Source organism: Caballeronia sp. DA-9 (genome assembly GCF_051615025.1).
Classification (GTDB): Bacteria; Pseudomonadota; Gammaproteobacteria; order Burkholderiales; family Burkholderiaceae; genus Caballeronia; species Caballeronia sordidicola.
In genome coordinates, this window is record NZ_CP195133.1 from 742,904 (window position 1) to 972,254 (window position 229,351).

The following is a 229,351-nucleotide window of genomic DNA, read 5'->3' on the forward strand; positions in this document are numbered from 1 at the left end:
CGTGAACGATACGATCTTGCACTCGGGGGCCGCGCCCACCGCAACCAGCGCGTCCAGGTCCGCGGCCCACGGCACGACCTTCTTGATCGAACGGATGGTCTCGTACTTGCGTTCACCCTGCGGCGTGACGGTTTCGAGCGTATAGGTGCCGTTCTGGGCGGCGAGCGCTTCGAGCACCGCATTCATGTCGCCGCGAATATTGCCGACGGTCAGCGACCAGCGCGTATCGCCCGATTCAATCAGGCGGTGCAGGTACCACGCCTGATGCGCACGGTGAAAAGAACCCGCGCCGATGTGCAGGATCACATCGGCGGTTGTTTGGTTTTCGGACGTCATGGTGTCTTCCTCTGATCTGGATGCGCCGTGGGTTGTGCTTGGGGCGCGATGCTGTGTCTCGTGCCGTGGCGGGTTCTGGCTGGCGCCACTTGCCGTCACCACGATCATTTGCTCGTTCTGTGAGCGAATGATCGTATTCGATTCGATGAAAGTCAAGGCGCTCCGCAGCATTTAACGCGGTGAAAACGCGCTGCTGCTATGCACAAAATTTGACTCTTTCCGGCATCAGGACTTACCCGAATGCAAAAAAGTATCGGGGAGCAGTTCCATTTTCAGTGGTGAAATACCCGCGGCAAGGCTAATTTTCGGTCATGGCACGGCGCGAGGCATCCTCGTGAGTACATCGCGAACGCGGCCAGAAAAAAGCAGCGGGTCAGGAGGAAGACAAGATGCACACCATTTTGAATGACACGACATGTCGATGCGGCGCATGCGGCTACTGCCGTGCGGCACGCACTACCGCGCGTCGTGCCAACATCGTCCAGCCCGATCTCGAACTCGTGGATGTGGCGCGCGACGAGTCATTCAAAGTCTGGTCGCATGGTTACCCTTACCGCACCGTGCGCTGGCACTTCCATCCGCAGTACGAGATCCAGCTCATCACCACGACCACGGGCAAATACTTCGTTGGCGATCACATCGGCAGTTTCGTGCCGGGCAATCTGGTGATGATGGGACCGAACTTGCCGCACAACTGGGTCAGCGACGTGCCGCCCGGCGACCATGTGAACGAACGCTGTCTGATCCTGCAATTCGATGCCGAGTTCGTGGCGCGCGCCATCGACGTGTTTCCCGAACTGAAGCGCGTGGAATCCCTGCTCGATGCATCGTGCTGGGGCGTTTTGTTCACGCCGGAAACGGGCGCGGCGGCCGAACCGATCATGCGCGAGATGTTGAGCGCGCAAGGCATGCGGCGCATCACGCTGTTTCTGGCGCTGCTCGATCTGCTCGTGCAGAGCGCCAATCCCGTCAAGCTCGCGAGCGCCGCGTATCGTGCGGACCCGGCGCGTTATGCGGAGGCGCGCATCAATCATGTGCTTTCCTATATTGGCAAGAACCTGTCGCAGGGACTGCGCGAAACGGAACTTGCCGAACTCGCGGGGCAAAGCGCGAGCGCATTCTCGCGATATTTCCGCCGGCACACGGGCTTGCCGTTCGTGCAATACGTGAACCGTCTGCGCATCAATCTCGCGTGCCAGTTGCTGATGTCGGGAGAACTGAATATCACCGATATCTGCTATCAGGTCGGCTTTAACAACCTGTCCAATTTCAACCGGCAGTTCCTGTTGCTCAAGAACATGTCGCCTTCGCGATGGCGCGCTTACCAGCAGCTCAATGCTGCCAGTGCAACTGAATCGTCCGAGGCCGAGCCGGCGCTCGAAGCATTCGGCTAGCGCCTTCTTCCTTTCCTGAGAAAACCGTGTAACGCGGTGCTTGAAAAAGCACCGCGCCGGGCGAACTCGTCCTCGCGGTTCGAGTGTTCCAACGACGTACCCAAGTCCAATCAACAAGAGATGGAGACAGCCATGCACGCTTTCGCTTTCCCGAAGAAACTCGCCCTCGCTACGTTAGGTCTCGCCACAGCGCTTTCAGTGGCGGGCGCACACGCCGCCGAGCCATTGAAGATCGGCATGACGTTCCAGGAGTTGAACAATCCGTATTTCGTTTCCATGCAGAAGGCGTTGAACGAAGCGGCCGCGTCCATCGGGGCACAGGTTGTCGTGACCGACGCGCACCACGACGTCAGCAAGCAGGTCAGCGACGTTGAAGACATGCTGCAAAAGAAAATCGACATCCTGCTGGTGAATCCGACTGATTCGACAGGCATTGTTTCAGCCGTGAACGCCGCGAAGAAAGCGGGCGTGGTCGTGGTCGCCGTGGACGCCAACGCGAACGGCCCGGTGGACTCGTTCGTGGGATCGAAAAATTACGATGCCGGTGTCATGTCGTGCGAATACCTGGGCAAGACGCTCGGCAGCACGGGCGAAGTGGCGATCCTCGACGGCATTCCGGTTGTGCCGATTCTCGAACGCGTGCGCGGCTGCAAGGCGGCGCTGGCGAAGTTTCCGAACATCAAGATCGTCGATACACAGAACGGCAAGCAGGAACGCGCGACCGCGTTATCGGTCACCGAGAACATGATTCAGGCGCATCCGAATCTGAAGGGCGTGTTCAGTGTGAACGATGGTGGATCGATGGGCGCGCTGGCCGCTATTGAAGCGTCGGGCAAGGACATCAAGCTGACGAGCGTGGACGGTGCGCCTGAGGCGATCACGGCCATGCAGAAACCGGACTCGAAGTTCATTGAAACGTCGGCGCAATTTCCGCGCGATCAGGTGCGCATTGCAATTGGCATTGCGCTTGCGAAGAAGTGGGGCGCCAATGTGCCGAAGGCGATTCCTATCGACGTGAAGATGATCGACAAGAGCAACGCCAAGGGCTTTAGCTGGTAAGCAGATTTTATTCGCAGGGCGTTTTCCAAGGCACGTTCCGGCAGGTGAGCACGATGAACTCCATTCTCAGACTTGACAACATCACGAAGAGCTTTCCCGGCGTGAAGGCGTTGCAGGGCATTCATCTCGACGTGGCTGCCGGCGAAGTGCATGCGCTGCTCGGCGAGAACGGCGCGGGTAAGTCCACGCTGATGAAAATCCTGAGCGGCATATATCAGCCCGACGAAGGCACGATCACGCTCAACGGCGAGACCCGCGCGTTCGCGGATTATCACGATGCAGTCGCGGCCGGGATTGGCATCGTGTTCCAGGAATTCAGCCTGATTCCGTTTCTCAACGCGGTCGAGAACATCTTTCTCGGCCGCGAACTGAAGAAAGGATTCTTGCTGGACCGCGCAGCCATGCGGCGTTCGGCAGCGGAGATTTTCGCGCGGCTGAAAGTGGATATCGACTTGTCCGTGCCGATTCGCGAACTGTCGGTGGCGCAGCAGCAGTTCATCGAGATCGGCAAGGCGTTGTCGCTTGAGGCGCGCATCCTGATCCTGGACGAACCCACTGCAACGCTCACGCCTTCGGAAGCGGAACATCTCTTTGTCATCATGCGCGAGTTGAAGACGCAAGGCGTGGCCATGATCTTCATCTCGCATCACCTCGATGAAATCTTTGAAGTGTGCGACCGCATCACGGTGTTGCGCGACGGCCAGTATGTGGGCGATACAGCCGTCGCCGATACGGACGTCAGCCGCCTTGTCGAGATGATGGTCGGACGCAAGATAGAGAACAGCTTTCCGCCAAAGCCCGCGCCGCGCGCGAGCGCGAAGACCGTGCTCGATGTCGAGGCATTGCAGATCGACAAGGACGGTCCCACGAATGCGTTCGCGTTGCGTGAAGGCGAGATTCTGGGCTTTGCCGGATTGGTCGGGTCGGGGCGCACGGAAACAGCGCTTGCGGTGATTGGCGCCGATACCGCGCACGTGAAGAAAGTGAAGATCAACGGGACCGATATGAAGCTTGCCGATCCCGCGGCTTCTCTCGATGCTGGCATTGGCATCCTGCCCGAGAGCCGCAAGACTGAAGGTCTGATTACGGACTTCTCGATCAAGCAGAACATCTCGATCAACAACTTTGGCAAGTATCGGCAAGCGCGATTTTTTATCGATAGACGCAATGAAGCGCGAACCACCGCTGCGATCATGAAGCGCGTGGGCGTCAAGGCGCCGACCATGAATACGCAGGTGTCCACGTTATCCGGCGGAAACCAGCAGAAGGTCGTGATCGCGCGATGGCTGAATCACCACGCGAACATCTTGATCTTCGACGAACCTACGCGCGGTATCGACGTTGGCGCCAAGGCCGAAATCTACATGCTGATGCGCGAGCTGACCGAGCGGGGCTACGCAATCATCATGATCTCGTCGGAACTGCCCGAAATTGTTGGCATGAGCGATCGTGTGGCCGTGTTCCGGCAAGGCCGCATAGAAGCCATTCTCGAAGGTGACGAGATCACGTCGAATGCAATCATGACGCACGCAACCACCGCCCGCGCGGCAGCCGGGCAGGGAGTCAGCCATGAGTAAATTATCGATGGAACCCAAGACCGCCACTGTTGATCCAGCATCGCCGGGCGCACCCGTGCGCTTCACGTGGGCGGGACTCAAACGATCGACGATCTTTTATCCGTTCGTCGGATTGATCGTCGTATGCGTGGCGATGGTGTTCGCGAGCAACAGCTTTTTGTCGGCGGCAAATATCGAGAACATCGCGCGGCAAGTATCGATCAACGCGATCATCGCGGTCGGCATGACGTGCGTGATCCTGACGGGCGGCATCGACTTGTCGGTGGGATCGGTCATGGCATTGTCCGGCACGCTTGCGGCGGGCTTGATGGTGTCGGGCCTGAATGCGGTCGCGGCATTGGTTGTGGGCATCGCCGTCGGTCTTGGCTTTGGCGTGGCGAACGGGCTGTTCGTGGCGTTCGCGGGCATGCCGCCGATCATCGTCACGCTTGCGACCATGGGCGTGGCGCGCGGGCTTGCGCTGATCTACACCGGCGGTTATCCAATCGACGGCTTGCCCGACTGGATTGCGTTCTTTGGCAATGGCAAAGTGCTTGGCGTGCAAATGCCCGTGGTCATCATGCTCGTGGTGTATTTCATTGCGTGGGTGCTGCTGGAACGCATGCCGTTCGGGCGATACGTCTACGCGATCGGCGGCAACGAGGACGCCACGCGTTTGTCGGGCGTACGCGTCGCGCGCGTCAAGCTGATCGTCTATGGATTGGCGGGGCTCACGTCGTCGCTTGCCGCCATTGTGTTGACCGCGCGTCTGATGAGCGGGCAGCCGAACGCCGGCGTGGGTTTCGAACTCGATGCAATCGCGGCCGTGGTCATGGGCGGAACGTCCATTTCGGGCGGCCGCGGATCGATTGTCGGCACGTTGATTGGCGCGCTGTTGCTCGGCGTACTGAATAACGGCTTGAATATGGTTGGTGTGAATCCGTATGTGCAGAACGTGATCAAGGGTGGAATCATCCTGCTAGCGATCTATATCAGTCGGGACCGCCGCCGTAAGTGACTAAAGAATAACGAATAGAAAAATGGAAACCGGCATTTCTTCAGCTAAACACGACGACTACAACGAGCGCACTATGAGCACATCAAATGAAGCGTTGAGCATGACGGCCATTGTCTGTCATGCGCCCAAGGATTATCGCGTCGAGACGGTCAAGCGGCCGAAGGCGGCGAGAAATGAACTGGTGATTCGCATTGCCGCATGCGGCATTTGCGCCAGCGACTGCAAATGTCATTCGGGCGCGAAGATGTTTTGGGGCGGTCCTAGTCCGTGGGTGAAAGCGCCCGTCATTCCGGGCCATGAATTCTTTGGTTATGTCGAGGAACTTGGCGATGGCGCAGCGGAACATTTCGGCGTGGAGTTGGGCGAGCGCGTGATCGCCGAGCAGATCGTGCCTTGCGGCAAGTGCCGCTATTGCAAGTCCGGACAGTACTGGATGTGCGAAGTGCATAACATCTTCGGCTTTCAGCGCGAGGTTGCGGACGGCGGCATGGCGCAGTACATGCGTATTCCGCCGACTGCCATCGTCCATAAGATTCCCGATGGCATATCACTGGAAGACGCGGCGATTATCGAGCCGTTGGCGTGTGCGATCCATACGGTGAATCGCGGCGATATACAGCTTGACGACGTTGTGGTGATCGCGGGCGCGGGGCCGCTGGGTTTGATGATGACGCAAGTTGCGCATCTCAAGACGCCTAGAAAGCTCGTCGTGATCGATCTGGTGGAAGAGCGTCTTGCGCTTGCGCGGGAATATGGCGCGGACATCACGATCAATCCGAAGAACGAAGATGGTCTGGCGATCATCAAGTCCATCACGGATCAATATGGATGCGACGTGTACATCGAGACAACGGGCGCGCCCATTGGTGTATCGCAAGGACTCGAAATGATTCGTAAGCTTGGGCGCTTCGTCGAGTTCTCGGTGTTCGGAAGCGACACCACCGTGGACTGGTCGATCATTGGCGACCGCAAGGAACTGGACGTACGCGGCGCGCACCTCGGACCGTATTGTTACCCGATTGCCATCGACCTTCTTGCACGAGGCCTTGTGACATCCAAGGGTATTGTGACGCATGGCTTTACGCTGGAAGAATGGGATGAGGCAATCAAGGTCGCGGATTCGCTCGACTCGATCAAGGTTTTGCTGAAGCCGCGCTAAACTAGGCCACGCACAATAAATCCGCCTGGGTCAGCGCGCGGAAAATCTTGAGACATGGAGCGAGGCAATGGCTTCTTACGTAATAGGCGTCGATATAGGCACGCAAAGCACCAAGGCTTTGCTGGTCGATCTGCAGGGCGGGATCGTCGCGCAGCATTCGAGCGCTTACCATCCCGACACGCCCAAGCCGCTTTGGGCAGAGCAGTGGCCTTCGGTGTGGCTTGACGCCGTGAAAAAGACAATCAAGGCTTGCGTGACGAAAGCCCTTGCCGAGGGCATCGTCAAAAGCGACATCAAGGCGGTCTGCATAGGCAGCTTGTACGGCGGATCGGGCATTCCCGTCGACGCTGAAATGCGTCCCTTATATCCGTGTCTGATCTGGATGGATCGCCGTGCGACGCACGAAGTGGAATGGGTCGAGAAGACTGCCGATACAACGCGGCTCAAGCAGATAACCGGCAATGGCATAGACAGCTATTACGGCTATACCAAGATGCTATGGCTCAAGAATAATCAGCCCGATGTATGGAGCAAGACCCGTTATTTCCTGCCGCCGAACGCGTACATCATTCATGAACTGACAGGCGAACTGGCGGTCGATCATAGTTCGGCCGGAAATATTGGCGGTGTGTATGACATCGCCAGGCGGTCATGGTCGCAAGAAGCGTTGGACATGCTTGGCATTCCCGCTGCAATGATGCCCGCGCGGCTCGTGGATTCGTCGGAGATCGTGGGTGGCTTGCTGCCTGAATGTGCTGCTGAGCTTGGCCTTGCAAACGATACGCCGATCATTGCCGGTGGCGTGGATGCCGCCGTCGCCACTTTTGCTGCCGGCGTCACGCGCGCGGGCCACCATGTTGCGATGATCGGCACGAGCATGTGTTGGGGCTACATCAATCAGAACGTCGATGCCAGTCACGGTCTGATCAGCATGCCGCACGTCTACAACTCGCAGAAGGACATCTATATCTTTGGCGGCGCGATCACTGCGGGCGCGTCGGTCACGTGGTATCGCGAACAGTTTTGCCATGCGGAGACCGAAGCGGCGAAAGCAACCGCTCATGGCGATCCGCACAAGCTGCTTGAAGAGGCCGCGGCGAAAATAGCCGCCGGTTCCGATGGCGTTGTGTTCCTGCCTTATCTGATGGGCGAGCGCAGTCCGGTTTGGGACGCAAAGGCGAGCGGCACGTTCGTCGGGTTGAGTCTTTATCACACTCGTGCGACGTTGTATCGGGCTGTGCTGGAAGGCGTGGCGTTTGCGCTCAAGCACAACATGGAGGCGGGGCGCCGCGGCGCGCAGTCGCTGGATGAGAAGTTGATCGTCGTGGGCGGCGCGGCGCATTCCGATCTCTGGATGCAGATCATCGCGGACGTCACGGGGTATCCGGTGTGGTCAATTGAAGAAGAGGTCGAAGCCGCCATGGGCGCCGCGCTGCTCGCCGCGCTTGGCACGAACCTCATTACGCGCGAGACGGCCGAGGGAGGGTGGGTGACGTTGGTGGAACGCGCTCGTCCCGATGCCCAGCGCCAAGCGTTATACGCCGAACGCTTTGGCGTGTATGTCGATCTTTATCCGGCTTTGAAGCCCATCATGCATCGCTTGCAGGCAAGTTGAATCATGCAAACACATTTCGATTTCAATGGGCAGTCGGTTTTGGTTACGGGTGCATCGAGCGGGATTGGACGGGCTATTGCCGTCATGTTGCGTGTTGCGGGGGCGCGGGTGGTCGCGGCCGGCCGCAATGTGGCTGCGTTGGATGCGCTTGCTAGTGAAACCGGCTGCGAGCCGTTGCTTCTCGATGTTTCCGATCCAGTGCGGATAGCTGAAGCTTTTGAAAATCTCGATGCCTTCGATGGCCTTGTGAATTGCTCCGGCACGACGGCGCTGGATAAAGCGATTGATTTCACCGCCGCCGATTTCGATCAGGTCATGGCAGTGAATGCACGCGGTGCGGCACTGGTTGCGCAGCAAGTCGCGCGCGCGATGATCGCAGCAGGCAAGCGCGGCAGTATTGTGAATGTTTCGAGCCAGGCAGGGTTGGTCGGGCTTGAGGATCATCTGGCTTATTGTGCTTCTAAGTCTGCACTTGATTCCATTACCCGGGTGATGTGTCTTGAGCTTGGGCCTTTTGGGATTCGCGTGAATAGCGTTAATCCAACCGTCACGCTTACGCCAATGGCTGTCAAGGCCTGGAGCGAACCCGCCAAGAGGGAGCCTGCTTTGAAGGCTATTCCCTTGGGACGGTTTGTTGAACCCGATGAGGTGGCCGCGCCAGTGCTTTTTCTTTTGAGCAATGCTGCAGCCATGATTTCAGGGATCGTTTTGCCAGTTGATGGCGGGTTTATTGCAAGGTGATTTTTTTGGGCGGGGTCCTGCTTTTTGGGGTTTTGCGCGTTTCGTGTTCGTTGATCTTTCTAGCACTGTTAGCCACTGTCCGTGGCGGGACTTCATTTCTTTGTCCAACGGCGACAAAGAAACGAAGCAAAGAAAACGCCTCTCAACCGCCAATTCTTAAGTGGACCAAGCGTGCAGTGATATCTGCTTGGGACTTCAAAAGAACCCTCGACGCCATAACCACCAATACCTGAAACCCTCCCCCTCCGTATCCCTACATCCACACGCTTCGCCACCAGCGTTCTCGGGCAAGCTCCGCGCGCGCTTGCGCACTAGAGCATTTCGAGCGGGCGCTTTGATTTCGGTGGCTTGAATTGCGCGTCGATCTGCGACAGTTCTTCCTCCGATAACGTAATGTCCCGCGCCGCCGCATTCTCAACGACGTGCTCAATCGTCGACGCCTTCGGGATCGCAATGACCTCCGGTTGCCGTAATACCCACGCAAGCGCAATTTGCATTGGCGACACACCGCGTGCCGCGGCAATATCGTTCAAGATACTTTGCTTCGGCAGCCGCAGGTGGTCTACCGGACTGTAGGCCATCGCGGGCACACTTCTCTCACGCATCCAGGGTAGCAGGTCGAACTCCGGGCCGCGGCGCGCTACGTTGTACAAGATCTGATTTGCAGCGCAGCGGTTGCCGTTTTCAAGCGCAAAAAGTTCGATCATGTCGTCGGTGTCGAAATTGCTCACGCCCCAATGCCGAATCTTGCCAGCAGCCCTGAGACTCTCAAACCCCGCAATCACGCCTTCGAGATCCTCACCGCCGCGCCAGTGCAGCAAGTACAAATCGATTCGGTCAGTTTGCAACCGCTTCAGGCTTCGCTCGCATGCAGCCTTCACGCCGGTTTCACTGCCGTTGTGCGGATACACCTTGCTGACTATAAACAGCTCCTCCCTGCGATCACCCAACGCCTCAGCAATCAGTTTTTCACTGTCACCATCGCCATACATCTCGGCGGTATCTATAAGCGTCAGCCCTGAATCAACACCGGTTTGCAACGCCTTGATTTCTTCACCACGAACGCGCGAATTTTCGCCCATCTCCCATGTTCCCTGGCCCAATGCCGGGATCTGTTCTCCGGACAGAAGTCGAACGGTTTTGTTTTGCGAAGTCATCGGAAATCTCACACGGTCTTGAAGTCTGGTTGGGCCACGGATGCGCGCGCCAGTTCAATAATTTACAACACGGATGCGTGCAAACATGGTCCGTTCGCCAGCACGCATCCGTATGTTGATCAGACGAGACCCACCAGCAGCGGTCCCAGCAACGTCAGCAATACATTGGCCAGCGCATACGTGATCGCGAACGGCACCGTAGGCACCGCACTCTCGGTCTTGTCCAGCAGCGCGCCGAACGCAGGGTTCGCACTGCGCGACCCAGTCAGCGCGCCCGCCAAAAGCGCCGCGTTGGTGTATTTGAGGACGTAGCGGCCAAAGATCATGGTCAGGATGAGCGGCAAAACCGTGACGACTACACCCAGCAGGAAAATGGTCATGCCGCTTTGCTTGACCGTCACCACCGCCTGCAAGCCTGAATTCAAGCCGACAGCCGCCACGAACGCCGCAAGCCCGAAGTCCTTCATCAACTGCGACGCCGCCGAGGGCATGACGCCATACATCGGATGCTTGCCGCGCATCCAGCCGAATAGCAACCCCGCAAGCAGGCAGCCGCCGCCCGAACCCAGCGTCAGCGGCACCCCGCCAACATTCACCACGATCAAGCCAATCAACAATCCCAACACAATGCCCACACCCATATAGATGAAGTCCGTTTTGTTCGTGACGGGCAGTTCGTAACCGGCTGCATCGACGGCGCGCTTGGTGTCCTGCGGCGATCCGTAGAAGGTGATTACGTCACCATGCTCGAGCTTGGTTTCGGGCAGGATCGGCAACGGCTGGTCAGCACGCTTGATCTCCTGCACGAACACGCCATGGCGCAAATCGCGATCTACCGTCGTGCGCACCGCGGCGATCGTCATGTGATTCATGCCCTTTCTCGTGAACACGCCTTGCCGGTTCTGCATGACCACGCTGATGCCGTCGGTATCTGCTACTTCCTCGCCAATATTCGCTGCCGCCGCGACCATCACCTCGCGCCGCCCGACCACGAGCACAACGTCGTTCGCCTGCAACATCACGTCCGGACGCGGTTCCAGCGCCTTGCCGGCACGCCTGATCCGCTCGATGGTGATCATGTCCGACTCGGCCAGCTCGATCTCGGCGACCGTGCGGCCCGCAGCCCCGCCCGTCACGCTTCCAGCAGGAGCGCCGGTGATCCGGTAAGCGCGTCCGACCAGCTCCGGCAAGGCGGGCGTCTGTCCTGGTCCATGCGCGACAGAACCGCCAAGCAAGCTCTTCTCGGCTTCGGCGGCCGCTTCCTTCAAGCCTTGTCCCATGAACTTCGGCAGCACATTCACGCACACGATGATCGCGCCCAGCGACCCAAACACGTACGTCACGGCGTAGGCGATCGCCACATCGGATTGCAGGGACTTGGTCTCGGCCACGGGCAGGCCGAGCCGCGCGATGGCATCGCCCGCCGTACCGATGATCGCCGACTGCGTGAGCGCCCCGCCGGCCAACCCGGCCGCAATGCCCTTGTTCAGCCCGAAGAGCTTCGCGCACACGAGCACCGTCAGCAATGCGGAAACTGCCAGGAACACGGCCATTGCTATCTCGCGCAGCGTCTTGCGCGACAAGGAGTTGAAAAACTGCGGACCCGAGTCGTAGCCGACTGCGTAGATGAAGATGGCGAACATCACGGACTTGACGCCGTTATCGATCTGGACGCCAAACTGGCTGATCACGACCGCGGCCAGGAGCGAGCCACCCACGCCGCCAAGCTGGAACTTCCCGAAGTTGATCTGGCCGATGAAGTAACCCGCCGCAAGCGACAGGAATAAAGCGATTTCCGGGGACTTCGTGAGAATCTGATGTATCCATTCCATAATGCCCTCGCTGGTTTGTGTACCGTCGGACTTCCCGCTTCAACGCCTTTACCGCACACTCCCGTTGCCTTTCAAAGACTTCCTACCCGAACTTGCCCGCAAGTCCGACAATCAGCGGCCCCATCAGCGGCAGCAGCACGTTCGATAACGCATACGTGATCGTGTAACCAATAACAGGCGTTGCGTTTCCTGTCACCCCAACCAGCGCGCTGATTGCCGGCGTGCTGCATTGCTGGCCCGCAATGGCGCCCAGCAGCATGGGCACTTCCAGCTTGAGCAGCCAGCGGCCGATGGCGAGCGAAACGAGCGCCGGCCCGAGCGTGATGACGACGCCCGCCGCCGGCAAGGCAATGCCGTATTCACGGATGAGACGAATCGCGTCGGCGCCGGCGCCAAGACCCACCGCGGCGATAAATGTGCACAGCCCGAAGTCCTTGAGCACCTGCGCGGCGGCGGAAGGGAGCGACCCGATCAGCGGAAAACGCGAGCGGATCCAGCCGAACAACAATCCCGACAGCAGACAGCCGCCGCCCGTGCCGAGCGCGATCTGGATATCGCCCAGCCGGGCGCTCAAACGTCCTACGAGAATCCCGAGGATCACGCCAATGCCGAGGAAGACGAAATCGGTCTTCAGCGTCGCGCGCACGATATATCCAAGCTTCGCCGCGCCGCGCCTGACGTCCTCGGCGGCGCCAATCAGCGTCAGCACGTCGCCGCGATGCAACTGCGTCCCAGGCAGAGCGGGGATCGTGCTGTCGAGGCGCGTGACGGCCGAGATATAGACGCCATGGCTATCGGCCGGGGTTGCGCGGGCGCGTACCTGCGCCACGGTCAGGCCGTGCACTTCGCGCCGTGTGAGCATGACGTCGAGCGTTTCGGCGTAGACGTCCGCCACGTCGCTTCCTGTGACTTCCTCGCCAATGGCCGGCAGCGCGTTCACCAATGCGGCGCGGCGCCCGCCGATCACAATGCGGTCGTCGCGCTTCAACACGAGACCCGGCTGCGCCTTGACTATCGAGCGGCCACGCATGACGCGTCCGACGGTGATCTCATTGCCAAAGCGCTGTTCCAGCGCGTCGACGCGCATCTGCGCCGCGCCTGTCACGCGGACTTCACGCGCCACCAGCGACGGCGCCGCGACTTGCTGCCCTTCCGCGAGCGCGCTGTCGCCGCCCAGGCTGCGCCACAGGCGCTCGGCTTCGTCGCGCAGGTTCACGCGCAGCATCAGCGGCGCGATCTGGCTCACGAACAGGACGATGGTGACAAGTCCGAACAGGTAACTCACGCTATATGCCGTGACAATATTGGCCTGCAGCCGCGCGATTTCGGCGGCGGGCAAGGACAGCTTGCCGATCGCCTCGGATGCCGTGCCGACCACGGCGGATTCTGTCGCGGCGCCCGCAAGCAGTCCGGCTGCCGTGCCGCGATCGAGCTTGAACAGCACAACCGCGCCCAGCACCAGTCCGATCACGACAACGATCTCCACGATTGAAAGCAGCCCGTAGCGCCAGCCCCGGCCGATATTCGCGAAGAATTGTGGACCTCCGGTGAAACCCAGTGCAAAGATGAACAGGGCGAAGGCGATGTTTTTAAGATCTGGAGAAAGCCGCGCACCGCTTTGACCCAGGATCAAGGCGACTATCAAGGTTCCGCAGACACCGCCCAACTGTATGGGCCCCAGCTTGAAAGAGCCGATGAAAAAGCCGATTGCCAGACTGGCGAACAAAGCTATCTCGGGTTGACGCGCCAAAAGATTCAAAATTATCACCTTGATTGCGTATTGATTTGCAACGATCAAATGCATGCAGCAATTGAATTAAGGATCCGGTTAATTATCTTATCACCTTTAAAGTTAAATTAATTGGATGAGCTATCGTCAGCTTTTGTAATTGTCAAGCTCCGATAACCTGATTTTTTATGTGGTTCTATTGTCGCGAAGACTTAATCTCGGACATACGCCATTAAATCGATTCAACTTGGAACGTACACGAAGCGTACCTCACTCTGCGTACCCAGAAGCGGCAACGGTCCTGCCAAAGCGGTTGTTTCCTTCAAAAATAACCGCTATTTGTTAGTAACGCGACAAAAGTAGAACGCTGCGGGTCAAGCTTCGAATCAAAAACATGCATAAATCAGACGATCTATTCCAAAATCCGGGCAAGTGTAATTTTTCATTGCAATGACTTCGCAAATGTGAAAGTCTTACGTTAATGCGGAATGCAAACCAGAAATAAAGAAAGTGCAATCCGCATTGCGTCAACGCATTCGATTGACGCCGAATCAAAAAACGCTGCATGCGTGGGTGATACGCAATGCGGTTCAACGTAATTCAGGACACTGAGAGGTAAGACACGATGAATCAAATTCATGCAATGCGGGTTTTCGTGCGGGTGTCGGAAACCGAAAGCTTTAGAAGAGCTGCGCAACAACTGGATGTATCGAACGCTCTTGTTACTCGCGCGATTGCCATGCTCGAAGCACATCTGCGAACCCGGCTTATCAATCGCACGACTCGCAACCTCTCGCTTACGGAAGCCGGCACGCGTTATCTCGAAGGCTGCCGCGCATTATTGGAAGAACTCGATCATCTGGAATCGATGGTCGCTCATACAGAAGGAGACCCCAGTGGCACACTGCGCGTAGTTGCATCCGGATCATTGTCGTTGATGGCGCTGACACCGCTGATCGATGGATTCCGGCAGGTTTATCCGAAAGTCAATGTGCGCCTGACGCTGTCCGAGCGTCACGTCGATCTGGTGGAGGACGGCTTCGACGTGGGCATCGTCACCGCATTCATGGTGTCCAGCACGGCGCTCGTGGAACGTCCCGTTGCAACCAATACGCTGATTCCAGTCGCCACGCCCGCTTATCTTGAAGAGCACGGCTCACCCAGCACGCCTGCCGACCTGCTTCATCATTCGTTCGTGGCACTGCCAAGCGAGATGCGCAGCGCCACCTGGCATTTCCGTCATCGCACCAACAGCAGCGCTGACCAGGTCACGCTCTCGCCCGTCTATACGGTCAACAGCGCCCTGATGGTGCGGCTCGGCACGCTCGCTCACATGGGCATCTCAATCCTTCCCGAAGGCGTTGTGGCAGCCGACCTAGCGGATGGCTCCATGGTGCGCGTGCTGAGCGACTATGCAATCGACGACCCGGATGTCAAGGTGTCCATTGTTTATCCCGGGCGCCAGTATTTGCCTGCCAAGACCCGTGCGTTCATCGATTACACTCTTGAACATATGGGCCCGGGCGGAGAAGTTGGAGTGCCGCAGCAGCCGGACAGCATCCTGGCCCGGCTTTCGATGGTGCCGCCGGCAAGCGCTATTGCTAATTGAAACTGAAACATTGCATCAAAGCGGGGTTACAACTCGATGCCGATCTCCATGATCGTCTTCAGCAGCCGTCAATATGATCGTGACGTCTTCACCGAGGCAAACGCGACTTTCGGCTATACCCTGCAGTTCCAGGAATCGCAACTCGACGCGCAGACGGCGGTTCTCGCGCACGGTTGCAACGTGGTCTGTCCATTTGTAAATGACGTCGTCGACGAAGCCGTCCTTGGGACGCTTCGCGACGGCGGCACTCAACTGGTGGCGCTGCGCTCGGCGGGCTTTAACCACGTCGATCTGGACGCTGCAAAGCGATTCGGAATCGGCGTGGTCCGGGTGCCCGCTTATTCGCCTTACGCAGTAGCAGAACACGCAGCCGGATTAATCCTCACGCTTAATCGCAAGCTGCACCGCGCATATGCCCGGACTCGCGACGGCGACTTCTCGCTTAACGGTTTGCTGGGTTTCGATCTGCACGGAAAGACACTCGGGATTATTGGCACCGGAGTCATTGGACGTGTCTTCGGCAAAATCATGGCTGGTTTCGGCATGACCTTGCTTGCACACGATCCAGGACCGCCCGCATCAGACCTGATAGAAGCGGGAGCCCGATATTTGCCGCTTGAGGCGCTGCTGGCCCAGTCCGACATTGTCAGCTTGCATTGCCCGCTTCTGCCTTCCACATATCACCTGATCGACGCTGCCGCGCTCGCACGGATGAAACGTGGCGTAATGCTCATCAATACAGGACGCGGCGGGTTAATCGACAGCAGCGCACTTGTCGATGCATTGAAAAGCGGCCAGCTAGGTCATCTCGGTCTCGATGTCTATGAAGAAGAGGGCGGACTTTTCTTCGAAGATCATTCGAATCATCTTTTGCAGGATGATGTGCTTGCGCGGTTACTGTCCTTTCCGAACGTGATCGTTACTTCTCACCAGGCGTTTTTCACGCGTGAAGCATTGAGCGAGATCGCAAATACAACCCTTGGTAATGTAAAAGCATGGTTCGACGGTTCACCGCGTAATCAGACTCATTTCTAATTTCGTTCATTCAGTGGGCGTGCAATAACATCACTTAATTCAATAAGATAATTTGATACCGGTCAATTGATTAGTACGGACATTTTATATTTATTTTGTATTCGTCATACAAATATGATTTTATGACGATGGCCTCGGTTTTTGAATAGGCACAGCATCTGCTTGAGCTGAATTGCGTCGGCTGTTTTCGGCCGTTTTTGGCTTTTTTCAGGCAGGTGGCGGGTTGGATACAACAAAAGACCTGATTGTCGCGAGGCCGGAAGGCCTTTATTGCCCGCCGGGCGATTTTTTTATCGATCCATGGCGTCCCGTCGAACGGGCAATCATTACGCACGCCCATGCCGATCACGCCCGGTTTGGCCACGCGCGCTATCTGGCAGCCGAAATGGGCGTTGGCGTGTTGCTCTCCCGTTTACCTGGTATTGATTTGCAAGGCATTCCCTATGGTGAGCGGCTCCTCATAAATGGAGTTTCCGTCTCCCTGCACCCCGCCGGCCACGTACTCGGCTCGGCGCAGGTGCGGGTGGAATACGCCGGGCGCGTCTGGGTGGCCTCCGGCGACTACAAGGTCGACCCGGATCCGACCTGCGCGGCGTTCGAACCCGTGCGCTGCGATACCTTCATTACAGAGTCCACATTCGGTTTGCCGATTTATCGATGGGAACCGTCTCGCGTCATCTTCGACGGCATCGATTCATGGTGGCGGCATAACGCCTCGGAAGGACGTGCTTCGGTGCTGTTTTGCTATTCGTTCGGCAAGGCGCAGCGGATTCTCGCCGGAGTCGACGCCGGTATTGGGCCGATTTTTTGCCACGGCGCCGTGGAACCGCTGAACCGGGCGTATCGCGCGTCGGGCGTGGCGTTGCCCGAGACGCGTCTTGTCAGCGATATCGCCGCGAAGGACAAGAGCGTGTTCAAGGGCGCGCTGGTCGTCGCGCCGCCTTCGGCGCAAGGCAGCACGTGGATGCGGCGTTTCGGCGACTATAGCGACGCTTTCGCTTCGGGCTGGATGCGCCTGCGCGGCACGCGCCGCCGACGCGGGCTCGACCGGGGCTTCGTGCTTTCAGATCACGCCGACTGGCCAGGCTTGCAAATGGCCATTGGCGCGACGGGGGCCGAGCGCGTGATCGTCACGCACGGCCAGATCGAACCCATGGTGCGATGGCTGCGCGAACAAGGGCTCGAAGCGGGCGCATTCACGACCGAATACGGCGACGACGCGATCGAAGCGGACGTGGCCGAACCCGACACGGCTTCTCAATGAAGCGCTTCGCCGCGTTATACACCGCACTCGACGGCACGACTTCGACAAAAGAAAAACTCGAAGCGCTGATCGCGTACTTCTCGGCGGCCGAACCCGAAGACGCGGCATGGGCGTCGTATTTCCTGAGCGGCGGCAAGCCGCGCCAGTCCGTGCCTACGCGGCTGCTCACCGAGTTCGCCCGCGAGCGCGCCCGTTTGCCCGAATGGCTTTTCGACGAGTCCTATCAGGCTGTCGGCGATCTGGCCGAAACCATCGCGCATATCCTGCCGCCGGCCGAACGCACGTCCGAACTCGGCCTCGCGCAATGGATCGAAGGGCGCGTACTGACCTTGCGCGGCCTCGATCCCGACGAACTCCGTACACATTTGCTCGGCTACTGGGACGAACTCGACTGGGGCGAGCGCTTCTTGCTGACCAAGCTGATTGGCGGCGGCTTTCGGGTTGGCGTGGCGCGCCAGCTTGTGGTGCGTGCGCTGGCGGAAGTTGCGGGTGTCGATCACAAGCGCATCGCGCAACGCATGGTCGGCTGGACCGACTCGCGGCAAGCGCCTTCGGCTGCACGCTATCTTCGGCTGATCGCCCCCGAAGCCTCCGCCGACGACGAAACCGCCGCACCGCACGAAAGCGATATTGGCCTGCCTTATCCGTTTTTTCTCGCGCATCCGTTGCAGGCCGATCCGGCGACGCTTGGGTCGCCATCGGAGTGGATTATTGAATGGAAGTGGGACGGAATTCGCGCGCAACTCGTGAAGCGTGGCGGGCGCGTGTGGCTCTGGTCGCGCGGCGAGGATCTGATCACCGATCGCTTTCCCGAGATCGCCGCGTTGGGCGAGGCGCTTGCCGACGGCACCGTGATCGATGGCGAAATCCTCGCGTGGGAACCTGGCGCCGATACACCCTTGCCGTTCGCGCGGCTGCAGCCGCGGATCACGCGCAAGACGTTATCGAAGAAAGTATTGGCGGATTCCCCCGCGACGTTTCTCGCCTACGACCTGCTGGAGTCGGGTGGCCGCGATCTGCGCATGACGCCCCTGATGGAACGCCGCACGCAACTCGATGCATTGGCAAGCGAGCTCGCCGTGGATTTGCTGCGCGTTTCGCCGGCGGTCAATGCCGGCGACTGGAACGCGCTGACCGTGCTGCGCGAGGAAAGCCGCGGGCGCGGCGTGGAAGGCTTGATGCTCAAAGGCCGCGATTCAATGTACGGCGTCGGCCGCACGAAGGCATCGGGGACGTGGTGGAAGTGGAAGATCGAGCCGTATGCCATCGATGCCGTTCTTCTCTACGCGCAACGAGGCCACGGCCGGCGCGCGAGTCTGTACACCGACTTTACTTTCGCCGTGTGGGATGAAGCCGACGGCGTGCGCACGCTGGTTCCTTTTGCGAAGGCCTATTCGGGCCTCACCGACGAAGAAATGCGTAAGGTCGATGCCATCGTGAGAAAGACGACCATCGAAAAGTTCGGGCCTGTGAGAAGCGTCACGCCGACGCTCGTATTCGAGATTGGCTTCGAAGGCATCCAGGCGAGTCCGCGCCACAAATCAGGCATTGCGGTGAGGTTCCCGCGCATGTTGCGATGGCGCACGGACAAGCAGATCGACGACGCCGATACGCTCGCCATGCTCAAGGGTTTCCTAGATGGAGCCGCGCCATGAGCACGCCCGCTGACGCCAGGCGTCGTGCGCCGCGTCCGCGCCGCGTGCCGAAAACACGCGCGGCGCAAGCGAAGGCGGATGCTGTCGCCGAGTTGTTCCGGCCATCGCCGGTGACAATTGATCCCGACGCTGCAAACACGCCCTTCGATACACGCCTGAACGCGTGGTTCGAACGCAATGGATGGCAGCCGTTTCCGTTCCAGCGCGAGGTTTGGAAGGAGATTCAGGGCGGCGCGAGCGGCTTGCTGCACGCGACCACGGGCGCGGGCAAAACGTGGGCCGTATGGCTTGGCGCGTTGGCGGCCTACGCGAGCGAAGCACGCGAACAAAAGACGGCCGCGCCGCTCACGGTCCTGTGGATCACGCCAATGCGAGCCCTTGCTGCAGACACCGCTCGCGCATTGCAGAGCGCCGTGACGGAGCTTGCGGTGCCGTGGACCATTGGCTTGCGTACCGGCGACACCCAATCCGCCGAGCGCGCGCGCCAGAACAAGCGCATGCCCTCGGCGCTGGTGACCACGCCCGAAAGCCTCACGCTGATGCTCACGCGCGCGAACGCGGACGAGGAAATGAAACACGTGCGTCTAGTAGTCGTCGATGAATGGCACGAGCTGCTCGGCAACAAGCGCGGCACGCAGACGCAACTCGCGCTCGCACGTCTCACGCGCTGGCGGCCCGAATTGCAGGTGTGGGGTTTATCGGCGACGCTCGGCAATCTCGACCTCGCCCGCGACGCGTTGCTCGCGCCCGTGAAAACACCACGCGTCGCGGTGCGCGGGGCGCAACCGAAAACGCTGATCGTCGATACGCTGATTCCCGACACCATCGAACGTTTTCCCTGGGGCGGTCATCTCGGCGTGCGGCAGGTCGAACCGGTCGCGGCCGAAATCGATCATGCGCGAAGTTCGCTCGTCTTCACCAACACGCGTTCGCAGTCCGAAATCTGGTATCGCGCGCTGCTGGAATTGCGGCCGGACTGGGCCGGTTTGATCGCGCTGCATCACGGCTCGCTCGACAAGGAAGTCCGCGAGTGGGTCGAACTCGGTCTCAAGAACGGCCAGTTGAAAGCGGTGGTGTGTACATCGAGCCTGGATCTTGGCGTCGATTTCCTGCCGGTCGACCGCGTGTTCCAGATCGGCTCACCCAAAGGCGTCGCACGGCTGATGCAACGCGCGGGACGCTCGGGGCATGCGCCGGGACGCGCGTCGCGCGTGACCATCGTGCCCACGCATGCGCTCGAACTCGTGGAAGCAGCCGCCGCACGATGGGCGGTGGAAGAACGGCACATAGAAGGCCGTGAGATGCCCTACAAGCCGCTCGATGTCCTCGTGCAGCATCTTGTAACCATCGCCATCGGCGGCGGCTTCAAGGCGCCGGAACTCTTCGATGAAGTCCGCACGACCTACGCTTATCGCGACCTCACGCAGCAGGAATTCGACTGGGCGCTGACGTTCGTGGAACGCGGCGGCGCGTCGCTTGCGGCGTATCCCGACTTTCATCGCGTGACGCCTGACGCGAACGGCGTGTATCGCGTGCCGCGCGAGGACCTGATCCGGCGTCACCGCAACAACGTCGGGACGATTGTCGCGAACGCGACCATCAACGTGGCGTACATGACGGGCGGCCGGATTGGCGCAATGGAAGAATCGTTCATTTCGCGGCTGAAGCCGGGCGACGTCTTCACCTTCGGCGGCCGCGCGCTGGAACTGATCCGCGTGCGCGACATGACGGCCTACGTAAAGCGCGCGACATCCTCGCGCGGCGCGATGCCGCAATGGGCCGGCAGCCGCATGCCGCTTTCGTCCGAACTCGCCGAGGCCACGCTGATGATGCTCGCGCGCGCCGTCAACGGCGTCTACGACGAACCCGAGATGCAGGCCGTGCGTCCGCTGCTGGAATTGCAGGCGAAGTGGTCGGCGTTGCCGGAGCCCGGCGTGCTGCTGGTCGAAATGATCCGTTCGCGCGAGGGACATCATCTGTTCTGTTATCCGTTCGCGGGACGCATGGCGCATATTGGCCTTGGGTCGCTGATTGGCTGGCGGGTCGCGCGCGATCAACCGAGCACGTTCTCCATATCGATGAACGACTACGGCTTCGAGTTGCTGTCGGCGCGACCGTTCGACTGGGAGGCGCTCATACAGGAAGGGCTTTTTTCGCCCGATAATCTCGAACACGATATTCTCGCGAGCCTCAATTCGTCGGAACTCGCGGCGCGCCGTTTTCGCGAGATCGCCCGCGTGTCCGGGCTGATTTTCCAGGGCCATCCGGGCCAGCAAAAAAGCGCGCGGCAATTGCAGGCATCGAGCGGATTGTTCTATGAAGTTTTTCGCCGGCACGACAGCGACAACCTGCTGCTCGCGCAGGCCGAGGAAGAAGTGATGTTGCAGGAACTCGAACTTGAACGCATGCGCGCCGCGCTTCAAAGCATGAGCACGAGCCGGCTGGCGCTCACCCATCCGAAGAAGCCGACGCCGTTTGCGTTTCCGCTGATCATCGCGCGGCTTCGCGAAAAGGTGAGCACTGAGAAACTCTCGGATCGTGTGGCGCGTATGCTCGCCGATCTGGAAAAAGCGGCGAACATTCGATGATCGAGGCGTTGACGGTGGATGTCGGCGGCAATGCGCTGGTTTTATCGGCGGCGCGGGCGGCGTTCGATCCGGTGCTGAAAACGTTGTTTATCGCCGATGCGCATTTCGGCAAGGACGCCGTATTTCGCGCGCGTGGTATTCCGGTGCCCGAAGGTTCGACCGCCGAGACCCTCGCACGGCTCGATGCGTTGATCGCGATGCATCGTCCTGTCAGCGTGATCTTTCTTGGCGACCTGCTACACGCGCGGGAATCGCACGCGGCAGCGACGCTTGGCGCGCTTGCCGAATGGCGTTTGCGGCATGCTGGCTTGCGGCTGATCCTGGTGGAAGGCAATCACGATCGCCATGCGGGCGGGCCGCCCGAGGCGCTGGAAATGGAAGTTGTGGACGAGCCCTACAGGATCGGGCCGTGGGCGTTGTGCCATTATCCGCAGCGTGTGGCGGGCGCATTCGCGCTCGCGGGGCATGAGCATCCGGTGTATCGCGTGGCGGCCCGGCACGACAGTGTGCGCCTGCCGTGTTTCCGCTTCGCCGCTAATGCCGGCGTGCTGCCCGCGTTCGGCGCGTTCACGGGCGGTTATGAGGTGAACGAAAACGCCCGCGACGAGCGGATTTTCGTGATCGCGGGCGAGCGGGTGATGGCGGTGCGGCCCGAACCTCAGTGATAAATCGTCTTCGATGACACGAGTTTGGTCAACGTCCCGCGCTGGAACCTGTACCAGCCTTCGGCGCTTTTGAGCACGACCTCGTCGCGCTGCCAGAACACGCCGGTGAGCTTCATGCGCCGTCCCAGGCGCTCGACCGTGGGCGGGCGCTTCGTGAAATCGTAAAGCAGGAGTTCGGGCGCGCCTTCATCGAAGGCTTCGACGATCATTCGCGCCCCGGACGGCTCATCGAAATGTGCGATACGGCGCGCGGTGATCCGGTCGAAGGTGGCGCCGTTGAGTTGGGCATCAATGCCATTTCCCTGCTGCACGAATGTCACGCTTCCAGCCGTAGTGCGCACGGGGCCGGCGCTCGAATCGGCTTCCTGGGCGAATGCGTGAGACACGGCGAGGGCGGCAAGCAGCAGCGATAAAACGATCCGGAATAGGTTCATCGAACATCCTTGTGGAAATGGCACTCCGCAAGCTAGACCGGGCGAAGGGGAAAAGCAACATACATGCACGTTCAGCCGATAAAAATCCCAACTCGTTGAATCGGCACTCAAAATCTCAGGGTTTCCACCGATCAAACCCGAAAACGTTCGGTACAATTTGATCCCTTCAGCCCGCCCGAGCCAGCGTCTTCACCCCGATAACGCGCGACCGGCAGGCTCATAGCCCGCGCACGCCATGCCTTTGCCCCTTCTTGCCCTCGCCATTGCCGCATTTGGCATCGGCACGACCGAATTTGTGATCATGGGCTTGCTGCCCAACGTCGCGCGCGATCTTGGCGTGTCCATTCCGGCCGCGGGCATGCTCGTGTCCGGTTATGCGCTCGGCGTGACCATCGGCGCGCCGATTCTCGCCATCGTCACCGCGAAAATGCCGCGCAAGAAAGCGCTGATGATCCTGATGGCCGTGTTCATTGTGGGCAACATGCTGTGCGCCATTGCGCCAGGATATTGGGTGCTGATGGCCGCGCGCGTGGCGACCGCGTTTTGCCATGGCGCGTTCTTTGGTATCGGCTCGGTCGTGGCTGCCGATCTCGTGGCGCCGAACCGCCGCGCGCAAGCCATTGCGCTGATGTTCACCGGCCTCACGCTCGCGAACGTGCTCGGCGTGCCGCTTGGCACCGCGCTCGGTCAGGCGGCCGGCTGGCGGGCCACGTTCTGGGTCGTGACGCTGATCGGCCTCGCGGCGGCCGGCGCGTTGTGGGTCTGCCTGCCAAAGCACATCGAAATGCGCGAATCCAGCATCCTGCGCGAATTCAGGGTGCTCAAGAATCCGCAAGTGCTGATGGTGCTGGGCATCAGCGTGCTGGCGTCGGCGAGCCTGTTTTCTGTCTTCACCTACATCACGCCAATTCTCGAAGACGTGACCGGTCTCTCGCCGCACGCGGTCACCCTCGTGCTGTTGCTATTCGGACTTGGACTGACGGTTGGCAGCACGCTCGGTGGCAAGCTCGCCGACTGGAAACTGCTGCGCTCGCTGCTGACGTTTCTGGTTTCGATCATCGTCGTGCAAACGATTTTCGCGGCCACCATGCACGCCGCGATTCCCGCGATGATCACCATCTTCATCTGGGGCGTGCTTGCGTTCGGGATCGTGCCGCCGTTGCAGATGTTGATTGTGAATCGCGCGAGCGATGCGCCCAATCTTGCCTCCACGCTGAACCAGGGCGCATTCAATCTCGGCAATGCCACGGGCGCGTGGCTTGGCGGCATGGCAATAGGCGCGGGCGCGTCGCTCAGCATGTTGCCGTGGGTCGGCGTGGTAATGGCGTGCGGCGCGTTCGGCCTGACACTGCTTTCGGCAACGCTCGACAAACGCGCGCGGCGTATGGGCGTCGGGCAGGCGGTTTGAGGCAACGCGCCTACGGCTGCTCCGGATTGAAATTCCTGGCGAGTCCCTGCCAGCATTCGTAGTAATGCGCCTGCAATTGCGCGGTTTCAAGCGCGAAGCGCGTTGGCTTGATCAGCGTGCGTGTTTCGAACATGAACGCCATTGTGTCGCCCACTTTCACGGGCTTCGATGTATCCGCGTTCGACGCCTTCTCGAACGTGCCCGCATCGGGCCCATGTCCCGACATGCAGTTGTGCAGGCTCGATCCACCGGGCATGAAACCTTCTGACTTCGCGTCGTACACGCCGTGGACGAGGCCCATGAATTCGCTCGCCACATTGCGATGAAACCACGGCGGCCGGAATGTGTTCTCACTTGCCAGCCAGCGCGGCGGAAAAATCACGAAGTCGATTGCGTCCACGCCTGGCGTCTCCGTCTGCGATTGCAGCACGAGAAAGATCGACGGATCGGGATGATCGAAGCTGATCGAGCCGATGGTATTAAACAGGCGCAAATCATATTTGTACGGCGCGTAGTTGCCGTGCCACGCGACTACATCGAGCGGTGAATGGTCAATGTCCGCGCGCCACAATACGCCGTTCATCTTCGCGACGAGTTCGAATGTGCCCTCGCGATCTTCATACGATGCATGCGGCGTAAGGAAATCGCGCGGGTTCGCGAGACCGTTCGATCCGATTGGACCCAGATCAGGCAAGCGCAGCAACGCGCCGAAGTTCTCGCAGATATAACCGCGCGCGCTGTTATCGGGAAGCGTGACGGAAAAACGCACGCCGCGCGGAATGACCGCGATCTCAAACGGCTCTATATCGAGCCGCCCAAGTTCCGTTGCTATGGACAAGCGCCCGTCTTGCGGCACGATCAGCAACTCGCCATCGGCGTTATAAAAGAAGCGATCCTGCATCGGCCTGTTCGCGGCGTACAGATGGATCGCACAGCCTTGCATGGACTCGGCGGCGCCATTGCCGGCCATTGTCACCCAGCCATCGATAAAATCAGTCGGTGCCTGAGGCATGGGCAACGGGTCCCATCGAAGCTGATTGGGCGGCGTTGGCGGCACGTCGGCAAAGTTCGCGACCAGCCGGGTCTGCCCTTCGATTTGCGTGAACGGCTGATGCACGGCAGCCGGCCGTATCCGATACAACCACGAGCGCCGGTTATGCCCGCGCGGCGCGGTGAACGCCGTGCCCGAAAGCTGCTCGGCGTACAAACCGTAGTTCACGCGCTGCGGCGAATTGCGTCCGAGCGGCAATGCGCCGGGCAGGGCCTCGGTCGCGAAGTCGGCGGCGAAGCCCGATTGATAATGGCGGCTTGCATCGGTATGGCTAGTAAAAACGCCGGACGATTCTGGTTTCATGGACTTGTCCCTTCACGTTCTTGCGCGACGTCGCGGCGTGCGATCGACATCGCTTCGCGCAGCACGTTCATGTCGCCAATGTGGTTTGCAAGCAGCAGGATGAGCTTTGCGTTGACGAGCTGGCTTTCGTCGTCGCCAAGATCGCGATGCATATCGATCAGTGCTTCATAGAAGGCGTCGGGATCGGCTAGACGCAGGTTGGTGTCAAGCATGGCATGGCTCAATGATCATTCATTATGCGGGCTGCGTTTCAGCCACGGCGCATGTGGCGCGCGCGAATGCATTGCGCACGGCTCGGGGTTCTAGGCAGCGCGCGCGCATGGCAATGTGCTGGTCCGGGCGCAGAAGATAGAACGTGCCGGGACGTGCATCGAAACGTTGAGCAAGCAAACCCTTGATGTCTTCGATTACCTCAATCTCCTCTCGCGCCTTGACCAACGAACCCGCCGGCACGATCAAAACCAGCTTTATTCCAGGGTCCAAATCGCGCAGCGCGGCGAGCGCGTCCGACGATTCGCCAAACAGCAAACCCACAAACGATGATCCGATGTGCCGCAAAAACCAATCGTCGCGGCCGTTGAAACGTATGGGCGCGTCGGCGGCGACCGCGCCGGGCAAAAGCGAACATTCGAAACTATCGCAATCCGGTGTGCTGAGCGGGGAGTCGTGCAACACGGAAGCCGTCGACAAGCGCCCGCTGTTCACCATCCGCCGCGCGAACGCGCAGTCCTTCGCGAGGCGCAAGACGGCGTCGCGAAACACACGCGATACGTCGCTCTTGGGCGTGATGAAATCGGTCGAACGTGTGGAGTGGCGGATGTTTTCATCGGCGGCGGCTTCGCGTTCGGTGGCATACGTGTCCAGCAATGTATCGGGCGCGAGACCGTCGATCACCCACTTCAGTTTCCATACGAGATTGTCCGTGTCCTGCACGCCGCTGTTCGCGCCACGCGCGCCAAAGGGCGACACGCCATGCGCGGAATCGCCCGCGAACAGCACGCGGCCGTGGCGAAACGTGTCCATGCGCTGGCATCGGAACGTGTAGATGCTCACCCATTCGAGCTCGAACTCGACGTCGGGTCCAAGCAGCGCACGCACGCGCGGAATCACGCGTGCGTGCGCCTTTTCCGCGATGGGATCGGCGTCCCAGCCCAACTGGAAATCGATACGCCAGACGTTGTCAGGCTGCCGATGCAAAAGCACCGACTGATTCGGATGAAACGGCGGATCGAACCAGAACCAGCGCTCGCTCGGGAAGGCGGCTTTCATGCGGACATCCGCGATCAGGAAGCGATCCTTGAACGTGCGGCCGTGAGTATCGAGATGCATCAGCGCGCGCACGGGACTTCGTGCGCCATCCGCGGCAACGACGTAGCGTGCATGCAGCGTGTAAGGGCCATCGGGTGTATCGACCTGCAGCGTCACGCAATCTTTTGACTGCGTGATATCCGTCACCTTGTTCTGCCAGCGTGCATCGAGCGAGGGCAACTCTCGAGCACGACCGGCCAGATATGCTTCGACGTAATACTGCTGCAGGTTGATGAATGCCGGCCGTTCGTGATCCGCTTCGGGCAACAGGTCGAACGTGTAGAGCAGATCGTTTTGCAGGAACACCTTGCCCACATTCCAGCTCACGCCTTTCGCCACCATGGCATCGCCGCAACCAAGACGATCGAAAATTTCCAGCGTGCGTTTTGCAAAGCAGATGGCGCGCGATCCCGGCGACAACGCGTGGTCATCGTCAAGCAGCACGACCGGCGTGCCCTGCTGCGCCAGATCGATAGCCGTTGCCAGACCCACCGGTCCCGCGCCGATCACGGCAACCGGATGCAGCGGCGGATCGCCGTCCTGATCCGCCGAGCGCCGATATTCGAAGTTTGGCGTCTGAAAGTCGAGATCGAAAGCCATGGTCGTTTCAGCTTTCGAGCGTTTGCCACATTTCCTTGTCGCGTTGCGCGGTCCAGATGCGCGGATCGCGATACTGGGTGGCTTCGTCGAAGGCGCGGGTGACATCGAATGGCATGCAGTGATCGAAGATGACCCAGTCGCCGAACTTCGGCTTGAGCGCCGCGTACGTCAGCTTGTAGATCTCGTTCAGATTCTTGCCGGCCGCCGCACCGAGTTTCACCTGATTAAACAGTTCGCTCACGAACGCCCGCGTCCCGGCAATGCCGTCCGCCACTTGCTGCGGCGTCTTGAGCGCCGCGCCGCGACCCGGCACGAGCTTCTCCGGGTTGAACGCGGCGAGCGCATCGAGCGTGGCCGGCCAGTCCTGGTAATACGCGTCGCCGCAATATGGCGTTGCGCCGTATTCCACCAGATCGCCCGAGAGCATCACTTTCTCCTGGGGCAGCCAGAGCACCGTATCGCCCTTCGTGTGTCCGCGGCCGAGTTGCATGATCTTCACTTCGAGCTTGCCCATCCAGAGCGTCATTTCGCCCTTGAACGTAAGCGTCGGCCAGGTTAGGCCGGGCACCGACTCCACCGCGTTGAACAGGCGCGGAAACCGTTCGATCTCGCTTTTCATGTCCTGCTCGCCGCGCTCGACGATCAGGTCGTACGTGTCCTCGCTCGCGATGATTTCCTGCGCGCCGTACGCCGATGCGCCCAGCACGCGCACCGCGTGATAGTGGGTGAGCAGGATGTATTTGATGGGTTTGTCGGTGACTTCGCGGATCCGGCGAATCACATCCTGCGCCATGACGGGCGTGGCTTGCGTATCTGCGACGAGCACGCCGTTGTCGCCAATGATGATGCCCGTGTTCGGATCGCCTTCGGCCGTATATGCATACGCGTGTTCTGAAAGCCGTTCGAACGTGACCTTCTTTTCGGCCAGATCGGCTTGGGACGCGAATTTCTTTTCAGCCGCCATGCGAGTCTCCTGATCGGTCGTGATTGATTACGCATGGTAAAACTAATTACGATACGTAAAACTATTGTTAACCCTAGGCATGTAGTCGCGCATTGATACCGATGCATATCGATATGTGGATTTTGTGCAAAGCGTCATGCGTGGCGCTGCTACCATCGACGCTACATTGCAAAAGAGCCTCACCTGATGACTGCGCCGACTGTTCAGCAACTTGTATTGCGCGCCTCGGACTATCCGTTTCCGGGCGCGCGCATTGTCATGGGCGAGGGCGCGCGTGCGGAATCCGCGATTGCGTTCTACGATGGTTTCGCGCTGGCGAGCGCCTACGAGCCTATTTTCGATATCAGCACACGAGGCTTGCCGCAGTCGCTGACGGCATCGGTTGAAAGTGCGGAGCGTTTCGGCGATGAATTAGGTTTCCAGGCGTTGACGCTTACCGCCAGTGGTGCGCCGTTCGATCCATTCGCGCAGCTCGACGATGACCCGCGGCTGGTTGCGCTCGATCGTCTTTCACGTGCGTTGCACGCGTTCAATTTTTTTGGCGCGCAGCGGCCTGGCTTGTTGTTCTTGCGTGTTCATGAGCGCTTGCTGAAGAGTGTGAAGTACGACCATGGCAAGCACTTCTCTTCGGTGTTGATCGAGTTCGGATTGAATCCGGCGCGTGTTGTGATTGAGTTGCCGTCGGCGGCGGTTGCGCATCGGACGTTTCTTGGGTATCTCGTCAAGAGTTACCAGAAGTATGGGTTCAAGGTCGCGGGGAATCTGGCGAATGCGGGGCAGATCATGGCGGTGTCGGATATGGCGCGGCTTGATTTCATCAAGATGGATGCGGGGGCCGCGTTGAGGGATTCTGTTGTTAAACCGCTGGTCGGGTATGCGCACCGGTTGAGGATTCCGTTGATCTTCAGCAACGTGGCGGACGAGGCGCAGTTCGATGCGCTTCAGCAATTCGATGTGAATTTTGTGCAAGGGCCAGCGTTTGAAATTCACGAGGAGGGGCGCTGGGGGTAGGGGGTGGGGGTCCTGCTTTTAAGGTGCGTCCGCTATCACATGAGCCGGACGCTTTACTACACGCTGCAAAAAACCGGTAAAGGGCTGGTCGAACTGCGCGCCGGTGTGCGCAAAGGTTCATAACCCGGCGCGCGGCGGAAGAATGGAACGGCGAAACGAGAAGCGAGCCGCGAACGATGATTCAAATAGCGCCTGTAACGCCGCATAGCCTCACCATGCCGCTGCGAACGGTTAAAGGTCCGAACGCAGGCCTATGTCAATCGCCTGGCGGCACGTCTCGCGCATCCGTGTGTTTTGTCACGGTAATTAGCGGTGTAAGCACCGGTTGTGACGCTGCCAGAAGGAGAAACACTAAACCGCCGATGCTCCGGGCTACTTCGTCATCAAGCTTGAAGCTCGAATCGGCGAGCGGCCACGGATTAACAAGCGCTTGACTCATAAGAGGGTCCGACGACGTGCGTGGGACCGTGCATATATTGAAGCTCTGATTGTCTTCGTCAAACGTGATTAACACGGCTCTCGGCTTTCGCGTGGTCAAAATATTCCCCCTTTACGTGCCAGACAGCGGGTCGTCTTTTGATTCGGGGTCTTCCGATACCGTAATAAGCGGGCTCAGCCGGTGTTGGCGAGTAGCCAACAACTTGAACGCGACGCCGCCAATTAGTCGCGCGAATTCATCATCAAGCTTGAAATCAATATCTTGAAGCGGCCAATCTATAACAAGAGCCGACTTCATCATTTCTAAAACTGCCGCGCGATCAACCGTGCAAGTCGTAATTTTCTGCCCCTCTTCGTCGTAAGCAATCAGTACGCAAACCGCACTCTTATCACCCATCACATAATCCCCTTTCCGGTTACACAGCGTGCCAAGCGCTGTGTGGCTCGATCCGAGCACATACCCCATGACGATTTTTGCATCGAGCGGTAAGCGCTGCACTGGATCATATCCAGGTCATATCGCGCCATGCATTCGGATTCCTCTGCGGGGTCAGGAAAAACCCCTGCAACGGTATCGCTAACCGTAGATACGGCACTCTTTTCATACTCGAACGGCGCGGCGTCGCCTAGCGGCGTGCTGCCCGAGCCAATTTCTGAAACTTCGCCCGAGTCGAAAACATCGTCATCGCGCAAAGGCAGCGAAGATGCGACCATAGACGCCGCCGAAGCGAGCGCAGCAAGTGCGTCGCGCTTCGCCCACGCTGGCGATACAGCGTCAGTCTTCGGCCTGCGTGACCTTGATAAACGGTTTCAAGTCAGGATTAGACAAAGCAAGTAGATTAAGTGTTGCTCCGCCGAACTGGCGGGCGAATTCGTCATCTAGGATATTGTTATAGTCCGCGACAGGCAGTTCCAACGGAAACTGACGTTTCGTAACGGCGAGCACCTTTGCAACGTCCAGGGTATAGGAAACAAGTGTCTGTTTTTCCTCTGACCACAGAATTACCACGCACCGCTTTTCTGTAAAGTTAGCCATCAATATCCCCTGCATTGCTGGTATTTCATAAACGCCCGTTGTGAGCACGTATCCATGAAGCGTTGCCCGCCCATGGCACTTCTATAGGCCGAGCATTCGTCCATATCGCGTTCATACTCTGCAAAACATTCCGCTTCATGCGATTCACTCACGCCGCGCGCCGCAATCGACATTACATCACTGCCGGTCGTGCTTTTGCCATACTCGAACGGCGCGGCGTCGCCTAGCGGCGTGCTGCCTGTTCCAATCTCCGACACTTCGCCCAAGTCAAAAACATCGTCATCGCGCGACGGCAACGATGATGCGACCATAGACGCCGCCGAAGCGAGCGCAGCAAGTGCGTCACGCTTCGCCCACGCGGCCAGATTGCGTTCCCCTGCCTCGGTGACGGATTCGATATGCCGGTACGGTTTTAGCGCGTTCGCTTCGCGCCTGATACGGTCATCGATCGCCTTGTTATACGCCTTCAGGTCATCGGAGTACGCTTTCGAACGCGCCATGTAAGCGCGTCCGCGTGCGTCCTGGTCGCGTTTATACGCGGCATAGTCGAACTCGCGCTTTGGAACAAAGCCATCATGCGCGATGTATTCTGGCTTGGCGCGCACGATCACAACCGCTTCGTTTCGCACTTCCCAACAAAGCGCCTTGATGATGTCGCCGGGGCGATCACCGTAGGGACTGGCCCGGTAGGAGGGAATCGACTCGACAAGAAACTTTTGAACGCGTGCAACCAGTTCTGGCTGGCTCGCCCAATGCTCGAAATTGGCGGCTTTGAACAGCGCTTTACCGGCTTCAAGCGCTTTCGTTTGTTCTGGGGTCCTGCCATTCGGCGCGTAGTCCCATTTCTTATAAAGCAAGAATCGATGGCCCTCGTATCTCATGAGTTCCGTTGTCATTCTCGTTATTTTCGTTGTTGCGACAGCCGCTACGCTAACGTACTTTTCAGCGCGCCCATCTCATAAAAGAGCGCGCGGCTTGATGGTCAGGACTTCAGGTTTTGGAGTAGTGCGCGGATATCGCTGACGCGCCAAAAGCTCGGCTTATGCGAGACACGCACGCCAGCGGGAAAAATCCCTTTTCTCGCGCCGCGCTCCTACGTCCAAACCGAGACCGGAATTAACGCCGACACCTGAGTAACGCTCAGCAACTGATTGGAAGGCAGGCATTCGCACCCATTTGCGTGCAAGCACGCAAATGGGTGTTTGGCCGAACTGGTTCCGTTGGGTTGTGTGCTTGCCCGAGAGCGCTGGTGGCGAAGCGTGTGGATGTAGGGATACGGAGGGGGAGGGTTTCAAGTGTTGGTGGTTATGGCGGCAACGGTTCTTTTGAAGTCCCAAGCAGATTTAATTGCACGCTCGGGCTACTTAAGAATTGGCGGTTGGAAGGCGTTTTCTTTGCTTGGCGCTTTCAAGGTACAAGTGCAACACCTTTGAAATAGGATATGTTGCATGGGACAAAGCTATGAACATCTCAGCGCTGAGGAGCGTGGCTCAATATTTGCCATGAAACTTGCCAACGAAAGCACGCGCGCGATCGCGCGTGCGCTCCGACGTTCGCCAAGTACGATCAGCCGCGAACTCAAGCGCAATGGCTGGAAGTCCGATGAAGAGCGCGGCGACAGAGGACGGCCTGCGATCGCGGGCGCTTACTGCGCGATCCGTGCTGGTCGACGCGCGGGACGGCTTCGCCGCAAACCGCGTTACGAGCGCAAACTGCACGTTGACGGCGCGTTGTGGCCCGAAGTGCGGCAGTATCTGCAAAAGTGTCACTCACCCGAGCAGATCTCAGCCGCACTCAAACTTGCCCACCCTGATGAGCCTGCTTTGAACGCTTCGCATGAAACCATTTACCGAGCCATTTACGCCGCGCCCCGAGGCGAGTTGCGCCGGGAACTCGTCAGCCTGTTGCGACAGGGACGTGGCGCACGCAGGCCGCGCACGCGAGGACAGGACCGGCGCGGCAAGCTCTCCGACATGCTCAGTATTCACGTACGCCCTCCCGAAGCCAACGACCGGCTCATCCCGGGTCACTGGGAAGGAGATCTGATCAAAGGCCTGGCTAACCGTTCGGCAGTGGGTACGCTGGTGGATCGCAGCACGTTGTTTGTGATGCTGGTCAAGATCGATGGCAGTACGGCGCAGGCAGCGCTGGAAGCCTACAGTGCCGCGTTCGCGCCGCTCGATCAGGGACTGCGTCAAACCCTGACCTACGACCAGGGCAAAGAAATGGCGTTACACAAAAAGCTGGCTGAGGCGACGGGCATCAAGATCTACTTCTGCGATCCACACAGTCCGTGGCAACGCGGCATCTGTGAAAACATCAATGGGCTGCTTCGCCAGTTTCTACCCAAGGCGACCGATCTATCGGTATTCTCGCAGCGACAACTCGATGCGATCGCGCTGAACATGAACACCCGCCCTCGAAAGACGCTCCAGTGGCGCACGCCTGGTGAGGTCTTTATTGAAAACTGCGCCAAGCACGGCATTGTCATTGACCCCGCTGTTGCACTTGGAGTGTGAAAGCGCCCTTCGTTTCTTTTTCGCCGTTGGAAAAAGAAACGAAGTCCCGCCACGGACAGTGGCTAACAGTGCTAAAAAGGAACAACGAACAGGGAACGCGCGAAGCCCCAAAAAGTAGCCCCCCCTCAACCCCCAAAAACTACGGCCTACATACAAGCATGGTGCGAATGCACCGACCCCAGCACTGCCACCTCAGCAGGAGTCCGCCTCAACGCTGCTTCATCGACCTGTTTCGCGTCGGCGATAAACTCATCCACCAGCGTAGAAACCGGCGTCCCGCTCAAGCACAACGACACGTTCTGCGTCTCGTTAGGATTCAACTGCGACCGCTGCCCAAGAAACAGCACCCCATACTGATACCCCCGCACAATCCCGCGCACCGCGCCGACGCATTGCCCTTGCGCGACGTTATCGCCCTTCTGCGAGCATTCCTGAACGAGGGTAAAAGCCGAAAAACTAGGATCGACCGAAGGTGTCTGCGGCGTGCTCTGCTGCGCCTGGACGCCGGACACAGCCCCGAACGTGGTAGCCATTGCAACCGTGAAGGCCGCGCAAATGTTCCGTTTCATGTTGTATCCCTCGTGTCGAACGTTGAAGTCAATATGAGGGAATGAGCGCCGTTTGGTTCCATCCCGTTCCATCCGGTTCAACAGGCGCCGTTCCCGGCTCACTCGACTTTCTGCAACTGCCTCAACTCTTCCAGCGGAATATGACAGCGGATCCTGTGCCCGCTGCCGGCATCCACATACGGCGGCTCCTGCTGCTCGCAAATCACGCCAATCCTGCGCGGACAACGCGTATGAAACACGCAGCCGGAAGGCGGATTCGCCGCGCTCGGCAACTCGCCCGACAAACGGATCCGCTCGCGCGCTACGCCCGTTCCCCCAAGCGCCGGCACCGACGACAACAGCGCCTCCGTATAAGGATGATGCGGCCCATCGAAGACATCCGCCGCGCGGCCGATTTCCATCAGCCGTCCAAGATAGAGCACCGCAATGCGATCCGATAAATACCGCACCACATGCAGATCATGCGAGATGAAAACGTAGCTGACGCCGCGTTCGCGCTGTAAATCGGCGAGCAGATTCAGGATCGCGGCCTGTACGGAGACATCGAGCGCGGAAGTGGGCTCGTCGCACACGACCACGCGCGGATCGCCCGCAAACGCCCGCGCAATCGCAACGCGCTGCTTCAACCCGCCCGACAGCTGCCGCGTACGCGAACTCAGATATCGTTCGGGCAAACGCACGGCGGCGGTCAGCGATTGCAAACGCGCTTCCTTCGCGGCGCCGCGCAATGCGCCAAGTTTCGACAGTGACCGCGCGATCAAACGCCGCACCGAATGCGCCCGGTTCAAAGCCGAGTCCGGATTCTGGAACACGATCTGCAGCGACTTCACCTGCTCGTCGTTGCGGCTGGTCACGCGCGCGGGGAGCGGCGCGCCATCGAGTTCGATCGAACCGCCGGCGTCGGGAGAAAGAAGACCCAGCAGCAGCTTCGCGAGCGTCGTTTTCCCGCTTCCCGATTCACCCACGAGCCCGAGTGTCTCGCCGAGCGCAAGTTCCATCGATACATCGTGTACGGCGCGTATGGACTCCCCGCCGACATGAAACGTCTTCGACAAACCCACCGCCCGCAACGCGATCATCGTTTCATCGTGACTCGCGTGCGCGTCCGGTGCTTCGGGCGTCGCGCGCGGCAATCCGGCCGCACGCTCGTGATAGTGGCAGCGCGACATCTGATCGCCATGCGCCGCAGCCACCCTGTAAGGCGGCGGCGCTTCACGCAGGCAGCGGTCATCGGCGAGCTTGCAGCGCTGCGCATAGATACACCCCTGCGTCACGGTTCCCGGCAGCGGCAGCGACCCGGGAATGGTGTCGAGCCGCCCCGTGTCCTTGCTGCGCCCCGCGGCCGGAAGGCAACGCAACAGCCCGACCGTGTACGGATGCCGCGGCTTCGCGAAGACATCGCGCGTCGCGCCTTCCTCGACCAGCTTCCCCGCGTACAACACGCCCACGCGATCGCACATGCGCCCGATCACCGCCAGGTTGTGGCTGATGAAAAGCACCGCCGTGCCAAGCTCCTCGCGCAGTTGCGCAATCAGGTCGAGCACTTCGGCTTCGACAGTGGCATCCAGCCCGGTCGTGGGTTCATCGAGGATCAGCAGTTCCGGATTGCACGCGAGCGCCATCGCGATCACCACGCGCTGCTGCATGCCGCCCGACAATTGATGCGGATAACTTTCCATGACCCGCTCGGGCGACGAAATGCGCACACGCCGCAAGATATCGATAGTGCGTTCCATCGCTTCGCTCACCGACGATCCCGCCAGCTCGAACGCCTCCGACACTTGCCGCGCAATCGTGAGCGATGGATTCAACGCGCGGCCCGGGTCCTGGTACACCATGGACACCGCGTTGGCGCGCATGTGCCGCAAAGCGTCGGCGTTCATCGACACAATGTCGTGGCCGGAGATAGAAATCCGGCCCGCCTTCACGCGGCCGTTGCGTGGCAGATAGCGCAGGATGGCGAGGGCGGCCGTGGACTTCCCGCAGCCAGATTCGCCCACGAGTCCATACGCCTCGCCGCGCTTCACTCTCAGCGAAATGTCTTGCAGGACCTCGCGGTCGCGCCCGCGTGTGCGGTACGCGACGCTCAGGCCGACGATGGTCAGCGCATCGGTTTCGGCGCTCTTCGAACCATCGAAGATGGGGAAGGCTGAGGGCGGCGGGCCGTTCATCGGTCGAGCACTCCCTGAATGCCATCGGCGACGAGATTCACGCCGACGACAAGAGAGGCGATCGCGGCGGCGTCGAACACGACTGTCCACCACGCGCCGCCGGCCATCAGCGTGTAGCACTCGGAGAGCGCCAGTCCCCAATCCGCCGATGGCGGCTGAATCCCGAAGCCAAGGAACGACAGCGTCGCGACCGAGAAAATTGCGTAGCCGAGCCGCACGGTCGTCTCCACGATGATCGGCTGCAACACATTCGGCAGGATTTCCGCGAACATGATGTAGAACGCGTTTTCACCGCGAAGCTGGGCGGCCAGCACGTAGTCGAGATTGCGTTCGGCGAACACGGCGGCGCGCACGGTGCGGGCGGTGATCGGCGTGAAGGTGATGCCGATCACGAGAATCACGGTCAAGTTGCTTGCGCCCACGGCGGCGAGCGCGAGAAGGGCGACGATCACGAGCGGCAGCGCCAGCACCGCATCTATCAGGCGGCCGACCACGTTGTCCACCCAGCCATCGAAATATCCGACGATCAAGCCCACCGCCGTTCCCGCCACGGTGCCGAGCAACGTGGCCAAGGGCGCGATGGTCAGGATGTCACGCGCGCCGACGATCACGCGCGCGAAAACATCGCGGCCGAGTTGATCGGTGCCGAACCAGTGCGTGCTGTCGGGAGGCGTGAGGGAGTTCAGCGGATCGGACGCGTAAGGGTCTTGCGGCACGACCCAGTGGCCGCCGATTGCACACGCGGCCCAGAACAGCAGGATCAGCGCGCCGACCAGAAACGTGGGCGAGCGCAGCAGCGCCCTGGTGCGCTCGTATCGTGGCGCTTTATAGGGCGCCGGGGCGGCGGTCGTGGTGCTCATTGCGCGTTCCTCACCCGCAAGCGCGGATTGAGCACGACATACAAGGCGTCCGCGATCAGATTGGCCGCCGTATAAATCACGCCGATGGTCAGCACACCGGCTTCGAGCATCGGAAAATCCTTGCCTTTCGCGGCGTTGTAGATCAGCGAACCAATACCCTGGTAATGAAACAAGGTTTCCACGACCACGAGGCCGCCGATCATGTACCCAAGCTGCGTCGCTGCGACGGTGACGGTCGGCAGCAGCGCATTGCGCAGCACGTGCCGCATGATCACGACACGGCGCGGCAAGCCTTTGAGTATGGCCGTGCGGGTGTAGTCGGCATCGAGTGCTTCCACGGTCCCGGCGCGCGCCATCCGCGCAATGTAACCAAAGAACACGAGCACGAGCGGCAGCACCGGCAGGATCAGGTGCTTCAACTGGACCAGCACGTTCGAACCAGGCGGATACGTCGCTTCAATCGGCAGCCATTGCAGCCAGATACCGAAAATCAAAATCAGCACGATGGACGAAACGAACTCGGGCACGACCGTCGCCGACAGCCCCGTGATGCTGATCGTCCTGTCGATCCACCGGCCTTCGTGCAGCGCCGCGTACACGCCGCCGGCAATCCCGAGCGGTACCACGACAATAAACGCCAGCGCGCCCAGCTTTGCCGAATTGAGCAGCGCGGCGCCAATAAACGGCGCAACCGGCGCACGATACGAATAGGACTCGCCCATGTCGCCACGCAGGAAATGCCCGATCCACCCGGCGTATTGCGTGAGCAACGGCCGGTCGACGCCCAGTTGATGATTGAGCGCGGCGACAGCGCGCGCGTCGGCAAGCGGACCGAGGATTGCACGGCCCACGTCGCCGGGAAGCAACTGGCCGCCAGCGAACACGATTGCCGACAGCAGCCACAGCGTAATGGCCGCCAGAAACAGCCGCACGCCAATGAACCGCGCAATGCGCCACGCGCTGCCCGCATCCGGACGCGGCGCAGCTTTTGAAGCGACGAGAGGAGAAACCGTGTTCATGTATCGGAGCGTCCTGGGTTTCCCGGCTGCAGCTACGCGCCGATGGTCGCGCGTTCGAAATACAACTGCGAAATGGCGTTGAAGCGCACGCCCTTCACGTTTGCGCGCGTGACAATCAACTGGTCGTAGAAATAGGGAATCACGATCGGGGTTTCATCGAGAAGGAGGTTCTGGATTTGCCCGGACAGCTTTTTCTGCGACGCCACGTCGAGCGCCGCCACGAAATCCGCGACCAGCTTGTCGTATTGCGGGTTCTTGAAATGCGCTGCGTTCCAGGTGCCTTCGCTCGTCAGCGGCGCGTTCAGGAACACATTCGGCACGCCGCGATGCCCGTAATCCGTAATGCCGAGCGGCGAATCCAGCCAGTCCGACTTGCCGAAGGTGCCCGCGCCGTAATACAGCTCCTGACTTTCCACTTTCAATGTGATGCGAATGCCAATTGCCTTCGCCGCGTTCTGGATCACCACCGCGAGGTCGGGAATCTCCATGTACTTTTCAGTGGTGAGCGTGACATCGAAACCATTCGGCACACCCGCCGCCGCGAGCAATTGCTTGGCTTTGGCAATGTCGAGCTTGCGCTGCGGCACGCTCAGATCGCTCGATGGAAACACCGGCGAGAACGGGCTGTCGTTGCCCAGCGCCGCGTGCCCCTTGAACAGGCCCTTCACGATCACCTCGCGGTTCACCGCGAGCGCCAGCGCCTGACGCACGCGCTTGTCCTTGAACGGACCGGTATCGGTGCGCATGTGCATCTGCCTGTGCGCGCTCGATTTCACGCCAAGCACCTTGAATTCGGGATTGGTCATCATGCTCAGGCCGCCCTGGACGGTGAAATCGCCCATCATGTCGGCCTGACGTCCTTGCAACGCCAGCAATTCCGATTGTTCGTCGGCGTAGAAGGAAAACTTGATGCGTTCCGGCAGCGCTTTCTCGCCCCAGTAATCGGGATTCCGTACGAACGACGCACCCACCTTCGGCGTGTACGACTCGAACTTGAACGGACCCGTGCCCGGGAACGACTTCTCGTACGTGCCGCTGAAATTCGCCGGGAGGATCACGGCGTTGTAAGTATCCGATGAAACGTAGTACGGGAAATTCCCGTTCGGCGCATCGAGATGAAACTCGACCGTCATGTCGTCAATCACCTTGACCGCGCCTTTCGACAATACGCCTTTCAGCACCGACAATGCAGCGGACCCGCTCGCCGGATCGGCCAGCCGGTTGAACGTCGCGGCCACGTCCTTGGCGGTCATCGACTGGCCGTCGTGGAACTTCACGTTCGGGCGCAGCTTGAACGTCCAGACGTCGCCCTTCGCGTTGGGCTTCCAGGAAAGTGCCAGGGAGGGGCGCAGGACAAGCGCCTGACCATCGTCGTCTATAAGGAATTCACCCGTCTGATTAATCAGCGCAAGTCCGGCCGGATCGGTCACGGTCAGCGGATCGACCTGGCCCGAGGGCGTCAGATGCGCCACGCGGATCGTCGCGCCGGGCTTGCCCGCAGGCGCTTGAGCACGGGCGGAAGGCATGCCGAGCAACCCGCCCGCCGCCATGGATAATCCCAGCAGGCTAGCGTGCCTCAGCAACTCGCGCCGGGAAAGCCGGCCGGCCTTGAATTCGTCGATAGCGTGGTTTCCCAGTTCTCCCGTTGAGGCGCGCGCTTGTTCGAGCGCGGAGTCAAAGGGAGAAAACGAGGTCGCGGATTTCTTCATCGGGCTGTCCGGTTCGGGGTTCGGTTGTTGTTCTTGACTCGACGACACTGTTCACCGGCGCGATCAGATCCGGCGTTCAGGTGACAGTCTGATGCACATTCAGTTTAGCGGAGCAAATCGCGTTCCGAATCCCGCTGCGCATTTTGCAACGTAATTTTGTGGCGTAAATTTGCCGTCGGTCATTCGTTCGCGCGGCGTTGGCGATGCCGCAACGGAAAAGCTTGCGGGGAATCGTGCTAAGGCAGTAGGAATGCCCGCGCTCAATGCTGATGCGGATGTTTATGAATCGGATCGACCCAAAACACTTCTTCGGGCTGTTCGACCGCGTCGATGTTCAAATTGACCACCACCGCCTCGTTGTCGCTGCGCACGAGGACGCATTCAAGCGGCTCATCGGTTCGCGCGTTGATTTCCTGATGCGGCACGTACGGCGGCACGAAAATGAAATCCCCGGGGCCGGCTTCCGCCGTAAATTCCAGATGATTGCCCCATTTCATGCGTGCCTGCCCACGCACCACATAGATCACGCTTTCAAGCGCGCCATGGTGATGCGCGCCGGTCTTGGCGTTCGGATGGATGGTGACCGTGCCCGCCCAGATCTTCTGCGCGCCGACGCGCGCTGCATTGATCGCCGCCGCGCGGTTCATGCCGGGCGTTTGCGCGGTGTTGGTATCGAGTTGATCGCCCTTGATGACCTTGACGCCGTGCTCGCGCCAGTCGGTATGTTCATGGTCGTGCTGATGATCGTCGCTCATTTTCTTTTCCCGGCTCGCCGATGGATAAACGATGGATAAACACATGAACAAAAAGTCCGCTGCCACCGGCAGGCAACAGCGGACTTCATTGCAACGGGCAAACCTCGAGCGTCAAACCTGAGGCGCCTACTTCGACTTCGAATTCACGATGGCTTCCGCGACGTTGTTCGGCGTCTCGGCGTAATGCTTGAATTCCATCGTGTAGGTCGCGCGGCCCTGCGTGAGCGAGCGCAGCGTGGTCGAATAGCCGAACATTTCGGCCAGCGGCACTTCTGCGCGAACCAGCTTGCCGCCGCCGCCCGCAATGTCTTCCATGCCCTGGACGATGCCGCGCCGCGACGACAGATCGCCCATCACGTTGCCCATGAAATCCTCGGGCGTTTCCACTTCGACGGCCATCATCGGTTCGAGCAGCACCGGCTTGGCTTTTCTCATGCCGTCCTTGAACGCCATCGATCCAGCCATGCGGAACGCGTTTTCGTTCGAATCCACGTCGTGGTATGAGCCGAAGGTGAGCGTCACCTTCACGTCGACAACCGGATAACCCGCGAGCACGCCGGCCTTCAGCGTCTCCTGAATACCCTTGTCCACCGCCGGAATGTACTCGCGCGGAACCACGCCGCCCTTGATTGCATCGACAAATTCATAACCGCCGCCGGGCTTTTGCGGTTCCATCTTGATCACGACGTGACCGTACTGGCCGCGTCCGCCCGACTGCTTGACGAACTTGCCTTCCACGTCCTCGACCGGAATGCGGATCGTCTCGCGATACGCCACCTGCGGCTTGCCAACGGTCGCTTCGACGCCGAATTCACGCCGCATCCGGTCGACCAGAATTTCCAGGTGCAACTCGCCCATGCCCGAGATGATCGTCTGGCCGGATTCCTCGTCGGTCTGAACGCGGAACGACGGATCTTCCTGCGCGAGGCGATTCAACGCGATACCCATTTTTTCCTGGTCGGGTTTCGTCTTCGGCTCGACGGCCTGGGAGATCACCGGTTCCGGGAAAATCATGCGTTCGAGAATGATCGGATGAGCGGGGTCGCACAGCGTGTCGCCAGTCGTGGCTTCCTTCAGGCCCACGGCCGCGGCGATATCCCCGGCGCGCACTTCCTTGATTTCCTGACGCTCGTTCGCGTGCATCTGGAGAATCCGGCCGAGCCGCTCCTTTTTCTCCTTGATCGCGTTGTAGACCGTATCGCCGGAATTCACCACACCCGAATACACCCGGAAAAAGATCAACTGGCCGACAAACGGGTCCGTCATGATCTTGAACGCGAGCGCCGCGAACGGGTCTTCGTCGGTCGGATGACGTTCCGCTTCCTTGTCGTATTCGTCCACACCCATGATGGCGGGCACGTCCGCCGGCGACGGCAGATAGTCGATCACGGCGTCGAGCATGGCCTGGACGCCCTTGTTCTTGAACGCGCTGCCGCAGAACATGGGCACGATTTCGCTTCGCAGCGTGCGTGCACGGATGGCCGCCTTGATCTCGTCCTCGGTGATGTCCTCGCCGCCGATGTACTTGTCCATCAGCGCTTCATTCGCGTCCGCTGCCGCTTCGATCATCTTTTCGCGCCATTCCTCGGCGGTCGCGAGCAGGTTCGCGGGGATGTCCTGATACTCGAACAGCACGCCCTGACTGGCTTCGTCCCAGATGATCGCTTTCATCTTGACCAGGTCGATCACGCCCTGGAAATGGTCTTCGGCGCCGACCGGAATCTGCATGGGTACGGCGACGCCTTTCAGGCGCTCGCCAATCTGCCGCTGCACGCGGAAAAAATCCGCGCCCACGCGGTCCATCTTGTTGACGAACGCAATGCGCGGCACCTTGTATTTGTTCGCCTGACGCCAGACGGTTTCCGATTGCGGCTGCACGCCGCCAACCGAGTCGTAGACCATGCACGCGCCGTCGAGCACGCGCATGGAGCGTTCGACCTCGATGGTGAAGTCGACGTGTCCCGGTGTATCGATAATGTTGATCCGGTGTTCCGGATAATTCCCGGCCATGCCTTTCCAGAAGGCCGTGGTGGCGGCGGAGGTAATGGTGATGCCGCGCTCCTGTTCCTGCTCCATCCAGTCCATCGTCGCCGCGCCGTTGTGAACCTCGCCGATTTTGTGGTTCACACCGGTGTAAAAAAGAATGCGTTCGGTGGTGGTGGTCTTGCCGGCATCGATATGAGCGCTGATACCAATATTCCGATAGCGGTCGATGGGAGTCTTGCGGGGCACGTGAACCTCCTGTTGATTGGATGGAGCTTTTTGATGCCAGACCGGCGGGCAACGCTGAAAGCGGCGGTTTGGCGGCTCCGGAGCGAAGCGTTGTCGGCGTTTTCGCTGGTTTATTAGGATAGCGCGTCAACGCTCTCTTTGCAGGAATCTTGCCAGCCCGCTGAAAATAACGGAATCGGCAGGCTGGAAGGGACGCGTTCGCCGCAACCTGCGCGGGCCCGCGGCGACGCACAATGCAAAAAGCCGGCGCGCGGTTCAAGGCGTCGGCCGGCTCGGGCGGTGCGAAGGCGCTGGGGTGATCCGATCAGCGCCGCTAAATCGTCACTGGACGGGCGGCAAGCCTTGAATCTTCATGCCCGGCTTGATTCCCTTCGCCGTGAACCAGCCCTTGCTCATTTCGAGTGCGTACACGCCGTTGTTGCGCGGGCAATGGTTGTTTTCCGTCTCGGCCTGCATTTCATCGATATCCGTCACCGTGCCGTCCTCGCGAATAAATGCAATCGACAACGGGATCAACGTGTTTTTCATCCAGAAGCAGTGCACCGCGCGCTCGTTGAATACAAACAGCATGCCTTCGTTCGGCGCGAGCTTTGTGCGATACATCAGGCCCTGCTCGCGGTCGGCGTCGTTGGAGGCAATGGCGGCGTCGATCACGTACATGCCGGCCGTCAGCTTGGTGTGCGGAAAATCCCCGGGTTGCTTGGCTCCCGGCGGCATTTGCTGGGCCTGTGCGGCAAGCGAAACCAGCGGCACGGCAAACGCCACGACCGCGCGACGAACCAGACGGCCAAGATCGAACGATGATACTGAGCGGAACGAAAGCCACGAAAGACGCACGGCGAAACTCCTCACGATATGAAGCCGGTTGATTGAATGATCCGGCATGACTGGCGCATGTTACTTGAGCACATGCAAAAAGAAAAAGGCAGAACCTTTGAAGGTGTCTGCCTTTGAATGCCGCTTGCACGGCAGCACTGCTTGGTTTTAGCGTCGCGTTGCCGCGATCTATTACCAGTTGATGCGACTTACTCCGACGCGGCGGAAGCTGCAGCAGCCGAAGCTGCCTTGTGGTGCGTGCCCTTCTTGTGGGTCGACTTCTTGTGTGCCGACTTGTGAGCGGTCGAAGCAGCTGCAGGAGCCGATGCTTCCGGAGCCGAAGCTTGTGCGAATGCAGCCGTTGCGAACAGGCCAGCGACGAGAGCAGCGATCAGTTTGTTCATGTTGTGAATCCTCAGCTTTAGTTTGATTTAACCTTGTGACCCGGTCGATGGAGTCATGTCGGTAAACGAGCCGTCCACCTTTTGGTTGACAGGGGATTCGAACAAAATTTCGATCCCGCTGCGAGCACTTGAACCTTACGTTAAGCCTTCATAAAACGGCTGTTTGTTGCAGTTCTTAGCTAATGCCGGACGGCGTTTTTAAGGCATCTGCTGCGAATAACGCCGCACGGTAGAAGTCGGTTGACGTAAATTTTTTATCGAATGCGGAGAGGAGGGCCAACGGGAAAATTATTTGGGAAAACGAAATAAATGGAACGGAGAGAAATGAATTCGTAATGTTGAACGAGCGACAAACCGCGGATCATCTACCCGATGCCGTTCCATGGCGCACGAACGGCCAAGTTCATCGACTCGCCGGGCGCGAGTTCCAGATTGAATACATCGAGCGCGCCGATTCCCACGCGTACCAGCCTCAGCGTCGGATACCCAACTGCCGCCGTCATGCGGCGCACCTGCCTGTTACGTCCTTCGGTAATCGACAACTCGATCCATGTAGTCGGAATGGCGGCGCGGTATCGAATGGGCGGCGTGCGCGGCCAAAGCGCTTCCGCCGATTCAACCCGCTTCGCCATGCACGGCCGCGTCACGAAATCCCCAAGATCCACGCCTGCGGCCAGGCGTTCGAGCGCGTCGGCACCGGGCGCGCCTTCTACTTGCGCCCAGTATCGTTTCACAAGTTTGTGACGCGGTTCTGAAATGCGTGCCTGCAGCGCGCCGTCGTCGGTTAGCAGGAGCAGGCCTTCGCTGTCGGTGTCGAGCCGTCCCGCGGGATAAACGCCGGGCGTCTTCACCCATTCAGCCAACGACGGATGCTTCTCGTGCGCCGAAAACTGGCAGATCGTGCCAAATGGTTTGTTGAGAGCAATCAACGGCATGGCTTTGGCGCAATCACACTAATAACTGGCTGGAGATATTCGGTAGCCGAGATTTTAATGCACCGGTGAAATTATCAAGTCTTGTGTCTTATATAGGGCATCAGAACTATGTGGCGACGTCCCAAACACTGATAGTTGCGCCGCGTGCGCAGCGCCGGCAAACGCACCATTCGGGCGCACGTCCGATACCGTGGGCTAGAATAGGCTCCGAGCGCCTCGATTGCATGCCCGGCCTTTGCTGCAAGGGTCGCCGGAATCGCGTGGCCGTCCGCATTTTTGCTTATTTCCGATCATATTCTGCGCACTTTCCTATCTAAATAGCCCAGCTTTTTTTGGAGTCGACCATGCCGTACCAGCATATCCAGGTTCCGACGGACGGTGACAAGATCACCGTCAACGCCGATTACTCCCTCAACGTTTCCGACCAGCCGATCATCCCGTTCATTGAAGGCGACGGCACGGGCGTGGACATCACGCCGGTGATGATCAAGGTCGTCGACGCGGCCGTGGAGAAAGCGTACGGCGGCAAGAAGAAGATCCACTGGATGGAAATCTTCGCCGGAGAAAAGGCGACCAAGGTGTACGGCCCGGATGTTTGGTTGCCGGACGAAACGCTGGATGTGCTCAAGGAATATGTCGTCTCGATCAAGGGCCCGCTGACCACGCCGGTTGGCGGCGGTATCCGTTCGTTGAACGTCGCCCTGCGCCAGCAACTGGACCTGTACGTGTGCCTGCGTCCCGTGCAGTACTTCAAGGGCGTGCCGTCGCCGGTACGCGAGCCGGAAAAGACCAACATGGTCATCTTCCGCGAGAATTCGGAGGACATCTACGCCGGTATCGAATGGGCCGCGGAGTCCGAGGGCGCGAAGAAAATCATCAAGTTCCTGCAGGAAGACATGGGCGTGAAGAAGATCCGTTTCCCGGATACCTCGGGTATCGGTATCAAGCCGGTTTCGCGTGAAGGCACGGAACGCCTGGTGCGCAAGGCCATTCAATACGCCATCGACAACAACCGCAGTTCGGTCACGCTCGTGCACAAGGGCAACATCATGAAGTTCACGGAAGGCGCGTTCCGCGACTTCGGCTATGCGCTGGCGCAAAAGGAATTCGCGGCTGAACTCATCGATGGCGGCCCGTGGATGAAGATCAAGAACCCGAAGGGCAATGACATCGTGCTAAAGGACGTAATTGCCGATGCATTCCTGCAGCAGATTCTGTTGCGCCCGGCCGAATATGACGTTATTGCAACACTGAACCTGAACGGCGACTACGTTTCCGACGCCCTGGCGGCGCAAGTTGGCGGAATCGGCATTGCGCCGGGTGCCAATATGTCTGATTCGGTCGCCATGTTCGAAGCCACGCACGGCACCGCGCCGAAGTACGCGGGCAAGGACTACGTAAATCCGGGTTCGGAGATTCTCTCGGCAGAAATGATGCTGCGCCATATAGGCTGGACCGAAGCCGCGGACATTATCATCCGGTCGATGGAAGCGTCGATCCTGCAAAAGCGCGTCACGTACGACTTCGCGCGCCAGATGGAAGGCGCGACGCAGGTGTCGTGTTCGGGGTTCGGGCAGGTGCTGATCGAGAATATGTGAACTGTTGAGATCGAGAACCCCCGGAAGGTCGAACGCCTTCGGGGGTTTTATCAGGTCGTTGAAGCGTGCAAACGGATGCCGAGTGCGCGCACGACTTTCCAGATTGTCGCGAATTCGGGGTTACCTTCGCCGGAAAGCGCACGGTAAAGGCTCTCGCGCTTCACGCCGGTTTCACGCGCGAGTTGCGACATGCCCCGAGCGCGCGCGATGACACCAAGCGCGTGGGCAATGAATTTCGGGTCGTCTCCCGCTTCTTCCAGACACGCATCGAGATACGCCGCCATTTCCTCTTCGGTGCGCAAGTGCTCGGCAGAATCCCAAGCTGAAGTTTTTACTTTGGTCATCGTTTAATCCGTGTCGAGGTTTGCTGCAAGGGTCTTAGCGCGCTCTATGTCAGCTTGCTGCGTGGACTTGTCCCCTCCGCACAGCAAAACTACAAGAATGCTACCGCGCTGGGTGTAGTACACGCGATAGCCCGGCCCTTCGTTGATCCGCAGTTCATTGATTCCACTGCCCACCGACTTATGGTCGCCGGGGTTGCCAGTTGCCAAACGGTCGATGCGTGCCTGAACCCGTATCCTTCCGCGCAGGTCGCGCAAACGGGAAAACCATTGGTCGAAAACTTCTGTTGTACGGATATTCAGCATATAGCATTGTAATCCATGGGGGACAGAAGATCCAATGCCGCACCCCTGAATCTCGACTGCTGTAAAACCCGCTTCACCAACAAAAAACCCGGCTCAACGGCCGGGTCTGAGGACAGTGCGCTTTTTCGAACGGTCAGGCAGATTCCTGGATGTTCGATGCCTGTTTACCCTTCGGTCCCTGGACGATCTCAAAGCTGACCTTCTGGCCTTCCTTGAGCGTCTTGAAACCATTCATCTGTATCGCCGAGAAATGTGCAAACAGATCCTCGCCGCCTTCATCGGGCGTGATGAATCCGTAGCCTTTCGCGTCGTTGAACCATTTGACCGTACCTGTTGACATCACTTCCCCTCTTACTCTCGTCGCTACCACGAGCACGCTCGAAAAGCTTGACGGCCCACTATGTGAACCGCCCCCTCCTCACAAGCTCACCTCGGCCTTTCTTCACCTGCAACACTTCGGAAAAAAGTGCCAATTTGATTGTTTAATCTCTTAAATCAAGTGTCAAGAAAATTTTGAGATGGTCGTAAAGACGTTGTAAAGACCTCATTTCAAGGGTTTTTCCCGCTTTGCGCGTATCCCGCCGCACAAGCACGCCATCTTGAAAAGTCGCATAATCGACGCACATGCAATACAGGCGGCAAGCGGCACGGGATATGCGGGGCAAAACCGGGGCGCGGCACGGGATTCATGGCGGCAGCGGTCCTTCACGACGCGATCAGTGCATACCGGACCAGGGTGAACAATTCGTTTTTTTTAGAGCTGTGCGATACTGGATTCAACGATGTTTCAAGCGGGCCGGCTCGGTAAAAAGAGCCGGCGGAATTCAGCAAGCGACAGGTTGCACGAAGTGTGCGGCGACATCGATTCGGCCTCTATGGCGAACGGGGTTTTGGCGAGGTGGCGAGCGGGTCGAGAGCTAGCTGGCGAGCCTGTCCGAGTTGTTTAGAATGGGCGTATGGCGATCAATCCCAACAAGCAGGATGGCACCGTACTGGAGCGGCAGGAACAAAAGCTGAAACAGCCGTCCATGTACAAAGTGGTGCTGCTGAATGACGATTTCACGCCGATGGAATTCGTCGTGTTCGTTGTGCAGGAACATTTCAATAAAGATCGTGAGACTGCGACGCAGATCATGCTGAAGGTTCATCGCGAAGGCAGGGGAGTTTGTGGGGTCTATACGCGGGACATCGCGTCGACCAAAGTTGAGCAAGTCGTTAGCCACGCGAGGCAAGCGGGTCATCCGCTGCAGTGTGTGATGGAGGAAGCATGATTGCCCAGGAACTGGAAGTCAGTCTGCACATGGCGTTTATGGAAGCACGTCAGGCGCGGCACGAGTTCATTACGGTCGAGCATCTTTTACTGGCCTTGTTGGACAACCCGACCGCGGCTGAAGTGTTGCGTGCATGCGCAGCAAACATTGAAGATTTGCGGCAAAACCTGCGCAATTTCATTCATGACAATACGCCCACCGTGCCCGGCACGGATGACGTCGATACTCAGCCCACGCTTGGTTTTCAGCGCGTGATTCAGCGCGCGATCATGCATGTGCAATCCACGTCGAATGGTAAGAAGGAAGTGACCGGCGCAAACGTGCTGGTCGCCATCTTCGGCGAAAAGGATTCGCATGCCGTCTACTACCTGCAACAGCAGGGCGTAACGCGCCTCGACGTCGTCAATTTCATCTCGCACGGCATCGCGAAGACGAATACGGGCGACGCGGCGAAGGCGAGCAGCGACGTGAACCCGGAAGCGGAAGACGCGGCCGCGCAAAAGGAAACCCCGCTTGCGCAGTTCACGCAGAACCTCAACCAGCTCGCAAAGGACGGCAAGATCGATCCGCTGATTGGCCGCGAACTGGAAGTGGAGCGCGTGGTCCAGGTGCTGTGCCGCCGCCGGAAGAACAATCCGCTGCTGGTCGGCGAGGCTGGCGTGGGTAAGACCGCCATCGCCGAAGGGCTTGCCTGGCGCATCACGCGCGGCGAAGTGCCGGATATTCTCGCCGACGCGCAAGTGTATTCGCTCGATATGGGCGCGTTGCTGGCCGGCACCAAATACCGCGGCGACTTTGAGCAGCGGCTCAAGACGGTTTTGAAAGAGTTGAAGGAACGCCCGCACGCGGTGTTGTTCATCGACGAGATTCATACGCTGATTGGCGCGGGCGCGGCATCGGGCGGAACGCTGGATGCATCGAACCTGCTGAAGCCGGCGTTGTCTTCCGGCCAGTTGAAGTGCATTGGCGCGACGACGTTTACGGAATATCGCGGGATCTTCGAAAAAGACGCGGCGTTGTCGCGTCGTTTCCAGAAGGTCGATGTTGCCGAGCCGAGCGTCGAACAAACCGTCGCGATCTTGCGCGGGCTGAAGTCGCGATTCGAAGAACATCACGGCGTGAAGTATTCGTCGGGTGCGCTTTCCGCTGCGGCCGAATTGTCGGCACGTTTCATCACGGATCGTCATTTGCCGGACAAGGCAATCGACGTGATCGACGAAGCGGGCGCGGCGCAACGCATTCTGCCGAAGTCGAAGCAGAAGAAGACTATCGGCAAGAACGAGATCGAGGAGATCATCTCGAAGATCGCGCGCGTGCCGGCGCAAAGCGTGTCGCAGGACGATCGCAGCAAGCTGCAGACGCTGGATCGCGACCTGAAGAGCGTGGTGTTCGGGCAGGATCAGTCTATCGATGCGCTCGCGGCCGCCATCAAGATGGCACGTGCGGGTCTTGGCAAGACGGACAAGCCGATTGGCGCGTTCCTGTTCTCGGGTCCGACGGGTGTAGGCAAGACGGAAGTCGCGAAGCAACTGGCGTTCACGCTTGGTATTGAATTGCTGCGCTTCGACATGTCCGAGTATATGGAACGTCACGCGGTAAGCCGGCTGATTGGCGCGCCGCCGGGATACGTTGGGTTCGATCAGGGCGGTTTGCTGACCGAAGCCGTCACGAAGAAGCCGCATTGCGTGCTGTTGCTGGACGAAATCGAAAAGGCGCATCCGGATATCTACAACGTGCTGCTGCAGGTCATGGACCACGGCACGCTGACGGATAACAACGGTCGCAAAGCGGATTTCCGCAACGTCATCATTATCATGACGACGAATGCGGGCGCCGAAGCGATGCAGAAATCGGTTATCGGGTTCACGAATCGCCGCGAAACCGGCGACGAAATGGCCGATATCAAGCGGATGTTCACGCCTGAGTTCCGTAATCGTCTGGATCAGATCATCAGCTTCCGTTCGCTGGATGAAGAAATCATCATGCGCGTGGTCGACAAGTTCCTGATGCAGCTTGAGGACCAGTTGCACGAGAAGAAGGTCGACGCGGTCTTCACGGACGCGTTGCGCAAGCACCTCGCGAAGCATGGTTTTGATCCGCTGATGGGCGCACGGCCAATGCAACGCCTGATCCAGGACACGATCCGTCGTGCGCTGGCTGACGAGTTGCTGTTCGGCAAGCTGATGACGGGCGGTCGCGTGACGGTCGACGTGGACGAAAACGACAAGGTGTCGCTGACGTTCGACGAAAGTCCGGTCCCGCGCAATCCGAATCCGGAAGCGGTCGAGGTTGAATGAATGATCGGTGGTCGATGACTGAAGTCAGGTGACACGCGAGTAAGGTATGTCATCATCGGCGAGGCGGCGCGGAGAACTTTTCCGCGCCGCCTCGTTTTTTTGTGTCCGCGATTGTTACGGATATTGACTTCAAGAGGTTGATTTGAGCTTTAAGCGCGGGTCGTTCGAGACCATTGTCGAACGGGAAAAAGGGTTGCACCGGAGTCTGACGGCCGGACAGATGTCGATGATCGCCATTGGCGGGGCGATTGGAACGGGGTTGTTTCTTGGCAGCGGCTTTGCGATTGGCTTCGCCGGGCCGAGCGTCTTGCTGAGCTACGCAATTGGCGCGGTCATCGCGCTGTTGCTGATGGGCGCGCTTGCGGAGATGACGGTCGCGCACCCGACGTCCGGGTCGTTCGGCGCGTATGCGGAGTTTTACATCGGCCCGCTCGCGGGGTTTCTCGTGCGGTACGCGTATTGGTCAGCGGTTGTTTTCGCCGTTGGCACCGAGGTCAGCGCGGTTGCCGTGTTCATGAAGTACTGGTTCGCGAACGTGCCGGGCTGGTATTGGATCGTCGGATTTTCCACTGCGCTGATTGCCGTGAACGCCGCGAGCGTAAAGGTCTACGGCGTGATCGAATACGCGTTTTCGATGCTGAAGATCGTTGCGATCGTGGCGTTCATCCTGCTTGGCGCTGTGTTCGTGTATGGCGCGCCGATGTCTTCCGGCGTGGGTTTCAGCAACTTCACGGCGCACGGCGGCTTCTTTCCGCACGGCTTGAAAGGCATGTGGTTCGCGGTGATCGTGTCGATCTTCAGCTACCTGAATATCGAGACCATCGCGGTTGCGGCGGGCGAAGCGCGTGATCCGCAGCGCGCCGTGGCGAAAGCCTTCAGGTCGACTGTCTTCCGGCTCGTCCTTTTCTATCTGCTCACGCTGGCGCTGATGCTCGCGATTGTCCCATGGACGCAGGCGAGCACCGACGAAAGTCCGTTCGTCAAGGTCATGGCGGCCACGCGCGTTCCGTATGCTGCGGGCGTGATCAACTTTGTCGTGCTGGTCGCGGCGCTTTCGGCCATGAACAGCCAGCTTTACATCACCACGCGCATGATGTTCAGCCTGTCGCGGGCGGGTTACGCGCCCGCGCGTTTCGGGCGCTTGAGTGCGAACGGCGTGCCGACTGCCGCGCTGTCGGTTTCCACCATCGGTATCGCGCTTGCGACAATTCTGACCGCGTTCTGGCCGGCGATGGCCTTCGGCCTGATGATGTCGCTCGCCATCTTCGGCGCAATGTTCGCCTGGCTGATGATCTTCGTCACCCATCTCTTCTTTCGCGCCCGTTACAGCGGCCCCGCGCTGTCGTTCCGTATGGTGCTGCATCCGGTTGGCAGCCTGCTTGGGGCGGGTCTCATGGCGGCGATCATGGTCACGACTGCGTTCACAAACGAATTCCGTATGACGCTCGTCTATGGACTGGCGTTCATGGCCGTGCTCGTTGGCACTTATGCCGTCTGGTATCGGAAACGCATGTAAACGAAACCCTGCGAGACGCGGGTAAACACCGACTAAAAGCGCTTTGCGTCTCTTTCGTTTCGAAACTAGAATCTTTCGAAGCGAAAGTGCAAAGGCGGCTCTCCCGTGTTGGCTAACAAAAACTCGCTTCATCGGCGTCTGCGAATTGTCGAGCTTGTCCGCAAGCGGGGCGAGGTTTCCGTCGATGAACTGGCTGCCGCGTTCGACGTGTCGAGCGTCACCATTCGCTCGGACCTGAATTACCTCGAGCAGCAGCGCTATCTCATTCGTGCGTTCGGCAAGGCGCGTTATGTGGCGCAGCGGCCGGGTGAAAACGTGCTGTCGGCGGTGTCCGCAAGCGCGACGCGACAGGCTTCCGATATGGCGATTGCCCGCCTGGCGGCGGATTTTATCGATGACCATGCGTCCGTGTTCATTGGCGCCGGTGTCATCACCCACAAGCTTTTGCCGCTGCTCGCGGATCGCTCGAATCTGGCGCTGACGCTCAACGACATCGCCATGGTGCCGACGGTCCAGCGGTTCATGCGCTGCGAGTTACGGCTCTCAGGCGGTTCTCTCGACGACGATTCCACCGTGCTGCTCGGGCCCGACGCCGAGCGTTCGCTGTCGGCTTTATCGCTGGATCTGGCGGTGCTCGAAGCGACGGGTTTTGATCGTGAAGGCAATCTGCTGTGCGCCGATGCACGTCTTGCCGACGTCCATAAAGCTGCGCTGAAGAACGCCAAGCGGATAGTCGTCGTGGCTTACCAGCCCGCGTTGCAAGGCGAGGGCCGGGCGTTTTGCCATGTAAGCCGCCTGGGCGGACTTGTGCTCGATGACGCCATCGACCCGCCCACGCTCGACCTGATTCTCAAGGCCGGGCTCAATGTGCATCGGCGGGAAGAAGGGATTCTCGAATTTCATAATCAGCAACCCTAAACAATATCAGGAGACATTTTCATGTTTCGTCGTTCACTGCTGGCCGTTCTCGTTACCGCTGTCACTGCCACGGCCGCTCACGCCGCCGACGTCAAGATTGGGGCGTCGCTGCTTACGCAACAACACCCGTTCTACGTCGAACTCGCCAACGCGATGAAAGCCGAAGCCGCAAAGGATCACGCGCAGATCGATATTGCGATTGCGAACCAGGACCTGAGCAAGCAGATTGCCGACGTGCAGGATTTCGTCACGAAGAAAGTCGATGTAATCGTGATCTCGCCGGTTGATTCCAAAGGCGTGAAAGCGGCGGTGCTGACAGCGGAGAAGGCCGGCATTCCGGTGATCACCGTGGATATCAGCGCGGCAGGTGTTGAAGTCGCGTCCCATATCGCCACCGATAACTACGCCGGCGGCCTGCAAGCCGGCGCGCTGATGTGCAAGGTGCTCGGCGGCAAGGGCAAGGTTGGCGTGATCGACTACCCGACGATTCAATCGGTGATCGACCGCGTGACGGGTTTCAAGAAAGCGCTCGGCGCGTGCCCGGACGTAAAGATTGTCGCGATCCAGCCGGGTATCACGCGTGCCGACGCGTTGAGCGCCGCGCAAAACATGCTGCAGGCGAATCCTGACCTCGCGGGCATCTTCGGTTTTGGCGATGACGCTGCAATGGCCGCGGCGGTCGCGGGCAAGTCGGCGGGGAACAAGGTGAAGGTGATCGGCTTCGACGGCATGCCGGAAGCGCGAGCAGCGGTCGATAAAAACCCGAACTTCGTTGGCGTGATCCGCCAGTATCCGGACAAGATGGGCGCGCTCGCGGTGGACACGGCGGTGAAAGTTGCCGCCAAGCAAACGGTGCCGAAGCTGCAGCCGGTGACGCCGGGGCAGTATCTGAATGCATCAGTGAAATGAATACCGCGTTGAAACCTCGCGCTGCTCAGGCTCTTCTTGAGCTTTGCGGTATCGCGAAGTCGTTTGGTCCGGTCGAGGCGATCAAGGACGTATCGCTGGTCATCTTGCCGGGCCGCGTGCATACGCTGCTCGGTGAAAACGGCGCAGGAAAATCGACGTTGATGAAGATTCTCGCGGGCGTTCACGCGCCTACGCGTGGCGAGATATTCATGAACGGCGCACCGGTTGCATTCGCCGATCCTGGCGAATCGCAGAAGGCGGGCATTGCGATCATCTATCAGGAACTGAGTCTCGCGAAGAACCTGAGCGTGGCTGAAAACATCTACACGGGGCATGAGCCGCGCCGTTTCGGCGTGGTCGATTTCAAGCGTTTATACGCACAAGCGCAGGATTTGCTCGACGACCTCGGCATTGATATCGATGCAACCGCGCCTGTGTCGCGTCTTTCCATGGCGCAGCGTCAGCTCGTGGAAATCTCGAAGGCGCTGAGCCGCGATGCATCGCTTGTGATCATGGACGAACCCACGTCTTCGCTCAGTGACCGCGAGGCGGAGATCCTGTTTCATATCGTCGCGAAGCTGACGGCGAAGGGCGCGGCTGTTGTCTATATCTCGCACCGGATGGACGAGATCATGCGCATCTCCGACGACATCTCGGTCATGCGCGATGGCCGCTACATCGCGACGTTGCAGAAGGACCAGACAAGCATTGGCGCATTGATCGCAATGATGGTCGGCCGCGAAATGAACGACGTGTATCCGCGCCGCGAGACGCCTTATTTACGTCCGTCGTTGCCGTTGTTGAAGGTAAGCAACCTGACGTTGCCTGGCCTGTTCGAGAACATCAGCTTCCAGATTCACGCGGGCGAGATCCTCGGCTTCTTCGGCTTGATCGGCGCGGGAAGGTCGGACGTGATGAAGGCGTTGTTCGGCATCGGCCGGCCGAGCGGCGAAATTCTAATGAGCGGCAAGCGTCTCAAGCTGCGCAATCCCGCGCACGCGATTCGCGAGGGCATTGCGTTCGTGACCGAGGACCGCAAGCACGAAGGGCTCGTGCTGATGCATTCCATTGCGAACAACGTCACGATGGCAAGTTTCGAGGAGCATGGCTCGCGTTTTGGCATCCTGAACCGCCGCTTCGAACGCGATGAAACCGCGAACGCCATCACGCGCATGAACATCCGCGCGTCGGGTCCGTTTCAGGCCGTTGGAAACCTGAGCGGCGGCAATCAGCAGAAGGTCGTGTTCTCGAAATGGCTGGCGCTGAAACCCAAAGTGCTGATCCTCGATGAACCCACGCGCGGTGTCGATGTAGGCGCGAAATTCGAAATTTATCGGGTGATCCGGGAACTCGCGGCAAGCGGGACTGCGATCATTCTCATTTCATCGGAACTACCGGAAGCGCTTGCCATGAGCGACCGGCTGGTCGTGATGCGTGAGAAGCGCGTCGTCCATGAATTCAGTGCAGCAAGTCCAACGCAGGAAGAAGTGATGTCGTACGCGACGGGAGCCACAACAGCATGAACCCGACTCAACTCAGCGGCGCGGCGGCGAAGAGGCGCACGCACGCAAGCGGCGCGTTCAATCGCGCGCTCAAGCACTACGGCGGCATTGTTGTCGGCCTGATCGTGCTGTGCGGATTTTTCTGGGCGCTGTCGCCCAACTTCATGTCCGTGAATAATCTGCTGAATGTCGTGATGCAGGTGTCCATCATCGCGATACTCGGCTTTGGCATGACCTACGTGCTGCTGCTCGGCGATATTGACTTGTCCGTCGGCGCGACCATGGCGCTGGTCGGCACGGTCTGCGCGTTTGCGCTGGAGCATGGCGCGTCGCCGTTCATAGCCGTGCTCGCCGCCATGGGCACGGGGCTGGTTCTCGGCGCCATCAACGGCTCGCTGTCCGCGTTGCTCACCATTCCCTCGTTCATTGTCACGGTCGCCACCATGGGCGTGTTTCGCGGCTTCGCGTACCTGACGTCGAACGGCGTGCCCATTTCCATCGACAACGACGCCTTCGCTTTTCTCGGCAACGGCGCCGTGCTCGGCATTCCGCTGCCTATCTGGATTCTAGCGGTCCTGCTGCTGTTGAATCACTTCGTGCTCTCGCGTACCGTATTCGGGCGCAAGGCGTATCTGGCGGGCGGCAATCGCGAGGCGGCGCTTTACTCGGGTATCGATGTCAACCGCCTGCGGATCATGATCTTCATGATCTCCGGTTTGCTTGCGAGCATTGGCGGCGTGCTGATGACGTCGCGGCTTTATTCGGCGCAACCGAACGCGGGAATTGGCTATGAACTCGATGCCATCGCCGCAGCCGTGCTCGGCGGAACAAGCCTCTCGGGCGGGTATGGAACGATCACCGGAACGCTGATCGGCGCGCTGATCATTGGCGTCATCAACAACGGCATGAACCTGCTGAGCGTTCCCTATTTCTATCAACTCATCGTGAAAGGCATCGTGATTCTGGTCGCGGTGTGTATCGATGTTCAAACGAAGAAACGTCATGCCTAACTCAAACGGTGTTCCCTCGAAGGCCGGCACCATCGTCGCGATGGGCGAGATCCTGGTCGAGATCATGGCCACTCAAATTGGCCAGCGGTTTAGCGAACCGGGCACGCTGATTGGACCGTTTGCAAGCGGCGCGCCCGCGATTTTCATCGATCAGGTTGCGAAGCTCGGCAGCCCCTGCGCCATGATCGGCTGTGTTGGCGACGACGACTTCGGCGTGCTCAACGTCGAACGCCTGCGCGCCGATGGCGTGGACGTTTCCGGTATTGCCGTGCTGAAGGACGCGACTACCGGCAGCGCGTTTGTCACGTATCGCCAAGACGGCGATCGCGATTTCATCTACAACATCACGAACAGCGCGTCGGCGCAATTGTCGGTGGCGAACCTGCGTGGAGAACTGCTCGCGAACTGCGGCAATTTCCACGTGATGGGATCGTCGCTGTTTTCGTTCAGGATCATCGAGGCCATGAAACAGGCTATCGAAACGGTGAAGAAGAACGGCGGCACGGTCAGTTTCGACCCGAATATCCGCAAGGAAATGCTGCGGATTCCGGAGATGCGCGATGCGCTCGATTTCATCCTCGACTACACCGATGTCTTCCTGCCCAGCGGCCACGAAGTGACGCTGCTCGCGAGCGCGACGTCGGAGCCCGGCGCTATCGATGAACTTTTGAAGCGCGGCGTGAAGGAAGTGGTGGTGAAGCGCGGCGCACAAGGCTGCAGTTTTTTCGATGCCAACGGCGAGACGCATCGCCCGGCGTTCAAGGTCGAGGAACTCGATCCAACCGGCGCGGGCGATTGTTTCGGCGCGACATACATCAGTTGCCGCGCGCAAGGGAAGGACGTGGACACCGCGCTCAAATACGCGAGCGCGAGCGGCGCGCGCGCGGTCGGCGTGAAAGGCCCGATGGAAGGCACGGCGACCTTCGCCGAACTCGACGCGTTTTTGGCAACGGCAACCACGGAGTGATGTCATGAATTCGATCGTCTCGCGTTTGAGCAATGCGCATCCGGCGTCGGCCTGGCTCACGGGCATTTACTCGATTTGTTCCGCGCATCCGTGGGTGCTGGAAGCCGCCATGCGGCAGGCGCTGGAAGACGGGACGCCGTTGCTGATTGAATCGACGTCGAATCAGGTCGATCAGTACGGCGGTTATACGGGCATGAAGCCGGCGGATTTCGTGGATTTCGTGCGCTCGATTGCGCAACGCGTCGGCTTTGCGCATGAGCATCTGATTCTGGGCGGCGATCATCTCGGGCCGAATGCGTGGCGTCATCTGCCAGCCGAAGAGGCGATGAAACGCGCGGATGCGTTGATCGACGCGTATGCATCGGCGGGATTCACGAAGATTCACCTCGATACCAGCATGTCTTGCGCCGATGATCCCGAGCGTTTGTCGGACGCGGTGGTGGCTTCGCGCGCCGCCCGTTTATGCGCGGTCGCCGAAGCAGCGGTCAAGCGCGCGAGTCTGAGTGTGAGCCCGGTGTATGTGATCGGCACGGAAGTGCCGGTGCCGGGCGGCGCGGCGGAAGAGCTTGAAATCGTTGAACCTACCTCGCGTGATGCGGCTATTGAAACGGCGTTGGTCCACAAAAAAGCGTGGCAGGAACAGGGCGTGGAGGACTCGTGGCCGCGCGTGATCGCGCTGGTCGTGCAGCCGGGTGTGGAGTTCGATCATACGAAGGTGATCGACTATGTGCCGTCGCGCGCCGAGTCGTTGAAAAGTGCGTTGGACGATCTGCCCGGCATGGTGTTCGAAGCGCATTCCACCGACTATCAGACGTCCGAAGCGCTGACGGCTTTGGTCCGCGATGGCTTTCGCATTCTCAAGGTTGGGCCGGGCGTAACGTTCGCTTTGCGCGAGGCGCTTTATGCTTTGGCGGATATCGAAACGCAGTTGATTCCGGAGAATCAGCGCTCGAATTTGCGCGCGGTCGTGGAGCGTGTAATGCTGGCGAAACCGGGCCACTGGGAAAAGTATTATCACGGCGATGCACAACAGCAACGCGTGTTACGCACGTACAGTTATAGCGATCGCGTGCGTTATTACTGGGCCGATCCGGAGATCACGAAGACTGCACAAAAGCTGCTGGATAACCTGAATGCGGTGAAGATTCCAGAGAATCTTTTAAGCCAATTCCTGCCCGATCAATATTGGGCCGTGCGGCGCGGCCAGTTGAAAAACGAGCCGCTCGCGCTGGTTCAGGATCGCGTGCGACAGGTGATCAGGATCTACGCGGCGGCGTGCCGATAGTGTTAGTTAATTTGTCACGCGACGGTCGACATAGCGACCGTCCTCCTTCAGATCAAAAGCGTCTTCCGTTTCTATTGATACGACATGGTAAATGTCGCTTTAGCGTTGGCCGATCCTGTGCCGATTGTGCCCGTTCGAATATAGCGCGCGGTTAAAGGGACCGTAACCACGCCGCCTGTGGTTTGTGTCGGCGTCATCAGGAATTGCCCTCGATTCCCAACGACCGCTGAATCGGGACCGAAGACAATCGGAACTCCGTTGAACAGGATTTGATAGCCGATACCTCGAGCGGTCGATTCTGGACTTAACGATAACGTGGTGCTGTCATTTGCCGGCGTGCTTACATCCGTCAGAGTGGTGTACACCTTCAGACCTGGATCGCAGTTTAGACCAACGTTCAAATTGGTTTCACCGTCAGTCGATCCCACCTTCGGTAGCCGGTAAGTGTAGGTTTTTGGCATTGTCACGGCTATGGCGGGTGTAGTGACCGAGCAAGCTGAAACAGCGAAGGAGCCAGTTGCTACTCCCGAATAGACGTTGAACACAGCGCTTGACTCGGGTTGGTATTCCTCGATTGTGACGGGTGGTACCGCTGTCAGGTTTCCCGTTGGCGCAGGTCCTACTTTCATGAAATATGCGGAATATTTCAAGTTGAATATTTGCGGTACGCCCGGTGACGCGGCCGTCACCGTACAAGAAATGGTCCGGCGGATCTGTAACATCTGCGACGGCCACCCGCCGGAATAGGGCGTGCATTTTGTGTTGGGACCGTTTTCCGCGATGTATCTGACTGCTACGTCTGGAAGATTGGTTTGATAATAATTTGTGAATCCCGGTACTGCAACGCCGCTTGGCGCGTAGGTATAGACACTGAACGTGTAAGCCGTACCCGTGGACATGCAGCTAATGACGACGGTCGTTGAGTAAGGTGCGCTTTGCGTGTTGATTGCAGCGTCTCGCGGGAACACATTCGTAGGTATCGTAATGTCAGCGTTCAATCCTGTAATCGTGCACTGCGGCGTTGCCGCATTGACCGGCGATATGTGGCTTATCAACTGAAATAAAATAAACAGAGGGCGCTTTCAAGGTACAAGTGCAACACCTTTGAAATAGGATATGTTGCATGGGACAAAGCTATGAACAACTCAGTGCTGAGGAGCGTGGCTCAATATTTGCCATGAAACTTGCCAACGAAAGCACGCGCGCGATCGCGCGTGCGCTCCGACGTTCGCCAAGTACGATCAGCCGCGAACTCAAGCGCAATGGCTGGAAGTCCGATGAAGAGCGCGGCGACAGAGGACGGCCTGCGATCGCGGGCGCTTACTGCGCGATCCGTGCTGGTCGACGCGCGGGACGGCTTCGCCGCAAACCGCGTTACGAGCGCAAACTGCACGTTGACGGCGCGTTGTGGCCCGAAGTGCGGCAGTATCTGCAAAAGTGTCACTCACCCGAGCAGATCTCAGCCGCACTCAAACTTGCCCACCCTGATGAGCCTGCTTTGAACGCTTCGCATGAAACCATTTACCGAGCCATTTACGCCGCGCCCCGAGGCGAGTTGCGCCGGGAACTCGTCAGCCTGTTGCGACAGGGACGTGGCGCACGCAGGCCGCGCACGCGAGGACAGGACCGGCGCGGCAAGCTCTCCGACATGCTCAGTATTCACGTACGCCCTCCCGAAGCCAACGACCGGCTCATCCCGGGTCACTGGGAAGGAGATCTGATCAAAGGCCTGGCTAACCGTTCGGCAGTGGGTACGCTGGTGGATCGCAGCACGTTGTTTGTGATGCTGGTCAAGATCGATGGCAGTACGGCGCAGGCAGCGCTGGAAGCCTACAGTGCCGCGTTCGCGCCGCTCGATCAGGGACTGCGTCAAACCCTGACCTACGACCAGGGCAAAGAAATGGCGTTACACAAAAAGCTGGCTGAGGCGACGGGCATCAAGATCTACTTCTGCGATCCACACAGTCCGTGGCAACGCGGCATCTGTGAAAACATCAATGGGCTGCTTCGCCAGTTTCTACCCAAGGCGACCGATCTATCGGTATTCTCGCAGCGACAACTCGATGCGATCGCGCTGAACATGAACACCCGCCCTCGAAAGACGCTCCAGTGGCGCACGCCTGGTGAGGTCTTTATTGAAAACTGCGCCAAGCACGGCATTGTCATTGACCCCGCTGTTGCACTTGGAGTGTGAAAGCGCCGAGTAATTAACGAGTTCTTTAGCATTGTGGCTCTCGTAAAGAAAACAATGCGAAACTAGAACCTTCGCTGTTCGTTGATCGGTTGGACAAGTGTCTTGGCCTTCGCTTATTTACGTCGCCGACTACATAGCCGTGAGTTGATTGCAGTTTTATACATAATTCCGCAGCATAACTAAACGATGTTCCTTATAGTGCCGCGGTACCCTTTAGGTTTCCTGTAAATCCTATGCTGTTTCGGCCGTCGGCGCCACGGATTAATCCTTCCTGATAAAGACAGTTCCAGGAATGGCTCCGTGTCGTTTCCAGGTTTCTTTTTTTAATGGATTTTTAACAGGTTTTCAAGGTATGAGGCGTGGCGAGTTGGCGGCAGCAAAGCAATTGCGATTGTTCCGTCGATCGAGCTTTTCTCCGTGCTTTAAATGCGAAGGTGCTTCATTGGCCATAACAAAAGCCACGCGCGAGCCGACCAGTCCGCGCCCGCTGCCGGTTAGCCGCGCCCAGTACTCCCAAACCCTCCCGCTCCTCGATCGCTGACCGGAAACTCATCGACAATATTGAACGTCGCCTGAACCACCGGCACGATCACCAGTTGCGCAAGACGTTCAAGCGGATTCAGCGTGAACGCCGTCGCGCTGCGATTCCAAGTCGAGATCATCAGTTGTCCCTGATAATCCGAATCGATCAGACCGACCAGGTTCCCGAGCACCACGCCGTGCTTATGGCCCAAACCAGAGCGCGGCAAAATCAGAGCCGCGTAACCCGGATCTTCGATATGAATCGCCAGCCCCGTTGGAACCAGCGTTGTCTGACCCGCTTCAAGCGTGATGGGCGCGTCGAGGCACGCGCGCAGGTCGAGTCCGGCGCTTCCCGTCGTGGCGTAGGCGGGCAGGTAATCGCGCATGCGCGCATCGAGGATCTTGATGTCGAGTTTCATGGGTTCTGTTTGTTGAGTTCGAACGCTTCAGCCAGCAGTTCGTAAGAGCGCAGACGCGCTTGATAACTTCCCGCAACGCTCAGCACGATCAGTTCGTCGGCATCGAAACGTTGTTGAAGTTCGTGCAGTTGTTCGGTCACGCGCTCCGGCGTGCCAATAATGCTGCGATTCTTCTCGCGCGCAATCACGTTCAGTTCGCGTTCGCCGAATGCCTGATTTGCACCTTGCGCAATAGATGGAATCGGCATGTTCAATCCGTAAGCCATCTGCACCCGGCGCAAATCCACGGCGCGTTCCAGCGCGGCGGCTTCGGTTTCGGTATCGGCGCAAATCACGAATACGGCGGCGGCGAGATAAGGTTTCGACCCATGACGCGATACAAACCGCTCGCGATACGCCTCCGCCACCCGATGCCCGTATTGCGCATTGATGAAATGCGCGAATGCAAAGCGAATCCCCAATTGCGCTGCGAGCAAACCGCCAAAGTCGCTGGAACCGAGCATCCATAATTCGGGGCGCGTTTCGATTTCCGGCTGCAGCAAAACGCCATGCGCAAGATGATCTTCGGGCAGGGTGCCATCGAATAAACCAACGAGTTCGCCGACTTGCTGCGGAAAAATATCGCCGCGATTGTAGTCGCCTGCCGCGACCGCTTGCGCCGTGCGCATGTCGCCGCCGGGCGCGCGTCCCACGCCAAGATCCACGCGATTCGGGAACAGCGCTTCGAGCATCAGGAATTGCTCGGCCACTTTGAACGCGCTGTAGTAGGGCAGCATGACGCCGCCCGAGCCAATCCTCATGCGCTGCGTAATGCTGCCGATTCGCGCGAGCAGCACTTCCGGACAGGGATTCGATACACCCCGCAAACCGTGATGCTCCGCGCACCAGTAGCGCGTGTAGCCGAGTTCGTCGGCGAGGCGCGCGAGATCGAGCGTAGCCGCGATCGCATCGGCAGTGCTATGGCCGTGAATGACCGGCGTTTGATCGAGTACCGAAAGTCGTGTGGGCATGATGGTCTGACGGTTCAGGACAACAGCGATCCGCCGCGCGGCGCACGCTTTGCAATCTCTGCGATCAACAGGCGGGCCAGCAGTTTCTTGTCGGCGCGAGGCAGGCGCGTGATGCCCGATGCTTCGAACAGCACGACTTCGTTATCGTCTAGTCCAAACGTCAGCGGCCCGAGATTGCCGATGAGCAACGGCACATTCTTGCGCGCGCGTTTTTCTTCGCCATGGACTTCGAGGTCTCCGCTTTCCGCCGCAAATCCGACGCAATACGGCGGGTTCGGCAAACGCGCAACGGTTGCAAGAATGTCCGGATTTTCAATGAACGTGAACGTCGGCATTGCGTGGTCCGTGGTCTTCTTGATCTTGTGCTCGCTCGCGTGATCGACGCGCCAGTCGGCGACCGCCGCCACCGCGATAAAAATGTCCGTATCGGCCGTGGCGTGCAATACCGCGTCGTGCATTTGCTGCGCGGTCTGCACATCTTCGCGATACACACCCCAAGGCGTTTCAAGCGCAACGGGGCCGGCCACGAGATGCACGTCCGCGCCCGCCTGGGCCGCTGCACGCGCCAATGCAAATCCCATCTTGCCCGACGATCGATTGGTAATGCCGCGCACGGGATCGAGCGGTTCGAACGTCGGTCCGGCCGTAATCAATACGCGGCGTCCTTGCAGAATCTTCGGTTGGAAAAACGCGCAAATGGCTTCGAACGTAGCCGATGGCTCGAGCATCCGTCCATCGCCCACTTCGCCGCACGCCTGCGCGCCGGAATCCGGGCCGAGCACCTGAACGCCATCTGCACGCAGTTGCGCGACGTTGCGTTGCGTCGCCGGGTTCTGCCACATCTGACGGTTCATTGCGGGAACGACGAGCAGCGGACAATCGCGCGCCACGCACAGCGTGGAAAGCAAATCGTCGCAATTCCCATGCGCAAGCTTGGCGATAAAGTCGGTTGAAGCGGGCGCGATCACGATTGCATCGGCTTCACGCGACAAATCGATATGCGCCATGTTGTTCGCAATCCGCGCGTCCCATTGCGACGTATAGACCGGCCGCCCGGACAACGCCTGCATGGTCACGGGCGTGATGAATTGCGTGGCGGCTTCGGTCATGACGATCTGCACCGTCGCGCCCGCCTTCACCAGCAAACGCGTGAGTTCGGCGATCTTGTAGCAGGCGATACCGCCCGACAGCCCAAGTACCAGATGCTTTCCTGCGAGTTCTGCCGTGTCCAACGCTGCCTCCGTGAGTCTCGCCATAAGGCGGGTTACTTCGCTCCGCGCACGCGCCGCAGTTCATCGAATACGAGCAGCACCGCGCCGATGGTAATCGCGCTGTCGGCGAGGTTGAACGCCGGCCAGTGCCACCCGTTGATATGAAAATCCAAGAAGTCGATCACGTGACCGTACGCCACGCGATCGATCACATTGCCAAGCGCGCCGCCCATGATCAGCGCAAGCGCCGTGCAGAACATCCGCTGCGTGCCGTGGCGCTTGAGCAAATAGCAGATCACGATAGCCGCGACCACGCCCAGCACCGTGAAACCCCAGCGTTGCCAACCGCCGGCGGCGGCGAGAAAGCTGAACGCCGCACCTTTGTTATAGACCAGGAACAGGTTGAAGAACGGCGTGAGCGCGTGCGGTTCGGCGTAGCTGAACACGCGGGCGACCGCGATCTTCGAGAGTTGATCGAAGAGAATCACGATCAGCGACACACCCAGCCACGGCGCGAGTGAACCACTGCTTTGTTTGGACATCGTTCGTGCCATTATGCTGCGCTCCGCGTTTCGCCATCGCCGAAGAGGTTGGTGATACAGCGGCCGCACAATCCGGGATGTTCCGCCGATGTCCCCACGTCCGCCTTGTAATGCCAGCAGCGCTCGCATTTGAGGTACTTCGATGCAATCACATCGACGCCTTCTTCCGCTTCGCTCGCCACTTCCACAACCTGCGCCGCCGACGTGATCAGCACGAAACTGAGATCGGCGCCAAGGCTCGTCAGCGCCTGATAGCGCGCGCCGCTTGCCCGCACCTCGACTTCAGCCTGCAGCGAAGAGCCGATCAGATTGGCCGTGCGTGCTTCTTCCAGCGCCTTGGTGACGTCGCTGCGCGCCGAGCGGATCAGCGTCCACTTGTCGAGCAGTTCGCCGGCATCGGGCACTGGCGGATAATCGTGATACACCTCGGTGAAGATCGTATCGCGGCCAGGTTGCAGGATCTTGTACGCCTCTTCCGCCGTGAACGACAGATACGGCGCAACCAGGCGCAGCAAGCCATGCGCAATGTGATGCAGTACCGTCTGCGCCGCGCGGCGTTCGCGCGAGTCGGGCTTCATGGTGTAAAGCCGGTCCTTCAGCACGTCCAGATAGAAACCGCCAAGGTCTTCCGAGCAGAAGGTCGCGAGCTTGGACACCACCGGATGGAACTCGAATTTCTCGTAGTGCGCGAGGACGTCGTCCTGCAGGTTCTGCGCGAGCGCGACGGCGTATTTGTCGATTTCGAGCCACTCTTCGACCGGACGCGCGTTCTTCTCGAAGTCGAAATCGGAGAGATTGGACAAGAGGAAGCGCAACGTGTTGCGAATCCGCCGATACGTCTCCGTCACCCGTTTCAGGATCTCTTCGGAGATCGCGAGTTCGCCCGAATAATCCGTCGATGCAATCCACAAGCGGATGATTTCCGCGCCCAGACGATTCGACACTTCATGCGGATCGACGCCGTTGCCAAGCGACTTCGACATCTTGCGGCCTTCGCCGTCGACGGTAAAACCGTGGGTCAACAATGCGTTGTAGGGCGGGCGGCCATCGAGCATGGAAGCGGTCAGCAGCGACGAATGGAACCATCCGCGATGCTGGTCCGAACCTTCCAGATACAAGTCCGCCGGAAACTGCAGCGAATCCTTGTGCGAGCCGCGCAGCACGTGCCAGTGCGTCGTGCCGGAGTCGAACCAGACGTCGAGCGTGTCGCGGTTCTTTTCGTACATGTTCGCTTCGTCGCCGAGCAGTTCTTGCGGATCGAGCGTTTGCCATGCCTCGATACCGCTCACTTCCACGCGCTTCGCCACTTCCTCGAGCAGTTCGAGTGTGCGCGGATGCAGATCGCCCGTTTCCTTGTGCACGAAAAACGCCATCGGCACGCCCCACTGGCGTTGACGCGAAAGCGTCCAGTCCGGGCGGTTCGCGATCATGCTGTAGAGGCGCTGCTTGCCCCACGCCGGGAAAAACGCGGTGTTCTCGATGCCTTCCAGCGCCGTTTCACGCAGCGTGCGCGACGTGTCGTTCGGCTTCATGTCCATGCCCGCGAACCACTGCGACGTCGCCCGGTAGATGATCGGCGTCTTGTGGCGCCAGCAGTGCATGTAGCTGTGCGTGTATTTTTCGGTCTTCAGCAGCGAATGCGCGCCGCGCAGCGCTTCTATGACCTGATCGTTCGCTTCCCAGATCGACAGGCCGCCAAAGAGCGGCAGCGATTCGATGTAACGGCCGTCGCCCATGACCGGGTTGATGATGTCCGAGTCGGTCATGCCGTGCGCCTTGCATGACACGAAGTCTTCCACGCCATACGCCGGCGACGAATGCACAATCCCCGTGCCGCTTTCGGTGGTCACGTATTCGCCGAGATACACAGGCGCGGTGCGCTTGTAGCCCGGATGCGCCGCGCTCAGCGGATGATGAAAGCGCAGGCCGCTCAGCTTTTCGCCCTTCGTGGTCGCGATGGTCGAGCCGGTCACGCCGTACTGCTTCAGGCATTCGTCGACGCGATCCTCAGCCAGGATCAGCAAGCCCTTTTCTGTATCGACGAGGCTGTAGACAATTTCCGGATGCACATTCAGCGCCTGATTGGCCGGAATCGTCCACGGCGTCGTGGTCCAGATCACGATGCCGCCTTCCTGCTTCGGCAACTCGGCGAGCCCGAACGCCTGCGCGGTTTTTTCCGGCTCGGCGAAGGCAAACATCACGTCGATGGTCGGATCGGTCTTGTCCTTGTATTCCACTTCCGCTTCAGCCAATGCGGAGCCGCAATCGAAGCACCAGTTCACCGGCTTCAGCCCGCGAAACACGTAACCCTTCTCGAGAATCTTGCCGAGCGCGCGGATTTCGCCTGCTTCGTTGACGAAGTTCATCGTCTTGTACGGGTTGTCCCAGTCGCCCAGCACGCCCAGCCGGCGAAAGCCGACCTTCTGCTTTTCGATCTGCTCGCTCGCATATTTGCGGGCTTTTTCCATCACTTCGCGGGCTGGCAGCGACTTGCCAAACTGCTTTTCGATCTGGATTTCGATCGGCATGCCGTGGCAATCCCAGCCTGGAACGTAGACCGCGTCGAAGCCCGCCAGATTGCGCGCCTTCACGATCATGTCCTTCAGGATCTTGTTCACCGCGTGGCCGAGGTGGATGTCGCCGTTCGCGTACGGCGGGCCGTCGTGCAGGATGAACTTCTTGCGGCCCTGGCTCGCGGCGCGGATCTTCTCGTAGATCTTGTTGTCCTGCCATTCCTTGACCCATTGCGGCTCGCGCTTGGGCAAGTCGCCGCGCATGGGGAACGGCGTATCCAGCAGATTGACCGGATATTTCGACTGGGGCTTTGCTTCTTTCTTGTTGCTCATGAATGACTCGATTTGTATTCGATGAAGCGGCGGTTCCGGACTGACGTGTTCGGGAACGGGCTTTGGGATGCTTGTTTTGGATGCTTAAGTTCGTAATGAAGCTCAAAGTGCGTGGAGCGAGGCAGCGGGCAGCGCATCGGGCTTGGGCCCGGCGCTGCGCGCTCACCTAATTCGATCCGTGGCCGACGTTGCGAAACCGCTGTCGCGGCCGCTGGAATTCACGTCGGAGGCGAAATACGCGCGCGCGTTGGTCACGTCGCGGGCGATGGCCGCCGTCAGGGTTTCGAGGTCCACGTACTTTTCCTCGTCGCGCAGTTTTTGCAGGAACTCGATGCGCACGAGCTTGCCGTAGGCGTCGCCATGCCAGTCGAGCACGAAGGTTTCGAGCAGGACGCGGCCGGAATCATCGACTGTTGGCCGTATGCCGAGACTCGCCACGCCCGGCAGCGGCTCGGCTGCAAGTCCATGAACGCGCACGACGAAGATCCCCGCGAGCGCTGGCCGCTTGTGGGCGATCGGAACGTTGAGCGTGGGGAAACCGAGGTCGCGCCCGAGTTTTTGCCCGTGCACCACGTGGCCGCTGATGACATAGGGGCGGCCGAGCGCGAGGCGGGCGGCGTCCAGATCGCCTGCAACCAGTGACGCGCGTACGCCGGAACTTGAAATGCGGGCGCCGTTGAGGTCCGCGACGGTCGCCATTTGTTCGACTTCGAAGCCGTGCTTGCGTCCGGCCGCTTCGAGCGATTCGAAGTCGCCGGCGCGTTTCGCGCCGTATCGGAAATCGTCGCCGATCATGACCCAGCGTGCGTGCAGGCCGTTCACGATCACATTTTCGACGAAGGTATCTGGCGATTGTCCGGCGAAGGTGCGATTGAAGTGTTCGACCACGACGCGATCCACGCCGTTCGTGCGCAGTGCTTCCAGCTTGTCGCGCAGCATGGCGATGCGTGGCGGCGCGCCGGCGGGATTGAAGAATTCGCGCGGATGCGGCTCGAAAGTCATCACGCAGACCGGGAGCCCGCGGGCATCGGCGGCGGCGCGGACGTGGGCGAGCAGCGCCTGGTGGCCGCGGTGGACACCGTCGAAATTGCCGATGGTTAGCGCGCAGGGCGCGCGGCTTTCGGCGTTGGGTAGGCCGCGGAAGACTCTCACGATAGCGATTGGGTCGGCGGTTAGGTGGACCGGGGCGCGCGGTGTGGCGGCGATTGGCGCACGGATGTCTGTGCGTGTTCCCCAGTGCGTGTGCCGCAAAGCGTTCGATTATAAACGTTCAGGAGCAAGCGGGAGGGGAGGAGTGGGCGGGGTCCTGCTTTTTGCGCCTGCGCGCGTTCCCTGTTTGTTGTTCCTCTTTAGCACTGTTAGCCACTATCCGTGGCGGGACTTCATTCCTTTGTCCAACGGCGACAAAGAAACGAAGCAAAGAAAACGCCTTCCAACCGCTAATTCTTAAAGAGACCAAGCGTGCAGTTTCATCTGCTTGGGACTTCAAAAGAACCCTCGACGCCATAACCAACAGCACCTGAAACCCTTCCCCTCCGAACCCCTACATCCACACGCTTCGCCACCCGTGTTCTCGGGCAAGCACACAACCCCACGAAACCAGTACGGCCAAACACCCCATTTGCGCGCAAGCACGCAAATGGGCGCGCGCTGCGCGCCGCGCTTTCCTGTTTGACGGCTACTCACACTGGTGGCGAAGCGCGTGGGTAGCCGTAAACGGAGCGGGAGGGGTTCAACTGTCCGGGGTTATGCGCTGAGCATTCTTTTGAAGTCCCAAGCAGATGTCCGTGCACGCTTGGTCTACTTAAGAATTGGCGGTTGAAAGGCGTTTTCTTTGCTTCGTTTCTTTTTCGCCGTTGGAAAAAGAAATGAAGTCCCGCCACGGACAGTGGCCAACAGTGCTAAAGAGGACCAACGAACAGGGAACGCGCGCAGGCGCAAAAAGCAGGCCCCCACCCGCTACCCCCGGGCGAAAGCACCAAAAACCCCCAATTCCCGCCAATCCCAAATGATAAAATCCCCCGATGAAAAAAATCGTCATCCTGATTTCCGGACGGGGAACCAACATGGAAGCCGTCGCACGGGCATGCGTGCGCGAAGACTGGCCGGCGCGGGTGGCAGCCGTCATCTCGAACCGTCCTGACGCCGCTGGTCTCGCATTCGCAACGGCCAACGGCATCGAAACAAAGGTGGTCGATCATCGCGAATTCGAATCGCGCGAAGCATTCGATCAAACATTTGCACGCACTATCGACAGTTTCGAACCCGATCTCGTCGTGCTCGCCGGTTTCATGCGCGTGCTGACCAACGCATTCGTTGAACACTACGCGGGACGCATGATCAACGTTCATCCGTCGCTGCTGCCATGCTTTCCAGGGCTCAAGACGCATCAGCAAGCCCTCGACGCCGGCGTCCAGATCCACGGCGCAAGCGTCCATTTTGTTGCGCCAACGCTCGATCATGGCCCGATCGTCGCGCAAGCGGCGGTTCCGGTCATGGCCGGCGACAACGCGGCCGCGCTCGCCAATCGAGTGCTGGCCGTGGAACACGTAATTTATCCACGCGCGGTGCGCTGGTTCGTCGAAGGGCGTCTTGCCATCGACGGCGAGCGTGTCGTGCTCACGCCACCAGAGCCGCAATGGCTCTTTGCCGACATTGCCGGGGAGGGCGTATGAGGCTTCATGGATTTTTGATAGGACAAACAGAGACGTTGCTCGCGGACGTATTGCGTTTCAGCGGTCCCGCCGACGCCGCCACCAGCCGTTTTTTCCGCGCACACCCGAAGCTCGGGCACAACGAACGCGGTGTAATCGCCGAAGCGGTGTTCGCGGTCTTGCGCCGAAAGATGGAGTTCTCGCATCTCGCGGAAAGCGGATCGGGCAACCTGGCGCGGCGTCTCGCGTTACTGGGATTGATGCAGACGGCGGGTTTGTCGGCGGTAAAGCCGTTCATCTCCGCCGATGAATACCAGTGGCTCAACCAGGTATCGAAGATCGATCCGGGCAGTCTGCCGGTACGCGTGCGTACGAACTTGCCGCAGTGGATCTACGACGCCATGACGAGGCGCTTCGACACCGATGAACTCGCCCAGCTTGCCGCCGCGCTGAATTACCCGGCGCCGCTGGACTTGCGCGCGAACCCGATCAAGGCCACGCGCGATCAGGTTATCAAGACGCTGACGGAAGCGGGAATCGACGCCGGCGAAATGCCGTTCGCGCCTTATGGCGTGCGGGTGGACGGCAAGCCGGCACTGACGCGCCTGCAACCGTTCCAGGACGGCTGGATTGAAGTGCAGGACGAAGGCAGTCAGCTTCTTTGTTCGCTGGTTGCGCCCCGGCGTGGCGAAATGATCGTGGATTTCTGCGCGGGCGCGGGCGGCAAGACGCTGGCGCTCGGCGCAATGATGCGCTCGTCGGGCCGTCTCTACGCCTTTGACGTATCTGACCGCCGGCTCGCGAAACTCAAGCCCCGCCTGGCTCGTAGCGGTTTATCGAACGTGAATCCGGTGCTGATCGACAGCGAGCACGACGCCAAGATCAAGCGGTTGGCGGGCAAGATCGACCGTGTTCTTGTCGATGCCCCCTGTTCCGGACTCGGCACCCTGCGGCGCAATCCCGATCTGAAATGGCGTCAGTCGCCGGAATCGGTGGCGGAACTCACGCCGAAGCAGCTTTCCATCCTGACCAGCGCCTCCCGGCTGGTGAAAGTGGGTGGGCGTCTCGTATACGCCACGTGCAGCATGCTCGAAGCGGAAAACGAGGGCGTGGTGACTCAGTTTCTGGCCGCGCATCCCGGATTCAAGCTGGTACCGGCGAAAGACGTGCTGGCCGAACAGCGCATTGATCTCGATACGGGCGACTATCTGCAACTGTGGCCGCACAAGCACGGCACGGATGGTTTTTTCGCCGCCGTGCTCGAACGTTTGCCGGTTGCGGCAAAAGAAGCCCCATCCAAAGAGACTGTGGCGGAATAAGCGGTATCTGCTTGCGATCCCCGCGGAATGAAGGTGATTCCGTGGGCAAGCTTACGAAACGGGGGCGATCCGTATTGCCCCCACTAAATCCGGCGACAAATCAGCGGTCAAAATTCCCGCTACCGTTGCGCAAAATCAAAATTTTCTCCTATCGACACAAAGACTTGGAACGCATGACGTAAAATGCCGTCGAACCACGTGCATATTCCTTTCATGCACCCAACAGCCGTCGATCTGTTTTCGTTCGGCTATTTTTTCCGCCTTTCAGGTAAATTGCCTTGCTGAACTCATCGCTTGAATTTCTCGCCAACGGATTGTTGAACCTCTCGTGGTGGCAGATATTGCTGTTCACGCTCGTGATGACCCACATCACGATCATCGGTGTCACCGTCTATCTGCATCGCTGCCAGGCGCACCGCGCGCTGGAACTGCATCCTGCCGTAAGCCACTTTTTCCGTTTCTGGCTCTGGATGACCACCGGCATGCTGACCGGCCAATGGGCCGCGATCCACCGCAAACACCACGCCAAGTGCGAGACCGAAGAAGATCCGCACAGCCCGCAAACGCGCGGCATCTGGAAAGTCCTGCTCGAAGGCGCCGAGCTTTATCGTTCGGAAGCCAAGAATGAGGAAACCATGCGCCGGTTCAGTCATGGCACGCCTAACGACTGGATGGAGCGCAATGTCTACACGCGTTATCCCATTCTCGGCATCAGCATCATGATGGTTGTCGACGTTGCGCTGTTCGGCATCGTTGGCCTGTCGGTCTGGGCTGTGCAGATGATCTGGATCCCGTTCTGGGCAGCCGGCGTGGTCAACGGGCTGGCTCACTGGTGGGGTTATCGCAACTTCAATTCGGCAGACGCCAGCACGAACATCTTCCCGCTCGGCATCCTGATTGGCGGCGAAGAACTCCATAACAATCACCACACGTACGCCACGTCGGCGAAGCTGTCGAACAAGTGGTACGAATTCGATATTGGCTGGATGTATATCCGCATCATGTCGGCATTCAGGCTGGCCAAGGTCAAGAAGATTGCCCCTACGCCGCGTCTGTCGGCATCCAAGCCAGTGCTCGACCACGACACGCTCCAGGCTGTTCTGTCGAACCGCTATGAAGTGATGGCCCGATACGGCAAGGCGCTCAAGCGCGCGTATCGTCAGGAATTGTCGAAGCTGAAAGACGGCGGCGCCACCGATAAATATCAGTTGATGCGCGGTGCGCGCAAATGGGCGCACAAGGAAGAAGCGGGTCTGGACGAACCGCAACGCCAGCAGTTGCCGGCCTTGTTCTCGGACAATCACAAGCTGCGCACATATGTTGAGTTGCGTCAGGATCTGGCCGCCATGTGGGATCGTTCCAACGCATCGCGCGAACAACTGCTCGCGCAGTTGCAGGACTGGTGCCACAGGGCGGAGCAAAGCGGCATCAAGGCGCTACAGGATTTTGCATCTCGCCTGCGCCGGTACGCGTGAAGCGCAATCGAAGCGCGACCTGAAGCGCAAAACCTTCGTCACTGATATCCGTTAAAATTTCATGACGTTACGAGACCCCGCTCTGGCGGGGTTTTGTCGTTTTGGAACGGTGTAAGTGCATGCCGTTTTCACGAGACTGGAGACAGGCAGTAATGGAACAGGCGATAAAGAGCGTCGAGTACGACCGGCCGCAAGGGCTGACATGCGGCACTGGCCAGGCGTGGGCGAAAGTGCCCGATGCGCCGTCGCAGGCGGAAAAGCGCGAGTTGAAGGAACGCATCCGTTCGTTGCTCGTGCGCGAGAAAGCGGTGCTGGTCGCGCATTATTACGTCGATGCCGAGTTGCAGGAACTCGCCGATGAAACCGGCGGCTGCGTAGCGGATTCGCTGGAAATGGCGCGCTTCGGGCGCGATCATGCGGCGCAAACGCTGGTTGTCGCGGGTGTGCGATTCATGGGCGAGACGGCGAAGATACTCAGCCCCGAGAAGCGCGTGCTCATGCCCGACCTGGACGCGACCTGTTCACTGGATCTGGGATGCCCGGCCGACGAATTCTCGGCTTTTTGTGACGCGCATCCCGACCGAACGGTGGTGGTCTACGCGAACACCAGCGCGGCGGTGAAGGCCCGGGCGGACTGGATGGTGACATCGTCTATTGGGTTGGAGATCGTCGCCGATCTGCACGCGCGCGGCGAGAAAATCCTCTGGGCGCCCGACCGGCATCTGGGCTCGTATATTCAGAAGCAAACCGGCGCCGACATGCTGTTGTGGCAGGGCTCGTGTCTTGTGCACGACGAATTCAAAGGTATCGAACTCGACCTGCTGCGCCATGAATATCCCGATGCAAAAATCCTTGTTCATCCGGAATCGCCAGAGGGCGTGGTCGCGTTGGCGGACGTGGTGGGATCGACAACGCAACTGATCGACGCCGCCGTGAAGCTCGACGCCAAGCGCTTTATTGTTGCGACGGATCTCGGCATCCTGCACAAGATGCGGCTTGCGGCGCCGGGGAAGGAGTTTATTGAAGCGCCCACAGCTGGCAACAGCGCAAGTTGCAAGAGCTGCGCGCATTGCCCGTGGATGGCCATGAACGGTCTCGCGAATCTCACGGCGGTTCTCGAGCGCGGCAACAATGAGATTTTCGTGGACAGCGCGATCGGCGAGCGCGCGCGTGTTCCTATCGACCGGATGCTCGATTTCGCCGCGCGTCACAAGAAACGCGTTCAGGCGAGCGGCGATCTGGCGAAGGATGGTCCGTTGTTTTCAAACGTTGGAGCGGCGTGAATGTCTTCTGCAAGTCATCTGGTTTCCCCTTTGTTCGATGAAATCCGCACGCAATACGGCGCAGCCTTCGATCAGGCGCTGGAGCGCAATGTAATGGACGCGCTCGCGGAGGACATCGGGGACGGCGACCGCACCGGTCTGCTGGTTCCGGCGGGTATTGAACGCACGGCGCGCATTATCGTTCGCGAGGAGGCGGTGCTGTGCGGCGTGCCATGGTTCGAAGCTGTGATGCGGCGCGTGGATGCGGCTATTCGCGTGGAATGGCTCTATCACGAAGGCGCGCGCATGAGCGAGAACTCGCCCGTGGTAGTGCTGCGCGGCCCGGCGCGCGCGCTGCTGACGGCCGAGCGCAACGCATTGAATTTCCTGCAGTTGCTTTCCGGCGTGGCGAGCGCGACGCGGCGTTACGTCGACGCAATAGAAGGCACGCGTGCGCGCATTCTCGATACCCGCAAAACCTTGCCTGGTTTGCGTCTCGCGCAGAAGTACGCGGTTCGCGTGGGCGGTGGCGCGAACCAGCGCCTCGCACTCTACGACGGCATTCTGATCAAGGAAAACCACATTGCCGCAGCGGGCGGCGTGGGCGCGGCAATGGATGCGGCGCTTGCCCTGAATGCCGGCGTACCCATCCAGATCGAAGTCGAGACGCTTGAGCAGTTGGAAACGGCGCTGGCGCATCGGGCGGAATCGATTCTGCTCGACAACTTCAGTTTCGACGCAATGCGCGACGCCGTTGGCCTGACGGCTGGCCGCGCGGTGCTGGAAGTATCGGGCGGGGTGAACTTCAGCACTGTGCGCACGATTGCGGAGACGGGCGTGGACCGCATTTCCATTGGCGCGCTGACGAAGGATGTTCGGGCCACCGACTATTCGATGCGGCTGGAATAAAGCCTCAACACTGGGCGCGGCGGTTGTGGCGTGCAATGCGCCATGACCTTGCGCCTCGTTTCTTTTCTGCACTACGTCGTGTCTAGACAACTTTGTGACGTTCTCCACAAAGCGGGTTCATTCATCGACTAATCTTCCTCGCCATTCCTCGTAACACCCTCGTAAGCCTTGCCCGTCAAGCGTCTCGGTATTTTCCCTAACTTTTCGCACTTGCCAACAAAAACCGTTGCCAGTCCTTTTTGTTCAATGCATGCTTGTCTATACAAGTTGGCGATTCGCCAATCGGTCAAACACTCATTCTGGAAAAGTGGCTCAACTATGACAGGCAAAATGAACTTGCTGGCTCGGCTCGCGGCATCGGTGGCCGTGGGTGTCATCGCTTTCGGCGCTGTCAGCGCTCAGGCAAAAGACTGGAAAACCGTCACGATCGCCACGGAAGGCGCGTACGAACCGTGGAACCTGACCTTGCCCGGCGGCAAGCTCGGCGGCTTCGAACCGGAACTCATCCAGAACGTTTGCGACCGCATCAAGATCCAGTGCAAGCTCGTGACGCAAGATTGGGACGGCATGATCGCGGGCCTGCAGGCAGGCAAGTTCGACGTGCTCATGGACGCCATTTCGGTCACGCCCGAGCGCGAAAAGATCATCGCGTTCTCGCGGCCTTACGCGTCCACGCCCGCGGCGTTCGTCGCGTCCGGCGATGCGCCGGCCGCGCTCGCCAAGCAGCCGGGAGCCGGGCAAATCGTGAAACTCACCGGCGATCCGGCTCACGACAAAGCCACTGTCGACGCATTGCGCGTGGCGCTGAAGGGCAAGACCATCGGCATTCAGTCGGGAACCGTGTACACCAAGTTCATCGATACGAACTTCAAGGACGTCGCGACCATCCGCGAGTACAAGACCGCGCCGGAGCACGACCTGGATCTGGTGGCGGGGCGCATCGACGTTGCGTTCGATGACAGCACGTACTGGGCATCGGCGTTCGCCAAGCCGGAAAACAAGGGCCTGGCGTTCACGGGACCGAAGATCTCGGGACCGGTCTGGGGTCCGGGCGAGGCGCTCGCATTCCGTCAGTCCGATAAAGACCTGAAGGCCAGGTTCGACGAAGGTATTGCCGCCGCGCTCGCCGACGGCACCGTCAAGCGTCTCTCAATGAAATGGATGAAGGTCGACGCAACGCCTTGATGGCCTGCTGACCACGTCCACCAATCCGGCGGGCGCGCGAGGAAAACCGTGCGTCCGGCGACGCAACACCGCAGGAGACAAAAGATGAGTCTGGTTCAACTACTCGGTTTCGGCGAACAGGGCTGGGGCGCCGCATTGCTGGTCGCGCTCCTCATGACCGTATTGCTTACTATCGCCGCGCTTGCCGTGGGCGCCGTGTTCGGGGCAATGGTCGCATCGGCGAAACTGTCGCGCAGCCGCACGTTGCGGGTTATCGGCGATGCTTACACCACGCTGTTTCGCGGTATTCCCGAACTGCTGATCATCTATCTTTTCTACTTCGGTGGATCGTCTGTCGTGACCGCCGTTGGACAGTTTTTCGGCGCCGATGGGTTTATCGGCGTGCCGCCGTTCGTGGTTGGCGCGCTTGCCATTGGGCTGATTTCCGGGTCGTATCAGGCGGAGGTTTATCGCTCGGCGGTGCTGGCGGTGTCGCGTGGCGAGATCGAGGCGGCGCGCGCGATCGGCATGTCCACGCCGACCATGTGGCGGCGCGTGCTGATTCCGCAAGTCGTGCGTTTCGCGCTGCCGGGCATTGGCAACGTGTGGCAGTTGAGCCTTAAGGATTCCGCGCTGATCGCCGTGACCGGGCTTGCCGAACTGATGCGCACGAGCCAGGTCGCGGCTGGATCGACGCATCAATACTTCACGTTTTATGTGGTCGGCGGCGCGCTGTACCTGATTCTCACGAGCCTGTCGAACCGTGTCTTCGATCGCGCTGAAGCGCGCATCGGCCGGTCGTTCCGCGGCACGCTCGCGCGCCACTAAGACAAACGTTCCCAGGCGACTCCGATCATGAACATCGATTTCGAATTTCTCGGCGATACGCTGTCGAAACTCCTTGCCGCCGTGCCGACCACGCTGGGGCTTTTCGTCGCCTCGCTGATTCTGGGCGGACTGCTTTCGCTCGTGATCGTCGCGATGCGCGTAAGTCCCATCTGGGCGCTCAACCGCTTTGCGCGCGGCTACATTTTGGTATTTCGCGGCTCGCCGCTCTTGATCCAGATGTTCCTGGTCTATTACGGGCTCGGGCAATTTCACGCGGTTCGCGCGAGTTTCGTCTGGCCCGTGCTGCGTGAACCCTACGCGTGCGCCATTCTTTCGCTGGCGCTGTGCACGGCCGGATACACCGCCGAAATCATTCGCGGCGGGCTGCAATCTGTGCCGCACGGCCAGATTGAAGCGGCGCTCGCGTGCGGCATGTCGCGCTGGACCGTGTTGCGCCGGATCATCGCGCCGATCACGCTGCGCTACGCATTGCCCGCGTATTCGACCGAAGCCGTGCTGCTCGTCAAATCGACGGCGCTGGCGAGTCTCGTCACCGTGTGGGACGTAACCGGCGTCGCGCAGCAGATCATCCAGCGAACCTACCGGACCATGGAAGTGTTCATCTGCGCGGCAGCCATTTATCTCGTGCTGAATTTCATCATCGTGCGCGCGCTCGGGATGCTCGAAAAGAAGCTCTCGCCGCATCTGCGCGACCGTAACGGCACGGCGTCGAAGAAGTCCGCGCCTGCGTCGCTCAAGGCGGCCACCGCGTCGGGCAGCTCGGACATCGATTCCTGAATCAGGGAGAACTCATGAACACCAGCAATTCCATTGCGCTCTCGGCGAGCAACATCCACAAGTCTTTCGGCGATGCGCACGTGCTGAAGGGCATTTCCCTTGATGCGCACGAAGGCGACGTGATCTCGATTCTCGGCGCGAGCGGCTCGGGCAAAAGCACGTTCCTGCGCTGTATCAACATGCTTGAAACGCCGGACGACGGCGAAGTGAAGCTGGCGGGCGAGGCTATTGAAATGAAGCGTGGCCGCGACGGACGCCTGCAGCCGGGCAACCGCAAGCAGGTCGACCGGATTCGCTCGCAGCTCGGCATGGTGTTCCAGAGTTTCAATCTCTGGTCGCACATGACCGTGGTGCAGAACGTGATCGAAGGGCCGTTGCGCGTGCAGAAACGCACGCGCGCCGAGTGTGTGGAAGAAGCCGAACAACTGCTGACCAAGGTCGGCTTGTATGAAAAGCGCGACGCTTATCCCGCACATTTGTCGGGCGGCCAGCAACAGCGCGTCGCGATTGCGCGTGCGTTGGCAATGCACCCGAAAGTCATGCTCTTCGACGAACCCACGTCCGCGCTTGACCCCGAACTGGTTGGTGAAGTGCTGCGCGTGATGCGCGCGCTTGCCGAAGAAGGGCGAACCATGCTGGTCGTCACGCACGAGATGGGATTTGCGCGGCATGTGTCGAACCGGGTGATGTTCCTGCATCAAGGACAAGTCGATGCCGAAGGCGCACCCGACGACCTTTTCAACGGCCGATGCTCGGAGCGCTTCCAGCAGTTTGTATCGAGTCATCATTCACGTACGGCTAATTGATTTGCAAGCGAGGTTGACGTGCTGGCCAGTTCCTTTTTACAAGCGCCATCGATTGAACCCATGGTCATCGGCGCCGGATTGAGTGAAGGTTTCGACCATGGATATGCGCCGGCCGTGGTGAATCTCGATGCACCGCTCGGCTGGCGCGACATCGCGCGGATTGCACATGGCGCGAAGCTGGTCTTGTCGCCCGAGGCACGCGCGCGTATCGATCACGCGCGCGCGCTGGTCGAGCAGATTGTCGAGCGCCGGATTCGCGCTTATGGCGTGAATACGGGCGTGGGCGCGTTGTGCGACGTGGTCGTGTCGCCGTCCGAACAACGCACGTTGTCGCGCAATATCCTGATGAGTCACGCGGTGGGAGTGGGCGAACCGCTGCGGCGCGAGGAGACGCGCGCGATCATCGCGGCGGCGGTGAACAACTTCGCGCACGGGCGCTCGGGCGTGCGGCTGGAACTTGTCGATCTGCTCGTGACGCTGCTCGACAGCGGCGCGATTCCCGAAGTGCCGGCGTTCGGTTCTGTCGGCTACCTGAGTCATATGGCGCATATCGCGCTCGTGCTGATTGGCGAGGGTTTTGTCCGCGATGACACCGGCCGCACCAGCGCGGCTCGCGCGTTGCAGCAGCTTGAGCGCGAACCGCTGGTGCTGGAGGCGAAGGAGGGCCTGAGCGTCGTCAACGGCACGCCGTGCGTGACCGGGCTCGCGTCGCTCGCACTGGCGCGCACCGAACGCCTTTTGCAATGGGCGGACACCATTTCCGCGATGACCTTCGAGAACCTGCGCGGCCAGGCCGCCGCGTTCGACGCCGATTCGCTCGCGCTGCGGATATCGCCGGGATTGGCTGCGGTCGGCGCGCATTTGCGCGAGCTTCTCGCCGATAGCGGGATCATCGCGGCGTCGTTTGGACGAATCACGCAGGACCCGCTGAGCTTGCGCACGATTCCGCATGTCCACGGCGCGGCACGCGATGTGTTCGCGACCACCGCCGAAGTCGTGAACCGCGAGCTGGCTTCCGTCACCGATAACCCCGTCGTCACCGGCACGCTGGCCGCGCCGCGCGTGTTTTCGCAGGCGCATGCGGTAGGCGCGTCCATCGGCCTTGCGATGGACAGCCTGAGCACCGCGGTCGCCGAAGTGGCCGCGATGGCAGAGCGGCGTATCGACCGGCTGGTCAATCCGCTGGTGAGCGGCCTGCCCGCGTTTCTCGCCGATAGCGGCGGCACCTGTTCCGGTTTCATGATCGCGCAGTACACGGCGGCTTCGCTGGTCGCGCACAACCGGCGGCTCGCGATGCCGGCAAGCCTCGACGGCGGCATCACGTCCGGTTTGCAGGAAGACCATTTGTGCCACGCAACGCCGGCTGCGCTCAAGGCGCTGGAGATCATCGCCAACGCGGAACGCATCTTTGCCATCGAGTTGCTCGCGGCGGCGCAAGCCTACGACCTGCAACCCGCTGAACTGACGCGCGCGCCGAAGACCGACGCGGTGTATCGGAGCGTGCGGGCAGTGATCTCGCCCTATCGCGATGACCGGCCGCTCGCGGGCGACATTGCCGCCGCCGTCGCCTTCGTCTGCGAAGCCGCTCCGGCGTTTTAGCGCCCGCTGTATAGACAGATTCGCGCCGCCGCTCAAGGGCGGCGTTTGCATTGCTTTTGCGTCTCGGGCGCCGTTCAGCCTCGCTTTCATCTCATTAAAGTAAACCCCTAGTCGAATCGATAAACGACCGCTTGCGCTCCTTTTTATTTTAATTCAGACTTGTATATACAACTTGTCGACCGGCTCCGCGAGATTCATTGAAAGCCGCGCCACCGGCCTCAAGACACCGAATACTTTCCATCCCGTCCGAGGAGTGCTTTGATGAAAAACCACAATCCGCGTCCACTGCGCGCACCGCGCGGCACCGAACTCACGTGCAAGAGCTGGCTGACCGAAGCGCCGTATCGGATGCTGTTGAACAACCTCGATCCCGAAGTTGCCGAGAATCCGGACAAGCTTGTGGTGTACGGCGGTATAGGCCGCGCGGCACGCAACTGGGAGTGTCTCGACAAGATTCTTGAAACGCTGCAACGCCTGGAAAGCGATGAATCGCTGCTGGTGCAATCGGGCAAGCCGGTTGGTGTGTTCAAGACGCATGCAGACGCGCCGCGCGTATTGATCGCAAACTCGAACCTCGTGCCGAAATGGGCGACCTGGGAGCATTTCAACGAACTCGACCGCAAGGGTCTCTTCATGTACGGCCAGATGACGGCCGGAAGCTGGATCTATATCGGCAGCCAGGGGATCGTGCAGGGCACGTACGAAACGTTCGTGGAAGCGGCGCGCCAGCACTTCAACGGCAGTTGGAAAGGCCGCTGGATCCTGACGGCGGGCCTGGGCGGCATGGGCGGCGCGCAACCGCTCGCGGCGACGCTGGCCGGGGCGGTATCGCTGAATATCGAGTGCGACCAGACGCGTATCGACTTCCGTCTGCGCACGCGCTACGTCGATAAACAGGCGAAGGACATCGACCACGCCCTCGAACTGATCAAGCAGCACACCGAAGCGGGCGATGCAATTTCCATCGCACTTCTCGGCAACGCGGCCGAAGTGCTGCCGGAACTCGTGCGGCGCGCCAAGGCCGGCGCCATCAAGCCGGACCTCGTCACCGACCAGACCTCGTCGCACGATCTGATCAACGGTTATCTGCCGGCTGGTTGGAGTCTGGAAAAGTGGCGCGCGGCGTCGCTGGATGCAGCGCAACACGCCGAGCTCAAGGCGGCGGCGCAACGCTCATGCGCCCAGCACGTCCAGGCGATGCTCGATTTCCACGCCATGGGCATTCCCGCGGTCGATTACGGCAACAACCTGCGCCAGGTTGCCTTCGATGACGGCGTGAAGAACGCCTTCGATTTCCCCGGCTTCGTGCCCGCGTACATCCGCCCGCTGTTCTGCGAGGGCAAGGGCCCGTTCCGCTGGGTGGCGCTTTCCGGCGATCTGGAGGACATCTACAAGACCGACGCCAAACTGAAAGAACTGTTCCCGCACAACGCCGGCATGAACCGCTGGCTCGACATGGCGCGCGATCGCATTGCGTTCCAGGGTTTGCCGGCGCGGATTTGCTGGCTCGGCCTGGGCGAGCGCCACGTCGCCGGTCTCGCGTTCAACGAGATGGTGAAGAACGGTGAGCTCAAGGCACCGATCGTCATTGGCCGCGATCATCTGGATACGGGTTCCGTTGCAAGTCCGAATCGCGAGACGGAAAGCATGAAGGACGGCACGGACGCCGTGTCCGACTGGCCGTTGCTCAACGCACTCCTGAATACCGCTGGCGGCGCGACATGGGTCAGCCTGCATCATGGCGGCGGCGTAGGCATGGGATATTCGCAGCACGCGGGCATGGTGATCGTCGCCGATGGGACGGACGCCGCGCACAAGCGTCTTGCGCGCGTGCTGGTCAACGACTGCGCGTCCGGCGTGATGCGCCACGGCGATGCGGGCTACGAGCAGGCAATCGAATGCGCGAAGAAGTTCGGCCTCGACTTGCCGTTCATCACGACCTGAAGCCGATATGTCCTTCGCCTTCAGCATCATTCGCGCGGCCGATCTGAAGGCCGTGCCGTGGAAAAACGGCGGCGGCGCGACGCGGGAAATCGCGGCGTCGCCGAAGGGCGCCGCATTCGATGCGTTCGACTGGCGCGTGAGCGTCGCGGACGTATCAGAGGCGGGCGCGTTTTCGGTGTTCAACGGGATTGACCGCGTGCTGACGCTGATCGAGGGCGAGCAGATGGTGCTCACCGATTCAACCGAGGGTCAGTCTGCGGAGTACGTTCTCTCGCGCTGGGATTCGGTCGCGTTTGCGGGCGAATCGCCGATCACCGCGGAATTGCCGCACGGTCCCACGCGCGATTTCAACCTCATGTTGAGGCGCGATCGGGTTTCGGGGAACGTGATAGTACGGCGCGACGCCGGGCAACTGGACGTGCATCCGGGCAGCGTTGTGCTGGTCTGTGCGCTCGGTGAATTTGCGGCGAACGGCGAACGTTTGTCCCAAGGCGACGCGATGGTTTTCGATGCAAGCGAGAATGGCTCGCTAGGTATCGAGCCGCTTTCGCAAGACGCGGTTCTCATCGACGCGCGTATTGTTTCAAAGGATGTTGGACATGAGCTCCGCTGACAACCCGCAGGTCTGGCGCAACGCGCGCCTTGCACCGCGCGCCGACCCTGCAGAAGTAATCGAGAACGCGGCGATCGTGGTGCGCAATGGGCGTATTGAATGGTTCGGCGCCGAAGCGGAAATCCCTTCTGCGTTTGCCAATGCCGAAAGCCATGATCTGCAAGGGCGGCTTGTCACGCCGGGTCTTGTCGATTGCCACACGCACCTCGTCTACGCCGGAAACCGCGCCGAGGAATTCGCGATGCGGCTCGAAGGCGCGAGCTACGAAGACATCGCCAAACGCGGCGGCGGCATTGTCTCGACAGTGCGCAACACGCGCGCCGCAAGCGAGGACGAACTGTTCGCGCAGTCGCTGCGAAGGCTCGACGCGTTGCTTGCCGAAGGCGTGACGGCGCTGGAAATCAAGTCGGGTTATGGACTGGATCTGACCACGGAGCGCAAGATGCTGCGCGTTGCCCGGCGTTTGTCCGAAGCGCGGCCGGTGACCATCGCTACAACGTTTCTAGGTGCGCACGCGTTGCCGCCGGAATACGCCGGGCGCGCCGATGACTACATCGCCCATGTTTGCGGCGAGATGCTGCCGGCGCTTGCGGCCGAAGGCCTGGTTGACGCCGTCGATGTATTTTGCGAGCGCATCGCGTTCACGCTGGAGCAGGCCGAACGCGTCTTCAACGCGGCGTCGAAGCTGAATTTGCCCGTGAAAATGCACGCGGAACAATTGTCGCTGATGGGCGGCGCGGCGCTCGCGGCGAAGCATCGCGCGTTATCCGCCGATCACCTCGAATTCCTCGATGAACCCGGCGCCATCGCCATGCGGGAATCGGGAACGGTGGCCGTGCTGCTGCCCGGCGCGTTCTATTTCATCCGCGAAAAACAACTGCCGCCAATCGACCTGCTGCGCCGTCATGGCGTGCCCATCGCGCTCGCCACCGACAGCAATCCGGGCACATCGCCGAGCACGTCGCTGCTCCTGATGCTCAACATGGGCTGCACGTTATTCCGTTTATCGGTGGCGGAAGTGCTGGCGGGTGTTACGCGCCACGGCGCAAAAGCACTCGGTCACGCCGATGTATCCGGCGAGATCCGGATCGGAGCGAAGGCGGACTTTGTCGCGTGGGATATCGAAACGCTGGCGGAACTGGCGTACTGGACCGGCCTCGACCGATGCGCGCTGGTCGTGCGGCACGGCGGCGTGACCGTGGACAAACGGAAATAATCCAGAAGCAATAGGAATACCTCATGACAAGAAACAGCCTGTTTGCCGAACATGCGCGTTTGCAGGACGGCTGGCGTCGCGATGTGCTGCTCGAATGGGACGATCACGGGACATTGGCCGCCGTGACGCCGGACGCCGTTCAGCCCGCGGGCGTTGCCAAAGCCAAGGGTCCGGTGCTCGCCGGCATGCCGAATCTGCATTCGCACGCGTTCCAGCGCGCAATGGCCGGTCTCACCGAATATCGCGCGAATCCGACCGATAGTTTCTGGAGCTGGCGCGACCTGATGTACCGGTTCGCCGCGCGCATTTCGCCGGACAGTCTCGGGGCGATCGCACGCTGGCTGTATATCGAGATGCTGAAGGCGGGCTACACGTCGGTCTGCGAGTTCCACTACGTGCACAACGCGCCCGATGGCACGCCTTACGACAACCCCGCTGAAATGGCCGCGCGCGTGGTCGGCGCGGCGGAGCAAACGGGAATCGGCATGACGATGCTGCCCGTGCTTTACCAATACAGCGGCTTCGGCGCACGCGAGCCGACGCCGGGCCAGGCGCGTTTCATCCACACGCCGGAAAGCCTGCTCGAAACGCTCGTCTCCTTGCGTGGCGCGCAGCCCGAAAACGGCAATCTTCGATACGGCGTCGCGCCGCACTCGCTGCGGGCGGTATCGAAGGAGACGTTGACGCGCATGCTCGACGGCCTCGACCGCGAATTCCCCAGCGCGCCGGTGCACATTCATGTCGCGGAACAGACGGCCGAAGTCGACGCATGCCTCGACGTCCTGAAAGCGCGCCCGGTGCAATGGCTGCTCGATAACTTCGACGTAAACGAACGCTGGTGCCTCGTGCATGCAACCCATGTCGATGAAAACGAAGTCCGCGCGATGGCCGCAAGCCGCGCGATCGCCGGCCTGTGCCTGACAACAGAAGCCAATCTCGGCGACGGCATTTTTCCGACGCACGCCTATCTCGCCGCCAACGGGCGTTTTGGGCTGGGTTCGGACAGCCATATCGCGCTCGACTGGCGTTCCGAACTGCGCTTGCTGGAATACGGACAACGGCTCACGCGGCGCGAGCGCAACGTGCTTGCGTCGGACAAGCAGACGCACGTTGCCGATCGTCTCTTCGATGCCGCCACGCAAGGCGGCGCGTGCGCGACCGGCCGGGCCGTCGGCATGCTCGAAGCCGGCCGGCGCGCGGATTTCATCGTGCTCGATCCCGACCATTCGGCTATTGCGGGCCAGGCTCCGGATGCGTGGTTATCGGGCGTGGTGTTCTGCGAGCACGGCGAAACGCCGGTGCTGGATGTTTGTGTCGGCGGTAAAGTCGTGGTCGAGGCGCGCCGGCATTCTGATGAACGCGAGGCTTTCGATTCGTATCGGAACACGCTGGCGAGCTTGCTCGAATAAAGGAATGCACCGATGACCGATCAAGTTTTCACCTTGAAGCGCGGCACCGCGCCGCTGCTGATTTCGATTCCGCATGCCGGCACGCAGATTCCGGCGGATATTGCGGCCACGATGAATCCCATTGCCCGCGAAGTCGACGACACCGACTGGCATCTCGAACGGCTCTACGCGTTTGCCGTGGAAATGGGCGCATCGATTCTCGCGCCGTTCAACTCCCGCTATGTGATCGACCTGAATCGGCCGCCAGATGGCGCGAATCTTTACCCTGGACGCGACACAACCGGCCTGTGTCCCATCGATACCTTCAACAGCGAGCCGCTTTATCCCGAAGGCGGCGCGCCGACTGAAGCACAGATTGCCGAGCGTCGCGAAAAATACTGGCTGCCGTATCACGACGCGCTCGCGGCCGAGCTTGTGCGGCTAAAAGCCGAGCATGGCAAGGTGCTGTTGTGGGAAGCGCATTCCATCCGTTCGCACGTGCCGCGTTTCTTCGATGGCAAGCTTTTCGATTTCAACTTCGGCACGGCTGGCGGCGAAAGTGCGGTCGCGGGTCTCGGCGAGCAACTCGAAGCCGTCGTTGCCAAACACGGCGCGTACACGGCCGTCGCGAACGGACGCTTCAAGGGCGGATACATCACGCGTCATTACGGCAAGCCGCAGGACGGCATTCATGCCGTGCAACTGGAACTGTCGCAGATCACTTACATGGAAGAGACCCGGCCATATCACTACAACGAAGCGCGCGCAGGGCAGGTCGGACCGTTGATCCAGGATCTGGTGCAGTGCGCGCTGGATGCCGTGCAAGCGGCTTGATCCGCTTTCAGGCTTCACGCCGCCTGACGACTGGCGGCGTGAGCACGGTCGGTAGCGCCTTGGGCAGGGTTTCCGGCCAATCGCGGCTGAAGTGCAGGCCGCGGCTTTCACGCCGCGAACACGCGCTTTCTACGATCATGGAAGCGACATCGACCAGATTGCGCAATTCGAGCAAATCCCGGCTTACCTTGAAATTCGCGTAGTACTCGTGGATCTCGTCACGCAGTAATGCAATCCGATGCTGCGCGCGTGCGAGGCGTTTGTCGGTGCGCACAATGCCCACGTAATTCCACATCAGCCGGCGCAGCTCGTCCCAGTTATGCGCGACGACCACTTCCTCGTCCGGATCGGACACGCGGCTTTCGTCCCAGGCGGGCAGCGGCGCATGCGCGCTCGTCGCAAATCCTTCGGCTTCCATGGCCTGCGCCGCGGCGCGCCCGATCACGAGACATTCAAGCAGCGAATTGCTGGCAAGCCGGTTCGCGCCGTGCAAGCCGGTACACGACGTTTCCCCCACCGCAAAAAGCCCGGCGCGATCCGTGCGCCCCGCCAGGTCCGTCACCACGCCGCCGCAGGTGTAATGCGCGGCTGGAACGACGGGAATTGGCTCCTTCGTAATATCGATACCGAACTCGCGGCAACGCGCGAGGATGGTCGGGAAATGCTCTTGCAGGAACGCTTCGGGTTGGTGGCTGATATCGAGATACACGCAATCGATGCCGCGTTTCTTGATCTCGAAGTCGATCGCCCGGGCCACGATATCGCGCGGCGCAAGCTCGGCGCGCTCGTCGTGCGCGGGCATGAAGCGGGTTCCGTCCGGCAGCCGCAAGATCCCGCCTTCGCCGCGAACGGCTTCGGAAATCAGGAAGGATTTCGCGTACGGATGAAAGAGGCAGGTCGGATGGAACTGGATGAACTCCATGTTCGATACACGACAACCAGCACGCCAGGCCATTGCAATGCCGTCGCCGGTGGCGGTATCCGGATTCGTGGTGTACAGATAAACCTTCCCGGCGCCGCCTGTCGCGAGCACGGTATGCGGCGCTTCTATGGTGACGGTGCGCCCGCTGGCAATATCGAGCGCATAAAGCCCGTGGCACCGATGCCCGGGAAGTCCAAGATGCTCGGACGTGATCAGGTCGATTGCGTGGTGATCTTCGAGGACCGTGATGTTCGGATGAGTGCGCACGCGTTCGTTGAGCGTGCTGACGACGGCGTGACCGGTGGCGTCCGCGGCATGAATCACGCGTCTGTGGCTATGACCCCCTTCGCGCGTCAGATGAAAGCCGAGTTCGGCGGACAGGTCGCGGGTGAACGGGACACCTTGCTCGATCAGCCATTCGATGGCAGCACGCCCGTTGTCCACAATGAACCGCGTGGCCGCTGCGTCGCACAGGCCGGCGCCGGCAATCAGCGTGTCGTCGACGTGATTGTCCGTGCTGTCGCCGGAGTCGAGCACCGCCGCAATGCCGCCCTGCGCCCAGTCGCTTGCGCCGTCGCTCACGCTGCGCTTGGCGAGGATCACGACGCGTCGCGTCTCCGCGAGATTCAAGGCGACGCTCAGACCCGCCAGCCCGCTGCCGATGATTGCCACATCGAAATTCATCCTGTCACGTCTCCGTCAGTAGTTGTCCGCCGTAACTTTCCGGATGCATGTGATTGGCATTCGAAGGTCTGGCCGACAAGCATAACGCGTGGCGTGTGCTTCGGTCACTTTGCCGTTCGGCCAATAGGGAGAACGGCAGCCGGAGCACATAAGCAAAAAGCCTCGCGTGAGCGAGGCTTTTTGTGTAGCGATACAACGGAACCAAGACCTTATTTGATCTTCGTTTCCTTGTACTCAACGTGCTTGCGGACAACGGGATCGAACTTCTTGATCGCCATCTTTTCCGGCATGTTGCGCTTGTTCTTGGTCGTCGTGTAGAAGTGACCCGTGCCAGCGGTCGATTCCAGCTTGATCTTGTCGCGTGCGCCCTTGGCCATTTTCGTGCTCCTTAGACTTCGCCACGTGCGCGCAAATCTGCGAGCACGGAGTCGATGCCGTTCTTGTCAATCAGGCGAAGGCCGGCGTTCGAGAGACGCAGACGAACCCAACGGTTTTCGCTTTCAACGAAGAAGCGACGGTTTTGCAGATTGGGCAGGAAACGACGCTTGGTGCGGTTGTTCGCATGGGAAACGTTGTTGCCGCTCATCGGCCCCTTCCCGGTTACTTGGCATACACGTGCCATGAGAGCACTCCTAATACGCTTTAATTCTGAGTTCGAACGCCAGATACACTTTTGGACCACTTCGACTACCGGAGAGGCTAGCCGACCAAGGACCGCGTACGCTCGGAACAGGTTGGTTGAAAGAAGCAAACCGAGATTCTAACCGCAAAAAACCAGCAAAATCAACTCTTTTTGGTATCGGACGAGGTATCGGGTCACGCCGGGAAGGAGCGGTTTCATGGCTTTTTCACCCTGCGAAGGCTGTCCGGGCGGTGATTTCGCCGCCATTGGCCGCGCAGGCGGCGTCAAGTCGGCATCCAGCCCTGTCGTGAAAAAGAAAATACTTCGTTGGACGCCACGACCAGATGGTCCAGCAGCCGGATATCGATGAGTGCGAGCGCTTCCGTAAGCAAGCGCGTGAGCCGCCGGTCGCTTGCGCTCGGCGTGACGCCGCCCGAAGGGTGATTATGCGCGACGATCAGGCTCGCCGCATTCAACGTCAGCGCGCGGCGTACGATCTCCCGCGGGTACACCGCCACGCGCGAAAGCGATCCCTTGGCCGATTCGTCGACCGTTATCAGGCAATGGCGGATGTCCAGAAACAGCGTGACGAACACCTCATTGGGCCGGTTACCGATCAGCCATTTCAAGTAGTCTTCCACCGCCTGGGGAGCGTCGAGCAACGGCCGGTCGCGGGTTTTCTCGGCCAGCGCGCGCTGGCACAGCTCGGACACTGCCAGCAGCAGCGCTGCCTTCGCCGGTCCGATCCCGCCAAACCTGCGTAATTCGGTTGCGGTTGCCCCGAGCACGCCCCGGATCGACTCGAACCGGGTGAGAAGGTCGCGCGCAACATCCACTGACGTCATGCCAGGGCGGCCAGTGTTCAGGAACAAAGCCAGCAATTCAGCATCCGACAACGCGTGCGCGCCATGCTGCAAAAGGCGTTCACGCGGCCGGTCGTGCTGCGGCCAGTCGAGAATGCGGGGCGTGGTGGCATTCTTCTCATCGGGTGCGGAAGCGCTCAGGAGCGCGTCGGCCGCGCGGGGGCCAGCCGCCGGTACTAATTCGAGACAAGCGTTCATGGCGCATTTTCACCGAGGGCAAACCGGTTTTGCCGGATGGCTGGCCGTCTCACGTAGAGGTCGGCGACGCCCACGCACTGTGGCTTACAATGGAGGTTTCGCGCCTGTCTGGGCGCTTTGCTGATACCTTGTCGGGCATTTGCGTTCAATATCAGGCCTCCAGCGGCGGGACGCCAGGACGTCACTGCGCCGTGCCTGAATACGCTGCGGTTCTTTGTGCGACAGTGCTGGCTGACAAAGTAATTACGGCTCTTACGGCTACTACGATCAAACATGAGCATCATCGATATCTCTGAAGTGAAACCCGGTTCGCATGTCACGCTTCACTACCGGCTGGCGCTTGAGGATGGTGCGGACATTGTCAGCACGTTCGCCGACAAGCCCGCCACGCTTTTGCTGGGCGAGGGCCATCTTGCTCCGCCGCTTGAAGACATTCTGATGGGTCTGAAGGTCGGGCACCATTCGACCTTTCGGCTGACGCCCGAGCAGGCGTTCGGCCCGCGAAATCCCGAAATGCTGCAATGGGTGTCCCTCGCCACGCTGCGTGAAAACGCCATGATCGGTGAGAATTTTTCGCCCGGCGATCTCGTGGAGTTCAACGCGCCTGGCGGCGGCCGTTACGCTGGCGTCCTCAAGGAAGTCGGCGAGACCTCCGCGCTGTTCGATTTCAATCATCCGCTTGCCGGCCAGCCGCTGGCGTTCGAAGTGAAAATCATCGGAATTCTGTAGCCATGAGCTCGACTGACACCCTTCTCGATGTCGAAATTCTTCTCGCCCAGCCGCGCGGTTTTTGCGCCGGCGTCGATCGTGCGATCGAAATCGTGGAGCGGGCGATTGCGCTGTTCGGCGCGCCCATCTACGTGCGTCACGAGATCGTGCACAACGCCTATGTGGTCGAGGACCTGCGCAAGAAAGGCGCGGTATTCATCGAGGATCTGGCCGATGCGCCCGAGGGCAGCACGCTGATTTTCAGCGCGCACGGAGTCTCGAAGGCGGTTCGCGCCGAAGCTGAAACGCGTGGTTTGCGGGTGTTCGACGCCACGTGTCCGCTCGTGACCAAAGTGCATATGGAAGTCGCCAAGATGCGTCAGGACGGCTTCGATATCGTGATGATCGGGCACAAGGGCCATCCGGAAGTGGAAGGCACCATGGGCCAGAGCGGCCAGGGCATGCATCTGGTCGAGGATATCGAGGACGTGGAAGCGCTGGCGCTCACGGATCCGGATCGCATTGCCTATGTGACGCAGACCACGCTGTCGGTGGATGACGCGTCGGCGATCATCAACGCACTGAAGTCCAAATATCCGTCGGTGAAAGAGCCGAAAAAACAGGATATTTGCTATGCCACGCAGAATCGCCAGGATGCGGTGAAGTTTCTCGCGCCACAGTGCGACGTGGTGATCGTGGTCGGGAGCCCAAATAGCTCGAATTCAAGCCGCTTGCGCGAAGTAGCCGAAAAGCGCGGCATTCCGGCCTATATGGTGGATTCGCCGACGCAAATCGATCCGAAATGGGTCGAGGGTAAAAAGCGCATTGGTGTGACGGCGGGTGCGTCGGCGCCCGAGGTGCTGGCCCAGGCGGTGATCGCACGCCTGCGGGAGTTGGGCGTTCGCAATGTGCGGCCGCTCGAGGGCATTGAGGAAAAAGTGTCATTTCCGTTGCCGCGTGGATTGACCTTGCCATCGGAGAAATGAACGGCGTGGCAGGGGCTGACGGAAGTTACCGTCCCTCAAATAGAAAAACCGCTCCAATTTGCGTTGGCGCGGTTTTTTTTCGTAAAGAATGTTCAATTGGATGTCGTCAGTACAAGCGATGAGCCGTCGGCACCGATTCAACATCGGGATCGTGCACTGATAATGTGCATTAACCAGAAAATCCCGCAGGTGCTGCGCAAGGCTCTCATCGGTGTATACCCATAGTGCTAATCGCCGGTGCAACTTGCGCACCACCGTGGAGCGCAACCCGGTTGCGCTTTTGCGCCGATCCGCGTCGAAAACAGGGGTTGCAATGGAGGAAAACCCCTGTCAATCAACAATATTGCACGTCTCAAAAACCGAGTTACAATGCGCGCGTTCCAAGCCGGATGGGCTGGAGACTTCAGCTTTTCAAGGCGCCGGAGACCTATTGAATGCGAATTAAGTTTGGCTTTGTCGTGACCATTGCGGCAACAGTTGCGATGGCAACGGCATGCGGCAAAAAGAATGACAACGAGCCGGCGGCAGCGGCGCCGGGAGCTTCCGCGAGCGTTGCGGCAAGCGCGCCGCAAGTGGCGGCCTCGGTGACAGACGCGTCGGCTAGCGCGGCTTCAGCGCCAGTTCCCGCCAGCAATGCCACGGTCGTGAAAATCGGACATGTCGCGCCGCTCAGCGGACCGCTGGCCCATCTGGGACAGGACAATGAAAATGGCGCGCGGCTGGCTATCGAGGAAATCAGCGCGCAAGGCTTGACCATCGACGGACACGCAATTCACCTCGAACTCGACGCACAAGACGACGCCGCCGATCCGAAAAAAGGGCTCGCAGCAGCGCAGCAACTGGTGGCGGATCATGTGGCGGCGGTCCTCGGTCATTTGAATTCAGCGGTGTCGATTCCGGCTTCGAAAATCTATAGCGACGCAAACGTGGCGCAGATTTCCGGATCGACAACGAACCCGGGGTTCACCCAGCAAGGTTTCAAGACCACATTCCGGGTGATCCCGACGGACGCGCGCCAGGGCGCGGTCCTCGCGGGCTACGCGGTAAAGACGCTGCACGGCAAACGCATCGTGGTAGTGGACGACGCCAGCATCTACGGCCGCGGCCTCGCGAACGAATTCGCGAAGGCGGTGGTGGCGAACGGCGGCCGGATTGCGGGCCATGAAGCCACGACTGACAAAGCAAAAGACTTCAAGGCGATCCTGAACAAGATCAAGCGTGTCCAGCCCGACGTGGTGATGTTCGGCGGCATGGACGTAACAGCCGGTCCATTCGCGAAACAGGCGGCGGCGCTTGGCCTGAAGGCGAAAATCCTGGGCGGCGACGGAATCTGTTCCGCCGAGCTGGCCACGCTCGCGGGCAACGCCTTGCCGAACGTGGTCTGCACGGAACTCGGCGTGGGCTTGCCGAAACTCGATAAGGGCGCGGACTTCGAGAAGCGTTACGAAGCGCGTTTCCACTCGCCGGTCCAGAGCGATGCGCCGTTCACGTACGACGCGGTGTACGTCATTGTGGATGCAATGAAGCGCGCCAATTCAGTCGAAGCGCCCAAGGTGCTGACAGCAATCGGTTCGACGGATTTCAATGGTCTGACAGGGCACATTGCATTCGACGACAAAGGCGATCTGAAAGGCGGCGGCGCGATCACGCTAATCGATTTCAAGGATAACAAGAAGAACGTCATTGACGTCATCACGCCGTAATCCAGTCGTGCAGCGCGGTAAGGCGAATGCACATGGAGTTAAGGCAATCCCCTAGATACGTAGTCAGTTTCGGACGTTTTAGAGTTTTTTTTCAAGTACGCGCGATGCCGTTGCGTTTTTTTCTTCCCTTCGGTTTATCGGCCAGCGATAAAGCGTAAATCTAGTCGCACGGGCTAAGGAGCCTTCAATGGATATTTTCATCCAGCAGATTATCAACGGGCTGGTGCTGGGCAGCGTCTACGCCATCATCGCGTTGGGTTACACGATGGTGTACGGGATTCTCGGCATCATCAACTTTGCTCACGGCGACGTGCTGATGGTCGGGGCCATGGTCGCGCTCTCCGCCATCGGCGTGATGCAGAACCATTTTCCGGGCATGAACCACGCGCTGATGCTGGTCATCGCGCTGGCCATAGCGGCAATTGTCTGCGCGGTGGTGGGCTACACCATCGAGCGCGTGGCTTACCGGCCGTTGCGCCGCGCGCCGCGTCTCGCGCCGCTGATCACGGCCATCGGCGTGTCGATTCTCCTGCAGACGCTCGCCATGATGATCTGGGGCCGCAATCCGCTGGCCTTCCCGCAACTGCTGCCGACCGATCCGATCAACGTGATCACCGCCACCGCCGATCGTCCAGGCGCCGTGATTTCGATGACGGAAATCGTGATCATCGTGGTTGCGTTCATTGTGATGGGCGGCTTGCTGCTGCTGGTTCACAAGACGAAACTCGGCCGTGCGATGCGCGCCATTGCCGAGAACCCGGGCGTGGCGTCGCTGATGGGCGTGAACCCGAACTTCGTGATCTCGGCGACCTTCATGATCGGCTCGGCGTTGGCCGCACTGGCCGGCGTGATGATCGCCTCCGAATACGGCAACGCGCACTTCTACATGGGCTTTATTCCAGGGCTGAAAGCCTTTACCGCGGCGGTGCTGGGCGGTATCGGCAACCTGGGTGGCGCAATGGTCGGCGGCGTGCTGCTGGGGCTGATCGAGCAACTGGGCGCGGGGTATATCGGCAATCTGACGGGCGGCGTGTTCGGCAGTAACTACCAGGACGTGTTCGCGTTCGTGGTGCTGATCATCGTGCTGGTGTTCCGTCCGTCGGGCTTGCTCGGCGAACGTGTCGCAGACCGCGCTTAAAACAGGGAGACCAAGCATGACTTCAATTCAACCAATCGAGCCGTCGACCACGCTCATCCCTGAACGCAAAACGGCAAAGAACTACGTGGTCACCGTGCTGGTCGCCGCACTCGTGGTCCTCGCGCCGATGATCATCGGCGCGGCCGGCGGCAATTACTGGGTCCGCGTGCTCGACTTCGCCATGCTCTACGTGATGCTCGCGCTGGGACTGAACGTGGTGGTGGGTTTCGCCGGCCTGCTGGACCTGGGCTATATCGCGTTCTATGCCGTGGGCGCTTATGTGGCCGCGTTGCTTTCGTCGCCGCAACTAACGTCGCAATTCGAATGGATTGCGCATATGTTCCCCGCCGGCCTGCACGCGCCAATCTGGGTGATCGTGCCGGTGGCCATGGCTCTGGCGGCTACCTTCGGCGTGCTGCTCGGTGCGCCGACCCTCCGTCTGCGCGGCGACTACCTCGCGATCGTGACTCTCGGTTTCGGGGAAATCGTCCGGATCTTCATGAACAACCTGGATCGTCCGGTCAACATCACGAACGGACCGAAGGGGATTACGGGCGTCGATCCGGTGTCGCTGTTCGGGTTTGATTTATCGAAGACGCATTCGTTGTTCGGGTTCAACTTTCCATCCGTCTACAACTATTACTACCTGTTCGTGCTGTGTTCGCTGTTCGTGATCTTCGTGTGCGTGCGCCTGCAGCACTCGCGGATTGGCCGCGCATGGGCCGCGATCCGCGAAGACGAAATCGCCGCGAAAGCAATGGGCATCAACACGCGTAACGTGAAGCTGCTGGCGTTCGCGATGGGCGCGTCCTTCGGCGGTTTGTCGGGCGCGATGTTCGGCACGTTCCAGGGTTTTGTATCGCCGGAATCGTTCACGTTCTGGGAGTCCATCGTGGTGCTCGCCTGCGTGGTGCTCGGCGGCATGGGCCACATTCCGGGCGTGATTCTGGGCGCGGTGCTGCTCGCCGTGTTCCCCGAATTCCTGCGCTCGACCATGGGTCCGTTGCAGAACGCCATCTTCGGCCATCAGATCGTCGACACGGAAGTCATCCGCCAGTTGCTGTACGGCCTCGCGATGGTGCTGATCATGCTGTATCGCTCGGAAGGCCTGTGGCCGTCGCCGAAACACGAAGACAAGATCGCGAAGATCGCAAAGCGCGCCGGCAAGAAGCCGGTCCGCGCCTGACGCCAGAAGAGAGCGGAGAAATACACAATGAGCGATAAACCCATTCGACTGTCGGTCAAGGGCGTGAACAAGCGCTTCGGCGGTTTGCAGGCGCTGTCCGAAGTCGGCCTGGAAATCAGGGAAGGCCAGATCTACGGTTTGATCGGCCCGAACGGCGCGGGCAAGACGACGTTCTTCAACGTGATCACGGGCTTGTACACGCCGGATTCGGGCTCGTTCGTGCTCGATGGCACGCCTTATACGCCGACCGCCGTGCATCAGGTGGCGAAGGCCGGCATTGCGCGCACGTTCCAGAACATCCGTTTGTTCGGCGGCATGACCGCGTTGGAAAACGTTATGGTCGGGCGGCACGTCCGCACCAAGCACGGGCTGATTGGCGCGGTGTTGCAGACGCCTTCGGAGCGTCGGGAAGAGAAGGAAATCAAGGAGCGCGCGCTGGAACTGCTCGAGTACGTGGGCGTGCTGCAGTACGCGGATTACACGTCGCGCAATCTGTCGTACGGGCATCAGCGGCGTCTGGAAATCGCGCGCGCATTGGCGACCGATCCAAAGCTGCTCGCACTCGATGAGCCCGCCGCCGGCATGAACGCCACGGAAAAAGTGGAACTCACGCGCCTGCTCGACAAGATCCGCAGCGACGGCCGCACGATCCTGCTGATCGAACACGATGTGAAACTGGTGATGGGATTGTGCAACCGGATGACGGTGCTCGATTACGGCAAGGTGATCGCCGAGGGTCTGCCGCAAGACGTGCAGAAGGATCCGAAGGTGATCGAGGCTTATCTCGGGGCAGGGGTTCACTGATGGCTACGATGAACGGAACGAACGGCACAAACGGCATGGCTGCAGGAACGGCGATGCTGAAAATCAAGGGCCTGCAGGTGAGCTACGGCGGCATTCACGCGGTGAAGGGCGTGGATCTGGAGGTCGGGCAGGGCGAACTCGTGACGCTGATCGGCGCGAACGGCGCGGGCAAGACGACCACGATGAAAGCCATCACGGGACTCAAGCCGTATTCGGCGGGCGATATCGAATACATGGGCAAGTCGATCAAGGGCGTGCCGTCGCATGAACTGCTCAAGCGCGGCCTCGCGATGGTGCCGGAAGGCCGTGGCATCTTCGCGCGCATGTCGATTCTGGAAAACATGCAGATGGGCGCGTATTTGCGCGACGACAAGGACGAAATCCAGAAGGACACCGATCGCATGTTCGGTTTCTTCCCGCGCCTGAAGGAACGCGCGGCGCAATATGCGGGCACGTTGTCGGGCGGCGAGCAGCAGATGCTGGCAATGGCGCGCGCGTTGTTGTCGCGCCCGAAATTGCTCTTGCTCGATGAACCCTCGATGGGTCTCTCGCCGATCATGGTCGAGAAAATCTTCGAGGTGGTGCGCGAGATTTCCGCTGAAGGCCTGACGGTGCTGCTGGTCGAGCAGAATGCGCGGCTCGCGCTGCAGGCGGCGAATCGTGGCTACGTGATGGATTCGGGTCTGGTCACCATGTCCGGTGACGCGAAGCAGATGCTGGATGATCCGAAGGTTCGGGCAGCTTATCTGGGCGAATAATCTTCGCCGAGCACTTGTTAGAAACCGCATGCCTGATCCAAGGCATGCGGTTTTTTTACGCCGGAAGCCGCTTACCGAGACTGACGACTTCATCCATGTGATACCCGAGCTTTGCGTAGAACGCCCGCGTCTCCGGTTTGTTCGCCATGATCTGCAGATTGAGCTTCGGACATCCGATGGATGCGAGCGCACGTTCCGCGTGTTCAACCAGCGCGCGCCCATATCCGTTTCCGCGCTGGTCCCCGGCGACCGCGAGCGAATACAGCCATCCGCGATGTCCGTCGTAGCCCGTCAGGACCGTGCCAATCACGCGCTCACCCAGCACGCCAACAAAGAACAATTCGGGCTGCGTGGCCATCTTGTTCCGTATCGATAAACGCGGATCACGCTGCGGTTTTCCAGGCGTCGCGTATTCGGGAAACGCCTCTGACCAGAGCGCGAGCACGGCGTCCGTGTCGCGCTCATCGAAAATGCGGATGATCACAGCTTGTCGAGAATGGAACGCAGCATCGACATCATCAGATCGATCTCGTCGTTCGTCACGTTCAGCGCCGGCATGAAGCGCAGCAGGTTCGGACGTGCGGCGTTCAGCAGCAAGCCGTCCGGGCCCATGTCGCGCGCCATTTCAACAATCTTCGGACCGCTGTCGTTATTCAGCAGCAGCGCGCGCAGCAAGCCTTCGCCGCGTTCGCCATTGAAGCCGCGCTCTTGCGAAAGCTGAAGCAACTGCGCCTTCAGATATTCGCCGCGTTCACGCACGCCTTCCAGAAAGCCCGGCGCGGTCAATTGCGAAATCACCGAATAACCCACGGCGGTCATCAACGGATTGCCGTTGTACGTGCCACCCTGATCGCCGGGTTCGAAGCAGGCGATTTCCTTGGTCGACAACAACGCCGCCAGCGGCACGCCGCCGCCAATGCCCTTGCCCAACGTCATGATGTCCGGCTCGACGCCCGACAATTCATACGCGAACAATGTGCCGGCGCGTCCGCAGCCGCTTTGCACTTCATCCACGATCATCAGCAGATTGTGCTTCTTCGTCAGCGCGCGCAACGCCTGCATGAATTCGCGCGTGGCCGGGATCACGCCGCCTTCGCCTTGAATGGGTTCGAGCATCACGCCGACGGTTTTATCGGTGATCAGTTTTTCAACCGACGCAATGTCGTTCAAGTCGGCCTTTGGGAAGCCCGGCACTTGCGGTGAATAAATGGTATCCCAGCCCGGCTTGCCCGACGCCGACATGGTCGCGAGCGTCCGGCCGTGGAAGCTGTGGTCGAAGGTGATGATTTCGTACGCGCCGCCCTTGAATTTCTTGCCCCACTTGCGCGCGAGCTTGATCGCGCCTTCGTTGGCTTCCGCGCCGCTGTTGGCGAAGAACACCTTGTCAAAGCAGCTATTCGCGGTGAGCAGGCCGGCGAGCTGCGCCATCGGTGCGTTGTAGAACGCGGGCGACGGGTTGATCAGCGTGCGCGCCTGTTTGTTCAGGGCTTCGATCATGCCGTCGTTGCAATGGCCGAGACTGTTCACCGCCCAGCCCTGGATGAAATCCAGGTATCGCTTCTCGTTGTTGTCGTAGAGCCAGGAGCCCTTGCCGTGCGTGAACACGATCTCGGGACGGTTCGTGATGAACATCAACGATTCGACGGGATACTCTTGGAAATTCATGACGGCGGGCTCCACAAAGACAGCAAAGGAAAAAGCGGCGAAGGATGAAATAGTGCCGGAAATGCAAAAAGCCACGGATGTCCGTGGCTTCATGGTGGCGAAATGTGCGCAGGCTTGAAATCAAGCGCCAATCCGTGACGAGCCAGCGGCATCCCTAGGGAAGCGGCGAGCGGCGACGTCGAAGATGGGTCTGGAGGCTGAGCATTGGCGAAGAATACGATAGGAAGTTCATGCATGTAAACCGTGACGGCCGAATTTTATCGGGCCGTCACGTTCCCGGCCTAAAACCATCACACCGAATTTGCGAGATCGGCCGCGCTGGTGAACGAGTCGGCGTAAAACTCGTCTTCCGGCAAACGATGATGATTCGTGAAGTCACGCTGAGCCGATTCCACCATCACCGGCGCGCCGCACGCGTACACCTGGTACGCGCTCAAGTCTGGCAGATCTTCAATGACAGCACGATGAACAAAGCCGGTACGGCCTGTCCATTCGTCGGTACTGTCGGGTTCGGACAAGACCGGCACGAACGAGAAGTTCGGCACTTCCCTGGCCCAGGTTTCGGCCAGCTCCATCATGTAAAGGTCTTGCTTGCGGCGGCCGCCCCAATAGAGCGTCATGGGCCGGTTCAGATTCTTGAACACCGCATGTTCGATGATCGCCTTGATCGGCGCGAAACCCGTTCCCGAGGCGAGCAGGATGATCGGCTTATCCGAATCCTCACGCAGGAAGAATGTGCCGAGCGGGCCTTCGAAGCGCAGGATGTCGCGCTCTTTCATGTTGCCGAACACGTGGTCCGTGAACGTGCCGCCGGGCATGTGACGGATATGCAGCTCGATCGGGCCTTCGTGGTGCGGCGGACTCGCCATTGAATAGCTGCGGCGCTTGCCGTCCTTCAGGATGAATTCGATGTACTGTCCGGCCAGATACTGCAGCCGTTCGTTCGCGGGCAATTGCAGCTTCAGTTCCACGACATCCGTGCCCTTGCGTTCCAGCGCGTTCACGCGGCAAGGCAGCTTCTTGACCTGGACGTCGCCCACGCCCGCTACTTCGCGGATATCGACCACGAGATCGCCCTTGGGCGTCGCGCAGCAGAGCAGCGCCATGCCGCGGGTTTTTTCGTCGTTGGACAATGCCGACGAGGAATGGGGCGCCTGGTCGACTTCGCCCGAAACGACCGTGCCCTTGCATGAACCACAGGCTCCGTTCTTGCAGCCGTAGGGAAGTCCGATACCCTGGCGCAGCGCTGCGAGCAACACTGCTTCGTCAGGTTCTACCTGAAACTGCCGGCCGCTTTGCCGGAGCGTAACGTTGAAAGCCATAGATCCTGGATGAGTTGGATGAAACAAAAGCCAAAGCGCTCGCGGCTACAATCGACAGCATGATCGCCACTCGAAAACTACGGCGCGCGCGTGTGCTGATTGCCGGTTGCGGCGACGTGGGCCTGCGCTGCGCGCCACTCCTGACTCAACGCGCTGCCGCACCCCGCGTGATCGCGCTGACAAGCCAGCCCGCGCGAGCCGCCGAACTGCGCGCAGCCGGCACAACGCCGCTTCTGGGCAACCTCGACGAGCGCCGCAGCTTGCGACGCCTCGCCGGGCTCGCCTCCACGGTGCTGCATCTCGCGCCACCCCAGAAATCCGGTAGTGACGATCTTCGCACCCGCGCGCTGATTGCAGCATTAAGCAGGCCGCGACGCTCGGTGGCGCGCATGGCGACCGCGGCGCTCGGCCGCCAGCGGGCATGGCGCGGATGGTTTCGCGCGACTTTCAAGCGCCGTGCCGGAGCCACAAAAAGAGCGTCTATTGTACCCGACCGGGTTTCGGGCGCGGTCGTGCGCAGGTTGCCCATACGCGTGGTTTACGCAAGCACGTCCGGCGTTTATGGCGATTGCGGCGGCGCCCGGATCGACGAAACCCGCCGCGTGCGGCCAGACAACGGGCGGGCGAAACGGCGGGTATCGGCGGAAATGCAATTGCGGCGCGCGACGCGGCGCGGTGCAATGAGCGCATCGATTGTGCGGATTCCCGGCATTTATGCGGCCAATCGCCTGCCGCTCGCCCGGTTGCAAAAAGGCACGCCCGCGCTCGCGGCCGCCGACGATGTCTTTACCAACCACATTCACGCCGACGATCTCGCGGCCATCTTGGTGCTGGCAATACGGCGGGCACGGCCGCAGCGCGTGATTCACGCATCGGACGACAGCGAGTTGCGCATGGGCGACTATTTCGACTGTATTGCCGACGCATACGGCCTGTTGCGCGCGCCGCGCGTTTCACGCGAGGACGCAGAAGCGCAACTCGAGCCCATGATGCTTTCTTTCATGCGCGAGTCGCGACGTTTGAAAAACACCCGGCTTCGGGACGAGTTGCGTTATACGCTGCGATATTCGAGCATCGACGATTTTCTGAGCGGCGTCATGAGCGGTATCACAACGGGCATCACATCAGAACCGGCAACGTCTCGAGCAAAATGAAACAAAGCAATGCGCCGATCAGCGCCCCGATCAGATTTGGCTGGTAACGGTGGCGCAGATGCATCGTCACCATCAAACCGACAATAAACACCACGCTGATTGCCACGAACGCGATCATTGCAATGGTCATGTGGGCGGCCATGGCGGCCTCCTGCTTTTTTAATAGTCGTGAAAGCAGTATAGATTTAGGTCCGAAGAAAGGCATGCTGCAGTGCGGTTACAACGGGCTTGCATTTACGCAACGATCAGCGTGAATCGATAAACGCAGAAACATCAGCCAGCACTGTTGAATGTCCGCGCAAGGGCAACGCCAGCGCAGAAACAATCCGCACGTGACTGAACCCCTCGTAGTGCTTCACTTCCACCGAATCGCCGTGTTTGCGCAGCACGGCCGCGAGGCGGTCGGTGTTGCCTGGATCGACGGTGGTGTCGCCGGTGCCGGCGGCAAGGAACATGGGCGGTTCGTGGCCGGTGACGTAGTTGACCGGCTGGCTTTCGGGGCGCGTGCTGGCCGGGAATACATCAAGCAGCGTGCGGTCTTTTATCGGCAGGAAATCGTAAGGTCCGGCGAGGCCGATCACGCCGCACAGATCGGCTTTCGACATCGATTGCGACGCCAGATAATGCGGGTCCGTTGCAATCAACGCCGCGAGATGCGCGCCGGCGGAATGGCCCATGACGAACAGGCGGTTTGGATCGCCGCCGAATTCAGGCGCGTGATCACGCGCCCAGCGCACGGCGGCAGCGGCGTCATCGACGAAACCGGGGAAAGCCGTTTGCGGATACTTCCGATAGTCGGGCAGCACGGCCACGTAGCCGCGCGAGGTCAGCGCCTGAGCCACGAAAAGATAGTTGCCCCGGCTGCCGTTCTGCCAGCTTCCGCCATAAAAGAACACCACGACCGGGCGCTTTTCTCCTGGCGCGGCGGGCTGCGTCGGAACGTACACATCGAGTTCCTGCGCCGGGTCCGCGCCATACGCCATGCCGGCTGTCTTCCGGTAGCCGCCGGATGGAATCGCCGCGTTCAGAAGCCTGACCGGGCTGCATGCGGCGAGCGCCGTGGCGCATAAGCTGGCAAATCCAAGCATGAGGGTGCGGCGCTTTTGTTGTACTGGCATGAAGACCGTAAAGGTGAAGGGATGCCAGGATTTACGCTCGGCGGGCCCGGATGGATGCAATGCGTTCAGCTTTGCCTGAGCATCGCCAGATCCGCGTCATTCAGCCAGCGCCACTTGCCTTCGGCAAGATCGGCCGGCAAACCATATCCGCCAATACGTTCCCGATGCAGCTTTTCCACGCGATTTCCCGCCGCTGCAACCATGCGCTTGACCTGGTGATACTTACCTTCCAGCACGGAGAGTTCCAGCAGCCGCTCGTCACGTCGATGCGCCGAGACGGCAGCTATCGGCTGTGGTTCGCCGTGCAGCAGGACGCCTTGCTGAAGGGCGCTGAGTTGCGCTTCATCGATAGGATGTTTCGTGGTCGCGAGATAGGCCTTCGGCACCTTCTTTTTCGGCGATGTGAATGCGTGGACAAACGCGCCATCGTCGGACAAAAGCAGGAGGCCGGTCGTGTCCTGATCCAGCCGCCCGACGCATTGCACGCCGCGCTCCGCCAGTTGCGGAGGCAGCAGATGAAACACGCTCAGATGATGCTGCGGATCGCGCGAGCACTCGTAGGCCGGCGGCTTGTTCAGCGCCAGATACGCTTTCTCGCGATACTGCCAGCTCACGCCATCGACATCGAACGCGAAGGACTGAAGCATGTCGGATGCAATCAGCATGTCCGGATTGGTGCACGCCGCTCCGCCAATGGACACGCGCCCATCCGCGACCAGCGCGCGGCATTGGCGGCGCGAGCCGAAGCCTTGTGTAAAGAGAATGCGTTCGAGATCCATCGGGCGTTGCCTGGGCACATTGAAGAGAAGGGCGGGCGGACATTCTAGCAATGCGCGCGAAAGACGATCTTTCATGGATATGCCGCCGCATGGCGTCTATGCTTTTCGAGTTATTTCCCGGTTCAACTCATCACGAAGAAAACCTGACAACGCACTCACGCAATACCGGCACGACCCCCTCTTTTTTCCTCAAGGAGCAGGACATGGCAAAAAACACGGTTGCGGAATTTCTGGCGAAGACACTGGCCGCGGCGGGTGTCGAACGAATCTGGGGTGTGACGGGCGACAGCCTGAACGGGCTTGCCTACAGCCTCGATCAGGTCGGCTCGATCAAATGGATGCACACGCGGCACGAGGAGGTCGCGGCGTTCGCGGCAGGCGCCGACGCGGCGTCGACGGGCAAGCTCGCGGTGTGCGCCGGCAGTTGCGGCCCGGGCAATTTGCATCTGATCAACGGGTTGTACGACTGTCACAGGAATCAGCAGCCGGTATTGGCGATCGCCGCGCATATTCCGTCGTCGGAGATCGGGCTTGGGTATTTCCAGGAGACGCATCCGACCGCGCTTTTCAAGGAATGCAGCCATTACGTAGAGCTCGTGTCCAGCGCCGCGCAGTTTCCCCGTGTGCTCGCACGTGCAATGCGCACGGCAATCGAAGAACGCGGCGTGGCGGTGATCGTGCTGCCGGGCGACGTTGCGCTGAGCGAAGCGCCTGCCGAGACGCCCTCGTGGTCGGCTACGGGACCCTCGACCATCCTGCCGTCGGATATCGATATTGAACGGCTCGCGTCCATGCTGAACGAGTCGGAAGCCGTCACGCTCATGTGCGGCAGCGGCACGGCCGGCGCGCACGACGAAGTCGTCGCGCTCGCGGACGCGCTCGGCGCGCCGGTCGTGCACGCCATGCGCGGCAAGCAGTTCATTGAGTGGGACAATCCGTACGACGTCGGCATGACGGGGCTGATCGGCTTCAGCTCGGGCTATCACGCCATGATGTCGTGCGACACGCTGCTTTTGCTCGGCTGCGATTTCCCGTACCGCCCGTTCTATCCGACCGATGCCAAAATTATCCAAATCGACTGGCGCGGCTCGAGACTCGGCGCGCGAGCACCTTTGTCGCTCGGACTCGTCGGCACGGTGAAGGAAACGGTCGCCGCTGTGTTGCCGAAGATCGCGCGCAAGCCGGACCGCAGTTTCATCGATACCGCGCGCAAGCACTACGCATCGGCGAGAAAGGGACTCGACGAACTCGCGACGCCCTCGGGTCCGGGCCGCCCGATCCATCCGCAATACCTGACGACGCTGATCAACGAAGCCGCCGACGAAAACGCCATTTTCACCGCCGATGTCGGCACGCCGACCGTCTGGGCCGCGCGCTACCTGACAATGAACGGCAAGCGTCAGCTTCACGGCTCGTTCAACCACGGTTCCATGGCGAACGCCATGCCGCAGGCGCTTGGCGCGCAGGCAGGGCACCCCGGGCGGCAGGTGATTTCGTTATCGGGCGACGGCGGTTTGTCGATGCTGCTTGGCGACCTTTTAAGCGCCCGCCAACTTGGCCTGCCCATCAAGGTGGTGGTTTATAACAACAGTCTGCTTGGCTTCGTTTCAATGGAGCTGAAGGCCGCCGGTTACCTCGATACCAACGTTGATCTGGCCAAGACCGACTTCGCGGCAATCGCTCAGGGCGCGGGCATTTTCAGCGTCCGCGTGGAGGAGTCGGAAGACATCGCAGAGGCGCTGCAAAAGGCTTTCGCGCATCCGGGGCCGGCGCTCGTGGACGTGGTGACATCGAAACACGAGCTTGCCATGCCGCCAAAAGTGGAGCTGGCGCAGGCGAAAGGCTTCAGTCTCTACATGCTGCGGGCGATTCTGAACGGTCGCGGCGACGAAATCGTGGAACTCGCGAAGACGAATTTCCGATAGGAATATTCTGATTTCGTTGAAATTCTCGTTATTTCGAACAACAATGCGATGCTGCAATCGATTCACAACTCCAGGGAGATTTTCAATGAAGAAGTTTTCGCAAATTGCATTGGTTGGTGCACTCGCATTCGCGTTTGCAGGCGCGGCAATGGCTCAGGGCGCGGGCGGTGGCGGCGGTTCGAAGACCGACGTCAGCAAGCCGCCGGTGAGCCCGAAAGAACCCAAGCCGCATCTGCCGCACAGGCACAAAAAAGCGGCATCGGATGCGGGTGGCACGACGTTGCACCAGCAGGACAAGGCGTCGCATTTGAAGGGCGCATCGGCGGCCGCGGCTGCATCGGCGATGGGTACGAACGACAAGGGCGCACCGCAATAAGCGGCCCTGGAGTGGATGTGGAAAAGCGGCACGCGTGAGCGTGCCGCTTTTTTATTGACCGGAGCCTAACTGCCTAAAGCGTTTTTCCGATCTCGGACACTCACTCTTCGCTTGCCGCCGCGGGTTTTGAACGCCGGCTGCGCGGCGCTGTCTTGCGCGGCGTTTTCTTCGATGCGGCTTTTTTTGCAGCGGCGGGGACTTTGTCCGGCTGTGCGTCGCTGTCACTGTTCACGGTTTCAGCGATGGTGGCAACGTCAGCCAGCTCTGCCTGTGATGTCTTCGCCGCGACTTTCTTCGCTGCAACCTGACGTCCGCGCCGCGCTGCTCCCCGTTTCGGTTGTGGCTCCTCGTTCATCTCGCTCAGCAACGCAAGCGCTTCTTCCTCGCGCTGCCTGATTGCGGGTATCGGTGCGATTGCGGGCTCTTCGACCGTCACCGGCGCCCGTTCGAAGAACGGCTGTTCGTGAGACGCTTGAGACGTTTCGGGCTGGGCATCGGGTGCATCGGCAAACAGGGGTTCACGAGCTTGCTGCGGCCGGGCGTTGCGTCCATTTCTCCGGTTGCGCTCTCTGCCGGATTTTTGGCGCGGTTCCGCGTCGGAAGCTTCATCAAACGGCGAACCCGGATACTGCTGTGGCTCGCTTTCGCGATTCCACTCGCTGCCGAATCCGATTTGCGAGCCGGTTTGAATGTCGGCGGCTTCAGATTGGGCCTCAACGAAGAGCGGCTCGGAAACTTGGGCTCGCGTGTTGCGGCCTCTGCGGCGATTGCGCTCGCTACCCGATTTGGCCGCTTGACGGTTTTCCGTCGCCACGGCCGGCGCTTCGACTTCACGCACCGTTTCCACAGCAGCGCTCGTCTGCGTCCTGAACACGAACGCGCCCGATTTTTCATCGCGGCCAACTTCCAGCAAACCGCGCGACTGCGCTTCCTCGAGCAGGTTGCCGAACGCGCGGAAGCCGTAGTACGACTCGTTGAAATCGGGCTTGCGCCGCTTGATCGCGCTCTTCAGCACCGACGCCCAGATCTTCCCGCTCTCGCCGCGCTCGGAGGCGAGGTCATCGAATGTTTCCACGGCGATCGCGATGGCCTTCGCCTTGCGCGCTTCGATTTCCTGCTTCGGTTGGCGATCGTCGTCGGCGCTGCGCTTGTTCGACGAAGATGCCGATGCCGCCGCCGCATGCGCATCGCGCGCGTCGCGTGCTTCACGGGCCTCGCGCGCTTCGCGCTTGGCGATGGCGCGTTGCTGCTCGCGCACGAGGTCATCGTAGAAGATGAATTCATCGCAATTTGCGACGAGCAGATCGGAGGTCGAATTTTTCACGCCCACGCCGATCACTTTCTTCGCGTTCTCGCGCAACTTCGACACCAGCGGCGAAAAATCCGAGTCCCCGCTGATGATGACGAACGTATCGACGTGCGATTTCGTATAACAAAGGTCGAGCGCGTCGACCACGAGGCGGATATCCGCCGAATTCTTGCCCGACTGACGCACGTGTGGAATTTCGATCAGTTCGAAACTCGCTTCGTGCATGGCGGCTTTGAAACCCTTGTAGCGATCCCAGTCGCAATAAGCCTTTTTCACCACGATGCTGCCCTTGAGCAGCAGGCGTTCGAGCACCGGCATGATGTCGAACTTGTCGTACTTCGCGTCGCGCACGCCGAGGGCGACGTTTTCGAAGTCGCAAAACAACGCCATGCTGACGCTTTCGGGGAATGAGGCCATAGAAACTCCAGCAGAATGCCGGGTATGCACGGCAGTATTGAGAGCGCACATGATATCTGTTTGTGCGGTGCAGTTTGCGGTGTGGGGAATAATCAGCGGGCGGGGACGGGGAGACGGATCAGGAAGGCGGACGCGCATGGTCTGCGTCACTTCATTACTGCGCGAAGGTTTTCCGCGCGCTGGAAACAATCAGCCTCGTCCGTAGCCGATGTCTTCCAGCAGCATGGCGTAAGCGCGTTGTTCGTCGCCGCCGCATTCGGCGATCAGGCTGTGCCAGTTGCGTCGCGCGAAGTGGCGGCGCACGAAAGCGAACACAATGAACCGGATTGCCCACGCCACGATGGCCAGTCCTAGGTAAACCGCAACGGGCATGAAGTACCAGCCGCCGAGTGTAAAGACGGCAAGGGCGAGATTAGCCAGCACCATGAGTGCGTTTGCGGTCGCCATCTGTACATAGAGTCGTCGCGCTGGATGTGCCATATGCCTTTCCCAAGACCATGGAAGGCTTTACGGCAGTGCCCGGTAAAACTTGAGCGCGCCTTGATCCGCTTCTTTCAAATCGATGATAAACACGCCGATTCGCGTTCGCATGAATAGGAACACGACTCATAGCCAGGACAGGCTTTTTGCGTAAGGACTTTGAGCTTTTGCGTGGTGCCCGGGGCCGGAATCGAACCGGCACGCCTTGCGGCGGGGGATTTTGAGTCCCCTGCGTCTACCAATTTCACCACCCGGGCAAACAGCATTTGAACTTGACCGGTAGACACGGAATAAATCCGACGCCAACCGGCAAGTCAGCGATTATGCCTAAATTCGTTTCCGGCGGCAAGCCTCTGAATGCTTGCTGCGGATCACGATGTTCACTGGCTCAAATACGTGAACTGCCCGTTCCTGATGACGCCCATCACGCTCGCCCGTTGATCCAGACCGACGTGGTCCGTGACGCTGGTACTGACCACGCCGTTCGGCACGACCAGTTCATGCGCGTGTTCCAGTTCCGAGCGCAACGCAACCCGAAACGCTGGCGTTCCAGGCTGCCCGGCCTTCAACGCGCGTCCGACGGCGTCCTGCAAGCGCGGATAAACACCGGCTGCGTCACCGGCAAACTGGGTTACCGTGCCCTTGCCGTACTTCGCCTCGTAAGCGTCCACGAACCAGAGCGCCGCTTTCTTCGACGGATGATCCGCGGGCAGCGTCCGCGCGACCACGACCGGTTGTGTCGGGAACAGCGTGCCTTCCACGTCCTTGCCGCCGAGCTTGATGAACTCCGGCGTCGCAATGCCGTGCGTCTGGTAAATCGCGCCTTTATAGCCGCGCTCGACCAGCGTGCGCTGCGGCAGCACGGTCGGCGTACCAGCGCCTGCGATCAGCACCGCGTCCGGTTTCGCCGCCATGAGCTTGAGAATCTGGCCGGTCACGCTGGCATCGGTTCGATTGAATCGCTCGCTCGCGACCACCTTGATATGCCGCAACTCCGCGAACTTCGAAAACTCGTTGAGCCAGCTATCGCCGTAACTATCGGCGAAACCGATGAAGCCAACCGTCTTCACATTCCGGTTGACCATGGTGCGGGTCATGACGTCGGCCATTGCACGATCGGTCTGCGCCATCTTGAACGCCCACACTTTCTTGCCTTCCTGCGGTTCGACAACGGACGCCGAGCCGATCAGCGTAATCATCGGCGTCTGGTATTCGGCGACCGGATCAAGCGCCGCGAGCGCCGCCGGCGTGATGTTCGGTCCGACGATGACATCGACCTTGTCTTCCGTGATCAGCTTGCGGATGTTGCGCACGGCGGCGCCCGGATCGGAACCGTCGTCCAGGATGATGTAATCGGCCTGCTGTCCCGCGATGGTCTTCGGCCACATCAGCATGGCGTTCTTGCTTGTGATGCCAATGGCCGCCGCCGGCCCCGTGCTCGACAAGTCGATGCCAACCTTCAACTGCGCGGTGGCCGCCGCGCTAAAAACCGCGAGCGCGCCGAACACGAGCGCCGGCGGCATGAACTTCGACAACTTCATTGGAGAGTCTCCGCGAAGAGATATGGTTTAAGTGTGGTTTAGGAAAGTCGGATCAAAGCTCGTAGCTTTCGTGCTCACCGGAAAGCGCCTGTTCGATCAGTTTGCGGTTCATCGAAGGTGAGAGCAGTTCCACGAGCGTGTATACATAACTGCGCAAATACGCGCCTTGTTTCAGCGCGAGCCGCGTGACGTTCGTGCCGAACAGATGGCCAACGGGCATGGCGCGCAGATGTTTATCGCGTTCGGGATTGAAAGCGATATCCGCGAGAATCCCTACGCCCAGGCCAAGTTCCACGTAGGTTTTGATCACGTCGGCGTCGATGGCCTCGAGCACGATGTCCGGGCTCAGGTTGCGCAGCGCGAACGCCTGATTGATCTTCGAGCGCCCGGCGAACGCGTTGTCGTAAGTAATGATCGGGTATTGCGCGAGGTCGTCGAGCGTGAGCAGCTTGCGCTCGAGCAGTGGATGATCCGGCAGCGTGACGGCGACGTGATGCCACTGGAAGCAGGGCAGCGAAACCAGTTCTTTATAGTTGGCGATCGCCTCGGTCGCAATCGCAATATCCGCCTGATCGTGGATGACCATCTCGGCAACTTGCGTCGGGCTTCCTTGCAGAATTGAAAGGTGCACCTTGGGAAAACGCTTTTTGAATTCCGCGATGGCGGTCGGCAGGGAATACCGCGCCTGCGTATGCGTGGCGGCAATCACGAGATTGCCCTGATCCTGCGCCGCGTAATCCTTACCGACCCGTTTCAGGCTTTCTACTTCCTGCAAGATTTTTTCCACAGATGCCAGGATAATCCGACCCGGCTCCGTCAGCGAACGTACCCGTTTGCCATGACGCGTGAAGATCTCGACACCGAGTTCATCCTCAAGCTCGATGATCGCCTTCGATACCCCCGGCTGCGACGTGAACAGCGCTTTAGCGGCTTCGGTGAGGTTGTAATTCTGCCGGACGGCTTCGCGCACGAAGCGGAACTGGTGCAGATTCATATATAACCCATCCGCATATCAAAGTAATTTATCAGTCGTTTGCAATATATAGGAAGTTTATTACCATCGAGACAATTTTTCCAATATCGATATCTGTATTTGTCATAAGCAAATGAGGGCAATGCCCGAACGGCATTGCGGCTTGCGACTCTACTAATTTCGAGATGCGGCGTGGCTAGGACGCCGTATTGACGGAACTACTAAAAACTGGGGCCCCCGAATGTATCAATACGATCAGATCGACCAGAAAATCGTCGACGAACGCGTCGCTCAATACAGCGACCAGGTGCGCCGCCGATTATCCGGCGAGTTGAGCGAAGAGGAATTCCGTCCGCTGCGCCTGCAGAACGGGCTCTACATGCAGCGCCACGCGTACATGCACCGCATCGCGATTCCATACGGCAATCTGCGCAGCGACCAGATGCGCATGCTTGGCACTATCGCGCGTGAACACGATCGTCATTACGGCCACTTTTCGACGCGGACGAACATTCAGTTCAACTGGATCAAGCTCGAAGAAACGCCCGAAATCTTGCGCAAATTGGCGTCGGTGCAAATGCACGGCATTCAGACCTCGGGCAATTGCATCCGCAATATCACGGCGGATCAGTTCGCCGGTGTCGCGCCCGATGAAATCGTCGATCCGCGTCCGTGGGCCGAAATCCTGCGTCAATGGTCGACGTTCCACCCGGAATTCGCGTGGCTGCCGCGCAAGTTCAAGATTGCGGTGAACGGTTCCGTGGAAGACCGCGCGGCCGTGCAAGTGCACGATCTTGGCGTGTATCTGAAGAAGAACGCAGCCGGCGAAGTGGTCGCGAGCATTCTCGCGGGCGGTGGCCTCGGACGCACGCCGATTGTCGGCGCGGTGATCAAGGAAGATTTGCCGTGGCAGCATTTGCTGACGTATTGCGAAGCCGTACTGCGCGTGTACAACCGCTACGGACGTCGCGACAATATGTATAAGGCGCGGATCAAGATTCTCGTGAAGGCGCTGAGCCCCGCGAAATTCGCGCAGCAAGTGGAAGAGGAATGGGTGCATCTGAAAGATGGTCCTTCCACGCTCACGCAGGAAGAAGTGACGCGCGTGTCGCAATTCTTTGCGCCGCCTGCTTATGAAAAGCTGCCGGATACGGACGCGTCGTATGAAAAGCATCTCATCGAAAGCAAGCCGTTCGCGCGCTGGATCGAGCGCAACGTGCGGCCGCACAAGGTGCCGGGCTATGCGTCGGTGACCTTGTCGCTGAAGCCCACGGGCATTGCGCCGGGCGATGCAACGGACGTGCAGATGGACGCGGTCGCCGATCTCGCCGATGAATTCTCGTTCGGTGAAATCCGCGTCTCGCACGAGCAGAACCTGATCCTTGCAAACGTGAAGAAGCGCGACTTGTTCACGGTGTGGGAACGCGCGAAGGCGCTGGGTTTTGCGACATCGAATATTGGTTTGCTCACCGACATCATTGCATGCCCGGGCGGCGATTTCTGCTCGCTTGCCAACGCGAAGTCCATTCCGATTGCACAAGCCATTCAGGAACGTTTCAGCGATCTCGACTATGTGTATGACCTGGGCGACCTGACGCTGAACATCTCGGGTTGTATCAACGCGTGCGGCCATCATCACATTGGCAACATCGGTGTTCTTGGCGTCGATAAGGACGGCTCGGAGTGGTATCAGGTGACGCTTGGCGGCGAGCAAAGCTCGGGCGCAACAGGCGCGCATCTCGGCCGCGTGATTGGCCCGTCGTTCTCGGCGGAAGAAATGCCTGACGTGGTGTCGCAAGTGATCGATACGTTCGTTGAGAACCGTATTGAAGGCGAGCGGTTCATCGAGACGTATGGCCGTATCGGCATTGCGCCGTTCAAGGAACGGGTGTACGCGTCGCGCCAGCCGGCGCATGCCTGAAACGTTAAGTTGAGTCGCTAAGGAATATTGCACATGGCTTTGATTATCAAGAATCGCGAAGTGGTCGAAGACGACTGGCATGTGGTGCGTGCCGGTGAAGACGGCGCGCTGCCGGCGGTCGATGCACTCTTGCCCGGCAAGGTGATCGTGCCGTTCACGTGGTGGAAAGAGCACAAGGCGTCGCTCAGCTCGGCGCACAAGAAGGAACCTATCGGCATCTGGCTTGCTCCTGACGACGAACCTGCCGAACTGGTTGAAGACTTCGACAAGATCGCGCTGATCGCCGTCGATTTCCCCAAGTTCAGCGATGGCCGCGGCTTCAGCATCGGCCGTTTGCTGCGCGAGCGTTATCAGTGGACGGGCGAGTTGCGGGCAATCGGCGACGTATTGCGCGACCAGTTGCGCTTTCACGCGCGTTGCGGTTTCGACGCCTTCGCCGTTCGCGCCGACAAGGACATCCACGATGCCCTGAATGCATTCGGTGAACTGAGCATTCCGTATCAAGGCGCGGTCGACGACCCCAACCCGCTGTTCCGCCGCCGTGAAAAAGCAGCGGAGGCGGCTGCATGAATGCCGAACTGCAAGCCAAAGTCGAACGCCTTGACTCGTTGCTCGATTCCATTGCGCAACGTCATGCGAACGTCAAACTAGCCAGCAGCCTCGCCGCCGAAGACATGTTGCTCACGCACGCGATCCTTTCGCGCGGCGTGAAGATCGGCATCTTTTCGCTCAACACCGGCCGTCTGCATGCTGAAACGCTGGGCATGATCGATCGCGTAAAAGAGCGATATGGTTACGATATCGAGCAGTTTCATCCGCTGCCCGAAGCGGTCGAGGAATACGTTCGCGATCACGGCCTGAACGCGTTCTACGAAAGCGTCGATCTGCGCAAAAGCTGTTGCGGAATCCGCAAGGTCGAACCGCTGAATCGCGCATTGAGCAACGTAAGCGCGTGGGTCACGGGACAGCGTCGCGAGCAGTCGGTAACGCGTGTGGAACTGCATGAGGAAGAGCACGACGCGCCGCGCGGAATCGCGAAATTCAATCCGCTCGCGGACTGGACCGAGGCGCAAGTCTGGGACTATCTGAAAGCCTTCGATGTCCCGGTCAACCCGCTGCACGCGCGCGGTTATCCGAGCATTGGCTGCGAGCCGTGCACGCGTGCGGTCCGTCCGGGCGAAGACAGCCGGGCGGGGCGCTGGTGGTGGGAATCGCGGGACACGAAGGAATGCGGCTTGCACATCACGAACATCCGGGTTGTGGAAGACCGCAGCGCAGCGCCGAGTTCGGCGCTCTAAACGTATTGATATTGACGCATGGCGCCGCCACGTGGTGCCATGCAAAGCAACCAAGGAACGACGCATATGAGCAGCACGCTCGATTCAACCGTCCCCGCGCCCATCGCGAATCGCGAAACGCGGATGGATCATCTCGACTGGCTCGAAGCAGAGTCGATTCATATCCTGCGTGAACTCGTCGCCGAATGCAGCAAGCCCGCCTTGCTGTTTTCAGGCGGCAAGGATTCGGTCGTCGTGCTGCATCTCGCGTTGAAGGCATTTGGTCTGGGATCGGGCCGCAAGACGGTGCTGCCGTTCCCGCTGGTTCACATCGACACCGGCCATAACTTCGATGAAGTGATCGACTTCCGCGATCGCCGCGCCGCTGAAATTGATGCGGAACTCGTGGTGGGTCACGTCGAGGATTCGATCAGGAAAGGCACTGTGCGCCTGCGTCGCGAAACGGATTCGCGTAACGCCGCGCAAGCGGTGACGTTGCTCGAGACCATCGAGGAACATGGGTATACGGCATTGATCGGCGGCGCGCGTCGCGACGAAGAAAAGGCTCGCGCGAAAGAGCGCATCTTTTCTTTCCGCGATGAATTCGGCCAGTGGGATCCGAAAGCGCAGCGCCCGGAATTGTGGAGTATCTATAACGCGCGCCTGCATAACGGCGAACATCTGCGCGTGTTCCCGATTTCGAACTGGACCGAACTGGATATCTGGCAATACATTGCCCGTGAGAAGCTTGAATTACCGTCGATTTATTACGCGCACAACCGCGAGATCATTCGACGCAACGGCTTGCTCGTGCCGCTGACGCCGCTTACGCCGCTGCAGGAAGGCGAAGTGTCGGAAACAGCGCTGGTGCGTTTCCGGACGGTTGGCGACATCAGTTGCACGTGCCCGGTTGCGAGCGACGCCGACGATGTCGAGAAGATCATTGCGGAAACGGCCGTGACGGAAATCACGGAGCGCGGCGCCACGCGCATGGACGATCAGGCGTCCGAAGCCGCGATGGAAACCCGCAAGAAACAAGGCTATTTCTAAGCATCGCGCGGCACACAAGGAACAGGGAAACACCATGAGTATTCATCAACCCGAAGACCTCGGCGTATTGCGATTCATCACGGCAGGCAGCGTGGACGACGGCAAGAGCACGCTGATCGGCCGCCTGCTGTTCGACAGCAAGGCGGTGTTGTCGGATCAGTTGTCGGCGTTGTCGCGCGCGAAAAACAAGCGCACCGTCGGCGATGAAATCGATTTGTCGCTGCTGACCGATGGTCTTGAAGCGGAGCGCGAGCAAGGCATTACCATCGACGTGGCGTATCGTTATTTTGCAACCGCGAAGCGCAAGTTCATCATTGCCGATACCCCCGGGCACGAGCAGTACACGCGCAACATGGTGACGGGTGCATCGACGGCGCACGCGGCGATCATTCTGGTGGACGCCACGCGCGTCACGTTCAAGGACGGCGTTGCGCAGTTGCTGCCGCAAACGGTGCGTCATAGCGCCATCGTCAAGTTGCTTGGATTGCAGCATGTGATCGTTGCGATCAACAAGATGGACCTGGTCGAATTCAGCGAGTCGCGTTTCAATGAAATCCGCGACGCTTACGTGAGCCTCGCGCAACGTCTTGGTATCGGCGACGTGCGCTTTGTGCCGGTATCGGCGCTCAAGGGCGACAACATTGTGACGGCCAGCGAGCGCATGCCCTGGTACGCGGGCGAACCGCTGCTCGATCTGCTCGAAGCGCTGCCGGTTGCGCAGCCCGTCGATCAGGCGCTGCGTTTTCCGGTGCAATGGGTCGCGCGCCAGGACGGCAGCAAGGCCGACGATTTCCGCGGTTATATGGGGCGCGTCGAATCGGGCGAAGTGAAGCTTGGCGACACGATCACCGTGCTGCCCGCCAATCGCGACGCAACCGTGGCCGAAATCATCGCGCCGGTACCGGGCGGGGTCGGGCAGGTGGATCGCGCGTTCGCGGGTCAGACGGTGACGATCCGTCTCGCGGAAGATGTCGACGTGTCGCGCGGCGATACATTTGTGCCGCGCAATGGCACGGGCGCCAGGATCGAGCCGGCGAAGAAGCTGGATGCAGACCTCTGCTGGTTCGACGAAGAGCCGCTTTCGCCGCAGCGCAAGTATCTGCTCAAGCAGACCACGAACACGGTGTTCGCGCGCATCGGCGCGATCAAGGAAGTGCTCGACGTGCATACATTGCTGCACTCCGTGGACCGCCGTGACCTGAACATGAACGACATTGGCCGCGTGGCGCTGACGCTGCAAAAGCCGATTGTCTGCGATGCCTACGATACGCATCAGGGCACGGGCGCGTTTGTTCTTATCGACGAAGCGACGCATCACACGGTTGCGGCCGGGATGATTCGCTCGTTCTCAGCCTGAGCGATGACTATGGGAAAGGTGTATTTGATCGGCGCGGGGCCGGGTGCTGCGGACCTGATCACCGTTCGCGGCGCGCGCTTGTTGAGCGAGGCGCAGGTGGTTCTGCACGACGCGCTGATCGAGCCGGCCATGCTGGATTACGCGCCTGACGCACGCAAGATTGCGGTCGGCAAGCGCTGCGGGCAACGGTCGACGGCGCAGCATTTCATCAACAAGCAGATCGTCGATGCCGCGCTCGAACATGACGTCGTCGTGCGGTTGAAGGGCGGCGACCCCATGCTTTTCGGTCGCGCCGACGAAGAAATGCGCGCGCTGGAAGCGGCTGGTATCGAGTATGAGATCGTGCCCGGAATCACGGCGGCGCTGGCAAGCGCGGCGACGCTCAAGCGCTCGCTGACGTTGCGCGGGGTATCGCGGAGTGTGGCTCTGGCAACGTACAGCCGCGCGCCGAGCAGCGACGAGATCCGCGAACAGGCAAGCGCCGATTCACTCGTATTCTATATGGGCCGCGACAGCGCGCCGGACATTGCGCAGCAACTCATCGATTCAGGGCGGCCGGGGTCGACGCCGGTTGCTATCGTCGAGGCTTGCAGTACGGAGCGCGAGCGCTCGCTGACGTTGACCCTGGGCGAAATGGCGCGTGGCGACGCACAGGCTTGGCTCGATGCGTCGCAGCCAAGTTTGCTGATGATCGGCGAGGCCTTTGCGGAGCGGACGTTGGCAGCGGCCGGGCAGGTGAAAGCGGTGCTGCAAGTAGCGGCTTGATGGCTTGCTTGCTGGTTGAACAAGAGCCCCTGCATATCAACGGCAGGGGCTTTTTTATTTCAGGTTTTTTCTACTTCGCGCAGCCCGATGCTCTGCGGCTTGCGAAACGCCGAGGCGATCTTGTCGCACTCGGTCTTGGGAACATCGAACGCTTCGAAACAGGTTCGCCACTCGCGCACAACGCCCGAGAGATGCTGGATGATTTCAGCAGCCACATGTTTCAGCAGGCCAAACCGCCCCGCAGCCGAGAGCGCGTTATCGAGCGTTGCAAGTCTGCCTTTGGCGGGACCAACGCCAAGCACCAGGAAACGTTCGGAGCCGACTTGAGGCTTCGGCACGACATCGTACAGGTCGCTCAGTCGCCATCCCTTCTTGGCCCCGTCCCACACGAACGCATGATTGCGAAGATGATCGTCGTCGTTTGTCACGAGGATGTTGAACACCATGCGCTTGAACAACTCGGTCTTGTCGGCCGCGACAAAGCCGGTCGCGCCATGATCGCTGAGCGTATCGGCCAGGTCCGTATAGCTTGCGGACGCTGTATCGCTTTCGTGCATCTTGAGCATCGTTAGCGCGCTGACCACATGCCGTTTTCCAAAGCTCCCCTCGGGCAACAGCATGCGATCGAACCGCTCGATCAGCATGACGTCGCGTCCATCGGGCAGGTGGATGGACCGGGTCTCTGGAACCCGCATGCCGCACTGGCGGGCGAGTTCCAGCGTCGCGCGTTCCACCAGAGGCACGTTGAAACCATCCCGGGCGACGGGAAATTTCGCGACCCACTGGCGGTTGTCGTCCAGCAGAACCGCTTTGGGCCTTGCCCCGCCAAAAGTCGCCCCGACGCTGAAAAGCAGTTGCAATTTCTTTGGAACCGGCTTGCCGTCCTGGATCATCGCGGCTGCGTCGAGCAGATAGGTGAGCGATTTTGCATCGGGCAGCTTGCCGGGCTCCGCGGGCGCATTCGGGGCATCTCTGAAATCCAGCGCGCCAGTCCGGTGTGGACCAGCATGAGCAAGGTATTCGGTTTCCGGCAAGCCGTCAGGGGCTGCGCGCAACATATTTTCGATCACGCGCCTGCCCCATGAATCCGGCGCCGCATCCCGAATCGCGCCAAACAGCGCCAGTCCTGCCGGCGGTTGAAAGACCGTTTCCCTGGATTTTTTCGCTTCGTGCAGAGGCATGCTGACGGGGTCTACGGCTACAGCATTTTCGCGTTGCAGATATTTGTTGCCATAGACGAACGTCGATGCAATCGGCTTGATGCCTTCTTCAAGGAGTTCAAGCTTTCCAGCCGGAACGGCATCGGCCGCGCCCTCGAGTGCAATGAAGACGTACTTGCTCCAGGTCGACGTACTAGAAATCATAGTCGTCTGTCTTCGATGCGCTCTTGCGTGGGCGCACGCGGGACTCTATCTGACGGCGTGCTTCGCCTATTCGATCGTTTTGTGGATTTGCGAGCGGTTCGAGTGTTCCGAGAAGGCCTGCCCGGTCGAATGCCTGGAGCCACGACGCGAAGCTCACTGAAACGTCGCCACTTTCGATACGTACCAGTGTGCTTGGGCTGATGTTGGCACGTTCGGAAAAATCCTGCCTCGTCATGTTGCGCGCGATACGCGCGGCTGCGACTGCGCGTCCGAACAACGTTGCGCGTTGGTCCAGTTCCGGCGAAATGAATTCCTTGTTGTTCCGTTTCATTTTGTCTTATCTGACATATAAATCCGCTTAGTTATTCAGTATAGACAAAAAATAGAAAAATATAAAATTTTAGGGTAAAAAAATAGTCATATCTGACCAATTAACTACCTTAAGTGGTCAGATATGACTATTTTTGGAATCTGATGCGTTGCCGGGGTTAGCTAACTTGCTCCAGGCAATATCGCGCAATGGCATCGAGCACAGTGTCGTCTTCACCGACCGCCGTCGCGCACTTGATCTCTATCGATGGAAACATTGCGCGGCACCGGTCCAGTAATTCCGGGAGGTCGCGCCGGATATGGCCGCCCTGGCCGAAAAAAACGGGTACGACCGTAATGGCATCGCAGCCGTCCGATCCGAGCTTTTCAATTGCCGTGGGCAAATCCGGCGTCATCAATTCAAGGAACGCAAGCGCCACCGGATCGCTGCGCTGAGCGCGCAGCTTCGCCGCCAGTCGCTCGAAGGGCTCGGCCCAGCGCGGATCGCGTGCGCCATGGCCGAACAGAATCATGCCGTGCTTGCTCATTGCGTGCTCCGCAGAGGCAACAACCTAATGCCGGTCGACCCAGCGCAAACCGATCAACCCGACGATCAAATAGACCAGCGCGGGCGCCGCGGCCGTTACGGGCGCGGGCCACGTATTCAACGTACCGATGTGAGAAAACAGCGTGTTGATCAACTGAAAGCTCATCCCGATCATGATCCCGCCGAAAACCTTCACGCCCACGACGCCAGCGCGCGTATGCAGGTACGCGAACGGCAGCGACAGCACCAGCATCACCAGCACCGCGAGCGGATAAAGAATCTTGCGCCAGAACGCGATCTGATAACGCTGCGAGTCCTGATGATTCTCCGTCAAATGCTGAATGTAGCGAAACAGGTTGAACATCGACATGCGGTCGGGCGACACCAGCAGCACCGACAAAATCTGCGGCGTCAACTCGGAGCGCAACGAATATTCCGGCAGCGTGGTCTGCTGCGCCCGATACACAGGGTTGAGCGCGTCGCCGGGATTCACCTTTTGCGGCGGTGCATCGACGAGTTGCGTGTCCGTCACGCCCGTGAGCTTCCAGTGACCGGGCGGCTGATACACGCCGCTTTTCGCAATGCGCACATTGGTCAGGTGCAGCAACGAATCGAACTCGTAGATGCGCACATCGGCAATGGTCGTGTCCGGATTCAGCGTGCCAACGTTCACGAATCGCGTAACCGGCTCGCCATCGGCGCGCGCAGTCAGCGTGTCCTTCACCCAGACGCCGGATTCGAAGTTCATCGATACCGACGACCCCAGCGCCTCCAGCCGGACCCTCTCCGAGAGCTGATCGGAGTAGGGACCCACGACTTCGCCGATAACGTAGGTGAGCAGGACCATTGGAATGCCGATCTTCAGCAGCGACCGCAGCGCCTTGCCAGTCGACAATCCCGATACGCGGAAAATGGTGAACTCGGAGGCCGCGGCCATTTGCGCGAACACATAAATTGCGCTGATCAGCGCGGCGACCGGGATGATTTCATAGAATCGCGACGGCGTCTGAAGCGCCACGCGCAGCACGGCCAGACCGAACTTGTAGTTGCCATGCCCGACGGTGTTCAGTTCATTGATCAGATCGAAAAAGAAGAACAGGCCGGAGAATGCAAACAGGATGAAAATAAACGCGAGATAGATCTGACGCGCGAAGTACCGTTCGTAAATGCGCATGCGTCAGGCCCCTTTCGAACGCATCAGGTTCGACCACCGGAACAGCGGCCGATTGCGAATGCGCATCCAGAAAATGAACGCCACCAGCAGCGAAACAAGTATGTGCAGTCCGACCAGCCCGACGCCGAACGAAACCCGACCCTGTTCAATCCACGACTGCACCACGTTCAGCAGGTTCGAATAGGTCAAATAAATCAGCACGGCCATGACGAGGTTGATGGTGCGGCTGCGTCGCGGATTCTGGTACGAGAGCGGGATGGCAAGCAGCATGAGGTTGATCGCGATGAGCGGCAGTCCGGCGCGCCACGCGATTTCGGCGAGATTCGTGCGGCTTGGGTTGGCCAGCAGCTCGTTCGTGTACATGCCCGTAGTCGATGGCGTATTCACGAACTGCTGGCTCTGGATCTTCACGCCGTAGCGCTCGAATTCCATGATCCGGAAGTTCGGCTGTCCGGGAACGCCGTCGTATCGGCGGCCATTTTCGAGCACGACGAAACGGTCGCCGTTCGCGTGCGTTTCGGTATGGCCGTTCTTCGACACCACCACGTTCACCTTGCCGCCTTCCGTGCTCGTCACGAACACGTTTTGCACGTGGCCCTGATCCGGCGACATCTTCTCGATGAAAAACACGCGGTGGCTCGTAGGCGATTCGCGGAACTGGCCAGGCGCGAGGAGCGACACTTCATCGCGTTGTTGAAAGCGCGCCTTGATGAGCTTGCTCTGCTGGTTCGACCACGGCCAGCCGACGAACGCGAAGAAAATGATCAGGATGATGATCGGCGTGGAAAATTGGGCGACCGGTTTGATCAGCGCGGTCTGGCTCACGCCCGAGGCGAGCCATACGACCATTTCCGAGTCGCGATACCAGCGCGTCAGCACGAAGAGAATGGACACGAACAGCGTGACGATCAGCATCACGGCGAGATAGCCGATCACCGTGAGCCCGATCAGCACGACAACGTCGCGTGGATCGACCTGGCCTGACGCCGCGAAGCCGACGATGCGGATCATCATGGTCGTCAGCATGATGGTCAGCAGCACCATGAATACGGCGCCGGCGGTGTACGCGAGTTCACGCTGAAGGGAGCGTTGGAAGATCATTGATTGATAGCTTGAAGCCGGCGGCGACGGATGGTTGGACGATGTGCGGGCCCATCTTGGCGGTCGCATCTGGCCGCCATGCGATGACAAACGTGCAAACTGGACGAAGTCATGAGGGCAGACATTCGATCCAGGCATCGCTACCTGTGACCGCCTCGGAAAAAATAGCGGATAATTGCGGCTTTCAGCCTTCAGCCAAGATTTTATCCGAGGATAAGCGCGATGGACTTTAGCATAAAAGCCTGTGATTGGAGCAAAGGCTCGGCAAATGGTTTCCTTAATGGAAAAGCCGATGTAGTAGTGCTCGGCGTGTTCGAAGCGCAGACGTTGACGGGCGCTGCCCGCGAGATCGATTTGGCGACCAAGGGTCTGCTCACACGCACGGTGAAAGCCGGCGACATGAGCGGCAAGGCAGGTTCCACGCTGATGCTGACCGAAGTGACGGGCCTGGGGGCATCGCGCATCTTGCTGGTTGGTCTCGGCAAGCAGGACGGTTTCAACCAGAAGGCTTACACGGAAGCCGCACGCGCGGCGTGGCGCGCGCTGCTCGCCACGAAGATCGCGAATGTCGCGTTCACGCTGGCCCAGTTGCCCGTGCCGGAGCGCACCGGCGACTGGGGCGTGCGCTGCGCCATCCTCGTGCTGCGCGAGCAGACCTACAAGTTCACGCAAATGAAGAGCAAGCCGGAAAACGGCAATCGTGCGTTGAAAAAGGTCGTGTTCAGCATCGACGCAACCGACGAAAAAGCCGCAAAGCTCGCGGTCAAGCATGCCACGGCGCTTGCCAACGGAATGGACCTGACGCGCGATCTCGGCAATTTGCCGCCGAACGTCTGCACGCCGACCTACCTCGGCCAGACCGCGAAAAAACTCGGTAAGGACTTCAAGCTCAAGGTCGAAGTGCTCGGCCAGAAGCAGATCGAGGCGCTGGGCATGGGCTCGTTCCTCTCGGTGGCGAAGGGTTCTGTCGAACCGCCGGCGTTTATCGTGATGCATCATCAGGGCGCGGGCGCCAAGGCGGCGCCGGTGGTGCTCGTGGGCAAGGGCATTACATTCGATACCGGCGGCATTTCCATCAAGCCGGGCGACAGCATGGACGAGATGAAGTACGACATGCTCGGCGCCGGTTCCGTGTTCGGCACCATGCGCGCCATCGCGGAAATGGGATTGAAGCTCAACGTGATCGGTGTGGTTCCGACCTGCGAAAACATGCCCGCCGGCAACGCCGTGAAGCCGGGCGACATTGTCACGTCCATGTCCGGCACGACTATTGAAGTGCTGAACACCGACGCCGAAGGCCGCCTGATCCTGTGCGACGCGTTGACCTACGTGGAGCGCTTCAAACCGTCCGCCGTGATCGATATCGCCACGCTGACCGGCGCGTGCGTGGTCGCGCTCGGCCACCACAACACGGGCCTGTTCTCGAAGGACGACGCGCTGGCGGGCGAGTTGCTGGATGCATCGAAGGAAGCAGTCGACCCGACCTGGCGCATGCCGCTCGACGAGGAATACCAAGATCTGCTGAAGTCGAATTTCGCCGATGTCGCGAACATTGGCGGACGGCCGGGCGGCGCAATCACCGCGGCGTGTTTCCTGTCGCGTTTCACGCAGAACTATCCGTGGGCGCACCTCGATATTGCGGGTACGGCCTGGAAAAGCGGCGCAGCGAAAGGCGCAACGGGCCGTCCGGTGCCGTTGCTCACGCAATTCCTCGTGGATCGCGCGGGACAATGAGCTTGGTTGCACCGAGCACTAACCCGGAGGCGCGGGCATGACGCGTATCGACTTTCATTCGAATGTGGGTGACTCGATCGCGTACGCCTGCCGCCTTGCGCGCAAGGCGTATATGAGCGGCCAGCCATTGGTCGTGCTGGCCGAATCCGAGCGGCTCAAGCGTTTCGACGAACAGTTGTGGACGTTCAAGGCGCTCGAGTTCGTGCCGCATTGCATGGCGGACAGCGCGCTGGCGGCAGACACGCCGGTGTTGCTGGCGGCGTCGCTGGACGCGGTGCTGGAAAACCAGCAGCATCAGATCCTGCTGAACCTTGGCGCTGCCGTGCCGCCGCAATTCGCGCGCTTCGAGCGCCTGCTGGAAGTCGTCGGCAATGACGAACACGAACTCGTGGCCGGGCGCGAGCGCTACCGGTTCTATCGTGACCGGGGTTATGTGCTCAACAACTACAAACAGGGCGCGGGAGCGTGAAACCTCCGGGATGGCGCGCGGCCGGGTACAGGGTATGATCCCCAAAAACGCCGGCCGTAAGCGTCAACTCATGCCTGCCATCAAGACGGAGTCCACTCGTGCCCATCACCACCGCGCCCGATACGGCTGAATCACCCGATAATTTCGATTCCTCCATCCCCGTTCTCACCGATGTAATCGTACCGGGACGTCCCGAGCGCGCCCGCGTGGCGCCGCGCGCACCCGAGCCGGTGTTGTCGCAGGTGGCTTTGTCCGACGAAGTCACGCGCGGCACGGATCGCGACGCCGATCAGATCGCGGAAAGGCTGCGCGGGCGCTTTACGCATTTCCTCACCGGCGATGGCCGCGCGTTGATTGAAGAGCGATGCCGGGAATCGTTGCAGGAACATTCCACGTGGCTCGTCAGCCAGATCACGCGCGAAGTCGCGCTGGCGCTTGAAACCGAGTTGACCGAGTGGGTGCGCGAAGCGGTTGCAGACGAACTCGAACGGCGCGGCCGCGCCTGATTAATTCGATTTCATCGAGAGAATCCAGTCCGCCAATGCGTGCGCCTGATCGGGCGTGACCTGCGTATTGGCAGGCATTGGCACCACGCCCCAGTCGCCCACACCGCCTTCCGCAATCTTGCGCGCCAATATGGCGCGGGCGCCGGAAACGTCCGCGTATCGGGCGGCTATGTGCCTGAATGACGGCCCCATGAAATCGCGGGAAATTGAATGGCAGCTCATGCAGTTGCTGCCCTGAGCAAGCACGAGACGCGGATCGGCCGTTTGGGTGGCGGCGTCTGACGGCTGCTGCGCGTGGGTGTTTGCTGCGCCGCAAACGAGCATCCACGCAATTATCCATCTGCCGAATCGAATGCCGAACGCCATGTGGTCTCCGCTGTTTTATCTGGGCCGCCACGCCACAGTATAAAAGACGAGGGGCGCACGATCTGCATCGTGCGCCCCTGGACATTCGGCTGCGAACCAAAGATCAGCCCGTCACCGCGCCCTTGTTCGCTGGCAGCGCCAGTGCGGCATACTTGGCCAGGACGCCGCGGGTATAACGCGGCGCGGGTTTTTTCCACTCGGCGCGCCGGCGTTCGATTTCAGCATCGTCCACGTTCAGTTGCAGGAGCAGCTTGTGGGCGTCGATAGTGATCGAATCGCCTTCCTTGACCAGCGCAATCGTGCCGCCCACGAACGCTTCCGGCGCAACGTGACCCACGACCATGCCCCACGTGCCGCCGGAGAAACGGCCGTCGGTGATGAGGCCCACGGACTCACCCAGCCCCTGGCCGATGATCGCCGAGGTCGGCGCCAGCATTTCCGGCATGCCCGGACCGCCTTGCGGCCCGAGATAACGCAACACCACGATATCCCCCGCCTTGATCTGCCCCGCGACGATCGCGCTCATTGCGCTTTGCTCGTCCTCGAACACGCGCGCCGGGCCCGTGATGACCGGATTCTTCAGGCCGGTGATCTTGGCGACCGCGCCGTCCGTCGCCAGGTTGCCCTTCAGGATCGCGAGGTGGCCTTCGTCGTAAAGCGCTTTGTCGATGGGGAAAATCACGTCCTGGTCAGCGCGCGGTTTCGACGGCACGTCCTTCAGTTCTTCCGCAATGGTCTTGCCCGTGATCGTGATGCAATCGCCGTGCAGCATGCCTGCATCGAGCAGGATCTTGAGCACTTGTGGAATGCCGCCAGCCTTGTGAAGGTCGGTCGCCACGTATTGACCCGATGGCTTCAGGTTGCAGATCACCGGCACTTTCTTGCGCATGCGCTCGAAGTCGTCAATGCTCCATTCGACTTCCGCCGCGTGCGCGATCGCCAGGTAATGCAGCACGGCGTTGGTCGAGCCGCCCGTTGCCATGATCAGCGCGACGGCGTTTTCTATCGATTTCTTCGTGATGATGTCGCGCGGCTTGAGGTCGGCTTTCACGGCTTCGACCAGCACGCGCGCCGATTCCGCCGCGGACGTGACTTTTTCCTCGTCGGGATTGGCCATGGTCGACGAATACATCAGCGACATGCCGAGCGCCTCGAACGACGAGCTCATGGTGTTCGCCGTGTACATGCCGCCGCACGATCCGCTCGACGGACACGCGTTTTTCTCGATGCCGTCGAAATCTTCCTTCGACATGCGTCCGGCCGAGAACTCGCCCACGGCTTCGAACGACGACACGATGGTCAGGTCCTTGCCCTTCCAGTTGCCCGGCCGAATGGTGCCGCCATACACGTAGATGCCCGGCACGTTCATGCGCGCAAGGCCGATCATGCCGCCCGGCATGTTCTTGTCGCAGCCGCCGATCACGACCACGCCGTCCATCCACTGGCCTTGCACCGCTGTTTCAATGCAATCCGCGATCACTTCGCGCGAGACGAGCGAGTACTTCATGCCTTCGGTGCCCATCGACATGCCGTCGGAAATCGTCGGCGTGCCGAAGATCTGCGGATTCGCGTCCGATTTGCGAATGGATTCGACGGCGGCATCGGCCAGTTTTTGCAAACCCGAATTGCACGGCGTAATGGTGGAATGACCGTTCGCTATGCCGATCATCGGCTTGTCGAAGTCTTCCTCCTTGTAGCCGAGGGCGTAATACATAGAGCGGTTCGGGGAACGCGCGACGCCTTGCGTGATGTTTTTCGAGCGGCGATTGAAGGCCATGTGGGGGCTCCTTGAGAATATTTTTTATCTGATCGCAGAAGGATGGAGCTTCTGAGAACGCGTGTCCAATATATTATTCAGGGTCGATTAGGTCGTGGAAGGTATTAGTGGAAACGCGAAACATCGAACTCAGATTGTTGCGATATTTTGTGACCGTTGCGGAGGAAATGCATTTCGGGCGCGCCGCCGCGCGGCTCGCGATGACGCAACCGCCTTTGTCGCAGGCCATCCGCTCGCTCGAAGAGATGCTCGGCGTGGCGCTGTTCGTGCGCACCAAGCGCTCGGTCGAGCTGACGCCGGTTGGCAAGGATTTGCTGCCGGAAGTGCGCCGGCTGCTGGCGGGCGCCGATTCTCTCAGGCCGCTCGCGCAGTCGCTCGCGCGAGGCGAAGCGGGCGTGTTGTCGCTGGCGTTCGTTTCCACCGCGGATTACGGACTGCTGCCGTTGCTGCTGCGCGATTTCGGCGCGCGTTATCCTGGCGTGCGGCTGCAACTCGTGGAAGCAACCAGCGACGTGCAGGTGGAGGAACTGGTCGCCGGGCGTATCGATGCCGGCCTGGTCATTCCGCCCCTGCCGCCGCGCCATGCCGTCGCGCTCTCGTACTTGCCGATCGCTCGCGAGCCGCTTGTCATCGCGATGTCGAGCGACGCCGCCGCCGGACTCGGGCAGGGCGCTGCCGAGTGGTCGGACACGCCGGTGAGCCTCCATCAACTCGCCGATGCCCCGCTCATCGTCTTTCCGCGCCGTCTCGCGCCGGATTTCTATGACATGATTATGGGCTGCTACGGCGCGGCCGGGCTGATGCCGCGTATCGGGCAGGAGGCAATCCAGATGCAGACCATTGTCAGTCTGGTGTCGGCTGGAATGGGCGTCGCGCTCGTGCCGCAGTCGCTGCGTCATCTGCGAAGGACCGGAGTGGTGTATCGTCCGTTGCTCGAATCCGGGCTCGTGGTCGAGACCGGACTCGTCTGGCGCGCGGCGGAGGTCAGCCCGGTGCTCGCCGGTTTTATCGATATAGTGCGCGCTCATGCAGCCACCGTCCCGGCGCTGCCGTGACTTCACCCCGTAAATAGAAACATGCTCATTCACCCGAATTTCGATCCCATCGCCATTCATCTGGGTCCGCTCGCCGTGCGCTGGTATGGCCTCATGTATTTGCTGGCGTTCATCCAGTGCATTGTGATCGGACGGATCCGGCTGCGTCTGCCTTACGTGTCGGCGCAGGGCTGGACCACGAAAGATATCGACGACATCCTGTTTTACGGCGTGCTCGGCACGATCCTGGGCGGCCGGCTGGGCTATGTGGTGTTCTACAAGTCGAGTTTTTATCTCGCCCATCCACTCGATATCTTCAAGGTATGGGAAGGCGGGATGTCCTTTCACGGCGGCATGCTCGGCGTGATTACCGCAATGATCGTGTTCGCGTGGCAGCGCAAGCGCACGTGGCTGCAGGTCACTGATTTCGTCGCGCCCATGGTGCCGCTAGGCCTTGCCGCGGGCCGCTTCGGCAATTTCATCAATGGCGAATTGTGGGGCCGCGTCACGAATCCGAATGCGCCCTGGGCCATGTTGTTCCAGAACGCTTCCGCCGATGACGCCGTCTGGCTGCAAAAGCATCCCGATCTGGATGCGCAGTGGCATCTGCGCGCGATTTTCGACCGATACCAAATGTTGCCGCGCCATCCGTCGCAGTTATATGAGATTGCGCTGGAAGGTTTTGCGTTGTTTATTGTGGTGTGGCTGATATCGAGGAAGCAGCGGCCGGTTGGCGCGATTTCGGCGGTGTTTCTAATTGGTTATGGCGTCGCGCGATTTACCGTGGAGTTTGCTCGTGAGCCGGATGATTATCTCGGCTTGCTGGCTGCAAATCTATCGATGGGCCAATGGCTTTCCCTGCCAATGATTATCGTGGGAATTGGTTTGCTGATCTGGTCGTATAAGAGAGAACGCGCCATGCCTTCAAAACCCGCGAAAGTATCCTGATTGCCGAATCAACTCGCGCAGAACGACAAAAGCCTCGCGCGGAGCGAGGCTTTTTAACGCGTTACCGATGCTCTATTAAACCGTCAAGCCGACGCGTTTAACGATTCATCTGCACCGACCCGGACACATTCACGGTCACGGTCGACGTGCCCGCTTCAAGCGCCATGGGCGCGGCCATCTTTGCGTCTGCGCTCATGCTCCTGGCTGCCATCATCATTACCGGTCTCGGTGACGAGCCGTTATGCCCGATATTCACTTCACGAATTGCATAGCCGCTATAGCCGAACGCCTGCGACGAAGCCTGCGCCTGCTGCTTGAACGAAGCGATTGCCCGCGTGGAAAGCTTTTGCTCCGCCTCGCGCTGCGCCTCGGGCGACAACGAGAAGGTCACGCTGCCCACCTGCATGGAATCGCTCATTTTCCCGGCGAGCTTCGTTGCGACCGTAAAGTCCTTCGATTCCAGCACGACTTCCGTGCGACCGCGCCACGCGGAAATACGGCCGTCGCGATCCGTCGATGGATACACCGTGAACGCGCCGCTATGGGCCGTCACGTTTTCGACGCCCTTCGCCATGCGCAGCGCGGCGTCGGCGCGCTGATTGAGCACGCTCGTCAATGACGCCGCGTCCTTCGCTTCCTGCTCGTAAAACAAGGTGATATCAACGACGTCCTGCGGCACGTCTTCGCTTGCTTGCGCAGAAAGCGACAATACGCCCGAAGGCTGCGCCTGTGTCACCACGCTTTGCGCGGACGCGCCCTGCGCCATGGCAGCGCCAGCAAGCAGGGCAATGGCCGCGAGTGCCGAAGTGGTGTTTTTCTTTGTCATCGATTAACTCCGTATGCATGAGTGCACGTCATTGTGACCGATGCTTAGTTGACGCACGTGCTCACGAAGTTCCCTTCGGTTTCCTTTAATGACGTTACAAAAAATGTTCGGTGATAAAGCGCCATTGCGCCTCGGTCACAGGCGTGATCGATAAACGATTGCCTCGGGCAAGCACCTGCATGTCGGCAAGCTCTGCGTGATCGCGAAGCGCGGAAAGCGGGATGAGCGGTGTCTTCTTGACGAAGTGAACATCGACAAGAAGCCACCGTGGCTTTTCCGGCGATGACTTTGGATCGTAGTAAGGACTGGATGAATCGAACTGCGTGGGATCGGGGTAAGCCGCGGACGATACTTTCGCAATACCGGCAATGCCCGGCTGCGGACAACTCGAGTGGTAAAAGAGAACGCCGTCGCCGATCTGCATGCCGTCGCGCATGAAGTTGCGCGCCTGGTAATTGCGCACGCCAGTCCAGGGCAAGGTTTTTTTCGGAGCATGCGCGAGATGGTCGATGCTCGCTTCGTCCGGTTCTGACTTCATCAGCCAATAGCGCATGAACGTGGCTCGCGGAAAAAGATGCGCTGCTTGAATGTTCACAGCACACCCGTACAAAAAGAAAACGGCATCGGAAAATTTCCGACGCCGTTCGCTTGGGTCAAGCATGTTACGTGCAGCCTTGCGCGCAACTTCACGCATGCTGCTCAATCAGGTCCCCGCCCAAGCCGCTAGGCCGGCATCCTGAACCTGGGTTCAAGATTGGTCGCAGTAAGCAACACCTTGGGCTCATCAGACAGAGTGACGCGCTCGCCAGTGCTACAAGATCCCACAACCGTGCACAATGGCATTGGTTCAAGGAATATATGACCTTGGCAAACCAGGCAGGGAGCAATCACTGTACACCAATCGTCCCGACGATGCAGCACTGATACAGGAAAACTTTATGTCGATTGCATGGCGTCGAACCGTGTGCGCAATGCAATAACGTCCACGACATCACATGCGCCCCAAGCGTTAGCAAACATGTGCACGCTGGAATTCACTGCGCTTCGTATTGTGAAATCACCACGCCAAGCTGTTCATTCATTTGATGCATGGTGCGGCGAATTTCTTCGGCAGGGAACGCTTCGCCGTGACGCACGCTGTTCTGCAACTTGAGCAATTCCGACGCAAGCGACAACGCCGCCATTACCGCAATCCGATCCGTGCCACGCACGCTGCTTGCATTGCGCACCTTCGACATTTCCGCATCCACGCGCGCAACCGCTTCACGCAGTGCACCTTCCGTTTCTGGCGAGCAAGCGAGGCGGTACGGCGCGCCAAGAATGGATACCTCGATCTGCTTGGTCGTCATGCCTTTTCTCCGTGATGGTGTGATTCCTCGTGCAACGCGCCGTGCGCCGCTTCGGCGGTGTCCGGTTCGATGCTGGCATCGGGAGGCAAAAGGGCAAGCTGGTTATCCGGCTCGGGTGCGCTTTTCGCGCGCGGCAATTTTTCGAGAATTGCGTTGAGACGAACTTGCGCATCGTCGATTTTCGCCGATAACGAATCACGCTCCGCCATCAGGGCGTCGCGTTCCTCGCGCATTTGCGCGAGTTCTTCCTGCGCACCCGCAAACTCCGCGCGCAACTGGTCGAGTTGCTGGGCAATTGCGTCATGCGCCTGATGATGGCGTTCGCTGATCTTGATCAGCCGGCCAATATTTTGTGACAGTGATTCGAGTTCGTTGAGCATGTGCTGCGTCCTCTTAAGACCTCGCATTTTAGCGCGCTTCGCTGGCGCTTCAGAAATTTGGTTCGTTTCCAGACGTAACAGCAGTTGGAAGTCAATGCATTGGCGCGAGCCTTTATTCGTAAGGGGAAATGATTTATCCAGTTAAATTCCGCCGCCATTCGACTGCGTGACGGCGAGCCAATCGGCGCTTTTCAAACTACCGCTTCAAATTTGTTCGAAACTTGTCTGACCGCATGAAAACACGGGTGAATCGAACGCCCGATCAAATGCGGCAATGTCCCGCACGGCGGCATGTTCCCGCTTTCTTGACGGGTTCGCGCGCCGCTCTTAAACTCGCGCCACCTTGGTGCTCGCGCACGCTTGATCCAGCATGCGCAGTTAAACGGGAAGCAGGGAGCAAAGTCCGCCTGGACCGCGCCAACCTGCGCTGCCCCCGCAACGGTAAGCGACCGCAACGCAAGTTGCAAGCCGGTCCCACGCGTAACGTCCGGCCGCCTCGCGGCATTTCAACGGCATTTCACGACTCGAAATGGCACGGACGCCACGCTTATGCCACTGCGCCTTTGGCGCGGGAAGGCGGGCCGACGCGTCGTCAGCCCGGATACCGGCCTCGGGGAGAGCATCGCCTCGCGGCCGTGCTCGTCACGCATGGACTTGCGGGGAGCGGGTCGCGCATGCATTTACAGGATCGTCCTACATCATGGTTTCACCCATTACCCGCGCCGTGCTGCTGCTTTGCGGCAGTTTACCCGTTGTCGCGAGTGCCCAGTCCGTATCGGCAACTACCGTGGGTTCCAGCGAACCTGTCACGCTTGCGCCCGTCGTGGTGACGACGACTCGCGCGCCGCAAAAACTCGCCGATTCCATCGCGCAGACAACGCTTTTCGATCAGCAGGATATCGCCGATACTAATGCCACCGACGTCGCCGGCCTGCTCGCGCTCGGCGCAGGCGCGCAGATCACGCGCAACGGCGGCCCGGGTTCGAGCGCGAGCTTGTTCTTGCGCGGTGCGTCGTCGGCGCAGTCGCTCGTGTTGATCGATGGCGTGCGGGTGGAATCCGCCGGACTGGGCGCCGCGCAACTCTCGCAACTCATGCTCGATCAGATCGACCACGTGGAAGTGGTGAACGGTAATGTGTCGGCGCTGTATGGATCGAGTGCGGTGGGCGGCGTCGTGCAGATCTTCACGAAGGACGGCGGCGATCATCCGCCGCGCTTCAACTTCGAGAACGAGGTAGGCAGCTATCACACGCAGCGCCAGCAGGTTGGCGCAAACGGCGCGCTTGATAAAGACGGGCGCACCACCTTCAGCGTGACGCTCTCGCGCGAAAAGACGGACGGGTTTTCATCGATCGATCCGGCAACCTCGCCGAATGTGAACCCGAATGCGAACGGCTATCTCAACGAGAGCGTGTCGGCAACGTTGCGGCACCAGTTCTCGAGCAAATGGGACGCGGGCGTGCGCTTCCTGCAATCAAACGGTATCAATAGTTTCGATAACGCTTTCGGCCTGCCCACCGACGACAACGAATCGCACAACCGCGTGCGCTCTACTTCGGTGTTTGCGAACGGCAAGATCACCGATAACTGGACCACGCATTTCACCGTGGCGCAGGGGCAGGACCGTGCGAACACGGAGTTGAACGGCGTCTACGACAGCAAGTTCAATTCCGAAAACCGTCAATACACCTGGCAGAACGATCTCGCGCTGACGCCGGACCACAAGTTTGTGTTCGGCTATGAACATCTCGACCAGACTCTGGATTCGGATCAGCTCACCGCGCCGGATCGCCATGTGAATTCGGGTTTCGCGGGTTACGTGGGCAACTTCGGCGCGAATCAATTTCAGGCGAACGTGCGGCGCGACCAGTATTCGGATTTTGGCGGCGCCAATAGTTATTACCTCGGCTACGGCTACTATTTCGATGCCCACTGGAAAGCCACGCTCAGCTATTCCGACGCATTCCGCGCGCCGAGCTTCGACGATCTGTACTATCCGTTCAGCGGCAATCCATCGATACAACCCGAGCGCAGCCACTCGGTCGAAGGCGCGCTGCAATATGCATCGGGCGCGGTGGGAATCCTGCGGCTGACCGCATTCCAGACGCGTTACACGAACCTGATCGACTACGTGTCGGACGGCAGCGGCTTTTTTATCGCGCAGAATGTGGGGCGCGCGAAAGTGCAGGGACTTGAAGGATCGTGGCAAGGGCATGTGGGACGCACGGATGTCCGCGCGTCGTTCACGCTGCAAAATCCTGTCGATGAAACCAATCAGCAGGACCTCACGCGCCGCGCCCGGCGTTTTGCGACGCTCGCCGTGAACCGGTCGATAGGCGGCTGGCGCGTCGGCGGCGAATGGATCACGAGCGGCGCACGCGAGGACTTCGATTCCACGCTCGGCGGTTATGGTTTGGTGAATCTGTCGGCGCGGTATGACATCACGAAGTCGTGGTACGTCGGCGCGCGCATCGACAACCTGTTCAACAAGGACTATCAGCTTGCGTATTCGTACAACACGCCACGGCGCGGCGTCTACATCACGCTCGGCTGGCAGCAGCGGTGAAGCGCGATAACGCCAGGCGGATGGCCGCCCCGCGCATGGACGCCCAACGCGCCTTCATGATCTGGATCGCGCTCGCCTTCGCGGCGGCGGCCGTGCTGATTGCGTCGCTGGCAATTGGAAGCGTGCCCGTGTCGCCCGCGCGCGTCATGCATGCGCTTGTATCGCCGGGTAATGACGTGCTCGACGAAATCGTGCGTAGCCTGCGTTTGCCGCGCGCGCTTGGCGGCTTTGCATCGGGCGCGTTGCTCGCGATGGCCGGCGCGCTGCTGCAAGTCCTGCTGCGCAATCCGCTGGCCGAACCGTATGTGCTGGGCGTGTCCGGCGGCGCGGCGGCGTTCGCGCTTGCCGCCATGCTGTTCTCGATGTCATGGTGGAGTGTCGACGTTGCCGCATTCGCCGGCGCGTTTTTATCGATACTGCTCGTCCTCGGCCTTGCCCGGCGAGAGTTATGGCGTGGCGAACCGCAGGATGCATCGCCGAGATTGTTGCTCACCGGCGCGGTGATCGCGGCGGGTTGGGGCGCGTTGATCACACTGATGCTTGCCATTGCGCCCGAGAACCGCCTGCGCGGCATGGTGTTCTGGCTGACCGGCGACCTGAACGGTGTTGCAATGCCCTGGCCCGGGTTGATTGCCTTGGTGATCGCGCTGATCGCGATCGTGCCCGCGGCGCCGCAACTCAACGTGCTGCTGCGCGGCGATATTGCCGCCGAAGCGCTCGGCGTGCGCGTCGTGCGTTTGCGCTTGCGCGTGTATCTGGTGGCGTCGCTCGCGGCTGCCGCCGCTGTTACCACCGCCGGGACGATTGGTTTTATCGGGCTCGTGGTGCCGCATGTCTTGCGGCTCGCGTTCGGTAACGACCAGCGCATGGTGCTGCCTGCATCCGCGCTCGCGGGCGGCTTTGCTGTGATGGGCGCCGACCTGATCGCGCGCACCGTGATTGCTCCGGCGCAGTTGCCAGTGGGCGTCATCACGGCGCTGATCGGCGTGCCGGTATTCTTGTGGATGCTGCTGAGGCGCGTGCGATGAACGGACTTCACGTCAACCAGCTTACCTTGCGCGCAGGGGATCGCGTACTGGTCGCAGCGCTCACGCAGACTTTCGCGCCCGGCGAAATGTGGTGCATCGCGGGGCCGAATGGCGCGGGCAAGACAACCTTGATATCGGCGCTTGCGGGGTTATTGAAGGAAGCCGGGGAATCGATTTCCCTCGATGGACGCGCGCTTCGCGAATGGCGCTCGAATGATCTGGCGCGTCGCCGCGCATTGATGCCCCAAGCTTCGCACGATGCATTCAGCGCGAACGTTCTCGATACGGTCATGCTCAACCGCTTTCCGCATCTGACCGGCTGGGGTTGGGAGAGCGACGCGGATCGTGCGGCCGCGCACGGGGCGCTGGAAACGCTGGACCTCGCCGCATTTGCGTCACGCGATATCCAGTCGCTTTCCGGCGGCGAACGTCAACGCGTTGCACTGGCCGCGGCCTTATGCCAGGAGGCGCCGCTTTTATTGCTCGATGAACCGCTTTCGCATCTCGACCTGCATCATCAGATCGATTGTCTCGAAGCGTTGAGCGCGTGGGTCACGACTCGCGAACGCAGCGTGATTTTCTCGTGCCACGATTTGAACCTTGCCCGGCGTTTCGCCACGCACGCCTTGCTGCTCGATGGCGCTGGCCACGCGCACGCAGGCCTCGCGCGCGAGGTCCTTACGCCCGAGCGCGCCGGCGCCGCATTCGGTTATCCGCTAACCTTGATCCAGCAGGACGGACACGAAGCGCTCGTGCCTGCCCTGCGTCCAATGTTCAAATCACCATGAACCCGACCATGCCCGACACATTTCCCCGCGCTGAACCGCTCGACCGGTCGGCGACAGCCGAGTTGCAACACGTCATCGATACCAAGACAAAACCGCCCGGAAGCCTTGGCCGGCTGGAATCGCTTGGCCTTCAGATCGGGCTGATCCAACGGACGGCGCGCCCGCGTATCGAGCGTCCGGTCATGATCGTTTTCGCCGGCGATCACGGCATTGCAGCCGAAGGCGTAAGTCCGTTTCCGCAAGAAGTGACCGTGCAGATGGTCGCGAATTTCGTCGTGGGCGGGGCGGCGATCAACGCGTTGTCGAAGGTATCGGGCATGACGCTCGAAGTCGTGGACGCGGGCGTGGCGAGCACATTGCCGCCGGCCGAAGGGTTTGTCGACGCCGCCATCCGCCGCGGCGGCACGCGCAACTTCGCCCACGAACCTGCCATGACGCGCGACGAGGCGTTGCAGGCCATCGCGCGTGGCGCAGAACGCGTGCGGTATCACGCGGCGCTTGGCACCAATGTGATCGGCTTCGGTGAAATGGGCATCGCGAATACGTCGGCGGCGGCGTGCTTGATGAGCCGTATCTGTGCGGTAGAAATAGATGCGTGCGTTGGGCGCGGCACCGGACTCGACGACGCCGGCCTGAACCGCAAGCGCGACGTGCTCGCAGCGGCGTTGAAAAAGCACGCTGTGTCCGCTGATTCAGTCGATACGCTCGCGACCTTTGGCGGCTTTGAAATCGCGATGATCGTGGGCGGTTTTCTCGCGGCGGCCGAAGCGCGGATGACGATTCTGGTGGATGGTTTTATCGTGACGTCGGCGCTGCTCGTCGCCCACGCAATCAATCCTGCCGTGCTCGATTACTGCGTGTTCGCGCATGCATCGGATGAAACGGGGCATCGGCGGATGCTCGACTATTTCGACGCAAAGCCCTTGCTGCAGCTTGGGCTTCGGCTTGGCGAAGGAACCGGCGCGGCGCTCGCGTTGCCGTTGTTGCGCGCAGCGGTGGCGTTCATCAACGAGATGGCGAGCTTCGAATCGGCCGGCGTTTCCGACAAGACCGCGTGATGCCTCCATGAACCGGCCTTCGCGGGAACTTCGATATTTCTTCACCGCGCTCGGGTATTTCACCCGCGTGCCGGTGCCGCGTTGGGTCGGCTTCGAGGCGGATTATCTGAACGCGGCGGCACGCTATTTTCCGTTGATCGGCGTGTTGATTGGCGGCTTTGGCGCAGTGGTTTATCTCGCTGCATTGCGGGTTTTTCCAGCGGGCGTGGCCGTGTTGTTATCGATGGCGGCAACGCTGCTCATAACCGGCGCGTTCCATGAAGACGGGCTGGCGGATTGCGCCGATGCGTTCGGCGGCGCTTATACCCGCGACGACACGCTGCGCATCATGCACGACTCGCGCATTGGCGCGTTCGGGGCGATTGCGTTGATCGTGGCGCTGGCTTTGAAATGGCAGACGCTGGCTTCAATGTTGCCTTTACGTACCTCCTGGATGATCGTCGCCGCGCACGCCGCAAGCCGCACCTTCGCGATTAGCTACCTCTGCACGCTCGATTATGTCCGTGCCGAAGGCAAGGCGAAACCGGTCGCGCAGAAGATGAGTGCTGGCGCATTCATGTTGGCGGCGGTGATCGGATTGCCCTGGTTGTTCTGGCCCGACTGGCGGCTTGGCTGCGTGACGATCGTGGCGCTGGGCGCGATGCGGTTTTTTATCGGGCGGTATTTTGTCAGGCGCATCGGCGGTTATACCGGCGATTGCCTCGGCTTCGCACAGCAGCTTTTTGAACTCGCAATCTACCTGACCGGACTTGCATGGATCTCGTCCTGATTCGTCATCCGGCGGTGGGTATCGATGCCGGGATTTGCTATGGCCGCACGGATGTTCCGCTTCGTGCGAACGCCGCCGAATCCGCGCGTCTGCTGAGCGAGCGTTTGCAGACGTTGAAAGTGCCCGACGCCAGCGGCGGTTTATACACAAGCCCCTTGAGCCGATGCCGCTTGTTAGCTGAAGCATTAGGCCCCGTCCACGCCTGCGATGCACGGTTGCAGGAACTCGATTTCGGCGCATGGGAAGGGCAGCGATGGGACGGCCTGGATCGCGCGATGCTCGATGCATGGGCGGCCGATCTGGAGCACGCGCGCGAGCATGGCGGCGAGAGTGTCGCGCAGTTTGCGAAGCGGGTTGCCGGTTGGGCGGATTCGGTTTGTACGGCTGACCACGAAGGCCCGGTTCACGTCATCACTCATGCTGGCGTCATGCGCGTCCTGACGGGGCATCTTCTTGGCATTGCGCGTGCAAACGTCATTCAATGGCCGCTGGATTTCGGCGCGATCGTGTGGCTCAGGCGCGCGCGCGGCCAATGGCTTCTCGTGCGATGGAACGCCTGAACCTACTTCGGACGCCGCATTCTGGCCGCGGCGAGATCCTCGCATAAGGCTGCGGCGCCAAGCGCAAGCCGCGGTGTTGGCCGGTTGATCAAATCGCCGTCGATACCAAACAGGTTGCCGCGCGCGACCGCTTTCATGGAAGGCCATTTGCGCCATGTTTCCAGCGATGGCAACGCGCGCTCCGATTTCGTCGCGCCCTGCGTAGCCGTGACGATGGCTTCCGGATCGGCGGCGAGCACGGCTTCGGTCGAGATTGTCGGCACGAGCGGTTTCAGGCCGGCAAAAACATTGCGCCCGCCGCAGAGTTCAATGACTTCGCTGACCGTGTTCGAACCGTTGAGCGTCATCAGCGGATCATCCCAGACCTGATAGAACACGCTTACGGGCGATTGCGTTGCATAACGCGTTCGCAAGTTGCCGATGTCACGGCGAAACGCGTTCGACGCGGTGTTCGCTTCAGTCGACGTGCCGAGCAGGACGCCGAGTTTATCGATGGTCGCGGGGATATCGTCGAGTGTGTGCGGCTCGCTGAAGAACAGCGGCACGTGCAGTTCGCGCAACCTGTCGAGTTGCCGCAGCGCATTGCCATGCCGCCACACGACGATCAGATCGGGTTTCATCGCGACGATGCGTTCGAGGTCGAGCGATTTATTGTCGCCTACGCGCGGTATCGATCTGGCCTGCGGCGGGTAATCGCTGTAGTTCACCGCGCCGACAATGCGATCGCCGCCGCCCGCAGCAAAGAGCAGTTCGGTGACGTGCGGCGCGAGGCTGACGATGCGTTGCGCCGGAGCGCTCAATGTGACGGCTGTGCCGGCGTCGTCGGTGACGGTGAGTGCGTGCGCTTGGAAGGAAGCAGCAAAAAGGAACAGCGCAACAAGCGAGCGAAAGGTCATGCCTTTACCTGCAGCACGGCTGTTTTGAACGCGTGTTCAAACCGGGTCCATTGAGCGTCCGATCCTGTCAGCCCGATCCGCAAACTCGGCGATGCGCCATGTTCGAAAAGCCGCGTCCAGATCCCTTGTACGGCCAGCGCGTGCTGCAAGTCCGCGGCCTTCGCCGTCTCGAACCATGCGAAAAGCGGCGTTGAATGGGGATCGAAACCGAGAGCACGGATCAATGCCGCAAGCCTCGCGCTATCGCGTGCCAGCGTTGCGCGAGTTTCCTTCTGCCACGCGCGGTCGTTGAAAGCCGCCGACACCGCGTGACGTGCCGGACCGCTCACCGTCCATGCGCCGAGCGTGTTGTTCAACGCATCGCGCAGAGGTTGCGCGACCAGGACGAAGCCCGCGCGAATCCCCGCCAGCCCAAAGAACTTGCCAACCGAACGCAGCACGATCAATCCCTCGCGCCCGGTTTCCGCCGCGAGAGAAGCATTGTCATAAGCGTCGGCGAAGGCCTCATCGACGATCAAGGTGCCGTCGCGCGCTGTCAGTTGTTCATGCCAACCCAGCAAGACATCTCGTTCTGTACGCTCGGCCGTCGGATTGTTAGGATTCGAAACGATTACGTGATCGACATCTTTGGGTAGATCGCCGGACGTCACATCGAGCGGCACGATCCGATGCCCCGCGCGTCGAAACGCCGGGGCGTACTCGCCGTAAGTCAGCGGCGCGACCGCCGCGACGCCTTTTCGGAGCAGTCCAGGCAACGCGCGGATCGCGGCCTGACTCCCGGCGACAGGCAACGCTCCCGGCGCGCCATAGTGGCTCGCCGCGAGTTCGGCGAAACCATCGGCATCTTCGGGCAAACGGCGCCATGCATCGGCCGGAACAGCCGGAACCGGATAAGCGCGCGGATTGATTCCCGTCGACAAATCCAGCCAGTCAGCGAGCGCGATTCCATACCGGCGCGCCGCTTCGTGCAAGTTTCCGCCGTGTTGGATCGGTTCAGCCATGAAGCCCCACGCTCATGAAAGCCAGCACCAGCAATAACACGAGCCAGAGCAGCGTCGTCCGATCGACCAGCCGCAGCGCCGCGACCACGTGCTGCGGCGTCGCGGTCATGCCGAAGCCCAGCACCGGCCGCGTTTCGAGTGTGCCGTGATACATCGCGGCGCCGCCGAGCAGAACGTTCAAGCTCCCCGCGCCCGACGCCATGACCGGTCCCGCGTTCGGGCTGTCCCACAGCGGCGCTTGCGTGCGCCAGCAATTCCACGCCGTGCGGGTATCGCCGAGAAGGGCGTAGCTTGCCGCCGTGAGCCGCGCGGGCACGTAGTTCAGGACATCGTCGAAACGGGCGGCCGCCCAGCCGAAGCGCGAATAACGCGGCGTCCTGTAGCCCCACATGGCGTCGAGCGTGTTGGCGAGCCGGAACATCAGCGCGCCCGGACCGCCCGCGATCACGAACCAGAAGAGCGCGCCGAAGATCGCATCGTTACCGTTTTCCAGCGCGGATTCGACGGCGGCGCGTGAAAGCGCGGCTTCGTCGGCATTGGCGGTTTCACGCGATACGATGCGCGCCGTCAGCGTACGTGCTTGCGCAAGATCGCCGCGGCCGAGCGCGCGGGCGATCGGCACGATGTGATCGCGCAGGCTTTTCGCGCCGAGCGCGAACCACAGGAGCGCGACGTGCACGGCGCAGGCAGCGGCGAAGGGCAGCACGCTCACTAGAATCCAGCTGATCAAAACGGGCGGCACGACAGCCGCGAACCACGCGAGGATTCCTGCTGGCCGCGCCCGGAATCCCGTGTTCATCCGGGCTTCAATGCGCGTCGCCAGCCGTCCGAACGCAACCAGCGGGTGACGCGTTGCGGGTTCACCAAAAATCCTGTCGATAACCACGCCCGCTATGGCGAGCATTGCCGTGACGTAAAAGGAGAGCAGTGCCATGTCAGCCCTTGAGCATGAGTGGCAGGCCTGCCACCATCATGGTCACATGCGCGCTCGCGGCGGCGACGCGCTGGTTCAGGCGGCCGAGTTCGTCCACATAGAGGCGCGTGACGGAGCCCATCGGCACGACGCCAAGTCCTATCTCGTTGCTCACCACGATCACTTTTCCCTTGACGTGCGACAGGGCGGCGTCGAAGGCGCTGAATGCTTGAAGCGGCGGGCCGTCGGGCGTGGTTCCATCGGCGGGGAAAAGCAGGTTGGCAAGCCACAGCGTCAGGCAGTCGATCAGCACGACATGTCCCTCGCGATCCAGCTCGCGCAGCGCGCGCCCAAGATCCAGCGGCGCTTCGACCAGCGCCCAATGCGCTGGCCGGCGTTCGCGATGCAACGCCACGCGCGCCGCGAATTCGCTGTCGTTTTCGTCGATGCGCGCGGTGGCCACATAAGTGACGGGCAGACCACTTTCAGCGGCAATCCGTTCGGCAAACGCGCTCTTGCCCGAACGTGCGCCGCCGAGAATGAAGGTGAGGTCGGGTGAAGTCATCGCAATATTGTACCGGCGGGCGCTACCATAGCGGCTTCCGTTAAACCGGCAACTACCATGCAATTCGCACCGCGCGGCACGCTGATGATCCAGGGCACGACCTCCGATGCCGGCAAAAGCACGCTGGTCGCGGGCCTTTGCCGGCTGGCGCGGCGCGGCGGGATGAAGGTCGCGCCGTTCAAGCCGCAGAACATGGCGCTCAACAGCGCGGTCACCGTGGATGGCGGCGAAATCGGCCGCGCCCAGGCATTGCAGGCGATCGCGGCGGGTGTCGATGCCGAAATCGACTTCAATCCGGTGCTGCTCAAGCCAACGAGCGATCGCCGCGCGCAGGTGATCATCCACGGCCACGCGCACGCCAATCTCGACGCCCGCGCGTACCACGCGTACAAAACCATCGCCTTCGATGCCGTGCTCGCCTCGTACGCCCGCCTGCAGCAACGGTTCGACGCGATCATCGTGGAAGGCGCAGGAAGTCCGGCCGAAGTGAACCTGCGGGACCGGGACATTGCCAATATGGGTTTTGCCGAGCGCGTGGATTGCCCGGTCGTGCTGGTGGCGGATATAGACCGTGGCGGCGTGTTCGCGCATTTGCTCGGGACGCTCGCGTGTTTGTCAGAGTCCGAGCGGGCGCGCGTTCGCGGTTTCGTGATCAACCGTTTTCGCGGTGACATCAGCTTGCTGCAACCCGGTTTGGACTGGCTCGAAGCGCAGACCGGCAAGCCGGTGCTGGGCGTCGTGCCATACCTGCACGGGCTTACGCTCGACGCCGAGGATATGCTGCCGAGCCAGTTGCACACCCGCGGCGACGGCGCCGAGGTGCTGAAGGTGATCGTCCCAGCGTTGCCGCGCATCAGCAATCACACCGATTTCGATGCATTGCGCGCGCATCCCCAAGTGGATTTTTCATACGTGCGCGCCGGGACCGCGCCGCCGCCGGCCGATCTGATCGTGCTGCCGGGATCGAAAAGCGTGCAGCGCGATCTGGCGTGGCTGCGCGAAAACGGCTGGGACAGGGCGATTGAACGGCATCTTCGATACGGCGGCAAAGTCCTGGGAATTTGTGGCGGCATGCAAATGCTGGGCCGTTCGGTCGATGACCCCAACGGTTTCGAAGGTCCCGCCGGCTGCGTGAACGGCCTGGGACTGCTGGAACTCGATACCACGCTGACCGCCGACAAACTGCTCGATAACGTAAGTGGCCGGCTGACCATTGGCGGCGTGCCGTCACCGGTTCGCGGCTACGAAATCCACATGGGCCGCACGTCGGGCGCGGCGCTCGCCCGGCCGGCCGTCATGCTGGAAGGCGAGCGCCCGGACGGCGCCATCTCCGCCGATAACCAGATCGCCGCGACCTACCTTCATGGCGTCTTCGATACCCCCGAAGCCTGCGCGGCGCTGCTTGAATGGGCCGGTTTGCGCGACGCGCAGAAGCTCGACTACTCGGCACTGCGCGAGGCCTCGCTGGACCGTCTTGCCGATACCCTCGGGGAATCGCTGGACCTCGAAGCGCTCGCGGCGTTATTCGGCTGAAGGCCGCTGCGGACTCAATACAGGATCATCTGCGTGCATCGAAACAGCGTGATGGTTTTCCCCTCGCCGTTCGTCACGATCGCGTCCCAGACCTGCGTGCTGCGTCCGAGATGCACGGCTGTCGCCTTCGCGGTAATCACGCCGTCGCGCGCGGTTCCCACGTGATTGCTCTTCAATTCGATGGTCGTGAAATTCTTGGCGCCTTCGGGCAAATGCGCGAGGCAAGCATAGCCGCAGCACGTGTCCGCCAGCCCGACCACAGTCGCCGCATGCAGGAACCCGTTCGGTGCCAGCACTTCCGGACGGATGGCGAGCGTGCCGGTGAGCGCGCCGCTTTCCACCGATACCACTTCCACGCCCAGTAAATCGGGCAGCGTGCCGCGCTGGCGTTTGCGCAAGTGTTCAAGGGTGACATCGGGGCGAAGTGCTGCCATTTCGGATGATCCTTAGGCTGAAGAGGCGGGTCTTTGACAGGTGCGTGGATTGAAACAAGTAAATCCGATAGTATCAACGGCTCGAACTTTTCACTTATTACAGCGCTTACGGAGCGGCCAGGTTTTCAGACCCGTCGCACCGGCAAAACACGTGGAAATGGATCTATGACGGTGATCGTGGTGGCAAATCCCAAGGGCGGCGTGGGCAAAAGCACGCTGTCGACGAATCTGGCCGGTTATTTCGCGGCGAACGGTGAATGGGTCGCGCTCGCGGACCTGGACAAACAGCAGTCGGCGCACGGCTGGCTTGGCCTGCGCTCCGACATGCTGCCGAGGATCGAAGAGTGGACCACCAACGTGGACGCACCGACCAAGCCACCGAAGGGCCTGGAAAAAGCGGTCATCGATACCCCGGCCGGGATTCACGGCACTCGGCTCGCGCTCGCGCTGGAACTGGCGGACAAGGTGATCGTGCCGCTGCAGCCATCCATGTTCGATATCCTCGCCACGCAGGATTTTCTCGTTCGTCTGCAGAAGGAAAAGGCAATCCGCAAGGGCAGTATTGAGGTCGGCGTAGTGGGAATGCGCGTGGACGCCCGCACGAAATCGGCGGATCAACTGCATCGGTTCGTTGAAGGGCTCGACTTGCCGGTGCTCGGTTATCTGCGCGATACGCAAAACTACGTGCAAGCCGCCGCGCACGGCCTGACCATCTGGGATGTGGCGCGAAGCCGGGTAGAGAAGGATCTCGAGCAGTGGCAACCGATTATTGAGTGGGTATCGAAGAAGTAGGTTTTTAGCCTAAAAAAATGCCGGTGGCTTTTGCAGCCGACCGGCGTTTCATTGTGCGGGTTATGCCGCTGATTCAAGTCCAGTTCTGCGTTGGCACGTGATCGCGATTGCCCTTGATGCGATTTTTTTCATCGACAAAAACCAGATCCGGCTTCCAGCCTGCTTTCAGTTCGGTTTCGTCCACGAGCGCGAACGCCGCGATGATCACCAGGTCGCCCAACTGCGCGCGCCGCGCCGCCGAGCCGTTCAGCGAAATCATGCCGCTTCCGCGCTCGCCCTTGATGGCGTAGGTCGTCAGCCGCTCACCGTTGTTCACGTTCCAGATATCTATTTGCTCGTTCTCGACCAGATTCGCTGCCTCCAGCAGGTCTTCGTCGATTGCGCACGAGCCTTCGTAATGCAGTTCGCAATGCGTGACTGCCGCGCGATGAATTTTCGATTTCAACAGCGTTCGCTGCATGCGTTCCTCGTTCAGATTTCCAGGTTGTCGATAAGGCGTGTGGTGCCGAGTTTGGCCGCGGCCAGCACCACGAGCGGCGCGGCAGTGTCCGCAGGGCCGGGCGGCAGCAGATCGACACGCTTTCTCACCGCGATGTAATCCGGCTTCCAGCCCCGCTGGGCAAGCGATTCCACGGCTTCTTTCTCAATCGATGCAAAATCGCGATTGCCCGACAGCACGGCGTCGCGCACGCGGTTCAAGGCCCGCGCCAGTACCGGCGCCTCGGCGCGCTCGGCCGTTGCCAGAAAGCGATTGCGCGAACTGAGCGCAAGTCCGTCGGTGTCGCGCACGGTTTCGGCGGCGACAATTTCAGTCGGCAGCGCGAATTGATGGCACATCTGCCGCACGATCATTAGTTGCTGGTAATCCTTCTTGCCGAACACGGCCACGCGCGGCTGCACGCACGACATCAGTTTCATCACCACCGTGCACACGCCCTGAAAGAAGCCGGGCCGGAATTCGCCTTCCAGGATATCGCCCAGATTGGTCGGCGGATGCACGCGATATTGCTGCGGCTCCGGATACAAATCCGCCTCGGTCGGTGCGAACAGCACATACACGTTCTCGGCCTGAAGCTTCTCGATATCGTCTTGCAGCGTGCGCGGGTATTTGTCGAAATCCTCGTTCGGCCCGAACTGCAACCGGTTCACAAAAATGCTTGCTACAACCGGATCGCCATGCTGGCGCGCCAGGCGCATCAACGACAAATGGCCTTCGTGCAGGTTGCCCATTGTCGGAACGAAGGCGGTTCGGTTCTGGCCGCGCAATTGATCGCGCAGTTCATGGATTGAGCTGATAACTTTCATCTAGCGGGTGACTCCTTGCGGGCGGCGCAAAAAACGCGGCTCATGAGGCAAAAAAGGAAGGGTTATGGAATATTGCGCTTGATGGACGGTATTCGCGTTCACGCCGGCGAATACGCGAGTCTCACGTAGATAGGCGCGTACGGCTCGGCCTGGGTAATCTCGATCAGCGACTCACGCGACAATTCCAGCATGGCGATGAAATTCACGACCACGACTGGTACGCCGCGCGAGGGGTCGAAAAGATCGCCGAATTCCATGAAACGGGCGTTTTGCAGGCGTCGCAGGATCACGCTCATGTGTTCCCGTACCGACAATTCCTCACGCGAGATCTTGTGATGCTCGACCAGCCGCGCGCGCTTGATGACGTCGGCCCAGGCGGCGCGCAGGTCGTTGACATCGACATCCGGGAAACGTTGCGCCGAACTTTGCTCGACGTAGACTTCCGCCCGCAGAAAGTCGCGGCCAAGTTGCGGAATGCGATCCAGACGCTGCGCCGCGAGCTTCATTTGCTCGTATTCCAGCAGTCGCCGCACGAGTTCTGCGCGAGGATCTTCAGCTTCCTCGCCGGTATCCGCCTTTTTCACCGGCAGCAGCATGCGCGACTTGATCTCGATCAGCATGGCGGCCATCAGCAGATATTCCGCCGCGAGTTCCAGATTCGATTCGCGAATCTGGTCGACGTAGCCAAGATACTGGCGCGTCACGTCCGCCATCGGAATGTCCAGAACGTTGAAATTCTGCTTGCGGATCAGGTACAGCAACAGGTCGAGCGGACCTTCGAACGCCTCGAGAAAGATTTCGAGCGCGTCCGGCGGGATATACAGGTCAGTTGGCAGCTTCCAGAGCGGTTCGCCATACAGATGCGCGAACGCCACGCCGTCAATGGTATTCGGCGTGGAGTCGGTTGCCGGCGTGGCGAGCGCGGCGGCGCGATCGCCCGCGCGGTCCACAGATTGGTCGTCGGCGCGATGAGCCTTCGCCGGCTGTCCCGGATGATCCGCAGCGTGCTGCGCGTCGCGCGCGGAACTCACGTTCAGAAGTTCTGGTAATAGACGTAGGACGTTTGCTCGACACGCGATGTCTTGAGTTTCGAGCGTTCGTCGAGGTCGATAGGCTGCTTGTCCCACAGGAGCGCGCGGCCCTTGCGCTGTTCGTCTTCCAGCGAAGGTTTTTGCTCTTTCAGCTTGTTGATGAACTGGGTGATGTCCGACTGGTACATGATTCGACTTCCGTTGGCTCAGAGCGATTCAGAAACGGGCGCAGCGGCATTTCGGGTGAAACTCGGAGAAACGCCGCCGGGAACAAATGCAATTTTACCGCAAGCGTCAGGGCGCGGAGCGGTAAACCCGCGGGAAGAACGGACGTTGGCCATCCGGCCTATAAAAGCGGCTCGATCGCTGGCAAGCCACCAAGTCCGTGGAAACCCTGTCATTAATTGCAAAATCGCGGAACAAGCGCGGTAATGAGCCGTCCAAGCCGCACTTCTGCATTTTGCGGAGCGCGTCCGGGAGCCCGCTGCGCCTGTTTTTGCGCCGCCGCGACGCAAGAATTCCGAGCACTCTCCGCATCGGTTGAATAAGCGCTTTCGGGACAGCCGGCGCCGCCGATGTGGTGAAATAGCGCCTGCTGAACCCACCGCCGTTTCGGGCGGAAGCAATCCCGCGTTGCCTAATACATTGTCTTATTCCACCCGGAGGTCACGTTTGGCGGGGCGCCTGTTTGATCTGCTGCGCTTCAGGCGCGGACCAGCCGAGCATCGGCGGCGGCGCTTGCTGCCGGTTGCATCGTCGAACGCGCCTTTGCGTGCGTCGTCATTCGTGCGTCGCGTTGTCTGGTCGCTCCACGCGCTGGCGCTTTGCGCCTTTGCGGTGCCCGCGCACGCCAAGTACGACGTGGATATCGATGCACCCCGCAGCGTGCGGTCACTGCTGAAAGACCATCTGGATTTGTCGCGATTCAAGAAACGCGACGACATCAGCGACGAACAATTCGATTTCCTTGTGACGGCCACCCCGCAGGAAGTGCGCGATCTCGTTGCCACTGACGGATACTTCACGCCCGTCGTGCGTACCGACGTCAAACGCGACGGCGACAAGCGCTCCGTGACCATTTCTGTCGATCCGGGTCCGCAGACCAAGGTGGCTTCCGTTTCGCTCACCTTCAAGGGGGCGATCACGGAAGAGGATCGTGCGCAGGAAAACACCGCGCGCTTCGCGTTTTCCATCCACGAGGGCGATCCTTTCTCGCAAGGCGCATGGGACGACGCGAAAAACGCGTCGCTGAAAGCGCTCCAGTCGCGGCGCTATCTGGGCGCGAAAATTTCGGAATCGAAGGCGCGGGTGAATCCGCGCACGCATATTGTGGATTTGTCGGTGACGTTCGACAGCGGCCCGACCTTCACCTTCGGCAAGCTCGACGTGTCGGGTGTGCGGCGTTATCCCGAGCAGATCATCCACAACGTCAACCCTATCCACGAAGGCGATATCTACGATATCGCCCGCGTGAACGAATTGCAGCGGCAGTTGCAGAACACGCCGTATTACGCGTCGGTCGCCATAGACGCCGACAACGACGTGACCAAGCCCGTCGAAACGCCGATGCACCTGAAGGTCAGCGAATATCCGTACAACAGCGTGCGCTACGGCGTGGGCTATGCAACGGATACCGGGCCGCACATTCAGGGCGCCTATAGCTATCTGGACACGTTCGGGAAGGCTTATCCGTTCACGGTGTCGGGGCGTATCGACCAGACGCAGCAGTATGGACAGGTCCAGCTCGCCATGCCGCCGGGCAACCGGGCGTGGGTGAACAGCGTGCTCGCGTCGTACACCAACACCAATGTGTCCGATACACGCATCTACAGCGCCCGCGCGGGCGTGCAGCGTTCGCGCTCTCTGCAGAACATCGACACCACGTATGCGCTGCTTTTCTATGACGATCGGCTAACGCAGAACGTTGGACCACCTACGACGAGCCGCGCGCTGGTACCTTCGTGGCAATGGGTGCGCCGCAACGTGGACGATCCGCTGTTTCCGCGCTCGGGCAACCTGATTCGCGCCGAAGCCGATTTCGCGATCAAGGGCATTCTCACCGACCAGACGTTCGGCCGTGTCTACACGAACCTGCTCCAATACTTGCCGCTTGGCAAGCGCGACCTGTTCGTGTTCCGGGCGGAGTTCGGCGGCGTGTTCACCGCGGGCGGGTCGAGCGGAATTCCGGCGTCGCTGCTGTTTCGCGCGGGCGGCGCGAATTCGGTACGGGGTTATGGCTATCAAAGTATTGGTCACGATGTTGGCGGCTCGGTGTTGCCGACCAAATATCTGATGACGGGCAGCACTGAATATCAGCACTGGTTTTCGCACGACTGGGGCGGCGCGGCCTTCTTCGACATAGGCGCCGCCGCCGACACCTGGAGCGAGCGGGTCTTCGAACCCGGCGCGGGCGTCGGCGTGCGCTGGCGCAGTCCGGTTGGACCCGTGAACGTGGACGTTGCATATGGCTTCAAGAACCGGGACATCCGTCCGTACCTGACGCTTGGAATTGCCTTTTGATGAGCTTGCATAACGTGTTTTTTCGCGCATGACGGAACGCAACGGCCAAACGCCTGCTGAGAAAGCGGACCCTTCGGAGGGCCGGGGCAATGGCGCGTCTGCTGACACCGTTCCGGCACCCAAGAAGCCGCGCGGCGGCTGGCGGCGTCTGGCCAAGTGGCTGGGCGGCATTGTCCTGGTCATCGTTCTATGCTTCGCCCTTGGCCTTGCAATGATCTTGTACGGCTTGAATAGCGAACGCGGCACGCGTTACGTGTGGCAGGCGGCTACGTCGCTGCTGGGCGGCCGGTTGAGCGGCACGCTCGATGGCGGCGCGATCTCGACCGGCCTGCGTTTGCGCAATGTGCACTGGAAAAGTCTCGACGGCACGGGTACGGATATCGCGGTGGACAGCGTCTCCGGCCGATGGGAACTGACGCGCGCGCCGTTGCGGTTCACCATCGATTATTTGCATGTGGGAACGGTCGACGCCCGGATTGCGCCATCGCAGAAAAGCAGCGGCCCGGTCCAGTTGCCGACGGATTTGCGCTTGCCAATCCAGCTTGTTATCAGCGACGTCACGCTCGACAAGCTGCGCCTGCACGAAGGCGCGACGACCACGGAGCTTTCCCGCCTCGCGCTCTCGGGTCATAGCGACGGACGCCATCATGCAGCCACTGTCCAGCGCCTCGATACACCTTTCGGTGCTGTCACGGCGGCGTTGAAACTCGATGGCGGCGCGCGGCCGTTTCCGCTGACGGGCGACCTTGGATATTCCGGCAAGGTGAGCGACGAAACCGTGCAGGTCGCCGCGCGCCTCGCGGGGTCGCTTGAAAACCTGACGGCGGATATCGATGCAAGCGGCATGAAGCTGAAGGGCAGTGCGCACGTGGAGGCCGAGCCGTTTGGCGAGGTGCCGCTCAAGCGCGCGCTCGTGAGCGTAGATCACGTGAATCCGCAGGCGTTCAGCGCGAGCGCGCCGTTCGCGGACCTCGCGCTGCGAGCCGAATTGAAGCCCGATCCGGCAACGCCCAACGCGCTTGTGGTGACCGGGCCCGTTTCCATTGTGAATGCGAAACCGGGCACGGTGGACAAGCAGTTGATTCCGCTGATCGACGCGCGGGCGAACGTGAAACTCGATGCATCCGAGCAGACCATCTCGGGCTTGAATGTGCGTCTCTTGAAGGAGGCGACGCTCACAGGCGGCGGAGCCTTGAAAGATGGCAAGGGCGAGTTTGACCTGAAAGTGGCGAAACTCGATTTGAGCCAGATCGAATCGACGATCCGGCCGACGCAGTTTGGTGGCCCGATCGGCATCAAGCTTGCCGGCGACACGCAGACCATCACCCTCGATCTCAACGACGCCAAAGCCGCGTTGCGCGCGCAAGGCAAGATCACGCTGGACGCAAAGCAGACCGCCTTCGATAACGTGAAGTTGACTGCGGGGACGGGGCGTATTGAATTAAGCGGCGCGCTCAAGAAAGACGTGCATTCGACCTACGATGTGAAAGCGAAGATTGTTGATTTCAATCCGCTGCTGTTGTCCGAGCAACTGATCGCAACGCCGCCGCCCGCGATGGGTGCCAAAAAGCCTGCTGCAAAACCGCGCACCATCGAAGCACGCGTGAATGGAACGCTCTCGGCCACCGGCGTTCTCGCGCCAGTGCTCACTACGAAAGCGCAATTCAAGCTGGGCGAAAGCGTTTACGACAACCTGCCGCTCACCGGCGCGGGCACCATTCAGGTCGTGGGCATGCGCATCCTGCCCAGTAACGCGACGCTTTCCATCGCGGGAAACAATGTCGATCTGAACGGCAGTTTCGGTACGCCGAGCGATCGATTGCGTTTTCGCATCGACGCCCCGCAGCTCGAACGTTTGGGTTTTGGCCTCGCGGGTCTCGTCAAGGCGGACGGCGATCTGACCGGTTCGTTCGCGCATCCGAATGTGGCCGCGAACTATCAGGCGGACAGCGTGGTGTTCGGCGCCAATCGCGTGGGACATGCGGAAGGGCGGGCCGAAGCGCGCGATGGCGCGAACGGAGCGCTGGTTTTCACGTTGCAGGCGCGCGATGTCAGCACTGACGGCGTCGATCTTTCGAGTCTCGATGCGAATTTGAACGGCACGCGCGCCAATCACACGCTTAACGCGACCGCCGTTGGAAAGTTGCGGGGCAACGCGGTCAATCTGACGCTCGCTGCCAACGGCCGCCTGACTGACGCCCGCGACGGCGCGCATTGGGACGGCACGGTCACGCGGTTGTCGAATAAAGGCACGCCGAATCTGAATCTCGAAGCACCGCTTACCGTGAGCTACGCCCCGAATCACATTGCGCTCGGCGCGACGCGGTTGTCGGCGGAAGGTGCCGCGCTCGACCTGAAGTCGTTCGCGTTCGACAACGGCAGGATCAGTTCAGCGGGATCGCTCACCAACCTTTCCGTGCTCCGGATGCTCGAAATCCGCGAGGAACTGATGGGCGGTCCGCCGCCCATCAAGACCGATCTCGTATTCGACGGCGACTGGAACTTCGCGCTTGGCGCCACCGCGACGGGCTACGTGCAAGTGAAGCGGCGCGGCGGCGACGTGTCCATCGACGCCGCCCGTGGCGTCGCTGCGCTCGGCATCACGGACATTGCAGCCCGCGCCGATTTCACCGGCGGCAACCGGCTTAACGCTACGCTGCATGCACAGGCGTCGCGTATCGGCGTGATCGACGCCAATGTCCACACCACGCTGGTTTCGCGCGACGGTGTCTTGACCGTGTCCGACGAAGCGCCGCTGAACGGCAGCATTGACGCCAGCGTGCCGACGCTGCGCACAACGGGTGGGCTGATCGGCCCGACCTATTTGCTCGATGGCCGGCTTGGCCTGAAGCTGACCATTGCGGGAATCGTGGCCAAGCCGACTGTGTCCGGCATGCTGACGGGCGACGCGCTTTCAGTGACGGTGATCGACCAGGGCGTGCAGTTGAAGGACGGCGTCATTCGTATTGCGTTGTCGGAAAATCTCGTCGATTTGCAGCAGGTCGAGTTCCACGGCGCGAGCGGCACGTTGCGCGCGACCGGCAAGGTGCGGCTCGACCAGGATCAGCCGGATCTGACGGCGAGCATTATCGCGGACAAGCTTGAGTTGTTTGCGTCGCCGGACCGGCAACTGCAATTGTCGGGCAGCGCGTCGGTGGCAAATGCTGGTTTGAAGGGCGGCATCAATATCGATGGCAAGTTCACCGTCGATCACGCGCTTTTCGACTTGCCGGAGCAATCCGCGCCGTCGCTGGGCGATGACGTCGTGATCGTGCGTCCCGACGGGACTGTGAAGGGCGAGGATCAGCACGTCGTCGCAACTGGCGAGAAACCCGTGGGGGCGTTTGTGCCGCGCGCGAATATCGATATCGACCTCGGGCAGAAGTTCCGTTTCCGTGGCGCGGGCGCCGACCTGGGTCTCGCCGGCACCATCACCGCCATGAGCGCGCCGAACATGCCGCTGCGCGCGGTCGGCAATGTGCGGGTCACGCCGGGTTCAACGTACACGGCGTTCGGGCGGAAACTTGGCATCGAGAACGGATTTTTCACGTTCAACGGCCCGGTCACGAATCCGGGCATCAACATCCTCGCAATGCGGCGCAACCAGGAAATCGAAGCGGGCGTGCAAGTCACGGGAACGGTGCAGGCGCCCAACGCCAAGCTGATTTCCGAGCCGAACGTGCCGGACAACGAAAAGCTCTCGTGGCTGCTGTTCGGGCATGGCACGGACCAGGGCAACAACGTGGGCCAGCAAAGCGCGATGACCAACGCACTGGCATTGCTTGGAAGCGCAAGCGGCAAGCGCATCGCGCAGACCTTCGGGCTCGATGAGTTTTCCATCGGCACGAGTGAGGTCGGGCTGACCGATCCGCAAGTTGTGATGCTCTCGAAGGCAATCAATGAACGGCTCGTGCTCGGTTACGAGCAGGGGCTGCAATCCGCAAGCAACGCCATCAAGATGACGCTGAGCCTTTCCCGTTTCTGGTCCGTTTCCGCGTATGGCGGCACGTTCCAGGGGCTCGACCTGCTTTACACGCGGCGCTTTGATTCGTGGGCGCGAAGAAACCGGCCGTCAGAAAAGTAGGGATGAAAAAAGAGCCGTTCAACGTCAGTTGAACGGCTCTTGTCTTTGCTTGGTTTTTGCTTTTACTTCACGCGCATTCCCGGTTTTGCGCCGCTGTGCGGCTCAAGGATATACAGGCCGGGTTCCGCTTTTTCGTCGTCGGACGATGCAGCCAGCACCATGCCTTCCGACAGGCCGAACTTCATCTTGCGCGGCGCCAGGTTCGCGACCATCACCGTGAACTTGCCGATCAGATCGCTCGGCTGATATGCCGACTTGATGCCGGAAAACACATTGCGCGTTTTCTCTTCGCCAACGTCCAGCGTCAGTTGCAGCAGTTTGTCCGATCCTTCCACGGCCGTGCAATCCACAATCTTCGCAATACGCAGATCGACTTTTGCGAAATCATCGATGGAAATCGTGCCTTCTGCTTCCGGCGCTTTTTCCTTTACGGCTTTCTTCGACGCCGATACCGATGCCGGTGCAGCAGCCGAAGCCGCAGCCTGACCCGGCGCGACCGATTCACGATTCGCTGCGATCAACGCCTCGATCTGTTTCGGATCCACGCGAGTCATCAGGTGCTTATACGCGTTGATCGGCTGCGAAGCGCTGAGCGGCGTGGCTGCATGGGCCCAAACGAGCGGCTTGATGCCAAGAAACGCTTCCACCGATTCCGCCAGCAACGGCAACACCGGCTTCAACGCAAGCGACAGCAGCCTGAATGCCTCCAGGCTGACGCTGCAGGTTTCGTGCAGCGCGGCCGCGTTCGCCGGGTCCTTCGCCTGATCCCAAGGCTTCGAGGTATCGACATAACCGTTGACCGTATCGGCGAGATCCATGGTGGTGCGCAGCGCACGGCCGTATTCGCGCGCTTCGTACAACGCCGCGATCTGCGGAACAGCCGCCCGCAATTGCAGCAGCATTGGGTGATTCATCGCGCTGTCCTGCACGCGGCCATCGAAACGCTTGATCAGGAAACCCGCCGCCCGGCTCGCAATATTGATGTATTTGCCGACCAGATCGCTATTGACGCGCGCCTGAAAATCCTCGAGATTCAGGTCGATGTCTTCCATGGTGTGGTTCAGCTTCGCCGCGTAGTAATAGCGCAGCCACTCGGGATTGATGCCTGTATCGATTACGCTTTTCGCCGTGATGAACGTGCCGCGCGACTTCGACATCTTGGCGCCGTCGACGGTGAGAAAACCGTGAGCGAACACGTTCGTTGGCGTTCTATGGCCGGAAAACTGCAGCATGGCCGGCCAGAACAGCGTGTGGAAATACAGGATGTCCTTGCCGATGAAGTGATATTGCTCCGTTTTCGATCCCGGCCGGATCCACTCTTCGAAATCGAGGCCGCGCGCATCCGCCAGGTTCTTGAAGCTGGCGTAATAGCCAACGGGCGCGTCTACCCAGACATAGAAATATTTGCCGGGCGCGCCCGGGATTTCAAAGCCGAAATAGGGCGAATCGCGCGAGATGTCCCAGTCGGCGAGCTTCGCTTCGCCTTTGTCGCCAAGCCATTCACGCATCTTGTTCGTGGCTTCCGGCTGCGCGAGGCCGCTGACCCAGCCGCGCAGAAAATCTTCGCAGCGCGGGTCGGAGAGACGGAAAAAGTAGTGCGTCGACGTCTTGCGGACCGGCGTTGCACCCGACACCACCGAATACGGGTTGATCAGGTCGAGCGGCTGGTAAGTCGAGCCGCAGACTTCGCAGTTGTCGCCATATTGGTCCTTCGCGCCACATTTCGGGCATTCGCCCTTGATGAAGCGGTCCGGCAGGAACATTTCCTTGACCGGGTCGTAGGCTTGCTCGATCTCGCGCGCATCGATCAGACCGGCTTCCTGCAGCGACTTATAGATGGATTCGCACAGGACGCGGTTTTCTTCGGCGTCGGTTGAGTAATAGTTGTCGAACGAGATGCCGAAACTGTCGAAATCGCGCTTGTGTTCCTTGCCTACGCGTTCGATCAGCTCTTTCGGCGTAATGCCTTCCTGCTCGGCGCGCAGCATGATCGGCGTGCCGTGGGTATCGTCTGCACCGACGTAATAGACCTCGTGACCGTGCATTCGCAGCGTCCGGACCCAGATATCCGTCTGGATATATTCGACCATGTGGCCGATATGAATCTGACCGTTCGCGTACGGAAGCGCGGACGTGACCAGGATTCGGCGATGAGCGGGGGCGGAGGCGGGAATCGGTGCTGACGATGACATAAGGCGCTGGCCTGCGGTTGAAGATTCAGTGAATGCGTGAAAAAGCGAATCACGATTCTAGCAGGAGGCAGGCGACACGCTGGGACAGGGGACGCGGCTCGCGCAGGGGCGAAACCCGGCGTTCTCAAATTCCGGACGAAAAAAAACCGGGGCAATATAGCGGCCCCGGAGCAACAACGACAAGAGGAGAATGGCACGTGGCGGCACAACACACTGCCAGCCACCTACCGTTAATACAGACACACGCCGCGCGGCCAAAGTTTCAAATATTTTCTGATTCCCGCGATATTTTCGGGAATCGATCAAAACACCAGCGATGCGGCGAAACTGTCAATCTCCCTTGTAAATCAATCCACTTACTGCACCTGTCCAGGCTGAGCCGTGGCGCGCAGATAAATTTCAACGCGACGGTTCTGTGCACGGCCGGCTTCCGTGGAATTGTCGGCGATAGGCTGGGTCTGGCCCATGCCTTGCGCCGCCAGACGCTGCGCCGCTACGCCATGACCGGCGAGGTACGACGCCACGCTTTGCGCGCGATTTTGCGACAACGTCTGGTTGTAGGCCGGCTGGCCGGTGCTATCCGTATGGCCAACCACCTGGGCCACCAGTTCCGGGTGCTGCACCAGCGTCTGCGTGACCTGATCGAGCACCGGCGCGAAGGTCGGCTTGATTGCGTAGCTGTTGGTATCGAAGGAAATTGCGTTCGGAATGTTCACCTTCAGCGAACCATCCTGCTGCTCGGTCACTTGCGTGCCCGTGCCTTGCGTGGCGCCCGTCAGCTTGCCCTTGATGGCCTGCCAGTTGTAACCGGTAATGCCGCCCGCCGCCGCACCTACGCCCGCGCCGATTGCCGCGCCCTTGCCGCCGCCGAAGATCGCGCCAAGGCCCGCGCCGGTCGCGGCGCCAATACCCGTGCCGACTGCGGCATTGTTGCCCTGCTGGGTGGCGCAACCGGCGACCAGCGCGCCGGCTACTGCGATTACGGACAAGCGCGTCATCATTTTCGAGTTCATTGTCATTTCTCCAGGATTCAATCAAGGCAGCCGCCCGGTGAACGCAGGAGTTCCCCGTGGGGTCTTCCGGCGAGCCGTTGCGCCTGCCACTACAATACGGTCAAGGATTCAAGCGATTAAAACGATGCGTCCCCAGACCATGGCAGCGTGGGATAGTGCAGTGCACGCGTCCGTCACGCAATGTCGTGCAACAATTCCTTTCAAATTTCATACCGCGTGCGCGAAAGTGTTCGATCCCTTTTCGCAACAAGCGTTCCCACGGAGTCTCGATGAGTCTTGATCGCGCCCAGATCGACACCGCCCTCGGCGGTCTGATCGATCCCAATACCAGCCGCTCTTTTGCGGACACTAAAAGCATTCGCAACGTGACCATAGACGGCGCCAATGTCGGCGTCAATCTCGTGCTGGGCTATCCGGCGAAAAGTCAGTTCGAGGCTATACGCACGCTCGTGTCCGACACAATCACCAAGGTGCCCGGCGTGGCCGGCGTACGCGTGGATGTATCGTCGCAAGTGGTGGCGCACGCCGTCCAGCGCGGCGTGAAATTGTTGCCGAACGTCAAGAACATCATTGCGGTGGCGTCGGGCAAGGGCGGTGTCGGCAAAAGCACGACCGCAGTGAACCTGGCGCTTGCGCTGGCTTCGGAAGGCGCGTCGGTCGGCATGCTGGACGCCGATATCTACGGCCCCTCGCTGCCCATGATGCTCGGCATCAGCGGCCGGCCGGAGTCTCCCGATAATCAATCGATGAACCCGCTGGTCGGCCACGGCATCCAGGCGAATTCCATCGGCTTTCTGATCGAGCAGGACAATCCGATGGTCTGGCGCGGCCCGATGGTCACGTCCGCGCTCGAACAATTGCTGCGCCAGACCAACTGGAAGGATCTGGATTACCTGGTCGTGGACATGCCGCCGGGCACGGGCGACATCCAGCTCACGCTGTCGCAGAAAGTGCCGGTGACGGGCGCGGTAATCGTCACCACGCCGCAGGATATCGCGCTGCTCGACGCCAAAAAGGGCTTGAAGATGTTCGAGAAGGTCGGCATTCCAATCTTGGGCATTGTCGAGAACATGAGCACGCATATCTGCTCCAATTGCGGCCACGAAGAACATATCTTTGGCGCGGGCGGCGGCGAGCGCATGTCGAAGGAATATGGCGTGCCGGTGCTTGGCAGCCTGCCGCTGGATATCGCCATCCGCGAGAAAACCGATGCCGGCCAGCCGACCGTGGTGTCGCAGCCGGACAGCAAGATCGCCGATGCGTACCGGTCGATCGCGCGCAAGGTTGCGATCGCGATTGCGGAACGCCAGCGCGACATGACCTCGATGTTCCCGAGCATCGTGGTGCAGAACACCTGAACGGCGGCGGGCGCGAACGATATGACTCGTGCCTGTCGCTCAAGGATGTGCCTTAAGGATGTGCCTCATGCGTGTCGCGGTATCATGTGGCCTTCCATTGGCGCGGTCAGGTGAGCACACGGGGTGGTCGCGGGTCGCCATGAGGATTGCATGAAACGAAGATTCGACGGGTCTGGATCGGGCAGCCAGCCTGCCACGGCAAGCCCGATCCTGAACACCGTGTCGCGCTGGCGAACGCGCGCGGTATTGGGCGTAGCCGCGGGTCTGGCAATGACCGCCGGCACATTGCTGCTCGGCGGCTGTGGCATTTTGTTCCAGACCCACGAGAAACGCGCCGATGCCACATTGCAACCCACCGCGGGCAGCAACGTGGCCGGGTCGGTGACGTTCATCGAACGCTCGGATGGCGTACAGGTTTCCTATAACCTGTCCGGCATGCCGCCTGACAGCGAGCACGCGCTGCAGATTCACGAGCGCGGGGATTGCATCGTCTCGAATTCATCCGATGGCGGCCCGGTCTTCGCACCCGCAGCGGACCGCAGCCGGTCGGGCTCGAAAGTGGAGGGCGACCTCGCCACCATTCGCGCCGATGCGAACGGCTCGGCCACCGGATTCATCGTGGCGCCCGATGTTTCGCTCGACGGCGTGCGCTCGGTGCTCGCGCGCGCCGTTCTGCTTCATCGCGATACCTCCGACTCGTACTCGCTCACGCCACGCGGCGCAGGACCCGCACTCGCGTGCGGCGTGATTCGTCAATGAAATCAGGCCACTAAAGCAATCAGCCTGGCTTCTTGGCCAGGTCCCGCCGTGTGGCTCATCACATCAAGTAAAATACGCGCTTCTCGGCGGCTCCCCCCGGCTTTGACGTGCTTCTGCACGCAATCCCGGCTTCCGGCCACGCCCTGTTTCAAGCACAGCGGCTTCTCCAAAGCTGCTTCTTTCGTTGGGTAGCGTTCCCTATGAGCATCAAGTCCGACAAGTGGATCCGGCGCATGGCCGAAGAGCACAAGATGATCGAGCCGTTCGTGCGCGATCAGGTGCGCGTGTCCGAAGACGGCAGGAAGATCGTGAGTTACGGCACGTCGAGCTATGGCTACGACATCCGCGTGGCGGACGAATTCAAGATATTCACGAACATCAATTCCACGATCGTCGACCCGAAGAATTTCGACGAGAAATCGTTTGTCGACTTCAAGGGCGACGTTTGCATCATTCCGCCGAATTCCTTCGCGCTGGCGCGCACGGTCGAGTATTTCCGGATTCCGCGCTCGTGCCTGACAGTGTGTCTCGGGAAATCCACCTACGCGCGCTGCGGGATCATTGTGAACGTGACGCCGTTCGAGCCGGAATGGGAAGGCTACGTGACGCTCGAATTCTCAAATACGACACCTTTACCTGCCAAAATCTACGCGAACGAAGGCGTGGCGCAGGTTCTCTTCTTTGAAAGCGACGAAATCTGCGAGACTTCCTACGCTGATCGTGGGGGCAAGTATCAAGGGCAAAGCGGCGTAACGCTGCCGAAAACCTGACGTTGCTGCTGCAGATAGTGCAGTTTGGAACGTCATTGCAACGCTTTTTGAAAGACCGCTGGACTCGAGCATGCACAACTCGGTCAGCGGTCGTTCCATTTGGAGATTCGCCTCATGAAGTTCCGTTTTCCCGTCGTCATCATCGACGAAGATTTTCGCTCCGAGAACATCTCGGGTTCCGGTATCCGCGCGCTCGCCGAGGCGATCGAGCGCGAAGGCGTCGAGGTGCTCGGGCTGACGAGTTACGGCGACCTGACTTCGTTTGCGCAGCAATCGAGCCGCGCGTCGTGTTTCATTTTGTCGATCGATGACGACGAATTGCTGCCGTATGCCGACAGCAACGTGGTGCTGGCCGAGGGCGATGCGCCAGAACTGGCGTCCGCCATCGTTGCGCTGCGCGCGTTCGTGCAGGCGGTGCGCCGGCGCAATGCCGACATTCCGATTTTCCTGTACGGCGAAACGCGCACGTCGCGGCACTTGCCCAACGACATCCTGCGCGAACTGCACGGTTTCATCCACATGTTCGAGGACACGCCGGAGTTCGTCGCGCGCCACATCATTCGCGAAGCGAAGGTGTATCTCGATGCGCTTGCGCCGCCGTTCTTCAAGGAACTCGTGCAATACGCCGAAGAGGGTTCGTACTCGTGGCATTGCCCCGGGCACTCGGGCGGCGTGGCATTCCTGAAAAATCCGCTGGGCCAGATGTTCCATCAGTTTTTCGGCGAGAACATGTTGCGGGCGGACGTCTGCAATGCCGTCGACGAACTCGGCCAACTGCTCGATCACACCGGACCGGTGGCGGCGTCGGAGCGCAACGCGGCGCGCATTTTCAGCGCGGACCATTTGTTCTTCGTGACCAACGGCACGTCGACATCGAACAAGATTGTCTGGCACGCAACCGTCGCGCCGGGCGACATCGTGCTGGTCGATCGTAATTGCCACAAGTCGATCCTGCACGCCATCACCATGACGGGCGCGATTCCGGTGTTTTTGACGCCAACGCGCAATCACTTCGGCCTGATCGGGCCTATTCCGCGCGACGAATTCAAGCCGGAAAACATCCGCAAGAAGATCGAGGCCAATCCGTTCGCACGCGAAGCGCTCGCGAAGAACCCGAACGTGAAGCCGCGCATCCTGACGATCACGCAAAGCACGTACGATGGCATTGTCTACAACGTCGAGATGATCAAGGACCTGCTCGGCGACATGCTGGACACGCTTCACTTTGACGAAGCATGGCTGCCGCACGCCGAGTTCCACGAGTTCTATCAGGACATGCACGCCATTGGCGCGGGGCGTCCGCGTACGGGCGCGCTGGTGTTCGCCACGCATTCCACGCACAAGCTGCTCGCGGGCATTTCGCAGGCATCGCAGATCGTGGTTCAGGATTCGGAAAACAGCACGTTCGACAAACACCGCTTCAACGAAGCATATTTGATGCATACGTCGACCAGCCCGCAATACGCGATCATCGCGTCGTGCGACGTGGCTGCGGCCATGATGGAGCCGCCGGGCGGCACGGCGCTGGTGGAAGAGTCGATTGCGGAAGCGCTCGATTTCCGCCGCGCCATGCGCAAGGTCGACGACGAATACGGCGACGACTGGTTCTTCAAGGTGTGGGGACCGGAAGCGTTGGCCGAGGAGGGGATTGGCGACCGCGAAGAATGGGTGTTGAAGCCGAACGACCACTGGCATGGTTTCGGCGCGCTCGCGGAAGGCTTCAACATGCTCGACCCGATCAAGGCGACCATCATCACGCCGGGGCTCGATGTTGACGGCGAGTTCGGCGAGACGGGCATTCCGGCTGCCATCGTGACGAAGTATCTGGCGGAGCACGGGATCATTGTGGAGAAGACCGGGCTGTATTCGTTCTTCATCATGTTCACCATCGGCATTACGAAGGGCCGCTGGAACTCCATGGTCACCGAACTGCAGCAGTTCAAGGACGACTACGATAACAACCAGCCGCTGTGGCGCGTGCTGCCCGATTTCATTGCACAGCATCCGTCGTATGAGCGCATGGGATTGCGCGATTTATGCGAGCAGATTCACAGTGTTTATCGAGCGAATGACATTGCGCGGCTGACGACCGAAATGTATCTCTCCAGCATGGAACCGGCCATGAAGCCGTCCGAAGCGTATGCGAAGCTGGTGCATCGCGAGATCGACCGGGTGCCTATCGACGAACTCGAAGGCCGCGTGACGACAATCCTGCTGACGCCGTACCCGCCGGGCATTCCGTTGCTGATTCCGGGCGAGCGGTTCAACAAGACCATCGTGGATTATTTGCGCTTTGCGCGCGAATTCAACGAACGCTTCCCGGGTTTCCATACGGATATCCACGGGCTGGTCGGTGAGATGATCAACGGGCGGATCGAGTATTTCGTCGATTGCGTGGCGCTCGAGCGTTAAGCCGGAAGCTAAATGGCAATGAAGGAGGCCCGCATAAGCTCAAGCGGGCCTTTTTCATTTAAGTCACGATAAACCTGCGTTCCGTCACCCCGGGTTCGGGCAAGCCTTTCGGCGGCCGCTTGAAGTCGGGATCGGCGGTCATGTCGTGGAGCATGTTTTCAAGCGCATCGCAGAGCGCATTCAACGCAAGGTCGTTTTCTTCCAGGCCGAACGGATCTTCGATCTGCGCCGCGATGGCTTCCAGCGACATGAATGCATATGCGACGAGCAATGCGAAAAGAGGCGTCAGCACGCCCGCGCCATCGACAAGACCGAACGGCAGCAGCACGCAGAACAGGTAGACCGTCCGGTGGATCATCACTGAGTATGAGAAGGGCAAAGGAGTGGAAGCCAGACGTTCGCAGCCGCCGATCACACCCGAAAGCTCATTGAGATTCTGCTCGAATGCGAGCATGCCGTATCCGTCGAGCGCGCCTTCCTGGGCACGTACACCGGCCCATTCGCCGAGCCAGCGCAGGATGGTTGTCGATCGATTCTGCGCTTTGACCGTGCGCTGATATAACGCAGGCGTCAGGCGCGTGGCGAGATCGGGAAGCGCGTCGGTGCGGCGCATTTCGTGGCGCAGCGCATGACCAAGCGCGCCGATTGCCGCGATAAATTCATGTGTGTCCTCGGCCTTGACGCCGCGTGTCAGGGTCAGTGCCTGACGCGCGAGCGAACGGCCGTGAATGGACAATCCGCCCCAGAGTTTGCGGCCTTCCCACCAGCGCTCATAGCTCGCGCCATTGCGAAATCCGAGGAATACCGCGAGCGCGATGCCAACCAAGGCGAACGGCGGCGTGCCGAGTCCCACCGGATAATTGCGCACGTGATCGTGCATCACGATTGCCGCGACGGACAGCACGAAAATCAGCGCGAGCCGGGGCAGGAGTTGCGGAAGCACGGAGCCGCGCCAGACGAACAGCATGCGGAACCAGTGGAGTTTGGGGCGGATGATCATGGGAACCGGATTTGACTGAGTTGACCGCATTCCATTGCTGGGATCCGGCGAGGCTGTAGCCTTATTGACTACGAATGTAGCCAATACGGCTACGTTGTGGGCTGGCCGGACCGTGACATCAACCTCACCCCAACGCAGCCCGCGCCGCCTTCGCCGCTGCCCGAACCTGTTCAGGCGCTGTCCCGCCAGCGTGGTTCCGGCTCGCAACCGACCCTTCCAGCGTCAAGTACTCGAATACATCCTCGCCAATCAAATGCGCAACATTCGGCAATTCCGAGCGCATTTCCTCGAGAGTCAGATCCGCCAGATCGCAGCCACGATCCACGCAAATGCGCACGGCGAGCGCCACGGCTTCGTGCGCATCGCGAAAGGGCAAGCCGCGTTTCACCAGATAATCGGCCAGATCCGTTGCCGTCGAAAAACCTTGCAACGCCGCCGCGCGCATGGCGTCCGGCTTGACCGTGATGCCCGCTGCCATTTCAGCGAAAATGCGCAGGGTGTCCGAGACGGTATCGACAGTATCGAACAGCGGTTCCTTGTCTTCCTGATTGTCCTTGTTGTACGCGAGCGGCTGACCCTTCATGAGCGTCAGCAACGAAACCAGATTGCCATTGACGCGTCCCGTCTTGCCACGCGCAAGTTCGGGCACGTCGGGGTTTTTCTTTTGCGGCATGATCGACGAGCCGGTGCAAAAACGATCAGCCAGATCGATGAAACCCACCCGCGGACTCATCCACAGCACGAGTTCTTCGGAGAAGCGCGAGACGTGCGTCATGATCAGCGCGGCGGCGGCCGTGAATTCGATGGCGAAATCGCGATCCGATACGGCGTCGAGCGAATTGGCGCAGATGCCATCGAAGCCGAGGGTTTTGGCAACGGCTTGACGATCGATCGGATAGCTCGTTCCAGCCAGCGCGGCAGCGCCCAGCGGCAAGCGATTCACGCGCTTGCGGCAATCGGCCATGCGTTCGCTGTCCCGCGTGAACATCTCCACATACGCCAGCAGGTGATGACCAAACGTCACGGGCTGCGCCACTTGCAGATGGGTGAAGCCCGGCATGATGGTTCCGGCATTCTGCTCGGCAATATCGATCAGCGCGCGGCGCAGTTCCACTAATAGCTCGCCAATCCGGTCAATCTCGCCACGCAGCCACAAACGGATATCGGTCGCGACCTGATCGTTGCGCGAGCGGCCGGTGTGCAGGCGCTTGCCGGCATCGCCAATAAGCGCAGTCAGCCGTGCCTCGATGTTCAGGTGCACGTCTTCAAGGTCGAGTTTCCATTCGAATTCGCCACGCTCGATTTCGCCCTGAATCTGCGTCATGCCTTTCTGGATGGCCTGGAAATCCGCATCGCCGATAATTTTCTGCGCGGCCAGCATGGCGGCGTGGGCGAGCGAGCCCTGGATATCGACGAGCGCCAGACGCTTGTCGAAGAACACCGATGACGTATAGCGCTTGACCAGATCGGACATCGGTTCGTTGAAGCGAGCCGACCAGGCTTCGCCTTTCTTGTGCAGTTGGGACGTCATAGTGATGTTCGTAAGAGGACTGAAAACGAGGACGGAAAACGGCGGAACTGCCAATTTTACAGGCAATGACAGACCCGCAACCATTTGGGAGACCGTCGAAAAGAAAAGGGGCGCCTTACGACGCCCCTTCGGATTCACCGCGTGAAAACCATCAAGCTGCCGGAATCACCTTACCCGTATAAACCACCGGCCCGGTCGGCCCATTGGGGTTCGGCGAGCCGCCAACCGGTTCGACCGAAACCGCCAGCACCGGATACGCACTCACAGAAGCGGCCTTGAACTTCGCGGTTCCGCCGACCGGCAGCACGCCAAGCGACACCGGATGTCCCTGCTTCGGCAAACCCCAAAGCTGCATGGATTTATCGGAAGGATCGGACGATCCGCTCAACCGCCGTACCGTCACTTCCGATGTCCGGTCATCCCAAGTCACGAGCATGCGCGCGTTGGATTTTTCATCGGCGAGGGTGGCCACATAGCCAATTCGCGGTTCCTGCGCCACTTGCGGCACGGGCGTAGGCGCGGGTACGGGCGTTGTCGTGGAAAGCTCGCGCACCGACACCACGAGCGCGATAGCGGCAATGGCGGTCGCGGCGATCGACCAGCCGCGCCAGAACGACAGGTTCTCGAACCAGTTCGGTTTCGGGCGTGCGACCGGACGAGCCGCGGCTGCATCGCGGCGTGCATTCACGAGATTCAAGCGCCGTTCGATAGCCGGCCAGATTTCGGGAGGCGGCGCCACAGCCGGCCCGAGCTCGGTCATGGCCGCGAGCCGCAAGCGCCACGTTTCAACGGCCAGCCGGATGACGGGATCATGCTGCGAAATACTTTCGAATCGTCTTCGCGACCCGCCGCGCAATACGCCAAGCGTGTATTCGGCGGCAAGCTGATCGACGAGGCCTGCGTATCGATGCAGATCCATCACAGCCCTCCCAGGCACGTCTTGAGTTTTTCCAGGCCGCGACGAATCCACGACTTCACTGTGCCGAGCGGTACTTTGAGAACGTCGGCCACTTCGCTGTGGCTCTGGTCACGCAGGTACGCAAGCGCCACCGCCTGGCGCTGATTGGCTTCGAGCCGTTCCATGCAGATCGCGAGTTGCCGTGCTTCCTGGCTCATCAGCATCTGGTCGGAGGGATCTGCCTCGTTTGCCGGCAAGGTATCGTCCAACGCGTCGCTCCATTCGGTTTCGGCGCTGGCCCCGTTGGCTTTTTGCCGCCGCAAATAATCGAGTGCCCGGTTGCGGACAATCGCCGCCATCCAGGTCATCGGCGCGGACAGGCCTGCTTTGTAGTCGCCCGCGTATCGCCAGATATTGACGAACGCATCCTGCAAGACTTCTTCGGCCCACTCGCGCTTCACCAATATACGGAGCGCGAGGCCAAACAGTTTCGATGAAGTCAGATCGTAGAGCGCGCGCAACGCGGCGGCGTCTTCGGTGGCGACACGGTCTAGCAATTGCACGAGGGTGTCGGGTGTCGGGTCTTGGGAAAGGATTGTCGTCATGGGACCGGTCGGGTGGGCGGCGCGACTGATATTACCGAAATAATCGCGTTGATCCGCATTGGTTTTTTTGCATCCGGATGAATCCGTTTCGCTTTTTCAAACGTAATCACGGATACGAGCCCGTTTTGGCAAGCGCGAAAAATCCCGCGCAGCCGGCGCAGCTCACCACGTGTCCCCGTTCTCCTCCGGCCTTGGCCGGGGAGAAGCGGCTTCGCCCGGTCCAATAGGCCGGGCATTTTTTTGGGCGCCGGGCGCGCGAATCCGCGCTTGAAACTGCCCGGCAATCTCCTGCTTAAACGCCCACCAGCATCACCAGCTTCAAATCCTCCCGATGCGCGGGCTTGAACGTAATCTGGTCGTACACAAGGCGGCCGCGCGTGGGATGGTTGAATTCCCGCGTGCCGCCTTCGCGCTCGCCCACATCCTGAGACGCCCAGAAACGCGCGAACGCATCGCTTGCGGCGCTGAGTGAATCGATCAGCGCGCGTGTCGGGGCATCGTTCAGATGACGAATCGAGTCGGCCCGGAACTCGGCCACCAGCCGCCGCGCCCGCGTCTCCCAATCCACGATCAGACTCTGCGCGCCCACCCCGGTAAAGGTGAACGAAAGCAGGTTGCGATCCTGCTCGCCATCAAGCCAGCCGACAAATAATTGCGCCGCCTGCACATTCCACCGCAGCGCGTTCCATTGGCGGTCGAGCACGTAGGCGGGGGCATCGATCAATTCCACGGATTTCAATAGCGATAGAGGCGCGTCCTGCGCCGCCGGATCGGGCTCGGCGGGATCGCGCTGGGCGGCGAGTTCAAACAGATAGGCGCGCTCGGCGCGCGAAAGCTGCAATGCCACGGCGATGCGCGCGAGGGCATCGGCGGAAGCCGACACCGGCCGTCCCTGCTCGATCCACGTGTACCAGGTCGGACTCACGCCGCACAATTGCGCAACTTCCTCGCGACGCAAACCGGGCGTGCGGCGGCGCGGACCGGGCGGCAAGCCGACCGCCATTGGCGAAAGCCGCTCGCGATGCGCACGGATAAAGTCGCCCAGCGCGCGCGCCGGGGTGGCATCGAGCGGCGGTGCGGTATTGGCGTTAGGCACGGAAGGGGACGACAAGGTCATGAGCACACGTTGAAATAGTTTCAATCCGACGTTCGGGTACTTTGGATACCAGAATAACCGCACAACTTGTACCGGTACAAGGCGGCGCTTATTGTAGCGTTGCAGTCGCCGAGAAAACACCCACAAAAACCTGGAGTTACCCATGAAACATCACGATCAGGTCGCCGACGCCTTCGGCTCGACCGCCGCCGCGTACCTCACGAGCGCTGTTCACGCAACCGGCGCTGACCTGCAGGAACTGGCGCGCGAAGTCGCGGCGGTTCCCGACGCTGTCGTGCTCGACCTGGGCTGCGGCGCGGGTCACGTGAGTTTTGCGGTCGCGCCGCACGCCAAAAACGTGGTGGCGTATGACATTGCGGAGCAGATGCTGGCGACCGTTGCCGCGGCGGCGAAAGATCGCGGGCTCGCGAACATCACGACGCAACGAGGCCCCGCCGAGCGCCTGCCTTTTCCCGACGCCACCTTCGACCGCGTGTTGAGCCGCATGAGCGCCCATCATTGGCACGATGTGCCCGCCGCGCTCAAGGAAGTGCGGCGCGTGCTGAAACCGGGCGGCCGCGTGGTGTTCGTGGACATCGCGGGCGCGGATCATCCGTTACTCGATACCCATATCCAGGCCGTCGAAGTGCTGCGCGATGGCTCGCATATCCGGGATTATCGAGGCGACGAATGGCTGGCTTTATTCGCGCGGGCGGGATTCAAGGCGGAGATTCGCAGTCGCTGGCGCCTGCCGCTTCAATTCGATACATGGGTCGCGAGAATGCGCACGCCGCCGGAACGGGTGACGGCGATCCGTTCGCTGTGGAAAAACGCGCCGGACGAAGTGCGCCAGTATTTCGCGGTTCAGGACGATGGTTCGTTTGAACTGGATGCGCTGATGCTGGAAGCGGAGTGACGAAAAAAAAGCCGGGTGGGATTCGAAACCGCCCGGCTTTGCATGGGACAAACCCGCCCCAGGAATCACCCCGTGTTACGCAACCCCGCCGCAATCCCGTTAATGGTCAAATGAATCCCGCGCCCCAGCCGCACGTTGTCATCGCCCGCGCGGTGCCGCTTGAGCAATTCCACCTGCAAGTGATTCAGCGGGTCCAGATACGGGAACCGGTTCTTGATCGAGCGCGCGAGCAGCGGGTTATTCGCGAGCCGTTCGCTGTGCCCCGTGATCTCCGACAACACGTTCGACGTCCGCTCCCATTCCGCCACGATCCGGCCGAACACATGCTTGCGAAGCTTTTTATCGGTGACGAGCTGGGCATAGCGCGATGCCACCGCAATGTCCGTCTTCGCCAGCACCATGTCCATGTTCGAGAGCAGGTTCGCGAAAAACGGCCAGGTCTTGTGCATCTTCTTGAGCGTGGCGAGCCGCTTGTTGCGCTCGGCGGCGTCGGGCGCGGTGTCTAGAAAATCCGTCACCGCGCTGCCAAAGCCATACCACCCGGTAAGAAGCAGACGGCATTGGCCCCACGAGAAGCCCCAGGGAATGGCACGCAGATCCTCGATCTTGCGTTGCTTCGGGTCCTGGATTTTCCGCGATGCCGGCCGGCTGCCAATGTTCAGTTCGGCAATCTCTGAAATCGGCGTGGATTCGAAAAAGTATTCCTTGAACCCCGGCGTCTCGTACACGAGCGCGCGATACGCGGCCATCGCCGAATCGGACAGCGTCTGCATGATCGCTTCGAACGCGGGCAATTGGGCTGGCGTGCTTTCGTGCGGCAAAAGCGATGCCTCGAGCGTGGCCGCAACCACAAGCTCCAGATTGCGCCGCCCGATTTCCGGATTGCCGAACTTGCTGGCAATTACTTCGCCTTGCTCGGTCGTGCGGATCTGGCCATCGACGGTACCCGGCGGCTGCGACAAGATCGCCTGATACGTCGGACCACCGCCGCGCCCGACCGTGCCTCCGCGGCCATGAAAGAGCCGCAGCGTGGTCTTGTGCTGCCTGAACAACGCAACCAGCGCCAGTTCCGCCCGATACAACTCCCAGTTCGACGTAAGAAAACCGCCGTCCTTGTTGCTGTCGGAATAACCCAGCATGACTTCCTGCTCGCCGCCTTGCAGTTCGACCAGTTTGCTCACGCCCGGCAGCGCAAAAAAATCGCCCATGATATGCGGCGCGTTGCGCAGGTCGGCGATGGTTTCAAACAGCGGAATCACCATCAGGCCGTTGTGCGCCGGATCCTTGGCATGACCAAGACGCCCTTGCAGCAAACCAGTTTCCTTCTGCAGCAACATGACTTCCAGCAAGTCGCTGACGGTTTCCGTGTGCGAAATAATGTAGTTGCGCACGGCCCGCGTGCCGAATTTCTCGCGCGCCACGCGCGCCGCTTCCAGCACGCCGAGTTCACTCCGGGCGAGGTCCGAATAATCGAAATAGGGCAGCCGCAGCGGTCGCGGCTGGGCCAGTTCGTTGAGCAGCAACGCAATCTTGTCGGCTTCGGGCAGCGCGGCGTAATCGTCCTGAACGCCCGCGCGCGCCAGCAATTCTGCAATCACCGCTTCATGAATGTCCGAACTCTGACGCAAGTCGATACTCGCCAGATGGAAGCCGAACACTTCCGCCGCGCGCGCCAAAGGTGACAGGCGCGGCGCCGACAAATACTCGCCATGATGCGCGGCGAGCGACTCGATCAGCACGTTGAGATCGGCAGTAAATTCCGTCGCCGATGCATACGGTTTCGCCGGATGACGGCTGCGCGCCGTAACCACGCCCGCGCCCAGACGCTCGTCGGCGGACGCGACGAGCCGGGCATACACGCCGATCAACGCGCGCCGGTAGGGTTCGTCGGTACGATGCGGCGACGAATCCGGGGAGGCATCGGCGAGTTTCTTGAGCGCGTCGCTCGCGCCGGCCAGCAAGTTCGACACCGATAATTCCGCGCCGAGCTTATGCACCTGCTCCAGATAGTGTTCGAAGATCACCGTGGCCTGGCGCGTGATGGCGTGGACAAGCGTGGGCGCGGTGACGTTCGGATTGCCGTCGCGATCTCCGCCAATCCAGCTTCCCATTTGCAGGAACGCTGGCAACCGCGCGGGCAGGCCGTGCTCGGCGAGCGCGGCTTCTATGTCGGCGTAAAGCGCAGGAATTTCCTCGAGGAATGTCGCGCGGTAATACGACAGCGCGTTCTCGATTTCATCGGCAACGCTCAGGCGGGCGTCGCGCAACATCCGCGTTTGCCAGAGCGACGTGACGCGGGCGCGCAGCATCGACTCGTTGTGCGCACGTTCGCGCGCGGTCAGTTCCTGGTCGCGTTCGGCAAGCAGCCGCGCGACCTCGTGCTGCGCGTCGAGAATGCTCTTGCGCGAAACTTCGGTCGGGTGAGCGGTCAGGACGGGCACGATCAGGGCATCGTCGAAGAACTTCTGCAGCGTGGCCTTGGCCGTTGACGCATTCGGCGCCGCCTTCAACCGCTCGATTGCATACGCCATCGTGCCGGCTTGCGGCGCGGAGCCCGCGAGCGCGTGGATTCGCCGGCGCCGGTTGTGATGCCGGTCTTCCGCGATATTCGCCAGATGCGAAAAATAGCTGAACGCGCGCACGACGCTCACCGTCTGTTCGGGTGAAAGCGATTTCAGACGCTTGTCCAGCGCCTGCGAGGCCTCGCTGTCTTCCTCGCGACGAAACTTGACTGCCGTCTGACGAATCGATTCGACGACATCGAACACTTTGTCGCCTTCCTGCTCGCGCACCACGTCGCCGAGCAGGCGGCCGAGATAGCGGATGTCTTCGAAGAGCGGCAGGTCCTTGTCGTCGCGCGTGCGCGATGCGGTTTTGGGCGCGCCAGAGCCGCCATTCGCAAGGGGCTTCCTGACGGCGGCAGCACGTGTTTTCGAAGCTTTGGCGACGGACGATACATTGGCCGCGATGGCCTTGACGGACGAACCTTCATCCTTCGATGCCGCATTGCGGCGGGGGCGGGCAGTGCGCGCCGATCCGGGAGACGTCACGTTGAATTCCTCTTGTTAGCCAACTTTAAAGCCACAGACTGAATATGGAAGCGTGCGGACGGGCGCATGAAACGACGTCCGGGTGCTCCGCCAAGCTGCTCTTGCAGTGTTACTGGGCGTTGCGGCTGAAACTCGAGAAATCCAGGGCGATCAGCGGTATCAGCACCCGGGAATGCGTGCTTCGACCATGATGCGTGCCGCATGCCGCGGCGTGTGCCCTGCTGTCTCCGTCCCGCCGCATCGCTCCGGGCCTCTCAGTCGCGCCAGCGCGGCTCGGACTGTAATTGGGCTGTGGCGTGCGTGCTACCATTGTTTGTTATCCATCCCGTCATTCGATTGACCCGCAATGAACTCCGAGACGCCTTCCACGCCACCGCCCCGTACCTTGGTCATCGCCTCGCGGGAGAGCCGTCTAGCCATATGGCAGGCAGAGCACGTGCAGTTTGCGCTGCACAAATTATATCCATCTTGCGACGTCAAAATCCTCGGATTGACGACTCGCGGCGATCAGATTCTCGACCGGACCTTATCGAAGGTCGGCGGTAAAGGGCTCTTCGTCAAGGAACTCGAAGCGGCGCTCGCCGACGGCCGCGCGGACCTCGCCGTGCATTCGCTGAAAGACGTGCCCATGGAACTGCCCGACGGCTTCACGCTCAGCACCATCCTCAAGCGCGAAGATTCCCGCGATGCCTTCGTCTCGTCGCATTTCGCGTCGCTTGGCGATTTGCCTCACGGCAGCATAGTGGGAACCTCGAGCCTGCGCCGCGAAGCCATGCTGCGCATGCATTTCCCTCATCTCGACGTGCGCCCGTTGCGCGGCAATCTCGATACCCGTTTGGCCAAGCTCGATCGCGGCGATTATGCAGCGATCATTCTCGCGGCAGCCGGCCTGATCCGGCTCGGGCTTGAAGCGCGGATTCGCGCGTATTTGTCGCCGGAAACGAGTTTGCCGGCGGCGGGACAAGGCGCGCTTGGCATCGAGATTCGCGCGGGCCGTGAAGACCTTGCGGCGTGGCTTGCGCCCTTGCATCACGCGGCCACCGCTGCGGCGGTCGAAGCGGAGCGCATGGTCTCGCGCTCGCTCGGCGGCAGTTGCGAAGTGCCGCTTGCCGCCTACGCTGAATGGCGCGGCGGCGCGCTGCACTTGCGCGGGTGTGTATCGACGGTCGATGGAACGCGCGTACTTCGCGCCGAAGGCTCGGCGAACGGCGGTGACGCCGGTGCCGATGTTGACGTTCAAGCCGCGCTCGACCTCGGCGCCCGCGTTTCGGCGGAACTCGAAGCGCAAGGCGCAATGGACATCGTCCGCGAGCTGAGCACGGCGAGCGGCGCGCGCATTCCTCCTGCTGCTTCGCCCGTCGACTGATGGCGAGCGCTCACGATTCGACGCAATCACCGGGCGAGGGGACAACGCGGCGATCGACCGTTGTCATCACGCGTCCGTCCGGCCAATCCATTGCATTAATCGCGATGCTCGAACGCGCCGGTTTCGCGCCGTTCGAGTTTCCGCTCATCGACATAGGCCCGGCCGCCGATACCGCCCCGCTTCAAGCCGCGCTGGGCGAGCTTTACGCGCCTGCCGAACTCGGATTCGCGCTCGTTGTATTTGTGTCGCCGAACGCGATTCAGCACGCGTTTGCCGCGCTGAGTGCGCCGTGGCCCACGCACGTTGCGCTTGGCGTGGTCGGACCCGGAAGCGTTGCCGCGCTCGCGCGCCAGGGTATCGCTGCGCCGGCCTATACGGTCATCAGTCCGGGCGCCGACGCCACGATCACCGAAACGCCGACCGATCCCCGCTACGATTCCGAGGCGCTGTACGCGGCGATCATGTCGCATTTCGGTCCCGATGGCCTCAAGAACAAACGTGTGCTGATAGTACGTGGCGACGGCGGCCGCGAATGGCTCGCGGATACGCTTGTTGATGCGGGCGCGAACGTGGAGAAAGTGGCGGCGTATACGCGCATCGTGCCGGAACCGTCCATGCGCGACTGGGAGCGCATTCACGAACTGCTGTCGGGCGAGCCGCACGCGTGGCTGCTCACCAGTTCGGAAGGCGTGCGCAACCTCGAAGAACTGGCTCGCGAATATCTCACCGCCGACGAAACCCTGACGCTCAAGCACGTGCCGCTTGTCACGCCGCATCCGCGTATTGCCGAAGCCGCGCGGCAGGCGGGTTTTGATAGGATTACGGTGTCCGGCGCCGGCGACGAACGCATCGTGCAGGCGTTCAGTGCGCTCTTGAACCCGGCTTCAGTCCCGGACGCAAAGGTTTCTGAGCGCCAGGAACAGGGATACGCGGCCTCGGCGGCAACGCCACCCGGCCAGTCCGGTCAAAAAATCAACCCGGAGTCCGCGCCGACGGATTCCAGGCCGGCCTCCGCGCCGGCTCACCAACCGGCTCAATCACGCATGACTGATTCGATCGATTCCAGCAAGGCTGCTTCTAAACCTGATCCTAAGTCCGATCCCAAGTCCGCCGCGTCGGCGGCGCCGTCGAATCCGCCCAATACGCCGTTCACGCCGTATGAATCGCAGCCGCCTAAGCAGCGGCGCGGCGGCGCGGGCACGGCGCTGCTCTGGCTCGTGCTCGTGATCATCGTGGTGGTGGCGGGCGTGGGTGGTTTCATGCTCAACCGCAAGTTCGATCAACGGGATGCGCAACTCGCGCAGCGCATGCAGGCCAACGACGCGCAAACTGCCGCACTGCGCGCGCAAGCCGATCAGGCCGCCAGTTCGGTCAACGCCATCAACACGCAGATCATCCAGTTCCAGGGCAAGCTCACGGACGCACAGGCGCAAAGCCAGGCGCTGCAACAGCAATATCAGGATCTCGCGAGCAATCGCGACGACTGGACGCTCGCCGAAGTCGAGCAGATCCTGTCGAGCGCCAGCCAGCAATTGCAACTCACCGGCAACGTTCAGCTTGCACTCTTCGCGCTGCAAAGCGCCGACACGCGTCTTGCCGCGACCACGGGGCCGCAGATAGTGACGATCCGCAAGGCCATTGCGCAGGACATGGACAAGCTGCACGCCACGCCGTCCACCGACCTGACCGGCCTTGCCATCAAGCTCGATACCGCCATCGACCAGATCGACCGTCTGCCGCTCGCTGGCGAAGCGGCCATCGTGCCCGCGACCGCACACGCCGATACCCCCGGCGACAGCGCCGCCATTGCCGCCGCGACCAACCAGCCGCGCTGGAAGGTGTGGCTGCAGCAGCTCGCGGGCGGCATTGGGCAGCAGTTGTCGAGCCTGGTGTCGGTGCGGCGAATCGATAACGCCGACGCCATGCTCGCCTCGCCGGATCAAGGCTATTTCGTGCGCGAAAACGTGAAGCTGCGCTTGTTGTCGGCGCGCTTGTCACTGTTGTCGCGCAGCGAACCTGCGCTCAAGTCAGACCTGAACGCCGCCGATACCGCGCTCGGCCGATACTTCGACGCGTCATCGGGCAAGGTCAAGTCGGTGCGCGATCTGATCAAGCAGGTCAACGACGCATCCACCGCCGTGGCCGTGCCCGACCTGAACGCGAGTCTCGCGGCGGTCCATCAGTTCAAGCGAGGCGGATGATGACAATGCGCGGACTGATCTGGTTTGTGCTCCTGTTCGCGGCCGCCGCGGCGCTCGCGCTGGTCGGCGTGTTCGACGGCGGCCAGGTGCTGCTCGTGATCCCGCCGTATCGGGTCGATGTATCGCTCAACCTGTTCGTGGTGGCGCTGGTGGTGACGTTCATCGTGCTGTACGCGGTGCTGCGCGCCATCCGCAGCGTGTGGAAAATGCCGCAGCGCGTGTCGGCGTATCGCACGCGCTCGAGGCTTGCAAAGGCAAATGCGTCCTTGCGCGATGCGATCGGCCACTTGTACGCAGGACGTTTCTCGAAAGCGGAAAAGTCCGCACGCGATTCTCTCTCCGTCGATGAAAACGTCGGCGCCGCCGGGCTGATCGGTGCAAAAGCCGCACACGAAATGCACGAGTACGCGCGCCGCGACGAGTGGCTCGCGAAGGTGACGGGCAGCGACTGGCAGGATGCGCGCTTGATGGCCACGGCAGACATGCGTGCCGACGGCCGCGACGCCGACGGCGCGCTCGTTGCACTGACCGAAATGCAGGCGCAGGGCGGCCGCCGGTTGCACGCGCAGCAGATCGCGTTGCGTGCGCAGCAGCAGTTGAAGAACTGGGGCGAAGTGCTGAAACTGGTCAAGACGCTGGAAAAACGCGAGGCGCTGCATCCGGCGGTCGCGGTGCGTTTGCGTCAGGTCGCCGCCGAGAATTTGCTGCGCGACCGCCGGCACAATCCGGATGCGCTGCTTGAGTTCTGGCAGTCGTTGTCTCCGGTCGAACGGCAGTCGCCGCGTCTGGCCGATCTTGCCGCCGAATTGCTGATCGCGCTGGACCGTCGCAACGACGCACGCAAGATTGTCGAGGAAGCGCTGAACCATAATTGGGACGCGCGTTTGCTGCGCCGGTATCCGGATTGCGCGTCTCCGGGCGACGCATTGCCGCTGATACAGCGCGCCGAAGCGTGGCAGAAGGAGCGCACGGAAGACGCCGACCTGCTGTTCACGCTCGGCCGTTTGTGTCTACATCAGCAGTTATGGGGCAAGGCGCAGGCATTCCTGGAATCGGCCTTGAAACTCGCCGATAACGAACCGCTCAAGATCCGCACGCATCGCGCGCTTGCCCGCTTGCATGAACAACTCGGCGATAGCGAAAAGGCGAGCCAGCATTATCGTGAGAGCGCGCTGGCGATGAACGTGGTCTGAGTTTTTGACGCTTCGAATAAACGCGAGCTCCTTCGTGCACGAAGGCTCGCGGTTTTTTTATTGCTTGCGGGTTATTGAGGCAGGGAACGCCGGCCAGTTGCCGGATTCGCCGTGCGCGGATGCGGCACGGCTGGCACCACAGGCAGCGCTGTGAGCGCGGTGTCGTCGGTCGGAGAGAGCAGCGAGTTCAGCGAAAGCACGTCGCTGTCGGTGAGACTTGCTGTGGACGCCTTCAATTTCAGCGAATTGATCAGCGTGTCGTAACGCGCTTTTGCGAGATCGCGGCGTGCCGAAAAAAGCTGATCCTGCGCGTTGAGCACGTCGATATTGATGCGCACGCCGACCTGATAGCCAAGCAAGTTCGACTCAAGCGACGTACGCGCCGACCGTTCGGCGGTTTCGAGCGCGCGAACCTGAGCAAGTCCGCTCGATACCCCCAAAAATGCCTGTCGCGCCGATAACGCAGCCGAGCGCCGGGCTTGGTCCAGGTCGGCTTGCGACTTGTCTTCGAGCGCGAGCGTTTGCCGCACGCGGCTTTGCGTCGCGCCGCCCTCATAAAGCGGAATGGTGAGCTGAACGCCGACCGTTGCGTTGCTGTAGTAAGCGCCAAAATTGCCCAGTTCGGCCGCCGCCGCCGGGATGCCCGGACCAATGGTGCCCGCGCCGCTGCCAAAACCGCCGCCGAAATTTCCGCCGAAGTTGCCCGCGCCCGCAGCGCCCAGACTGCTCTTGGAATAGCTTGCGACAAGATCGAGCGACGGATAGTGACCGGCTTTCGCCTTCAATGTCTCACGCTGAGCATTCGATACAGCCAGTTGCTTGAGCACGACGTCATAGTTGGCATCGCGCGCGGCGTCAACCCACTGCTGCATGTCGGCGGGAACGGGCGGCGGCAGCGTCACGCCGCGAGCAAGGCCGTCCACGCGCGTCACCGGATGCCCGACGATCTGCTCCAGCGCAGCCAGTTTCACATCGAGATCGTTCTGCGCGGCAATCTCCTGCGAGACGGCCTGATCGTATTTGGCCTGGGCTTCGTTGGTATCGGTGATGGTGGCGCTGCCGGCGTCGAAGGAATGTTTCGCCGATTCGAGCTGCTGCGCAATCGATGCCTTCTGCGAGCGCACGATCGCGAGACTATCCTGGGCCGAAAGCGCGTCGAAGTAAGCCTGCCCGAGCCGCACGATCAGATCCTGACGCGCGGCCGCGAACTGCGCCTGAGCCGATGTCAGCGCGATCTGGCCTTGCTGGTAGCCCTGCCAGCTTGCGACGTTGATGAGCGGTTGAGTCAGCGAAACAACAAAGCCGTTGCTGTTGCCGTTCGATGCCGGAAAACCGCCGCCGAACTCGGTGCGCTGCTCATTGGCGGACAACGATGCCGACAGTTGCGGCAACAGTTTTGCCCGCGCCTGCGGCAGCTGTTCACTGTCGGCGGTGAGACTGGCGCGCGCGCCTTGAAGCTGCGCGTCCGTATTGAGCGCTTCGTCGTAGAGCTGGTCGAGACCGACTGCCATTGCGGGCGAGCACGCCAGCCCGGCGCTGATGCTGGACAGCGCCAGCGCGAACATCGGCCGCATGGAGATTCCGTGGTGACTAAAAAGGCTGAAGGAACGGCGAATCAGTACGTTGGCACGGCTGGATCGACTTGCTTCGACCATGCATCGATACCGCCGAACAGGTTGAACACCTGCGTAAAGCCGCGTGACTCCAGGAACATGCCCACTTGCGCGCTGCGGGCGCCGTGATGGCAGATGCAGACGATCTGCGCTTCGTCGTCCAGTTCTTCACTGCGGGCAGGGATGTCGCGCATCGGAATGGCGACAATGTTGGCCAGCCTGGCCGTTTCAAGTTCCCACGGTTCGCGGACGTCGAGCAGGACAGGAGCGGGGCGCGATGAATCGGCGAGCCATTCGGCCAGTTCGGGTGCGGACAGATTTTGCATGGGATTCCGGTGAAAAGGGCAAGCAGTCGGAGAGCAGGTCAGCTCGCCTGTGCCGCCGGCACAAACGTGTCACGTAAGGTTTAGCAAGTTAAGGCATGGGACCGGGAGCGCGTGCATTCATAAAACGCGCTCCCGGACAACTCAGAACTTGAAGCGCGAAGGTTGCACCGCGTTCTTGAGCGGCGCGATCAGCGTTTCAAAGATATCGGCCACGCGGAATTGCTTTTCGTCAACACGCGTGATGATCTGCGCTTTCATGACCGGCGCGCCGCCAACGAACGCCGCCAGCCGGCCGCCGATCTTCAGTTGATCGAGAAATTCCTGCGGCATGACTGGCAAACCGCCCGACACGCAAATGATGTCGTAGGTTTCGCCCTGGTTCCAGCCGCGTGCGCCATCGCCCAGCGCAACCTGTGCATTCGACACACCGTTGGCCGCCAGATTGTCTTCGGCGAGCTTGGCGAGTTCCGGTTCAATCTCAACGGTTGTCACCGAGCGGCCGCGCGCGGCGAGCAGCGCTGCCATGTAACCCGAACCCGCGCCGATTTCGAGCACGATCTCATGCTTTTTCACAGCCAGCTCTTGCAATACACGCGCTTCGACGCGTGGAAACAGCATGTGCTGGCCAGCCGGCAGCGGAATCTCGAGATCCGCGAACGCAATGTTGCGATACGCAGCGGGGACGAAATTTTCACGCTTGACGATCGACAGCAGGTTCAGGACGTCCTGGTCCAGCACATCCCAGGGGCGGATTTGCTGTTCGATCATGTTGAAACGCGCTTGCTCGATGTTCATGTTCAGTCTGCGGGTCGATCGACCGTTGAGGGTGGAGTTGACTTGGTGACGTACGCAATGACACCGCGTAATGCCGTGCTTATTTCTGCGCTTAGTACTGTAAGTAAGCCGAAAATCGAAGTTGGATTGTAGCAAATCAACAAGTGCTGGACGTTGCGGCGGCAAGCGTTAGTCATTTGGCCGACATTCAAGCGCGAGTTGAATCCGGCTTTAAAGCCCTAATGCGGCAGCCGTACGTCCAGCACGAGCGTCACCAGCCTTGCGACAAGAATGAACGCAGTCGATAGCAGCACGTTGTAGACGCCCAGCACGCCCATGGAATCGAGCCCGAGATACAGCCAGCAACCCGCGAACGCGCATACGGCATAAGGCCGAGAGTCGCGCAGGATCAGCGGAACTTCGTTGCACAGCACGTCCCGTATGATGCCGCCGAAAACGCCCGTCACCACGCCCATCAAGGCCGCGGTGAACGCAGGCATTTGTGCATCGAGTGCGATCGACGTGCCCGAAATGCTGAACAAACCAAGGCCGATTGCGTCCGCGACCAGCAATGCCCGCTGATCGAACAGGCGGGTCGTCAGGCGCAGGAACATGGGCGCCGTGAGCGCCAACGCGAAAATGACGATCACATAATCCTGGTGCTCGACCCAGTAAAACGGCCGGCGCGAGAGCAGGACATCGCGCACGGTGCCGCCGCCAAATGCCGTCGCGAGCGCAACCAGAAAGGCGCCGACCGCGTCCAGCCGGCGTTTTCTCGCTTCGATCAACCCCGATATTGCATACGCGAAGATTGCGAGTCCCTCCATGATGGCGATTGCCAGGGTAAGCCGGGGATGCACCTTCAAGGCCTCTTTCGCTGATCGCGATGACTGCGGGCGTCCCGGTCTTGCGGATGTCCATGATGATGCGGCGAGCCGGCCGGCTTCAGCAGCACAAGTACGGCGCCCGCGCCGCCATCGTGCGGCCGCGCCTGGCAAAACGCGATCACTTCCTCTTTCTGCACGAGCCACGCGCGAACCTTGCCTTTGAGCACCGGTTCGCGGCCGATCGAACCCAGCCCTTTGCCGTGAATCACGCGCAGGCAGCGCAGACCGCGTTTCGCCGATTCCCGGATGAACTCCGACAACGCCTCGCGTGCTTCCTCGCGTCGCATGCCATGCAGGTCGAGTTGCGCCTGCACGATCCACGCGCCGCGCCGGAGCTTTCGCACCACTTCCTCGCGAACGCCGTGGCGGCAATAGGAGAGCGAGTCGTCGGTATCGAGCAGGCTTTCGGGATCGTATTCGTCCGAGAGCGCCTCGTGCAGCACGGCTTCTTCGTCAAGGCGCGTCTGCAGCGGCAAGGGCGAAGGCGGCACGCGCGGCAGCGCCATGCGGGGCGGCGCCTTCAGCGGCTCGACCTCGCCGATAGCGCGGCGGAACACGTCGGCGTCGGCGAGTGCTTCGCGCTCCGCCGTCATCGCGGCCTTGCGCTGGGACTTGCGCACCGCCGCCTGCGCCTCAAGCGATTCGCGCAGCGCGCCGAGCCCGGCGAGACCATCGCGTTTGAGCGCTGCCGACAGTTCTTCTTGTGTCGGCGGCGCTTTTCTCGATGCCGCGGCTGCGCCCGGCGCGATCTCGCGCGGGCGCTTGGGCCGGGGTTCGTTCGGATGGGGCAGGTTCTTGGGCATTGGAAGGCAGAAGAAAATGCGCGGCGGCGCGCCTTGGTTCACGGCGCTTTCCGGAAAGCCTTTTTAACATGGGAGCGCGGGAAAAGGACGCGCATGAAGATGCGTCCACGCGATTTTTGCCGCGCCTGAAACGGAAACGCCGGTCGATTCCAAAGGATCGCGACCGGCGTTTGACCATATCTGATGCTTCAAACCACTAGCGCAACAGTTCCCGCGGCTTATCTCTCGGCTTCGGCGCTCATCGACCGGACGGCGGGGTTCTCGTGGATGCTTTCAAGATAGCGCTGCGCGTCGAGCGCGGCCATGCAGCCCGTTCCGGCGCTCGTAATGGCCTGGCGATAAATGTGATCCTGCACGTCACCAGCGGCAAACACGCCGTCTATGCTCGTGCCCGTCGCATTGCCCTGCAGGCCGCCGTTCGTGATGATGTAGCCGTTCTTCATTTCCAGTTGGCCCGCGAACAGGTCCGTGTTCGGCTTGTGGCCGATCGCGACGAACACGCCTTGCAGCGGCACTTCGCTGACCGTGCCTGTTTCCGTGCACTTGATTTGCAGGCCGGTCACGCCGCTTGCGTCGCCCTTGACTTCGTCGAGGACGTGATTCCACTTGATATCCACCACGCCTTCTTTTTCCTTCGCGAGCAGGCGGTCGATCAGGATCGGCTCGGCGCGGAATTTGTCCCGGCGATGAACCACCGTCACTTTCTTCGCGATACCCGCCAGATACAGCGCTTCTTCCACGGCTGTATTGCCGCCGCCGATCACGGCCACTTCGCCGTTCTTGTAGAAGAATCCGTCGCAGGTGGCGCACGCCGACACGCCTTTGCCCATGAACGCTTCTTCCGACGGCACGCCCAGATATTGCGCCGATGCACCCGTCGCGATGATCAGCGAGTCGCACGTGTACTCGCCCGAGTCGCCGATCAGGCGGATTGGCCGTTCGGTCAGCTTGGCAGTGTGGATGTGATCGAACACAATTTCCGTGTTGAAACGCTCGGCATGTTCCAGCATGCGCTGCATCAGTTCCGGACCTTGCACGCCCAACGGATCGCCGGGCCAGTTCTCCACGTCGGTCGTGGTCATGAGCTGACCGCCTTGCGCCAGACCCGTGATGAGCAAGGGCGACAGGTTGGCGCGCGCCGCGTAGACAGCGGCGGAATAGCCAGCAGGACCGGAGCCGAGAATCAGCACTTTTGCGTGTTTGGGCGAAGACATGAGAGCAATCCGTTTGGTTAGGGCCAAACCGCCGGGCGATCAGACGGTTTATTTCGCAGAAGGCGCGGGCGGCCAGGAACTGTGCCGGCGGCGCACTAATGCCGTTGACCTGTATTTAGGTGCGAGTTCGCCATTATAAAGAGTGTCAACAAGCGCCGCCGAGTGATCCTTTCAATGGCGGCCATAGGGTGCGCTGGCACGTCCGGCGTGTAACGCGGCTGTTACAGGGTGAAACCGTGGTCCATTTTTGCTCGATCATCGCAACGCAGCGTTTACAATGCGTCCTTAACCCTGTCGGCTCGCCGTGAGATTCATGGTGGGCCAAAAGCCTTACGGATCAATGGCAAAAGCTACCTATTCTGCAAGTGCGCAGGCGTTGCCTCACCGCATGTCGCGCCTTTTTACCGAGATTCGATGGATCCTGCAGGTCGCGCTCGGCGTGTTCCTGCTCATGGCGCTCGTGAGCTACAGCCGCCACGATCCGAGCTGGACCCACGCCGCGCAGGTCGACCAAATCGCCAACTGGGCGGGGCGGGTGGGCGCGTGGACGGCGGACATCCTTCTGCTGCTCTTCGGCCTTTCCGCATATTGGTGGGTCGTGCTGCTAGCGCGGCGGATCATCGCCAATTACCGGCGGATCACCAATCACGAGACGCCGGCCGAGCAACCGCTGAAAGACCGCACGTGGCTTGCCGAGGCCTTCGCTTTCGTGCTGGTGCTGCTGGCAAGCGACGGTATTGAAGCGTTGCGCATGTGGTCGCTCAAGGTGCAGGTGCCGCGCGCACCGGGCGGCGTGGTCGGCGAGGCCGTGGCGCATGCCGTTTCCCACGCGTTCGGCTTTACCGGCGCGACGCTGATCCTGTTGATTGCTCTGGCCATCGGCTTGTCGCTCTATTTCAACTTCTCCTGGCTTTCCGTCTGCGAAAAAACCGGCGACGGCATCATGGCCACCATTACGGGCGCAAGACTGCGCCGCGAAGCAGGGCGTGACCGCAAGCTCGGCGAAGCGGCGGCCGAAAAACGCGAAGGCAAGGTGGTACGGGGCCGCGTCAAGATTGAAGAGCAGGAACCGGTCATGATCGTGCCGCCGGCCGCGCCAGTGAAGTCGGCGCGGGTGGAAAAGGAAAAGCAGGTGCCGCTTTTCACCGATCTTCCCGGCGACTCCACGCTGCCGCCGCTGGCATTGCTCGACGCCGCGCCCGAAGTCAAGGAGACCATTTCCGCCGATACGCTCGAATACACGTCCCGCCTGATCGAGAAAAAACTCAAGGACTTCGGCGTGGAAGTGGCCGTGGTCGCCGCGTATCCGGGACCGGTCGTGACGCGTTACGAAATCGAACCTGCCACGGGCGTCAAAGGGTCGCAGATCGTGGGGCTGGCAAAGGATCTGGCGCGCTCGCTTTCGCTGGTTTCCATCCGCGTGGTCGAGACGATTCCGGGCAAGAATTTCATGGCGCTGGAGTTGCCGAACCAGCGCCGCCAGACCGTGCGTCTGTCCGAGATTCTCGGCTCGCAGGTTTATGCCGATGCCGCTTCGCCTTTGACCATGGGTCTCGGCAAGGATATTGGCGGCAAACCGGTGTGCGCGGATCTCGCGAAAATGCCGCACTTGCTGGTGGCCGGCACGACCGGCTCGGGCAAATCGGTGGGTATCAACGCGATGATCCTGTCGTTGTTGTACAAGGCCACGGCCGACGAAGTGCGCATGATCCTCATCGATCCGAAGATGCTTGAAATGAGCGTCTACGAAGGCATTCCACATCTGCTTTGCCCGGTCGTCACCGACATGCGGCAGGCCGGTCACGCGCTGAACTGGGCCGTGGCCGAGATGGAACGCCGTTACAAGCTCATGAGCAAGATGGGCGTGCGTAATCTGGCAGGCTTCAACAACAAGATCGACGAAGCCGCGAAGCGCGACGAGAAGATTCCCAACCCGTTCAGCCTGACGCCGGATGAACCCGAACCGCTGAACCGCTTGCCGACCATCGTGGTCGTGATCGACGAACTGGCCGACCTGATGATGGTCGTCGGCAAGAAGGTGGAAGAGCTGATTGCGCGGATTGCGCAAAAGGCGCGCGCTGCCGGCATTCACCTGATTCTCGCCACGCAGCGGCCATCGGTGGACGTGATTACCGGCTTGATCAAGGCGAACGTGCCTACGCGCATGGCGTTCCAGGTGTCATCGAAGATCGACTCGCGGACCATTCTCGACCAGCAGGGCGCCGAGTCGCTGCTCGGCATGGGCGACATGCTTTATCTGCCGCCAGGTTCCGGCTTGCCGGTGCGCGTGCATGGCGCGTTTGTATCGGACGAAGAAGTGCACCGCGTGGTGAACAAGCTGAAGGAGCAGGGCGAGCCGAATTACATTGAGGGCATTCTTGAGGGCGGCGTGGCCGGGGACGGTGAAGAAGGCGCGCCGGGCGCGTCCGGTGGCGGCGACGGCGAAGCCGATCCGCTCTACGATCAGGCCGTCGAGATTGTGATCAAGAACAAGCGTGCATCCATCTCGCTCGTGCAGCGGCACCTGCGGATCGGTTATAACCGTGCAGCGCGGTTGCTCGAGCAAATGGAGAATTCGGGCCTGGTTTCAAGCATGTCTTCGAACGGCAATCGCGAAATTCTCACGCCCGCGCGTGAAGCAGAATAGGTTTCTGGAGGTTTCATTCATATGCAGTCAGTGTTCAGCAAGTCGTTTCATCGCGTGATTCAAGCAGGGGTTTTGAGTGCGTCAATGCTGCTTGCATCGCAGGCATTCGCAAGCGGCACCGAGCAGTTGAAGGCGTTTGTCGCGCAGGTCCATGCGGCGCACGGCACCTTTGTCCAGCGTGAGGTGAAGGCGCCGAGCAAGGCGGCTTCCGCCACGGCCGCGCAGAACTCCGCGCCGAAAACTTCGGGCACGGCGAGCGGCACGTTCACGTTCGCGCGGCCGGGGAAGTTCATCTGGTCGTATGAGAAGCCGTATGCACAGGTGCTCCAGGCTGACGGCGACAAGCTCTATGTCTACGACAAGGATCTGAACCAGGTCACCGTGCGCGAGTTGGGCAATGCGCTGGGCGCGAGTCCCGCCGCGATCCTTTTTGGCAGCAATGATCTCGACAAGAATTTCACCCTGCGCGATGCAGGCGTGAAGGATGGCATCGACTGGCTGGAACTGACGCCGAAAGCGCAGGATACGCAGTTTCAGCAGGTGGGTATCGGCTTCAGGAACGGCAATCTCGAAGCCATGGAATTGCACGACGTATTCGGTAACGTGACCTTGCTGACGTTCTCGAATATCGAGAAGAACCCGCCGCTGAGAAACGATCAGTTCAAGTTCGTGGTGCCGAAGGGCGCCGATGTAATCAACGGTTGATCGCGGTTCAGGAAGCGAGGCGTTTGCAGCCTCGCTTGCAGTTGCACGGCGCTCAAGTCGCCGATGATCCGCTTTCCTGCCGCCGTCCCGCACCCGAAACCAGTGCCAGATAAGCCAGCGCGCCAATCACCAGCGCCGGCAGCGTGGCGCCGAGATTCGGCAGCCATTGGTTGATCGCGTGATAAGCCGCAATCCCGAGCGCCCACGCAACAAACGCGCTCACATGCCAGCCACCCGAAAACGAGTACGGGCCGTGCCGATCGGTCAGCGCGGCGACCGCCACGCGACGTTTGCGCACAATGAAATGGTCCGCGAGCACAACGCCGAATAGCGGCGCAAAGACCGAGCCAATCAGCAGCAGGAAATTCTGGTACTTGCCCATCTGCACGAGCAGCGCGATCAGCGTGCACAACGCGCCGAATCCCGCCGATAACAACGGCACGCTCGCCTTCGCCCAAAACGTGCCGGTGGACACGGCGGCCGAATGGATATCGGCGAAGGCGTTGTCGATTTCATCGATGAGGATCAGCAGCAGCGCAATCCCGCCCGCGGCCTGCGCAAACGCCACGGTGAGCAATGCATCGCCGCCGCCCGCCGCGAGGCCGTAGAACGCGCCGAGCGCATAGAACCAGATATTCGCAATGCCGTAACCGAACAGCGTGCCTCGAAACGTGCCGCCCGCGCTGCGGCCGAATCGCGTGTAATCCGCGATCAGCGGCAGCCATGAAAGCGGCATCGCGACAACCAGGTCGATACCCGCGCCGAACGGCATTTCGCCGGTGCCCGGCCGGTTCATCAGCGCGCCAATGTCCTGTTTCGACAGCAGGTTCCACGTGAGCCACCCCGCGCCGCCGAGCAGCAGCCACATGCCCCACGTGCGCAAGAAACGGCGGACAAAGGACAGCGGCCCGGTGATCGCGAGAACCGCCGCCAGCACGCCGAAAACCAGCGTCCAGATAAGCGGCATGGAGACGCCAAAGGACTGCTTGGCGAGGGCATCGGCGGAATCGCGCATCACGATGATTTCGAACGAACCCCAGCCCACGAGCTGCACCGCGTTGAGCACGGCGGGAACGGACGCGCCGCGAAGCCCGAGCGTGGGGCGCAGCGACGACATGGCGGCGAGCCCTGTGTCCGTGCCGACTACGCCGGCAAGCGCGAGCAAGACCACGCCGATCACGGTGCCGAGCACGATGGCCACGAGCGCATGCGGCAAGGACATGCCGGGCACGAGCAACGCGCCAGCCTGAGCCACCAGCAAGCCGATACCAAGCGAAAACCACAACGCGAAGGCATCCGATGTCCCGAACGCGCGGCGCGCGGCCGGAACGGGCAGCAGGGGAGCGTAAGTCGAGGCGCTGGTTTCGGCGGCGGTGTCGGTGGTGTTCTCTTGTGCCATTCGGATTTCGTCCTTATTTGCGAAGTTTGGGCCGGCTCGTGCGTGTTTTTATCGAAGAGAAACCGGGCGGGCGGCAACTGTCATAATCGACTATCGCAGCATTTTGAAGCAGCGCCGGCGTTTGTCTTGGAAAAGCGCACGAATTATCGCTGGCTTCGCGCTCGTTGCACCATTGCTGCATTCCCAGACTTATCCGGAAAATCCCAATCGCGCCATGTTCGAAGAAAACCGTGCCAATGTTCCCCTCGCCGAGCGTTTGCGTCCTCGTACCATTGACGAGGTGATCGGCCAGAAACATCTGTTGGGTCCCGACAAGCCGCTGCGCGTCGCATTCGAATCCGGCGAGGCGCATTCCATGATCCTCTGGGGACCGCCCGGCGTGGGCAAGACCACGCTCGCGCGCTTGATGGCCGCCGCGTTTCATGCCGAGTTCATCTCGTTGTCGGCGGTGTTGTCGGGCGTGAAGGACATTCGCGAGGCCGTTGAACTCGCGCAGATTCATCGGGCGAACGGGCATCAGACGCTGGTTTTCGTGGACGAGGTGCATCGGTTCAACAAAAGCCAGCAGGACGCGTTCTTGCCGCACGTCGAGTCCGGGTTGTTCGTGTTCGTGGGCGCGACGACCGAGAATCCATCGTTCGAAGTCAACAGCGCGTTGTTGTCGCGGGCGGCGGTCTATGTGCTGAAGAGCCTCGATGAAAGCGAGCTCGACGAATTGCTGGAGCGGGCGCAGGGCGAACTCGGCGGCCTGACGTTTTCCGATGACGCCCGCGCGGCGCTGATCGGCTCCGCCGATGGCGACGGCCGCAAGCTCCTCAACAATCTGGAAATCGTGGCGCGGGCGGCCGCGCAGCACAAGTCGACGCATATCGACGGCGAATTGCTTGGCAGCGCGCTGACCGAGAATCTGCGGCGCTTCGATAAAGGCGGCGATGCGTTCTACGACCAGATCAGCGCCTTGCACAAATCGGTTCGCGGCAGCAATCCGGACGCGACGCTTTACTGGTTTTGCAGAATGCTCGATGGCGGCGCCGATCCGCGCTATCTCGCGCGGCGAATCGTCCGGATGGCCTGGGAAGATATCGGTCTCGCCGATCCACGCGCTGGCCGCATCGCGCTCGACGCCGCCGAGACCTATGAGCGGCTTGGCACGCCGGAAGGCGAGCTCGCGCTGGCGCAGGCGCTGATCTATCTGGCGGTCGCGCCGAAGTCCAACGCTGGCTACAAGGCTTATAACGAGGCGCGGCGGTTTGTCGGCAAGGATCAGTCGCGCGGCGTGCCGGTTCATTTGCGCAACGCGCCGACCCGGCTGATGAAGGAGCTTGGATACGGCCATGAGTATCGATACGCGCACGACGAACCCGATGCCTTCGCGGCAGGTGAGACCTATTTGCCGGATGGCATGCGCGACCCGCACTGGTACGAGCCGACGCCGCGCGGGCTGGAGGGCAAGATCGGAGAAAAGATGGCGCGTCTCGCGGAACTCGACGCGCAATGGCGGCGCGACCACAAGGGCGACAAAAAGTAGCGTATCGACGTTTCTCGGTTGACGCTGAACGCGTGGATAGATGCAAATCGATGCAGCAATTGCGGGTTTCGGCAGGCCAGACGGCTAACGCGTCCAAACCACGTCAACACGCATGGCGTGCTGCGCTAAAATTGCGGATTCGCACATTTGGAAGAACCGGCCCCGCCATGCTCGACATTCAACTCCTGCGCAAAGATCCAGACGCTGTCGCCAAGCGTCTGGCCCAACGCGGCTACACACTCGACGTCGCGGCATTCGCGGCACTGGAAGCGGAACGCCGCGAAATCCAGACCCGCACTGAAGAACTGCAAATGCGCCGCAATACGCTGTCCAAGCAGATCGGCGCAATGAAAGGACGCGGCGAAGACACAGCGGCCGTCATGGCGGAAGTGGGGGGTATCGGCGAAACCATGAAGGCTTCGGCGGCGCAGCTTGAAGAGATTCAGAAGCGGCTGTCCGACCTCATGCTCGGCGTGCCCAATTTGCCGCACGAAAGCGTGCCAGTTGGCAACGACGAAGCCGGAAACGTGGAAGTGCGCCGCTGGGGTACGCCGCGTTCATTCGATTTTGAAGTGAAGGATCATGTTGATGTGGGTGCGCCGCTCGGGCTCGACTTTGAAACGGGCGCAAAGCTTTCGGGCGCGCGTTTCACCTTGCTGCGCGGGCAGATTGCGCGTCTGCATCGCGCGCTTGCACAGTTCATGATCGACACGCATACCGAGCAGCACGGTTATACGGAGGCGTACACGCCGTATATCGTCAATCCGGAAATCCTTGTGGGCACGGGCCAGTTGCCCAAGTTCGCCGACGACATGTTCCGTGTCGAAAAGGGCGGCGAGGAAAACACGGTCACCCAATACCTGATTTCGACGTCTGAAATCTCGCTGACGAACACGGTGAGGGAAAGCATCCTGGAAGCCTCGGCGTTGCCGGTCAAGCTCACCGCGCACTCACCGTGCTTTCGGTCCGAAGCCGGTTCGTACGGGCGCGATACGCGCGGCCTGATCCGTCAGCATCAATTCGATAAAGTCGAGATGGTGCAGGTCGTTTCGCCGGAAAAGTCGTATGACACGCTCGACGAAATGGTCGGCCACGCCGAAGCCATCCTGCAGAAGCTCGAACTCCCGTATCGCGTGATTACGCTGTGTACAGGCGACATGGGTTTTTCGGCATCGAAGACATTCGACCTGGAAGTCTGGCTGCCGGCGCAGAACACGTATCGTGAGATATCGAGTTGCTCGAACACTGAAGCGTTCCAGGCGCGGCGAATGCAGGCGCGGTTTCGCAATGCGCAGGGCAAACCGGAGTTTGTCCATACGCTGAACGGTTCGGGCTTGGCGGTTGGCCGGACGCTTGTCGCGGTGCTGGAGAATTATCAGAATGCAGACGGATCGGTGACGGTTCCGGTAGCGCTGCGGCCGTACTTGCGTGGCGTCGAGAAACTGGCAGTGCCGGCATCGGAATAAGACGAGTCTGTTGTAACAGACTTACGAAAAGGGGCTTGGAAACCGGATTGGACTCGTCTATAATCTTTCTCTCGCTGGACATCGACCCGTTTAGCGAGAGCCGCTGCAAGCAGTGGTGCGGCTGCAATAACTGGAAAGGTGGCAGAGTGGTCGAATGCGCTGGACTCGAAATCCAGTGTACCTTTAGGGGTACCGTGAGTTCGAATCTCACCCTTTCCGCCAAATTAAAAACACCCGCTGATCGCTAGATCAGCGGGTGTTTTGCTTTGTGGTCCGAAGCCGTAGCGCGGGTTGGCGCGTTTCAGCACTTCGGCAGCCGGCCTTCTATATCGGAGATAGTTTTTCCGTCCTGATTCCGGCCAATCGAACTGCGGCTCAGATTATTCGACGTCCGGCACGCCCAGTTGTCCGGCTTTTCGATACTTGGTACTGGCCGGTTCGCCCAGTCGTCAGCGCCTGAAGCTGGTTTGGGCTCGGACGCGCCGTCCAGTGCCCCTGCGATTGATGGCGCCCGATAAACGTGCGCCGGGAGGATCGACAAGGACACCGGGTTATCGGGCATGGGTACGGCAGGATCCGCAGCTTGAGCGTATGCCACATGACTTAGCGCATGGGCAATCAAGCCGGTTGCAAGCAGGTTTTTTCGAACAATAAAAGAGATTTGTTTCATGCGCTAATTCCGCTAATGGCAACTGTATGCCGCGAGCCCGGATGTACATCAGCAGTTGCGTGCGTTAAGGCGTCGTCAATTTATCCGTACTTGGCATAATCACGTCATCATTTCTTTAATCTGAATAACTTGATTTAGACGTCTCTCCAGTACTCGCGAACGCACGGATAAATAATAGCGCGAAAATTCGTTGAGACCTTGTCATGCGCGGCTGAACAAGGTGTCGGTGATTCAATCGCCGGTTTCGTTGCGAAATCAGTTGCGACCTTGCACGCCTTGACGCAACTGGGGTTTCGCCACATGCGTCCGCGCACGCTGGCGTTCGTATCGATATAAATTGTGAAGCAAACGTAATAACGATAGCGTCACCCTTGGCGCGCATTTTTGCTTCTGATAATGAATAACTAAAAAGCCCCGGTGAATCAGATTTCACCGCGGCTTTTTATTCTTCAAAATGCTTATCAAGTTGTACATCGTGCAATATTGAAGCGCATTTCCGGTTCCGGTAATGCGCTGTAGTCCCGCTCCGATTTCTGTACTTTTACGGTTGACCCATACTGCGACGGCGTCAACGTCACCAGCCACGCGTTGGGCCCGACCACGAGTTCCGAGGCGCCGCCCGATTTCGACGTGGACAAGGCCGGAAGCCGGTCTTCAAGGCAATTGAAGATGTCTAGCGGCGCGCGCCTCGACGACACGAATATCACCGGGTTCGAAGCACGAAGTTCGGGACCGCTCGTGGAACTGCATGCGGTGAGCGCGAGTCCCGCGAACAAGGCCACCGGCAACGGGCACCATAAAGTAATCGAAAGAGCAAACGAAACAGCGCGACTTGAGGGCATTGGCGAAAGGCGTAGTTAAAACAAGACGCAAATAGAGCGTAAACCGCTCCGGGAAACAAGCCTGAATCACGAGAAACGCGGTGCCGTGTGGCTGCGCGGCGATGCGGAAAGCATTGGAAAAAGAGCGGGGTAGCGCGCGATGCTATCATCGCCGGCATCCTGAAATAATGCGCTGCGGACACCTTGATACTGGATCGAAGCCCTATCGATACCGCGCGCCGACACACCAACGCTCCATGGCTATAACACTCAAGTCGCCCGGCGACATCGAAAAGCTGCGCATTTCCGGGCGCCTCGCCGCAGAAGTTCTTGCCATGATCGGCGAACACGTCAAGCCGGGCGTCACCACGGACGAGCTGGATGCGATCTGCAACCGCTTCATTGTCGACGAACTGAAGGCGATCCCCGCGAACGTGGGCTACATGGGTTTTACGAAGACCATCTGCACGTCAGTAAATCACGTGGTCTGTCACGGCATTCCGAGCGCACGGGAACTGAAGGATGGCGATATCGTCAACATCGATGTCGCGATCATCAAGGACGGTTATTTCGGCGATACGAGCCGCATGTATTACGCGGGTGCGCCGAGTCGCGAGGCAAAGCGTCTTTGCGACACAACCTATGAAGCCATGGTTGCCGGCATTCGCTCGGTGCGCCCGGGCGCGACGCTCGGCGACGTGGGTTACGCGATCCAGACGGTCGCCAACCGCGAAGGTTATTCGATCGTGCGGGAGTATTGCGGTCATGGAATTGGCCGTGTTTATCATGAAGATCCGCAAGTGCTGCATTACGGACAACCGGGCGCGGGCTTGCGCTTGAAACCGGGCCTTGTTTTTACCATCGAACCTATGGTGAATGCCGGCCGCGCTGCAACGCAGCAATCGCGCGACGGCTGGACGGTGACAACAAAGGACCGATCGCTTTCCGCGCAGTGGGAACACATGGTCGCCGTCACCGACGATGGCTACGAAGTGCTCACGCCTTGGCCCGACGGCACCGGCGAGTATGCGGCGCCGTGAATACACGGGCGGGCGCCAGAGCACATAGCCTGCAATAATGATTTGACTCGTTTGCCCGTTCGGTCGAAGCTACCAAATTAGACGAGCCAGACGAGCCGGCAAAAACAGCCTGAGACATAGCCTAAGAAGACTGCTTAAGAAGCTTGTGACAAGCTTGAGAGAAAAACACCCGCATGAGTCCTTCACTAACTGTTCACCGGATCGCCGCGCATCAAGGCGCAGTCCTGCGCGAACTTCGCACGGCCTCGTTGCGCGAAGCACCGTATGCGTTCGGGGAGACGCTGGAGGAAGCCTTGTCCGCCGATGTCTCGAGCTTCGACGAAACGGCTGATCGCCACGCGAATTCCGACATCACGGCATCTTTTATTTTGTACACGGAAGGCCATCCCGCAGGTCTTGTCGGTGCGTTCATCGAAGAGGCCGCGGAGCCGCGTGCTTTCGTTTATGCGTTGTGGGTCGCGCCGGCAGTGCGGCATTTGCGTGGCGGCGAGTTGCTGGTGAACGCCGCGACCCAATGGCTCGCGGAGCGGCGCGTGCACGACGTCTTTGCATGGATCGCCGATGGCAATCGCAACGCCATGCGGTTTTATGAGCGCCTGGGTTTTGGTCCGACCGGCGAGCGGCGCCGGATTCCCGCGCATCCCGAGGAATTCGAGACGCTGCTGGTGCGTCGCGTGGGCGATCGCGCCGCGTAGTTCCGGACACGTGCATCCGCGCAATTGCCGCAACGGGATGGGCCGTGCGTGATAACGTGGCCTGTTCGCCCGCTCATGTTCTCTTCGCGGTTCCTCAAGTTCTTTCTTTCCAGCGGACATCACGCTGCCTGTTGCAAAACGACACGACGCTTGCACGGCACCTGTATTGCATCGGCAATCTGAAATTTTCCTGCTGTCCGCGCTCACGCCTGTAAAATACGCAAAAATTTTGGCTTTACCTATGTCGCTCAAAAAAACGCCCTTTTTCGAATTGCGCAGCGGCTCTGTCGACACGCTTTTGTTTGTCGTCAAGACTACCGACCTCGACGCGCTGCGCACGGAACTCACGCGGCGCTTCGAAGCGACTCCTGAATTTTTTGCGGGCGATACCGTCGCCATCGACGTGCGCCGGCTCGACGCGGGCGATCGTATATCGGTGAGCGAACTCGCGGCGTTGCTCGACAGCGTGCGCATGCGTCCTGTCGGCGTGGTGGCGTTGCCGGAGCAGGCGTGGGCGGCTGAAAACGCGTTGCCGCTGCTGGAGGCCCGCGACCGGCGAGGCGCGCCCAAGCCTTCAGTCGATGCCAACGTCGAAAACACCGAAGCCGTCGCCGTGATCGAAGCGGCAGTCGCGCAAGCGCCGCCGCCGGGCGCGCCGGCGCCGAAGACCACGATCATCGATCGGCCGTTGCGTTCCGGGCAGCAGGTGTACGCGAAGGGCGATCTTGTCGTGCTCGGGCTCGTGAGCTACGGCGCCGAAGTGATCGCGGAAGGCAACATCCATATTTATGCGCCGTTGCGCGGCCGGGCGCTTGCGGGTGTCCACGGCAATCTCGACGCGCGCATTTTCTGCACTTGTCTTGAACCGGAACTGATTTCCATCGCGGGGATTTACAGGACGACGGAAACGCCGCTCACGCCGGATGTTCTGGGCAAGTCGGTGCAGATCTGGCTCGATGAAGAAAAACTCATGATCGAACCGTTGCGGCTGACCTGAGCGGCCTGATCAACATCAGCCAACGCGCGCCTGATGGGGACGGCGCGCATCAGGACGGCATGCCGGCGGATTTAATGGACGAACACAAGGTACAGGAATGGCAAAAATCATTGTGGTGACTTCGGGCAAGGGCGGCGTCGGCAAGACGACCACCAGCGCGAGCTTCGCATCGGCCCTCGCATTGCGCGGGCACAAGACGGCCGTGATCGATTTCGACGTCGGCCTGCGCAATCTCGATCTCATCATGGGCTGCGAACGCCGCGTGGTGTATGACCTCATCAATGTGATCCAGGGTGAAGCGAACCTGAACCAGGCGCTGATCAAGGACAAGAAGTGCGAGAACCTGTTCATCCTGCCGGCTTCGCAAACGCGCGACAAAGACGCGCTTACGCAAGACGGCGTGGAGAAGGTCATCAACGATCTGATCGCAATGGACTTCGAATACATTGTCTGCGACTCGCCGGCCGGGATTGAATCAGGCGCGCTGCTCGCCATGCATTTCGCCGACGAAGCGCTGATCGTGACGAACCCGGAAGTGTCGTCGGTGCGTGATTCGGATCGCATTCTCGGCATTTTGTCGTCGAAGACGAAGCGCGCTATTGAAGGCAAGGAACCGGTCAAGGAACACTTGCTGATCACTCGCTACAACCCGAAGCGCGTGAGCGAGGGCGAGATGCTGTCGCTCACCGACATCCAGGAAATCCTGCGCATCGATCTGATTGGCGTGATTCCGGAGTCGGAAGCAGTGCTGCATGCGTCGAACCAGGGTTTGCCGGCCGTGCACCTCGATGGCACTGACGTGGCTGAAGCGTACAAGGACATCGTCTCGCGCTTTCTTGGCGAGGAAAAGTCCCTGCGCTTCACTGACTATCAGAAGCCAGGTCTGTTGCAACGCATCTTCGGCAACAAGTAAGGGGACGCAATGTCGATTCTTTCGTTTTTGCTGGGCGAGAAAAAGAAGTCCGCTTCGGTCGCGAAGGAACGCTTGCAGTTGATCATCGCGCACGAGCGCGCGGGTGGCCAGCCGGCCGCTGATTATCTGCCGGCGTTGCAACGAGAACTCGTTGCCGTGATTTCCAAGTATGTGAAGATCTCAAGCGACGATATTCGCGTGAGCCTGGAACGCCAGGACGATCTGGAAGTGCTTGAGGTGAAGATCGAGATTCCATCGGTCTGACGTATTTGACGTCACCTCAAAGCGGGTAAGAAAGCCGGAATCGATGTCTGATTCCGGTTTTCGCGTTTCTGCGGTTTATCGTTTGCGTGCGCGGAGTTATTGGGCGATGCCGAATTACATCAATATTCGGTTGCAGTTTAGCCATCGCCGTTACATGGGATTTGTCGGCTAAAGCGCGGGTTCGCGCATTGATTGGGTATCGCTGCAACGTTTCGTGTGCTGCGACTCACTCGAGAGGCCGATCATGAAAATTCGTTTGTTAATCGCCCAGGCGGCCATTGTCATGGCCGGTGTTGCCGCTGTCGCGGGAAGCGCGTCGGCCGAAGTCATCATCGTGGCGCCGAATGCGCCGCCGCCAGTTCGCGTGGAAGTCGCGCCGCCGGCGCGCGCCGGTTATGTGTGGGATCAGGGCCATTGGCGCTGGGAGCACGGGCAGTACGTGTGGAATCCGGGGCATTGGCAAGTCGAACGGGTGGGATATCACTGGGTGCCGGGACATTGGATCGCGCGTCGCGGTGCGTGGCGATATATGCCGGGGCACTGGGCCTGAGGTTTATCGCTCGCCCGTGCGTTCGTTTAACCCCATGCCGCGACGGGCGGCCAGTCACATGCCGCCCGCGCACCGGAGCTTCAGATGAAAACGAAACTGCTGATCGTCACCTTGCTCGCGACCTTGCTTGGCGGTTGTATCGTCGTGCCGGCGCATTCTTATGCGTACCGGCCGGCAGCGCGGGTCTACGTCTATTGAGTTTTATTTGGTCGCAGGCTCTTCTGCATCGACGGGCGTTTCAGTTTCAGGCACTTCAGGAGACGCTCGCGGCACGGGCAACGGCAACGGCGTCATGTAACGCTGGGCGAGCGCTTCGTACAACGGCGGCGCGAAAAAGCGCGACACGCGGCTCGCGATCAATGCCGTTGCCATGAGCGAGATCACCAGCGCGTGGCCGTCGATCATCTCCATGACGATCACGAACGACATGATCGGCGACTGCGTGACGGCCGCGAGATAACCGACCATGCCGAGCGCGATCAGCATCGACAACTGCATGTCGCCGAATACCATGTGCAGCAAGTTGCCGAAACCCGCGCCAATTGAAAGCGAAGGCGCGAAAATGCCGCCGGGAATGCCGGGCAGATATGAGCCGATCATCGATACCATCTTGAGCAGCGGGTAGAACACCGAGAGATGTTCGTGCCCTTCCAGCAGACCTCGCGCTTCGGCGTAGCCGCTGCCGAACGTGGTGCCGCCCGAAACCAGCCCCACAATCGCGATGATCAAGCCGCACACCATGGCGAACACGACCGGCTTGGACGCATGCAGTTCGCGCAAGCGCGCGGGAATCCATCTCGATGTATTGAGCAGGAGCCAGCAGAACAAGCCGCCCGCGATACCCGTCACGACCGCCGTCAGCACTACGGCGACCGCGAGCAAACTGGGAAAATGCGCGCCGACGCTGATGGTTCCGAAATACGTGTAGTTGCCGTTCAGGCCCAACGCAACAATGCCCGCGAGGATGATCGCGGTGATCAGCACGCCGCTCGTGCGCGCTTCGAAGCTGCGCGTCAGCTCTTCAATGGCGAAGACAATGCCCGCCAGCGGCGTATTGAATGCCGCCGATAACCCCGCCGCCGCGCCCGCGAGTACAAGCTGCCGTTCTATGCGCGCATTGGATCGGGGGAACAGGCGGCGAAGGTTGTACATCAGCGCTGCGCCGACCTGCACGGTCGGACCTTCGCGGCCGATGGTGAAACCGCCGAGTATCGCCAGGAAGGAGATGCCGATCTTGGCGGCCACAATGCCTGGCGACAACAGCCGCGTTCCAAGTCCTGGCGGACTATGCAGCACGGCGATCACTTGCGGAATGCCACTACCTTCGGAGCCGCGAAAAAACCTGCGCGTGAGCCAGACCGACAGCGCGGCGACGGCTGGCGTTAGGATCAGCGGCAGCCACACGTGGTCGTGCTGAACCAGACGGAACGTGTTGTAACCCCAGTCGATGAGTCTTGCATAAAGCACCGCCACAAGTCCCACCACGATCGCGCCGACCCAGAAAATGCCGTATCGATGCCAGATACTGCGCGCGCGCCGGACAGTGCGGCGGGGAAGAGAGCGGAGCACTCGATTCATGAGCAATAAGCCACGCGACCGGCTTTTGGCAAAGCGGTGATTATAACGACGCGCGTAACGCGAATCTGGATCGGTCGCCAATATCCATTGAGAGCAAAACAGATTGAATAGGGCAATATCAGCCGATAAAAGAAAAATGGGACGCCAGCCATCAGCCTGCGTCCCATAAACGCTCTTGTCGGGGTGGCAAGAGCGGAGAGAATGTCGAAAGCAAAACGCAATGCCACGTTTGGCGATTTGTATAACGCGCAAACGTTTGAACAAACGCACAGGGCTAATGAAAGATTTATCGGCTAGTGTTAGAGAGTTCCGAATGTGCGGCGGTGTTTACTTCAAACGTACCGGGAGAGTTTCTCAGCTCGTGACTATCTCAAAAGCGACGACGGCTGCAATGGCGCCCAGATTGGCAATCAGCGCCTCAAGCACAATGCCGGGCCAGCTCGTCGTCCGGAAAAGCACAGCCAGCACGAGTGCGCTGAATAAGGCGATAGCAATCATCGTGACAACATGGGCACTGTGAAGATGAATCCGCACGATTGCCTCATTTATGTGCAAAGTTTTTTTGAGTATAGAAAGCGAGCGCCGGTACGCAAGTTGCGATTCTCCGGAAAAGATCAACGCCGCAGCCGTTCTAGCGTTAAGCGAATAATCTGACGGGAATTTTTGGAAGACATCTAGTACTAACCCGAGTTTGAACTGAACCCGCAAATTTGACCGGATTTGGCTGCCATTTGGTCTCTTTCGTATTTCTTGCAGACACGTTATTTCTTCGGAGTTGCATTCATGAGTTCGCCGAATCGCCGTTCCCTTGAAGTCGATTTCTTTCGGGGACTCGTGCTGCTCGTGATTGCCGTCGATCACATCTCCGGAAGCGTCTTGTCCCGCTTCACGCTTCATAGCTACGCGTTTTGCGATTCCGCCGAAGTATTCGTGTTCCTTGGCGGCTATGCGTCGGCTGCCGCCTATACGTCGATAGAGACGAGCCGCAGTCACACTGCCGCTTGCCGGCGATTCCTCAAGCGCAGTTGGGAAATCTATCGCGCGTATCTGTTTACGGCCGTGATGATGTTGCTGGGCGGCGCTTTGCTCATGTGGTTGCGGGTCGATACGCCCATGCTGCAAATCACCGAATGGCCGGCGTTCCTGGCGCGTCCGCTCGGCCTTTCGTTCGATATCGCCACGTTGCGGCATCAGCCATATTTGTCGTCGGTGTTGCCGATGTACGCCATGTTCGCGCTCGCCGTACCTTTTGTCGTGCCGCTTGCACAGCGCAAACCTGTTGTCGTGCTGTTCGGCAGCCTGGGCATGTGGTTGTTTGCGTCGTCGCTTGCGCAATGGCTGCCCTCCGCCTACGCCGAAGGCTGGTCGTTCAACCCGTTCGCGTGGCAACTGATGTTCGCGCTGGGAATACTTTCGCGCGTCCAGCCGATCAGCGCGGAATTCCACAACTCGAAAACGGCGCGCTGGCTGACGCGTGCCGCCATTGTCGTGTTCCTGACGTTCGCTTTTGCCAAGCTGTTCCTCGAGACGCAGGCGCCGCCCGGATACATGAAGCAGAACCTCGCGACGCTGCGCATCGTGAGTTTTGTCGTGGTCGCGTGGCTGTTTGCGCAAGCGGTCCATGCAGGCTGGATTCGCGCGATCGCGCAGGCTTTGCCCAGCGTGGTGAATGTGGGCAAGCAAGGGCTTGTCTGTTTTATCGCGGGCGCGTGCATGTCGCTTGTCATCGACACAGCTTTGCGCGTGGTCTCGCTCGGGTCGTACCAGTGGATGGCGGGATTGGGCGGCGACGCCATAGCGATTGGCAGCCTGATCTGGCTCGCCGCCTTTTGGCGTGACAGGAAGGAGGCGCAGCGTACCCGGGTGCCCAAGCATCCCGCCGTGCCGGCGCATGTGGCTAACCGGCGGGATCAGTAACGTGCGGGGTTAAAGCTTGATTTCCCGTGTCTCGCGCATACAGAGCACGCCGATCAGGCTGATCGCCGCCGCCACCGAAACATAGCCGCCGACCCACGTCAGGCCGCCGCGATTCGCCAGCAATTGCGCAATGTAAGGCGCCACCGACGCACCCAGAATCCCGCCCAGGTTGTACGCCACGCCTGCGCCCGTGTAGCGCACGTTGGTCGGGAACAACTCAGGCAGGAGCGCGCCCATGGGGGCGAACGTCACGCCCATCAGGAACAGTTCCATGGTCAGGAACAGCGCGACTGAAGCCGTGTTGCCGCTGCCGAGCAACGGCGCCATCGCAAAACCGGAGGCGATCGCTGCGATGCAACCCACGATCAGCACCGGACGGCGGCCGAATTTATCGCTGGCGAGTGCGGACAGAGGCGTGGCAATCGCCATGAAGACCACGGCGAAGCACAACAGGCCCAGGAATTTCTCACGCGTGAAATGCAGAGTCGACACGCCGTATGAAAGCGAGAAGACCGTCGAGATATAAAAGAGCGTATAGCAGACGATCATCGCGATCGCGCCGAGCAGCGTCGGCCCGAGATAGCGGCTCAGCAGCGTTGCTACGGGCACGCGCACACGCTCGTGCTTTTCCACCGCCGCGCGAAACGCCGGCGTTTCCGCGATTTTCAGGCGCACATATAGGCCGAGCACCACCAGCACCGCGCTCACAATAAACGGCACGCGCCAGCCCCAACTGCGGAATTGTTCGTCGGTGAGGGAAAGCGCCAGGCCGAAAAACAAGCCGTTCGATGCCAGAAATCCCACCGACGGCCCCAGTTGCGGGAACATTCCAAACCAGCCGCGCTTGCCCTGCGGTGCATATTCGGTTGCGAGGAGCGCAGCGCCGCCCCATTCGCCGCCCAGGCCGATGCCTTGTCCGAATCGCAGGATGCACAGCAGCACCGGCGCCAGGCTGCCAATGGACGCATAACCCGGCACGAAGCCGATCAGCGTCGTGGAAACGCCCATGACCAGAAGGGACGCGACCAGCGTCGATTTTCGTCCGATCCGGTCGCCGAAATGGCCGAACACGAACGAGCCGATTGGCCGGGCGATAAACGCGATGCCGAACGTCACAAACGCCGACAGCGCTTGCGCAGCGGGCGAGCTATGCGGGAAAAAGACCGGTCCGATAACGAGCGCGGCGGCTGTGGCATAGACATAAAAGTCATAGAACTCGATTGCCGTACCGATAAAACTCGCGAAAATGACGCGGGCACTGCTCATTTTGGCATCGCTCGCGGGCGATGCAGGCAGTGAAGGTGAAGCTGACGACATGGCGTCTCCGTTTTGGCCATCGCGCGCGGTTGTACGCGCTGCGGGACATTTCGATTAAGCGAACGAGGCGAACAAGCCAGATGGGGCAAGCAGACTGCGTCGACCTGCGCATGGGTGCGTCGCGGTATCGAGCGGGCGGGCGCATCGCACGGGCGCCGGTTGGGCGACCACGATGGCTTGGCCGGCATGGCCGGCGAAAAGGGGTATCGAAAATTATAACGAGCGCGGGTCGCGACCGGCAAGGAACTGTTTCTATAAGTGCGACGAAAGTTCCATTAATCGATAGTCGTCGCCTGCGGCGAATGCGCGCTTCTTAGCTGGAACTGGCCGTTGTCGTTGAAGAGCCAGTCTTCGAAGAGTTCGAGGTGTCCGTTGCCGTCGAGCAGCCGCGTGGGCGGCGCGGGCAGCGGGGACGCGCGGCGCAGCGAGGCGAGTGCAGTTGCTTCGGCTTCGTCGTCGCCATTGGTTCGATACACGGACGAATGGAGCACGCGGCCGTTGCGGTCTACGGTGTAAGCGACCACGACGAGCGAGCGGAGCATCGCTTGCGGCGTGCCTTTGAGCACCAGCGACGGATTGCGCTCGAAAATATGCTGCGCCACGCGCACCTTGTATTGATCGAGCGTCGCGCTGCTGACGGCGGCTGCGGGTTTCGGCGATTCGAGCGCGCTTGGCGGCGGGGTGATCGTGCACGCGGCGAGGAGGGCGGACAGCGCGATGCCCGGCATGAGCTGCGTGATTTTCAGGCTGAGAGTCATGGCGATAAAACTCCGGGGAAATCGCTGCATCAATCTCAACCATATATAACGATGAACGCCGGGTCCATGTCTTGCTGCCCTAATTGCATTCCCAAGTTTGCACGATGCAAGGAGAGCACCATGAGCCAGGATCCGTCAGACCTGAACAATCCGCAGCCTGCGGAACACAGTGACAACGAGGCGAGCAAGATGCCCGAACGCGACGACGAACACCGCAAGCAGGCGCCGAGCGACCAGCCCGGGAAGAAACCTGGGGAAGGGGAGCCCGACGTGGGGTGAGGGGTTTGGTGGTTGCGTTTAGTGTCAGGAGACCGTATCGGTATGGATGCGGGTTTTTTCATTGCGGGAAGCATTGTTGCGACGACAAAATACGTCGCGATTACTATAGCCGCAGCGCAGCACGGATAATCGCATCAAAAGCATGATCGCGCGCTGGGAACGGGGTACCGCAAGGATGACTCGAGGGCGGAACGATGCGCTCGCCAGATGGGGTAGCAGTCTGAAACGCTCGTAGGACGGAGCGCTTTGCCCAATTGAAACGGCTACATGAGCCAAATTCCATACAGAAATGATGCGAACATTTCGTGGTCAATATCGCCTTTGGCGACATCAACAACTACTTCCTCTAATTCCGGAGTTCGCCGAATGGTAATGTTTTCACGTTCGAGATAAGTAAGGGCGCAGGCTAAGCCGGTGCGCTTATTCGCGTCATTAAACACGTGTCCTCGGGCGATGGCCACCGTGTACATGGCTGCGATTCCGAAAACGTCTGTGACGCCATTGTAGTGAGCGTGATTCTCGATCCGAACTAGGGCCGCTTCTACGCCTCCACGTCCACCTGCGGCGAAACCCGGGAGGCCACCCAAGTCGATCAGAATTTCGTCGTGGATTGTGATGACATAATCCAGATCAAGCATTACCGGTCTTTCAGGGCGGTAAGGACGTCACGATGTTCTGAAATCACTTTGCGGGCAGCGCGCAGCACATCCTCACGTTGCGAGGGGGTGGCTACGCTGACCGAAGATTTGGGAGAGATAATCTTGCGCGGGCCCAGCTTGATTCCATACAACTCAGTGATCGGCTTTGATTGGGTCACGATCGCACTCCGTTGGTTGACGCGTTCAGCCCGCGCTCCTGTGACAATTATACCCGCAAGTTTTGCGATATGAATCAGGCTCGAATCCGCGGATTTGCTAGTTATTTCATTGCCGCTGCCTGGCTTCAGTTCCGTTAGCATCTGGCAATGCCCGATGCTCTGGATAATTCATTCTTCGCGCGACTGACCGCAAACCTGCTTGAGCATCTTAAGCGGATGGCCCGTGGGTCGCACGGCGAGCAGTCGCTTGACGATCTCAAAGCGGAGGCATGGTTGGCCGCGCACACCATTCGCGAAGAGCAGGGCATTGACTTCGACCCGGAAGACGAAGCGTTTCAGCGTGCGATTTTGTCGAATCTCAGCAAAGCTTTTGGCAAATTTGCGAATCGCAAAATGCGATTCGCCATCAGACTGGATCAAGAAGATATTGGTGACAACGGTGACCGCGCGCCGAATGCGATTGCCGCTCGCCTCGCTGCATCCGATGGCTACCAGCCCGAGATTGCAGCTGAAAGAGCAGAGGAATTTGCCTCACGAGATCGATACATCCTGCAACGCTTCACGGAGGCCGTGGCATACCTTCGCACCCTCGATCATTTCGATCACGATAAACGCGCAATCGCGGCACATCTGGCAATTCCAATTAGTACACTAGATGCAAGATTACGTCGTGCGGAGATGTTGGCGGACGCTCAGCCGTCAATATTTGATGGAGTCGAAATGGTGGCCGCCGACTTTGTCCCCAAAGTTGGAAATGTGATGAAAACGTCGTTATCCAAAAGGGCAAGGTTCCGGAGGTTCTGCGCAACAAGCAGGCCATCGCAACCGCAGTTTTTTTCTCGTTGGGGCGCAGTTTTCGCAAGGCACTAGGCTAACTCGCGCCGATGGTTACGTGTTAGGCAACCGCGAATGATTTCGCTAGAACTTTGGACGAAGGCTTCGGAGCATGCTTCTGTAAGGCGCAACCCAGCGGAGTTAAAGCCTTTGATGGTGCGGAATTTTGGCGGAAGCGGTGAGATTCGAACTCACGGACGAGTCACCCCGTCGCTAGTTTTCAAGACTAGTGCCTTAAACCGCTCGGCCACGCTTCCACGTTTCACACTCAGCAACTGCACGACTACTGGAACAGCGCGCTTGAAACGGCGCACCTTTCCGGGTAGGGTAGCCCTACATCCTTATGGATGAAGGGCCCCCTAAGAACTGTACGTGCGAGTTTCCCCGCATACAGCTCAAGCCTACGGACAAAGCTCCATTCAAAATAAAGCCGGCTTCGTTACAACAAGTTTTCCCACGTGCACCTGCTGGTGGCAATGCGGGTGAAGCAAAACTCTGTTGGACAGCGTGTCTTTGCCACCATGCATCCGATACTCCAGATGATGATCGTGCCAACCCGTCTCGTCCGTCAGCGCCGTGCCGCAGTGCGCACACAATCCGCCCTGTGACATATACAGCGTGGACCATTGCCTACGATAGCGCATTGTTTCCCACATGCGATCCTGCCGCAATTTCTCGCCGTACTGCTCCCATATCGGATCAAATGGATTGAATTCCGCTTTGATCTTCAGGTGTCGCTTGATGACTGTTCCGCTGATTTGGTATAGCTCAAGCAACCCCCTGCTGCCGTCCCGCTTTACCACAGGAACGGCGAATACCCATTGACGATCACCGATTGAATGAAAGTACTTCTTTTTCACCCAATCGGCGCCCTTCTGCGGGTGCCGCCGCTTCGACCATCGCCAGAGTTTCTGAAACACCAAATGCTCCGTGCGACTGTACGCTTGTTTAGCCACCACGGGACTGTGGTACTGCGCCCAGCCCCGAAGCATCGGATTCAGCAATTGGATCAGATCCTCCTGCTTTACCGTCTTGTTACCGCTGATCGTATCCGCCACCTTGCGATAGAACGCTTGCGCGTTTTTCTTGCTCGGTTTGATGAGCAGCTTTCCCGAGTACTTCCGGAAATTCCACCCAAGGAAATCAAAGCCTTGCTCTATGTGAGTGATCCGCGTTTTCTCCTCGGATAGTTGCAAACCCCTAACCGCGAGGAAGGCCTCTATCCAGGGTCGGACTTCGTTAACTAGTACCTCTTGCGAGTCACCGGTTATGACGAAGTCGTCCGCGTACCGCACCACATGAATCTTTAGCTTCTTGGTTTTTGCGATCCCGAATTTAGCACCGAGGCGCTCAATCAGTTCACGCTCCAACCCGTTCAACGTCACATTGGCCAACGTGGGGGAAATGATGCCCCCCTGCGGCGTACCGGCCGTCGTCGCCTGCAACTGACCTTGGTAAATCAGGCCAGCCTTCAACCACTTCCGGAGAATCGCCGTGTCCATTGGGACATTGCGTTCCAGCCAGTCATGGTTGATGTGGTCAAAGCACCCCTTGATATCCGCTTCCAAGACCCATTGGGCTGAACCCTTCTGAGACATGGAAACAAAAATCTGGGACATGGCATCGGCCGTTGAGCGATGACTCCTGAACCCATATGAGTTCGGGTCGCTCGTGGACTCTGCCACTGGCTCCAAGGCCAGCAAGTACAGAGCTTGCATCGCTCTGTCATGCATGGTCGGAATGCCCAGAGGGCGCTCCTTCCCATTGGCCTTGGGGATAAAGACCCTTCTTAAAGGCAGAGGCCTGTATCCATGCCGCTTCAACCGATCGACAGCAAGCCGTCGACTTTCAGGCGAATCCCATAGTTCACGATCGACTCCAGCCGTTCGCGCACCCTGGTTTTGCGTAACACGTCGTACCGCATGCAACTTGGCGGACAACGTGCGGGTCAGCATCCGTTGCAAGGCTTTGACCCTGCGCCATTTGCCTTCCCGCGTCGCCTTCGCAATTCGAATCTGCATCCCTCTCACGTTTCGTTCAACCCGACGCCAATCTACGGCGTACCAATCGTCCGGCGCGTGGGAGAGCGCAGATCCAGTCTTCCGACCAGATACTTTCATGCTGCTCTCCTACTTGGAAAAGTCCCGAGCAGAAGGCGCATCTCCCCTAGCGGGGTAGATACACCCCGCTAGGGAACAAAAAACACCTCAGTACGGGCGCATGCACCCGTACCTAACCAAGACACAGAGGGTAGTCAGCCGTCTTGCGACGGTAGACCAGACGGAAGTCTGCCCGCTTTCGCGTGGAGTGATGTCTCAACTCCTATCCGGACCATTACAGCCCGACGTTCGCTTTTTCCGTCCTCCCATACCCGCATAATCAACAGCGTTCCTTACGGTCCGCCTGCCAGTCAAACCGCACTGGCAACCATACGGGCTTACCACGTTCCCGGCATGTCACACGACTGACTTAGGTTCTGCCTCTTCACCGGCGGTCATATAAAACGACGCATTCCGAGCCTTGAACGGAATGACCAACCGCACACCTTTTGGTTAATGCCTAGCAGCAGCTTGGGCACCTCAATACTCACGGTGTTTAACAGCAGTTCACATAAGTTAACCATATCAGCCAGCCTAGCTCCTCAACCCCTTCGCTGCTAGGAGTCTCCAGATGAACATCTCACGACGTGCATCTGCCCGAACGTCCGGGGGCTACATTGTCGGAAGAGCTTCACACCCCACCGTTACCAGTGACGCATGTCTTCCTAGGCTACTGCTAGTCGTATAGCAGGTTCACTGTCCGCTTCTGAACCGCAGAGGCGGGGCGAACAATGACACACCGAGCTTTCGCTCGAAACGCAGCAGACCCAGCGTTGATAACGCGGGGAATTGCAAACGTCATTCCGCCCTGTCGGCGGAAATGAAGCCGCTGATAGGGCGGGACCTGACGGTAATCAGGACAATGCAATGCGATTCGCGGTGTTAAACGACATACCGAGAATCGCCTATGGCGAAACCCAATACACCCACCGGGCTTCGCTTGCTACAAAAGTGCCAACCCAAGGGGTCAGCCTATGGACAGTATTCACCGTCGAATCGATGCGACGTGTCGCACCAAGGCGCGTATTGTAGCGCAACTTCGCCGCCGGTTTAAGCCTTCGAAAGCGCGTCATCCTTCCAGCGATTTCGTCGCACGCAAACCGGGAAACAAGCGCATCCAGAGCAGCGCCACAACAATCGTTCCCGCTCCGCCAATCAACACCGCCGGCACCGCGCCAAACAGGCCCGCAGTCATCCCCGACTCGAATTCGCCCAGTTGATTCGATGTCCCGATAAACAGCGAGTTGATCGCGTTGACCCGTCCACGCATGTCATCGGGTGTTTGCAGTTGAACGAGCGAGTTGCGCACCACCACGCTGATCACATCCGACGCGCCCAACGTGCCGAGCGCCAACGCGGATATGACAATGTTGCGCGATAACCCGAACACGATCGTCGCAATGCCGAACGCGATCACGCCGCCAAAGAGCGCCGTCCCCGCGCGCTGCCGCAACGGAAAATGAGCCAGATAAACCGATCCGGCCAGCGCGCCGACCGCGGGCGCCGCGCGCAGGATTCCGAGCGCCCAGGGCCCGGCATGCAGAATGTCGCGCGCGAATACCGGCAGCAAAGCCGTCGCGCCGCCCAGCAGCACCGCGAACAGATCCAGCGACAATGCGCCCAGAATCACGGGCTTGCGTCGAATGAAAGCAATGCCCGAGAACAGCGATTCGAACGAAACCGGCGTACGCATGCGCACCGCTTGCTCGATTTTGATCGATGAAACCAGCAGCGCCGCCGCAACGAACGCCACCGATACCGCCCCGTACACCACGAGCGCGCCGAGCCCGTAGAGCAGCCCGCCCATCGCGGGGCCGAGAATCTGCGCGGTCTGGTTCGCGGACGTGGACCACGCGGTCGCGTACTGCAACTGCGCGCGCGGGATCAGGTTGGGCAGGAGCGCGGACATGGATGGCGATTCGAACGCCCGCGCCGATCCCGCAACGGCGGCGATCACATAGATCAGCTCTTGACTGGTTATTCCGCGCCATGTCGCAATGCACAAGGTCAACGCCGCCACGCCCTGAATTGCCTGGCAAACGAACGCAATCACGCGCCGGTCGTAACGGTCGGCCACGTGGCCGACCACGAGCGTAAGCAGGAACATGGGCAGGAACTGGGCGAGGCCAACGAGCCCGAGCGCGAACGCGCTATGCGTGATCGAATAAATCTGCCAGCCGATGGCGACCGACATCATCTGGAACGCCACCGACGACATCACCCGAGCGCTCCAGAAGAGCGCAAAGGGCCGGTGGCGCATGACCGACCCGGGCGGCAACGCAGGTGAAGAGGCGCTCAATTAACGGTTGTCCTTGATCGTTTTCGAGTCGGGATTCTTGAGGAACAGCGCCTGCAGATCGTTGAGAAAATCCTGGCCGCGCTGCGTGGGCGCAATGGTTTCAACATCGCGCGTGATCAGGCCGCGCTTTTCGGCTTCGACCAACGCAGATTCGATCGCGGACATGGCCAGACCCGTTCGTTCGTTAAACGAATGCACCGGAAAACCTTCGACGAGGCGCAACGTGTTGAGCATGAATTCGAAAGGCAGGTCGCGCGGACCCACTTCATGTTCTTCCTGGACCGCCGCACCCGCGAGCGCTTCGTCCATGTACGTGCCGGGATGTTTGTATCGAACCTGACGCACGATCTTTTGCGGAAAAGACAGCTTGGTATGCGCGCCCGCACCAATGCCGAGATAGTCGCCAAAGCGCCAGTAATTCAGGTTGTGCCGGCTCTTCCTGTTCGGCTTCGCGTAGGCCGACACTTCATAGCGCTCGTAACCCGCCGAAGCGGTACGCTCGTGAATCCAGTCCTGCATGTCGGCCGAGGCGTCGTCGTCGGGAACGGGCGGCGGGTACTTCGCGAACATCGTGTTCGGCTCGAGCGTCAGGTGATACAGCGACAAATGCGGCGGCGCGAAACTGATCGCGGTGTCTATATCGGCGCGGCATTCGTCCAGCGTCTGCTCGGGCAGTGCGAACATCAGGTCGAGATTGAAGTTATCGAAGTTTTTCGCGGCGATTTCCACGGCCTCGCGCGCTTGCGTTGCATCGTGAATCCGGCCGAGTGCTTTCAAATGCCGCTCGTTAAAGCTCTGGATTCCTATCGATAAACGGCTTACCCCGCTCGCCCTGAACTGCGCGAACTTCGCGGCTTCGAACGTGCCGGGATTCGCTTCGAGGGTGATCTCGGCGTCGGCGTCCAGCGGCAGCAACGTGCGGGCATCGGAGAGAAGGCGGTCGAGTCCCTTCGCCGAGAGCAAACTGGGCGTGCCTCCGCCAATAAAAATGGAATGAACCTGACGGCCCCAGACCATTGGCAACGCGTGTTCGAGGTCGGCGCGCAACGCATCGAGATACCGGTCTTCAGGGAACGTCTGGCCTTTCCACTCGTGCGAATTGAAATCGCAGTACGGGCACTTCTTCACGCACCACGGGAAATGCACATAAAGCGATAACGGCGGCAGCGACGTCAGGCGGATACTGCCCGGCGACGTGAACGCCTTCACGACGTTGATCGTTTGAGGACCCGGATTCACGAGACGTCCTTCAGCCGTTCCAGCAAATGCCGAAGCGCGATTGCGCGATGGCTGTTGGCGTTCTTGATGGCGGGATCGAGTTCTGCGGCGGTTTTTCCAAGCGATGGCACGAAGAAATGCGCATCGTAGCCAAAACCATTTGCACCGCGCGGAGCATCCAACACTTCGCCGTGCCAGCGGCCCTCTGCAATCAGCGGCTCGGGATCGTCGGCATGACGAACGAGCACGAGCACGGAGAAGAAATACGCGCGGCGGTCGGTTTCATTCGCGAGGTCGGCAACGAGCCGCGCGTTGTTCGCGGCATCGTTTTTTTCGCCGCCGTTCTGCAACTGCGCATAGCGCGCGGAATAGACGCCGGGCGCGCCGCGCAATGCGCGAACGCAGAGGCCGGAGTCGTCGGCGAGCGCGGGAAGTCCGGTTGCCTTCGATGCATGCCGCGCCTTCGCCAGCGCATTTTCCACGAACGTCACGTGTGGTTCCTCGGCTTCCGACACGCCGAGTTCGCCTTGTGTCACCAGGTCTGTGCCCGCCGTGCTCAACAGCGCCGCAAACTCACGCAACTTGCCCGCGTTGTTCGACGCAAGCACGACGCATTTCAACGCAATATCAGACACTGAGCAACTCCAGCGCGACCTTCTGCTTCGCTATCAATGTTTCTATACCGCTTTGCGCCAGATCCAGCAGAGCGTTCATTTCGGCGCGCGTGAAAGGCACGCGTTCTGCCGTTCCCTGCACTTCGACAAAACCGCCTGCGCCCGTCATCACGACGTTCATGTCGGTATCGCATTGCGAATCTTCGTCGTAGTCGAGATCGAGCACCGGCTGGCCGTTGTACACGCCCACGGAAATCGCCGCGACAAATTCGTTGATCGGCGATTCCGCGATTTTTCCGGCTGCGATGAGCTTGGTAACGGCATCGTGGGCCGCGACGAATGCGCCCGTGATGCTCGCGGTGCGCGTGCCACCATCGGCCTGGATCACGTCGCAATCGATATGCAGCGTGCGCGCACCGAGTTTGTTCAGGTCGAACACGGAACGCAGCGCGCGCCCGATCAGGCGCTGGATTTCCTGCGTACGTCCGGTCTGTTTGCCGCGCGCCGCTTCGCGGTCGTTGCGGGTGTTTGTCGCGCGCGGCAGCATGCCGTATTCCGCGGTGAGCCAGCCTTGATCGCGGCCGCGCAGGAATTCGGGCACACGCTCCGAAATGCTCGCGGTGCAGATCACTTTGGTGTCGCCGAATTCGACGAGGACCGAACCTTCCGCGTGCTTCGTGTAATGACGCGTGATGCGCACGTCGCGCAACTGGTTCGCGCGACGGCCGCTGGGGCGTGAAGACGGGGCGGGCGAGGTCAGCGGGGAATCTGTCATGGAGGCGATCAGGTGAAAAAGCGGTGAAGGGGGGCCGGACGCTGGCCAGAGCACAAATTTTATCCGCAATCGGCATGAACGGCTGACTGGCGCGTTCGCCGCCAGCGCGCCAAGCTCCGCGTTTCCCGGGCGATACCGGCAAAAATGGGATAATGCCAGCTTCCTCGCCCGGCCAACATTGCATGCCATTCGCGCAGCTTCACGCCGGGCGTACTGAAGTGAACTGGCCGGGCGGTGCACGCGGTAAATGCATGCGCGCATATGGCCTTCAAAACGGACGCGATAATGATCTACAGCATGACAGGCTACGCCAGCGCCACGCGCGAGGTAGTGTCGGACGGCGCGGGCGCAAATGGTTCGGGCGTGGGAGTATCGGTGGAATTGCGCACGGTGAATTCGCGCTTTCTCGACATGAACTTCCGCATGCCGGAAGACGTTCGCTCGTGTGAACCGCAATTGCGCGAAATGCTGATGAACAAGCTCTCGCGCGGCAAGGTCGATATCCGTATCAACCTGAACCGCGCCGAGCAGACGACCATTTCCGGCGTGCTCAATCGCGATGCCCTGTCGCAGCTCGCCGCGCTGGAGCGATCGGTGCTCGACGTTTTCCCGGATTCGGAACGCATGCGCACCGGCGAAATCCTGCGCTGGCCGGGCATTTTGTCGGAGAGCGGGGTATCGGCGGAAACGTTGCGCGACGCCGTGCTGGCGTGCGGCAAGCAGGCCATTGCGGAACTCATCGACGTGCGCGCCCGCGAAGGCGCCGCGCTTGGCGCCGTCCTGATCGCGAACGTGACGGAGATGGAGGCCATCGTCGCGCGCATCACGCCGCTCGTGCCCGAATTGATCACGAAGCATCAGCAGAAGATCGTGGAGCGCCTGCAGATTGCGCTTGGGATTGCCGCGCCAGAAAACACCACGGGCACGACGCAAAGCAGCATTCCACGCGAGGAAGTCGCTGAACGGATTCGCCAGGAAGTGACCATGTACGGCATCCGTATCGATATCAACGAGGAATTGCAGCGCCTCACTGCGCATTTGACGGAAACCCGTCATGTGCTGCAAAAGGGCGGCAAGGTCGGCAAGCGGCTCGACTTCATGATGCAGGAACTCAATCGCGAAGCGAACACGCTCGGCTCGAAAGCGGCCGCAAAAGAACTCGCGGATGCATCGATGACGCTGAAACTGCTCATCGAACAGATGCGCGAGCAAGTGCAGAACCTGGAGTAAAGGCGCAATGAACGACGCTCAACGCAACACTTACGCCGGCGTTTATCCGGGCAATCTGTTCATGGTGGTAGCGCCTTCGGGCGCGGGCAAGTCCACGCTGGTGAACGCACTGCTCGCGCAAGATGCGGCCATCCGACTGTCCGTGTCGTACACCACGCGCGAGCCGCGTCCGGGCGAGCAAGACGGCGTGCAATACCATTTTGCTTCCGTCGATGATTTCATGGCGCGTCACAACGCCGGTGAATTCCTCGAAAGCGCCGAAGTGCACGGCAATTACTACGCGACGTCGCGCGTATGGATTGAAGAACAGATGAAAAGCGGCCATGACGTGCTGCTCGAAATCGACTGGCAAGGCGCGCAGCAGGTCAAGAAACGCTTTCGCAATGCGGTGGAGATTTTCGTTCTGCCGCCGTCGCTGGATGCGCTGGAAGAGCGTTTGAAAAAGCGCGGGCAGGATGCGCCGAACGTGATCGTGCGCCGTTTGCTCGCTGCCGGCAGCGAGATGGCGCACGCGCCGGAGGCCGAATATGTGCTGATCAACGAGAACTTCGAGCAGGCGCTGACGGAATTGCGCTGTCTCGTTGCTGCGACACGCCTGCGGTTTGGTTCGCAATATGCGCGCCATACGCAGCTGTTCGTCGAGTTGGGAATACACTCGCCGCACGCCGAGTGAGCGGGCTTTCCGGTCACATAAGGTAGAATGAAGAACATATCGAGAAGGAATCAACCATGGCCCGCATCACTGTCGAAGACTGTCTGAAAATGATCCCCAATCGCTTCGAGCTCGCGCTCGCGGCAACGTACCGTGCGCGTCAACTCGCTCAAGGCCACACGCCGAAGATCGAAAGCCGCGACAAGCCGACCGTTGTAGCGTTGCGTGAAATCGCTGCCGGTCAGGTCGGTGTGGAAATGCTCAAGAAGGTTCCGGTCTAGGTTTTGATCCGGTTACCGGCCAGGGCAATTTTCGAATCAATGCGCATCTTTGTTAAAGCGACAGCTAACCACGGAGGCGACCATGAATCCAGTTCCATCGTCCGTCTCTGTGGACCCGCATCACGACGTGCTCAGCACTGAAACCGATGCAGATGCGCATATCGAGCTCAACGCTGAAAACCACGCGCACGACCACGATCAAGATGGAAATTCTCCATCGGCCGCGCGCAAGTACATAGATGCGGTTCTCGAACAGTCGTTTCGCCATCTGTTCGGGCCAACCGCCACGCCGGAGAAACCGCGCCGTCACGATGTCGTTTCCATCGCGAAACTGACGACTGAACTGGCCGCGTATCTTTCGCCGGAAGAAATCAAGCAGGTCAAACAGGCTTTCCATTTCAGCGACGAAGCCCATCTCGGGCAATATCGGCAGAGTGGCGAGCCGTACATCACGCATCCGGTCGCGGTCGCGGAAATCTGCGCAAGCTGGAAACTCGACGATCAATCCATCATGGCGGCGTTGCTCCATGACGTGATCGAAGATCAGGGCGTGACGAAAACCGAAATTGCGGAACGGTTCGGGCCGAAGGTCGCGGAACTTGTCGACGGCTTGTCGAAGCTGGACAAAATGGAGTTCCGCAATCGCGAGGAAGCGCAGGCGGAAAACTTCCGCAAGATGCTGCTCGCCATGGCGCGCGACGTGCGAGTGATCCTCGTCAAGCTGGCTGACCGCTTGCACAACATGCGCACGCTCGGCGCCGTGCCGGCGGAGAAGCGGCGTCGCGTGGCGCGCGAGACCATCGACATTTACGCGCCCATTGCGCACAGGCTCGGCCTGAACAATACGTATCGCGAACTGCAGGACTTGAGTTTCGCGAACTTCAATCCGCATCGCTATGCCACGCTCGAGCGCGCAGTCAAGGCCGCGCGGGGCAATCGGCGTGAAGTGGTCGGCAAGATCATGGAGGCGGTCCAGCGCACGATTGCCGACGCGAAGATCAAGGCGGACGTCACCGGGCGCGAGAAAACCATCTTCAGCATCTACAAGAAGATGCGCGACAAGCAGTTGTCTTTTTCGCAAGTGCTCGACGTGTACGGATTTCGCGTGGTGCTGGATACGGCGCTCGAGTGCTATACGTGCATAGGCGCATTGCATGCGCTCTACAAGCCGGTGCCGGGCAAGTTCAAGGACTACATCGCGATTCCGAAGGTGAACGGCTATCAGTCGCTGCACACCACGCTCGTGGGTCCGTTTGGCGCGCCTATCGAATTCCAAATCCGCACGCGCAAGATGCATGAGATCGCGGAAGCGGGCGTTGCCGCGCATTGGCTGTACAAGAACGGTGGCGCGGATCTCAACGATGTGCAAAAGCGCGCGCATCAATGGCTCAAGTCGCTGCTCGACATTCAAAGCGAAGCAGGGGACTCCAGCGAATTCCTCGAACACGTCAAGATCGACCTGTTTCCGGACGCGGTCTACGTGTTCACGCCCAAGTCGAAAATCATGCCGTTGCCGCGTGGCGCGACCGCGCTCGACTTCGCGTATTCCATTCATAGCGATCTTGGCAACCAGTGTGTCGCGGTGAAGATCAACAACGAGTTGCTGCCGCTGCGCACCGAGTTGAAGAGCGGCGACATTGTTGAAGTGATTACCGCGCCGTATTCGAAGCCGAATCCCGCGTGGCTTGGGTTCGTGCGCACCGGTAAGGCCCGTTCGGCAATTCGTCACTACCTGAAGACGATGCGGCTGAATGAATCGGTGCAACTGGGCGAACGGCTTGTCGATCAAAGCCTCAAAGGCTATGGCCTGGCGCTCTCCGAAGTTACGCCGGAAGTGTGGGAAAAGCTGGTGCAATGGACCGGCAACAAGAGCCGTCAGGAAATCTTCGCGGACATCGGCCTCGGCCGGCGTGTCGCCGCGGTGATGGCAAAGCGCATTGAAGTGCTGATGACCGGACGGGACGACGACGATTCCCCGCGCGAAAGCTTCACCACGAACACCGCGCCGCCAGTCGTGATTACCGGTACGGAAGGCATGTCGGTGCAGTTGTCGGCGTGCTGTCGCCCGATTCCCGGCGACGACATCATGGGTTATATCGGCATTGGGCTCGGCATGGCGATCCACACCACCGAGTGTCGCGTGGCGCAGCGTATTCATAGGCGCGATCCCGGCCGCTGGATCGACGTTGCCTGGGCGCCGCAGCCCGGCCGCCTTTTCGACGTCGCCATCAAAGTGCTCGTGAGCACGTCGAAGGGCGTATTCGCCCGCGTGGCCGCTGATATCACGTCTGCCGATGCCAATATCGTCCACATTGCAATGGACGAGGACGTGACGCAGGAATCCACCGTCTTGCGTTTCGTGATCCAGGTCAGTGACCGCGTGCATCTGGCAAACGTGATGCGGCGTGTCAGGACGAATCCGGACGTGATGCGCATTGCGCGTGAACGGCCGAGTGACGAGCCACATCACCGCAACACCGAAGGCGGCATGCGGATCGATCGCGAACGCGGCGACTATTGACGCGACTGGCGTGGGCCTTGGCGCAGCTATTGGCTCGCGCGCAGAGGCTTTGATCGCCGCTGGAACGCGACCTGCGTGCCTTGTACCCATTCTGCGTACAACAAGGGGCACATATGAAAACATCGGAACTTGAAGGCGCCGAGCTCGACTATTGGGTCGCACGCGGGCTGCACGATTTCATCCGCGAAATCCATTTCACCGACGGCGGACAGACGCTCGCCATTCGCGGCAACGATCGCGGGCGGGCGTGGGACGGCCGATTTTTGCCGTCGTCGTCCTGGGAAGCTGCTTCGGTTGTGCTGGAGCGCGCCTGCCGGCTTGAGATGAGCGACCACGGGCGTGGAGAGGTTGTCTGCACGGCGGTATTCGGCAAGGACGGGCAGGAGGTGGCGGGGCGTGGTGCATCGTTGAGAATTGCGCTGCTTCGCGCTTTCCTGTTGCATGCGTTTGGAGAAACGGTGGACGATGATTATCCGCACCGGTCGCAAATGCTGCTGGGCGAACGAGCGGAGCCGCTGGGCGAACAGAGCGCGGTGGCATCGATTGAAGATGCGCCGGCACCGGATGGACGGATTGGGGATATAGGATCAGCCGCGCGGCAATAACCGGCGGCGCATTTGATCCAGGGACCGATCCCATGATTGCCGCAAAAACAAAAAGGGCCTTCCGCGAGGAAGGCCCTTCTTAAACTGGTGCGGCTGGCAGGATTCGAACCCACGACCCCTTGGTTCGTAGCCAAGTACTCTATCCATCTGAGCTACAGCCGCGCACAAGGCAACAATAAAGCGACGAAAAAACAGGGTAATACAAAAAACCAATGCAGGAAACGCTTCTTTGAAACTTTTTAAAACGTTTTGAAGAAGTGGTGCGGCTGGCAGGATTCGAACCCACGACCCCTTGGTTCGTAGCCAAGTACTCTATCCATCTGAGCTACAGCCGCACGCGAGACCAAGAGTATAGCCAAGCTCTCCCAAAAAAGGAAGCGCTGTGACGCAATTTGCGTAATGCCGATCTCCTTCGTGTTACCTTCAGAAAGGGGCGATCTCGCCTTCTACACGTCATTTTGAGCGGTTTGCACCATGAATAAAGCATTTGTCAAAGAGTCGGACGAAAGTGACGACGACCTGGATCTCGATCAGCCGCCCGGCGTTCCGCCTGGCACCAAGAACTACATCACGCCTGCTGGCCATCAGCGCCTGCGCGACGAATTGCTGCATCTACTCGATACGGAACGTCCGGACGTCGTAAAGCTGCTTTCCTGGGCGGCGTCGAATGGCGACAGGTCGGAGAACGGCGATTACATCTACGGCAAGCGCCGTTTGCGTGAAATCGACCGGCGTATCCGCTTTCTGACGAAGCGGCTTGACCTGGCCGAAGTGGTGGACAGCAGCAGGCAGGAGAACGTGGATCAGGTCTTTTTCGGTGCGACGGTTACTTATGCCGGCGAGGATGGAGAAGAGCAGACGGTGACCGTTGTGGGTGTCGACGAAGTCAACCTGGACATTGGACACGTAAGCTGGATATCGCCCATTGCGCGGGCGTTGCTCAAAGCGAAGGTTGGCGACACGGTGACATTGCATACGCCCGCAGGCGCGCAGCAGATCGATATTCTCGACGTGAGCTATCCGGCGAAGAATTGACGCTGCAGGAACTCGAGCCCGGAACGAAAAAAAGCGCCGCAAGCGGCGCTTTTTTCATATCGGTACTACCTGAATCAAAGCTTAGAAGCGGTGACGAATGCCAACCGTTGCCGACACTTGATTCGGGGTCGACGACATGCCTACGCCGGTGATCGGAGCGCCAAGGCCCGTGCCGTCGAGGTCGATTGCGTGGACGTATTCGCCTTGCAGGTACACGTCAGTGCGCTTGGACAGCGAGTAAGCCGTTTGCAGGGCGAACTGATGGAACGACGGCTTCTGACCATCGATACGTGCGTCCGTGTAGGTGTACTCGCCAGCCAGGCTCAGTGCCGGGGTCAGTGCGTAACGGCCATTCACTTCGTAGTTGTTGAAGCGAATGTAGTTGCCGGTCTGAATGCCGTTGGTCGTGCCGATTGCGCCGCCAGCGATGCCGATTGCATCTTCAAGCTTCGTTTGCGTGAACACGAAGCCAACCGTTGCCGGGCCGAACGCGTAGTTCAAGCCAGCACCGTACGTGCGCTGCGTGCCAGCCACGAACGTGTTGTCGCCAGCAACTGCACCGCCGCTGTTCGACAGAGCCGTGTTGACGTTGGCGCCAGTCGTGTCGTTGTTCAGTTGCAAGTAAGCAGCAGCAATGTTCAACGGACCGTAGTTATACGATGCGCCAACGCTGTATGCGCGGTTGTTCGCGAAACCAGCAGCCTGGTTCGAGAAGCCGTACTGAGCGCCGAACTTGAAGCCAGCGTAGTTCGCGCTTTGGTACTTGACCGAGTTGTTCACGCGGAACGAGTTGTCGAGGTTGTCGTTGTCGAACGGGTGTGCGAACTGCGTACCACCGTACTGCGTGCCGGTCAGAGCCAACGGGCCGAGGTAATCGACCACGGAGTCATATTGACGACCGAGGGTCACAGCACCGTATTGCGTGCTCGACAGACCAACGAATGCTTGACGGCCGAACTCGCGACCACCTTGACCCAGCGTGCCGTTAGCAATGCTGAAGCCGTTTTCCAACGTGAAGATCGCCTTCAGGCCACCACCGAGGTCTTCAGCGCCGCGCAGGCCCCAACGGCTGCCGTTCACCGAGCCGCTCGTCATCTTGAAGTTGTGTTGGCCGCCTTGGTTGTTCGTGTACGTCAGGCCGGCGTCGATCAAACCGTACAGCGTGACGCTGCTTTGTGCGTGAGCAGCGGTTGCAAATACGCCCGTCAGGGCGGCGACCATAAGAGTCTTCTTCATCTTTGTAACTCCGAGAGCAGTTTGGGTCTGACAACCCAGGCTTGAAGGAAACCTTCACTCCGACGCGCTGCGAGAGGCGCTGTCGGGTGATTTCATGTGGCAATGAATTGACACAGTCGTTTCCGGACCAGACGAAGTGTAAAGACGGCGTTACAGCGATGGCATTCCGATTTCCGCAATAAAGTATTCTGCTATCGGCAATGATGGGAAAAGCTTGTCGAAGGCTTGACTGGCAAGGCTTTGCGAGGGATTAGGAAGGGCGAGAGGCAGGTGTCAACAGAATGACGTTGCGCAATTGCTACAAGTTTAATCGTTAAAATACAACGCCAATAATCCGAATTGCCGATTGTTGACGGATCAGCAATAGATGATTGCCAGAACTGTGGATGATTACTCCTTGATGCACCGCTATACTTAAATCGCTGCTTTCCAAAGCAGACTTTTTCGTTGACGGAAAAGATCTCCAAACCTTGTCAGCGCGACTTCCAAGTCGCGCTTTTTTTTTCGTCCAAAGCAAATCACGCGTGCGATCGGCTTCAGACGTTATCTAATTAGTGGCCTAATGCCTAATACGCAGGCTCCATATCCCCTTCCGCTTGTTCCTGCTTATCGGCGGTGTCGGCATTATCAAAGACTGGTGGGCTTGCTATCGTCCAGTCTTCCATCACGTAATGACGGGCGTCCATTGGCGACGACAACAGATTTTGCCAATGATCGCCATGCCAAACCGGATGGAAACCTCGTGGATCGAAATCGGCCAGAGGCGATTTATCCATTTCGGCTCGTCCTTCTGCGGGCAACGGCACTACAAAAGTCCTGATCCACGAAAACATGCTTTTGAGTTCGGTCGTCACAGCATGACCTCCTTAAAAAGTGTTTGCGGTACACGTTTATGATGCCGAGACACCGCTTCGGTAACAAGACTCGTAAACGCTTACGATTGGATAAACACGGTTACATTCGAAGTAAATAATTCCGATTCATAAGCTTCACCTTCTAAAGCCGCAATTGTTGCGATCAATTGCCCTTTCGGCTTTCCGACGCGATAGCCGGACTTAGCGGATTATGTGGCGGTTCGGCCGTGAGCTAAAATGGACGATCGTTTCACTGAATCCATGCGCGTATCGGCTTCCCGGCCTTCGCGCCCATTTCTTTTTTAGTGGCCCGCAGCCTTGCTCTCAATCGTTCCGTCTCTCGCCTGCGCCGAACCGCTGGTTTTTGTCGATCTGGAAACAACGGGCGGCAGCCTCGGGGTTCATCGTATTACTGAAATTGGCGTGGTTGAAGTAGGACCGTCCGGCGTGACGCAGTGGAGTTCACTCGTTAATCCGCAGCAGCCCATTCCGTTCTTTATCCAGCAACTCACCGGCATCAGCGATTCGATGGTGCGCGATGCGCCGACTTTCGATGTCATCGCGCAGGATTTGCTCGCGCGTCTCGACGGCAGGTTGTTCGTTGCGCACAACGCGCGCTTCGACCACGGTTTTTTGCGCAGCGAATTCAAGCGCACCGGCATCAAGTTCCAGCCAGACGTGCTGTGCACGGTGCAGTTGTCGCGCGCGATCTATCCGGCCGAGCGCCGTCATGGTCTTGATGCGCTGATCGAGCGGCACGCGCTCGTGCCGTTCGCCCGCCATCGCGCACTCGCCGACGCCGATCTGCTCTGGCAGTTCTGGCAGCACCTGCACAGCGCGCATTCCGCGGACATTCTTCGCGGCCATATAGAACAGGTGACGCGGCGTTTCCGGCTGGCAGGCGATATAGATGAAGACACGATCGAGCGGATTCCAGCGGGTTGCGGCGTCTATGTGTTCTATGGCGAGAACGACGTGCCCTTATATATAGGGCGAAGCGTGCGTTTGCGTCAGCGGGTGCGCGCGCATTTGTCGGGCGTGAAACGGTCAGCGAAGGAGCAGCGGCTTGCCGGACTCGTCAGGCGCGTGGAGTGGACCGCGACGGGCGGCGAAATCGGGGCGATGCTCGAAGAAGGGCGCTCGATCGCACGGCTCAATCCGGCGCACAACCGTGTATCGAAGGCACGTCGCGACGATCCGCGCGGTGCGCCCTGGCGCTATGCCGGGGCCATTGCTATTGAAGAGGCGGACGCCGCGACGGGCGCGCGCGTCTGGCATGTCGTGGATGGCTGGCAATTCCTTGGCACGGCAACATCGCTCGACGAAGCCGCGCGCCTGGGTTCGTCGGTCATGTCAACCGGTTCGCTCGCGAGTTTCGAACTGTCGACTTACCGGATTCTCGGCGAGCGCTTGTCGCGCGGATTGAAGGTCATTCCGCTCGGCGCGGCCTTGCTGACGAATATCGAGTCCGCCTGACGCAGTTCGATCAACCGACGGCGCCAATACCTCCCGAAGCGCAGACGTGCGACAGCGCGCGGGCAAGCGGTGCGTTCTGGGCGGAGTCGTATCGCGTCAGGTGTTTCCAGCGCGCGATGCTGCCGGCGAGCCGTAAAGGACAGTCATCGGTGTGACGCAAAGGCTCTACGCGAGCCAGCGCGCCAAGCAACGAATTCGTCACGCGATCGAGTTGCGGCCGCGTATCGCGGGCGAGATCCGGCGGCGTGCCTTCTGGTGGCTGCGACTTGCGCCAGTTATCGAATAGCGCGTTCTGCACGTCCTTGCTTGCCTCGATCTGATCACGAAAGAAGACCTGTGCGAACGCTGGATCGATTCCGGCGGCTTTCGCGCGGCTATTTATGTTTGCCAATAGCGCGGATTCGCGAGGTTCATCGGTAATGGGCACGTGATGCGCCCACTTCCAGCGCGCGACCGGTTCGGCCAGGGCAAGCCGTTGCGACGACAGCGCGATGAGATTCGTGAGCGGCGTATCGTCGCCGTCGGCAAGAACAGTCGATGGAAAAATCGCAATGATTGCAGCGAACATGGCCACAAACGCGGCGGCTCTCAGCGAGCGCAAGATGAAAGTGGAAAACATGAGGGACCGGTAGCGTGCAAAGAGCTGCAGCTTAACCCATGGTGTTTGGAGAAGTTTTCACGTGCGACGCGCGCGCGGCAACACGGCGTCGCCGAAAAGAGATGCCGTGTAGTTCAGACGTGCAGAAGCCGCAACCCGTTTGAGGTCTGCACGAAGCCTGCATATGCCTGGCACATGCGGCGAATTTCATCAATTACTTCGAATCGCACAGGTTGCGCTGTTCGTCGAAAAAGGCCCGGACATGTTCCGGCAGTTCCGCGAGAAATTCGACTGCGATCGGTTCTTGATCAGGACATTGCACCTTGTCGGGTGCCGGGATTTTGGTCGGCTTGGCGTCCATCACTTGCTCTCCTTGTATAGGTCGATTATCAATCTCGACTCTGGCTTCGCGCTAGCGTCGAATGCGCGGTTGGAACTTTTCCCGGTTCCTTTGTTGCTTTAACGGAACACCAATGGCGTGACTTAAGCATGTCACAGTTAATAGCCCACTTTGCGTTTCCCCGATCACGCAATTCCATCGTTTCATGGACGCTTCTAAATCAGCGCGGCATTAACCACAATTCATCACGATCCCTTTATTGCCGATTGCCATGCTGCTTTGCGGCAAATATTTCGCAAGCCGTTTCAACGTTCACTGGATGCGCCAAACGCGCGGTGCGGCATGGCGCAAACTGTCGCATAACGCGCTCTTCTAATATTGATAACGGCAGTATTTCTGCGCGGTTGACCGATTTATTAACTTTTAAAAAACTTTTTCTCACCTATATGTCTGGAAGCGTACACAGCGCATACAAGCGCGTGTTGGCAAATTGGATAAATCCGAAACATCGGCCGAGCGACGCAAAAATGTTTGTTTTCACACGGAATTAAAGTCGCGAGCTTAAAGCATCACTTTAAGTTCACGACGCTGAACGTAACGGAGAAACGGCACTTCGCCGGTTTCGAAGCTCCAAATTGCTCACCGCCAGGCTGACTGTGCGGGTATCGAATCGACTGAGCCCGTGGCGAGCGCAAGCGCAGCCGCAGCGGACAACGCCCCGCTGTAGCTGTCCGAGTCCGCATTGTTCGCCGCCAGCAATTGATTTTGCGCGAGCAAGGCGTCGGTGACAGAGCCGACGCCTTGCTCGTATGCATCGAACGCGGCGTCGTAGGTTGTCTGCGCGGCGGCCAGCAAATCCTTGGCGGCGGCGTGGGCGGCAAGGCTCGTTTGCAGCGCGTTCTGGGCGGTGACGATTTGCCGGACCGCTTCCTCGCGGCTCCGGGCAAGGCGTGTCGATGCACTGTCGGCATCGTTGCGCGCCTGCGCGAGTACTGCCGAGCGCAAGCCGCCGTCGTACAGCGGTATGGTTACGCCGACGATCACGCTGCCGCCATAACGCCCGCCGCTCAGGTTCACGGTCGGCAACTGCTGACCGATGCCTGGAACGGCCGATATGGAGGAACTGCCGGTGTTGTATGCGCCGTTCGCCGAGAGAAAAACCTTTGGCATGAATTCCGACTCGGCCGATTTCACCTTCGCCAGATTGATGCGCTCGGCGGCGTAAGCGCTCAACACGTCAGGCCGCCGGGCAATGGCGTCCGATACGATCCGCTCGATCGAATCATTCGCCGGCGAGGGCAGGGTCCGCGTCGGCATCTCGGCGATCACGGGTTTGGACAGCGGAGAAATTCCCATGGCGGAGATGAGCGCCAGATAGCTGTTGCTTTCGGCGCCCTGCGCCTGGACCAGCGCGAGCTTCGCCTGCGCGCGGTTCTGATTGGCCTGCGCTACTTCGATCACCGTACCAATGCCGTGCTTGTAGCGCGCCTGCGCCGCGGCGAGGATGGCGTCGGCGTTATCGAGCCCTTGCCGCGTTGTGACAATACGGGCGCGCGCGGCCTGATATGCATAGAACGCGACGCTGACGTCGAAGATCACCTGCTGATGAACCGCGGTGAAGCCGATGTTCGCCACCACCGATCCCTGCGATGCAGCCTCGACGCGCGCGGCGCGTCCGCCGAAGTCGAACAGAAGCCATTGCAGAGACAACACCGAGGTCGCGCCATGTCCCGATCCACTGGCTGACGAGTCACCGAGCAAGGATGAATTCGGCCTTTGGGCGCCCGCGTACTGCCCCATTGCCGCAACCGACAATTGCGGAAGGTAGGCGCTTTTCGCAATGCCTGCCGCGAGCGCCGCATTACGCGCGTCGTTCCACGCGATGCGAGTGAGCGGATTCTCCGATTCCGCCAGGTCGATCAGTTCGGCCAGCCCGTACGCGTGCGATTGTAAAAGCGCCGGCGGAGGCGGCACGGCAGCGAACGCGGGATTCGCGGGCAGTTGGTAACCATGGGCCGACGCTGAAGTTGACGCCGACGCCGGACCCGGCACGATGGCGCCGGCTGCGTCCGTTTGCGGTTGCCAGGGCCGGTCGGGACTGTCCGGCGCCATGTCGAGAGACGACGTGGCGCAGCCGGCCAATCCCGCTGCGGCCAATATCGTCAGGGCGAAAGTGGGCTTAAGCCGGCGCATGAATCGTGATGCCCTTCGCGGCGTCATCGGGCGCGGCGTGTTCGAGTTGGATGAGGCGTGCATTACCGAGATTCAGCAACGCGGCGTGTGCCTCGTTGTTTGATGCTTCCGGCAAAGGTGGCTGCGTCGCGGTGGTAGTGGTTTCGTCCGGCGCACCTGGATCGAGCCGCCTGATCCATTCGTCGATGGCGGTATCGTCCGGTTGCCTTTCGGCGAGCAGGAACATCGGTCCTTCAAGCGCGCCGAGCCTAGCGAGCGCGGAACGGCGTTGCGCGATCCACTGCGAATCCGGGCGAACCCATGACGGTTCGTAATGCATCAGCGCGAGATCTTGTTCCAGTGCGCCGCGCTGCGCCATGGCGCTCGCGGCCTGCGCGCGCAGCGTGCTGGGTTGGGCCAGCCGCGCAATCTGCGCCCACTGCCGTTGCAGCGAGGCGATTCCCTCGTCCACGCGCGCGGCGACGCTCACGGGCCACACGCGAGTGAAGACGAGGTAGACGACCACGTTGCCGATCAGAATTCCTATCGTGCGGTCACGCGCTATGGTCAGGTCGAACGCGGGCGCCGCGCCCTGGATCACGCACATGAAAAACACCAGGGCGATCTGGAATCCCGCATAAGCGATGCGCGGCGAACCGAATGCGATCCAGGCGGCAAGCCATGTCCCAAGGAACACGATCGCCATCAATCCGGTGACGGACGTGGTCACAGGCATCACGAAAACGATCGCGGCCGTGCCAAGCACCGCGCCTATCAGGCATCCGGTAATCCGCAGCATCATTTTCTCGACGGTTTCGGCGGTCGTGCCGAGCGACACCATATAGACAGTGATAAAGCAGGTGTGAATGCCGGGCCAGTTGATTTGCGTATAGAGCAAATAGCAGAACATGGCTGCCGCAGTGGTCTTCAATGCATAGCGGACATGGTCGGGGTTCGTGAACGCGTCGGGCAGAAAGAACCCACCGGCCTTTTCGGCAGCCGGCGGAGTTGCTGCGTCAACTGCCGCCTTCGATTCTTGGACTTCTTCAACTTCTTCAATCACGGTAAAGCGGGTAATCGCGCGCTGCAAATCCCCGGCGACGATGCGTGCCAGCGGCGAGAGCCCTGTCGCGTCGGGCAGGTTGAGTTCTATGTCGACTGGATAACCGCCCGCTTCCAGCATGCGGGCCATATTCTCCAGCGTCTCCATGATCGGGCCAGCAAACGACGCCGGCAGCCGGCTCGACGGTTCGCGGACGGCCAGATCAGCAGCAACCAGAATGGCGAGCGTCGACGACACCGCTTGTTTGAGCGCCGCGGCATCCGCGCGCGCCGTCGAGCCTTCGAGCACCGAAAGCTTCAACCATGTGCCGATCTTTGCATCGCCCTCGCGCAGGCAGGCGGTAAGCGCGTCGCGTGTCGCTTCCGGCTCGGCGAGGCTGCGTGCTGCGAGTCGCAGGCGCTTCGCCAGTTCCTGACCGGCAAGCCGCCGCGGCGACGGAGCAAGCAGCATGTTGACGCAAACCGATATCCCGAACGGAATTGCAACCATCAACCAGGCGTAGAGCAGCGCGCGCGTCGCCACTTCGCCAAACGGCACGCTGCCGAGTTCGTCCAGCAAAAAGCCGACGATCATGGCGAGGATCGCGCCCACCGGCCGCAGCTTGCTCGCCGATGTCACGAACAGCAGTCCGAACGATAATCCCGCGATGCACGCAACCCGCCAGACCGGGTCGTTGAGCGCAAACATGGACACAATCAAAATGATTCCGATGAACGTGGTGACCAGCACCAGCATCGCCACGCTCTGCACCACGCTCAACACGCGATCGGGCAGGGTCAGGAAGAACACGACATAGGCCGAGATAGCCGCTTCCATGGTGCCGTACGCGCTGGTCACGAACACCGTCAGGGCGCAGATCAGCGCGACGCGGAACGTGATCGCCGCTCGTCCCGGAAAGGGCGCAAGCAGTTTCAGGAGGTCGGCGGCGCCTGGCCGGACAAGATCACCGGCAGGCCGCGCCATGCCGGACCTCGACTATTGCACTTGCGCCGATCCGCACCAGCCGGGCGGCTGGCTCTTCCAGACGCACCCGTACGGGGAAGCGTTGGGCGACACGCACCCAGTTCACCGACTGCTGCACGATGGGGAGGGTGCGAGGCAGATTGATCCGGTCCGAATCGGAAACGCCCGCGCCGATGCCGATTACTTTGCCGCGGATCGCCTGGCTTCGGTCGATCATCGAATAGACGGTTGCGCAATCGCCGGGCTGGATCCGGGCGAGTTCCGTTTCGCGGAAGTTCGCGACGGCAAACCATTCGTCCGCGTTGACGAGCGTGAAGATCGACTGGCTCGGCGCGACCGTTTCTCCCGCGAGCACGGAGAGGCCCGTGACAAAACCGTTGGTCGGTGCGCGCACGATGCTCGAGTCGAGGCTGTGCTGGGCGATCGCGAGCGCGGCCTCGCGCGCACGCACGATGGCGACTTCGCCGGCCTCGTCGCCGATAGTTTGCGAGGTCGCAAGCTTTTGTTCTTGTGCCTGTTTCAGGGACAGCGCGGCGTCGCGTTGTGCGACCTGCGCCTGGTCGAACTGCTGGATCGGGACGTAGCCTTTGGCCACGAGCGGCGCAAGCCGCTGCACACTTCGCGACGTCAGTTCATAGTTGCGCGCGGCCTTCCCGGATTGATCCCCTGCAATATTCGCATTCGCACGCTCGCCGACAATCGTCTTGCGCCGCGTGATGAGCATTGCGCGAGCGAGATCGAGGTCGGCCTGGGTCTGCGCGACGAGGAGGCGAAACGGAGCCGGATCGATCTCGAAGAGTACATCGCCTTTTGTGACCCGCTGGTTGTCTGTCACAGCCAGCCTGACAATCTTGCCGCCCACTGACGAAGCGACGTGAACCACGTCGGCATCGATCGTCGCGTCATCCGTCGATGGAAACCGGGTTGTCCGGTCATATGCGTAATACAAGGCCGCAAGGCCGAATGCAACGATCACACCCGCGATCACGCGGCCCATGAGTGAGGTTTGGCGCTTGCCGGCCATTTTCATAAAAGCTGTCCTGTTCCCGAGAGCCAGAAAAGCACGGCGACCGTGAGGCCGATGGACATGCAGACAAAAAGCTGAAACGGAACGATCTGCGCGTATCCGGTTGAAACGAATATCCGATGAGCGATCAGCGCGCCGGCAAGGCCGATCAGCGCGCCCAACAACCAGAGCGGAAAATAGGCGCCGAAAATCTCATACGACGGTGCGCCACGCAGCGTGCATCCCTGCAACGCGAAGGGGACAGTCGAGATGGCCGAAAGATACCGCGTGCGGTGCGAGATCAGGTCGCGGGAGCTTGTTTGATTTGGCTTGAGCGGCATTGCGGCGTGGTGAACTGTGGGAAATCCATGAAGGCCATGAAAATCAAGGGCACTTTACCAGCGCGGCACATGCATTTCGACACATTCCGCTATCGCACAACTCTTATTACATATTGGCGCAAAACGTACGGCAATTAGAAATTATGAGATGTCGCTTAGGGAGATTGCCTTTCTCGTGCGAGAGTCAAATGGTCGCCGCAAAAACAAAAAGCCCAGTCCGAAGACTGAGCTTTTTGCTTGATTCTGTTTGGTGCCGGAAAGAGGAATCGAACCCCCGACCTTCGCATTACGAATGCGCTGCTCTACCGTCTGAGCTATTCCGGCATCAGAGAAACGAGATTATAAGGACGTTGCGCCGAGTTTGGCAAGACCCCGGATCAATTCTTTTCCGCGTGATAACGCGTGACGCGCTCAACCTCGTTCTTCGATCCCAGGAAGACAGGGACGCGCTGATGCAGGCTGGTCGGAACAATATCCAGAATGCGTTGCTCGCCATCGGTCGCGGCGCCGCCTGCCTGCTCGACAATAAACGCCATCGGATTCGCTTCGTACATCAGGCGCAGCTTGCCCGGACGATCGGGCGTACGTTTGTCGGCGGGATACATGAAGACGCCGCCGCGGTTCAGGATGCGATGCACGTCGGCGACCATCGACGCAATCCAGCGCATGTTGAAATCTTCCTTGCGCGGACCGTCCTTGCCTTCGTTCAGCTCGTTCACGTACTTCTGAACCGGCGCATACCAGTGACGGCTGTTCGACGCGTTGATTGCGTACTCGCGTGTCTCAGCGGGAATCTGCATGTTGCTTTGCGTGAGCACCCACGAACCCAATTCGCGGTCGAGCGTGAAGCAGTTGACGCCATAACCGGTGGTCAGCACGAACACGGTTTGCGGACCATAGACGGCATAGCCGGCTGCCACTTGCGCCGAACCCGGCTGCATGAACGCTTCTTCGCTCGGCTCCATGCCGTCGGGGCATCGCAGCACGGAGAAGATGGTCCCAATAGACACGTTCACGTCGATGTTGGACGAGCCATCGAGCGGATCGAACGTGAGCAAATAATTGCCTTTCGGATAGCGATTCGGGATCGGGAAGATTTTTTCCATTTCCTCCGACGCCATTGCCGCGAGATTGCCACCCCATTCGTTGGCTTCGAGCAGGATTTCGTTCGACAGAATGTCGAGTTTCTTTTGCACTTCGCCCTGGACGTTCTCGCTGCCGGCCGTGCCCAGCGCTTCGCCCAATGCGCCCTTGCTGACCTGATAGCTGATCTGCTTGCACGCGCGCGCAACGACTTCGATCAACAAACGCAGGTCGGCGGGGAGGTTTTGATGTTCGCGCTGCTGCTCGATCAATAATTTGGTGAGCGTGGTGCGACGGGAAATCGATGAAGGGGTCGACATTGCGTTGGGCTCCGGGAGCGTTAAGACGAATGCCCCAGATTCTACCTGCTCGGATTGTGTGTCTTGATGTCACAAAAACCGAGCGCGTCCGATAGAAGAAAAAACCGGCGCCGAAGCGCCGGTTTCAGGGAAGAAGCTGGCCGTTGTGAATTATTGACCGAGCGCTTTTTCCACAATCTCCCGGACATCTCGCGACTTGACCTTCGACGCCACCTGTTCCAGCGCCGCATGCGCCTTCTCGCGCAAGGCGGGCGTGTATCGGCGCCATTGTTCGAGCGTGCGGGCGAGGCGCGCCGCGACCTGCGGGTTCATTGCGTCCAGTGCAATGACCTGTTCTGCCCAGAAGGCATAACCCGAACCGTCGGCGGCATGAAATTGCGCCGGGTTGGCGCCGCAGAAGCTGAAAATCAGCGAGCGCGCGCGATTTGGGTTTTTCAGCGTGAACGCCGGATGGCGCATGAGCTTGCGCACGATATCGAGCACATTGCGCGCTGGGCCGCCGCGCTGCGTGGCCTGGAGCGAGAACCATTTGTCGATGACAAGCGGCTCGTTCTCGAATCGCGTGTAGAAGTCGCTGAGCGCGGCGTCGGCGACGGTTGTGTCGACGGTGCCCGATGCACCCGCCGTCAGCAAAGCGAACAACGCCGCAGACCGGTCCGTCATGTTGTTCGCCGCGTCGTACTGCGCGCTTGCAAGTTCGATGGCGCGCGCAGGCTCGTCGAGCTGGCTCAGATAGGCGAGGGCGAGGTTTTTCAAGCCGCGCTTGCCTGCGTCGTCCGGCGTGGCCCGATATTCGCCCGGCGTCCGGTTCGCTTCATACGCGGCGAGCCAGCGATCGCGCAGCCCCGTTGCCAGACGTTTGCTCACGAACACGCGCGCCGCGTGGACCGCCGCCGGGTCGGAAACCGCCATCTGCTCGGCCAGATATCCCTCCGACGGCAACATCAGCGCGAGTTCCCGGAATGCGGGCGTGAGTGTTGTGTCGTCCAGCACGTGCGCGAACGCGGAGATCACCTGGTCGTCCAGCGCGAGTGCCTCGCCCTTCGATGCACGATCGGCCAGCGTCAGCAATTCGCGTGTGGCAAGGCGCTGTCCGGCTTCCCATCGGTTGAACGGGTCGCTGTCGTTAGCCAGCAAGAAAGCAAGCTGTTCATTCGTGTAGTCGTACTCGACCACCACCGGCGCCGAAAAATTACGCAGCAGCGAAGGCAGCGGCTCGCTGGCGACGTCGGTGAAAACGAAGGTTTGCTCCGGCTCGGTGAATTCCAGCACGCGCGTCGTGCCTTGCGCTTCGTGTTCCCCTTCGAGCTTCAACGGGAGATCGGCGCCGTCCTTGCCGATCAGACCGACCGAGAAGGGAATCAGCAACGGACCTTTTTGCGTCGCGCGCGCGGCCTCCGACGCCTCGCCGTAACCTTGCTTGAGCGTCAACGAGTAACGCCTCGCTGCCGCGTCGTATTCGGTGCGCACCGTGACGCGCGGCGTTCCCGCCTGGCTATACCAGCGCTCGAACTGGGAGAAGTCGCGGCCATTGGCGTCCGCCATGGCGTAGCGGAAGTCGTCGCACGTCACGGCCTGGCCGTCGTGGCGCTGGAAGTAGAGATCCATGCCGCGCCGGAAGCCGTCGCGCCCGAGCAGCGTCTGGTACATGCGCACGACTTCGGAGCCCTTCTCGTAGACGGTCATCGTGTAGAAGTTGTTGATCTCGACGTAGCTTTCCGGCCGTACCGGATGCGCCATGGGGCCTGCGTCTTCGGCGAACTGCATCTGGCGCAACACGCGTACGTCGTCAATACGCTTGGTCGCGCGCGCCGCGTCGCTCGCGGCGCCCGGTTCGACGCCGGCGGCCATATCGGCGGAAAATTCCTGGTCGCGGAAGACGGTCAGGCCTTCCTTCAGGCTCAACTGGAACCAGTCGCGGCACGTCACGCGATTGCCGGTCCAGTTATGGAAGTACTCATGACCGACAACCGCTTCAATATTGCCGAAATCGACGTCGGTCGCCGTTTCCGGGTTGGCCAGCACGTATTTCGTGTTGAAAATGTTCAAGCCCTTGTTTTCCATCGCGCCCATGTTGAAGTCGCTCACAGCGACAATCATGAATCGGTCCAGATCCAGTTCCAGTCCGAAGCGCCGCTCGTCCCATTCAATGGAATGAACCAGCGAATCCATGGCGTGCTGGGTTTTGTCGAGGTCGTGCGGCTCGACCCAGACCTGCAGCAGTTTTTCCTTGCCCGAGCCGGTTTTCATGCGTTGCTCGAGTTTGACGAGCGAGCCCGCGACCAGCGCGAACAGATAACTCGGTTTCTTGAACGGATCTTCCCAGCGGGCAAAGTGCCGGCCGTCTTCGAGGTCGCCTTCTTCAATCAGGTTGCCGTTCGACAACAACACGGGATACGCCGCCTTGTCGGCGCACAGCGTGACCGTGTAGGTGGACATGACGTCCGGGCGATCGAGAAAATAGGTGATGCGGCGGAACCCTTCGGCCTCGCATTGCGTAAAAAAGTTGCCGCTCGATACATACAGCCCGGACAACGTGGTGTTGGCGGCCGGGTTGCACACGCTTTCGATGGTCAATTCGAACGAGTCTGGAATATTGCTTATCGTCAAACCGTTCTCATTTACACGCACGTCAGCATGCGGGCGGCCGTCGAGCGTTGCGCCGAGCAATTCCATCTGCTCGCCCATCAGTTCGAGCGTGGCCGCCGCGGCGACGTGCGGATTGCGGCGCATGCGCATGGTGTTGCGGACCACGGTCCGCTCCGGCACGAGGTCGAACTCGAGCGCGACGGTGTCGATCAGGAATGCGGGCGGCGTGTAGTCGGCGCGGCGGATTACGGCGGGTGCGGTCGAGTTGGACATGTCGGTTCGAATTGGGTTGGGAGCGGTGCCTCGGCTTTTAAGTGAATCGAGGCGGCCTTGTATCGGATCATTGTACAAAGGCTCGGGAGAACGTGGGCTCGATTCGGGGTTGGCCGGATAGCCTATTCCCCGAACTTCAACAGGGCATTACGGTCTCTTAACAAGGGGAACAGGGCAATATCCATGCTGTGCAAACGAGCATCTGCAATGACGGGACTTGCGAAAAATCAACAGAAGGAATGAGGTCTGCCATGACGTTCGGACGGTTGTGCGGGGAATGGAAGGGGGCGGCGCGCCTGGCGCTGATCGCGGGTTTCGCGCTGTTGAGCGGGTGCACCACCTACGTTCACACGCAGGTCGCCGCATTTTCGGACTGGTCCG

General features: G+C 60.2%; 206 protein-coding genes, 6 tRNA genes, 1 other RNA gene and 1 riboswitch (2 of these 214 cut by a window edge). Of the genes, 103 read left to right on the top strand and 110 right to left on the bottom strand.

The window, feature by feature from the left end; translation table 11 throughout:
- Positions 1-336 carry the 5' portion of a D-arabinitol 4-dehydrogenase gene (gene dalD / locus ACRWA7_RS19550; protein ID WP_438395571.1) on the bottom strand. Its footprint begins 1,056 nt before the window's first position, so the window shows 336 of its 1,392 coding nt (coding positions 1-336); its start codon is at positions 334-336; its stop codon lies off the left edge, out of view.
- A gap of 389 nt (positions 337-725) precedes the next feature.
- Between dalD and ACRWA7_RS19555 the strand changes: the two genes are divergently transcribed.
- From ACRWA7_RS19555 to ACRWA7_RS19585, 7 genes are all read left to right on the top strand, one after another.
- Positions 726-1,730: an AraC family transcriptional regulator gene (locus ACRWA7_RS19555; RefSeq protein ID WP_438395573.1), complete on the top strand. Its 1,005-nt coding sequence runs from the start codon at positions 726-728 to the stop codon at positions 1,728-1,730.
- A 132-nt stretch (positions 1,731-1,862) separates the two neighbouring features.
- Positions 1,863-2,789: a substrate-binding domain-containing protein gene (locus ACRWA7_RS19560; RefSeq protein ID WP_438395574.1), complete on the top strand. Its 927-nt coding sequence runs from the start codon at positions 1,863-1,865 to the stop codon at positions 2,787-2,789.
- 53 nt (positions 2,790-2,842) lie between these two features.
- Positions 2,843-4,366, top strand: coding sequence for a sugar ABC transporter ATP-binding protein (locus tag ACRWA7_RS19565; RefSeq protein WP_438395576.1), 1,524 nt, complete (start codon positions 2,843-2,845; stop codon positions 4,364-4,366).
- 7 nt (positions 4,367-4,373) lie between these two features.
- Complete coding sequence (locus ACRWA7_RS19570) at positions 4,374-5,363, top strand: ABC transporter permease (protein ID WP_438396699.1); 990 nt, start codon at positions 4,374-4,376, stop codon at positions 5,361-5,363.
- Between the two features lie 73 nt (positions 5,364-5,436).
- Positions 5,437-6,522 carry an alcohol dehydrogenase catalytic domain-containing protein gene (locus ACRWA7_RS19575; protein ID WP_060857076.1) on the top strand — a complete coding sequence of 362 codons (1,086 nt, stop codon included), beginning with the start codon at positions 5,437-5,439 and terminating at the stop codon, positions 6,520-6,522.
- Between the two features lie 67 nt (positions 6,523-6,589).
- A complete protein-coding gene (locus ACRWA7_RS19580; RefSeq protein ID WP_438395578.1) occupies positions 6,590-8,137 on the top strand; it encodes an FGGY-family carbohydrate kinase in 1,548 nt (515 codons plus the stop codon).
- A 3-nt stretch (positions 8,138-8,140) separates the two neighbouring features.
- Positions 8,141-8,878, top strand: a complete 738-nt coding sequence (locus tag ACRWA7_RS19585; protein WP_438395579.1) for an SDR family oxidoreductase — start codon at positions 8,141-8,143, stop codon at positions 8,876-8,878.
- A 311-nt stretch (positions 8,879-9,189) separates the two neighbouring features.
- Here the strand turns inward: ACRWA7_RS19585 and ACRWA7_RS19590 are convergent, their stop codons facing one another.
- From ACRWA7_RS19590 to aspT (ACRWA7_RS19600), 3 genes are all read right to left on the bottom strand, one after another.
- The gene (locus ACRWA7_RS19590; protein WP_438395581.1) at positions 9,190-10,035 is read right to left on the bottom strand and encodes an aldo/keto reductase; all 846 of its coding nucleotides are present in this window, start codon (positions 10,033-10,035) and stop codon (positions 9,190-9,192) included.
- A gap of 119 nt (positions 10,036-10,154) precedes the next feature.
- A complete protein-coding gene (gene aspT, locus ACRWA7_RS19595; RefSeq protein ID WP_060857028.1) occupies positions 10,155-11,867 on the bottom strand; it encodes an aspartate-alanine antiporter in 1,713 nt (570 codons plus the stop codon).
- Positions 11,868-11,949: 82 nt separating this feature from the next.
- Entirely contained in the window at positions 11,950-13,632 is a 1,683-nt protein-coding gene (gene aspT, locus ACRWA7_RS19600) for an aspartate-alanine antiporter (RefSeq protein ID WP_438396700.1), read from the bottom strand.
- A gap of 589 nt (positions 13,633-14,221) precedes the next feature.
- Between aspT (ACRWA7_RS19600) and ACRWA7_RS19605 the strand changes: the two genes are divergently transcribed.
- The 6 genes from ACRWA7_RS19605 (at position 14,222) to pdeM (ending at position 22,412) form a co-directional block, all read left to right on the top strand.
- On the top strand, positions 14,222-15,205 hold the full coding sequence (locus tag ACRWA7_RS19605) for a LysR family transcriptional regulator (protein WP_060857030.1): 984 nt from the start codon (positions 14,222-14,224) through the stop codon (positions 15,203-15,205).
- Positions 15,206-15,247: 42 nt separating this feature from the next.
- Entirely contained in the window at positions 15,248-16,240 is a 993-nt protein-coding gene (locus ACRWA7_RS19610; RefSeq protein ID WP_438396702.1) for a 2-hydroxyacid dehydrogenase, read from the top strand.
- Positions 16,241-16,463: 223 nt separating this feature from the next.
- The gene (locus ACRWA7_RS19615) at positions 16,464-17,504 is read left to right on the top strand and encodes a ligase-associated DNA damage response exonuclease (RefSeq protein ID WP_438395584.1); all 1,041 of its coding nucleotides are present in this window, start codon (positions 16,464-16,466) and stop codon (positions 17,502-17,504) included.
- Complete coding sequence (locus ACRWA7_RS19620; RefSeq protein WP_438395586.1) at positions 17,501-19,159, top strand: ATP-dependent DNA ligase; 1,659 nt, start codon at positions 17,501-17,503, stop codon at positions 19,157-19,159. The genes ACRWA7_RS19615 and ACRWA7_RS19620 overlap by 4 nt, the downstream gene beginning before the upstream one ends.
- Positions 19,156-21,747 (top strand): ligase-associated DNA damage response DEXH box helicase, encoded by a 2,592-nt coding sequence (locus tag ACRWA7_RS19625; protein ID WP_438395588.1) that lies wholly within the window; start codon positions 19,156-19,158, stop codon positions 21,745-21,747. The genes ACRWA7_RS19620 and ACRWA7_RS19625 overlap by 4 nt, the downstream gene beginning before the upstream one ends.
- Positions 21,744-22,412: a ligase-associated DNA damage response endonuclease PdeM gene (pdeM, locus tag ACRWA7_RS19630; protein WP_438395589.1), complete on the top strand. Its 669-nt coding sequence runs from the start codon at positions 21,744-21,746 to the stop codon at positions 22,410-22,412. The genes ACRWA7_RS19625 and pdeM overlap by 4 nt, the downstream gene beginning before the upstream one ends.
- On the opposite strand, the gene ACRWA7_RS19635 is transcribed toward pdeM, so the two are convergent.
- The gene (locus tag ACRWA7_RS19635) at positions 22,406-22,846 is read right to left on the bottom strand and encodes a hypothetical protein (RefSeq protein ID WP_438395590.1); all 441 of its coding nucleotides are present in this window, start codon (positions 22,844-22,846) and stop codon (positions 22,406-22,408) included. The genes pdeM and ACRWA7_RS19635 overlap by 7 nt on opposite strands.
- Before the next feature lie 235 nt (positions 22,847-23,081).
- Between ACRWA7_RS19635 and ACRWA7_RS19640 the strand changes: the two genes are divergently transcribed.
- On the top strand, positions 23,082-24,254 hold the full coding sequence (locus tag ACRWA7_RS19640; RefSeq protein WP_060857035.1) for an MFS transporter: 1,173 nt from the start codon (positions 23,082-23,084) through the stop codon (positions 24,252-24,254).
- Positions 24,255-24,264: 10 nt separating this feature from the next.
- Here the strand turns inward: ACRWA7_RS19640 and hmgA are convergent, their stop codons facing one another.
- Genes hmgA through ACRWA7_RS19660 form a run of 4 tightly spaced genes read right to left on the bottom strand, consistent with a single transcriptional unit; the run spans position 24,265 to position 28,480 of the window.
- Positions 24,265-25,608, bottom strand: coding sequence for a homogentisate 1,2-dioxygenase (hmgA, locus tag ACRWA7_RS19645; protein ID WP_438395592.1), 1,344 nt, complete (start codon positions 25,606-25,608; stop codon positions 24,265-24,267).
- A complete protein-coding gene (locus tag ACRWA7_RS19650; protein ID WP_438395594.1) occupies positions 25,605-25,820 on the bottom strand; it encodes a DUF2783 domain-containing protein in 216 nt (71 codons plus the stop codon). The genes hmgA and ACRWA7_RS19650 overlap by 4 nt, the downstream gene beginning before the upstream one ends.
- Before the next feature lie 22 nt (positions 25,821-25,842).
- Positions 25,843-27,516, bottom strand: coding sequence for an FAD-dependent oxidoreductase (locus ACRWA7_RS19655; RefSeq protein WP_438395596.1), 1,674 nt, complete (start codon positions 27,514-27,516; stop codon positions 25,843-25,845).
- A 7-nt stretch (positions 27,517-27,523) separates the two neighbouring features.
- Entirely contained in the window at positions 27,524-28,480 is a 957-nt protein-coding gene (locus tag ACRWA7_RS19660; protein WP_438395598.1) for an MBL fold metallo-hydrolase, read from the bottom strand.
- A 186-nt stretch (positions 28,481-28,666) separates the two neighbouring features.
- On the opposite strand from ACRWA7_RS19660, the gene ACRWA7_RS19665 reads away from it, so the two are divergent.
- On the top strand, positions 28,667-29,491 hold the full coding sequence (locus ACRWA7_RS19665) for an EAL domain-containing protein (RefSeq protein WP_060857040.1): 825 nt from the start codon (positions 28,667-28,669) through the stop codon (positions 29,489-29,491).
- Between the two features lie 550 nt (positions 29,492-30,041).
- On the opposite strand, the gene ACRWA7_RS19670 is transcribed toward ACRWA7_RS19665, so the two are convergent.
- From ACRWA7_RS19670 to ACRWA7_RS19680, 3 genes are all read right to left on the bottom strand, one after another.
- Positions 30,042-30,428 carry a hypothetical protein gene (locus tag ACRWA7_RS19670; RefSeq protein ID WP_438395600.1) on the bottom strand — a complete coding sequence of 129 codons (387 nt, stop codon included), beginning with the start codon at positions 30,426-30,428 and terminating at the stop codon, positions 30,042-30,044.
- Positions 30,429-30,704: 276 nt separating this feature from the next.
- On the bottom strand, positions 30,705-30,965 hold the full coding sequence (locus ACRWA7_RS19675; RefSeq protein ID WP_438395601.1) for a hypothetical protein: 261 nt from the start codon (positions 30,963-30,965) through the stop codon (positions 30,705-30,707).
- The gene (locus ACRWA7_RS19680) at positions 30,965-31,861 is read right to left on the bottom strand and encodes a hypothetical protein (RefSeq protein ID WP_438395602.1); all 897 of its coding nucleotides are present in this window, start codon (positions 31,859-31,861) and stop codon (positions 30,965-30,967) included. The genes ACRWA7_RS19675 and ACRWA7_RS19680 overlap by 1 nt, the downstream gene beginning before the upstream one ends.
- Positions 31,862-32,413: 552 nt before the next feature.
- On the opposite strand from ACRWA7_RS19680, the gene ACRWA7_RS19685 reads away from it, so the two are divergent.
- The gene (locus ACRWA7_RS19685) at positions 32,414-33,484 is read left to right on the top strand and encodes an IS30 family transposase (protein ID WP_438390622.1); all 1,071 of its coding nucleotides are present in this window, start codon (positions 32,414-32,416) and stop codon (positions 33,482-33,484) included.
- Between the two features lie 146 nt (positions 33,485-33,630).
- Here ACRWA7_RS19685 and ACRWA7_RS19690 read toward each other — a convergent pair whose 3' ends face one another.
- The 10 genes from ACRWA7_RS19690 to ACRWA7_RS19735 form a co-directional block, all read right to left on the bottom strand.
- A complete protein-coding gene (locus tag ACRWA7_RS19690) occupies positions 33,631-34,053 on the bottom strand; it encodes a hypothetical protein (RefSeq protein ID WP_438395603.1) in 423 nt (140 codons plus the stop codon).
- 98 nt (positions 34,054-34,151) lie between these two features.
- Entirely contained in the window at positions 34,152-36,224 is a 2,073-nt protein-coding gene (locus ACRWA7_RS19695; protein WP_438395605.1) for an ABC transporter ATP-binding protein, read from the bottom strand.
- Positions 36,221-37,084: an ABC transporter permease gene (locus ACRWA7_RS19700; RefSeq protein WP_438395607.1), complete on the bottom strand. Its 864-nt coding sequence runs from the start codon at positions 37,082-37,084 to the stop codon at positions 36,221-36,223. Before ACRWA7_RS19700 ends, ACRWA7_RS19695 begins: the two co-directional genes overlap by 4 nt.
- Positions 37,081-38,103, bottom strand: coding sequence for an ABC transporter permease (locus tag ACRWA7_RS19705; RefSeq protein ID WP_060858987.1), 1,023 nt, complete (start codon positions 38,101-38,103; stop codon positions 37,081-37,083). Before ACRWA7_RS19705 ends, ACRWA7_RS19700 begins: the two co-directional genes overlap by 4 nt.
- A gap of 32 nt (positions 38,104-38,135) precedes the next feature.
- Positions 38,136-39,812 carry an ABC transporter substrate-binding protein gene (locus ACRWA7_RS19710; RefSeq protein ID WP_438395609.1) on the bottom strand — a complete coding sequence of 559 codons (1,677 nt, stop codon included), beginning with the start codon at positions 39,810-39,812 and terminating at the stop codon, positions 38,136-38,138.
- A gap of 260 nt (positions 39,813-40,072) precedes the next feature.
- Positions 40,073-40,567: a cupin domain-containing protein gene (locus ACRWA7_RS19715; RefSeq protein WP_060859010.1), complete on the bottom strand. Its 495-nt coding sequence runs from the start codon at positions 40,565-40,567 to the stop codon at positions 40,073-40,075.
- 126 nt (positions 40,568-40,693) lie between these two features.
- Positions 40,694-42,799, bottom strand: coding sequence for an elongation factor G (gene fusA, locus ACRWA7_RS19720; protein ID WP_060858989.1), 2,106 nt, complete (start codon positions 42,797-42,799; stop codon positions 40,694-40,696).
- 321 nt (positions 42,800-43,120) lie between these two features.
- Positions 43,121-43,684, bottom strand: a complete 564-nt coding sequence (locus tag ACRWA7_RS19725; RefSeq protein ID WP_438395611.1) for a DUF192 domain-containing protein — start codon at positions 43,682-43,684, stop codon at positions 43,121-43,123.
- Between the two features lie 140 nt (positions 43,685-43,824).
- Positions 43,825-44,019: a hypothetical protein gene (locus tag ACRWA7_RS19730; RefSeq protein WP_060858990.1), complete on the bottom strand. Its 195-nt coding sequence runs from the start codon at positions 44,017-44,019 to the stop codon at positions 43,825-43,827.
- 365 nt (positions 44,020-44,384) lie between these two features.
- The gene (locus tag ACRWA7_RS19735) at positions 44,385-44,954 is read right to left on the bottom strand and encodes a pseudouridine synthase (RefSeq protein ID WP_438395613.1); all 570 of its coding nucleotides are present in this window, start codon (positions 44,952-44,954) and stop codon (positions 44,385-44,387) included.
- A gap of 344 nt (positions 44,955-45,298) precedes the next feature.
- On the opposite strand from ACRWA7_RS19735, the gene icd reads away from it, so the two are divergent.
- The gene (gene icd / locus ACRWA7_RS19740) at positions 45,299-46,552 is read left to right on the top strand and encodes an NADP-dependent isocitrate dehydrogenase (RefSeq protein WP_438395614.1); all 1,254 of its coding nucleotides are present in this window, start codon (positions 45,299-45,301) and stop codon (positions 46,550-46,552) included.
- A 50-nt stretch (positions 46,553-46,602) separates the two neighbouring features.
- Here the strand turns inward: icd and ACRWA7_RS19745 are convergent, their stop codons facing one another.
- The 3 genes from ACRWA7_RS19745 to ACRWA7_RS19755 all read right to left on the bottom strand — a co-directional run bounded on the left by ACRWA7_RS19745 (position 46,603) and on the right by ACRWA7_RS19755 (position 47,539).
- Entirely contained in the window at positions 46,603-46,896 is a 294-nt protein-coding gene (locus ACRWA7_RS19745) for an addiction module antidote protein (RefSeq protein WP_060858994.1), read from the bottom strand.
- A gap of 3 nt (positions 46,897-46,899) precedes the next feature.
- Positions 46,900-47,199 (bottom strand): type II toxin-antitoxin system RelE/ParE family toxin, encoded by a 300-nt coding sequence (locus ACRWA7_RS19750; protein WP_060858995.1) that lies wholly within the window; start codon positions 47,197-47,199, stop codon positions 46,900-46,902.
- A gap of 133 nt (positions 47,200-47,332) precedes the next feature.
- A complete protein-coding gene (locus tag ACRWA7_RS19755) occupies positions 47,333-47,539 on the bottom strand; it encodes a cold-shock protein (RefSeq protein ID WP_035497884.1) in 207 nt (68 codons plus the stop codon).
- Positions 47,540-48,155: 616 nt separating this feature from the next.
- Between ACRWA7_RS19755 and clpS the strand changes: the two genes are divergently transcribed.
- The 9 genes from clpS (at position 48,156) to ACRWA7_RS19800 (ending at position 58,874) form a co-directional block, all read left to right on the top strand.
- Positions 48,156-48,470, top strand: a complete 315-nt coding sequence (clpS, locus tag ACRWA7_RS19760; RefSeq protein WP_031359828.1) for an ATP-dependent Clp protease adapter ClpS — start codon at positions 48,156-48,158, stop codon at positions 48,468-48,470.
- Positions 48,467-50,767: an ATP-dependent Clp protease ATP-binding subunit ClpA gene (gene clpA, locus ACRWA7_RS19765; RefSeq protein WP_060858996.1), complete on the top strand. Its 2,301-nt coding sequence runs from the start codon at positions 48,467-48,469 to the stop codon at positions 50,765-50,767. Before clpS ends, clpA begins: the two co-directional genes overlap by 4 nt.
- A 142-nt stretch (positions 50,768-50,909) precedes the next feature.
- Positions 50,910-52,283 carry an amino acid permease gene (locus ACRWA7_RS19770; protein WP_438395617.1) on the top strand — a complete coding sequence of 458 codons (1,374 nt, stop codon included), beginning with the start codon at positions 50,910-50,912 and terminating at the stop codon, positions 52,281-52,283.
- A 105-nt stretch (positions 52,284-52,388) separates the two neighbouring features.
- Entirely contained in the window at positions 52,389-53,201 is an 813-nt protein-coding gene (locus ACRWA7_RS19775; protein WP_438395618.1) for a DeoR/GlpR family DNA-binding transcription regulator, read from the top strand.
- 21 nt (positions 53,202-53,222) lie between these two features.
- On the top strand, positions 53,223-54,110 hold the full coding sequence (locus ACRWA7_RS19780; protein WP_438395620.1) for a substrate-binding domain-containing protein: 888 nt from the start codon (positions 53,223-53,225) through the stop codon (positions 54,108-54,110).
- On the top strand, positions 54,107-55,633 hold the full coding sequence (locus ACRWA7_RS19785; RefSeq protein WP_438395622.1) for a sugar ABC transporter ATP-binding protein: 1,527 nt from the start codon (positions 54,107-54,109) through the stop codon (positions 55,631-55,633). Before ACRWA7_RS19780 ends, ACRWA7_RS19785 begins: the two co-directional genes overlap by 4 nt.
- Positions 55,630-56,622, top strand: coding sequence for an ABC transporter permease (locus ACRWA7_RS19790; protein WP_438395623.1), 993 nt, complete (start codon positions 55,630-55,632; stop codon positions 56,620-56,622). The genes ACRWA7_RS19785 and ACRWA7_RS19790 overlap by 4 nt, the downstream gene beginning before the upstream one ends.
- Positions 56,615-57,589 (top strand): tagatose kinase, encoded by a 975-nt coding sequence (locus ACRWA7_RS19795; RefSeq protein WP_438395625.1) that lies wholly within the window; start codon positions 56,615-56,617, stop codon positions 57,587-57,589. The genes ACRWA7_RS19790 and ACRWA7_RS19795 overlap by 8 nt, the downstream gene beginning before the upstream one ends.
- Before the next feature lie 4 nt (positions 57,590-57,593).
- Positions 57,594-58,874, top strand: a complete 1,281-nt coding sequence (locus tag ACRWA7_RS19800) for a D-tagatose-bisphosphate aldolase, class II, non-catalytic subunit (protein ID WP_438395626.1) — start codon at positions 57,594-57,596, stop codon at positions 58,872-58,874.
- A 71-nt stretch (positions 58,875-58,945) separates the two neighbouring features.
- On the opposite strand, the gene ACRWA7_RS19805 is transcribed toward ACRWA7_RS19800, so the two are convergent.
- The gene (locus tag ACRWA7_RS19805) at positions 58,946-59,872 is read right to left on the bottom strand and encodes a fimbrial protein (protein WP_438395627.1); all 927 of its coding nucleotides are present in this window, start codon (positions 59,870-59,872) and stop codon (positions 58,946-58,948) included.
- 125 nt (positions 59,873-59,997) lie between these two features.
- Between ACRWA7_RS19805 and ACRWA7_RS19810 the strand changes: the two genes are divergently transcribed.
- Positions 59,998-61,068: an IS30 family transposase gene (locus tag ACRWA7_RS19810; protein ID WP_438393106.1), complete on the top strand. Its 1,071-nt coding sequence runs from the start codon at positions 59,998-60,000 to the stop codon at positions 61,066-61,068.
- Between the two features lie 494 nt (positions 61,069-61,562).
- Here the strand turns inward: ACRWA7_RS19810 and dut are convergent, their stop codons facing one another.
- From dut to ACRWA7_RS19840, 6 genes are all read right to left on the bottom strand, one after another.
- Positions 61,563-62,009 carry a dUTP diphosphatase gene (gene dut / locus ACRWA7_RS19815; RefSeq protein WP_438395629.1) on the bottom strand — a complete coding sequence of 149 codons (447 nt, stop codon included), beginning with the start codon at positions 62,007-62,009 and terminating at the stop codon, positions 61,563-61,565.
- Positions 62,006-63,019, bottom strand: coding sequence for an LLM class flavin-dependent oxidoreductase (locus ACRWA7_RS19820; protein WP_438395631.1), 1,014 nt, complete (start codon positions 63,017-63,019; stop codon positions 62,006-62,008). Before ACRWA7_RS19820 ends, dut begins: the two co-directional genes overlap by 4 nt.
- A gap of 14 nt (positions 63,020-63,033) precedes the next feature.
- Positions 63,034-64,251, bottom strand: a complete 1,218-nt coding sequence (gene coaBC, locus ACRWA7_RS19825) for a bifunctional phosphopantothenoylcysteine decarboxylase/phosphopantothenate--cysteine ligase CoaBC (RefSeq protein ID WP_438395633.1) — start codon at positions 64,249-64,251, stop codon at positions 63,034-63,036.
- A 32-nt stretch (positions 64,252-64,283) separates the two neighbouring features.
- Entirely contained in the window at positions 64,284-64,784 is a 501-nt protein-coding gene (gene lspA, locus ACRWA7_RS19830) for a signal peptidase II (RefSeq protein WP_060859007.1), read from the bottom strand.
- Positions 64,784-67,618, bottom strand: coding sequence for an isoleucine--tRNA ligase (gene ileS, locus ACRWA7_RS19835; protein ID WP_438395635.1), 2,835 nt, complete (start codon positions 67,616-67,618; stop codon positions 64,784-64,786). The genes lspA and ileS overlap by 1 nt, the downstream gene beginning before the upstream one ends.
- 162 nt (positions 67,619-67,780) lie before the next feature.
- Positions 67,781-68,770 carry a bifunctional riboflavin kinase/FAD synthetase gene (locus tag ACRWA7_RS19840; protein ID WP_060859009.1) on the bottom strand — a complete coding sequence of 330 codons (990 nt, stop codon included), beginning with the start codon at positions 68,768-68,770 and terminating at the stop codon, positions 67,781-67,783.
- An 872-nt stretch (positions 68,771-69,642) separates the two neighbouring features.
- Here ACRWA7_RS19840 and purN point away from each other — a divergent pair.
- The 15 genes from purN to hutG all read left to right on the top strand — a co-directional run bounded on the left by purN (position 69,643) and on the right by hutG (position 86,427).
- Positions 69,643-70,293, top strand: a complete 651-nt coding sequence (gene purN / locus ACRWA7_RS19845) for a phosphoribosylglycinamide formyltransferase (protein ID WP_438395636.1) — start codon at positions 69,643-69,645, stop codon at positions 70,291-70,293.
- A complete protein-coding gene (locus ACRWA7_RS19850) occupies positions 70,290-71,591 on the top strand; it encodes an RsmB/NOP family class I SAM-dependent RNA methyltransferase (protein ID WP_438395637.1) in 1,302 nt (433 codons plus the stop codon). The genes purN and ACRWA7_RS19850 overlap by 4 nt, the downstream gene beginning before the upstream one ends.
- Before the next feature lie 278 nt (positions 71,592-71,869).
- Positions 71,870-73,066, top strand: coding sequence for a DesA family fatty acid desaturase (locus tag ACRWA7_RS19855; protein ID WP_438395639.1), 1,197 nt, complete (start codon positions 71,870-71,872; stop codon positions 73,064-73,066).
- Positions 73,067-73,218: 152 nt separating this feature from the next.
- Positions 73,219-74,349, top strand: coding sequence for a quinolinate synthase NadA (gene nadA / locus ACRWA7_RS19860; protein WP_438395640.1), 1,131 nt, complete (start codon positions 73,219-73,221; stop codon positions 74,347-74,349).
- Positions 74,350-75,237, top strand: a complete 888-nt coding sequence (gene nadC, locus ACRWA7_RS19865; protein ID WP_438395642.1) for a carboxylating nicotinate-nucleotide diphosphorylase — start codon at positions 74,350-74,352, stop codon at positions 75,235-75,237. It abuts the gene before it with no gap.
- A 318-nt stretch (positions 75,238-75,555) separates the two neighbouring features.
- Positions 75,556-76,422 carry a transporter substrate-binding domain-containing protein gene (locus ACRWA7_RS19870; protein WP_438395644.1) on the top strand — a complete coding sequence of 289 codons (867 nt, stop codon included), beginning with the start codon at positions 75,556-75,558 and terminating at the stop codon, positions 76,420-76,422.
- A gap of 84 nt (positions 76,423-76,506) precedes the next feature.
- On the top strand, positions 76,507-77,229 hold the full coding sequence (locus ACRWA7_RS19875) for an ABC transporter permease (RefSeq protein WP_438395646.1): 723 nt from the start codon (positions 76,507-76,509) through the stop codon (positions 77,227-77,229).
- 27 nt (positions 77,230-77,256) lie between these two features.
- Positions 77,257-78,027, top strand: a complete 771-nt coding sequence (locus ACRWA7_RS19880; protein WP_060856810.1) for an ABC transporter permease — start codon at positions 77,257-77,259, stop codon at positions 78,025-78,027.
- Positions 78,028-78,041: 14 nt separating this feature from the next.
- A complete protein-coding gene (locus ACRWA7_RS19885; protein ID WP_438395648.1) occupies positions 78,042-78,833 on the top strand; it encodes an ABC transporter ATP-binding protein in 792 nt (263 codons plus the stop codon).
- Between the two features lie 60 nt (positions 78,834-78,893).
- The gene (locus tag ACRWA7_RS19890; RefSeq protein ID WP_438396704.1) at positions 78,894-80,432 is read left to right on the top strand and encodes an HAL/PAL/TAL family ammonia-lyase; all 1,539 of its coding nucleotides are present in this window, start codon (positions 78,894-78,896) and stop codon (positions 80,430-80,432) included.
- A 261-nt stretch (positions 80,433-80,693) separates the two neighbouring features.
- Positions 80,694-82,376, top strand: a complete 1,683-nt coding sequence (gene hutU / locus ACRWA7_RS19895; protein WP_438395649.1) for a urocanate hydratase — start codon at positions 80,694-80,696, stop codon at positions 82,374-82,376.
- Between the two features lie 7 nt (positions 82,377-82,383).
- Positions 82,384-82,989 (top strand): HutD/Ves family protein, encoded by a 606-nt coding sequence (locus ACRWA7_RS19900; protein ID WP_438395650.1) that lies wholly within the window; start codon positions 82,384-82,386, stop codon positions 82,987-82,989.
- Entirely contained in the window at positions 82,976-84,205 is a 1,230-nt protein-coding gene (gene hutI / locus ACRWA7_RS19905) for an imidazolonepropionase (protein ID WP_438395651.1), read from the top strand. The genes ACRWA7_RS19900 and hutI overlap by 14 nt, the downstream gene beginning before the upstream one ends.
- A 23-nt stretch (positions 84,206-84,228) precedes the next feature.
- On the top strand, positions 84,229-85,614 hold the full coding sequence (locus ACRWA7_RS19910; protein ID WP_438395652.1) for a formimidoylglutamate deiminase: 1,386 nt from the start codon (positions 84,229-84,231) through the stop codon (positions 85,612-85,614).
- 12 nt (positions 85,615-85,626) lie between these two features.
- Complete coding sequence (hutG, locus tag ACRWA7_RS19915) at positions 85,627-86,427, top strand: N-formylglutamate deformylase (RefSeq protein ID WP_438395653.1); 801 nt, start codon at positions 85,627-85,629, stop codon at positions 86,425-86,427.
- A gap of 7 nt (positions 86,428-86,434) precedes the next feature.
- Here the strand turns inward: hutG and nadB are convergent, their stop codons facing one another.
- The 4 genes from nadB to radC form a co-directional block, all read right to left on the bottom strand.
- The gene (gene nadB, locus ACRWA7_RS19920; protein WP_060856816.1) at positions 86,435-88,033 is read right to left on the bottom strand and encodes an L-aspartate oxidase; all 1,599 of its coding nucleotides are present in this window, start codon (positions 88,031-88,033) and stop codon (positions 86,435-86,437) included.
- A gap of 209 nt (positions 88,034-88,242) precedes the next feature.
- Positions 88,243-88,410: a 50S ribosomal protein L33 gene (rpmG, locus tag ACRWA7_RS19925; protein WP_006478046.1), complete on the bottom strand. Its 168-nt coding sequence runs from the start codon at positions 88,408-88,410 to the stop codon at positions 88,243-88,245.
- Between the two features lie 11 nt (positions 88,411-88,421).
- Positions 88,422-88,655, bottom strand: coding sequence for a 50S ribosomal protein L28 (rpmB, locus tag ACRWA7_RS19930; protein WP_031359861.1), 234 nt, complete (start codon positions 88,653-88,655; stop codon positions 88,422-88,424).
- A 284-nt stretch (positions 88,656-88,939) separates the two neighbouring features.
- Entirely contained in the window at positions 88,940-89,716 is a 777-nt protein-coding gene (gene radC, locus ACRWA7_RS19935) for a RadC family protein (RefSeq protein WP_438395655.1), read from the bottom strand.
- Between the two features lie 273 nt (positions 89,717-89,989).
- Between radC and ACRWA7_RS19940 the strand changes: the two genes are divergently transcribed.
- The 7 genes from ACRWA7_RS19940 to ACRWA7_RS19970 all read left to right on the top strand — a co-directional run bounded on the left by ACRWA7_RS19940 (position 89,990) and on the right by ACRWA7_RS19970 (position 96,999).
- Complete coding sequence (locus ACRWA7_RS19940; RefSeq protein ID WP_438395656.1) at positions 89,990-90,445, top strand: FKBP-type peptidyl-prolyl cis-trans isomerase; 456 nt, start codon at positions 89,990-89,992, stop codon at positions 90,443-90,445.
- Positions 90,446-90,447: 2 nt separating this feature from the next.
- A complete protein-coding gene (gene ispH, locus ACRWA7_RS19945; protein ID WP_060856819.1) occupies positions 90,448-91,410 on the top strand; it encodes a 4-hydroxy-3-methylbut-2-enyl diphosphate reductase in 963 nt (320 codons plus the stop codon).
- 434 nt (positions 91,411-91,844) lie between these two features.
- Positions 91,845-93,113, top strand: a complete 1,269-nt coding sequence (locus ACRWA7_RS19950) for a branched-chain amino acid ABC transporter substrate-binding protein (RefSeq protein WP_438395658.1) — start codon at positions 91,845-91,847, stop codon at positions 93,111-93,113.
- Between the two features lie 187 nt (positions 93,114-93,300).
- On the top strand, positions 93,301-94,251 hold the full coding sequence (locus tag ACRWA7_RS19955) for a branched-chain amino acid ABC transporter permease (RefSeq protein ID WP_060856821.1): 951 nt from the start codon (positions 93,301-93,303) through the stop codon (positions 94,249-94,251).
- Positions 94,252-94,267: 16 nt separating this feature from the next.
- Positions 94,268-95,437: an ABC transporter permease subunit gene (locus tag ACRWA7_RS19960; protein ID WP_056351684.1), complete on the top strand. Its 1,170-nt coding sequence runs from the start codon at positions 94,268-94,270 to the stop codon at positions 95,435-95,437.
- A gap of 27 nt (positions 95,438-95,464) precedes the next feature.
- A complete protein-coding gene (locus ACRWA7_RS19965; RefSeq protein ID WP_056351686.1) occupies positions 95,465-96,241 on the top strand; it encodes an ABC transporter ATP-binding protein in 777 nt (258 codons plus the stop codon).
- A gap of 53 nt (positions 96,242-96,294) precedes the next feature.
- Entirely contained in the window at positions 96,295-96,999 is a 705-nt protein-coding gene (locus ACRWA7_RS19970) for an ABC transporter ATP-binding protein (protein ID WP_374728633.1), read from the top strand.
- 55 nt (positions 97,000-97,054) lie between these two features.
- Here the strand turns inward: ACRWA7_RS19970 and ACRWA7_RS19975 are convergent, their stop codons facing one another.
- The 3 genes from ACRWA7_RS19975 to ACRWA7_RS19985 form a co-directional block, all read right to left on the bottom strand.
- Positions 97,055-97,483, bottom strand: a complete 429-nt coding sequence (locus ACRWA7_RS19975; protein WP_438395660.1) for a GNAT family acetyltransferase — start codon at positions 97,481-97,483, stop codon at positions 97,055-97,057.
- Positions 97,480-98,664 (bottom strand): acetylornithine transaminase, encoded by a 1,185-nt coding sequence (locus ACRWA7_RS19980; protein ID WP_438395661.1) that lies wholly within the window; start codon positions 98,662-98,664, stop codon positions 97,480-97,482. Before ACRWA7_RS19980 ends, ACRWA7_RS19975 begins: the two co-directional genes overlap by 4 nt.
- A gap of 290 nt (positions 98,665-98,954) precedes the next feature.
- Positions 98,955-99,986 carry a CDP-6-deoxy-delta-3,4-glucoseen reductase gene (locus ACRWA7_RS19985; protein WP_438395662.1) on the bottom strand — a complete coding sequence of 344 codons (1,032 nt, stop codon included), beginning with the start codon at positions 99,984-99,986 and terminating at the stop codon, positions 98,955-98,957.
- Positions 99,987-100,045: 59 nt separating this feature from the next.
- On the opposite strand from ACRWA7_RS19985, the gene ACRWA7_RS19990 reads away from it, so the two are divergent.
- Positions 100,046-101,140, top strand: coding sequence for an NAD-dependent epimerase/dehydratase family protein (locus ACRWA7_RS19990; protein ID WP_438395663.1), 1,095 nt, complete (start codon positions 100,046-100,048; stop codon positions 101,138-101,140).
- Here ACRWA7_RS19990 and ACRWA7_RS19995 read toward each other — a convergent pair.
- The 3 genes from ACRWA7_RS19995 to ACRWA7_RS20005 all read right to left on the bottom strand — a co-directional run bounded on the left by ACRWA7_RS19995 (position 101,106) and on the right by ACRWA7_RS20005 (position 103,037).
- A complete protein-coding gene (locus ACRWA7_RS19995) occupies positions 101,106-101,282 on the bottom strand; it encodes a hypothetical protein (RefSeq protein ID WP_167353928.1) in 177 nt (58 codons plus the stop codon). The two genes, ACRWA7_RS19990 and ACRWA7_RS19995, sit on opposite strands and share 35 nt — an antisense overlap.
- A 103-nt stretch (positions 101,283-101,385) precedes the next feature.
- Complete coding sequence (locus ACRWA7_RS20000) at positions 101,386-102,258, bottom strand: alpha/beta hydrolase (protein ID WP_438395665.1); 873 nt, start codon at positions 102,256-102,258, stop codon at positions 101,386-101,388.
- Positions 102,259-102,323: 65 nt separating this feature from the next.
- Positions 102,324-103,037: a pseudouridine synthase gene (locus ACRWA7_RS20005; protein ID WP_438395667.1), complete on the bottom strand. Its 714-nt coding sequence runs from the start codon at positions 103,035-103,037 to the stop codon at positions 102,324-102,326.
- Positions 103,038-103,240: 203 nt separating this feature from the next.
- On the opposite strand from ACRWA7_RS20005, the gene poxB reads away from it, so the two are divergent.
- Together poxB and ACRWA7_RS20015 are read left to right on the top strand one after the other, a co-directional pair.
- The gene (gene poxB, locus ACRWA7_RS20010) at positions 103,241-104,962 is read left to right on the top strand and encodes a ubiquinone-dependent pyruvate dehydrogenase (RefSeq protein ID WP_438395669.1); all 1,722 of its coding nucleotides are present in this window, start codon (positions 103,241-103,243) and stop codon (positions 104,960-104,962) included.
- An 85-nt stretch (positions 104,963-105,047) separates the two neighbouring features.
- Positions 105,048-105,338, top strand: a complete 291-nt coding sequence (locus tag ACRWA7_RS20015) for a hypothetical protein (RefSeq protein ID WP_060856828.1) — start codon at positions 105,048-105,050, stop codon at positions 105,336-105,338.
- Between the two features lie 100 nt (positions 105,339-105,438).
- Here ACRWA7_RS20015 and ACRWA7_RS20020 read toward each other — a convergent pair whose 3' ends face one another.
- From ACRWA7_RS20020 to ACRWA7_RS20040, 5 genes are all read right to left on the bottom strand, one after another.
- A complete protein-coding gene (locus tag ACRWA7_RS20020; protein WP_438395672.1) occupies positions 105,439-107,064 on the bottom strand; it encodes an NYN domain-containing protein in 1,626 nt (541 codons plus the stop codon).
- Positions 107,065-107,253: 189 nt separating this feature from the next.
- The gene (locus ACRWA7_RS20025) at positions 107,254-107,511 is read right to left on the bottom strand and encodes a hypothetical protein (protein WP_438395673.1); all 258 of its coding nucleotides are present in this window, start codon (positions 107,509-107,511) and stop codon (positions 107,254-107,256) included.
- Positions 107,512-107,716: 205 nt separating this feature from the next.
- Positions 107,717-107,801 (bottom strand) — tRNA-Leu (locus tag ACRWA7_RS20030).
- Positions 107,802-107,924: 123 nt separating this feature from the next.
- Positions 107,925-109,067: an ABC transporter substrate-binding protein gene (locus ACRWA7_RS20035; RefSeq protein ID WP_438396706.1), complete on the bottom strand. Its 1,143-nt coding sequence runs from the start codon at positions 109,065-109,067 to the stop codon at positions 107,925-107,927.
- A 70-nt stretch (positions 109,068-109,137) separates the two neighbouring features.
- Positions 109,138-110,079 carry a CysB family HTH-type transcriptional regulator gene (locus tag ACRWA7_RS20040; RefSeq protein WP_060856831.1) on the bottom strand — a complete coding sequence of 314 codons (942 nt, stop codon included), beginning with the start codon at positions 110,077-110,079 and terminating at the stop codon, positions 109,138-109,140.
- A gap of 220 nt (positions 110,080-110,299) precedes the next feature.
- Between ACRWA7_RS20040 and ACRWA7_RS20045 the strand changes: the two genes are divergently transcribed.
- The 6 genes from ACRWA7_RS20045 to cobA all read left to right on the top strand — a co-directional run bounded on the left by ACRWA7_RS20045 (position 110,300) and on the right by cobA (position 116,428).
- Positions 110,300-111,979, top strand: a complete 1,680-nt coding sequence (locus ACRWA7_RS20045; RefSeq protein WP_438395675.1) for a nitrite/sulfite reductase — start codon at positions 110,300-110,302, stop codon at positions 111,977-111,979.
- Positions 111,980-112,012: 33 nt separating this feature from the next.
- Positions 112,013-112,549: a DUF934 domain-containing protein gene (locus ACRWA7_RS20050; RefSeq protein WP_060856833.1), complete on the top strand. Its 537-nt coding sequence runs from the start codon at positions 112,013-112,015 to the stop codon at positions 112,547-112,549.
- Positions 112,546-113,277: a phosphoadenylyl-sulfate reductase gene (locus tag ACRWA7_RS20055; protein WP_438395677.1), complete on the top strand. Its 732-nt coding sequence runs from the start codon at positions 112,546-112,548 to the stop codon at positions 113,275-113,277. The genes ACRWA7_RS20050 and ACRWA7_RS20055 overlap by 4 nt, the downstream gene beginning before the upstream one ends.
- Before the next feature lie 66 nt (positions 113,278-113,343).
- Positions 113,344-114,306 carry a sulfate adenylyltransferase subunit CysD gene (gene cysD / locus ACRWA7_RS20060; protein WP_438395678.1) on the top strand — a complete coding sequence of 321 codons (963 nt, stop codon included), beginning with the start codon at positions 113,344-113,346 and terminating at the stop codon, positions 114,304-114,306.
- Positions 114,307-114,340: 34 nt separating this feature from the next.
- Positions 114,341-115,663: a sulfate adenylyltransferase subunit 1 gene (locus ACRWA7_RS20065; protein ID WP_060856835.1), complete on the top strand. Its 1,323-nt coding sequence runs from the start codon at positions 114,341-114,343 to the stop codon at positions 115,661-115,663.
- Positions 115,664-115,672: 9 nt separating this feature from the next.
- The gene (cobA, locus tag ACRWA7_RS20070; protein WP_438396708.1) at positions 115,673-116,428 is read left to right on the top strand and encodes a uroporphyrinogen-III C-methyltransferase; all 756 of its coding nucleotides are present in this window, start codon (positions 115,673-115,675) and stop codon (positions 116,426-116,428) included.
- A gap of 59 nt (positions 116,429-116,487) precedes the next feature.
- On the opposite strand, the gene ACRWA7_RS20075 is transcribed toward cobA, so the two are convergent.
- The 5 genes from ACRWA7_RS20075 to lptF all read right to left on the bottom strand — a co-directional run bounded on the left by ACRWA7_RS20075 (position 116,488) and on the right by lptF (position 120,923).
- On the bottom strand, positions 116,488-117,792 hold the full coding sequence (locus ACRWA7_RS20075; RefSeq protein ID WP_438395680.1) for a type II toxin-antitoxin system HipA family toxin: 1,305 nt from the start codon (positions 117,790-117,792) through the stop codon (positions 116,488-116,490).
- Positions 117,782-118,123 (bottom strand): helix-turn-helix domain-containing protein, encoded by a 342-nt coding sequence (locus tag ACRWA7_RS20080; protein WP_060856838.1) that lies wholly within the window; start codon positions 118,121-118,123, stop codon positions 117,782-117,784. Before ACRWA7_RS20080 ends, ACRWA7_RS20075 begins: the two co-directional genes overlap by 11 nt.
- Before the next feature lie 157 nt (positions 118,124-118,280).
- Positions 118,281-118,649 (bottom strand): sirohydrochlorin chelatase, encoded by a 369-nt coding sequence (locus ACRWA7_RS20085; RefSeq protein ID WP_438395682.1) that lies wholly within the window; start codon positions 118,647-118,649, stop codon positions 118,281-118,283.
- 24 nt (positions 118,650-118,673) lie between these two features.
- Entirely contained in the window at positions 118,674-119,822 is a 1,149-nt protein-coding gene (lptG, locus tag ACRWA7_RS20090; RefSeq protein ID WP_060856840.1) for an LPS export ABC transporter permease LptG, read from the bottom strand.
- A 3-nt stretch (positions 119,823-119,825) separates the two neighbouring features.
- Complete coding sequence (lptF, locus tag ACRWA7_RS20095; protein WP_060856912.1) at positions 119,826-120,923, bottom strand: LPS export ABC transporter permease LptF; 1,098 nt, start codon at positions 120,921-120,923, stop codon at positions 119,826-119,828.
- Between the two features lie 222 nt (positions 120,924-121,145).
- Between lptF and ACRWA7_RS20100 the strand changes: the two genes are divergently transcribed.
- The 3 genes from ACRWA7_RS20100 (at position 121,146) to ACRWA7_RS20110 (ending at position 123,632) form a co-directional block, all read left to right on the top strand.
- On the top strand, positions 121,146-122,657 hold the full coding sequence (locus tag ACRWA7_RS20100; RefSeq protein WP_438395684.1) for a leucyl aminopeptidase: 1,512 nt from the start codon (positions 121,146-121,148) through the stop codon (positions 122,655-122,657).
- A 37-nt stretch (positions 122,658-122,694) separates the two neighbouring features.
- Entirely contained in the window at positions 122,695-123,126 is a 432-nt protein-coding gene (locus ACRWA7_RS20105; RefSeq protein WP_060856842.1) for a DNA polymerase III subunit chi, read from the top strand.
- A gap of 98 nt (positions 123,127-123,224) precedes the next feature.
- Complete coding sequence (locus ACRWA7_RS20110; RefSeq protein WP_244164107.1) at positions 123,225-123,632, top strand: DUF2486 family protein; 408 nt, start codon at positions 123,225-123,227, stop codon at positions 123,630-123,632.
- On the opposite strand, the gene ACRWA7_RS20115 is transcribed toward ACRWA7_RS20110, so the two are convergent.
- Positions 123,633-123,998: a c-type cytochrome gene (locus ACRWA7_RS20115; RefSeq protein WP_438395686.1), complete on the bottom strand. Its 366-nt coding sequence runs from the start codon at positions 123,996-123,998 to the stop codon at positions 123,633-123,635. It lies immediately after the preceding gene.
- Between the two features lie 103 nt (positions 123,999-124,101).
- Entirely contained in the window at positions 124,102-125,775 is a 1,674-nt protein-coding gene (gene ilvD / locus ACRWA7_RS20120) for a dihydroxy-acid dehydratase (protein ID WP_438395687.1), read from the bottom strand.
- Positions 125,776-125,882: 107 nt separating this feature from the next.
- Here ilvD and ACRWA7_RS20125 point away from each other — a divergent pair, with 107 nt between their 5' ends.
- Positions 125,883-126,830, top strand: a complete 948-nt coding sequence (locus ACRWA7_RS20125) for a LysR substrate-binding domain-containing protein (RefSeq protein WP_438395688.1) — start codon at positions 125,883-125,885, stop codon at positions 126,828-126,830.
- Between the two features lie 21 nt (positions 126,831-126,851).
- Positions 126,852-127,757: a prolipoprotein diacylglyceryl transferase gene (lgt, locus tag ACRWA7_RS20130; protein WP_438395689.1), complete on the top strand. Its 906-nt coding sequence runs from the start codon at positions 126,852-126,854 to the stop codon at positions 127,755-127,757.
- Between the two features lie 97 nt (positions 127,758-127,854).
- On the opposite strand, the gene ACRWA7_RS20135 is transcribed toward lgt, so the two are convergent.
- The 5 genes from ACRWA7_RS20135 to ACRWA7_RS20155 form a co-directional block, all read right to left on the bottom strand.
- Positions 127,855-128,583: an SIMPL domain-containing protein gene (locus ACRWA7_RS20135; RefSeq protein WP_438395690.1), complete on the bottom strand. Its 729-nt coding sequence runs from the start codon at positions 128,581-128,583 to the stop codon at positions 127,855-127,857.
- A gap of 94 nt (positions 128,584-128,677) precedes the next feature.
- The gene (locus ACRWA7_RS20140) at positions 128,678-129,136 is read right to left on the bottom strand and encodes an EVE domain-containing protein (protein WP_060856846.1); all 459 of its coding nucleotides are present in this window, start codon (positions 129,134-129,136) and stop codon (positions 128,678-128,680) included.
- A gap of 151 nt (positions 129,137-129,287) precedes the next feature.
- Positions 129,288-129,469: non-coding RNA, 6S RNA (gene ssrS / locus ACRWA7_RS20145), on the bottom strand.
- Between the two features lie 148 nt (positions 129,470-129,617).
- Entirely contained in the window at positions 129,618-129,932 is a 315-nt protein-coding gene (locus ACRWA7_RS20150) for a cell division protein ZapA (RefSeq protein ID WP_213762470.1), read from the bottom strand.
- On the bottom strand, positions 129,929-130,312 hold the full coding sequence (locus ACRWA7_RS20155; RefSeq protein WP_438395692.1) for an ATPase: 384 nt from the start codon (positions 130,310-130,312) through the stop codon (positions 129,929-129,931). The genes ACRWA7_RS20150 and ACRWA7_RS20155 overlap by 4 nt, the downstream gene beginning before the upstream one ends.
- Positions 130,313-130,639: 327 nt before the next feature.
- Positions 130,640-130,940: riboswitch (cobalamin riboswitch) on the top strand.
- Positions 130,941-131,012: 72 nt separating this feature from the next.
- On the opposite strand from ACRWA7_RS20155, the gene ACRWA7_RS20160 reads away from it, so the two are divergent.
- The 6 genes from ACRWA7_RS20160 to cobC are packed head-to-tail and all read left to right on the top strand — an operon-like array spanning position 131,013 to position 137,081.
- Positions 131,013-132,878, top strand: a complete 1,866-nt coding sequence (locus tag ACRWA7_RS20160; RefSeq protein ID WP_438395694.1) for a TonB-dependent receptor domain-containing protein — start codon at positions 131,013-131,015, stop codon at positions 132,876-132,878.
- Positions 132,879-132,913: 35 nt separating this feature from the next.
- Positions 132,914-133,906, top strand: a complete 993-nt coding sequence (locus ACRWA7_RS20165; RefSeq protein WP_438395696.1) for a FecCD family ABC transporter permease — start codon at positions 132,914-132,916, stop codon at positions 133,904-133,906.
- On the top strand, positions 133,903-134,694 hold the full coding sequence (locus ACRWA7_RS20170) for an ABC transporter ATP-binding protein (RefSeq protein ID WP_438395697.1): 792 nt from the start codon (positions 133,903-133,905) through the stop codon (positions 134,692-134,694). The genes ACRWA7_RS20165 and ACRWA7_RS20170 overlap by 4 nt, the downstream gene beginning before the upstream one ends.
- A gap of 8 nt (positions 134,695-134,702) precedes the next feature.
- Positions 134,703-135,752: a nicotinate-nucleotide--dimethylbenzimidazole phosphoribosyltransferase gene (gene cobT / locus ACRWA7_RS20175; RefSeq protein WP_438395699.1), complete on the top strand. Its 1,050-nt coding sequence runs from the start codon at positions 134,703-134,705 to the stop codon at positions 135,750-135,752.
- Positions 135,753-135,759: 7 nt separating this feature from the next.
- Positions 135,760-136,521 (top strand): adenosylcobinamide-GDP ribazoletransferase, encoded by a 762-nt coding sequence (locus ACRWA7_RS20180; RefSeq protein ID WP_438395700.1) that lies wholly within the window; start codon positions 135,760-135,762, stop codon positions 136,519-136,521.
- The gene (cobC, locus tag ACRWA7_RS20185) at positions 136,506-137,081 is read left to right on the top strand and encodes an alpha-ribazole phosphatase (protein WP_438395702.1); all 576 of its coding nucleotides are present in this window, start codon (positions 136,506-136,508) and stop codon (positions 137,079-137,081) included. The genes ACRWA7_RS20180 and cobC overlap by 16 nt, the downstream gene beginning before the upstream one ends.
- Positions 137,082-137,083: 2 nt before the next feature.
- On the opposite strand, the gene ACRWA7_RS20190 is transcribed toward cobC, so the two are convergent.
- From ACRWA7_RS20190 to cobU, 4 genes are read right to left on the bottom strand one after another with little or no spacing between them, the layout of a single operon-like run.
- Complete coding sequence (locus ACRWA7_RS20190; RefSeq protein ID WP_438395704.1) at positions 137,084-137,977, bottom strand: cobalamin-binding protein; 894 nt, start codon at positions 137,975-137,977, stop codon at positions 137,084-137,086.
- Complete coding sequence (gene cobD / locus ACRWA7_RS20195) at positions 137,974-138,978, bottom strand: threonine-phosphate decarboxylase CobD (protein ID WP_438395705.1); 1,005 nt, start codon at positions 138,976-138,978, stop codon at positions 137,974-137,976. The genes ACRWA7_RS20190 and cobD overlap by 4 nt, the downstream gene beginning before the upstream one ends.
- Complete coding sequence (cbiB, locus tag ACRWA7_RS20200) at positions 138,971-139,912, bottom strand: adenosylcobinamide-phosphate synthase CbiB (protein WP_438395707.1); 942 nt, start codon at positions 139,910-139,912, stop codon at positions 138,971-138,973. The genes cobD and cbiB overlap by 8 nt, the downstream gene beginning before the upstream one ends.
- Position 139,913: 1 nt before the next feature.
- Entirely contained in the window at positions 139,914-140,456 is a 543-nt protein-coding gene (gene cobU, locus ACRWA7_RS20205) for a bifunctional adenosylcobinamide kinase/adenosylcobinamide-phosphate guanylyltransferase (protein WP_060856856.1), read from the bottom strand.
- Between the two features lie 57 nt (positions 140,457-140,513).
- On the opposite strand from cobU, the gene ACRWA7_RS20210 reads away from it, so the two are divergent.
- Positions 140,514-141,989 carry a cobyric acid synthase gene (locus tag ACRWA7_RS20210; protein WP_438395708.1) on the top strand — a complete coding sequence of 492 codons (1,476 nt, stop codon included), beginning with the start codon at positions 140,514-140,516 and terminating at the stop codon, positions 141,987-141,989.
- 14 nt (positions 141,990-142,003) lie between these two features.
- Here ACRWA7_RS20210 and ACRWA7_RS20215 read toward each other — a convergent pair whose 3' ends face one another.
- Positions 142,004-142,423: a PaaI family thioesterase gene (locus ACRWA7_RS20215; RefSeq protein ID WP_438395710.1), complete on the bottom strand. Its 420-nt coding sequence runs from the start codon at positions 142,421-142,423 to the stop codon at positions 142,004-142,006.
- 165 nt (positions 142,424-142,588) lie between these two features.
- On the opposite strand from ACRWA7_RS20215, the gene ACRWA7_RS20220 reads away from it, so the two are divergent.
- Positions 142,589-143,215 carry an AAA family ATPase gene (locus ACRWA7_RS20220; RefSeq protein WP_438395711.1) on the top strand — a complete coding sequence of 209 codons (627 nt, stop codon included), beginning with the start codon at positions 142,589-142,591 and terminating at the stop codon, positions 143,213-143,215.
- 73 nt (positions 143,216-143,288) lie between these two features.
- On the opposite strand, the gene panD is transcribed toward ACRWA7_RS20220, so the two are convergent.
- The 4 genes from panD to ACRWA7_RS20240 all read right to left on the bottom strand — a co-directional run bounded on the left by panD (position 143,289) and on the right by ACRWA7_RS20240 (position 145,742).
- Positions 143,289-143,675, bottom strand: coding sequence for an aspartate 1-decarboxylase (panD, locus tag ACRWA7_RS20225; RefSeq protein WP_060856860.1), 387 nt, complete (start codon positions 143,673-143,675; stop codon positions 143,289-143,291).
- Between the two features lie 11 nt (positions 143,676-143,686).
- Positions 143,687-144,520 (bottom strand): pantoate--beta-alanine ligase, encoded by an 834-nt coding sequence (gene panC / locus ACRWA7_RS20230; RefSeq protein WP_438395713.1) that lies wholly within the window; start codon positions 144,518-144,520, stop codon positions 143,687-143,689.
- A 98-nt stretch (positions 144,521-144,618) separates the two neighbouring features.
- Entirely contained in the window at positions 144,619-145,470 is an 852-nt protein-coding gene (locus tag ACRWA7_RS20235; protein ID WP_438396710.1) for a segregation and condensation protein A, read from the bottom strand.
- Between the two features lie 83 nt (positions 145,471-145,553).
- On the bottom strand, positions 145,554-145,742 hold the full coding sequence (locus ACRWA7_RS20240; RefSeq protein WP_208603290.1) for a DUF3460 family protein: 189 nt from the start codon (positions 145,740-145,742) through the stop codon (positions 145,554-145,556).
- Positions 145,743-146,223: 481 nt separating this feature from the next.
- Between ACRWA7_RS20240 and ACRWA7_RS20245 the strand changes: the two genes are divergently transcribed.
- Both ACRWA7_RS20245 and ACRWA7_RS20250 read left to right on the top strand, forming a co-directional pair.
- Entirely contained in the window at positions 146,224-148,071 is a 1,848-nt protein-coding gene (locus tag ACRWA7_RS20245) for an autotransporter assembly complex protein TamA (protein WP_438395714.1), read from the top strand.
- Between the two features lie 28 nt (positions 148,072-148,099).
- The gene (locus tag ACRWA7_RS20250) at positions 148,100-152,155 is read left to right on the top strand and encodes a translocation/assembly module TamB domain-containing protein (protein ID WP_438395716.1); all 4,056 of its coding nucleotides are present in this window, start codon (positions 148,100-148,102) and stop codon (positions 152,153-152,155) included.
- 62 nt (positions 152,156-152,217) lie between these two features.
- Here ACRWA7_RS20250 and metG read toward each other — a convergent pair whose 3' ends face one another.
- Both metG and ACRWA7_RS20260 read right to left on the bottom strand, forming a co-directional pair.
- Complete coding sequence (gene metG / locus ACRWA7_RS20255; RefSeq protein ID WP_438395718.1) at positions 152,218-154,347, bottom strand: methionine--tRNA ligase; 2,130 nt, start codon at positions 154,345-154,347, stop codon at positions 152,218-152,220.
- A 356-nt stretch (positions 154,348-154,703) separates the two neighbouring features.
- Positions 154,704-155,360, bottom strand: coding sequence for an OmpA family protein (locus ACRWA7_RS20260; protein ID WP_060856865.1), 657 nt, complete (start codon positions 155,358-155,360; stop codon positions 154,704-154,706).
- Between the two features lie 269 nt (positions 155,361-155,629).
- Here ACRWA7_RS20260 and apbC point away from each other — a divergent pair, with 269 nt between their 5' ends.
- From apbC to ACRWA7_RS20280, 4 genes are all read left to right on the top strand, one after another.
- Positions 155,630-156,718 (top strand): iron-sulfur cluster carrier protein ApbC, encoded by a 1,089-nt coding sequence (apbC, locus tag ACRWA7_RS20265; protein WP_438395720.1) that lies wholly within the window; start codon positions 155,630-155,632, stop codon positions 156,716-156,718.
- A 270-nt stretch (positions 156,719-156,988) separates the two neighbouring features.
- A complete protein-coding gene (locus ACRWA7_RS20270; protein ID WP_060856920.1) occupies positions 156,989-157,477 on the top strand; it encodes a superoxide dismutase family protein in 489 nt (162 codons plus the stop codon).
- Positions 157,478-157,677: 200 nt separating this feature from the next.
- Positions 157,678-158,247, top strand: coding sequence for a dCTP deaminase (gene dcd / locus ACRWA7_RS20275; protein WP_056351848.1), 570 nt, complete (start codon positions 157,678-157,680; stop codon positions 158,245-158,247).
- 114 nt (positions 158,248-158,361) lie between these two features.
- Complete coding sequence (locus tag ACRWA7_RS20280; protein ID WP_060856867.1) at positions 158,362-160,659, top strand: arginine/lysine/ornithine decarboxylase; 2,298 nt, start codon at positions 158,362-158,364, stop codon at positions 160,657-160,659.
- Positions 160,660-160,717: 58 nt separating this feature from the next.
- Here the strand turns inward: ACRWA7_RS20280 and ACRWA7_RS20285 are convergent, their stop codons facing one another.
- The 5 genes from ACRWA7_RS20285 to ACRWA7_RS20305 form a co-directional block, all read right to left on the bottom strand.
- Positions 160,718-161,659 carry a bestrophin family protein gene (locus tag ACRWA7_RS20285; RefSeq protein WP_438395721.1) on the bottom strand — a complete coding sequence of 314 codons (942 nt, stop codon included), beginning with the start codon at positions 161,657-161,659 and terminating at the stop codon, positions 160,718-160,720.
- A gap of 124 nt (positions 161,660-161,783) precedes the next feature.
- Complete coding sequence (argH, locus tag ACRWA7_RS20290; RefSeq protein ID WP_438395722.1) at positions 161,784-163,190, bottom strand: argininosuccinate lyase; 1,407 nt, start codon at positions 163,188-163,190, stop codon at positions 161,784-161,786.
- Between the two features lie 151 nt (positions 163,191-163,341).
- Positions 163,342-164,109, bottom strand: coding sequence for an anti-sigma factor (locus ACRWA7_RS20295; RefSeq protein WP_438395724.1), 768 nt, complete (start codon positions 164,107-164,109; stop codon positions 163,342-163,344).
- A complete protein-coding gene (locus ACRWA7_RS20300) occupies positions 164,109-164,693 on the bottom strand; it encodes a sigma-70 family RNA polymerase sigma factor (protein WP_060856871.1) in 585 nt (194 codons plus the stop codon). The genes ACRWA7_RS20295 and ACRWA7_RS20300 overlap by 1 nt, the downstream gene beginning before the upstream one ends.
- Positions 164,694-164,985: 292 nt before the next feature.
- Entirely contained in the window at positions 164,986-165,810 is an 825-nt protein-coding gene (locus ACRWA7_RS20305; protein ID WP_374728632.1) for a helix-turn-helix transcriptional regulator, read from the bottom strand.
- Positions 165,811-165,952: 142 nt separating this feature from the next.
- On the opposite strand from ACRWA7_RS20305, the gene ACRWA7_RS20310 reads away from it, so the two are divergent.
- Positions 165,953-166,705, top strand: a complete 753-nt coding sequence (locus tag ACRWA7_RS20310; RefSeq protein ID WP_438395726.1) for a class I SAM-dependent methyltransferase — start codon at positions 165,953-165,955, stop codon at positions 166,703-166,705.
- Positions 166,706-166,770: 65 nt separating this feature from the next.
- On the opposite strand, the gene ppc is transcribed toward ACRWA7_RS20310, so the two are convergent.
- Positions 166,771-169,755, bottom strand: coding sequence for a phosphoenolpyruvate carboxylase (gene ppc / locus ACRWA7_RS20315; protein ID WP_438395728.1), 2,985 nt, complete (start codon positions 169,753-169,755; stop codon positions 166,771-166,773).
- A gap of 346 nt (positions 169,756-170,101) precedes the next feature.
- Here ppc and hemC point away from each other — a divergent pair, with 346 nt between their 5' ends.
- The 3 genes from hemC to ACRWA7_RS20330 are packed head-to-tail and all read left to right on the top strand — an operon-like array spanning position 170,102 to position 174,515.
- A complete protein-coding gene (gene hemC, locus ACRWA7_RS20320; protein WP_438395730.1) occupies positions 170,102-171,121 on the top strand; it encodes a hydroxymethylbilane synthase in 1,020 nt (339 codons plus the stop codon).
- Positions 171,121-173,322 carry a fused uroporphyrinogen-III synthase HemD/membrane protein HemX gene (hemDX, locus tag ACRWA7_RS20325; RefSeq protein ID WP_438395732.1) on the top strand — a complete coding sequence of 734 codons (2,202 nt, stop codon included), beginning with the start codon at positions 171,121-171,123 and terminating at the stop codon, positions 173,320-173,322. The genes hemC and hemDX overlap by 1 nt, the downstream gene beginning before the upstream one ends.
- Positions 173,322-174,515: a heme biosynthesis protein HemY gene (locus tag ACRWA7_RS20330; RefSeq protein WP_438396711.1), complete on the top strand. Its 1,194-nt coding sequence runs from the start codon at positions 173,322-173,324 to the stop codon at positions 174,513-174,515. The genes hemDX and ACRWA7_RS20330 overlap by 1 nt, the downstream gene beginning before the upstream one ends.
- Positions 174,516-174,586: 71 nt before the next feature.
- Here the strand turns inward: ACRWA7_RS20330 and ACRWA7_RS20335 are convergent, their stop codons facing one another.
- From ACRWA7_RS20335 to trxB, 6 genes are all read right to left on the bottom strand, one after another.
- Positions 174,587-176,089, bottom strand: a complete 1,503-nt coding sequence (locus ACRWA7_RS20335; protein ID WP_438395734.1) for a TolC family outer membrane protein — start codon at positions 176,087-176,089, stop codon at positions 174,587-174,589.
- A gap of 41 nt (positions 176,090-176,130) precedes the next feature.
- Complete coding sequence (locus tag ACRWA7_RS20340) at positions 176,131-176,454, bottom strand: rhodanese-like domain-containing protein (protein ID WP_438395735.1); 324 nt, start codon at positions 176,452-176,454, stop codon at positions 176,131-176,133.
- Between the two features lie 141 nt (positions 176,455-176,595).
- Positions 176,596-177,249 (bottom strand): protein-L-isoaspartate O-methyltransferase family protein, encoded by a 654-nt coding sequence (locus tag ACRWA7_RS20345; RefSeq protein WP_438395736.1) that lies wholly within the window; start codon positions 177,247-177,249, stop codon positions 176,596-176,598.
- A gap of 218 nt (positions 177,250-177,467) precedes the next feature.
- Positions 177,468-178,088, bottom strand: a complete 621-nt coding sequence (locus ACRWA7_RS20350) for a trimeric intracellular cation channel family protein (RefSeq protein WP_438396713.1) — start codon at positions 178,086-178,088, stop codon at positions 177,468-177,470.
- A 2-nt stretch (positions 178,089-178,090) separates the two neighbouring features.
- Positions 178,091-178,918 carry a Smr/MutS family protein gene (locus ACRWA7_RS20355; protein WP_438396714.1) on the bottom strand — a complete coding sequence of 276 codons (828 nt, stop codon included), beginning with the start codon at positions 178,916-178,918 and terminating at the stop codon, positions 178,091-178,093.
- Positions 178,919-179,136: 218 nt separating this feature from the next.
- Positions 179,137-180,132 carry a thioredoxin-disulfide reductase gene (gene trxB, locus ACRWA7_RS20360; protein ID WP_060856881.1) on the bottom strand — a complete coding sequence of 332 codons (996 nt, stop codon included), beginning with the start codon at positions 180,130-180,132 and terminating at the stop codon, positions 179,137-179,139.
- A gap of 340 nt (positions 180,133-180,472) precedes the next feature.
- Between trxB and ACRWA7_RS20365 the strand changes: the two genes are divergently transcribed.
- Together ACRWA7_RS20365 and lolA are read left to right on the top strand one after the other, a co-directional pair.
- Entirely contained in the window at positions 180,473-182,779 is a 2,307-nt protein-coding gene (locus tag ACRWA7_RS20365; RefSeq protein ID WP_060856923.1) for a DNA translocase FtsK, read from the top strand.
- Between the two features lie 21 nt (positions 182,780-182,800).
- Positions 182,801-183,484, top strand: coding sequence for an outer membrane lipoprotein chaperone LolA (gene lolA / locus ACRWA7_RS20370; protein WP_438395739.1), 684 nt, complete (start codon positions 182,801-182,803; stop codon positions 183,482-183,484).
- Positions 183,485-183,536: 52 nt separating this feature from the next.
- Here lolA and cytX read toward each other — a convergent pair whose 3' ends face one another.
- Entirely contained in the window at positions 183,537-184,883 is a 1,347-nt protein-coding gene (gene cytX / locus ACRWA7_RS20375) for a putative hydroxymethylpyrimidine transporter CytX (protein WP_438395741.1), read from the bottom strand.
- A gap of 214 nt (positions 184,884-185,097) precedes the next feature.
- On the opposite strand from cytX, the gene ACRWA7_RS20380 reads away from it, so the two are divergent.
- The 3 genes from ACRWA7_RS20380 to ACRWA7_RS20390 all read left to right on the top strand — a co-directional run bounded on the left by ACRWA7_RS20380 (position 185,098) and on the right by ACRWA7_RS20390 (position 188,099).
- On the top strand, positions 185,098-186,411 hold the full coding sequence (locus tag ACRWA7_RS20380; RefSeq protein WP_438396716.1) for a replication-associated recombination protein A: 1,314 nt from the start codon (positions 185,098-185,100) through the stop codon (positions 186,409-186,411).
- A 167-nt stretch (positions 186,412-186,578) separates the two neighbouring features.
- The gene (gene serS / locus ACRWA7_RS20385) at positions 186,579-187,877 is read left to right on the top strand and encodes a serine--tRNA ligase (protein WP_438395743.1); all 1,299 of its coding nucleotides are present in this window, start codon (positions 186,579-186,581) and stop codon (positions 187,875-187,877) included.
- A 132-nt stretch (positions 187,878-188,009) separates the two neighbouring features.
- Positions 188,010-188,099, top strand: a tRNA-Ser gene (locus tag ACRWA7_RS20390).
- 79 nt (positions 188,100-188,178) lie between these two features.
- Here ACRWA7_RS20390 and ACRWA7_RS20395 read toward each other — a convergent pair.
- Positions 188,179-188,547, bottom strand: coding sequence for a hypothetical protein (locus tag ACRWA7_RS20395; RefSeq protein ID WP_438395744.1), 369 nt, complete (start codon positions 188,545-188,547; stop codon positions 188,179-188,181).
- Positions 188,548-189,008: 461 nt separating this feature from the next.
- The gene (locus ACRWA7_RS20400) at positions 189,009-189,329 is read right to left on the bottom strand and encodes a hypothetical protein (protein ID WP_438395745.1); all 321 of its coding nucleotides are present in this window, start codon (positions 189,327-189,329) and stop codon (positions 189,009-189,011) included.
- A 296-nt stretch (positions 189,330-189,625) separates the two neighbouring features.
- Here ACRWA7_RS20400 and map point away from each other — a divergent pair, with 296 nt between their 5' ends.
- The 6 genes from map (at position 189,626) to ACRWA7_RS20430 (ending at position 193,827) form a co-directional block, all read left to right on the top strand.
- Positions 189,626-190,408: a type I methionyl aminopeptidase gene (gene map, locus ACRWA7_RS20405; RefSeq protein WP_060856886.1), complete on the top strand. Its 783-nt coding sequence runs from the start codon at positions 189,626-189,628 to the stop codon at positions 190,406-190,408.
- A 173-nt stretch (positions 190,409-190,581) separates the two neighbouring features.
- A complete protein-coding gene (locus ACRWA7_RS20410) occupies positions 190,582-191,103 on the top strand; it encodes a GNAT family N-acetyltransferase (protein ID WP_060856887.1) in 522 nt (173 codons plus the stop codon).
- 241 nt (positions 191,104-191,344) lie between these two features.
- Positions 191,345-192,100, top strand: coding sequence for a septum site-determining protein MinC (minC, locus tag ACRWA7_RS20415; RefSeq protein ID WP_060856888.1), 756 nt, complete (start codon positions 191,345-191,347; stop codon positions 192,098-192,100).
- A gap of 97 nt (positions 192,101-192,197) precedes the next feature.
- Positions 192,198-193,013, top strand: a complete 816-nt coding sequence (gene minD, locus ACRWA7_RS20420) for a septum site-determining protein MinD (protein WP_060856889.1) — start codon at positions 192,198-192,200, stop codon at positions 193,011-193,013.
- Positions 193,014-193,022: 9 nt separating this feature from the next.
- The gene (gene minE, locus ACRWA7_RS20425; RefSeq protein WP_060856890.1) at positions 193,023-193,277 is read left to right on the top strand and encodes a cell division topological specificity factor MinE; all 255 of its coding nucleotides are present in this window, start codon (positions 193,023-193,025) and stop codon (positions 193,275-193,277) included.
- A 244-nt stretch (positions 193,278-193,521) separates the two neighbouring features.
- Entirely contained in the window at positions 193,522-193,827 is a 306-nt protein-coding gene (locus ACRWA7_RS20430) for a YXWGXW repeat-containing protein (protein ID WP_438395747.1), read from the top strand.
- A 201-nt stretch (positions 193,828-194,028) separates the two neighbouring features.
- Here the strand turns inward: ACRWA7_RS20430 and ACRWA7_RS20435 are convergent, their stop codons facing one another.
- Positions 194,029-195,405 (bottom strand): chloride channel protein, encoded by a 1,377-nt coding sequence (locus ACRWA7_RS20435; RefSeq protein WP_438395748.1) that lies wholly within the window; start codon positions 195,403-195,405, stop codon positions 194,029-194,031.
- 354 nt (positions 195,406-195,759) lie between these two features.
- Positions 195,760-195,939, bottom strand: a complete 180-nt coding sequence (locus ACRWA7_RS20440) for a hypothetical protein (protein ID WP_438395750.1) — start codon at positions 195,937-195,939, stop codon at positions 195,760-195,762.
- Between the two features lie 249 nt (positions 195,940-196,188).
- On the opposite strand from ACRWA7_RS20440, the gene ACRWA7_RS20445 reads away from it, so the two are divergent.
- Complete coding sequence (locus ACRWA7_RS20445) at positions 196,189-197,322, top strand: OpgC domain-containing protein (protein ID WP_438395752.1); 1,134 nt, start codon at positions 196,189-196,191, stop codon at positions 197,320-197,322.
- 9 nt (positions 197,323-197,331) lie between these two features.
- Here the strand turns inward: ACRWA7_RS20445 and ACRWA7_RS20450 are convergent, their stop codons facing one another.
- Positions 197,332-198,639 carry an MFS transporter gene (locus tag ACRWA7_RS20450; protein ID WP_060856893.1) on the bottom strand — a complete coding sequence of 436 codons (1,308 nt, stop codon included), beginning with the start codon at positions 198,637-198,639 and terminating at the stop codon, positions 197,332-197,334.
- A 275-nt stretch (positions 198,640-198,914) separates the two neighbouring features.
- The gene (locus ACRWA7_RS20455; protein WP_438395754.1) at positions 198,915-199,397 is read right to left on the bottom strand and encodes an energy transducer TonB family protein; all 483 of its coding nucleotides are present in this window, start codon (positions 199,395-199,397) and stop codon (positions 198,915-198,917) included.
- A 120-nt stretch (positions 199,398-199,517) separates the two neighbouring features.
- Between ACRWA7_RS20455 and ACRWA7_RS20460 the strand changes: the two genes are divergently transcribed.
- The gene (locus ACRWA7_RS20460) at positions 199,518-199,676 is read left to right on the top strand and encodes a hypothetical protein (RefSeq protein ID WP_167353930.1); all 159 of its coding nucleotides are present in this window, start codon (positions 199,518-199,520) and stop codon (positions 199,674-199,676) included.
- 263 nt (positions 199,677-199,939) lie between these two features.
- On the opposite strand, the gene ACRWA7_RS20465 is transcribed toward ACRWA7_RS20460, so the two are convergent.
- Positions 199,940-200,314, bottom strand: a complete 375-nt coding sequence (locus tag ACRWA7_RS20465; RefSeq protein ID WP_438395756.1) for a type II toxin-antitoxin system death-on-curing family toxin — start codon at positions 200,312-200,314, stop codon at positions 199,940-199,942.
- On the bottom strand, positions 200,314-200,634 hold the full coding sequence (locus tag ACRWA7_RS20470; protein ID WP_438395757.1) for a hypothetical protein: 321 nt from the start codon (positions 200,632-200,634) through the stop codon (positions 200,314-200,316). Before ACRWA7_RS20470 ends, ACRWA7_RS20465 begins: the two co-directional genes overlap by 1 nt.
- A 6-nt stretch (positions 200,635-200,640) precedes the next feature.
- On the opposite strand from ACRWA7_RS20470, the gene ACRWA7_RS20475 reads away from it, so the two are divergent.
- Complete coding sequence (locus ACRWA7_RS20475) at positions 200,641-201,363, top strand: hypothetical protein (protein WP_438395759.1); 723 nt, start codon at positions 200,641-200,643, stop codon at positions 201,361-201,363.
- 131 nt (positions 201,364-201,494) lie between these two features.
- Here the strand turns inward: ACRWA7_RS20475 and ACRWA7_RS20480 are convergent.
- From ACRWA7_RS20480 to rph, 6 genes are all read right to left on the bottom strand, one after another.
- Positions 201,495-201,584: transfer RNA gene (locus ACRWA7_RS20480), tRNA-Ser, on the bottom strand.
- A 162-nt stretch (positions 201,585-201,746) separates the two neighbouring features.
- On the bottom strand, positions 201,747-203,447 hold the full coding sequence (gene ltrA, locus ACRWA7_RS20485; RefSeq protein WP_438395760.1) for a group II intron reverse transcriptase/maturase: 1,701 nt from the start codon (positions 203,445-203,447) through the stop codon (positions 201,747-201,749).
- Between the two features lie 1,048 nt (positions 203,448-204,495).
- Entirely contained in the window at positions 204,496-205,686 is a 1,191-nt protein-coding gene (locus ACRWA7_RS20490) for an MFS transporter (protein WP_438396717.1), read from the bottom strand.
- Between the two features lie 39 nt (positions 205,687-205,725).
- On the bottom strand, positions 205,726-206,964 hold the full coding sequence (gene hemW / locus ACRWA7_RS20495) for a radical SAM family heme chaperone HemW (RefSeq protein WP_438395761.1): 1,239 nt from the start codon (positions 206,962-206,964) through the stop codon (positions 205,726-205,728).
- A complete protein-coding gene (rdgB, locus tag ACRWA7_RS20500; protein ID WP_438395763.1) occupies positions 206,961-207,578 on the bottom strand; it encodes an RdgB/HAM1 family non-canonical purine NTP pyrophosphatase in 618 nt (205 codons plus the stop codon). Before rdgB ends, hemW begins: the two co-directional genes overlap by 4 nt.
- The gene (gene rph / locus ACRWA7_RS20505) at positions 207,571-208,317 is read right to left on the bottom strand and encodes a ribonuclease PH (protein WP_438396719.1); all 747 of its coding nucleotides are present in this window, start codon (positions 208,315-208,317) and stop codon (positions 207,571-207,573) included. The genes rdgB and rph overlap by 8 nt, the downstream gene beginning before the upstream one ends.
- 300 nt (positions 208,318-208,617) lie before the next feature.
- On the opposite strand from rph, the gene ACRWA7_RS20510 reads away from it, so the two are divergent.
- The 5 genes from ACRWA7_RS20510 (at position 208,618) to ACRWA7_RS20530 (ending at position 213,621) form a co-directional block, all read left to right on the top strand.
- A complete protein-coding gene (locus ACRWA7_RS20510; protein ID WP_438395764.1) occupies positions 208,618-209,562 on the top strand; it encodes a YicC/YloC family endoribonuclease in 945 nt (314 codons plus the stop codon).
- A 7-nt stretch (positions 209,563-209,569) separates the two neighbouring features.
- A complete protein-coding gene (gene gmk, locus ACRWA7_RS20515) occupies positions 209,570-210,235 on the top strand; it encodes a guanylate kinase (RefSeq protein ID WP_438395766.1) in 666 nt (221 codons plus the stop codon).
- Positions 210,236-210,291: 56 nt separating this feature from the next.
- Positions 210,292-210,495 carry a DNA-directed RNA polymerase subunit omega gene (rpoZ, locus tag ACRWA7_RS20520; protein WP_031359151.1) on the top strand — a complete coding sequence of 68 codons (204 nt, stop codon included), beginning with the start codon at positions 210,292-210,294 and terminating at the stop codon, positions 210,493-210,495.
- 82 nt (positions 210,496-210,577) lie between these two features.
- Positions 210,578-213,016 (top strand): RelA/SpoT family protein, encoded by a 2,439-nt coding sequence (locus tag ACRWA7_RS20525; protein ID WP_438395768.1) that lies wholly within the window; start codon positions 210,578-210,580, stop codon positions 213,014-213,016.
- A 113-nt stretch (positions 213,017-213,129) separates the two neighbouring features.
- Complete coding sequence (locus tag ACRWA7_RS20530) at positions 213,130-213,621, top strand: phage protein NinX family protein (protein WP_060856901.1); 492 nt, start codon at positions 213,130-213,132, stop codon at positions 213,619-213,621.
- Positions 213,622-213,706: 85 nt separating this feature from the next.
- Here ACRWA7_RS20530 and ACRWA7_RS20535 read toward each other — a convergent pair.
- A tRNA-Arg gene (locus tag ACRWA7_RS20535) sits at positions 213,707-213,783 on the bottom strand.
- A 96-nt stretch (positions 213,784-213,879) separates the two neighbouring features.
- Positions 213,880-213,956: transfer RNA gene (locus ACRWA7_RS20540), tRNA-Arg, on the bottom strand.
- Positions 213,957-214,095: 139 nt separating this feature from the next.
- Here ACRWA7_RS20540 and greB point away from each other — a divergent pair.
- Positions 214,096-214,656 (top strand): transcription elongation factor GreB, encoded by a 561-nt coding sequence (gene greB / locus ACRWA7_RS20545; RefSeq protein WP_438395769.1) that lies wholly within the window; start codon positions 214,096-214,098, stop codon positions 214,654-214,656.
- A gap of 81 nt (positions 214,657-214,737) precedes the next feature.
- Here greB and ACRWA7_RS20550 read toward each other — a convergent pair whose 3' ends face one another.
- Positions 214,738-215,892, bottom strand: a complete 1,155-nt coding sequence (locus tag ACRWA7_RS20550) for a porin (protein WP_060817130.1) — start codon at positions 215,890-215,892, stop codon at positions 214,738-214,740.
- A gap of 566 nt (positions 215,893-216,458) precedes the next feature.
- Positions 216,459-216,746, bottom strand: a complete 288-nt coding sequence (locus ACRWA7_RS20555) for a hypothetical protein (RefSeq protein ID WP_244163912.1) — start codon at positions 216,744-216,746, stop codon at positions 216,459-216,461.
- 318 nt (positions 216,747-217,064) lie between these two features.
- Between ACRWA7_RS20555 and ACRWA7_RS20560 the strand changes: the two genes are divergently transcribed.
- A complete protein-coding gene (locus ACRWA7_RS20560) occupies positions 217,065-218,222 on the top strand; it encodes an exonuclease domain-containing protein (protein WP_438395771.1) in 1,158 nt (385 codons plus the stop codon).
- 10 nt (positions 218,223-218,232) lie between these two features.
- On the opposite strand, the gene ACRWA7_RS20565 is transcribed toward ACRWA7_RS20560, so the two are convergent.
- From ACRWA7_RS20565 to pepN, 9 genes are all read right to left on the bottom strand, one after another.
- Positions 218,233-218,841 (bottom strand): chorismate mutase, encoded by a 609-nt coding sequence (locus tag ACRWA7_RS20565; protein ID WP_438395773.1) that lies wholly within the window; start codon positions 218,839-218,841, stop codon positions 218,233-218,235.
- A gap of 193 nt (positions 218,842-219,034) precedes the next feature.
- A complete protein-coding gene (locus ACRWA7_RS20570) occupies positions 219,035-219,181 on the bottom strand; it encodes a hypothetical protein (RefSeq protein WP_167353895.1) in 147 nt (48 codons plus the stop codon).
- A gap of 618 nt (positions 219,182-219,799) precedes the next feature.
- Positions 219,800-221,353: a TolC family protein gene (locus tag ACRWA7_RS20575; protein WP_438395775.1), complete on the bottom strand. Its 1,554-nt coding sequence runs from the start codon at positions 221,351-221,353 to the stop codon at positions 219,800-219,802.
- On the bottom strand, positions 221,340-223,358 hold the full coding sequence (locus ACRWA7_RS20580) for an FUSC family protein (RefSeq protein ID WP_438395777.1): 2,019 nt from the start codon (positions 223,356-223,358) through the stop codon (positions 221,340-221,342). Before ACRWA7_RS20580 ends, ACRWA7_RS20575 begins: the two co-directional genes overlap by 14 nt.
- Positions 223,339-224,388, bottom strand: coding sequence for a multidrug transporter subunit MdtN (gene mdtN, locus ACRWA7_RS20585; protein WP_438395779.1), 1,050 nt, complete (start codon positions 224,386-224,388; stop codon positions 223,339-223,341). Before mdtN ends, ACRWA7_RS20580 begins: the two co-directional genes overlap by 20 nt.
- Complete coding sequence (locus ACRWA7_RS20590; RefSeq protein ID WP_438395780.1) at positions 224,385-224,705, bottom strand: YtcA family lipoprotein; 321 nt, start codon at positions 224,703-224,705, stop codon at positions 224,385-224,387. The genes mdtN and ACRWA7_RS20590 overlap by 4 nt, the downstream gene beginning before the upstream one ends.
- A gap of 248 nt (positions 224,706-224,953) precedes the next feature.
- Positions 224,954-225,029: transfer RNA gene (locus tag ACRWA7_RS20595), tRNA-Thr, on the bottom strand.
- 53 nt (positions 225,030-225,082) lie between these two features.
- The gene (locus tag ACRWA7_RS20600) at positions 225,083-226,108 is read right to left on the bottom strand and encodes a class 1 fructose-bisphosphatase (RefSeq protein WP_438395781.1); all 1,026 of its coding nucleotides are present in this window, start codon (positions 226,106-226,108) and stop codon (positions 225,083-225,085) included.
- 150 nt (positions 226,109-226,258) lie between these two features.
- Positions 226,259-228,970 carry an aminopeptidase N gene (pepN, locus tag ACRWA7_RS20605; protein WP_438395782.1) on the bottom strand — a complete coding sequence of 904 codons (2,712 nt, stop codon included), beginning with the start codon at positions 228,968-228,970 and terminating at the stop codon, positions 226,259-226,261.
- Between the two features lie 251 nt (positions 228,971-229,221).
- Between pepN and ACRWA7_RS20610 the strand changes: the two genes are divergently transcribed.
- On the top strand, positions 229,222-229,351 hold the 5' portion of the coding sequence (locus tag ACRWA7_RS20610) for a DUF4136 domain-containing protein (RefSeq protein WP_438395783.1). 605 nt of this gene lie beyond the right edge of the window; the window shows 130 of its 735 coding nt (coding positions 1-130); its start codon is at positions 229,222-229,224; its stop codon lies off the right edge, out of view.

What these genes read in the sequence shown, in the direction of transcription:
- cobA (WP_438396708.1), top strand. Translation starts at nt 115,673, where the DNA reads ATGGGAAAGGTGTATTTGATCGGCGCGGGGCCGGGTGCTGCGGACCTG.
- ACRWA7_RS19910 (WP_438395652.1), top strand. Translation starts at nt 84,229, where the DNA reads ATGACAAGAAACAGCCTGTTTGCCGAACATGCGCGTTTGCAGGACGGC.
- serS (WP_438395743.1), top strand. Translation starts at nt 186,579, where the DNA reads ATGCTCGACATTCAACTCCTGCGCAAAGATCCAGACGCTGTCGCCAAG.
- rpoZ (WP_031359151.1), top strand. Translation starts at nt 210,292, where the DNA reads ATGGCCCGCATCACTGTCGAAGACTGTCTGAAAATGATCCCCAATCGC.
- ACRWA7_RS19655 (WP_438395596.1), bottom strand. Translation starts at nt 27,516, where the DNA reads ATGGCTTTCGATCTCGACTTTCAGACGCCAAACTTCGAATATCGGCGC.
- ACRWA7_RS20055 (WP_438395677.1), top strand. Translation starts at nt 112,546, where the DNA reads ATGAATGCCGAACTGCAAGCCAAAGTCGAACGCCTTGACTCGTTGCTC.
- ACRWA7_RS19850 (WP_438395637.1), top strand. Translation starts at nt 70,290, where the DNA reads ATGAGGCTTCATGGATTTTTGATAGGACAAACAGAGACGTTGCTCGCG.
- aspT (WP_060857028.1), bottom strand. Translation starts at nt 11,867, where the DNA reads ATGGAATGGATACATCAGATTCTCACGAAGTCCCCGGAAATCGCTTTA.
- cbiB (WP_438395707.1), bottom strand. Translation starts at nt 139,912, where the DNA reads ATGGCACTGCTCTCCTTTTACGTCACGGCAATGCTCGCCATAGCGGGC.
- ACRWA7_RS20065 (WP_060856835.1), top strand. Translation starts at nt 114,341, where the DNA reads ATGAGTATTCATCAACCCGAAGACCTCGGCGTATTGCGATTCATCACG.
- ACRWA7_RS19580 (WP_438395578.1), top strand. Translation starts at nt 6,590, where the DNA reads ATGGCTTCTTACGTAATAGGCGTCGATATAGGCACGCAAAGCACCAAG.
- ACRWA7_RS20165 (WP_438395696.1), top strand. Translation starts at nt 132,914, where the DNA reads ATGGACGCCCAACGCGCCTTCATGATCTGGATCGCGCTCGCCTTCGCG.
- ACRWA7_RS20435 (WP_438395748.1), bottom strand. Translation starts at nt 195,405, where the DNA reads ATGAATCGAGTGCTCCGCTCTCTTCCCCGCCGCACTGTCCGGCGCGCG.
- ACRWA7_RS19750 (WP_060858995.1), bottom strand. Translation starts at nt 47,199, where the DNA reads ATGCTGAATATCCGTACAACAGAAGTTTTCGACCAATGGTTTTCCCGT.
- pepN (WP_438395782.1), bottom strand. Translation starts at nt 228,970, where the DNA reads ATGTCCAACTCGACCGCACCCGCCGTAATCCGCCGCGCCGACTACACG.
- ACRWA7_RS20575 (WP_438395775.1), bottom strand. Translation starts at nt 221,353, where the DNA reads ATGCGCCGGCTTAAGCCCACTTTCGCCCTGACGATATTGGCCGCAGCG.
- ACRWA7_RS19620 (WP_438395586.1), top strand. Translation starts at nt 17,501, where the DNA reads ATGAAGCGCTTCGCCGCGTTATACACCGCACTCGACGGCACGACTTCG.
- ACRWA7_RS19635 (WP_438395590.1), bottom strand. Translation starts at nt 22,846, where the DNA reads ATGAACCTATTCCGGATCGTTTTATCGCTGCTGCTTGCCGCCCTCGCC.
- lspA (WP_060859007.1), bottom strand. Translation starts at nt 64,784, where the DNA reads ATGGCACGAACGATGTCCAAACAAAGCAGTGGTTCACTCGCGCCGTGG.
- ACRWA7_RS20040 (WP_060856831.1), bottom strand. Translation starts at nt 110,079, where the DNA reads ATGAATCTGCACCAGTTCCGCTTCGTGCGCGAAGCCGTCCGGCAGAAT.
- ACRWA7_RS20220 (WP_438395711.1), top strand. Translation starts at nt 142,589, where the DNA reads ATGACGGTGATCGTGGTGGCAAATCCCAAGGGCGGCGTGGGCAAAAGC.
- dut (WP_438395629.1), bottom strand. Translation starts at nt 62,009, where the DNA reads ATGAAACTCGACATCAAGATCCTCGATGCGCGCATGCGCGATTACCTG.
- ACRWA7_RS20550 (WP_060817130.1), bottom strand. Translation starts at nt 215,892, where the DNA reads ATGAAGAAGACTCTTATGGTCGCCGCCCTGACGGGCGTATTTGCAACC.
- hutG (WP_438395653.1), top strand. Translation starts at nt 85,627, where the DNA reads ATGACCGATCAAGTTTTCACCTTGAAGCGCGGCACCGCGCCGCTGCTG.
- ACRWA7_RS19900 (WP_438395650.1), top strand. Translation starts at nt 82,384, where the DNA reads ATGTCCTTCGCCTTCAGCATCATTCGCGCGGCCGATCTGAAGGCCGTG.
- ACRWA7_RS20140 (WP_060856846.1), bottom strand. Translation starts at nt 129,136, where the DNA reads ATGCGCTATTGGCTGATGAAGTCAGAACCGGACGAAGCGAGCATCGAC.
- greB (WP_438395769.1), top strand. Translation starts at nt 214,096, where the DNA reads ATGAATAAAGCATTTGTCAAAGAGTCGGACGAAAGTGACGACGACCTG.
- ACRWA7_RS20105 (WP_060856842.1), top strand. Translation starts at nt 122,695, where the DNA reads ATGACGCGTATCGACTTTCATTCGAATGTGGGTGACTCGATCGCGTAC.
- hutU (WP_438395649.1), top strand. Translation starts at nt 80,694, where the DNA reads ATGAAAAACCACAATCCGCGTCCACTGCGCGCACCGCGCGGCACCGAA.
- ACRWA7_RS19690 (WP_438395603.1), bottom strand. Translation starts at nt 34,053, where the DNA reads ATGAAACGGAACATTTGCGCGGCCTTCACGGTTGCAATGGCTACCACG.
- panC (WP_438395713.1), bottom strand. Translation starts at nt 144,520, where the DNA reads ATGAAAGTTATCAGCTCAATCCATGAACTGCGCGATCAATTGCGCGGC.
- minD (WP_060856889.1), top strand. Translation starts at nt 192,198, where the DNA reads ATGGCAAAAATCATTGTGGTGACTTCGGGCAAGGGCGGCGTCGGCAAG.
- ACRWA7_RS19685 (WP_438390622.1), top strand. Translation starts at nt 32,414, where the DNA reads ATGGGACAAAGCTATGAACATCTCAGCGCTGAGGAGCGTGGCTCAATA.
- cobD (WP_438395705.1), bottom strand. Translation starts at nt 138,978, where the DNA reads ATGGCTGAACCGATCCAACACGGCGGAAACTTGCACGAAGCGGCGCGC.
- ACRWA7_RS20150 (WP_213762470.1), bottom strand. Translation starts at nt 129,932, where the DNA reads ATGACGACCAAGCAGATCGAGGTATCCATTCTTGGCGCGCCGTACCGC.
- ACRWA7_RS19570 (WP_438396699.1), top strand. Translation starts at nt 4,374, where the DNA reads ATGGAACCCAAGACCGCCACTGTTGATCCAGCATCGCCGGGCGCACCC.
- ACRWA7_RS19555 (WP_438395573.1), top strand. Translation starts at nt 726, where the DNA reads ATGCACACCATTTTGAATGACACGACATGTCGATGCGGCGCATGCGGC.
- ACRWA7_RS20460 (WP_167353930.1), top strand. Translation starts at nt 199,518, where the DNA reads ATGAGCCAGGATCCGTCAGACCTGAACAATCCGCAGCCTGCGGAACAC.
- ACRWA7_RS20180 (WP_438395700.1), top strand. Translation starts at nt 135,760, where the DNA reads ATGAACCGGCCTTCGCGGGAACTTCGATATTTCTTCACCGCGCTCGGG.
- ACRWA7_RS20045 (WP_438395675.1), top strand. Translation starts at nt 110,300, where the DNA reads ATGTATCAATACGATCAGATCGACCAGAAAATCGTCGACGAACGCGTC.
- ACRWA7_RS20080 (WP_060856838.1), bottom strand. Translation starts at nt 118,123, where the DNA reads ATGAAACGGAACAACAAGGAATTCATTTCGCCGGAACTGGACCAACGC.
- ACRWA7_RS19665 (WP_060857040.1), top strand. Translation starts at nt 28,667, where the DNA reads ATGACTGCGCCGACTGTTCAGCAACTTGTATTGCGCGCCTCGGACTAT.
- poxB (WP_438395669.1), top strand. Translation starts at nt 103,241, where the DNA reads ATGGCAAAAAACACGGTTGCGGAATTTCTGGCGAAGACACTGGCCGCG.
- ltrA (WP_438395760.1), bottom strand. Translation starts at nt 203,447, where the DNA reads ATGAAAGTATCTGGTCGGAAGACTGGATCTGCGCTCTCCCACGCGCCG.
- cobU (WP_060856856.1), bottom strand. Translation starts at nt 140,456, where the DNA reads ATGACTTCACCCGACCTCACCTTCATTCTCGGCGGCGCACGTTCGGGC.
- ACRWA7_RS19870 (WP_438395644.1), top strand. Translation starts at nt 75,556, where the DNA reads ATGACAGGCAAAATGAACTTGCTGGCTCGGCTCGCGGCATCGGTGGCC.
- lolA (WP_438395739.1), top strand. Translation starts at nt 182,801, where the DNA reads ATGCAGTCAGTGTTCAGCAAGTCGTTTCATCGCGTGATTCAAGCAGGG.
- ACRWA7_RS20190 (WP_438395704.1), bottom strand. Translation starts at nt 137,977, where the DNA reads ATGACCTTTCGCTCGCTTGTTGCGCTGTTCCTTTTTGCTGCTTCCTTC.
- metG (WP_438395718.1), bottom strand. Translation starts at nt 154,347, where the DNA reads ATGTCATCGTCAGCACCGATTCCCGCCTCCGCCCCCGCTCATCGCCGA.
- ACRWA7_RS19980 (WP_438395661.1), bottom strand. Translation starts at nt 98,664, where the DNA reads ATGAATTTCCAAGAGTATCCCGTCGAATCGTTGATGTTCATCACGAAC.
- ACRWA7_RS20465 (WP_438395756.1), bottom strand. Translation starts at nt 200,314, where the DNA reads ATGCTTGATCTGGATTATGTCATCACAATCCACGACGAAATTCTGATC.
- ispH (WP_060856819.1), top strand. Translation starts at nt 90,448, where the DNA reads ATGAGCTCGACTGACACCCTTCTCGATGTCGAAATTCTTCTCGCCCAG.
- ACRWA7_RS20580 (WP_438395777.1), bottom strand. Translation starts at nt 223,358, where the DNA reads ATGGCGCGGCCTGCCGGTGATCTTGTCCGGCCAGGCGCCGCCGACCTC.
- ACRWA7_RS20310 (WP_438395726.1), top strand. Translation starts at nt 165,953, where the DNA reads ATGAAACATCACGATCAGGTCGCCGACGCCTTCGGCTCGACCGCCGCC.
- ACRWA7_RS19565 (WP_438395576.1), top strand. Translation starts at nt 2,843, where the DNA reads ATGAACTCCATTCTCAGACTTGACAACATCACGAAGAGCTTTCCCGGC.
- ACRWA7_RS19730 (WP_060858990.1), bottom strand. Translation starts at nt 44,019, where the DNA reads ATGAACAAACTGATCGCTGCTCTCGTCGCTGGCCTGTTCGCAACGGCT.
- ACRWA7_RS20450 (WP_060856893.1), bottom strand. Translation starts at nt 198,639, where the DNA reads ATGTCGTCAGCTTCACCTTCACTGCCTGCATCGCCCGCGAGCGATGCC.
- ACRWA7_RS20260 (WP_060856865.1), bottom strand. Translation starts at nt 155,360, where the DNA reads ATGAACTCGAAAATGATGACGCGCTTGTCCGTAATCGCAGTAGCCGGC.
- hemC (WP_438395730.1), top strand. Translation starts at nt 170,102, where the DNA reads ATGAACTCCGAGACGCCTTCCACGCCACCGCCCCGTACCTTGGTCATC.
- ACRWA7_RS20025 (WP_438395673.1), bottom strand. Translation starts at nt 107,511, where the DNA reads ATGGCGACCGCAAACGCACTCATGGTGCTGGCTAATCTCGCCCTTGCC.
- nadC (WP_438395642.1), top strand. Translation starts at nt 74,350, where the DNA reads ATGTCTTCTGCAAGTCATCTGGTTTCCCCTTTGTTCGATGAAATCCGC.
- ACRWA7_RS19590 (WP_438395581.1), bottom strand. Translation starts at nt 10,035, where the DNA reads ATGACTTCGCAAAACAAAACCGTTCGACTTCTGTCCGGAGAACAGATC.
- ACRWA7_RS20035 (WP_438396706.1), bottom strand. Translation starts at nt 109,067, where the DNA reads ATGCCGCCGGCGCTCGTGTTCGGCGCGCTCGCGGTTTTTAGCGCGGCG.
- ACRWA7_RS19675 (WP_438395601.1), bottom strand. Translation starts at nt 30,965, where the DNA reads ATGGCTAACTTTACAGAAAAGCGGTGCGTGGTAATTCTGTGGTCAGAG.
- ACRWA7_RS20300 (WP_060856871.1), bottom strand. Translation starts at nt 164,693, where the DNA reads ATGACGACAATCCTTTCCCAAGACCCGACACCCGACACCCTCGTGCAA.
- cobC (WP_438395702.1), top strand. Translation starts at nt 136,506, where the DNA reads ATGGATCTCGTCCTGATTCGTCATCCGGCGGTGGGTATCGATGCCGGG.
- ACRWA7_RS20490 (WP_438396717.1), bottom strand. Translation starts at nt 205,686, where the DNA reads ATGCGCCACCGGCCCTTTGCGCTCTTCTGGAGCGCTCGGGTGATGTCG.
- ACRWA7_RS20135 (WP_438395690.1), bottom strand. Translation starts at nt 128,583, where the DNA reads ATGACAAAGAAAAACACCACTTCGGCACTCGCGGCCATTGCCCTGCTT.
- nadB (WP_060856816.1), bottom strand. Translation starts at nt 88,033, where the DNA reads ATGAATTTCGATGTGGCAATCATCGGCAGCGGGCTGGCGGGTCTGAGC.
- minC (WP_060856888.1), top strand. Translation starts at nt 191,345, where the DNA reads ATGTCGCTCAAAAAAACGCCCTTTTTCGAATTGCGCAGCGGCTCTGTC.
- ACRWA7_RS20250 (WP_438395716.1), top strand. Translation starts at nt 148,100, where the DNA reads ATGACGGAACGCAACGGCCAAACGCCTGCTGAGAAAGCGGACCCTTCG.
- rpmB (WP_031359861.1), bottom strand. Translation starts at nt 88,655, where the DNA reads ATGGCACGTGTATGCCAAGTAACCGGGAAGGGGCCGATGAGCGGCAAC.
- gmk (WP_438395766.1), top strand. Translation starts at nt 209,570, where the DNA reads ATGAACGACGCTCAACGCAACACTTACGCCGGCGTTTATCCGGGCAAT.
- ACRWA7_RS19575 (WP_060857076.1), top strand. Translation starts at nt 5,437, where the DNA reads ATGAGCACATCAAATGAAGCGTTGAGCATGACGGCCATTGTCTGTCAT.
- ACRWA7_RS20345 (WP_438395736.1), bottom strand. Translation starts at nt 177,249, where the DNA reads ATGAACATCGAGCAAGCGCGTTTCAACATGATCGAACAGCAAATCCGC.
- ACRWA7_RS19680 (WP_438395602.1), bottom strand. Translation starts at nt 31,861, where the DNA reads ATGACAACGGAACTCATGAGATACGAGGGCCATCGATTCTTGCTTTAT.
- ACRWA7_RS19585 (WP_438395579.1), top strand. Translation starts at nt 8,141, where the DNA reads ATGCAAACACATTTCGATTTCAATGGGCAGTCGGTTTTGGTTACGGGT.
- ACRWA7_RS20430 (WP_438395747.1), top strand. Translation starts at nt 193,522, where the DNA reads ATGAAAATTCGTTTGTTAATCGCCCAGGCGGCCATTGTCATGGCCGGT.
- ACRWA7_RS19820 (WP_438395631.1), bottom strand. Translation starts at nt 63,019, where the DNA reads ATGCCCACACGACTTTCGGTACTCGATCAAACGCCGGTCATTCACGGC.
- ACRWA7_RS20330 (WP_438396711.1), top strand. Translation starts at nt 173,322, where the DNA reads ATGACAATGCGCGGACTGATCTGGTTTGTGCTCCTGTTCGCGGCCGCC.
- ACRWA7_RS20280 (WP_060856867.1), top strand. Translation starts at nt 158,362, where the DNA reads ATGAAGTTCCGTTTTCCCGTCGTCATCATCGACGAAGATTTTCGCTCC.
- clpS (WP_031359828.1), top strand. Translation starts at nt 48,156, where the DNA reads ATGGCGATCAATCCCAACAAGCAGGATGGCACCGTACTGGAGCGGCAG.
- cobT (WP_438395699.1), top strand. Translation starts at nt 134,703, where the DNA reads ATGCCCGACACATTTCCCCGCGCTGAACCGCTCGACCGGTCGGCGACA.
- argH (WP_438395722.1), bottom strand. Translation starts at nt 163,190, where the DNA reads ATGACGTCCCAACTGCACAAGAAAGGCGAAGCCTGGTCGGCTCGCTTC.
- ACRWA7_RS19950 (WP_438395658.1), top strand. Translation starts at nt 91,845, where the DNA reads ATGCGAATTAAGTTTGGCTTTGTCGTGACCATTGCGGCAACAGTTGCG.
- ACRWA7_RS19640 (WP_060857035.1), top strand. Translation starts at nt 23,082, where the DNA reads ATGCCTTTGCCCCTTCTTGCCCTCGCCATTGCCGCATTTGGCATCGGC.
- ACRWA7_RS19890 (WP_438396704.1), top strand. Translation starts at nt 78,894, where the DNA reads ATGGTCATCGGCGCCGGATTGAGTGAAGGTTTCGACCATGGATATGCG.
- ACRWA7_RS20285 (WP_438395721.1), bottom strand. Translation starts at nt 161,659, where the DNA reads ATGATCATCCGCCCCAAACTCCACTGGTTCCGCATGCTGTTCGTCTGG.
- ACRWA7_RS20395 (WP_438395744.1), bottom strand. Translation starts at nt 188,547, where the DNA reads ATGAAACAAATCTCTTTTATTGTTCGAAAAAACCTGCTTGCAACCGGC.
- ACRWA7_RS19780 (WP_438395620.1), top strand. Translation starts at nt 53,223, where the DNA reads ATGTTTCGTCGTTCACTGCTGGCCGTTCTCGTTACCGCTGTCACTGCC.
- ACRWA7_RS20510 (WP_438395764.1), top strand. Translation starts at nt 208,618, where the DNA reads ATGATCTACAGCATGACAGGCTACGCCAGCGCCACGCGCGAGGTAGTG.
- cytX (WP_438395741.1), bottom strand. Translation starts at nt 184,883, where the DNA reads ATGGCACAAGAGAACACCACCGACACCGCCGCCGAAACCAGCGCCTCG.
- ACRWA7_RS20355 (WP_438396714.1), bottom strand. Translation starts at nt 178,918, where the DNA reads ATGCCCAAGAACCTGCCCCATCCGAACGAACCCCGGCCCAAGCGCCCG.
- ACRWA7_RS19745 (WP_060858994.1), bottom strand. Translation starts at nt 46,896, where the DNA reads ATGACCAAAGTAAAAACTTCAGCTTGGGATTCTGCCGAGCACTTGCGC.
- ACRWA7_RS20475 (WP_438395759.1), top strand. Translation starts at nt 200,641, where the DNA reads ATGCCCGATGCTCTGGATAATTCATTCTTCGCGCGACTGACCGCAAAC.
- ACRWA7_RS20295 (WP_438395724.1), bottom strand. Translation starts at nt 164,109, where the DNA reads ATGGATCTGCATCGATACGCAGGCCTCGTCGATCAGCTTGCCGCCGAA.
- hutI (WP_438395651.1), top strand. Translation starts at nt 82,976, where the DNA reads ATGAGCTCCGCTGACAACCCGCAGGTCTGGCGCAACGCGCGCCTTGCA.
- lptG (WP_060856840.1), bottom strand. Translation starts at nt 119,822, where the DNA reads ATGCGCATTTACGAACGGTACTTCGCGCGTCAGATCTATCTCGCGTTT.
- ACRWA7_RS19885 (WP_438395648.1), top strand. Translation starts at nt 78,042, where the DNA reads ATGAACACCAGCAATTCCATTGCGCTCTCGGCGAGCAACATCCACAAG.
- ACRWA7_RS20380 (WP_438396716.1), top strand. Translation starts at nt 185,098, where the DNA reads ATGTTCGAAGAAAACCGTGCCAATGTTCCCCTCGCCGAGCGTTTGCGT.
- panD (WP_060856860.1), bottom strand. Translation starts at nt 143,675, where the DNA reads ATGCAGCGAACGCTGTTGAAATCGAAAATTCATCGCGCGGCAGTCACG.
- apbC (WP_438395720.1), top strand. Translation starts at nt 155,630, where the DNA reads ATGAGTCTTGATCGCGCCCAGATCGACACCGCCCTCGGCGGTCTGATC.
- ACRWA7_RS20600 (WP_438395781.1), bottom strand. Translation starts at nt 226,108, where the DNA reads ATGTCGACCCCTTCATCGATTTCCCGTCGCACCACGCTCACCAAATTA.
- ACRWA7_RS19735 (WP_438395613.1), bottom strand. Translation starts at nt 44,954, where the DNA reads ATGCCGTTGATTGCTCTCAACAAACCATTTGGCACGATCTGCCAGTTT.
- ACRWA7_RS20075 (WP_438395680.1), bottom strand. Translation starts at nt 117,792, where the DNA reads ATGATTTCTAGTACGTCGACCTGGAGCAAGTACGTCTTCATTGCACTC.
- ACRWA7_RS19940 (WP_438395656.1), top strand. Translation starts at nt 89,990, where the DNA reads ATGAGCATCATCGATATCTCTGAAGTGAAACCCGGTTCGCATGTCACG.
- ACRWA7_RS19995 (WP_167353928.1), bottom strand. Translation starts at nt 101,282, where the DNA reads ATGGCCGCCCACATGACCATTGCAATGATCGCGTTCGTGGCAATCAGC.
- ACRWA7_RS20365 (WP_060856923.1), top strand. Translation starts at nt 180,473, where the DNA reads ATGGCAAAAGCTACCTATTCTGCAAGTGCGCAGGCGTTGCCTCACCGC.
- ACRWA7_RS19705 (WP_060858987.1), bottom strand. Translation starts at nt 38,103, where the DNA reads ATGAACACGGTTTCTCCTCTCGTCGCTTCAAAAGCTGCGCCGCGTCCG.
- clpA (WP_060858996.1), top strand. Translation starts at nt 48,467, where the DNA reads ATGATTGCCCAGGAACTGGAAGTCAGTCTGCACATGGCGTTTATGGAA.
- ACRWA7_RS20270 (WP_060856920.1), top strand. Translation starts at nt 156,989, where the DNA reads ATGACCGCCGGCACATTGCTGCTCGGCGGCTGTGGCATTTTGTTCCAG.
- ACRWA7_RS19695 (WP_438395605.1), bottom strand. Translation starts at nt 36,224, where the DNA reads ATGAACGGCCCGCCGCCCTCAGCCTTCCCCATCTTCGATGGTTCGAAG.
- ACRWA7_RS19715 (WP_060859010.1), bottom strand. Translation starts at nt 40,567, where the DNA reads ATGAGCGACGATCATCAGCACGACCATGAACATACCGACTGGCGCGAG.
- ACRWA7_RS20015 (WP_060856828.1), top strand. Translation starts at nt 105,048, where the DNA reads ATGAAGAAGTTTTCGCAAATTGCATTGGTTGGTGCACTCGCATTCGCG.
- ACRWA7_RS19800 (WP_438395626.1), top strand. Translation starts at nt 57,594, where the DNA reads ATGAATTCGATCGTCTCGCGTTTGAGCAATGCGCATCCGGCGTCGGCC.
- ACRWA7_RS20410 (WP_060856887.1), top strand. Translation starts at nt 190,582, where the DNA reads ATGAGTCCTTCACTAACTGTTCACCGGATCGCCGCGCATCAAGGCGCA.
- ACRWA7_RS19650 (WP_438395594.1), bottom strand. Translation starts at nt 25,820, where the DNA reads ATGCTTGACACCAACCTGCGTCTAGCCGATCCCGACGCCTTCTATGAA.
- ACRWA7_RS19660 (WP_438395598.1), bottom strand. Translation starts at nt 28,480, where the DNA reads ATGGCGGCTGAAAAGAAATTCGCGTCCCAAGCCGATCTGGCCGAAAAG.
- ACRWA7_RS20590 (WP_438395780.1), bottom strand. Translation starts at nt 224,705, where the DNA reads ATGCCGCTCAAGCCAAATCAAACAAGCTCCCGCGACCTGATCTCGCAC.
- ACRWA7_RS19725 (WP_438395611.1), bottom strand. Translation starts at nt 43,684, where the DNA reads ATGCCGGATCATTCAATCAACCGGCTTCATATCGTGAGGAGTTTCGCC.
- ACRWA7_RS20020 (WP_438395672.1), bottom strand. Translation starts at nt 107,064, where the DNA reads ATGGCCTCATTCCCCGAAAGCGTCAGCATGGCGTTGTTTTGCGACTTC.
- trxB (WP_060856881.1), bottom strand. Translation starts at nt 180,132, where the DNA reads ATGTCTTCGCCCAAACACGCAAAAGTGCTGATTCTCGGCTCCGGTCCT.
- ACRWA7_RS20160 (WP_438395694.1), top strand. Translation starts at nt 131,013, where the DNA reads ATGGTTTCACCCATTACCCGCGCCGTGCTGCTGCTTTGCGGCAGTTTA.
- radC (WP_438395655.1), bottom strand. Translation starts at nt 89,716, where the DNA reads ATGAACGCTTGTCTCGAATTAGTACCGGCGGCTGGCCCCCGCGCGGCC.
- mdtN (WP_438395779.1), bottom strand. Translation starts at nt 224,388, where the DNA reads ATGAAAATGGCCGGCAAGCGCCAAACCTCACTCATGGGCCGCGTGATC.
- pdeM (WP_438395589.1), top strand. Translation starts at nt 21,744, where the DNA reads ATGATCGAGGCGTTGACGGTGGATGTCGGCGGCAATGCGCTGGTTTTA.
- ACRWA7_RS20210 (WP_438395708.1), top strand. Translation starts at nt 140,514, where the DNA reads ATGCAATTCGCACCGCGCGGCACGCTGATGATCCAGGGCACGACCTCC.
- ACRWA7_RS19955 (WP_060856821.1), top strand. Translation starts at nt 93,301, where the DNA reads ATGGATATTTTCATCCAGCAGATTATCAACGGGCTGGTGCTGGGCAGC.
- dcd (WP_056351848.1), top strand. Translation starts at nt 157,678, where the DNA reads ATGAGCATCAAGTCCGACAAGTGGATCCGGCGCATGGCCGAAGAGCAC.
- ACRWA7_RS20305 (WP_374728632.1), bottom strand. Translation starts at nt 165,810, where the DNA reads ATGACCTTGTCGTCCCCTTCCGTGCCTAACGCCAATACCGCACCGCCG.
- ACRWA7_RS19880 (WP_060856810.1), top strand. Translation starts at nt 77,257, where the DNA reads ATGAACATCGATTTCGAATTTCTCGGCGATACGCTGTCGAAACTCCTT.
- ACRWA7_RS20335 (WP_438395734.1), bottom strand. Translation starts at nt 176,089, where the DNA reads ATGCGGCCGATGTTCGCGCTGGCGCTGTCCAGCATCAGCGCCGGGCTG.
- ACRWA7_RS20050 (WP_060856833.1), top strand. Translation starts at nt 112,013, where the DNA reads ATGGCTTTGATTATCAAGAATCGCGAAGTGGTCGAAGACGACTGGCAT.
- ACRWA7_RS20115 (WP_438395686.1), bottom strand. Translation starts at nt 123,998, where the DNA reads ATGGCGTTCGGCATTCGATTCGGCAGATGGATAATTGCGTGGATGCTC.
- ACRWA7_RS20445 (WP_438395752.1), top strand. Translation starts at nt 196,189, where the DNA reads ATGAGTTCGCCGAATCGCCGTTCCCTTGAAGTCGATTTCTTTCGGGGA.
- cysD (WP_438395678.1), top strand. Translation starts at nt 113,344, where the DNA reads ATGAGCAGCACGCTCGATTCAACCGTCCCCGCGCCCATCGCGAATCGC.
- rpmG (WP_006478046.1), bottom strand. Translation starts at nt 88,410, where the DNA reads ATGGCCAAGGGCGCACGCGACAAGATCAAGCTGGAATCGACCGCTGGC.
- ACRWA7_RS19960 (WP_056351684.1), top strand. Translation starts at nt 94,268, where the DNA reads ATGACTTCAATTCAACCAATCGAGCCGTCGACCACGCTCATCCCTGAA.
- ACRWA7_RS19700 (WP_438395607.1), bottom strand. Translation starts at nt 37,084, where the DNA reads ATGAGCACCACGACCGCCGCCCCGGCGCCCTATAAAGCGCCACGATAC.
- ACRWA7_RS19790 (WP_438395623.1), top strand. Translation starts at nt 55,630, where the DNA reads ATGAACCCGACTCAACTCAGCGGCGCGGCGGCGAAGAGGCGCACGCAC.
- ACRWA7_RS20565 (WP_438395773.1), bottom strand. Translation starts at nt 218,841, where the DNA reads ATGTTTTCCACTTTCATCTTGCGCTCGCTGAGAGCCGCCGCGTTTGTG.
- minE (WP_060856890.1), top strand. Translation starts at nt 193,023, where the DNA reads ATGTCGATTCTTTCGTTTTTGCTGGGCGAGAAAAAGAAGTCCGCTTCG.
- ACRWA7_RS20000 (WP_438395665.1), bottom strand. Translation starts at nt 102,258, where the DNA reads ATGCCAGTACAACAAAAGCGCCGCACCCTCATGCTTGGATTTGCCAGC.
- ACRWA7_RS20100 (WP_438395684.1), top strand. Translation starts at nt 121,146, where the DNA reads ATGGACTTTAGCATAAAAGCCTGTGATTGGAGCAAAGGCTCGGCAAAT.
- ilvD (WP_438395687.1), bottom strand. Translation starts at nt 125,775, where the DNA reads ATGGCCTTCAATCGCCGCTCGAAAAACATCACGCAAGGCGTCGCGCGT.
- map (WP_060856886.1), top strand. Translation starts at nt 189,626, where the DNA reads ATGGCTATAACACTCAAGTCGCCCGGCGACATCGAAAAGCTGCGCATT.
- nadA (WP_438395640.1), top strand. Translation starts at nt 73,219, where the DNA reads ATGGAACAGGCGATAAAGAGCGTCGAGTACGACCGGCCGCAAGGGCTG.
- ACRWA7_RS20570 (WP_167353895.1), bottom strand. Translation starts at nt 219,181, where the DNA reads ATGGACGCCAAGCCGACCAAAATCCCGGCACCCGACAAGGTGCAATGT.
- ACRWA7_RS19810 (WP_438393106.1), top strand. Translation starts at nt 59,998, where the DNA reads ATGGGACAAAGCTATGAACAACTCAGTGCTGAGGAGCGTGGCTCAATA.
- ACRWA7_RS20215 (WP_438395710.1), bottom strand. Translation starts at nt 142,423, where the DNA reads ATGGCAGCACTTCGCCCCGATGTCACCCTTGAACACTTGCGCAAACGC.
- ACRWA7_RS19625 (WP_438395588.1), top strand. Translation starts at nt 19,156, where the DNA reads ATGAGCACGCCCGCTGACGCCAGGCGTCGTGCGCCGCGTCCGCGCCGC.
- ileS (WP_438395635.1), bottom strand. Translation starts at nt 67,618, where the DNA reads ATGAGCAACAAGAAAGAAGCAAAGCCCCAGTCGAAATATCCGGTCAAT.
- purN (WP_438395636.1), top strand. Translation starts at nt 69,643, where the DNA reads ATGAAAAAAATCGTCATCCTGATTTCCGGACGGGGAACCAACATGGAA.
- ACRWA7_RS20525 (WP_438395768.1), top strand. Translation starts at nt 210,578, where the DNA reads ATGAATCCAGTTCCATCGTCCGTCTCTGTGGACCCGCATCACGACGTG.
- hmgA (WP_438395592.1), bottom strand. Translation starts at nt 25,608, where the DNA reads ATGAAACCAGAATCGTCCGGCGTTTTTACTAGCCATACCGATGCAAGC.
- ACRWA7_RS19785 (WP_438395622.1), top strand. Translation starts at nt 54,107, where the DNA reads ATGAATACCGCGTTGAAACCTCGCGCTGCTCAGGCTCTTCTTGAGCTT.
- hemDX (WP_438395732.1), top strand. Translation starts at nt 171,121, where the DNA reads ATGGCGAGCGCTCACGATTCGACGCAATCACCGGGCGAGGGGACAACG.
- ACRWA7_RS19795 (WP_438395625.1), top strand. Translation starts at nt 56,615, where the DNA reads ATGCCTAACTCAAACGGTGTTCCCTCGAAGGCCGGCACCATCGTCGCG.
- ACRWA7_RS19985 (WP_438395662.1), bottom strand. Translation starts at nt 99,986, where the DNA reads ATGGCTTTCAACGTTACGCTCCGGCAAAGCGGCCGGCAGTTTCAGGTA.
- ACRWA7_RS19990 (WP_438395663.1), top strand. Translation starts at nt 100,046, where the DNA reads ATGATCGCCACTCGAAAACTACGGCGCGCGCGTGTGCTGATTGCCGGT.
- ACRWA7_RS19875 (WP_438395646.1), top strand. Translation starts at nt 76,507, where the DNA reads ATGAGTCTGGTTCAACTACTCGGTTTCGGCGAACAGGGCTGGGGCGCC.
- ACRWA7_RS19965 (WP_056351686.1), top strand. Translation starts at nt 95,465, where the DNA reads ATGAGCGATAAACCCATTCGACTGTCGGTCAAGGGCGTGAACAAGCGC.
- ACRWA7_RS19605 (WP_060857030.1), top strand. Translation starts at nt 14,222, where the DNA reads ATGAATCAAATTCATGCAATGCGGGTTTTCGTGCGGGTGTCGGAAACC.
- ACRWA7_RS20530 (WP_060856901.1), top strand. Translation starts at nt 213,130, where the DNA reads ATGAAAACATCGGAACTTGAAGGCGCCGAGCTCGACTATTGGGTCGCA.
- ACRWA7_RS19710 (WP_438395609.1), bottom strand. Translation starts at nt 39,812, where the DNA reads ATGAAGAAATCCGCGACCTCGTTTTCTCCCTTTGACTCCGCGCTCGAA.
- ACRWA7_RS19970 (WP_374728633.1), top strand. Translation starts at nt 96,295, where the DNA reads ATGCTGAAAATCAAGGGCCTGCAGGTGAGCTACGGCGGCATTCACGCG.
- ACRWA7_RS19755 (WP_035497884.1), bottom strand. Translation starts at nt 47,539, where the DNA reads ATGTCAACAGGTACGGTCAAATGGTTCAACGACGCGAAAGGCTACGGA.
- ACRWA7_RS20155 (WP_438395692.1), bottom strand. Translation starts at nt 130,312, where the DNA reads ATGCTCAACGAACTCGAATCACTGTCACAAAATATTGGCCGGCTGATC.
- ACRWA7_RS20005 (WP_438395667.1), bottom strand. Translation starts at nt 103,037, where the DNA reads ATGGATCTCGAACGCATTCTCTTTACACAAGGCTTCGGCTCGCGCCGC.
- ACRWA7_RS20170 (WP_438395697.1), top strand. Translation starts at nt 133,903, where the DNA reads ATGAACGGACTTCACGTCAACCAGCTTACCTTGCGCGCAGGGGATCGC.
- ACRWA7_RS19560 (WP_438395574.1), top strand. Translation starts at nt 1,863, where the DNA reads ATGCACGCTTTCGCTTTCCCGAAGAAACTCGCCCTCGCTACGTTAGGT.
- lgt (WP_438395689.1), top strand. Translation starts at nt 126,852, where the DNA reads ATGCTCATTCACCCGAATTTCGATCCCATCGCCATTCATCTGGGTCCG.
- ACRWA7_RS20340 (WP_438395735.1), bottom strand. Translation starts at nt 176,454, where the DNA reads ATGCAAAATCTGTCCGCACCCGAACTGGCCGAATGGCTCGCCGATTCA.
- lptF (WP_060856912.1), bottom strand. Translation starts at nt 120,923, where the DNA reads ATGATCTTCCAACGCTCCCTTCAGCGTGAACTCGCGTACACCGCCGGC.
- icd (WP_438395614.1), top strand. Translation starts at nt 45,299, where the DNA reads ATGCCGTACCAGCATATCCAGGTTCCGACGGACGGTGACAAGATCACC.
- ACRWA7_RS20085 (WP_438395682.1), bottom strand. Translation starts at nt 118,649, where the DNA reads ATGAGCAAGCACGGCATGATTCTGTTCGGCCATGGCGCACGCGATCCG.
- ACRWA7_RS20470 (WP_438395757.1), bottom strand. Translation starts at nt 200,634, where the DNA reads ATGCTAACGGAACTGAAGCCAGGCAGCGGCAATGAAATAACTAGCAAA.
- ACRWA7_RS20455 (WP_438395754.1), bottom strand. Translation starts at nt 199,397, where the DNA reads ATGACTCTCAGCCTGAAAATCACGCAGCTCATGCCGGGCATCGCGCTG.